The sequence below is a fragment of the Pseudomonadota bacterium genome, from assembly GCA_008501635.1.
In the GTDB taxonomy this organism is placed as follows: domain Bacteria; phylum Pseudomonadota; class Gammaproteobacteria; order QQUJ01; family QQUJ01; genus QQUJ01.
Genome location: QQUJ01000017.1, coordinates 1 through 227,543 on the forward strand (window position 1 = coordinate 1; position 227,543 = coordinate 227,543).

General features: G+C 59.8%; 225 protein-coding genes and 4 pseudogenes (1 of these 229 running past the window's edge). 147 read left to right on the plus strand and 82 right to left on the minus strand.

Translation table 11 applies throughout. From position 1 onward, the window contains the following. Positions 1-308: 308 nt before the first annotated feature. The 9 genes from DWQ09_08175 to DWQ09_08215 all read right to left on the minus strand — a co-directional run bounded on the left by DWQ09_08175 (position 309) and on the right by DWQ09_08215 (position 8,328). Positions 309-1,652 carry a two-component sensor histidine kinase gene (locus DWQ09_08175; protein ID KAA3628108.1) on the minus strand — a complete coding sequence of 448 codons (1,344 nt, stop codon included), beginning with the start codon at positions 1,650-1,652 and terminating at the stop codon, positions 309-311. Beyond that, positions 1,649-2,311 carry a response regulator gene (locus tag DWQ09_08180; GenBank protein KAA3628109.1) on the minus strand — a complete coding sequence of 221 codons (663 nt, stop codon included), beginning with the start codon at positions 2,309-2,311 and terminating at the stop codon, positions 1,649-1,651. Before DWQ09_08180 ends, DWQ09_08175 begins: the two co-directional genes overlap by 4 nt. An 85-nt stretch (positions 2,312-2,396) precedes the next feature. Next, complete coding sequence (locus DWQ09_08185; GenBank protein KAA3628110.1) at positions 2,397-3,071, minus strand: hypothetical protein; 675 nt, start codon at positions 3,069-3,071, stop codon at positions 2,397-2,399. Positions 3,072-3,086: 15 nt separating this feature from the next. Continuing rightward, positions 3,087-3,896 carry a short chain dehydrogenase gene (locus DWQ09_08190; GenBank protein ID KAA3628111.1) on the minus strand — a complete coding sequence of 270 codons (810 nt, stop codon included), beginning with the start codon at positions 3,894-3,896 and terminating at the stop codon, positions 3,087-3,089. Between the two features lie 10 nt (positions 3,897-3,906). Next, the gene (locus tag DWQ09_08195) at positions 3,907-4,605 is read right to left on the minus strand and encodes an iron-containing redox enzyme family protein (protein ID KAA3628112.1); all 699 of its coding nucleotides are present in this window, start codon (positions 4,603-4,605) and stop codon (positions 3,907-3,909) included. An 18-nt stretch (positions 4,606-4,623) separates the two neighbouring features. After that, a complete protein-coding gene (locus DWQ09_08200) occupies positions 4,624-5,562 on the minus strand; it encodes a radical SAM protein (GenBank protein ID KAA3628113.1) in 939 nt (312 codons plus the stop codon). Then, complete coding sequence (locus tag DWQ09_08205; GenBank protein ID KAA3628114.1) at positions 5,559-6,074, minus strand: pyridoxamine 5'-phosphate oxidase; 516 nt, start codon at positions 6,072-6,074, stop codon at positions 5,559-5,561. The genes DWQ09_08200 and DWQ09_08205 overlap by 4 nt, the downstream gene beginning before the upstream one ends. After that, complete coding sequence (locus tag DWQ09_08210; GenBank protein KAA3628115.1) at positions 6,071-7,573, minus strand: long-chain acyl-CoA synthetase; 1,503 nt, start codon at positions 7,571-7,573, stop codon at positions 6,071-6,073. The genes DWQ09_08205 and DWQ09_08210 overlap by 4 nt, the downstream gene beginning before the upstream one ends. Continuing rightward, positions 7,570-8,328 carry a thermostable hemolysin gene (locus DWQ09_08215; GenBank protein ID KAA3628116.1) on the minus strand — a complete coding sequence of 253 codons (759 nt, stop codon included), beginning with the start codon at positions 8,326-8,328 and terminating at the stop codon, positions 7,570-7,572. Before DWQ09_08215 ends, DWQ09_08210 begins: the two co-directional genes overlap by 4 nt. Positions 8,329-8,688: 360 nt before the next feature. Between DWQ09_08215 and phaC the strand changes: the two genes are divergently transcribed. Both phaC and DWQ09_08225 read left to right on the plus strand, forming a co-directional pair. Beyond that, positions 8,689-10,488, plus strand: a complete 1,800-nt coding sequence (gene phaC, locus DWQ09_08220) for a class I poly(R)-hydroxyalkanoic acid synthase (GenBank protein ID KAA3628117.1) — start codon at positions 8,689-8,691, stop codon at positions 10,486-10,488. A 3-nt stretch (positions 10,489-10,491) separates the two neighbouring features. Further along, entirely contained in the window at positions 10,492-10,977 is a 486-nt protein-coding gene (locus DWQ09_08225) for a DUF1499 domain-containing protein (GenBank protein KAA3628118.1), read from the plus strand. 15 nt (positions 10,978-10,992) lie between these two features. Here DWQ09_08225 and DWQ09_08230 read toward each other — a convergent pair whose 3' ends face one another. The 7 genes from DWQ09_08230 to DWQ09_08260 form a co-directional block, all read right to left on the minus strand. After that, the gene (locus DWQ09_08230; protein ID KAA3628119.1) at positions 10,993-11,868 is read right to left on the minus strand and encodes an HDOD domain-containing protein; all 876 of its coding nucleotides are present in this window, start codon (positions 11,866-11,868) and stop codon (positions 10,993-10,995) included. A 107-nt stretch (positions 11,869-11,975) separates the two neighbouring features. Then, positions 11,976-12,674: a hypothetical protein gene (locus tag DWQ09_08235; GenBank protein KAA3628120.1), complete on the minus strand. Its 699-nt coding sequence runs from the start codon at positions 12,672-12,674 to the stop codon at positions 11,976-11,978. 62 nt (positions 12,675-12,736) lie between these two features. Beyond that, on the minus strand, positions 12,737-13,039 hold the full coding sequence (locus DWQ09_08240; protein KAA3628121.1) for a thiamine-binding protein: 303 nt from the start codon (positions 13,037-13,039) through the stop codon (positions 12,737-12,739). Positions 13,040-13,109: 70 nt separating this feature from the next. Then, positions 13,110-13,877, minus strand: a complete 768-nt coding sequence (gene xth, locus DWQ09_08245) for an exodeoxyribonuclease III (protein KAA3628122.1) — start codon at positions 13,875-13,877, stop codon at positions 13,110-13,112. 160 nt (positions 13,878-14,037) lie between these two features. Next, positions 14,038-16,077: an oligopeptidase A gene (locus DWQ09_08250; GenBank protein ID KAA3628123.1), complete on the minus strand. Its 2,040-nt coding sequence runs from the start codon at positions 16,075-16,077 to the stop codon at positions 14,038-14,040. Positions 16,078-16,096: 19 nt separating this feature from the next. Further along, positions 16,097-17,038, minus strand: coding sequence for a hypothetical protein (locus DWQ09_08255; protein KAA3628124.1), 942 nt, complete (start codon positions 17,036-17,038; stop codon positions 16,097-16,099). Between the two features lie 3 nt (positions 17,039-17,041). Beyond that, on the minus strand, positions 17,042-17,617 hold the full coding sequence (locus DWQ09_08260) for a LemA family protein (protein ID KAA3628125.1): 576 nt from the start codon (positions 17,615-17,617) through the stop codon (positions 17,042-17,044). Between the two features lie 95 nt (positions 17,618-17,712). On the opposite strand from DWQ09_08260, the gene DWQ09_08265 reads away from it, so the two are divergent. After that, complete coding sequence (locus DWQ09_08265; GenBank protein KAA3628126.1) at positions 17,713-19,062, plus strand: glutathione-disulfide reductase; 1,350 nt, start codon at positions 17,713-17,715, stop codon at positions 19,060-19,062. A gap of 126 nt (positions 19,063-19,188) precedes the next feature. Beyond that, the gene (locus tag DWQ09_08270) at positions 19,189-19,737 is read left to right on the plus strand and encodes a gamma carbonic anhydrase family protein (GenBank protein KAA3628127.1); all 549 of its coding nucleotides are present in this window, start codon (positions 19,189-19,191) and stop codon (positions 19,735-19,737) included. Here the strand turns inward: DWQ09_08270 and DWQ09_08275 are convergent. After that, on the minus strand, positions 19,731-20,558 hold the full coding sequence (locus tag DWQ09_08275; protein KAA3628128.1) for a shikimate dehydrogenase: 828 nt from the start codon (positions 20,556-20,558) through the stop codon (positions 19,731-19,733). The two genes, DWQ09_08270 and DWQ09_08275, sit on opposite strands and share 7 nt — an antisense overlap. A gap of 108 nt (positions 20,559-20,666) precedes the next feature. Here DWQ09_08275 and ppx point away from each other — a divergent pair, with 108 nt between their 5' ends. The 5 genes from ppx (at position 20,667) to DWQ09_08300 (ending at position 26,582) form a co-directional block, all read left to right on the plus strand. Continuing rightward, entirely contained in the window at positions 20,667-22,166 is a 1,500-nt protein-coding gene (ppx, locus tag DWQ09_08280; protein KAA3628129.1) for an exopolyphosphatase, read from the plus strand. A gap of 107 nt (positions 22,167-22,273) precedes the next feature. Continuing rightward, positions 22,274-23,224, plus strand: coding sequence for a glycine--tRNA ligase subunit alpha (gene glyQ / locus DWQ09_08285; protein ID KAA3628130.1), 951 nt, complete (start codon positions 22,274-22,276; stop codon positions 23,222-23,224). Next, positions 23,217-25,292, plus strand: coding sequence for a glycine--tRNA ligase subunit beta (locus DWQ09_08290; protein ID KAA3628131.1), 2,076 nt, complete (start codon positions 23,217-23,219; stop codon positions 25,290-25,292). Before glyQ ends, DWQ09_08290 begins: the two co-directional genes overlap by 8 nt. A gap of 16 nt (positions 25,293-25,308) precedes the next feature. Beyond that, positions 25,309-25,863: a D-glycero-beta-D-manno-heptose 1,7-bisphosphate 7-phosphatase gene (locus DWQ09_08295; protein KAA3628132.1), complete on the plus strand. Its 555-nt coding sequence runs from the start codon at positions 25,309-25,311 to the stop codon at positions 25,861-25,863. A gap of 2 nt (positions 25,864-25,865) precedes the next feature. Then, entirely contained in the window at positions 25,866-26,582 is a 717-nt protein-coding gene (locus DWQ09_08300; GenBank protein ID KAA3628133.1) for a 1-acyl-sn-glycerol-3-phosphate acyltransferase, read from the plus strand. 20 nt (positions 26,583-26,602) lie between these two features. On the opposite strand, the gene gyrB is transcribed toward DWQ09_08300, so the two are convergent. From gyrB to DWQ09_08320, 4 genes are all read right to left on the minus strand, one after another. Continuing rightward, the gene (gyrB, locus tag DWQ09_08305; GenBank protein KAA3628134.1) at positions 26,603-29,017 is read right to left on the minus strand and encodes a DNA topoisomerase (ATP-hydrolyzing) subunit B; all 2,415 of its coding nucleotides are present in this window, start codon (positions 29,015-29,017) and stop codon (positions 26,603-26,605) included. 31 nt (positions 29,018-29,048) lie between these two features. Then, positions 29,049-30,158, minus strand: a complete 1,110-nt coding sequence (locus DWQ09_08310; protein ID KAA3628135.1) for a DNA replication/repair protein RecF — start codon at positions 30,156-30,158, stop codon at positions 29,049-29,051. A 31-nt stretch (positions 30,159-30,189) separates the two neighbouring features. After that, positions 30,190-31,293 (minus strand): DNA polymerase III subunit beta, encoded by a 1,104-nt coding sequence (locus tag DWQ09_08315; GenBank protein ID KAA3628136.1) that lies wholly within the window; start codon positions 31,291-31,293, stop codon positions 30,190-30,192. Between the two features lie 231 nt (positions 31,294-31,524). Further along, positions 31,525-32,862 carry a chromosomal replication initiator protein DnaA gene (locus tag DWQ09_08320; GenBank protein ID KAA3628137.1) on the minus strand — a complete coding sequence of 446 codons (1,338 nt, stop codon included), beginning with the start codon at positions 32,860-32,862 and terminating at the stop codon, positions 31,525-31,527. Between the two features lie 280 nt (positions 32,863-33,142). Between DWQ09_08320 and DWQ09_08325 the strand changes: the two genes are divergently transcribed. From DWQ09_08325 to DWQ09_08345, 5 genes are read left to right on the plus strand one after another with little or no spacing between them, the layout of a single operon-like run. After that, positions 33,143-33,277 carry a 50S ribosomal protein L34 gene (locus DWQ09_08325; protein KAA3628138.1) on the plus strand — a complete coding sequence of 45 codons (135 nt, stop codon included), beginning with the start codon at positions 33,143-33,145 and terminating at the stop codon, positions 33,275-33,277. Next, entirely contained in the window at positions 33,189-33,656 is a 468-nt protein-coding gene (gene rnpA, locus DWQ09_08330; GenBank protein ID KAA3628139.1) for a ribonuclease P protein component, read from the plus strand. Before DWQ09_08325 ends, rnpA begins: the two co-directional genes overlap by 89 nt. Beyond that, positions 33,641-33,868, plus strand: a complete 228-nt coding sequence (locus DWQ09_08335; protein ID KAA3628140.1) for a membrane protein insertion efficiency factor YidD — start codon at positions 33,641-33,643, stop codon at positions 33,866-33,868. Before rnpA ends, DWQ09_08335 begins: the two co-directional genes overlap by 16 nt. A 6-nt stretch (positions 33,869-33,874) precedes the next feature. Then, positions 33,875-35,527, plus strand: coding sequence for a membrane protein insertase YidC (locus tag DWQ09_08340; GenBank protein KAA3628141.1), 1,653 nt, complete (start codon positions 33,875-33,877; stop codon positions 35,525-35,527). Positions 35,528-35,547: 20 nt separating this feature from the next. Continuing rightward, a complete protein-coding gene (locus tag DWQ09_08345; GenBank protein KAA3628142.1) occupies positions 35,548-36,897 on the plus strand; it encodes a tRNA uridine-5-carboxymethylaminomethyl(34) synthesis GTPase MnmE in 1,350 nt (449 codons plus the stop codon). A gap of 4 nt (positions 36,898-36,901) precedes the next feature. Here DWQ09_08345 and DWQ09_08350 read toward each other — a convergent pair whose 3' ends face one another. From DWQ09_08350 to DWQ09_08360, 3 genes are all read right to left on the minus strand, one after another. Further along, positions 36,902-38,884: a DUF3488 domain-containing protein gene (locus tag DWQ09_08350; GenBank protein KAA3628143.1), complete on the minus strand. Its 1,983-nt coding sequence runs from the start codon at positions 38,882-38,884 to the stop codon at positions 36,902-36,904. Then, a complete protein-coding gene (locus DWQ09_08355; protein ID KAA3628144.1) occupies positions 38,881-39,762 on the minus strand; it encodes a DUF58 domain-containing protein in 882 nt (293 codons plus the stop codon). Before DWQ09_08355 ends, DWQ09_08350 begins: the two co-directional genes overlap by 4 nt. Before the next feature lie 104 nt (positions 39,763-39,866). Beyond that, positions 39,867-40,781: an AAA family ATPase gene (locus tag DWQ09_08360; GenBank protein ID KAA3628145.1), complete on the minus strand. Its 915-nt coding sequence runs from the start codon at positions 40,779-40,781 to the stop codon at positions 39,867-39,869. 72 nt (positions 40,782-40,853) lie between these two features. Between DWQ09_08360 and DWQ09_08365 the strand changes: the two genes are divergently transcribed. Beyond that, on the plus strand, positions 40,854-42,086 hold the full coding sequence (locus DWQ09_08365) for a cation:proton antiporter (protein KAA3628146.1): 1,233 nt from the start codon (positions 40,854-40,856) through the stop codon (positions 42,084-42,086). Positions 42,087-42,276: 190 nt separating this feature from the next. After that, entirely contained in the window at positions 42,277-43,170 is an 894-nt protein-coding gene (locus DWQ09_08370; GenBank protein KAA3628147.1) for a DMT family transporter, read from the plus strand. A 58-nt stretch (positions 43,171-43,228) separates the two neighbouring features. Here DWQ09_08370 and DWQ09_08375 read toward each other — a convergent pair whose 3' ends face one another. The 4 genes from DWQ09_08375 to DWQ09_08390 are packed head-to-tail and all read right to left on the minus strand — an operon-like array spanning position 43,229 to position 48,239. Next, on the minus strand, positions 43,229-44,425 hold the full coding sequence (locus DWQ09_08375) for a hypothetical protein (protein ID KAA3628148.1): 1,197 nt from the start codon (positions 44,423-44,425) through the stop codon (positions 43,229-43,231). After that, positions 44,422-45,201 carry an outer membrane lipoprotein-sorting protein gene (locus DWQ09_08380; protein ID KAA3628149.1) on the minus strand — a complete coding sequence of 260 codons (780 nt, stop codon included), beginning with the start codon at positions 45,199-45,201 and terminating at the stop codon, positions 44,422-44,424. The genes DWQ09_08375 and DWQ09_08380 overlap by 4 nt, the downstream gene beginning before the upstream one ends. Beyond that, positions 45,155-47,491 carry a hypothetical protein gene (locus DWQ09_08385; protein ID KAA3628150.1) on the minus strand — a complete coding sequence of 779 codons (2,337 nt, stop codon included), beginning with the start codon at positions 47,489-47,491 and terminating at the stop codon, positions 45,155-45,157. The genes DWQ09_08380 and DWQ09_08385 overlap by 47 nt, the downstream gene beginning before the upstream one ends. Then, complete coding sequence (locus DWQ09_08390) at positions 47,484-48,239, minus strand: TetR/AcrR family transcriptional regulator (GenBank protein KAA3628151.1); 756 nt, start codon at positions 48,237-48,239, stop codon at positions 47,484-47,486. The genes DWQ09_08385 and DWQ09_08390 overlap by 8 nt, the downstream gene beginning before the upstream one ends. A gap of 193 nt (positions 48,240-48,432) precedes the next feature. Between DWQ09_08390 and DWQ09_08395 the strand changes: the two genes are divergently transcribed. The 25 genes from DWQ09_08395 to DWQ09_08515 all read left to right on the plus strand — a co-directional run bounded on the left by DWQ09_08395 (position 48,433) and on the right by DWQ09_08515 (position 76,338). After that, positions 48,433-50,328 carry a tRNA uridine-5-carboxymethylaminomethyl(34) synthesis enzyme MnmG gene (locus tag DWQ09_08395; protein ID KAA3628426.1) on the plus strand — a complete coding sequence of 632 codons (1,896 nt, stop codon included), beginning with the start codon at positions 48,433-48,435 and terminating at the stop codon, positions 50,326-50,328. A gap of 551 nt (positions 50,329-50,879) precedes the next feature. After that, positions 50,880-53,582, plus strand: a complete 2,703-nt coding sequence (locus DWQ09_08400) for a GNAT family N-acetyltransferase (GenBank protein ID KAA3628152.1) — start codon at positions 50,880-50,882, stop codon at positions 53,580-53,582. A gap of 246 nt (positions 53,583-53,828) precedes the next feature. Then, a complete protein-coding gene (locus DWQ09_08405) occupies positions 53,829-54,335 on the plus strand; it encodes a LemA family protein (protein ID KAA3628427.1) in 507 nt (168 codons plus the stop codon). 1 nt (position 54,336) lies between these two features. Beyond that, the gene (locus DWQ09_08410) at positions 54,337-56,415 is read left to right on the plus strand and encodes a DUF2207 domain-containing protein (GenBank protein KAA3628153.1); all 2,079 of its coding nucleotides are present in this window, start codon (positions 54,337-54,339) and stop codon (positions 56,413-56,415) included. Positions 56,416-56,531: 116 nt separating this feature from the next. Beyond that, on the plus strand, positions 56,532-56,999 hold the full coding sequence (gene paaD, locus DWQ09_08415) for a hydroxyphenylacetyl-CoA thioesterase PaaI (GenBank protein ID KAA3628154.1): 468 nt from the start codon (positions 56,532-56,534) through the stop codon (positions 56,997-56,999). Between the two features lie 19 nt (positions 57,000-57,018). Further along, the gene (locus DWQ09_08420; GenBank protein ID KAA3628155.1) at positions 57,019-58,866 is read left to right on the plus strand and encodes an indolepyruvate ferredoxin oxidoreductase; all 1,848 of its coding nucleotides are present in this window, start codon (positions 57,019-57,021) and stop codon (positions 58,864-58,866) included. 21 nt (positions 58,867-58,887) lie between these two features. Beyond that, positions 58,888-59,514: an indolepyruvate oxidoreductase subunit beta gene (locus DWQ09_08425; GenBank protein ID KAA3628156.1), complete on the plus strand. Its 627-nt coding sequence runs from the start codon at positions 58,888-58,890 to the stop codon at positions 59,512-59,514. Continuing rightward, the gene (locus DWQ09_08430; protein KAA3628428.1) at positions 59,507-60,175 is read left to right on the plus strand and encodes a 16S rRNA (guanine(527)-N(7))-methyltransferase RsmG; all 669 of its coding nucleotides are present in this window, start codon (positions 59,507-59,509) and stop codon (positions 60,173-60,175) included. Before DWQ09_08425 ends, DWQ09_08430 begins: the two co-directional genes overlap by 8 nt. Positions 60,176-60,214: 39 nt before the next feature. Then, the gene (locus tag DWQ09_08435; GenBank protein KAA3628157.1) at positions 60,215-61,150 is read left to right on the plus strand and encodes a hypothetical protein; all 936 of its coding nucleotides are present in this window, start codon (positions 60,215-60,217) and stop codon (positions 61,148-61,150) included. 503 nt (positions 61,151-61,653) lie between these two features. After that, positions 61,654-62,448 carry a ParA family protein gene (locus DWQ09_08440; GenBank protein ID KAA3628158.1) on the plus strand — a complete coding sequence of 265 codons (795 nt, stop codon included), beginning with the start codon at positions 61,654-61,656 and terminating at the stop codon, positions 62,446-62,448. Between the two features lie 46 nt (positions 62,449-62,494). Further along, on the plus strand, positions 62,495-63,373 hold the full coding sequence (locus tag DWQ09_08445; GenBank protein ID KAA3628159.1) for a ParB/RepB/Spo0J family partition protein: 879 nt from the start codon (positions 62,495-62,497) through the stop codon (positions 63,371-63,373). A 238-nt stretch (positions 63,374-63,611) separates the two neighbouring features. Beyond that, positions 63,612-63,995, plus strand: a complete 384-nt coding sequence (locus DWQ09_08450; protein KAA3628160.1) for an ATP synthase subunit I — start codon at positions 63,612-63,614, stop codon at positions 63,993-63,995. Between the two features lie 8 nt (positions 63,996-64,003). After that, entirely contained in the window at positions 64,004-64,876 is an 873-nt protein-coding gene (locus DWQ09_08455; GenBank protein ID KAA3628161.1) for a F0F1 ATP synthase subunit A, read from the plus strand. Between the two features lie 49 nt (positions 64,877-64,925). Next, a complete protein-coding gene (locus tag DWQ09_08460) occupies positions 64,926-65,159 on the plus strand; it encodes a F0F1 ATP synthase subunit C (GenBank protein ID KAA3628162.1) in 234 nt (77 codons plus the stop codon). Between the two features lie 45 nt (positions 65,160-65,204). After that, positions 65,205-65,675: a F0F1 ATP synthase subunit B gene (locus DWQ09_08465; GenBank protein ID KAA3628163.1), complete on the plus strand. Its 471-nt coding sequence runs from the start codon at positions 65,205-65,207 to the stop codon at positions 65,673-65,675. A gap of 22 nt (positions 65,676-65,697) precedes the next feature. After that, positions 65,698-66,234, plus strand: coding sequence for a F0F1 ATP synthase subunit delta (locus DWQ09_08470; GenBank protein ID KAA3628164.1), 537 nt, complete (start codon positions 65,698-65,700; stop codon positions 66,232-66,234). 14 nt (positions 66,235-66,248) lie between these two features. Then, positions 66,249-67,796, plus strand: coding sequence for a F0F1 ATP synthase subunit alpha (locus tag DWQ09_08475; GenBank protein KAA3628165.1), 1,548 nt, complete (start codon positions 66,249-66,251; stop codon positions 67,794-67,796). A gap of 12 nt (positions 67,797-67,808) precedes the next feature. Then, the gene (locus tag DWQ09_08480) at positions 67,809-68,669 is read left to right on the plus strand and encodes a F0F1 ATP synthase subunit gamma (GenBank protein ID KAA3628166.1); all 861 of its coding nucleotides are present in this window, start codon (positions 67,809-67,811) and stop codon (positions 68,667-68,669) included. 56 nt (positions 68,670-68,725) lie between these two features. Further along, entirely contained in the window at positions 68,726-70,105 is a 1,380-nt protein-coding gene (gene atpD / locus DWQ09_08485; protein KAA3628167.1) for a F0F1 ATP synthase subunit beta, read from the plus strand. 36 nt (positions 70,106-70,141) lie between these two features. After that, entirely contained in the window at positions 70,142-70,564 is a 423-nt protein-coding gene (locus tag DWQ09_08490; GenBank protein ID KAA3628168.1) for a F0F1 ATP synthase subunit epsilon, read from the plus strand. A gap of 96 nt (positions 70,565-70,660) precedes the next feature. Further along, complete coding sequence (locus DWQ09_08495) at positions 70,661-71,140, plus strand: peptidylprolyl isomerase (protein KAA3628169.1); 480 nt, start codon at positions 70,661-70,663, stop codon at positions 71,138-71,140. A 59-nt stretch (positions 71,141-71,199) separates the two neighbouring features. Next, positions 71,200-72,588 (plus strand): UDP-N-acetylglucosamine diphosphorylase/glucosamine-1-phosphate N-acetyltransferase, encoded by a 1,389-nt coding sequence (gene glmU / locus DWQ09_08500; GenBank protein KAA3628170.1) that lies wholly within the window; start codon positions 71,200-71,202, stop codon positions 72,586-72,588. A gap of 47 nt (positions 72,589-72,635) precedes the next feature. Further along, on the plus strand, positions 72,636-74,462 hold the full coding sequence (gene glmS, locus DWQ09_08505; GenBank protein KAA3628171.1) for a glutamine--fructose-6-phosphate transaminase (isomerizing): 1,827 nt from the start codon (positions 72,636-72,638) through the stop codon (positions 74,460-74,462). A 249-nt stretch (positions 74,463-74,711) separates the two neighbouring features. Beyond that, the gene (locus DWQ09_08510) at positions 74,712-75,044 is read left to right on the plus strand and encodes an XRE family transcriptional regulator (protein ID KAA3628172.1); all 333 of its coding nucleotides are present in this window, start codon (positions 74,712-74,714) and stop codon (positions 75,042-75,044) included. Then, positions 75,034-76,338, plus strand: coding sequence for a type II toxin-antitoxin system HipA family toxin (locus DWQ09_08515; GenBank protein ID KAA3628429.1), 1,305 nt, complete (start codon positions 75,034-75,036; stop codon positions 76,336-76,338). Before DWQ09_08510 ends, DWQ09_08515 begins: the two co-directional genes overlap by 11 nt. A 480-nt stretch (positions 76,339-76,818) precedes the next feature. On the opposite strand, the gene DWQ09_08520 is transcribed toward DWQ09_08515, so the two are convergent. Next, on the minus strand, positions 76,819-77,739 hold the full coding sequence (locus tag DWQ09_08520) for an HNH endonuclease (protein ID KAA3628173.1): 921 nt from the start codon (positions 77,737-77,739) through the stop codon (positions 76,819-76,821). A gap of 478 nt (positions 77,740-78,217) precedes the next feature. Here DWQ09_08520 and DWQ09_08525 point away from each other — a divergent pair, with 478 nt between their 5' ends. From DWQ09_08525 to DWQ09_08580, 12 genes are all read left to right on the plus strand, one after another. Further along, the gene (locus DWQ09_08525; GenBank protein ID KAA3628174.1) at positions 78,218-78,739 is read left to right on the plus strand and encodes a hypothetical protein; all 522 of its coding nucleotides are present in this window, start codon (positions 78,218-78,220) and stop codon (positions 78,737-78,739) included. Next, positions 78,739-80,892 carry a PAS domain S-box protein gene (locus tag DWQ09_08530; protein ID KAA3628175.1) on the plus strand — a complete coding sequence of 718 codons (2,154 nt, stop codon included), beginning with the start codon at positions 78,739-78,741 and terminating at the stop codon, positions 80,890-80,892. The genes DWQ09_08525 and DWQ09_08530 overlap by 1 nt, the downstream gene beginning before the upstream one ends. Next, on the plus strand, positions 80,889-81,530 hold the full coding sequence (locus tag DWQ09_08535; protein ID KAA3628176.1) for a DNA-binding response regulator: 642 nt from the start codon (positions 80,889-80,891) through the stop codon (positions 81,528-81,530). The genes DWQ09_08530 and DWQ09_08535 overlap by 4 nt, the downstream gene beginning before the upstream one ends. 464 nt (positions 81,531-81,994) lie before the next feature. Beyond that, positions 81,995-82,465, plus strand: a complete 471-nt coding sequence (soxY, locus tag DWQ09_08540) for a thiosulfate oxidation carrier protein SoxY (GenBank protein ID KAA3628430.1) — start codon at positions 81,995-81,997, stop codon at positions 82,463-82,465. 52 nt (positions 82,466-82,517) lie between these two features. Then, a complete protein-coding gene (soxZ, locus tag DWQ09_08545; protein ID KAA3628177.1) occupies positions 82,518-82,829 on the plus strand; it encodes a thiosulfate oxidation carrier complex protein SoxZ in 312 nt (103 codons plus the stop codon). A gap of 51 nt (positions 82,830-82,880) precedes the next feature. Continuing rightward, positions 82,881-83,684 carry a sulfur oxidation c-type cytochrome SoxA gene (gene soxA, locus DWQ09_08550; protein ID KAA3628178.1) on the plus strand — a complete coding sequence of 268 codons (804 nt, stop codon included), beginning with the start codon at positions 82,881-82,883 and terminating at the stop codon, positions 83,682-83,684. An 11-nt stretch (positions 83,685-83,695) separates the two neighbouring features. Then, the gene (gene soxX / locus DWQ09_08555) at positions 83,696-84,328 is read left to right on the plus strand and encodes a sulfur oxidation c-type cytochrome SoxX (protein KAA3628179.1); all 633 of its coding nucleotides are present in this window, start codon (positions 83,696-83,698) and stop codon (positions 84,326-84,328) included. A gap of 172 nt (positions 84,329-84,500) precedes the next feature. Next, positions 84,501-86,183, plus strand: coding sequence for a thiosulfohydrolase SoxB (soxB, locus tag DWQ09_08560; protein ID KAA3628180.1), 1,683 nt, complete (start codon positions 84,501-84,503; stop codon positions 86,181-86,183). A gap of 26 nt (positions 86,184-86,209) precedes the next feature. Then, positions 86,210-86,953, plus strand: coding sequence for a cytochrome c biogenesis protein CcdA (locus tag DWQ09_08565; protein ID KAA3628181.1), 744 nt, complete (start codon positions 86,210-86,212; stop codon positions 86,951-86,953). Between the two features lie 184 nt (positions 86,954-87,137). Beyond that, a complete protein-coding gene (locus tag DWQ09_08570) occupies positions 87,138-87,593 on the plus strand; it encodes a thioredoxin (GenBank protein KAA3628431.1) in 456 nt (151 codons plus the stop codon). A 64-nt stretch (positions 87,594-87,657) separates the two neighbouring features. Then, positions 87,658-87,951 carry a TusE/DsrC/DsvC family sulfur relay protein gene (tusE, locus tag DWQ09_08575; GenBank protein ID KAA3628182.1) on the plus strand — a complete coding sequence of 98 codons (294 nt, stop codon included), beginning with the start codon at positions 87,658-87,660 and terminating at the stop codon, positions 87,949-87,951. A gap of 218 nt (positions 87,952-88,169) precedes the next feature. Continuing rightward, positions 88,170-88,994, plus strand: a complete 825-nt coding sequence (locus tag DWQ09_08580) for a hypothetical protein (protein KAA3628183.1) — start codon at positions 88,170-88,172, stop codon at positions 88,992-88,994. Between the two features lie 79 nt (positions 88,995-89,073). Here DWQ09_08580 and DWQ09_08585 read toward each other — a convergent pair whose 3' ends face one another. Continuing rightward, a complete protein-coding gene (locus DWQ09_08585) occupies positions 89,074-90,009 on the minus strand; it encodes a DMT family transporter (protein KAA3628184.1) in 936 nt (311 codons plus the stop codon). Positions 90,010-90,126: 117 nt separating this feature from the next. Between DWQ09_08585 and DWQ09_08590 the strand changes: the two genes are divergently transcribed. Next, on the plus strand, positions 90,127-90,813 hold the full coding sequence (locus DWQ09_08590; GenBank protein ID KAA3628185.1) for a hypothetical protein: 687 nt from the start codon (positions 90,127-90,129) through the stop codon (positions 90,811-90,813). 389 nt (positions 90,814-91,202) lie between these two features. Here DWQ09_08590 and DWQ09_08595 read toward each other — a convergent pair. The 3 genes and pseudogenes from DWQ09_08595 to DWQ09_08605 form a co-directional block, all read right to left on the minus strand. Next, a pseudogene (locus DWQ09_08595) lies at positions 91,203-91,895 on the minus strand (class III cytochrome C family protein). Beyond that, on the minus strand, positions 91,892-92,467 hold the full coding sequence (locus DWQ09_08600; protein KAA3628186.1) for a hypothetical protein: 576 nt from the start codon (positions 92,465-92,467) through the stop codon (positions 91,892-91,894). Before DWQ09_08600 ends, DWQ09_08595 begins: the two are co-directional and overlap by 4 nt. Before the next feature lie 2 nt (positions 92,468-92,469). Further along, on the minus strand, positions 92,470-93,738 hold the full coding sequence (locus tag DWQ09_08605) for an FAD/NAD(P)-binding oxidoreductase (protein KAA3628187.1): 1,269 nt from the start codon (positions 93,736-93,738) through the stop codon (positions 92,470-92,472). A 271-nt stretch (positions 93,739-94,009) separates the two neighbouring features. Here DWQ09_08605 and DWQ09_08610 point away from each other — a divergent pair, with 271 nt between their 5' ends. From DWQ09_08610 to DWQ09_08625, 4 genes are all read left to right on the plus strand, one after another. Next, on the plus strand, positions 94,010-94,393 hold the full coding sequence (locus DWQ09_08610) for an HNH nuclease family protein (GenBank protein KAA3628188.1): 384 nt from the start codon (positions 94,010-94,012) through the stop codon (positions 94,391-94,393). After that, positions 94,390-94,728, plus strand: coding sequence for a GIY-YIG nuclease family protein (locus tag DWQ09_08615; protein ID KAA3628189.1), 339 nt, complete (start codon positions 94,390-94,392; stop codon positions 94,726-94,728). Before DWQ09_08610 ends, DWQ09_08615 begins: the two co-directional genes overlap by 4 nt. Continuing rightward, positions 94,725-95,099: a cupin domain-containing protein gene (locus DWQ09_08620; protein KAA3628190.1), complete on the plus strand. Its 375-nt coding sequence runs from the start codon at positions 94,725-94,727 to the stop codon at positions 95,097-95,099. The genes DWQ09_08615 and DWQ09_08620 overlap by 4 nt, the downstream gene beginning before the upstream one ends. Positions 95,100-95,180: 81 nt before the next feature. After that, positions 95,181-95,426 (plus strand): DUF2789 domain-containing protein, encoded by a 246-nt coding sequence (locus tag DWQ09_08625; protein ID KAA3628191.1) that lies wholly within the window; start codon positions 95,181-95,183, stop codon positions 95,424-95,426. Between the two features lie 102 nt (positions 95,427-95,528). Here the strand turns inward: DWQ09_08625 and pspF are convergent, their stop codons facing one another. Then, the gene (gene pspF, locus DWQ09_08630; protein ID KAA3628192.1) at positions 95,529-96,524 is read right to left on the minus strand and encodes a phage shock protein operon transcriptional activator; all 996 of its coding nucleotides are present in this window, start codon (positions 96,522-96,524) and stop codon (positions 95,529-95,531) included. A 169-nt stretch (positions 96,525-96,693) separates the two neighbouring features. Between pspF and pspA the strand changes: the two genes are divergently transcribed. The 5 genes from pspA (at position 96,694) to DWQ09_08655 (ending at position 99,533) form a co-directional block, all read left to right on the plus strand. Continuing rightward, positions 96,694-97,365, plus strand: coding sequence for a phage shock protein PspA (gene pspA, locus DWQ09_08635; protein ID KAA3628193.1), 672 nt, complete (start codon positions 96,694-96,696; stop codon positions 97,363-97,365). A gap of 73 nt (positions 97,366-97,438) precedes the next feature. Next, positions 97,439-97,678, plus strand: coding sequence for an envelope stress response membrane protein PspB (pspB, locus tag DWQ09_08640; GenBank protein ID KAA3628432.1), 240 nt, complete (start codon positions 97,439-97,441; stop codon positions 97,676-97,678). Between the two features lie 59 nt (positions 97,679-97,737). Continuing rightward, complete coding sequence (locus DWQ09_08645; protein ID KAA3628194.1) at positions 97,738-98,154, plus strand: hypothetical protein; 417 nt, start codon at positions 97,738-97,740, stop codon at positions 98,152-98,154. A gap of 177 nt (positions 98,155-98,331) precedes the next feature. After that, a complete protein-coding gene (locus tag DWQ09_08650) occupies positions 98,332-98,994 on the plus strand; it encodes a DUF480 domain-containing protein (GenBank protein KAA3628195.1) in 663 nt (220 codons plus the stop codon). Positions 98,995-99,047: 53 nt separating this feature from the next. Beyond that, positions 99,048-99,533, plus strand: coding sequence for a putative 4-hydroxy-4-methyl-2-oxoglutarate aldolase (locus DWQ09_08655; GenBank protein ID KAA3628196.1), 486 nt, complete (start codon positions 99,048-99,050; stop codon positions 99,531-99,533). Positions 99,534-99,629: 96 nt separating this feature from the next. Here the strand turns inward: DWQ09_08655 and DWQ09_08660 are convergent, their stop codons facing one another. After that, the gene (locus tag DWQ09_08660) at positions 99,630-100,316 is read right to left on the minus strand and encodes a pilus assembly protein (GenBank protein KAA3628197.1); all 687 of its coding nucleotides are present in this window, start codon (positions 100,314-100,316) and stop codon (positions 99,630-99,632) included. 73 nt (positions 100,317-100,389) lie between these two features. Beyond that, positions 100,390-101,814 carry a glycerol-3-phosphate acyltransferase gene (locus DWQ09_08665; protein KAA3628198.1) on the minus strand — a complete coding sequence of 475 codons (1,425 nt, stop codon included), beginning with the start codon at positions 101,812-101,814 and terminating at the stop codon, positions 100,390-100,392. Between the two features lie 227 nt (positions 101,815-102,041). Between DWQ09_08665 and DWQ09_08670 the strand changes: the two genes are divergently transcribed. Further along, positions 102,042-102,656 (plus strand): shikimate kinase, encoded by a 615-nt coding sequence (locus DWQ09_08670; GenBank protein ID KAA3628199.1) that lies wholly within the window; start codon positions 102,042-102,044, stop codon positions 102,654-102,656. A gap of 98 nt (positions 102,657-102,754) precedes the next feature. On the opposite strand, the gene DWQ09_08675 is transcribed toward DWQ09_08670, so the two are convergent. After that, positions 102,755-103,558 carry a hypothetical protein gene (locus tag DWQ09_08675; protein ID KAA3628200.1) on the minus strand — a complete coding sequence of 268 codons (804 nt, stop codon included), beginning with the start codon at positions 103,556-103,558 and terminating at the stop codon, positions 102,755-102,757. A gap of 130 nt (positions 103,559-103,688) precedes the next feature. Continuing rightward, a pseudogene (locus DWQ09_08680) lies at positions 103,689-103,957 on the minus strand (hypothetical protein). A 227-nt stretch (positions 103,958-104,184) separates the two neighbouring features. On the opposite strand from DWQ09_08680, the gene DWQ09_08685 reads away from it, so the two are divergent. Both DWQ09_08685 and DWQ09_08690 read left to right on the plus strand, forming a co-directional pair. Continuing rightward, complete coding sequence (locus DWQ09_08685) at positions 104,185-105,147, plus strand: nitrilase (GenBank protein ID KAA3628201.1); 963 nt, start codon at positions 104,185-104,187, stop codon at positions 105,145-105,147. A 123-nt stretch (positions 105,148-105,270) separates the two neighbouring features. Next, on the plus strand, positions 105,271-106,158 hold the full coding sequence (locus DWQ09_08690; protein KAA3628202.1) for an alpha/beta hydrolase: 888 nt from the start codon (positions 105,271-105,273) through the stop codon (positions 106,156-106,158). A gap of 64 nt (positions 106,159-106,222) precedes the next feature. Here DWQ09_08690 and DWQ09_08695 read toward each other — a convergent pair whose 3' ends face one another. Together DWQ09_08695 and DWQ09_08700 are read right to left on the minus strand one after the other, a co-directional pair. Continuing rightward, on the minus strand, positions 106,223-106,717 hold the full coding sequence (locus DWQ09_08695) for a hypothetical protein (GenBank protein ID KAA3628203.1): 495 nt from the start codon (positions 106,715-106,717) through the stop codon (positions 106,223-106,225). Between the two features lie 77 nt (positions 106,718-106,794). Beyond that, positions 106,795-107,460 carry a hypothetical protein gene (locus tag DWQ09_08700; protein KAA3628204.1) on the minus strand — a complete coding sequence of 222 codons (666 nt, stop codon included), beginning with the start codon at positions 107,458-107,460 and terminating at the stop codon, positions 106,795-106,797. Positions 107,461-107,868: 408 nt separating this feature from the next. Here DWQ09_08700 and DWQ09_08705 point away from each other — a divergent pair, with 408 nt between their 5' ends. Further along, complete coding sequence (locus DWQ09_08705) at positions 107,869-108,276, plus strand: hypothetical protein (protein KAA3628205.1); 408 nt, start codon at positions 107,869-107,871, stop codon at positions 108,274-108,276. A gap of 580 nt (positions 108,277-108,856) precedes the next feature. Here DWQ09_08705 and DWQ09_08710 read toward each other — a convergent pair. The 4 genes from DWQ09_08710 to DWQ09_08725 all read right to left on the minus strand — a co-directional run bounded on the left by DWQ09_08710 (position 108,857) and on the right by DWQ09_08725 (position 113,835). After that, positions 108,857-109,978 carry a hypothetical protein gene (locus DWQ09_08710; protein KAA3628206.1) on the minus strand — a complete coding sequence of 374 codons (1,122 nt, stop codon included), beginning with the start codon at positions 109,976-109,978 and terminating at the stop codon, positions 108,857-108,859. A 225-nt stretch (positions 109,979-110,203) separates the two neighbouring features. Then, complete coding sequence (locus DWQ09_08715) at positions 110,204-110,764, minus strand: hypothetical protein (GenBank protein ID KAA3628207.1); 561 nt, start codon at positions 110,762-110,764, stop codon at positions 110,204-110,206. A 271-nt stretch (positions 110,765-111,035) separates the two neighbouring features. Further along, complete coding sequence (locus tag DWQ09_08720; protein ID KAA3628208.1) at positions 111,036-113,129, minus strand: GHKL domain-containing protein; 2,094 nt, start codon at positions 113,127-113,129, stop codon at positions 111,036-111,038. Positions 113,130-113,133: 4 nt separating this feature from the next. Next, positions 113,134-113,835, minus strand: coding sequence for a DNA-binding response regulator (locus tag DWQ09_08725; protein ID KAA3628209.1), 702 nt, complete (start codon positions 113,833-113,835; stop codon positions 113,134-113,136). 306 nt (positions 113,836-114,141) lie between these two features. Between DWQ09_08725 and DWQ09_08730 the strand changes: the two genes are divergently transcribed. The 3 genes from DWQ09_08730 to DWQ09_08740 are packed head-to-tail and all read left to right on the plus strand — an operon-like array spanning position 114,142 to position 116,492. Continuing rightward, a complete protein-coding gene (locus DWQ09_08730) occupies positions 114,142-114,690 on the plus strand; it encodes a hypothetical protein (GenBank protein KAA3628210.1) in 549 nt (182 codons plus the stop codon). Beyond that, a complete protein-coding gene (locus DWQ09_08735; protein ID KAA3628211.1) occupies positions 114,687-115,256 on the plus strand; it encodes a hypothetical protein in 570 nt (189 codons plus the stop codon). Before DWQ09_08730 ends, DWQ09_08735 begins: the two co-directional genes overlap by 4 nt. 18 nt (positions 115,257-115,274) lie before the next feature. Next, on the plus strand, positions 115,275-116,492 hold the full coding sequence (locus DWQ09_08740; GenBank protein KAA3628212.1) for a VWA domain-containing protein: 1,218 nt from the start codon (positions 115,275-115,277) through the stop codon (positions 116,490-116,492). 63 nt (positions 116,493-116,555) lie between these two features. On the opposite strand, the gene DWQ09_08745 is transcribed toward DWQ09_08740, so the two are convergent. Further along, on the minus strand, positions 116,556-117,107 hold the full coding sequence (locus tag DWQ09_08745) for a carboxypeptidase regulatory-like domain-containing protein (GenBank protein ID KAA3628213.1): 552 nt from the start codon (positions 117,105-117,107) through the stop codon (positions 116,556-116,558). A gap of 94 nt (positions 117,108-117,201) precedes the next feature. Further along, positions 117,202-117,558 (minus strand): hypothetical protein, encoded by a 357-nt coding sequence (locus DWQ09_08750; GenBank protein KAA3628214.1) that lies wholly within the window; start codon positions 117,556-117,558, stop codon positions 117,202-117,204. A 485-nt stretch (positions 117,559-118,043) separates the two neighbouring features. Here DWQ09_08750 and DWQ09_08755 point away from each other — a divergent pair, with 485 nt between their 5' ends. The 3 genes from DWQ09_08755 (at position 118,044) to DWQ09_08765 (ending at position 121,238) form a co-directional block, all read left to right on the plus strand. Beyond that, complete coding sequence (locus DWQ09_08755) at positions 118,044-118,919, plus strand: ABC transporter ATP-binding protein (protein ID KAA3628433.1); 876 nt, start codon at positions 118,044-118,046, stop codon at positions 118,917-118,919. Beyond that, complete coding sequence (locus DWQ09_08760) at positions 118,916-119,932, plus strand: ABC transporter permease (protein ID KAA3628215.1); 1,017 nt, start codon at positions 118,916-118,918, stop codon at positions 119,930-119,932. The genes DWQ09_08755 and DWQ09_08760 overlap by 4 nt, the downstream gene beginning before the upstream one ends. Before the next feature lie 268 nt (positions 119,933-120,200). Next, positions 120,201-121,238 (plus strand): YIP1 family protein, encoded by a 1,038-nt coding sequence (locus tag DWQ09_08765; protein ID KAA3628216.1) that lies wholly within the window; start codon positions 120,201-120,203, stop codon positions 121,236-121,238. Positions 121,239-121,271: 33 nt separating this feature from the next. Here DWQ09_08765 and DWQ09_08770 read toward each other — a convergent pair whose 3' ends face one another. Beyond that, the gene (locus DWQ09_08770; GenBank protein KAA3628217.1) at positions 121,272-121,619 is read right to left on the minus strand and encodes a transcriptional regulator; all 348 of its coding nucleotides are present in this window, start codon (positions 121,617-121,619) and stop codon (positions 121,272-121,274) included. Positions 121,620-121,729: 110 nt separating this feature from the next. Here DWQ09_08770 and DWQ09_08775 point away from each other — a divergent pair, with 110 nt between their 5' ends. Then, positions 121,730-122,212 (plus strand): cytochrome C, encoded by a 483-nt coding sequence (locus DWQ09_08775; GenBank protein KAA3628218.1) that lies wholly within the window; start codon positions 121,730-121,732, stop codon positions 122,210-122,212. Positions 122,213-122,275: 63 nt separating this feature from the next. Here the strand turns inward: DWQ09_08775 and DWQ09_08780 are convergent, their stop codons facing one another. From DWQ09_08780 to DWQ09_08790, 3 genes are all read right to left on the minus strand, one after another. After that, a complete protein-coding gene (locus DWQ09_08780) occupies positions 122,276-124,357 on the minus strand; it encodes a HAMP domain-containing protein (GenBank protein ID KAA3628219.1) in 2,082 nt (693 codons plus the stop codon). Positions 124,358-124,359: 2 nt separating this feature from the next. Next, a complete protein-coding gene (gene pdsR / locus DWQ09_08785) occupies positions 124,360-125,058 on the minus strand; it encodes a proteobacterial dedicated sortase system response regulator (GenBank protein ID KAA3628220.1) in 699 nt (232 codons plus the stop codon). Positions 125,059-125,329: 271 nt separating this feature from the next. After that, the gene (locus DWQ09_08790; GenBank protein KAA3628221.1) at positions 125,330-125,725 is read right to left on the minus strand and encodes a GxxExxY protein; all 396 of its coding nucleotides are present in this window, start codon (positions 125,723-125,725) and stop codon (positions 125,330-125,332) included. Between the two features lie 1,000 nt (positions 125,726-126,725). Here DWQ09_08790 and DWQ09_08795 point away from each other — a divergent pair. The 6 genes from DWQ09_08795 to DWQ09_08820 all read left to right on the plus strand — a co-directional run bounded on the left by DWQ09_08795 (position 126,726) and on the right by DWQ09_08820 (position 133,102). Beyond that, positions 126,726-128,966: a marine proteobacterial sortase target protein gene (locus tag DWQ09_08795; protein KAA3628222.1), complete on the plus strand. Its 2,241-nt coding sequence runs from the start codon at positions 126,726-126,728 to the stop codon at positions 128,964-128,966. Between the two features lie 5 nt (positions 128,967-128,971). Beyond that, on the plus strand, positions 128,972-129,559 hold the full coding sequence (locus tag DWQ09_08800; protein KAA3628223.1) for a class GN sortase: 588 nt from the start codon (positions 128,972-128,974) through the stop codon (positions 129,557-129,559). Positions 129,560-130,279: 720 nt separating this feature from the next. Further along, a complete protein-coding gene (locus DWQ09_08805) occupies positions 130,280-131,008 on the plus strand; it encodes a hypothetical protein (GenBank protein KAA3628224.1) in 729 nt (242 codons plus the stop codon). A gap of 198 nt (positions 131,009-131,206) precedes the next feature. After that, positions 131,207-131,833: an SCO family protein gene (locus tag DWQ09_08810; protein KAA3628225.1), complete on the plus strand. Its 627-nt coding sequence runs from the start codon at positions 131,207-131,209 to the stop codon at positions 131,831-131,833. A gap of 78 nt (positions 131,834-131,911) precedes the next feature. Then, positions 131,912-132,340 (plus strand): hypothetical protein, encoded by a 429-nt coding sequence (locus DWQ09_08815; GenBank protein ID KAA3628226.1) that lies wholly within the window; start codon positions 131,912-131,914, stop codon positions 132,338-132,340. Positions 132,341-132,412: 72 nt separating this feature from the next. Continuing rightward, positions 132,413-133,102, plus strand: a complete 690-nt coding sequence (locus DWQ09_08820; protein ID KAA3628227.1) for a class I SAM-dependent methyltransferase — start codon at positions 132,413-132,415, stop codon at positions 133,100-133,102. Between the two features lie 54 nt (positions 133,103-133,156). Here DWQ09_08820 and DWQ09_08825 read toward each other — a convergent pair whose 3' ends face one another. Continuing rightward, positions 133,157-133,525: a histidine triad nucleotide-binding protein gene (locus DWQ09_08825; protein KAA3628228.1), complete on the minus strand. Its 369-nt coding sequence runs from the start codon at positions 133,523-133,525 to the stop codon at positions 133,157-133,159. A 153-nt stretch (positions 133,526-133,678) separates the two neighbouring features. On the opposite strand from DWQ09_08825, the gene DWQ09_08830 reads away from it, so the two are divergent. The 6 genes and pseudogenes from DWQ09_08830 to DWQ09_08855 all read left to right on the plus strand — a co-directional run bounded on the left by DWQ09_08830 (position 133,679) and on the right by DWQ09_08855 (position 139,712). Next, positions 133,679-134,314 carry an intradiol ring-cleavage dioxygenase gene (locus tag DWQ09_08830; GenBank protein KAA3628229.1) on the plus strand — a complete coding sequence of 212 codons (636 nt, stop codon included), beginning with the start codon at positions 133,679-133,681 and terminating at the stop codon, positions 134,312-134,314. After that, positions 134,307-134,948: a hypothetical protein gene (locus DWQ09_08835; GenBank protein KAA3628230.1), complete on the plus strand. Its 642-nt coding sequence runs from the start codon at positions 134,307-134,309 to the stop codon at positions 134,946-134,948. Before DWQ09_08830 ends, DWQ09_08835 begins: the two co-directional genes overlap by 8 nt. Positions 134,949-135,046: 98 nt before the next feature. Further along, the gene (locus DWQ09_08840) at positions 135,047-135,394 is read left to right on the plus strand and encodes a DUF1428 domain-containing protein (protein ID KAA3628231.1); all 348 of its coding nucleotides are present in this window, start codon (positions 135,047-135,049) and stop codon (positions 135,392-135,394) included. Positions 135,395-135,833: 439 nt separating this feature from the next. Beyond that, positions 135,834-136,268, plus strand: a pseudogene (locus tag DWQ09_08845) (hypothetical protein). A gap of 664 nt (positions 136,269-136,932) precedes the next feature. Then, positions 136,933-137,886 (plus strand): hypothetical protein, encoded by a 954-nt coding sequence (locus DWQ09_08850; GenBank protein KAA3628232.1) that lies wholly within the window; start codon positions 136,933-136,935, stop codon positions 137,884-137,886. A 1,010-nt stretch (positions 137,887-138,896) separates the two neighbouring features. After that, a complete protein-coding gene (locus tag DWQ09_08855) occupies positions 138,897-139,712 on the plus strand; it encodes an NYN domain-containing protein (protein KAA3628233.1) in 816 nt (271 codons plus the stop codon). Between the two features lie 657 nt (positions 139,713-140,369). Here DWQ09_08855 and DWQ09_08860 read toward each other — a convergent pair. After that, complete coding sequence (locus tag DWQ09_08860; GenBank protein ID KAA3628234.1) at positions 140,370-141,524, minus strand: hypothetical protein; 1,155 nt, start codon at positions 141,522-141,524, stop codon at positions 140,370-140,372. 532 nt (positions 141,525-142,056) lie between these two features. Between DWQ09_08860 and DWQ09_08865 the strand changes: the two genes are divergently transcribed. Together DWQ09_08865 and DWQ09_08870 are read left to right on the plus strand one after the other, a co-directional pair. Then, positions 142,057-142,695 carry an HAD family hydrolase gene (locus DWQ09_08865; GenBank protein KAA3628235.1) on the plus strand — a complete coding sequence of 213 codons (639 nt, stop codon included), beginning with the start codon at positions 142,057-142,059 and terminating at the stop codon, positions 142,693-142,695. Positions 142,696-142,966: 271 nt separating this feature from the next. Continuing rightward, the gene (locus DWQ09_08870; GenBank protein ID KAA3628236.1) at positions 142,967-143,575 is read left to right on the plus strand and encodes a DNA-3-methyladenine glycosylase I; all 609 of its coding nucleotides are present in this window, start codon (positions 142,967-142,969) and stop codon (positions 143,573-143,575) included. Positions 143,576-143,846: 271 nt separating this feature from the next. Here DWQ09_08870 and DWQ09_08875 read toward each other — a convergent pair whose 3' ends face one another. Together DWQ09_08875 and msrB are read right to left on the minus strand one after the other, a co-directional pair. Further along, on the minus strand, positions 143,847-144,611 hold the full coding sequence (locus tag DWQ09_08875) for a DUF1223 domain-containing protein (protein KAA3628237.1): 765 nt from the start codon (positions 144,609-144,611) through the stop codon (positions 143,847-143,849). An 8-nt stretch (positions 144,612-144,619) separates the two neighbouring features. Beyond that, a complete protein-coding gene (msrB, locus tag DWQ09_08880) occupies positions 144,620-145,750 on the minus strand; it encodes a peptide-methionine (R)-S-oxide reductase (protein ID KAA3628238.1) in 1,131 nt (376 codons plus the stop codon). A 128-nt stretch (positions 145,751-145,878) separates the two neighbouring features. Here msrB and DWQ09_08885 point away from each other — a divergent pair, with 128 nt between their 5' ends. Beyond that, positions 145,879-146,811, plus strand: a complete 933-nt coding sequence (locus DWQ09_08885; protein KAA3628239.1) for an aldo/keto reductase — start codon at positions 145,879-145,881, stop codon at positions 146,809-146,811. Between the two features lie 32 nt (positions 146,812-146,843). Here DWQ09_08885 and DWQ09_08890 read toward each other — a convergent pair whose 3' ends face one another. The 3 genes from DWQ09_08890 to DWQ09_08900 all read right to left on the minus strand — a co-directional run bounded on the left by DWQ09_08890 (position 146,844) and on the right by DWQ09_08900 (position 148,103). Continuing rightward, positions 146,844-147,125, minus strand: coding sequence for an RNA-binding protein (locus tag DWQ09_08890; GenBank protein KAA3628240.1), 282 nt, complete (start codon positions 147,123-147,125; stop codon positions 146,844-146,846). Between the two features lie 120 nt (positions 147,126-147,245). After that, entirely contained in the window at positions 147,246-147,449 is a 204-nt protein-coding gene (locus tag DWQ09_08895; protein ID KAA3628241.1) for a cold-shock protein, read from the minus strand. A gap of 237 nt (positions 147,450-147,686) precedes the next feature. Then, positions 147,687-148,103, minus strand: coding sequence for an aminoacyl-tRNA hydrolase (locus DWQ09_08900; protein ID KAA3628242.1), 417 nt, complete (start codon positions 148,101-148,103; stop codon positions 147,687-147,689). A 216-nt stretch (positions 148,104-148,319) separates the two neighbouring features. On the opposite strand from DWQ09_08900, the gene DWQ09_08905 reads away from it, so the two are divergent. From DWQ09_08905 to DWQ09_08925, 5 genes are all read left to right on the plus strand, one after another. Then, complete coding sequence (locus DWQ09_08905; GenBank protein KAA3628243.1) at positions 148,320-149,063, plus strand: glutathione peroxidase; 744 nt, start codon at positions 148,320-148,322, stop codon at positions 149,061-149,063. 91 nt (positions 149,064-149,154) lie between these two features. Next, on the plus strand, positions 149,155-150,549 hold the full coding sequence (locus DWQ09_08910; GenBank protein KAA3628244.1) for a glutathione-disulfide reductase: 1,395 nt from the start codon (positions 149,155-149,157) through the stop codon (positions 150,547-150,549). A gap of 482 nt (positions 150,550-151,031) precedes the next feature. Further along, a complete protein-coding gene (locus DWQ09_08915) occupies positions 151,032-152,498 on the plus strand; it encodes an RNA helicase (GenBank protein ID KAA3628245.1) in 1,467 nt (488 codons plus the stop codon). 283 nt (positions 152,499-152,781) lie between these two features. Then, complete coding sequence (locus DWQ09_08920) at positions 152,782-153,153, plus strand: cytochrome c (GenBank protein KAA3628246.1); 372 nt, start codon at positions 152,782-152,784, stop codon at positions 153,151-153,153. 336 nt (positions 153,154-153,489) lie between these two features. Beyond that, a complete protein-coding gene (locus tag DWQ09_08925) occupies positions 153,490-154,116 on the plus strand; it encodes a LysE family translocator (GenBank protein ID KAA3628247.1) in 627 nt (208 codons plus the stop codon). Between the two features lie 24 nt (positions 154,117-154,140). On the opposite strand, the gene DWQ09_08930 is transcribed toward DWQ09_08925, so the two are convergent. The 3 genes from DWQ09_08930 to DWQ09_08940 all read right to left on the minus strand — a co-directional run bounded on the left by DWQ09_08930 (position 154,141) and on the right by DWQ09_08940 (position 156,911). Next, the gene (locus DWQ09_08930; protein KAA3628248.1) at positions 154,141-154,881 is read right to left on the minus strand and encodes a hypothetical protein; all 741 of its coding nucleotides are present in this window, start codon (positions 154,879-154,881) and stop codon (positions 154,141-154,143) included. A gap of 76 nt (positions 154,882-154,957) precedes the next feature. Beyond that, entirely contained in the window at positions 154,958-155,863 is a 906-nt protein-coding gene (locus DWQ09_08935; GenBank protein ID KAA3628249.1) for a patatin-like phospholipase family protein, read from the minus strand. Between the two features lie 220 nt (positions 155,864-156,083). Beyond that, positions 156,084-156,911, minus strand: a complete 828-nt coding sequence (locus tag DWQ09_08940; GenBank protein KAA3628250.1) for an alpha/beta hydrolase — start codon at positions 156,909-156,911, stop codon at positions 156,084-156,086. A 149-nt stretch (positions 156,912-157,060) separates the two neighbouring features. Here DWQ09_08940 and DWQ09_08945 point away from each other — a divergent pair, with 149 nt between their 5' ends. The 10 genes and pseudogenes from DWQ09_08945 to DWQ09_08990 all read left to right on the plus strand — a co-directional run bounded on the left by DWQ09_08945 (position 157,061) and on the right by DWQ09_08990 (position 165,731). Continuing rightward, entirely contained in the window at positions 157,061-157,681 is a 621-nt protein-coding gene (locus tag DWQ09_08945; GenBank protein KAA3628251.1) for a TetR/AcrR family transcriptional regulator, read from the plus strand. Between the two features lie 16 nt (positions 157,682-157,697). Further along, a complete protein-coding gene (locus tag DWQ09_08950; protein ID KAA3628434.1) occupies positions 157,698-158,456 on the plus strand; it encodes an enoyl-CoA hydratase/isomerase family protein in 759 nt (252 codons plus the stop codon). Positions 158,457-158,485: 29 nt separating this feature from the next. Beyond that, positions 158,486-160,024, plus strand: a complete 1,539-nt coding sequence (locus tag DWQ09_08955) for an acid--CoA ligase (GenBank protein KAA3628252.1) — start codon at positions 158,486-158,488, stop codon at positions 160,022-160,024. Further along, positions 160,021-160,434 (plus strand): hydratase, encoded by a 414-nt coding sequence (locus DWQ09_08960; protein ID KAA3628253.1) that lies wholly within the window; start codon positions 160,021-160,023, stop codon positions 160,432-160,434. Before DWQ09_08955 ends, DWQ09_08960 begins: the two co-directional genes overlap by 4 nt. Then, a pseudogene (locus DWQ09_08965) lies at positions 160,431-160,784 on the plus strand (hypothetical protein). The gene DWQ09_08960 and the pseudogene DWQ09_08965 overlap by 4 nt, the downstream one beginning before the upstream one ends. Positions 160,785-160,897: 113 nt before the next feature. Next, positions 160,898-162,079 carry an ABC transporter permease gene (locus DWQ09_08970; protein ID KAA3628435.1) on the plus strand — a complete coding sequence of 394 codons (1,182 nt, stop codon included), beginning with the start codon at positions 160,898-160,900 and terminating at the stop codon, positions 162,077-162,079. 61 nt (positions 162,080-162,140) lie between these two features. Continuing rightward, on the plus strand, positions 162,141-162,914 hold the full coding sequence (locus DWQ09_08975) for an ABC transporter ATP-binding protein (GenBank protein KAA3628254.1): 774 nt from the start codon (positions 162,141-162,143) through the stop codon (positions 162,912-162,914). Beyond that, positions 162,907-163,632, plus strand: a complete 726-nt coding sequence (locus tag DWQ09_08980) for an ABC transporter ATP-binding protein (GenBank protein KAA3628255.1) — start codon at positions 162,907-162,909, stop codon at positions 163,630-163,632. Before DWQ09_08975 ends, DWQ09_08980 begins: the two co-directional genes overlap by 8 nt. Continuing rightward, on the plus strand, positions 163,629-164,648 hold the full coding sequence (locus tag DWQ09_08985; GenBank protein KAA3628256.1) for a branched-chain amino acid ABC transporter permease: 1,020 nt from the start codon (positions 163,629-163,631) through the stop codon (positions 164,646-164,648). The genes DWQ09_08980 and DWQ09_08985 overlap by 4 nt, the downstream gene beginning before the upstream one ends. Before the next feature lie 12 nt (positions 164,649-164,660). Next, a complete protein-coding gene (locus DWQ09_08990; protein ID KAA3628436.1) occupies positions 164,661-165,731 on the plus strand; it encodes a branched-chain amino acid ABC transporter permease in 1,071 nt (356 codons plus the stop codon). 96 nt (positions 165,732-165,827) lie between these two features. Here DWQ09_08990 and DWQ09_08995 read toward each other — a convergent pair whose 3' ends face one another. From DWQ09_08995 to DWQ09_09010, 4 genes are all read right to left on the minus strand, one after another. Then, positions 165,828-166,391, minus strand: coding sequence for an elongation factor P-like protein YeiP (locus tag DWQ09_08995; protein KAA3628257.1), 564 nt, complete (start codon positions 166,389-166,391; stop codon positions 165,828-165,830). Positions 166,392-166,503: 112 nt separating this feature from the next. Continuing rightward, positions 166,504-166,887 (minus strand): DUF2237 domain-containing protein, encoded by a 384-nt coding sequence (locus tag DWQ09_09000; protein KAA3628258.1) that lies wholly within the window; start codon positions 166,885-166,887, stop codon positions 166,504-166,506. A gap of 141 nt (positions 166,888-167,028) precedes the next feature. Further along, positions 167,029-167,430 (minus strand): hypothetical protein, encoded by a 402-nt coding sequence (locus DWQ09_09005; protein KAA3628259.1) that lies wholly within the window; start codon positions 167,428-167,430, stop codon positions 167,029-167,031. 74 nt (positions 167,431-167,504) lie between these two features. Continuing rightward, positions 167,505-168,311 carry a hypothetical protein gene (locus tag DWQ09_09010; GenBank protein KAA3628260.1) on the minus strand — a complete coding sequence of 269 codons (807 nt, stop codon included), beginning with the start codon at positions 168,309-168,311 and terminating at the stop codon, positions 167,505-167,507. Between the two features lie 199 nt (positions 168,312-168,510). Between DWQ09_09010 and DWQ09_09015 the strand changes: the two genes are divergently transcribed. From DWQ09_09015 to DWQ09_09030, 4 genes are all read left to right on the plus strand, one after another. Beyond that, a complete protein-coding gene (locus tag DWQ09_09015) occupies positions 168,511-170,709 on the plus strand; it encodes a pyridine nucleotide-disulfide oxidoreductase (GenBank protein ID KAA3628261.1) in 2,199 nt (732 codons plus the stop codon). Between the two features lie 49 nt (positions 170,710-170,758). Continuing rightward, positions 170,759-172,546, plus strand: coding sequence for a diguanylate cyclase (locus tag DWQ09_09020; protein KAA3628262.1), 1,788 nt, complete (start codon positions 170,759-170,761; stop codon positions 172,544-172,546). A gap of 33 nt (positions 172,547-172,579) precedes the next feature. Next, complete coding sequence (locus DWQ09_09025; GenBank protein KAA3628263.1) at positions 172,580-173,293, plus strand: DUF2799 domain-containing protein; 714 nt, start codon at positions 172,580-172,582, stop codon at positions 173,291-173,293. Positions 173,294-173,429: 136 nt separating this feature from the next. After that, positions 173,430-175,127, plus strand: coding sequence for a SulP family inorganic anion transporter (locus DWQ09_09030; GenBank protein KAA3628264.1), 1,698 nt, complete (start codon positions 173,430-173,432; stop codon positions 175,125-175,127). A 21-nt stretch (positions 175,128-175,148) separates the two neighbouring features. On the opposite strand, the gene DWQ09_09035 is transcribed toward DWQ09_09030, so the two are convergent. From DWQ09_09035 to DWQ09_09050, 4 genes are all read right to left on the minus strand, one after another. After that, on the minus strand, positions 175,149-175,691 hold the full coding sequence (locus tag DWQ09_09035; protein KAA3628265.1) for a Crp/Fnr family transcriptional regulator: 543 nt from the start codon (positions 175,689-175,691) through the stop codon (positions 175,149-175,151). Positions 175,692-175,758: 67 nt separating this feature from the next. Continuing rightward, on the minus strand, positions 175,759-176,124 hold the full coding sequence (locus tag DWQ09_09040) for a cytochrome c (GenBank protein KAA3628266.1): 366 nt from the start codon (positions 176,122-176,124) through the stop codon (positions 175,759-175,761). A 9-nt stretch (positions 176,125-176,133) separates the two neighbouring features. Beyond that, a complete protein-coding gene (locus DWQ09_09045) occupies positions 176,134-176,526 on the minus strand; it encodes a hypothetical protein (protein ID KAA3628267.1) in 393 nt (130 codons plus the stop codon). Continuing rightward, positions 176,501-176,965 (minus strand): cytochrome c, encoded by a 465-nt coding sequence (locus tag DWQ09_09050; GenBank protein ID KAA3628268.1) that lies wholly within the window; start codon positions 176,963-176,965, stop codon positions 176,501-176,503. Before DWQ09_09050 ends, DWQ09_09045 begins: the two co-directional genes overlap by 26 nt. 589 nt (positions 176,966-177,554) lie before the next feature. Here DWQ09_09050 and DWQ09_09055 point away from each other — a divergent pair. The 25 genes from DWQ09_09055 to DWQ09_09175 all read left to right on the plus strand — a co-directional run bounded on the left by DWQ09_09055 (position 177,555) and on the right by DWQ09_09175 (position 198,168). Further along, on the plus strand, positions 177,555-177,758 hold the full coding sequence (locus tag DWQ09_09055) for a heavy-metal-associated domain-containing protein (GenBank protein ID KAA3628269.1): 204 nt from the start codon (positions 177,555-177,557) through the stop codon (positions 177,756-177,758). Between the two features lie 23 nt (positions 177,759-177,781). After that, entirely contained in the window at positions 177,782-178,051 is a 270-nt protein-coding gene (locus DWQ09_09060; protein KAA3628437.1) for a hypothetical protein, read from the plus strand. Between the two features lie 178 nt (positions 178,052-178,229). Next, on the plus strand, positions 178,230-180,686 hold the full coding sequence (locus tag DWQ09_09065; protein KAA3628270.1) for a Cu(2+)-exporting ATPase: 2,457 nt from the start codon (positions 178,230-178,232) through the stop codon (positions 180,684-180,686). A 565-nt stretch (positions 180,687-181,251) separates the two neighbouring features. Then, on the plus strand, positions 181,252-181,920 hold the full coding sequence (locus tag DWQ09_09070; GenBank protein ID KAA3628271.1) for a hypothetical protein: 669 nt from the start codon (positions 181,252-181,254) through the stop codon (positions 181,918-181,920). A 689-nt stretch (positions 181,921-182,609) separates the two neighbouring features. Next, positions 182,610-183,692 carry a YncE family protein gene (locus DWQ09_09075; protein ID KAA3628272.1) on the plus strand — a complete coding sequence of 361 codons (1,083 nt, stop codon included), beginning with the start codon at positions 182,610-182,612 and terminating at the stop codon, positions 183,690-183,692. Positions 183,693-183,778: 86 nt separating this feature from the next. Further along, positions 183,779-184,345, plus strand: coding sequence for a hypothetical protein (locus DWQ09_09080; protein ID KAA3628273.1), 567 nt, complete (start codon positions 183,779-183,781; stop codon positions 184,343-184,345). A 160-nt stretch (positions 184,346-184,505) separates the two neighbouring features. After that, positions 184,506-186,944, plus strand: a complete 2,439-nt coding sequence (locus DWQ09_09085; protein KAA3628438.1) for a heavy metal translocating P-type ATPase — start codon at positions 184,506-184,508, stop codon at positions 186,942-186,944. Further along, positions 186,941-187,318, plus strand: coding sequence for a cupredoxin domain-containing protein (locus DWQ09_09090; GenBank protein KAA3628274.1), 378 nt, complete (start codon positions 186,941-186,943; stop codon positions 187,316-187,318). Before DWQ09_09085 ends, DWQ09_09090 begins: the two co-directional genes overlap by 4 nt. Positions 187,319-187,335: 17 nt before the next feature. Further along, complete coding sequence (locus tag DWQ09_09095; protein KAA3628275.1) at positions 187,336-187,572, plus strand: SHOCT domain-containing protein; 237 nt, start codon at positions 187,336-187,338, stop codon at positions 187,570-187,572. A gap of 19 nt (positions 187,573-187,591) precedes the next feature. After that, positions 187,592-187,888: a hypothetical protein gene (locus tag DWQ09_09100; protein KAA3628276.1), complete on the plus strand. Its 297-nt coding sequence runs from the start codon at positions 187,592-187,594 to the stop codon at positions 187,886-187,888. Between the two features lie 73 nt (positions 187,889-187,961). Beyond that, positions 187,962-188,624, plus strand: a complete 663-nt coding sequence (locus DWQ09_09105) for an isoprenylcysteine carboxylmethyltransferase family protein (protein ID KAA3628277.1) — start codon at positions 187,962-187,964, stop codon at positions 188,622-188,624. Positions 188,625-188,641: 17 nt separating this feature from the next. Beyond that, a complete protein-coding gene (locus tag DWQ09_09110) occupies positions 188,642-188,923 on the plus strand; it encodes a YHS domain-containing protein (GenBank protein ID KAA3628278.1) in 282 nt (93 codons plus the stop codon). Positions 188,924-188,982: 59 nt separating this feature from the next. Next, complete coding sequence (locus DWQ09_09115) at positions 188,983-189,258, plus strand: hypothetical protein (GenBank protein ID KAA3628279.1); 276 nt, start codon at positions 188,983-188,985, stop codon at positions 189,256-189,258. A gap of 23 nt (positions 189,259-189,281) precedes the next feature. Further along, entirely contained in the window at positions 189,282-190,001 is a 720-nt protein-coding gene (locus DWQ09_09120) for a YHS domain-containing protein (protein ID KAA3628439.1), read from the plus strand. 131 nt (positions 190,002-190,132) lie between these two features. After that, complete coding sequence (locus DWQ09_09125) at positions 190,133-190,873, plus strand: disulfide bond formation protein DsbA (protein ID KAA3628440.1); 741 nt, start codon at positions 190,133-190,135, stop codon at positions 190,871-190,873. An 18-nt stretch (positions 190,874-190,891) separates the two neighbouring features. Next, positions 190,892-191,239: a hypothetical protein gene (locus tag DWQ09_09130; GenBank protein KAA3628280.1), complete on the plus strand. Its 348-nt coding sequence runs from the start codon at positions 190,892-190,894 to the stop codon at positions 191,237-191,239. Between the two features lie 15 nt (positions 191,240-191,254). Continuing rightward, positions 191,255-192,421: a cation:proton antiporter gene (locus tag DWQ09_09135; protein ID KAA3628281.1), complete on the plus strand. Its 1,167-nt coding sequence runs from the start codon at positions 191,255-191,257 to the stop codon at positions 192,419-192,421. A gap of 17 nt (positions 192,422-192,438) precedes the next feature. Further along, complete coding sequence (locus DWQ09_09140) at positions 192,439-193,056, plus strand: hypothetical protein (GenBank protein KAA3628282.1); 618 nt, start codon at positions 192,439-192,441, stop codon at positions 193,054-193,056. After that, complete coding sequence (locus tag DWQ09_09145; protein KAA3628283.1) at positions 193,034-194,203, plus strand: hypothetical protein; 1,170 nt, start codon at positions 193,034-193,036, stop codon at positions 194,201-194,203. Before DWQ09_09140 ends, DWQ09_09145 begins: the two co-directional genes overlap by 23 nt. A 38-nt stretch (positions 194,204-194,241) precedes the next feature. Next, positions 194,242-194,847: a ubiquinol-cytochrome c reductase iron-sulfur subunit gene (petA, locus tag DWQ09_09150; protein KAA3628284.1), complete on the plus strand. Its 606-nt coding sequence runs from the start codon at positions 194,242-194,244 to the stop codon at positions 194,845-194,847. 171 nt (positions 194,848-195,018) lie between these two features. Continuing rightward, positions 195,019-195,588, plus strand: coding sequence for a carboxymuconolactone decarboxylase family protein (locus tag DWQ09_09155; GenBank protein ID KAA3628441.1), 570 nt, complete (start codon positions 195,019-195,021; stop codon positions 195,586-195,588). Beyond that, positions 195,588-196,064: a two pore domain potassium channel family protein gene (locus DWQ09_09160; protein ID KAA3628285.1), complete on the plus strand. Its 477-nt coding sequence runs from the start codon at positions 195,588-195,590 to the stop codon at positions 196,062-196,064. Before DWQ09_09155 ends, DWQ09_09160 begins: the two co-directional genes overlap by 1 nt. A 3-nt stretch (positions 196,065-196,067) precedes the next feature. Beyond that, positions 196,068-196,799 (plus strand): cytochrome c biogenesis protein CcdA, encoded by a 732-nt coding sequence (locus tag DWQ09_09165; protein KAA3628286.1) that lies wholly within the window; start codon positions 196,068-196,070, stop codon positions 196,797-196,799. A 22-nt stretch (positions 196,800-196,821) separates the two neighbouring features. After that, positions 196,822-197,628, plus strand: a complete 807-nt coding sequence (locus DWQ09_09170) for a prolipoprotein diacylglyceryl transferase (protein KAA3628287.1) — start codon at positions 196,822-196,824, stop codon at positions 197,626-197,628. A gap of 198 nt (positions 197,629-197,826) precedes the next feature. Further along, on the plus strand, positions 197,827-198,168 hold the full coding sequence (locus DWQ09_09175) for an SHOCT domain-containing protein (protein KAA3628288.1): 342 nt from the start codon (positions 197,827-197,829) through the stop codon (positions 198,166-198,168). A 45-nt stretch (positions 198,169-198,213) separates the two neighbouring features. Here the strand turns inward: DWQ09_09175 and DWQ09_09180 are convergent, their stop codons facing one another. From DWQ09_09180 to DWQ09_09190, 3 genes are all read right to left on the minus strand, one after another. Next, positions 198,214-199,167 carry a cation transporter gene (locus tag DWQ09_09180; protein KAA3628289.1) on the minus strand — a complete coding sequence of 318 codons (954 nt, stop codon included), beginning with the start codon at positions 199,165-199,167 and terminating at the stop codon, positions 198,214-198,216. Positions 199,168-199,333: 166 nt separating this feature from the next. Next, a complete protein-coding gene (locus tag DWQ09_09185) occupies positions 199,334-199,765 on the minus strand; it encodes a cytochrome c (protein KAA3628290.1) in 432 nt (143 codons plus the stop codon). Next, on the minus strand, positions 199,762-200,313 hold the full coding sequence (locus tag DWQ09_09190; protein ID KAA3628291.1) for a DsbE family thiol:disulfide interchange protein: 552 nt from the start codon (positions 200,311-200,313) through the stop codon (positions 199,762-199,764). The genes DWQ09_09185 and DWQ09_09190 overlap by 4 nt, the downstream gene beginning before the upstream one ends. 516 nt (positions 200,314-200,829) lie before the next feature. On the opposite strand from DWQ09_09190, the gene DWQ09_09195 reads away from it, so the two are divergent. Then, positions 200,830-202,014 carry a hypothetical protein gene (locus DWQ09_09195; protein KAA3628292.1) on the plus strand — a complete coding sequence of 395 codons (1,185 nt, stop codon included), beginning with the start codon at positions 200,830-200,832 and terminating at the stop codon, positions 202,012-202,014. 25 nt (positions 202,015-202,039) lie between these two features. Here DWQ09_09195 and DWQ09_09200 read toward each other — a convergent pair whose 3' ends face one another. The 4 genes from DWQ09_09200 to DWQ09_09215 form a co-directional block, all read right to left on the minus strand. Beyond that, the gene (locus DWQ09_09200) at positions 202,040-202,906 is read right to left on the minus strand and encodes an ATP-binding cassette domain-containing protein (GenBank protein ID KAA3628293.1); all 867 of its coding nucleotides are present in this window, start codon (positions 202,904-202,906) and stop codon (positions 202,040-202,042) included. 12 nt (positions 202,907-202,918) lie between these two features. After that, the gene (locus tag DWQ09_09205; protein KAA3628294.1) at positions 202,919-204,028 is read right to left on the minus strand and encodes an ABC transporter permease; all 1,110 of its coding nucleotides are present in this window, start codon (positions 204,026-204,028) and stop codon (positions 202,919-202,921) included. Beyond that, on the minus strand, positions 204,029-205,201 hold the full coding sequence (locus DWQ09_09210; GenBank protein ID KAA3628295.1) for a hypothetical protein: 1,173 nt from the start codon (positions 205,199-205,201) through the stop codon (positions 204,029-204,031). 369 nt (positions 205,202-205,570) lie between these two features. Beyond that, on the minus strand, positions 205,571-206,257 hold the full coding sequence (locus DWQ09_09215; protein KAA3628296.1) for a hypothetical protein: 687 nt from the start codon (positions 206,255-206,257) through the stop codon (positions 205,571-205,573). Between the two features lie 668 nt (positions 206,258-206,925). On the opposite strand from DWQ09_09215, the gene DWQ09_09220 reads away from it, so the two are divergent. From DWQ09_09220 to DWQ09_09255, 8 genes are all read left to right on the plus strand, one after another. Next, complete coding sequence (locus tag DWQ09_09220) at positions 206,926-207,441, plus strand: hypothetical protein (GenBank protein KAA3628297.1); 516 nt, start codon at positions 206,926-206,928, stop codon at positions 207,439-207,441. A 217-nt stretch (positions 207,442-207,658) separates the two neighbouring features. Continuing rightward, the gene (locus tag DWQ09_09225; GenBank protein KAA3628298.1) at positions 207,659-208,774 is read left to right on the plus strand and encodes a hypothetical protein; all 1,116 of its coding nucleotides are present in this window, start codon (positions 207,659-207,661) and stop codon (positions 208,772-208,774) included. Between the two features lie 188 nt (positions 208,775-208,962). After that, positions 208,963-209,799 (plus strand): disulfide bond formation protein DsbA, encoded by an 837-nt coding sequence (locus DWQ09_09230; protein ID KAA3628299.1) that lies wholly within the window; start codon positions 208,963-208,965, stop codon positions 209,797-209,799. Between the two features lie 20 nt (positions 209,800-209,819). Next, positions 209,820-210,554 (plus strand): cytochrome c biogenesis protein CcdA, encoded by a 735-nt coding sequence (locus DWQ09_09235; protein KAA3628300.1) that lies wholly within the window; start codon positions 209,820-209,822, stop codon positions 210,552-210,554. Positions 210,555-210,586: 32 nt separating this feature from the next. Then, positions 210,587-211,441: a hypothetical protein gene (locus DWQ09_09240; GenBank protein ID KAA3628301.1), complete on the plus strand. Its 855-nt coding sequence runs from the start codon at positions 210,587-210,589 to the stop codon at positions 211,439-211,441. A gap of 181 nt (positions 211,442-211,622) precedes the next feature. Beyond that, positions 211,623-212,597 carry a carbohydrate kinase gene (locus tag DWQ09_09245; GenBank protein ID KAA3628302.1) on the plus strand — a complete coding sequence of 325 codons (975 nt, stop codon included), beginning with the start codon at positions 211,623-211,625 and terminating at the stop codon, positions 212,595-212,597. After that, entirely contained in the window at positions 212,585-214,753 is a 2,169-nt protein-coding gene (locus tag DWQ09_09250) for an HAD-IIB family hydrolase (protein ID KAA3628303.1), read from the plus strand. Before DWQ09_09245 ends, DWQ09_09250 begins: the two co-directional genes overlap by 13 nt. Beyond that, a complete protein-coding gene (locus tag DWQ09_09255; GenBank protein ID KAA3628442.1) occupies positions 214,753-217,140 on the plus strand; it encodes a sucrose synthase in 2,388 nt (795 codons plus the stop codon). The genes DWQ09_09250 and DWQ09_09255 overlap by 1 nt, the downstream gene beginning before the upstream one ends. A gap of 118 nt (positions 217,141-217,258) precedes the next feature. Here DWQ09_09255 and DWQ09_09260 read toward each other — a convergent pair whose 3' ends face one another. The 5 genes from DWQ09_09260 to DWQ09_09280 form a co-directional block, all read right to left on the minus strand. Then, on the minus strand, positions 217,259-217,714 hold the full coding sequence (locus tag DWQ09_09260; GenBank protein KAA3628304.1) for a DUF3106 domain-containing protein: 456 nt from the start codon (positions 217,712-217,714) through the stop codon (positions 217,259-217,261). Then, positions 217,711-217,926, minus strand: a complete 216-nt coding sequence (locus tag DWQ09_09265) for a hypothetical protein (protein KAA3628305.1) — start codon at positions 217,924-217,926, stop codon at positions 217,711-217,713. Before DWQ09_09265 ends, DWQ09_09260 begins: the two co-directional genes overlap by 4 nt. Beyond that, a complete protein-coding gene (locus DWQ09_09270; GenBank protein KAA3628306.1) occupies positions 217,916-218,260 on the minus strand; it encodes a DUF3619 family protein in 345 nt (114 codons plus the stop codon). Before DWQ09_09270 ends, DWQ09_09265 begins: the two co-directional genes overlap by 11 nt. After that, positions 218,257-218,787 carry an RNA polymerase sigma factor gene (locus DWQ09_09275; protein ID KAA3628443.1) on the minus strand — a complete coding sequence of 177 codons (531 nt, stop codon included), beginning with the start codon at positions 218,785-218,787 and terminating at the stop codon, positions 218,257-218,259. The genes DWQ09_09270 and DWQ09_09275 overlap by 4 nt, the downstream gene beginning before the upstream one ends. Before the next feature lie 170 nt (positions 218,788-218,957). Beyond that, positions 218,958-219,494: a hypothetical protein gene (locus DWQ09_09280; protein KAA3628307.1), complete on the minus strand. Its 537-nt coding sequence runs from the start codon at positions 219,492-219,494 to the stop codon at positions 218,958-218,960. Between the two features lie 406 nt (positions 219,495-219,900). Here DWQ09_09280 and DWQ09_09285 point away from each other — a divergent pair, with 406 nt between their 5' ends. The 3 genes from DWQ09_09285 to DWQ09_09295 all read left to right on the plus strand — a co-directional run bounded on the left by DWQ09_09285 (position 219,901) and on the right by DWQ09_09295 (position 224,639). Then, the gene (locus tag DWQ09_09285) at positions 219,901-222,153 is read left to right on the plus strand and encodes a primosomal protein N' (protein ID KAA3628308.1); all 2,253 of its coding nucleotides are present in this window, start codon (positions 219,901-219,903) and stop codon (positions 222,151-222,153) included. A 132-nt stretch (positions 222,154-222,285) separates the two neighbouring features. Beyond that, entirely contained in the window at positions 222,286-224,043 is a 1,758-nt protein-coding gene (locus DWQ09_09290) for an arginine--tRNA ligase (GenBank protein KAA3628309.1), read from the plus strand. Further along, positions 224,043-224,639, plus strand: a complete 597-nt coding sequence (locus DWQ09_09295; GenBank protein KAA3628310.1) for an SPOR domain-containing protein — start codon at positions 224,043-224,045, stop codon at positions 224,637-224,639. The genes DWQ09_09290 and DWQ09_09295 overlap by 1 nt, the downstream gene beginning before the upstream one ends. A gap of 196 nt (positions 224,640-224,835) precedes the next feature. Here DWQ09_09295 and DWQ09_09300 read toward each other — a convergent pair whose 3' ends face one another. Both DWQ09_09300 and DWQ09_09305 read right to left on the minus strand, forming a co-directional pair. Further along, positions 224,836-225,039, minus strand: a complete 204-nt coding sequence (locus DWQ09_09300; protein ID KAA3628311.1) for a DUF2892 domain-containing protein — start codon at positions 225,037-225,039, stop codon at positions 224,836-224,838. 33 nt (positions 225,040-225,072) lie between these two features. Next, positions 225,073-225,570, minus strand: coding sequence for a hypothetical protein (locus DWQ09_09305; GenBank protein KAA3628444.1), 498 nt, complete (start codon positions 225,568-225,570; stop codon positions 225,073-225,075). 287 nt (positions 225,571-225,857) lie between these two features. Between DWQ09_09305 and DWQ09_09310 the strand changes: the two genes are divergently transcribed. Continuing rightward, positions 225,858-226,559, plus strand: a complete 702-nt coding sequence (locus tag DWQ09_09310; GenBank protein ID KAA3628312.1) for a response regulator — start codon at positions 225,858-225,860, stop codon at positions 226,557-226,559. A gap of 244 nt (positions 226,560-226,803) precedes the next feature. Next, positions 226,804-227,543: the 5' portion of a HAMP domain-containing protein gene (locus DWQ09_09315; protein KAA3628445.1), read on the plus strand. 346 nt of this gene lie beyond the right edge of the window; only the first 740 of its 1,086 coding nucleotides appear in the window; it begins with the start codon at positions 226,804-226,806; the stop codon falls past the right edge of the window.

Here is a 227,543-nt window from a genome sequence, read left to right on the forward strand (position 1 = left end):
ATGCCTTGTTTGTACTGAGTGCATTGACCAATCTGTACCTGGCGCGGCGACGATTGCGATGCCCGACATAGGATTGGTGCGCCTGATAAACCGCAACGGCGCACAAAACGGCTAGAAAACGGCCCATGTTGAGCCGAATACTGCCTGCAAACGCTCCTTATGATGAAAAACACAAACATATTGAATCGGCCGTGCTGGTTTGCATAACTTATTCAGACGTTCCTTAAGAGACTTTCCTGTCGTGCAGGCAACCATCCCATTAGACCGCTGAAGCTACCCACGCAAGGCAAACAGCACCGACGTCTGTTCTACGGCTCCTGGCTTTGAAACCGCACCACGACCTTCAACCCTGGACCATATTCCGCATCGAAAGCGACCTGCGCCTGGTGCAACTCGGCGATGCGCTGCACGATGGAGAGCCCCAGGCCGCTGCCTTCCTCTTCGTTGCCCACCACCCGATAGAAGCGATTGAAGACACGCTCGCGCAGCTCGGGATCAATGCCCGGACCGCTGTCGGCGACACTGACGATGACACCCTGGTGTGACTCGCTGACGCCGACATCGACGCGCCCGCCCGCGGGCGTGTATTTGACGGCATTGTCCACCAGGTTACGCAGCATGACGCGCACGGCTTCGGGCAATCCGCGAATCTGCCCGCGGCTGCCTTCCTCCAGCCCCAGATCGACTCCTTTGCGGATCGCATCCGGCGCGTACTCACCCACCACCTGCGCGGCCAGCGCGGCGAGATCGACGGCTTCGGTCTCTTTCTGGGTAACTTCGGGATCCAGTCGCGCCAGTGTGAGCAACTGCTCGACCAGACGGGTGCCGCGATCGACGTTGGTTACGATGTTGTCGATGGCGGTCATGCGCTCTTCGCGCTGCACGGCACCCTGCGCGACTTGCGCCTGCATCTTCAGCGCGGCGAGCGGCGTGCGCAATTCGTGCGCGGCATCGGCGGTGAAGCGGCGCTCGCTCTCCAAGGCGCGGCGCAACTGCGCAAGCAGGCCATTGATGGCCGCCACCAGCGGTGCGAGCTCTTTCGGCGCCGCGTTGTCGGGCAGCGGTTGCAGCTCGTGCGGCGAACGTGCGCCGACCTCCCTGGTCAACGCACGCAGCGGGCGCAGACCACCGCCCACCGCGAACCACAACACGATGGCCAACAGCGGCAGGGCGATGATCAGAGGGTAAAGCACCTGGAGACTGATTTTATTTACCAGCTCCTCGCGCACATCGTAGCGCTCGGCCACCTGAATGGCCGCAGCTTCCTTCGCGCCCGGCAGCGCGAACACCCGCCATGTCGCGCCATCGATATCACGGTCGGTGAAGCCGAACAGATCGCTCATCGGACGATCGGGCGCCGTTCCCGAGTGCAGCACCAGCGTCGGCCCGTTCCAGACCTGGAACATCACCTTCTTTTCGTAGGTATGGCCGAGGAAACTGTTATCGAGCTGGATTTGCTCGTGCTCGTCTTCTTCGAGTTCGTGCTGGGTGAGGGCCTGCAGCGTTCGCGCATACTGCGCGAGCTGTGCATCGAACAGTTCCTCTATTTCGTGCTGCGCGGCATAGTAGCTGGCGGTGGTGACCAGCACCCACACCAGCGAAAAGAGTGCGACGAGAATCAGCAGCAGGCGCAAGCGCAGCGAGCGCTTCACGCCCCTTTCTCCACCATGTAGCCCACACCGCGGATGGTGCGTATCAGGTTCGCACCGAACTTCTTGCGCAGATGGTGGATGTAGACCTCGACCGTGTTGCTGTCGACATCGGTGTTCCAACCGTAGAGTGCCTCTTCGAGACGCTCCCGCGACAACACGCGACCAGCGCTTTCGAGCAGCAGGCGCAGCAGCGTGAACTCCCGGGGTGAAAGATCGACCATTGTGCCATTCAACTCGACGGCGTGAGCCGCGGGGTCGAGGCGTATCGCCCCGTGCGCCAGGACGGGTGATCCGCGCCCGCCCTGGCGGCGCAGCAAGGCGCGGATTCGGGCGTTGAGTTCGGCGAGATCAAAGGGCTTGATCAGATAATCGTCAGCACCGGAATCGAGTCCCTGCACGCGATCCTCGACGGTGTCGCGCGCGGTAAGTATCAATACCGGCACGGTGTTGCCCCGGTCGCGGAGTTTACGCAGCAGTTCGAGTCCGCTGCAGCGCGGCAGGCCGAGGTCGAGCGCCACCAGATCGAACTGCTCAGCGATGAGCGCATGATCGGCAGTCATGCCGTCGCGCGCCCAGTCCACCGTAAAACCGTTCTGGTGCAGACCCGCCACCACGGCTTCGCCCAGCAGGCGATCATCCTCCACCAGCAGTAATCTCATGATGTTTCCCGCTTCAACAAAATCCGGGACGGCGCTGTGGCCATCCCGGATCGATTGTTCTGCAATTGCGCCGTGCTGACAACTCTTAAAGAACACGTTTCTTCACGTTAACGATCAGCTCGTCGATCTCTTTGTGACGGCCGCGGTCCGCAAGCTCGCGTGCGGGTCTGGGTGGTGCCTGCTGTGCCTTTTGCAGCGCCTTCAGGGCATCGTCGTACATGCCCTGCTCGTAGCGCAGTTCACCGAAGAAGAAGTTGGGATCGATGCCATCCGGATTGAGGGCCAGCGCTTTTTGCAGATACTCCTCCGCCTTTTTGTTGCTGCCAAATCCAAACGGCCACCCCGGCACTTTGTAGTACAGGGTACCGAGACTGGTATAGATCGAACCATTGAGCGCACTGGGATCGATCCTCTCGGCGGCGAGCAGCAGGTCGCGTGCCTTCTTCACCTCGTCGAGTGCACCCATCTTGGCCAATCCGCTGAGTGAACCGGCGTGGGAACTGAGCACGATCGACTCCCATACCAACGGTTCTGCGCGATTCGGGTAGCGCTCGCTCAGCGCGTGCGCCTGTTGGGCGAGCTGTTCGTAGGCGTCGGTCTGGCTCTGATCGCCGGTCTGATACTTGATCACCGCCCAGCGCTGTTGGATCTGCTCAACCTCGACCATCATGGGATCGGCAGCCATGGAGTTCCCGGCGCTGGTGAGCAGCATGCCAAGGAACAACCAGTTGACAAACGGAACGAAATTCAAACGTGACATAGCTACAACCCTCCTTTAGTGCGGGGTACTTGCCGGCCGCACGAACTGTGCGGCCTGCTGGTTCTTTTTACGCACGCCGCTGTCCACCAGGCGTGGCCACAGGGCATTGACGCGAACGAACAACTTCTCCGGCCAGCCGATGTAGGCCTCATCGCGCTCGGCGCGGATCGCCGCGACGATGGCGCGCGCCACGGTTTCGGGTTCGTCGAGACTCATCTTCACCACCTGCGCCATGCGATAGACGGCATCGGTGTTGAAACCGGTTTTTACTGCACGCGGCGCGATGTAGGTCACGCCAACACCGCAGCCCGCCAGTTCACGGCGCAGCGCTTCGGAAAATCCCCGCAGCGCGAACTTGGTGGCGGAGTAGGTAGCGAAGTAGGCGAATCCGATGGAGCCAAAGATCGAGCCGATATTGACGATGCGCCCGCGCTGCTGGGCCAGCATGCCGGGCAGCACGGCGCGCGCCAGTTGCATGGGCACCAGGGTGTTGAGCCGCAGCAGGCGCTCGGTCACCTGGGGATCCTCGGCGGCGAAGGACTCGAAGCTCATCGCTCCAGCCAGGTTGACGAGCAGATCGACACCGCCCAGCGCCTGGCGGGCGGCCTGCGCAACCTCGCTGGCAGCACCTTCGGAGAGCAGGTCGATGAACAGGTACCGGGCGTCGGCGCCCTGCTGGCGCAGCTCTTCTGCCAATCCGGCTCCGGCTTCGTCACGACCCACCATAAACAGACGGGCGCCAGCCGCGGCCAGTTGTCGAGCGACCGGGGTTCCGATACCACCGCCCGCGCCGGTCAAGAGAATGCGTACATTGTTGAGATCCATCGGTGTCTCCTTAATGGCTTTCCGCCTGCGCCAGACCGCGAAAGATATCGCCGTAGAGGCGGTACATGCGGCGCGCGCAGTGGATGATGGCCTGTTGGTCCTCGGCGTCGGTGATGCGATCCATCAGTGTGCGAAAGTGCTCCATGTGGCTGATATCCAGCGAGCCGTGCGAGGTAAGGTAGGTAAAGCATCGGGCGGGCAGGCCCAAACTCTTCTGCAGGGCGGCGGCAGCCTGGGTGGCCATGGCCACGCTGGTCCCCTCCAGCACCAGCACCATGCCAAAGAAACCGACCGGATTGGCGCGCAGCACCGTGTACCAGGCGTAGGCGACCATCTGCTCGGTGGCGAAGGCAGGTGCGCTGTTACGTACCGCGTCGGCGTCACCGCCGCTTGCGCGGATGTCCTCCAGGATCCATTCGTCGTGACCGATCTCCTCGCTGATGTACCCGGCGACAGCTTTGCGCAGCCAGTCGAGCCGGCGCGGCAGCCGTTCGCCACACGCCATCAGCAGCGGTGCGGTCTGGCCGACGTGGTGATAGGCCTCAGCGAGAAACGCTAGGTAGGTCGAATGATCGATGGTCCCTGCCACTCCGGCCTTCAGGATGGGGGTGGCGAGAAACGCGTTGCGTTCAGTTTCGGTGGCGGCCAGCAAGCGCTGGTAAAAACCCTCGGTCGCGGCGGGCTGATGCAAGACGGCGGTGGAACTCATACCTTCAGGACTCCAGTTTCACGAAAGACGCAGCCGCGCGTAACCCGCGGCGGCCTGCAAAAACTCCCAGGGGCGGTAGCGCGAGCGCGTCGTACACGCATCGCACAGCTCGGGATCGGAGGGGGTGGGTTCGCGCAGCACCAGGGCGTCACGAATTCCCAGGTTCGCCACGGTGCCCAGCGGGCGGCGGCGACGCACGTCGTTGAAGCAGTACTGATAACTGCCGTCGGCGGCGATGGCGAGATCGCTGTTGCGCGGCAGACAGCGGAAGCGGTTGGCACGCCACTGGCCGAGTACATCGCCCACCGAGGGGACGAAATCGTACTCCTGGCTATGCAGACCGTAGCGGCGGATCACCGGGCGCAGGTTGCGTGCTTCGCTTTCCTGACCCGACGCGGTACCGGCACGGTCGTAAAGCGTGGGCGACATGGTGAGCCGGTCGATGCCGTGCCCGCGCAGCCAGGCTATGGTCTCGGGCAGGGTGGCGATGCACTCGGCGAGCGGCGTGAGGCTCACGGCCAGCGATGTTCTTTGCAGTGTGCGCTGCGCCAGCACCAGATTCGCCATCACCCGCTGCTGATCGAGACCGGCATGGACACGGCCATAGATTCCGGGATCGGCACTGGAGAAGGAGACCACCAGCGTCCCGATAACCCCGTCCAGGGCGCGCAGGCGCTCGGCATCCAGCCACTCGCCGTTGCTGACCATATCCACCGGCACCTTTGCCTCCCGGGTCAGGGCGACAAAACGCTCGAACTGCGGATGCACGGTGGGTTCGCCGTAACCGGCAATCACGGCACGGAACACATCGCGGGGCGCGAGGCGGGCGAGCACCTGACGATAGGTCGCCTCGTCCATATGGCGCGGCCGGGTGATCGCATCGCGCGGACACATGACGCAGCGGGCGTTGCAGGCGCCGGTCCACTCGATATTCACGGCGATGCGGTAAGCGCTCACAGCCCCACCTCCGCCGGTACCAGCTTGGGGATGTGGGCAGCGCAGTTGGGCACCACCTGCTCGATGACGATCTCGATGACACGCGGGGCGCGGTCGAACCACAGCAGTGGCTCACCACGATCGTGGATCATCGCCCGGCCGTTGACGCGCAACCGCGCACCGTCGCTGAAATCGATGAACAGCAGGCCGACCTGCGGGTTGTCGAGGATGTTGCCCAGGCTCATGAAGGCCTGATTGCCTGCGAAGTCGGGGAAGGCGAGCCGCCGCGCATCGAGCACCCGCACCAGACCCGGACCACCGCCCTTGAAGGAGCAGTCGCAGTGGCCGCTGCGGTCGGCGGTAGCGAGAAAGAAGAAGGGGGCGGCCTCGATGCGGGCGTGATACTCGGCCGGGATGTGGTCCCACAACAGGCGCTCGCGGCGTGCGGCATCCCACACCTCGGGCCGGCCCCAGCGCTGCTGGGCCTGACGTTCCGCCGCGCTGAAGGCGTGTTGATAACTCCTGTCGCTCACAGGGCCACCCGTGCGCTGTCGTAGAGGGCGGCGACACGCTCACCGTAGACCTGAGCGATACCATCGCGACGCAATCGGCCGTTGGCGGTCGCCAGCTCGTTGGCCGTTGTGAAAGGCGCATCGGCAACCACCAGTTCGCGGATCTGCGCGTAGTCGGGCAAGCGGCGGTTGACTGCGGCCACGGCCGCCGCCAGGGTTTCGCTGACACCGGCTCGCGGCACCACCACCGCCACGTTGAACGGTCGCGCCTCGCCAAAGACCGCCGCCTGGGCGATGGCGGGTTGCGCGGTAAGCTCCGCCTCCACCCATTCCGGCGCCACGTTACGCCCGAAGGCGGTGATGAAGAGATGCTTTTTGCGCCCGGTGAGGTGCAGATAACCCTCCTCATCCAGAAAGCCCAGGTCGCCTGTCGGCCAGCAGTCGCCCGGGGCCTGCGGATCGTGCAGGTAGCCGTCGAACAGCGCCCCGCCCACCAGGATCTCGCCATCGTTCGCGATACGCACCCGCGCGTGGGGCAAAGGTTGTCCGACACTGCCGGGGCGTTGTGCGTCGGCACGGTTTAGCGCGACGACCGAGCCGCACTCGGACAGTCCGTAGCCCTCGTAGACCGGCAGGCCACAGTTGCGGGCGGATTTCAGCAGACGCAGTGAAACCGGGGCACCGCCCACGGCCAGATAGCACAGCCTCTCGGGGGTAGGTCCTGCGGCGGCGCGGGCGGCCACCAACGCCTGCAGCAATTGGGGGAGCGTGATGGCGGTGGTGGCAGCTGACGCCTGCAAACAGGTAAGGATGCGCTGCGGATCTACCCCGCTTGCCCCCTGCACACCGACGTGAGCCTGGCTGTAGAGCACCGCGCATCCGCCCGCCAGCAGTGGTGCATAGAGGCCGCCGATGTTCTCCAGCAACGTCGCCAGTGGCAACAGCGCGAGGTGACGATCTTCGGGACCGGCCTGGGTGGCGACCACCAGCGAGGCGGCGACCTGCTCCATGGTCTGCGCTTTGAGAAGAACGCCCTTGGGCGCTCCGGTCGTACCGGAGGTGTAGGTCACCTTGGCGATGTCCGACGGTAGCGTCACCTGCCGCTGCGTGAGCAAACCTGCAAGCGTGAACCTCCGCTTCGCCACCACCATTTCCCTCGACCCACTCGTTGGGTGGCCCGCACCAGGCAAGTGCCGGGTACGCTGCGGATCGTCGCTGATCAGCAGTTCGATACCGGCATCGGCCAGCACATGACGGATCTGGCGGTCGGAAAAAAAACCGGGCAGGGGGACAAGCGTGACGCCGGCCTGCAACGCGGCCAGATCCCACAGCGCCCAGGCAACGGAGTTGTCGGCCAACAGCGCAACCCTTTCGACACCTTGCGCCAACAGCCAGCGACCCAGTTCCGCGCTGCGCGCCGCGGCCGCGGCGTAGTCGAGTGAAATCTGCTCATCGATCAGCGCCAACGCAGCGGGTCGCTGCACGGCGCCGTCCTGCAGGGCTGCGATCACCCGGCTCATGCGCTGATGCTGCCGTTCATCGGCGCTGCGGGAAACGTGCCGTGGACCGCCGGTTGAGCCGTGCCGTGGCGCATCCCCAGTTCACGGGCGCTGCGCCACAGATCGCCAACCGGGTGCTCACGATGGGAGGCGCGCGCCTCGAGCAGCGCCGCCGCCTCGCCGAGATGACCGGCAATGACCTGGGGTCGCTCCTCGTAGTAGCGGCCCCAATCCGCCGCCGCAGCGCCCAGGCGGGCAGGATCGGCGGCACCCAGGAGTATCGGGGTCAGGCCCATCCGGGCCAAGGTGTTGCGCAGACTGCTGATGGCCGTACACACGACCCACTGATAACCGGCACTGTGCAGGTAAGTCGCCAGCGCGATCATCATATAGCGCACCTGACCGGGAGTTGGCGCGGCAAGACTGCCGATCTCGACCAGGGTGCCGCGTCCGACTCCGCCCGGCGGTCCCAGATAACTCTCCACGGGACCATCGAGATACTGTTCCAGAAACAGGGGAGCCTCGGCAGCACAGCGCAGGCCGGCAACCGCCGTCAGTTCCCCCGAAGCGCGGCGCAACGCCATCAGGCACTCCGGCAGTTCGTGAATCTGCGCCCGATAACGGTGCGCGAAGGCGCCGCGCACGTAGGACTCCGCCTCCCGGCGCTGCGGGCTGGCCCGATCCAGGCGGGTCAGGCTTACCGGAGGCGGCAGATCAGCGATGCGCGGTCTGTAAGCAGTGTTGGCGGCTGGCGGTCTGATCGTCGGGTGATCCATGGTTGCTGTCCGGGTGGAGGCCTCTCCCTCTCTGGAACCACAAATTACCGGGTGAAACTTAAGAAGCCCTTAAAACCACGATGGGAAAAAGGTGTCTCAGGTCACACTTTCTCATCGTGGACCGGGGGCCAGCGCCGCCTGAATCCGGCCGCACAAATACTCACACTGGGTTACTCTTACAGGTAAGCGGCACAATCCTCAGGGAGAAGACCTGAAGAGGTCTGTTGCGTGGTACCGGCGGCAACCGGGATTCGACGGGCTGATGAGATCAACGGCTGGATTTCGGATCACCGCAGCGCCACCCCCATGGCAACGGATCGGTTCAGCTATCCGTAAGCAATCCATCAAGCGAGAAAACCGATGACCGACACCGCACACGAAACCCCCGGAACGATGGATCCCAGCAAGCTGATGGAGAATTACTCCAAGATCGTCATGCAGTCGCAGCGCCTGATGAGCGAGTACCTCAAGCATCAGGTCAACGACGACCATTTCCAGATCCCCGATCCCGGCGTAATCTCCAAGGCGTTCATGGACATGGCCGCCCACCTGATGAACGATCCCGGCAAGTTGATGCAGGTGCAGATGGACTACTGGCACCAGTACATGAACCTCTGGCACTCCACCGCACGGCGCATCGCCGGCGAGGAGGTTGCACCGGTAGTACAGCCGCGCCCCGACGACAAGCGTTTCAAGGACGACGAATGGGCGGAAAACGTCGTCTTCGATTTCATAAAGCAGAGCTACCTGCTGACCGCGCACAGCATCCAGAATCTCTCGCACGATGTGAAAGGTCTGGAGCCCGCGACGGCCAAGAAGGTCGAGTTCTACACCCAGCAGTTCATCGATGCGTTGGCGCCGACCAACTTCGTGCACACCAATCCCAAGGTGTTGAAGGCGACCTTGGAATCGGGCGGCGAGAATCTGGTCAACGGGCTGGAAAACCTGCTCGAAGATCTGGAGCGCGGTAAAGGCAATCTGCGGGTCAAGATGACCGATCTCGAAGCGTTCGAACCCGGCGTCAACGTGGCGGTCACTCCCGGCAAGGTGATCTATCAGAACGACCTCATGCAGCTGCTGCAGTACACCCCCACCACCGAAACGGTGTTTCAAAGACCGTTGCTGATCGTCCCGCCCTGGATCAACAAGTTCTACATCCTCGATCTGCGCGACAAGAATTCGTTCATCAAATGGGCGGTGGACCAGGGGTTTACGGTCTTCGTCATCTCCTGGGTGAATCCCGACGAGTCGCTGGCCGAGAAACGCTTCGAAGACTATCTGCTGGAAGGCACGGTCGCGGCGCTCGATGCCATCGAACAGGCTACCGGGGAGAAAGAGGTCAACGCCGTCGGCTACTGCCTGGGTGGCACGCTGCTCGCCACCACCCTGGCTTATCTGGCCGCCAAGGGCGATAAGCGCCTCAAGAGCGGTACCTTTTTCACCACCATGCTCGATTTCACCGACGTGGGCGAACTGTCGGTGTTCGTCGATGAGGAGCAACTGCAGCTCATCGAGGACTACATGGACAAAAAGGGTTATCTGGAAGGCAGCCAGATGGCGACGGTGTTCAACCTGCTGCGCGCCAACGATCTGATCTGGTCTTTTGTCATCAACAACTATCTCATGGGCAAAGACCCGTTCCCCTTCGATCTGCTGTTCTGGAACTCGGACTCGACGCGCATGCCGCGCGCCATGCACAGTTTTTACCTGCGCAACATGTATCAGCACAACCGGCTCAAAGAGCCCGGGGGTATTGAACTCGACGGCGTACCCATCGATCTCGGCAAGATCAATGTTCCCACCTATTTCCTCTCCACGCGCGAAGACCACATCGCCCCCTGGAAATCGACCTATATGGGCGCCAGGCATCTCGGCGGCAAGGTCAGCTTCGTGCTCGGCGGGTCGGGGCATATCGCCGGCGTAATCAATCCGGCCACCTCGAAAAAGTATGGGCACTGTACGAGCGACTCGCTGCCGGCAACCGCCGACGAGTGGCTGGAGGGTGCGACCGAACAGGAGGGATCGTGGTGGACCCATTGGTTCGCGTGGGTCAAGCGCAAAGCAGGCAAACAGGTCGCGGCGCGCCAACCCGGCGATGGCAAACTCAAACCCATCGAGGATGCGCCTGGCAGTTACGTGAAGATTCGTATCGATAAATAGACGATGGCGCTCACCGGGAAACTGCTGCTGGCGCTGCTGCTCACCCTGATACTGGCGGCAGCGGCACTGGTAGCAGGTGGCCTTATCGCCAATCGCCTGCCTTGGAACGACGCCCCCGGAACCTGGCGGCGTCTCGTGACCTACCTGAGCAGCAATGTGGCGGAAACTTCCGAGGCCCCTGTTTTTGCGGAGCTGCGTTCCCGCGCGTACCGGAATAAACCTGCGATACTTTTCCAGGCAGTGGGATCGGCGGCGCAATCCCTGGGTTGGGAAATTGCCTCACGCAATCTGGAAGACGGCGAAATCGAATTGGTGATCACCAGCAAAGTGTGGCGCTTCAAGGATGATGTGCGGGTGCGCATAGTACAGCGCGACACCGAGAGTGTGGTGCACATCCGCTCGAGCTCGCGCATCGGTCGTGGCGATCTGGGCGCCAACACCCGGCACGTCCTGGATCTCTACGGGCAGCTGGAAACTGAATTGCGGTAGCCGGTTCCGCACGCCTCAACCCAGTAACAGCGCACGAATCTCATCGACGGCTTCTTCTGCAGCATCGACGATGGGCAGGAGCTGATCAGGTTCCAAACCCGTTCGGTCCCAGCAGATGCGATCGATGCGCTCGACGGTGCGCTCCGGTGTGAGCTCGGTACCTTGAACGTTGGTAACGCAGTTGGCCATATGCACCAAGGCCGCCTCCACCGGGTGGTTGAGCGCAAGCGCCGGCGCATGATGAAACTCAACGCACTCGCGCAAACGTTCCGGCAGCAGCCACACTTCCATCAGTCTGCCGGCCAACATGGCATGGTCGAAACCGAAAATCTTGCGCTCTGCCTCGAAGAGCTCCACCGGCTGCTCACGATCCATCACCAGTTCCAGCGCCACGCGCGATTGACCGGGGAAACGATTGAACAACACCAACTGACCGACATCGTGGAGCAACCCGGCGACGAAGGCGAAGTCGACATCGACATGTCGGCAGAGTCGTGTCAGCTCCCGCGTAACGATGCCGCACAAGATACTGTGGCTCCAGAAGTCATCCATGTCGTAGACGTCGTTTGGAATACCGGCGATTACTTTGCTCACAGTGGTCGCCAGCACGACTTCGACAATCTGACTTTTACCCAGCACCATCACCGCGCGTTCCACGGTTTCCACCTGCCGGCTCAACCCGTACATCGGGCTGTTGGCGATCTTCAGTACCCGCAGGGCGAGACCGGGGTCCTGGCCAAGCAGCTTGCCGATCTCCTGGCCGGTGGCGTTGGGATCCTCCAGCAGTTCACTGACACGCAGATAGAATTCGGGAAAGGAGACCAGTTCGTCGACCTCCCGCACCAGCTCTTCGATCCGGATGACGGTACCGTGATCTTTATCGGTGGTCACCTGGAGCCTCGCATAAACCCGTTACCCCTGTTCGGTGGTAGAAAACGTCCTCCGCCGTATTCCAAGTGGACTCTGGCGGAAAATCGCCGCGCCTGCTTTTCAAGCATTCATTCGGTCAGGTAGGCGCTGAACAGATAGCGAACCTCTTCGAGTGAATCTTCGATGGAGTAGGGCATAGCCTTGGCAAAAAGATCGAGCAGCACCAAGGCGTTGGCCGCCGCATCCTTCTGGCTGGCGCTGCGAATACGCTGCATCATCGACTGGTTAACCGCCTGCAGGTTACGGTAGAACTCGGCCAATCCATCGAGGTCAAGATCCGCGTTACCGCCGTGCAAGCGACGGAAATACTGGGCCAGCAGATACATCGATGCGGCACGATAGAGGGTCTCTTCCTCGGTGGCAAAGGGCAGGTGGTAACGGGCCATCGGTTTGAGAAACCGGGTATGGGGACAGCCTGACGTGGCACTGATCAATCCCATCACCGCGCTGATGCCGCGCTGTGCGGTGGTACGGTTGCGGATCGCGCGTTCGGCAGTGATGACCGTCACCTCCACCTCATCGTGAGAAAGCACTTCACGGCTGATATCTATCACACCCACCAGGCTTGCGGCGAACGGGCAGTGCGGCACCTTGTCAACCGTGAGTGGACAGTGAGTGCACTGCTCAAAATCGAGCCGCGTCCAGTCGGGAAGTTGGTCCGGCAAATGTCCCGTAAGCTGAATATGTTCGGGTTCAAGATGGAGAGCGATCTCGCGCATACTGTGGTCGGGCAACCGAAAGCAATAGCGAATCTCTATGGTTTGCATTGCCGAGACCTCGACCCTTGATACGCCTATGGAAACACAACCCGCAAGGGGAGAAAACCGGGCTATTCCGCCAACTTCCGTTCGACACTGTACACCTTGTCCTCCATGGTCTGGTCGCGATCGACGCGGGTACCGAGCTTGATCGTTGTGGTGATGCGCGGCGCACCCATCTCATGGATCACCTCATGGCAACGCTTCACCGCCGCCATCACCGCATCCCACTCGCCCTCGATGTTGGTGCCGTAGGCGTGGAGCTGCGACTTCAACCCAGCCTCCTTGATCACGCGCTCGCAGGCGGCCACATAGGATGAGACCGAAACACCAACCCCCAGGGGAACTACGCAGAGATCGATCATTACTTTCATGGCAAGGGATTCCTTTGAAGTTCTGTACTGTCATAGAGAGACTACGGGTGTACTGGCCATGTCAGCTGTATCAAGAAACAAACTCCGCCAGCACGGGAGCATGGTCGGAGGGACGCTCCAGCGCACGCGGTCCCTTGTCGATGCGGCAAGCCGTCAGATCACGCTCCATCGCGGCGCTGGCAAGGATGTGATCGATACGCAGGCCGAGGTTGCGACGAAACCCGTTCATCCGATAATCCCACCAACTGAACTCGCCGGTTGCCGAAGAAAAACGGCGGAAGCTGTCGCAAAAACCCAAATCGATCAACCGCGCAAACGCCGCCCGTTCGGCATCACTGCACAATACCTTACCGCGCCAGGCTTCGGGATCGTGGACATCGCGATCCTCGGGGGCAATGTTGAAATCCCCCAACACCACCAGGCGCTCATGTCGCCTGAGTTCGTCTGCGAGCAAATCGGTGAGACGCTCCAGCCACTCCAATTTGTACGCGTATTTCTCCGAACCGACCTCGGAGCCGTTGGGAACGTAGACGTTCACCACCCGGATACCGTTGCAGGTGACCGCCAACAGGCGGCGCTGCGGATCATCGAAAGCGGGCAGGTCGGTTACCGCATCATGAAGCGCATGACGCGCCAGCACCGCCACCCCATTGTAGGTTTTTTGCCCGGAGAAAATGCATTGGTAGCCGACCGACTCAATGTCATTGGCAGGAAACTGCTCATCGGTAAGTTTGGTCTCCTGCAATGCCATCACATCGGGCTGTTCGGCGGCCAGCCAATCGAGTACATGCGACAGTCGTACGCGCAGCGAGTTGACGTTCCAGGTGGCAATTTTCATCTCAAAAACCTGTGGGAGCTGCGGTAACCGCGAATGGATTGAGTGCGGTCTCGCCCCAAAACGCAATAATGCCAGGGAAGAGGAGGAAGCCTCCGGCGCAAACAATACATTCTCGGTGAACTCCGTAGCTATGCGTCACGATTCGCGGCTTGCGCCGCCCCTACAGAATACCGGAATGGCGTAACAACGCATCGATCTGCGGCTCGCGGCCGCGAAACTCAACAAACAATTCCAGAGGATCGCGCGACCCGCCCTGCTCCAATACCGTGGCAAGAAACCGCCGACCGGTGGCGGCATCGAAAACCCCACGCTCCTCAAAGGCGGAGAACACGTCGCTGGAGAGCACCTCGGCCCATTTGTAACTGTAGTAACCCGCCGCATAGCCCCCCGCGAAGATGTGCGCAAAACTGTGCGGGAAGCGGTTGTAGGCGGGGGGCTGGATAACGGCAACCTGCCGGCGCACCGCATCGAGAAGCTCGTAGACCCGGCCGCCTTTTGCCGGATCGTATTCATAATGAAGTCGGAAATCGAAAATGGCGAACTCCAGCTGCCGCACCATCTGCATCCCCGACTGGAAGTTGCGCGCCGCTTTCATGCGCTTCAACAGATCGGGTGGCAACGGTTGCTCGGTCTGGTAGTGGCCCGAGATCATCGCCAGCGCATCCTCCTCCCAGCACCAGTTCTCCATCAATTGACTCGGCAGTTCCACCGCATCCCACGGCACACCGTTGATACCCCCGACCGGCGGGAAATCAATCTGCGTCAACAGGTGATGGAGCGCGTGACCGAACTCATGAAACAGCGTCAGCACCTCTTCGTGGGAGAACAGCGCAGGATGGTCTCCGCCTGGCTGGGAGAAGTTGCAGGTAACGTAGGCGACCGGGAGCTGATCACCGTCGGCATGGCGGAAACGACGCACGCACTCATCCATCCACGCCCCTCCGCGTTTTTTCGGCCGAGCATAGAGGTCGACGTAGACGCCGCCGCAGGGCCGGTCCTCGATATCGCGCACCTCGAAGTAACGCACGCTGTCGTGCCAGACATCGACGTCCTCGATGGCGACCAACCGAATCCCGTAGAGGCGCTCGATGACGGCAAACAGCCCCTGCACGACGCGCGGCTCCGGGAAATAGGGCTTGAGCTCTTCCTGGGAGATATCGAACTTGTGCTTGCGCAGCTTTTCCGCGTAGTAGGCGATGTCCCAGGCCGCCAGATCGGTCACCCTGTGTGTATCGCGCGCATAACGCACGATCTCGTCGAAATCGCGATGCGCCACGGGTAGCGAGCGCTCGGCGAGGTCGGTGAGAAACTCCAGTACCTGCTCGGGCGATGCGGCCATCTTGGTGGCCAGCGAGCGCTCGGCGTAGCTGCTGAAACCCAGCAGTTGAGCCAATTCGTGACGCAGCTGCAACAGTCGTTCCATCACCGGACCGTTGTCCCACCTGCCCGCATGCGGACCCTGATCGGAGGCGCGGGTGACATAGGCCTCGTACGTCGCCTCGCGCAACGGCCGGTGATCGGCGTGTGTTATCACTGCTATGTAGGAGGGGAACTCCAGAGTGAAGAGCCACCCCGGCTCGCCCGCGTGCTCGGCCCGCTCACGCGCCTGGGCAACGGCCGTGGCGGGGAGCCCGGCCAGCTCGGCCTCATTGGTGACCAGCCGACGCCAGGCGTTGGTGGCATCCAGCAGGTTTTCCTCGAAACGGGCCGCGCTGGCGGTCAGCTCCTGCATGATATTGCGGTAACGGGTACGGGGCTTCTCGGCCAATTCGATGCCGGACAGACGAAAATCGCGCAGTGCATTGTCGATCAGTTTGCGCTGGGCGGGATTGAGCGTCGCATACTCAGCCCCCTCGGCGAGGGCCCGATAGGCGTTATAAAGCCCCTCGTGCTGGCCCAGCTCCGAAGCGTAAAGGCTCAATTTGGGCAGGCAGTTGTTGTAGGCGGCGCGCCAGGCTTCGCTGTTGGCAACGCTGTTGAGGTGACTGACCGGCGACCAGACGCGCTCCAGGCGATCCTCCCAACGCAGCAGCGGCTCGATGAAATTGGTCCAGGTCGGACCCCGCAGCCCCTTCACCAGGGATGCGATGCGTTGACGATTTTCCTTCAGCAACAGGTCAATGGCAGGTTCGATGTGCTCGGGCTTGATCCGGGAGAAAGGGGGTAATCCCTCGAATTCGAGCAGCGGATTTTCCGGCATAACTGAGCTCTACGCAGGGTTATAGGGTCCCCAATCGTACCGCAACTGCCCACACCACGGCGCCTCCCCCACCGATAAATGTGACCAGGGCAGCAGCGGAAAGCCAGCGGAATCGCCGGGTCAGTCGCGCCTGCGAACGGGCCGAAAGCAGGAAGTGCTGGCCGCCCTTGGGTTTGGAGAGGGTATGAATCCCCGGTTGGACGGCGCGCTTGTGCTGGCGCATGCGCACCTCGTGGGTGGCGACGCGGCGCGCCTCTGTCCACTCCGCCATATCGATCTCACCGTCGCCGTTGCGATCGAAGGCCTTCATGGTTGCGGCATCGCGCTTCCATGAGGCCAGCAGCTCGCGCACCTCGGTGCTGGTATCGAAGGCCTCGCTCGCGCCGCCGACGGTGTTGAACCAGCCGAGCGCATAGAGAGGGTCACCGGGCAGCATGCGCTCCTCGGTATAGCGATAGTCCCCGTTCGCCAGCAACCAGGACCAGCGCCCGGTGTGCAGCGGTGTCCGGGTTGGTGAAGCGGTAGTGCCATACCAGACCAGCTTTTCGCCCGGAATCACGTCGGCACCCTCGGGATCAACGACGCAGATCCCGGTGGCATCGCGCAGCAGAAACAGTTCGTCGCTGAGGTACTTGTTCACCATCCGCCAGCGCTGCCGGCGGCCCGTGTGGACACGCTCTTCGACCCTGCAGCGATACCAGGTACAAGGCGTTCCCGTGAGCGGTGCCAGTATCGGCTCGCCCTTCATCAGCTCGCCAACCCCCTCCAGCTCGACGTAGCCCTGGGCGGCCGAGCGGATACGCGAGGTGGGGAGATCCTCGATCAATCGCGCCCGCGCCAGCCCGCGAAACGTGAAGACGAATGCCACCGCGGAGAGAGCCGCACCGGCGCCCGCCCACATCCAGAACTCGGCCGCCGAGGCGCTGACCAGCGTCTGCGCCCACTCGTCGGTCAAAGACATTGATCAAGAGTTGAACAACGTTCGAACGTCGACGTCCTGCTTCTCTTCGTCGCTGAACTCCAGCAGCGTTGCGGCCACGAACCTGAACCAGCGAGCGATAATCACATCCGGGAACTGCTCGATGCGCACGTTGTTGAGATTGACGCTCTCGTTGTAGAACTCGCGCCGGTCAGCGATGGCATTTTCCAGACCGGTGATGCGCGCCTGCAGATGCTGAAAACTCTCATTGGCCTTGAGATCGGGGTAGGCCTCGGCGACAGCAAAGAGATTACCCAGGCCCAACCGCAGCTGCGTCTCCGCCGGACCCAGCGCGGCGATGTCGCCCTGCTCGCGGGCAGCGGCTACGGCGCTGCGCGCCTTCATCACCTGCTCCAGGGTCTCCTGCTCGTAGCCCATGTACTGCTTGCAGGTCTCCACCAGCTTGGGCAGCTCGTCATGGCGCTGCTTGAGCAGCACGTCGATATTCGACCAGGCCTTGGATATGGCGTGTTTCAGGCGCACCAGGTTGTTGTAGATGACGATACCGTAGAGGACGACAGCGGCAACGATGCCGAGCAAGACAATGGTGCTGACTTCCATGAATTCCCCCCTTTATTTTCATTGATGGCTGCAACGCCGATGGGCGCGAACGGGTTCAGTATACTATCGCCACATTTCGTTGACGGAACTGCATCATGACCCAGCACTACGATCTGATTGCCATTGGCGCCGGTAGCGGCGGACTCTCCGCCGCCGAGCGCGCCGCCCAGTACGGCGCGCGCTGCGCGGTCATCGAAGCAGGTAAACTGGGCGGAACCTGCGTCAACGTGGGTTGTGTGCCCAAGAAGGTAATGTGGAATGCCGCCTCCCTGGCCGCGGCGCTGGAGGATGCGGCGGGCTACGGGTTTGACGTGGCGGTCAACGGTTTCGATTGGCGAAAGCTGGTTGCGGCCCGCGAACGTTACATCACCGGCATCAACACCTGGTGCAGCTCCTATCTGGCCGATTCCAACATCGAGCACATCCAGGGACTGGCGCGCTTCCTCGATGCCCGTACCCTGGAGGTCGGGGGCCAACGCTACAGCGCGGAGCATATCGTCATCGCGCCCGGGGGACGACCGCTTGTGCCGCAGATTGCGGGCGCGGAACTGGGCATCACCTCCGACGGCTTTTTCCAACTCACCGAACAGCCGCGACGCGTGGCCATGGTGGGCGCCGGGTATATCGCCGTGGAACTGGCCGGTTTGCTCAAGGCACTGGGCAGCGAGGTCAGCCTGCTGCTGCGCGGCGAACATCTGCTGAAGAGCTTCGACCCGATGCTGCGCGAGATGCTGATGGAGGAGATGCTCAACCACGGCGTGAACATCCTCCCGGGCATGAGCATCGAGCGGGTGGAGCGTACCGCCGATGGCAATCTGACCATCTTCTATCCCAACGGACAACAGCTGACCGGATTCGACACGCTGATCTGGGCTACCGGCCGCGAACCGCGCAGTGCAGAGCTCAACCTCGCCGCAGCCGGGGTCGAAACCGATTCCCAGGGATACATTCCCACCGACACATTTCAGAACACCAACATTTCCGGCATCTATGCCGTGGGCGATGTCACCGGCCGCGCGCAGCTCACTCCGGTGGCCATCGCGGCGGCGCGCCGGCTGGGCGACCGCCTGTTTGGCGGCAAATCCGACAGCAGACTCGATTACGACCAGATCTCCACCGTGGTCTTCAGCCATCCGCCCATCGGTACGGTAGGCCTGACCGAAGACGAGGCGCGCGACCAGCATGGCGGCGCGGTCAAATGCTACACCTCGCGCTTCACGCCCATGTACTACGCCATCGCCGGGCGCGAGACCCGCACCGCGATGAAACTGGTCTGTGTCGGCGCACAGGAGAAGGTGGTCGGTATCCATCTCATCGGTCAGGCAGCCGACGAAATGCTCCAGGGCTTTGCGGTGGCACTGCGCATGGGGGCCACCAAGGCGGATTTCGATCGCACCGTTGCCATTCATCCCACCAGCGCCGAGGAACTGGTAACGATGCGCTAAGGATTTTTCTCCCGCAAAGACGCAAAGTTCGCCAGGAGGTCTACAATCCTTTTCCATGTGTTCTTGGCGGCCCGGCGAGGATCTCCCATTTCAATAGTCACCACAGACTCGTAGGTATCGAAAACCATGTCGGTTCGTAATTTCAAAGACAAACAACCTCGACTCGCCCACGGCGTCTTCGTTCATGACCTGGCGCTAGTGGTGGGTGACGTCACCATCGGCGCCGACTCATCGCTGTGGCCAGGCGTCGTCGCTCGCGGCGATGTTCACCATATCCGCATCGGCGCACGTACCAATATCCAGGACGGCACCGTGCTCCACGTCACGCATGCCGAGGAAGAGGGCGAGGCGGGCTTTCCCCTGACCATCGGTGATGAGGTGACCGTGGGCCACCGCGCGGTGGTTCATGGCTGCACGGTGGGAAATCGGGTGCTGATCGGTATCGGGGCCATCATCCTCGACGGCGCGATCATCGAGGATGAAGTCGTTGTGGGGGCCGGCAGTGTCGTGGCGCCTGGGAAACGCCTCGAAAGCGGTTACCTCTATTTGGGGGCACCTGCGCGCCGGGCGCGGCCGTTATCGGAATCCGACCAGGCGGGTCTGCTGATGTCGGCGCAGCATTACGTCGATCTCAAAGAGCGTTATCGGGCCGAGGAGGGTGGTAACAGCTACTGAGACAGCAAGGCACGCAGCTTCCGGATCACCGGCGCGGTATCGGGGCGCACCCGGCGCCACAGGAAAAACGACTCCGCTGCCTGTTCAACCAGCATCCCCAATCCGTCCAGCGTCCGGCCGGCGCCCTGTGCCGACGCCCAGCGCAGAAACGGTGTGGGTTCGGCGCCGTACATCATGTCGTAGCACCAGGCACCGCGAGCCAGCACGCCTTCCGGCAGTGCGGGCATTTCGCCCTGCAGACTGGCCGCCGTCCCGTTGATGAGCAGGTCGTAGGTCTGGCCGCCAAGCGCTTCGAACGTGGAAGCCGCCAGGGGGACGGGACCGGCGAAGGTGTTCACCAGGGCCACTGCCTTGCTCACGGTGCGGTTGGCGATCGTCAGAGACGCAGGGTTCTGATCGAGCAGCGGCCCCAGCACTCCACGGACGGCCCCGCCGGCGCCCAGTATCAGGATCCGGTGTCCGGCCAAAGGACAGCCAGGATCGCGCAGCAGATCACGAATCAATCCGATTCCATCGGTATTGTCGCCGAAAAAGCGGCCATCTTCCTCGATAATGACGGTATTGACGGCTTCTGCACGTTGTGCCCGCTCACTGTGAGCCGTCGTGACCCGGTAGGCCTCCTCTTTGAACGGGACGGTGATGTTGAGTCCCCTGCCGCCGCTGGCCACAAATTCCCGGAGCGCAGCGTCGAATCCATCCCGCGGCACCAGCAGCTTGTCGTAACTCAGATCCTGCCCGGTCTGGGCGGCAAAAGCGGCGTGGATGACGGGTGATTTGGAGTGCTCGATGGGATTGCCCATCACCGCGTAACGGTCGGTCATTGGCCATGCTCTGAGGCAATTGTACGAACGTGGACGATCGGCATACGTGCCGATACCATGGGCGCCGCAGTATAGCACCGCCGTCGCCGCCCCTGATCAGGAACGTCAATGCCCTATTCGCGTGCACCCGAGATGGTCGCTGCCGTCGATCTCGGCTCCAACAGCTTCCACCTGGTGGTGGCTCGAGTCGCCGACGGGCGCGTGCAGATGATGGACCGGATTAGGGAGATGGTACGCCTCGGCGCGGGCCTGGATGCCTCGAAGCGCCTCACCGCAGAAGCCCAAAGCGCCGCCCTCGCCTGTCTGGAACGCTTTGGACAACGATTGCGCGACATGCCACAGGGTTCCGTGCGCGTGGTTGGCACCAACACGCTGCGCAGCGCGCGCAACGCGGAAGAGTTTCTGGCGCGTGCCGAACCTGTGCTGGGCCATCCCATCGATATCATCTCCGGGGTGGAGGAGGCGCGACTGATCTACCAGGGCGTGGCGCACACATCGGCCGACGACGGCCAGCGTCGACTGGTGGTGGACATCGGCGGCGGAAGCACCGAGTTCGCCATCGGACAGGGATATGAGGTCTTCGATACCGAGAGCCTGTATCTCGGTTGCGTGAGCATGAGTCAACGCTTCTTCTCCGACGGATCCATTTCATCAAGGGGACTACGCAACGCCGTCATTGCCGCACAGCTGGAAATAAGGCCCACGGTTCAGCGGTTGAGCCGGCAGGGCTGGAGCAAAATCATCGGCACTTCCGGTACCATCCTGGCGGTGGCCGAGGTACTGCGCGAGAAAGCCTGGTGCGAACAGGGCATTGAGCGCAACGGCTTGATGCTGCTGCGTGAACACCTGTTAAAAGCAGGCCATGTGGAGCGAATGGAGTTCGGGGCGCTGCCAGAAAAGCGCCGACCGGTCTTCCCCGGAGGCTTTGCCATCCTTCTCGCCGCCTTCGAGTGTCTGGGTATCGAATCGATGACCCACTCCGAGGGCGCGCTTCGCGAGGGGCTTATCTACGATCTGCTCGGCCGCATCGAGCACGAAGATATCCGTCAATACACCGTCGCGGCCATGGCCCGACGCTGTCACGTCGATGAAGCGCAGGCCGCTCGCGTCAAGCAGACCGCCCTGGCGCTGCTCAGCGAACTCGCCACTGGCTGGTCGCTGCACAACGAGGAGTTGAGCAATGCTCTGGGATGGGCGGCTCAGCTGCACGAGGTCGGCCTCAGCGTCGCGCACAGCCAATACCACAAGCACGGCGCCTATCTGCTTGAGCACTCCGATCTGCCCGGCTTTACCCGGCAGGAGCAACGTCTTATCGCCACTCTGGTCCGTGGGCATCGCAGGAAGTTTCCGACCGCCGCGTTCGCGGCACTGCCAGCCAGCGAGCGTTTGCCCGCGCAACAACTCTGCCTGATCCTGCGACTTGCGGTGCGCCTGCATCGTGCGCGGAGTGAGCGACCACTTCCAGAAATTCACGTCAGCGCCAAACGCAAAGTTATCGCGCTCACGTTTCCCAGCGGCTGGCTCGATGAGAATCCACTCACCCGGGAAGAACTCAAGGAGGAGGCCGCTTTTCTGAGAAACTCCGCCTGGCGATTGAAGATCGGTTGAAGCGTTGATACCGATAACGTACGCGGCCACTACCGCCATACACAACCCTGCGGCGGGTCGGTATACTAGCCGGCCCTGTAATCAGGCCATTTACCAGAGGTTTTCACTTGCCCACCCGCAAGACACCCGCCGACACCGGCACTCACTACGACCTGCAGACCTTTCAGGGGCTGATTCAAGCGCTTAACGCCTATTGGGCCCAACAGGGGTGCGTGCTGGTGCAACCCTTCGACATGGAGGTGGGCGCGGGTACCTTTCATCCGGCAACCTTTCTCCGTGCCATCGGGCCGGAACCCTGGAGTGCCGCCTATGTGCAACCCTCCCGACGCCCCACCGACGGGCGCTACGGTGAGAACCCCAATCGCCTGCAGCACTACTATCAGTATCAGGTGGTCATCAAGCCCTCACCTCTCGACATCCAGGATCTTTATCTCGATTCGCTGCGCATGCTCGGTATCGATCCTCTGATCCACGATATCCGCTTTGTCGAGGACAACTGGGAGTCGCCGACCCTGGGTGCCTGGGGTCTGGGCTGGGAGATCTGGCTCAACGGGATGGAGGTCACCCAGTTCACCTACTTCCAGCAGGTAGGGGGACTCGATTGCCGCCCGGTCACCGGCGAGATCACCTACGGGCTCGAGCGCATCGCCATGTACCTGCAGGGTGTGGAAAGCGTCTTCGATCTCATCTGGTCGGATGGCCCGCTGGGGCGGGTTACCTATCGCGACGTCTATCATCAGAACGAGGTCGAGATGTCGGCGTACAACTTCGAGCATGCCGATGTGCCCAGCCTGTTCGGCTGGTTCGACCGCTGCGAAACCGAGAGCAGGCGCCTGATCGACCTGGGTCTGCCTCTACCTGCCTATGAGATGGTGCTGAAGGCCTCTCACACCTTCAATATGCTCGATGCGCGGCGCGCGATCTCGGTCACCGAACGCCAACGCTTCATCTTGCGGGTGCGGACCATGGCCCGCGCCGTGGCCCAGGTCTATTACGAGGCGCGAGAGAAACTGGGCTTCCCCATGATCGCTACCGTCAAGGAGCGGGCCCATGGTTGATTGCGCGGATCTGCTGATCGAGATCGGCACCGAAGAGTTACCGCCCAAGGCGCTGCGACGCCTCAGCACCGCATTCACCCAGTCCGTGGTTGAAGGGCTGGCCAAAGCCGGGCTGTCTCACGGCACAGTGCAACCGTACGCCACCCCGCGGCGGCTGGCGATGGTTGTCAAAACGTTGCAAACCACCCAGGCAGACCGCCGGATCGAGCGTCGCGGACCAGCCCTGGCGGCCGCCTTCGATGAGGAGGGCAATCCTACCAGGGCGGCCCTTGGGTTTGCCGGCTCCTGTGGCGTAGCCGTCGAGGCGCTGGAAACGCTGGAAGGCGACACCGGTGCGTGGCTGGTCTTTCGCTCCCACGAGCCCGGTCGACCGGCGGCCGACCTGCTGCCCGCCATCGTCGAACAAGCCCTCGCCGCGCTCCCCATCCCCAAGCGCATGCGCTGGGGCAGCAATGAGGACGAGTTCGTACGCCCTGTTCACTGGGTGGTATTGCTCCTGGGCGAGACGGTGATTGATGCCAGGATACTGGGCCTCGCCACCGATCGCACCACGCGGGGTCATCGTTTTCATCATCCGCAGCCGCTCGTTGTGCACAATGCCGACGGCTATGCGGCTCTGCTGGAAAGTGAGGGCGGAGTGATGCCCGATTTCGCCGCCCGGCGCGCCGCCATCGAGGCTCAGGTTCGCGAGGCAGCCACGGCGCTGGGTGGACAAGCCCTGATGGACGATGATCTTCTCGATGAGGTGACGGCGCTGGTTGAATGGCCTACCGCGCTCGCCGGTCGTTTCGACCAGCGTTTTCTCGACCTGCCGGCTGAAGTGCTGGTCTGCACCATGAAGGGCAATCAGAAGTACTTTCCGGTGACTGCACCCGACGGCGCACTCAAGCCCCACTTCATAACCGTGAGCAACATTCGCAGTACGGCGCCAGCCCAGGTGATTGCGGGCAACGAACGGGTAATACGCCCACGCCTCGCGGATGCCGCCTTTTTTTGGGAACAGGATCGCAAGCGCACCCTGGAGGCGCGCGTCGATACATTGAAGACGGTCGTGTTTCAGGAGCGCCTCGGAACTCTGCACGACAAAGCGCTGCGGGTGGCTGAGCTTGCTGCACAAATCGCGCAGGTGTGCGATGGCGACCCCGCCCTGGCTCGACGCGCAGCATTGCTCGCCAAATGCGACCTGTTGACCGAGATGGTAGGCGAGTTCCCTGAACTCCAGGGAATCATGGGCCGCTACTACGCGCACGCCGATGGCGAACCCGCAGAACTGTGCGACGCCCTCGATGAACAGTACCTGCCTCGCTTCGCCGGTGACGTCCTGCCGTCGACCCCGACCGGACGGGCGCTCGCCATCGCCGATCGTATCGACACCCTGGTGGGGATATTCGGCATCGGACAGCTGCCTACCGGCGATAAGGATCCCTATGCGCTGCGCCGTGCCGCGTTAGGCGTACTGCGCATCATCATTGAAAACCAGATGGCACTGGATGTGCTGGATCTGGTGACCACGGCTACGCGACCTTTCGCCAAACTGTTCGACAGCGACCCGGTTGTAGAGAAGGTCTATGATTTCATGATGGAACGGCTGCGCGCCTATTACACCGAGTCGGCAATAGCGCCGGACGTCTTCGAATCAGTCCTGGCACGGCGACCGGAACAGCCCCACGATTTCGACTGTCGCCTGCGCGCGGTAGCTGCCTTTCGCCAGCTTCCCGAAGCCGCGAGTCTTGCGGCCGCCAACAAACGCATCCGCAACATCCTGCGCAAGACCGAGGAGCCGATACCCGAAAAGGTCGACGCAAACAAACTGCGCGTCCCCGAGGAACTCGCTCTATCCACGGCCTTGTCCAACATCCACAAAGAGGTTACTCCGTTGCTGGAACGCGGTGCCTACAGCGAAGCACTGACACGTATGGCCAGCCTCCGCGAACCCGTCGACCGTTTTTTCGATGAAGTCATGGTGATGGACGAAGACCAGGAGCTGCGCCGCAACCGGCTGGCCCTGTTGGCGACGCTGAGTGGGCTCTTTATGCGCATCGCAGATCTTTCACAACTGCAAGGGTAGACCGGACAAACTTTTTATGTCGCTTATCATTCTGGACCGCGACGGGGTCATCAACCGGGATTCCGACGAGTACATCAAATCGCCTGAGGAGTGGATACCCATCGATGGCAGTCTGGAAGCCATCGCACAGCTGAACCGCAATGGTTATCGCGTAGTAGTGGCAACCAATCAATCGGGTATCGACCGCGGGCTGTTCAGCATCGACACGTTGTTTGAGATACATAAAAAGATGTACCGGCTTCTGGCTGAAGTGGGGGGCACCCTGGATGGTGTCTTTTTCTGCCCCCATATGCCGAAGAAGGGGTGTGAGTGTCGCAAACCGAAACCTGGACTGTTGCACCAGATTGAAAAACGCCTGGGTGTCTCTCTGCTGGGGGTTCCAATGGTGGGCGACTCACTGCGGGATCTGGAAGCGGCGCGCGCCGTCGGTGCCAATCCTGTTCTGGTGCGTACCGGTAAGGGAGAACGGACCTTGGCGCAACACCGCGGCAGTCTGCAGCGGGTTCCCGTCGACGACTGCCTCTATACCTTTGTTGAACGGCTGGTCAGCAACCCCACTCCCAGCGTTTGACAATGCTCTACCTGCGTTCACTGCTCTTCTTCGTCGGCTCGACCCTGTCGATGATTCTTATTGCAACCAGCGGTCTCCTGACAGCGTTTGCGCCCTTCAGGATTCGCTACTACTACATGACCCGCTGGGGGGTGTTTGCGCTGTGGTGGCTGAGGGTGACCTGCGGTTTGAGTTACGTGGTGGAGGGTAAAGAGAATCTGCCCAAGGGGTCGGCCCTGATCTTTTGCAAGCACTCGAGCACTTGGGAAACCCTGGCGCTGCAACAGATTTTTCCCCCTCAGGTCTGGGTGCTCAAACGCGAACTCAAGTGGTTGCCGATCTTTGGTTGGGCACTTGCGCTGCTGCAACCCATTGCTATCAATCGCAAGGCCGGGCGACGCGCCATCGATCAGATCGTCGAACAGGGCGTCAAGCGGCTGAAGGCCGGGTTGTGGGTAGCGGTCTTTCCGGAAGGTACTCGCGTCGCACCTGGTAAGCACAAGAAGTGGGGAATCGGTGGTGCTGTGTTAGCGGCGGAATCAGGCCATCCGGTAGTACCAGTGGCCCATAACGCGGGTTACTACTGGGCCCGCCGCCAGTTTATCAAGCGGCCGGGGACGATTCGGATGGTGATCGGGCCAGCCATCACGACGCAAGGTTTAAGCGCGGCGGAAATCAACCATGCGGCAGAACAATGGGTCAACGCTCGCATGGCCGAATTCGACGCACAGCAAAAATAAACATTATTTAATACAATGAGTTAGACATCCAGGTTGGACGCCAGCAATGCATTGGACTCGATGAAGTGCCGGCGTGGCTCGACCTGATCTCCCATCAAGGTGGTAAATATCTCGTCGGTTGCAATCACATCCTCGATCTGCACCTTGAGCAGGCGCCTCGTTTCGATGCTCATGGTGGTCTCTGCAAGCTGATCGGGATTCATTTCACCCAGGCCTTTGTAGCGCTGAATATGCTGTCCGCGTTTGGCTTCCGCCAGCAACCATTCCAGGGCTTCGCGGAAAGTCGCTACCGGTGCCTTGCGCTCGCCACGCTGGACATAGGCGTCATCGCCCAGCAACCCTTCAAGCTTCTCCCCCAGATCCCGAAACCGTGTGTATTCCACGGAATGGAAAAAATCACCGGGAATGACTTGTTCCTGAAGAGCACCGTGCAGGCGCTGCAACACCAGTAGCCGATGGTTTTCACTATCCACTTCCTGTTCAAGACGAACGGTATAGCGCGTTCCGGCTGGCGCTGAGGCGTTAAGCAGGGTCTCCAATTCGCCTCCCCAAACCCCAAAACGACGGGCATCACGCAACATCGCCTCGTCCACGGTCGGCATCACGACCAATTTCTCCAATACCGTCGGGTCATAGCGCCGCGAGAGCCGCTCGATCAACCGGGTGACCGTACGCTGTGACCGGGAGATGTCTTCAAGGGCCGAGCCCTGGATGGGAGGCGCCTCCGCATTGACAAATAACTGAGCATTATCAATAGCTTGCGCTAAAAGGTACTCATCCAGTTCCCCATCGTCCTTGACGTATTGTTCCTGCTTGCCGCGCTTGACCTTATAGAGCGGCGGCTGTGCGATAAAGATGTGGCCGCGCTCGATCAGCTCTGGCATCTGACGGTAGAAGAAGGTAAGCAGCAAAGTTCTTATATGTGAACCGTCGACGTCCGCATCGGTCATGATGATGATGCGGTGGTAGCGCAGCTTGTCCGGATTGAACTCCTCACGACCGATACCGCAGCCCAGGGCCGTAATCAGGGTACCGACCTCGGCCGAGGAGAGCATCTTGTCAAACCGTGCCTTCTCGACATTGAGAATCTTGCCTTTCAGCGGGAGCACCGCCTGAAACTTCCGGTCCCGCGCCTGCTTGGCCGATCCACCAGCAGAGTCGCCCTCGACGAGAAAAAGCTCACAGAGAGAGGGATCCTTTTCCTGGCAATCCGCCAGTTTCCCCGGTAATCCGGCAATATCAAGCGCCCCTTTGCGGCGAGTCATCTCGCGGGCCTTGCGGGCCGCTTCGCGGGCGCGGGCGGCTTCGATCATCTTGCCGCAGATCTGCTTGGCGTCCGCGGGGCGCTCCAGCAGAAATTCGTTGAAGCGCTCGCTCATCACCGACTCCACCGCGGCCTTGACCTCCGAAGACACCAGCTTGTCCTTGGTCTGCGAGGAGAACTTGGGGTCGGGCACCTTGACAGAAAGAATCGCCGTCAAACCTTCGCGTGCGTCATCTCCCGTGGTTGCCACCTTCAGGTTCTTGGTGAGTCCGGTACTCTCGATGTACTGGTTGAGCGTGCGGGTCAGCGCCGAACGAAAGCCCGCCAGGTGTGTACCGCCGTCGCGCTGGGGGATATTGTTGGTGTAGCAGAAGATGGACTCCTGGTACGAGTCATTCCACTGCATGGCCACCTCGATAACGATGTGGTCACGCTCTGCCTGGAAATAGAACACATTGGGATGCAGCGGGGTCTTCTTGCGACTCAAGTGTTCGACAAAGGCCCGAATACCGCCCTGATACTCGAAAACATCCTCGCGATCGGAGCGTTCATCAACCAAGCGGATGCGCACCCCGGAGTTCAGAAATGACAGCTCTCGGAGCCGCTTAGCCAGGATGTCATAGTGGAATTCGATGTTGGTGAACACGGTAGAGGAAGGTTTGAATCGCACCTCGGTTCCCGTGTGTTCGGTATCACCAACCACCTTGAGCGGATATTCGGGGACCCCCATTCGGTAATCCTGTTGGTGAATATGTCCGTTGCGCCGAATCGTCAGGCGCAGTGTCTCGGAAAGGGCATTGACCACGGAAACCCCGACACCATGCAAACCGCCTGATACCTTATAGGCATTCTCATCAAATTTACCCCCGGCGTGCAGTACGGTCATGATGACCTCCGCCGCCGATCTGCCTTCTTCGGGATGGATATCCACCGGCACACCGCGCCCATTGTCGGTAACGGTGACCGACTCATCACTGTGGATGATGACATTGATTTCTGAGCAATGACCCGCCAGAGCCTCGTCTATCGCATTATCGACCACCTCGAACACCATATGGTGTAAACCGGTCCCGTCGTCGGTGTCTCCGATGTACATACCAGGGCGTTTACGCACAGCATCCAAGCCTTTGAGGACCTTGATATTGGATGAGTCATAGGTGTTCTGAGTCATAGTGATACCGGGGGTGGAAAAGAAGCGGGCATTATAGCACCCGCGTCACCTCACCGCGTTCCACGTGAAACAATGCGTCTTTGGGTGTTTGTGTGGATAGGCGTTCTTTCAAATCGGTGCCCGTCAGTAGTACCTGGGACTTGCTCTCCTGCAGAACACTCCAAATGCGTTTCAGGTGGTGGTCGTCGAGCTCTGCGCCAAAATCGTCGACCAGAAGTATGGGTTTACGATCGACGCGCTCGTTCAACAGACGTGCTTGAGCCAGGGTCAGGGCAAAAACGAGGGCCTTCTGCTGTCCACGCGAGATGCGTTGGACCGCTTTGTGATTTCCGATACTGAGCTCGAGATCGGCGCGGTGAGGACCCGCTCTGGTGTATCCCTGTTGGGCGTCACTGGTTCTTGACGTTACCAGCTGCATTGCCAGCTCGCCTTCCCGCCACCCCTTTAAGTAGCGGACACCGAGCTCTTCGAGGTTTAGCAACTCCCTCCCGAGGTCGTCGAGATGAGGGCTCAATGTTTCAACGTAGTGAGCACGGTAGCGGTCTATCTCCTCGGCGGCGGAGGACATCTCAAGTTCCCAGGGTTCCAAAACGGCGTCTTTGGCAGGTGCCTTCAAGGCGGCGTTGCGTTGTTTGAGTGCTCGCCGATACCGTTGCCAGGCTCCGAGGAAGCGTTGTTCCACGTGAAACACCCCCCAATCCAGGTATTGTCGTCGATACTGGGGACCTTGTTCTATAAGTCGATGGCTGTCAGGCGCTATCAATTGGACCGGAAGCTGTTCCAGCAATGTCCTGGTATTTCTCTGTGTTTCTCCCTTTATTCGTATAACGGCCTGGTGTCGATCGTGTTCAATGCCGACGGGTACGGTCTTACCTTGATCGAATACGCGGGCAAATACCCGTAGCGACTCTTCTCGCTCCGCAATGATCGCCGTCCATTGTGTTTCCCGAAAACTGCGGCCACGCGCCAGCACGTACAGTGCTTCGAGTACCGTGGTTTTGCCGCTCGCATTGGGTCCCGTGAAAAGGTTGGCTTGCGGAGCCAGGTCTACGGCGACGTTGTTAAGTATGCGCAGGTTTTGTATCGCAAGGTGGGTAACGATGGGCACGGTAACTGGTGGTGAGTAGCGCGCCGGCTTTATTCATCCAGCGCTCCCTGTGGGACTTAATGATCTACAATCGCATCGGCATGACAACGTATTTGCTGATCATGGCCTCTTCATGGGGCAGGATCAGACAGCTGCTATTGGGGTCTGAAAGCTCCATCTTTATCTTTTCGGTCACCACGGCATTCAGCGCGTCGAGTACATATCCCGCGTTGAAGCCGATCTCGATCGCCGCGCCCTCGTACTCCACTTCAATCTCCTCCTCCGCTTCTTCCTGCTCTGGATTGTGCGCTTGTGCCCGCAGGATTCCATCATCGATATTGAACCGTACTCCCCGGTACTTTTCGTTGGACAGTATCGATGTTCGCGTCAATGCATCGCGTAACAGGTCTCTATCGACAATGAGATGTTTGTTGCACTGTGCAGGTAATACCCTTTCATATTCCGGAAACCGTCCATCTATCAACTTCGAGGTCATGCTCACATCTCGTACTTTGACCCGCAAATGATTGGTACCGACTTCCAGCTTCACGACCCCGTCACTGTCCTCCAACAGACGCTGTAGTTCGACAACACCTTTGCGCGGTACAATGATCTGCTGCATCTCGCCGCCGCTCACCCTGGCCTCGCACTCATTGAGTGCCAGTCGATGGCCGTCCGTGGCAACCGCCCGGATTCTTCCATCGGCAAATTCCATCATCAATCCGTTGAGGTAATAGCGAACATCCTGCTGGGCCATGGCGAAGTGGGTACGCTCGATCAGCCTTTTCAGATTTCCCTCTGTGACTTCCACTGATTTCTGCACAGCCATATCTTCAAGCGACGGGTAATCGCTGACAGGTAACGTGGAAAGACGGAAGCGGCTGCGACCTGAATTCAACTTCACTTGATCCCCCTCGGTCTCCAGCGTGATCTCCGCGTTCTCCGGGAGCGTGCGGCAGATATCAAGCAATTTTCTTGCGGGCAGAGTCGCTTCCCCGTCTCCGCCATTTGCAAGTGCTGCACTGACTACCATCTCCACCTCCAGATCAGTGCCAACCAGGGTGATACTCCCGTTTCCAATCCTGAGCAATGCATTTGCAAGAATGGGCAAGGTCTGACGACGTTCGATAACGCTGTTGACGATCTGCAGGGGCCGGAGCAGCTCTTCTCGCTTGACCTTCAGTTTCATGAGTTCACTCTCTATCTTCTATTAACAGTATTTCTTTTTATGTAAAGTTCAGTGATAACAATAAGGGGCGTTCATATCTGTTGGTAAGCCGTTTTTTTACTTTATTTTCAATTAGTTATGTATAGAACAAATCATGTATTAAAGCTGTGTAGGTTGTTAAGTCGCTGTTGATATCTTGTGGATAAAAGGTCTTTCTGTTTTGCCTTCAGCTTTGTCCCCAGCTTATCCACATCAACCGCTCAGGGTTCTCAACAGGTTTGTATAGTCCTCGCTGATTCGCGCATCCGATTCGTTCAAGGCTTTTACTTTACGACATGCGTGTATCACCGTTGTATGATCGCGCCCCCCGAAGGCATCACCGATCTCGGGCAGACTGTGGCTCGTCAACTCTTTGGCAAGAGCCATGGCTACCTGGCGCGGTCGCGCAATGGAGCGGCTACGTTTCGCCGAAAGCAGGTCGCCCACACGTATTTTGTAATACTCAGCGACTGTCTTTTGTATGTTTTCGATGGTGATCAGTTTTTCTTGCAGTGCGAGCAGATCCCGAAGTGCCTCTTTTGCAAACTCGGGGGTGATGGGACGGCCCGTGAAGTGAGCATTGGCGCTGACACGGCGCAGCGCCCCTTCCAGTTCCCGTACATTTGAGCGAATCCGTTTGGCGATGAAAAACGCCACCTCATCCGGCAGCTCGATGCCCATCTGCTGCGCTTTGCTCATCAGTATTGCGACCCGGGTCTCCAGTTCCGGAGGTTCGATGGCAACGGTCAGCCCCCAACCAAAGCGGGATTTCAGCCGTTCCTCTAAACCGTTTACCTCTTTTGGATACCTGTCGCAGGTTAGGATAATCTGCTGCTGATTCTCGAGAAGGGTGTTGAAGGTATGAAAGAACTCCTCCTGAGAGCGCTCCTTTCCAGCGAAAAACTGAATATCGTCAATCATCAACGCATTGACCGACCTGTAGAACCGTTTGAATTCATCGATGGCGTTGTGCTGCAGAGCCTTGATCATGTCCGCGACAAAGCGCTCTGAATGGAGATAGACCACACGGGCCTCGGCATTCTGTTTGCGGATGACATTTCCGACCGCGTGCATCAGGTGGGTTTTGCCGAGCCCGGTGCCGCCGTAAATGAACAGCGGGTTGTAGGCACCACCGACATTGCCTGCTACCTGAAGACTGGCGGCATGCGCGATCTGGTTGGACTTGCCCTGAACAAAATTCTCGAAGGTGAAGCCTGCATTAAGATTGTTCTGGCGCAAAATGGGCGTGCGCGTACGCTTATTGCCGCCCTGTGATTCTTCGGTGTCGGTGCCCTCTTTCTGTGTTCGTCGGGTTCCAATTTCGAGGACCAGAGCCGGCGAGAGCTGCCCTGAAGTGCGTACTACCGCACTATGGATCATCTCCAGAAACTGACTTTGCACCTGATCCAGTACGAATTGATTGGGCGCCAGCAGTCGCAGGGTCTCAGCTTCCTCGACAGCTTGAAGGGGTCTGATCCAGGTGTTGAACTGCTGGGCACTCAACTGGTGCTCCAGGTGTTCCGTGCACCGTTTCCAGAGGGTTAGATCCACCCAAGCCGTCTCCCAAGTAAGCCGTCAAAACCCGCTAAAGGTACAACCCCTTTATTCTTGCGAATAACACGCTGCCTGGGGTTGAAAACTAGAAGGGGCAACCGCCGAGTCGATCCCCAACGACGGTTTCCTGCAAGCCATGAAATATACCCCGGGGCCTAGTTATCCACAACCCTCGTCGCCACCGTTTTCGGTTGACGTACTTCCTACCCCGAAGTACTATTTGGCCCCTTTTAGAAACCGGTTTTTTTAGCGGTTTCATTGATTTGGCGAAAGTGACATGAAGAGAACGTTTCAACCCAGCAATTTAAAGCGCAAGCGCGATCATGGGTTCCGCGCCCGCATGGCCACTAAGGGTGGACGACGCATCCTCAAGGCCCGCCGGGCCAAGGGTCGTGTCCGACTCAGCGCCTGAGGAAAATACTGATACTTTCTGCCGGCGGTTGGGTTTCCCACGCCGGATTAGGCTGCTCTCGGCACACGACTACCAACGGGTTTTTGCCCAGCCAGAGCGTTCCAGTGATACGGTGCTGAGCGTGTTGGCGCGGACCAACACTCTTGGATATGCGCGCTTGGGAATGGCAATTTCGCGCAAAGTGGCTCCCAAGGCCCACCAGCGGAATCGTATCAAGCGTGTGATCCGCGAGAGTTTCCGCCATCTGTCTTTGGAACTGACCGGTATCGATTTCGTGGTCATGGCCCGAACAGGCGTGATACACCGTACTAATAACGAGATTCGGGCATCTATCGAGCATCACTTGCAGCGACTGGTTCGGCTATGCGCCAACTCCTGATCTACCTCGTCAAGGCCTATCGCTATCTCCTGAGCCCGCTGCTGGGGAGTCATTGCCGCTTCTACCCCAGTTGTTCCAGCTATGCCCTTACCGCCCTGCAGGAACATGGTGCGGCACGCGGGTCCTGGTTGACGGTGCGCCGTATTTCGCGCTGCCATCCGTTTCATCCCGGGGGCATAGACCCAGTGCCGGAGAAGAAAGAGAAAGGTTAATAGATAGTGGACAACCAACGCATGCTGCTGTTTATCGCCTTGTCGGTGATTGTGCTGCTGATGTGGCAAACCTGGCAGCAGGACTATGGTCCGCAACCTGTTCCCGTCCAGCAGGCGCAGCCGCAAGGCGCCCCTGTCTCCGGCACCGCAAACACCGATGTGCCGCAAACAGCCAGCGTCCCTGCCAGCAGTGGACCACCGGTTGCGGGTTTGCCGGCACCAAGCAGTATGTTGGGTACCGGTGGACGGGTGAGGGTGGTCACCGATGTCCTCGATGTGCAGATCGATCTCAAAGGCGGGGATCTGCGTCAGGCGGAATTGTTGGGCTACCCGGTGAGTCCCGATAAACGCGATACGCCCTTCCGTCTAATGTCCGATGAAGGGGAGATCTTTGTCGCGCAGAGCGGCCTTCTGGCTACCGGCAATGAGGCCCCTGATCACCATGCGATGTTCACCACCACCCAGGCCGAGTACCGTCTGCCCGCCGGGCAGAACGAACTGCACGTTCCGCTGGTCTGGCGAGGATCCAGCGGCGTCGTTGTGGAGAAGATCTATACATTTCGCCGCAAGCAATTTGTTATCGGCTTCCAGCAACGGGTTCGCAACGGCTCCGACAGCGACTGGGTGGGCAGTCAGTACCGACAGCTGCAGCGCTCCCGGGCTTCACAGGGATCGTATTTGACGGGTTACACCTACACCGGATCGGTCTACTACAGTCCCGAGACCAAATACGAAAAAGTATCTTTCGACGAGATCGCCGAAAAGCCCTTGAGCGCCAGCTACGCGGGTGGCTGGGTCGCCATGATTCAGCACTACTTCCTGGGTGCCTGGATTCCCGAATCCGACAAACTCAACCAGTTCTACACCAAGGCGCTGCCGGGTGACCGCTATCTCATCGGTGTGGTTTCACCGAACATCTCCATACCCGCGGGGGGCGAGGGGTCGCTCAGCTCGCAGCTCTATGTGGGACCCAAGGATCAGAACGTGCTGCCCGACGTCGCACCGGGTCTGGAATTGAGCGTCGATTACGGGGTGCTCACCGTGATTGCACAACCGCTCTTCTGGCTGCTCAATTGGATCCACAAATTGGTTGGCAACTGGGGCTGGTCGATCATTCTGCTTACGCTGCTGATCAAGCTCGCCTTTTATAAGCTCTCCGAGACGAGTTATCGATCCATGGCCAATATGCGCAAGATGCAGCCGCGTATCCAGGCGCTGCGCGATCGCTACGGCGACGATAAACAACGCCTCAATCAGGCGATGATGGAGATCTATAAGAAGGAGAAGATCAATCCGCTGGGCGGTTGTTTGCCGATCCTGGTGCAGATCCCGGTCTTTATCTCGCTCTACTGGGTGCTTCTGGAAAGTGTCGAGTTGCGCCAGGCACCGTTCATGTTGTGGCTCAACGATCTTTCGGCCAAGGATCCCTATTACGTGCTGCCGGTCCTGATGGGCGCCAGCATGTTCATCCAGCAGAAACTCAATCCGACACCGCCCGATCCCATTCAGGCGAAGATCATGATGTCGCTGCCACTGGTCTTCACCGTCATGTTCCTCTGGTTCCCGCAGGGGCTGGTGCTCTACTGGCTGGTCAACAACATCCTCTCCATTTCCCAGCAGTGGTACATCACACGGCGCATCGAGAAGGCCGCGCACTGACCGGCACAGCCCGGCCCTCCATGACCTCGTCAACCGATACCATCGCCGCCGTGGCCACGCCGCCCGGCCGCGGTGGGGTCGGCATTGTTCGCGTCTCCGGACCAAAGGCCGACAAAATTGCCGAGGCACTGCTCGGAGCCTGTCCGCATCCGCGTCACGCGCATCTGGCAAGTTTTCGCGATGAGGAGGGCGCGCCGATCGATACCGGGATCGCGCTCTATTTCCCCGCTCCGCACTCCTTCACCGGTGAATCGGTGCTGGAACTCCACGGGCATGGCGGCCCCGTGGTCATGGATCGCCTGCTGCAGCGATCCCTATCGCTGGGCGCGCGCCTGGCGCGACCCGGCGAGTTCTCCGAGCGCGCCTTTCTCAACGGCAAACTCGATCTCGTTCAAGCCGAGGCGGTGGCCGATCTCATCGAGACCAACAGCGTCCAGGGCGCGCGCAGCGCCATGCGGTCGTTGCAAGGCGAATTCTCAACCTGTATCCGTGAGCTGGTGGATCGGCTGATCGAGCTGCGCATGTATGTTGAATCGGCCATCGATTTTCCCGAAGAGGAGATCGATTTCCTGGCCGATGCCTCCCTTGGGCTGCGAGTCCATGCCCTGGTGGGTGATCTGGCTGAACTTCAAACGCAGGCGCAGCAAGGCGCCTTGCTGCGCGACGGAATCACGGTAGTCATTGCCGGGCAGCCCAACGTCGGTAAGTCGCGCCTGCTCAACGCGCTGGCCGGACGCGAAACGGCGATAGTCACGGAACTGCCCGGCACGACGCGCGATGTATTGCGTGAACAGATTCTGATCGATGGCATGCCGGTGCACGTCATCGATACCGCGGGATTGCGCGAGGGCGAGGATGTCGTTGAGCGCGAGGGTGTGCGGCGTGCCTGGTTGGAGATCGAGCGTGCCGACCGGGTCCTGTTGGTGGTGGATGATCGTGCAGGTTACACGAGTGTCGAAGAACGGATTCTCGAGCGCCTTCCCGCCGGTCTCGCCTGCAGCGTCATTCGCAACAAGATCGATCTTTCCGGTGCATCACCCGGGGTTGACACGGGACCGCATGGCCCCGAGATCCGTCTCTCCGCCCTCACCGGCTGCGGCATCGACGAACTGCGCGGGCATTTGCGGCAGTTGGTGGGCTACACCGGCGGTGAAGGTACGTTCATGGCGCGTCGCCGCCATCTCGATGCCCTGCAGCGTGCAGAGTCAGCGGTAGCGGAAGGTGCGCGGTGTCTGGAGCAGCAGGCGGCGGGCGAACTGCTCGCCGAAGAGCTGCGCATTGCCCAGCAGACCCTCGGCGAGATTACGGGTGAGTTTACCAGTGACGATCTGCTCGGCAGGATCTTTTCCAGTTTCTGCATTGGCAAATAGACCCTCAGGGACGGAATGTGCGTACCTGCCGTTCCAGTTGCTGACGCCAGGCCTCCGGTGGCTGTGCACCGTAGCGCAGCGCCACGTAGAGGCGGGTGATAAGGAGGACCCTGGTGCGCCACTCAGGGCGTGCAGCCGCGACGCGCCGGGCGTAATCGAACGCCCCTTCGTGGGGCAGGCGCGGCAGCCCATGGCGCGCCAGGCGTCGGCAGTAGTGCTGGTAAGCGTTCACTACGGGATCGAGCTTGGGCTGCTGACGGCGAAGTAACGTGTATGTCACCGCCGCCAGTAAAAGCCCTACCACCAATACCATCACCATGGCTACGCCACGCCAGCTTATAGAACCGAGACCGATCGATTCCAGCAGCTGTCGCTGTAGCGCTGGACCATAACTGAGCACCCATTGGTTCCAGCCGTTCTGCACACCGTCCCACAGGTAGCCGGCCTGGCGTGCCCAACGGGTCAGCGCATCGGAGGCGGAAATCAGAAAACGCACCGGCTCCCCGACGTCATCGAGAACCGGTTGTATGCCCCGCTCGATACGATCCGGGGCAACCGCTGCCGTGGGATCGACCCGTACCCAGCCGCGATCCGGCAGCAGGACCTCCGCCCAGGCATGGGCATCGGATTGGCGCACGATCAAATAGTCGCCGAGCGGATTGAGTTCTCCGCCCTGGTAGCCGGTGACCACCCGGGTGGGGATCCCTGCCAGTCGCATCAGCACCGCAAATGAGGCCGCGTAGTGCTCGCAAAAACCGCGGCGTGTTTCAAACAGAAAGGCATCGACCGGATCGTTACCCAGCAAGGGCGGGTTGAGCGTGTAGACGAAGGGCTGTTCGCGGAAATGCCGCAGGGCTTGTTCGACGATCTCCTCAGGGCGGGACGCCGAGCTTCGCCACAGTGTTGCCAGCTCCCGGACGCGGGGCGAGACGGAGACCGGTAACTGCAACGTGCGGCGCCGCTCCTGCACGGTGGCGATCCGGGTTTGGTAAGCGGTAAACGAAGTCGCCCTGTAACGGCGCACCTCAAGGATGGGTCGCGCGGACAACACCTGGAAATCATGGGTGATCTCGGTGGCGTTCTCGACCCGTGCCGGGAGATCGAGGGCGAACAACCAGTGCCGTTGGTGGGGCTCCAGGGTCACCGTATAGTCAATCGCACCTCCGAGCGGGGTGAATGCGGGGGGCTCGGCACCGGTCGGGCGTTCGCCCGGCAGGCGGGCCCGCCACTCCCTGCCATCGGTGTACCAGAGGACCGGTCCCCGCCAATAGCGCTGTGCCGGCGGTGGCGGTGGCCCGTTGAACTGTACGCGAAAGGCCACCGCCGGCGATTGACTGAGCTGGCTGATGGTGCCGGGCCGCATCCGGTCGCTCAGCCCGGTGCTGGCGGCTGTGGCATCCTTGGGCAGGCCCCACAGCGGCCCGGCGATGCGGGGAAAGAGCAGGAACAGGACCAGCATGATGGGGACCGATTGCAGCAGCAACCGTCCCGCAAGCTGCAGCGTAGCGCGCAGCCCGCCGCCGGGGCGAGTGAGTTCCAGCAAGGTGCCGGTCAGGATCCAGACCGCCACCAACAGATAGAGCGCTATCAATATATCCTGCGAATAGAGGAGGTTGGTGATCACCAGAAAGTAGCCGAGAAAGACTACCAGCATGGTGTCGCGCAGGCGCACCATCTCCAGCAGCTTGCAACCGAGCATCAGGCTCAGCAGAGCGACCCCGGCGTTCTTTCCCAGCAGAGTGCCATAGTAGGCAAAGATGCCGGCGGCGCCCAGGAGCGCAACGATCAGCACCAGCCATCGCGGCGGCAGGGCGGCACCCCGTTGGTGGAGCAGCCAGCGCAGTACGCCCAACCCGATGGTCATCGCGGTGACCCAGATCGGCAGTCGTCCAAGGTGCGGGACCAGCGCCAGGACCAGCGCGCTGAGCAACCAGTTCAATGTGGCCCCCGGCAGCGGCCGTTCGGAGGGAATGGTGGGGGTGCTCATGGCGGGGTAAACAAGGCGAGGCGGGAAAGTGCGCGCTGTACATGCCCCTCGTCCAGCGCGGGGGGCAGCTCCCCGTCGGGAAGTCGCAGACCGAAAGGGAAACCCAGACGCTGCGCGTCCACGACCCATCGGCATAACTGGCTGAGACGTTGTTCGATGTCAGCACCGTGCGCCTGATTCCAATCCAGCCACAAGGTTTCACTCTGGGTGGTGGCGAACTGCTTGACACGCAGGCCCTGGCCGCGGGCGAGTGCTTTCCAATGGATGTGGCGCAGATTGTCGCCGGGATGGTAGTCGCGAAAACCGCGAAAGTCGTCGGCACCCGCATCAGGTGCGTCGCGCCATTGCCCGCCCTGACCACCCCCGTCCGGCAGGGGTTGCGGCGGAGCTGGCCGCGGGTAAACGATGGCGCCGCTCACGGGCCGCCAATAAGCCCAGGCGCGAAACAGCCCCAACGGATACCGCGAATCGAGGGTAACCCGCCCCAACGGCAATCGCCCGCGTCGCGCGGCGAGCAGACGCAACTCAACCACCGTGCGCGCGGTGGCCGGCAGGTCCACTGTGACCGGAGACGCCCCCTCGATCTTCAGGTTGATCGCACTGCGAACAGCCGGCGAAGGATTGTGGAGGGTGATTCGAAACAGCGCTTCGTGTCCGGCAAAGACCGGTTCCGCGCGTACACCTTCGATGCGCAGCCCGGCGAGATTGCGGTAGGCGTGGAGGATCGAAACGATGGCGAGACTGCCCAGCAGAAACGTCAGAAGAAAGCCCAGGCTGTTGTTGTAGTTCATCGCCCCGAGCAGCATGGCCAGCAGGATCAGCGCGAAAAGCAGACCGTGGCGGGTCGGCAGTATGTAGATATCGCGTTGCGTGAGCACCGTGACTGCCCCCGGCGTCGCGGGGGTCGCCGGGCGTAACAATCGCTCCAGCCGAGTCTGGATGAACGCGGGTCGGTGCAGTGAGAACGCCACCCCGGAGTACCTTAGGGAATGGCCACTGCCTGTAGCAGCTCGGTGGCCACTCGGGCGTTGCTGTGGTCACCGTCGTCCTGGCGCCGCAAACGGTGGCCCACCACTGCCGGAAGTATCGCCTGCAGATCCTCGGGCACCACTTCGCGGCGGCCGGCCATCAGTGCCCAGGCACGGGCGCCGCGCAGCAGGGCAAGCCCCGCGCGCGGCGACAATCCTCCCTGAAAATGATCGCTGTTGCGGGTGTGCGCCAGCAACGCCTGAAGGTAATCGACCAGCGGATCGGCGACATGAATGAGGCTGGCGGCGCGTTGCAGCTCCAACAGTTGCTGGGGCGATGCGCAGGGCGGCAGCTCTTCAAGCAGTTCACGGCGATCGCGGCCCTTGAGCAGCGCGCGCTCGGCCGCCGGATCGGGATAGCCCATCTCGATGCGCATCAGAAATCGATCGAGCTGCGATTCGGGCAGCGGAAAGGTCCCGATCAGATGCGCCGGGTTCTGCGTGGCGATAACGAAAAAGGGGTCGGGTAAGCGCCGGGTTTCCCCCTCGATGGTCACCTGGTGCTCTTCCATCGCTTCGAGCAGCGCGCTCTGCGCCTTGGGCGTTGCGCGATTGACCTCATCGGCGAGGATAACCTGCGCGAAGATGGGTCCGGGATGAAAGGTGAAGACTCCGCTTTGACGTTCGTAGATCGAGACACCCAGGATATCCGCTGGCAACAGATCGCTGGTGAACTGTATGCGTTGAAACTGCAAACCCAGTGTTCGTGCCAACACATGGGCGAGCGTTGTCTTGCCGACACCCGGGAGATCCTCGATCAGGAGATGGCCACGGGCAATCAGACAGGCGAGGGCGAGGCGGATGGTCGGTTCCTTGCCGACGATGATCTGGCCAGCAGTGGACACCAGCCGATCGATGAGATCCTTCATGCAGTCTCCTTAATTAAAGATGGTCTCTTCAGTATAGGTTCCGATGCGTAGATTCCGGATCGTATATGATGAATGGCAACCGGACGCGTGTTTAGCACCGGCTTCACAAACAGGCCCATTTCCGGAGTTTCCCGTGTGACCAGTGATCCGGTCTTCTATTCGATCTTCCTCATCTTTACCGGTGCCGCGGTTCTCGCCACGGTGGCGCTGTTCGCCCGGCAAGCGCTGCTGGTGGCCTACATCGCCTTGGGTATCGCGCTGGGGCCATACGCGTTTGGCCTGATCAGTGATCCGAGCCTGATCACCCAGATCTCCGATATCGGGATTATCTTCCTGCTCTATCTGCTCGGGCTCGATCTGCAGCCGCAGGAACTGTGGAACATGATGCGCAAGGCGACCATGGTGACGCTGCTCAGCTCACTGGTCTTTGGCGCGGTGGGTGTGGCGGTGGCGAATGTGTTTGGTTTTACGCTGGCTGAGTCGATGGTGATTGGAGCGGCGATGATGTTCTCCAGCACCATCATCGGGCTCAAGTTGCTGCCTACCACCGTGCTGCATCACCAGCATACCGGTGAGATCATCATCAGTATCCTGCTCTTGCAGGATTTGATCGCCATCCTGGTACTGCTCGGCGTGCAGAGCATGGGTAAAGGCGGGGTTGCGTGGGGAGAGCTGGGTCAGGTGGCGCTTGCGTTGCCAGCATTGGTCATCTTCGCCGCCCTGGTGGAGCGTTACGTACTCGTACCGCTGATTGCCCGCTTTGACACCATTCAGGAGTACATCTTTTTGATCGCCATCGGCTGGTGCCTGGGCATGGCGGAGCTGGCTGGCGTGATGGGGTTGTCCCACGAGATCGGTGCGTTCATCGGTGGGGTTGCCCTGGCTTCGAGCCCCATAGCGTTGTTCATCGCCGAAAGCCTGCGCCCGCTGCGGGACTTTTTCCTGGTGATGTTTTTCTTCTCGTTGGGAGCGAGTTTCAATCTGGGCGTCATCGGTGAGGTGTTGTTACCGGCGTTGGTGTTGGCCGCCGCAGCGCTGCTCCTCAAGCCGCTGGTATTTCGCGTGTTGCTCAAACGGGTCGGCGAGGCAAGCGGCCGATCGCTGGAGGTTGGGGTGCGTCTGGGTCAGATCAGCGAATTCTCGCTCCTGATCGCGATCACTGCACTGGGTTCCGGGGTCATAGGTGCCAAGGCTTCATATCTCATCCAACTGGCCACGCTGATCACATTCGTCGTCTCCTCTTATTTTGTGGTGCTTCGCTACCCTACACCGATCGCCGTATCGGATCGTCTACGCCGCAACTGAGGCGTCCGCCCGGGAGGTTATGAAGCCGCCGAGTGCGGGTCGGCCGATGACGACTCGATGCCAACTGATCCGCAGCGGCATATCCGGCCACGACTGTTAGGCTGGTAATGCGCGCCAACTGTCACTGTTCAGCGGTTGAGTCGCTAACTTAAGCTGCCCGCTTATCCTTTAACCCACGTATGGACGACGTGTGATTTCAGCCCCTCCCGCACCAGGACGCTTTGCGCTGATCGCTCTCTTTAGCGGTGCGCTGGCCATTGCCTTTGCGCCGATCTTTGTGCGTCTCAGCGAGCTCGGTACAGTCACCACGGCCTTCTACCGGATTTCACTCGCGCTGCCGGTGCTGATGCTGTGGCTGAGTTGGGACCAGCGCGGAGTGGCGCAGAAACACCGCCGCCCGAGGTCGGTGCGTGACTTTTGGCGCTTGTCGATTGCCGGGCTGTTCTTTGCCTGCGATCTGGCGGTCTGGCACTGGTCGATCGCGCTGACCTCGGTGGCCAACGCCACGTTGCTGGCCAATGCGGCACCGGTGTTCGTGACCATCGGTGGGTGGCTGCTGTTTGGTGTTCGCGCATCGCGCCTGTTTCTTATCGGCATGGTCATGGCGCTGGCCGGAATGGGCGTGTTGATGAGCGCGAGCCTCAACATCGGCCTCGAACACCTGTGGGGCGACGGCCTGGGATTGCTGACCGCGGTTTTCTACGCCGGCTATATCCTTTCGGTAGGACGGCTGCGCACCGAGTTCTCCACACCCACCATCATGACCTGGAGCGGGGTGGTGACGGCAGTGGTACTGCTGCCGGTGGCCTGGCTGTCGGGCGAAAGCCTGTGGACCAGTTCGCTCTATGGCTGGGGAATCCTGGCCGGTTTGGCCATCGTTTCCCATGCCGGCGGGCAGAGCCTTATCGCCTATGCCCTGGCCCATCTGCCCGCCTCGTTCTCATCGGTGGGTCTGCTGCTGCAGCCCGCCACCGCAGCGGTACTGGCATGGGTGCTGCTGGGTGAAGCACTCGGCGTTCTGCAGGGTGCGGGGGGCGTGGTGATTCTGTGCGGCATCTACCTGGCGCGACGCGGGAGCCGGTGAGCGTCAGGGAGGTTCGATTCGAATCAGGGCCGAGCCCTGGCGCGAGTTATGAAGCCGCTCAGAAATATCTCGACAGTTCGACCTGCACGAAATCGTCGTCACGATTGGGATAGAGCGGATCGCCGGTCGGCTGATCGGTAAACCAGCGCGCCTCCAGCGCCACCTTCCAATCCTGTCCCAACCTCCGGCTGGCCTCCAGGGAGAGCATTCTGGCGTCGCTGCCGCGATCGAGTATCACACCGACCAGCGCTTCGGTCGATTGCGTGTCGTTGAGCGTCCAGCGCAACCCGATCAGAATGTCATCCTGAGTCGGCGTGGGTGCGCTCACCCCGCGTTCGTCGTAAAGATACTCGGCGATGACGCCCAGATCCGCCTGGGTGTCGAAGAGGCCGATGAAGGTGTACTCGAAACCTCCGGCCGCCGCGGTGTAGTGAGTGCTGCGAGTATCGCGGTCGATGACCTCGAGCTTCCATAACCAATCACCCTTGGTGGCCTGCAGATCGACGCCGAACTGCTCCATCTGCTTGTAGAGCGGAACGAGCACGGGTTGGCCTGCACCATTCAACCCCGGCTGCAGCAGCGGATCGCGGTTGGTGCCCTTGAACCACGAGAGTCCCACATCCCAGTCACCGATGCTGTGGACCCAGCGGATGGCGTAGTCGACGTGATTCTCCTGGTCGGAAGACTCGTACTGTGCCAACTCAGTGGCTACGGGGAGTACCGTGCGTGGTCGGCCATCGCTGGCGGGAAAGGTGCGTTCGCGAAAATAGGGCAGGATGAACAGATCGACAATACCCCATTCGCGCACCAGCGAGAGATTGATCATCGGTTGGCCCAGCTTGTCTTCGCCGTCGACGTTCTCCACCAGATCGGTCTGGTTGATGACGTCGACGAGATGCACCCCCTCGGTCATCCCCCAGAATACCTTGCGCAGACCAAGCCGCCACTCCGAGTCGTCGTTGACCCGCACCCAGGTCAGTTCGCGAAGATCGGCATGGGTGCGCTCGGCGTCGTGTTCGTCCACGCGCACAAATGGCGTGACGGCGAAGAGGTCCCGGCCGCTGTTCGATTGATGATAAAAGGTGGATTCAAAGCTCAGCGAGGTATAGCTGCGTTTCTGGTCCGCGCTGCTCGATGTCTTGTCGAACAGGCGTGATTGCGCCGTCACGTTGCCGTACCACTCCGCGCCGTGTGCGGGGAGCGCAGCGACGGCGAGCGTCATGCCGCCGAACAGAAAAAGCCGTGCCCTGTTCATCGGGCACGCTTCAGCGCATTCTGGTTGAAATCGCCCGCGTCGACCCCGGTGCGGAAGCGGTAGTTCTTCCACTCGAGCAGGGTGCTTTTACCGGTCTGGTGGTTTTCCATGTGCATCTTGCCCGCACGCCAGTGCTTGCCGAGATACTGTTGATAGTCACTGAAGACGAGGGTTTTCAGGAGCTCGTTCTTGCGGTCGTAGTATACGATCTTCAGCGGGATGTACTCGGCCTGATCCATCCACACCTCCTGGCGGGTGTATCCCGAGTTCTCATCCACCGGATAGCGTTCAATGAGAAAGGCCTGCTTGCCGTCAACGGCTTCGTCACGAACATACTTGTAGGTGTATTTCTCGACCTCCTGCGAGCCGATATCCTCGAAGGCGAACTCGCTGCCCATGAAGGGCCCCGATTTGTTCTTCGAGGCGATGCGTTTGACGCGCTTCAGTGCCGGAAGATAGAGCCACTGATCATCGGGATCGGCCCCGTGGGCGAACGTCAGCAACGCGGTGCCCTTCACATCGCGCGGCTCGTCAAAGATGGTGAGGCTCTTGTCGCCGTCGCCCTGTACCTCGAGCACCTTGACGCGCAGATCACGCACGCTCTCTTCTCCCTGGCGGTTCTTCAGCGTCATCACCATGTCGGCTTGCGAGTCGGTAAAACCGATGTCGCGCCGATCGGATTCCTGGGCGATGGCAAGCCCCCGCTCCGCGGGGGTCTGGGCCGCGATGCTAAGGGGTAACAGCGTCAGCAGCACCAGCAGTGATCGCAGTTTCATTGCGTTTTTCCTCCAGCTTCATGAGTAGCGGCGGCAGGAACAGGAAGTCGGCCGCCAGGGCGAGAGCGATGGTGATCGCGGTGAGCAGTCCCATGCCCGCATTGAGTTCGAATGCGGAAAGCGACAGGATGCCAAAGCCGGCGATCAGCACCAGCGAGGTAATCCACAACGCCATGCCGACGGTGGCGAAGGCGTAGCGCACGGCGTCGGGCGCAGCGAAGTTTTTCTCACGCCGTGCACGCAGATATTTGCTCAGGAAATGCACGGTATCGTCGACGACGATGCCCAGGGTCATACTGGCGACCACCGAAAGCGACAGGCCGATCTGGCCCACCAGCAGTCCCCACAGACCGAACGCCATCCCCGCGGGCACCAGGTTGGGGATCATGCTCACCAGGCCGATCTTGAGCGAACGCAGCGCCACGATCAAAATCATCGAAATCAGGACCAGCGCCACGGCCGTGCCGAACAGCATGCTGCGGATATTGCGCGCTCCGATATGCGAGAACATGATGGCCGGACCGCTGCCCTTGGCATCAGTGAACTCGGGTGCATTCTCGGCCAGCCAGCGCTGGGCACGCTGCTCGAGCTCCAGGGTTTGGTTGGTGGAGAGACTGGGCAGTGTAACGGTGACGCGGGTGGCGGATTTGTCGACATTGATGCGATCGTTCAGATCCAATCCGTAGGGCAGCGACATCTCGTAGAGCAGCAGATACTGCGCCGCCAGGTCGCGCTCGCGGGGTACGCGGTACCAGGCGGGATCGTCGCTGTGCAGGTTCTTGTTGAGACGCTTGAGTATGTCGGTCAGCGTGGCGACATGCGTGGTCTCCGGTTGGGCGCGCCACCACTCCACGAACTGCTCCGTCTTGGCGAGAAAGGCGGGATCACTGATACCGCCGGGCTCCTGCGCCTTGAGCGAGTAATCGATGAAGTAGGTACCGGTGAGATTTTCGGTGGCATAGTCGGTGGCACGGCGAAACTCGATGCTTTCGTCAAAATATTTCACGAACTCGTCGTTCAGTTCGTTCTGCGGTATGAAGGCCACCAATCCGACTATCATCGCACCCATGCCCCACAGCAACGCACGGCGGCGACGCACCACGAACTCGGCAAACCGATCCATCGAATGCGGTGCCGCGCTCGCAGCGCGGGGCTTGACCCTGATCGGCAGCACCACCAACAGCGCGGGCAGCAGTGTCACAGAGAAAATGAACGCCGCGATCACACCCATGGCGACGATGTTGCCCAGGTCGTGGAAGGGCGGCGCGTCGCTGAAGTTCATGCTCAGAAAGCCGATCGCGGTGGTGATGCTGGTGAGGAAGATCGGCTGAAAGTTGATGCGCAGGCTCTCGATGATGGCAGTGGCCTTGTCGCGGCTGTGATAACGCATCTCGTAGAGAAAGCTGGCCAGCAGGTGTACGCAGTTGGCGACCGCCAGTGTCAGGATGATGGTGGGCGCGGTGCTCGAGGGCGGCGTGAGCCGGATCCCCAGCCAGCCGGCGAGTCCCATGGCGGTGGTGATGGAGACCAGGATCACCAGCACCGTGAGCGCGGTACCGGTAACGAAGCGCAGCATCAGCGCCAGGGTGATGATCACCACGGCGAACATGGCCGGAACCAGGGTGCGCATGTCGGCGAACGACGCCTCGGGGAAGGCGTTGTTCATCATCACCACGCCCACCAGCCGAACATCGAGATTGGGATCACGGACGCGCAGCTGATCGGCGAGATCGCGCACGAAATTCACGACGATGGGATTCTCGACACCGGTATCGACGCCCGGCAGCTGAACGGTGATGTTGACGCCGGTTACGCGGCCGTTGGGCGCGATCAGCTTGTTGGCCAGCAGCGGTTCGGCCAGGGCGATACGGCGTATCTCATCCAGCTCCGCATCGCTCAACTGCCCGGCATTGCTGACCAGATCGGCGACCACCAGATCGTCGCCGGCGGCGCGCGTATGCTGAAAGTTGGTGATCGAGTCGACACGGATCGAATAGGGCGTCTGCCAACCCTGCTGGGTCAGCCACTCGATGCTCGCCAGCGTATCGCGGGTGAAGACGTTGCCGTCTTTGGGGGTCAGTACGAAGAGCGCGTTGTCGTTCTTGGTGTAGGTATTCTGCAGCGTCTCGAAGGCGAGCAGTTCGGGATTCTCTGCGCCGAAAAAGACGCGGTAGTCGGCGGTGAAACTCAGCAGTCGAGCGCCGCTCGCGGTCAGGGCGATCAATGCCAGACTCAACGCCATCACCAGCCAGCGCTGGCGCACAATCCATTCCGCATAGCGTTTAGCCATGGCTTGCTCCTTCTGATACTGCTGTGTTCAGCGACGCCAGTTCGCTGGCAAAAACCTCGCGGTGGATCCGCGCTACCAACTGTTGGCCGTCGAACTGGTGTGAGTAGGGCTGCCAACCGACACCGTCCAGCAGTGCCTGGAGGTTGCGGCTCAGCGCCGTATAGGCATCGGCGATGCCGATCTCCTGGAAAGGGATGGCGGTCTGCATCAGCGTGAGTGCGCCGTACATGGTCGACCAGAGTCCGAACACCAGTTCGACGGGCGAGAGGTCACGAGGCAGGGTCAGCTCGCCCTTTGCGGTGGCTTCAACGACCACGGCGGTGACCACATCCATGCACTCCTGATCCTGCCCCGACAGCTCGGCGCAGCGATTCGGGGATGCTTTGTCGCAGATCGAGGGGGAGAGCAGCGTCGGCAGGTGCTGGAACTCGACCGGGTAGAGCTGGGTGAAGAGCATGTAGGCTTCGCCGACTGCGGTGATGCGCTCGCGGGTGCTGCCGTCGAAGGCCGCGGCGAGCCGGAACAGGCGCACCATCTCGTGCTTGCGGCGCATCATCAGCGCGATCAGCAGCTCCTCCTTGTTGCCGAAATGCTGATAGACCGTCCCCTTGGAGTACTCGATCGCCGCGGCGATGCGGTCCATGGTGATGCCGAGGTAACCCACCTCCCCCAGCATGCGGCTGGCGACCTCGAGGATTTGCTCCTCGCGCTGCCGGATCTCACGCTGCTTGCGGCTGATAATATTCATTATTTAACGAAAGGTCATTTATTGACGAATAGTCAAATTCAAGTTAACTCTGCCAGATCCGTCAATAAATTTTTTGTGCGGGATCGGAATTGGAAGTAAAGCGGCTGGGACTCGCTACCGTGTGTCGTCGAGGTAGATTTTTGTAAACCGCTGGTTCCGCTATACTTTGCGCCCCGATTGGGTGATGAAAACGATGAACGCCAGCAACACCTTCGATGTGATCGTGGTCGGCGGCGGCCACGCCGGCACCGAGGCCGCCCTCGCCGCGGCGCGCCGTGGTGCGCGCACCCTGCTGCTGACCCACAACATCGAGACCCTGGGGCAGATGAGTTGCAATCCGGCCATCGGCGGCATCGGCAAGGGGCATCTGGTCAAGGAGATCGACGCCCTCGGCGGTTTGATGGCACACGCCGCGGATCGCGCCGGCATCCAGTTCCGCATCCTCAACGCACGCAAAGGACCGGCGGTGCGCGCCACCCGCGCCCAGGCCGACCGCGCCCTGTATAAGCAGGCGGTACGCCACGCCCTGGAGCAGCAGCCGAATCTGGTGCTGTTTCAGCAGGCCGTGGATGACCTGACCGTTGAGGGGGGGCGTGTCACCGGGGTGGTCACACAGATGGGATTGCACTTCGCCGCCCCTGCGGTCGTCCTGACCACCGGCACCTTTCTCGGCGGGCGCATCCACATCGGCCTGTCGAATTACGAAGGGGGGCGCGCCGGCGATCCACCCGCCAACGCACTGGCCCGCCGTCTGCGCGAGCTGCCGTTCCGCGTGGAGCGTCTGAAAACCGGGACGCCGCCACGCATCGCCGGTCGCAGCATCGATTTCTCCGTAATGGCGGAACAACCGGGCGACGACCCGGTGCCGGTCTTCTCCTTTCTCGGCACGGCCGATGAGCACCCGCGCCAGGTCTGTTGCCACATCACCTATACCAACGCCCGGACTCACGACATCATTCGCAACGGCCTGGACCGCTCACCGATGTATACCGGCGTGATCGAAGGGATCGGCCCGCGCTACTGCCCCTCGGTCGAGGACAAGGTGGTGCGCTTCGCCGACCGGGACCGGCACCAGCTCTTCATCGAGCCCGAGGGACTGAGCAGCGACGAGTACTACCCCAACGGCATCTCCACCAGCCTGCCCTTCGATGTGCAGGTCGAACTGGTGCGCTCGATCCGGGGTTTCGAGCAGGCGCACATCACCCGCCCGGGATACGCCATCGAGTACGATTTCTTCGATCCGCGCGATCTCAAACCCACGCTGGAAACCAAGGCAGTGGCGGGGCTCTTCTTCGCCGGCCAGATCAACGGCACCACCGGCTATGAGGAGGCCGCAGCCCAGGGGCTGCTGGCAGGACTCAACGCGGCGCTGCAGGTGGCGGGGTGCGAGGGCTGGTTTCCGCGTCGCGACCAGGGCTATCTCGGGGTGCTGGTGGACGATCTCATCACCCGCGGCACCAGTGAACCGTATCGCATGTTCACCAGCCGCGCCGAATATCGTCTCCTGCTGCGCGAGGACAACGCCGATCTGCGCCTGACACCCATCGGTCGCGAGCTGGGTATCGTCGACGAGACCCGCTGGTCGCGCTTTACGGCCAAGCGCGAAGCGATCGAACGCGAGCAGCAGCGGCTGCGCGAGACCTGGGTACGGCCGCAGAGCGCGGCCGCCAACGACCTGCAGTCGCGGATGGGCGAGCGCCTCAATCGCGAGCAGACGCTGATGGAGCTGCTGCGCCGCCCCGAAGTGAGTTACCGCTCACTGATGGCGTTGCCTGAAGCCGGTCCGGGAATTGTCGATCCCCAAGCCGCGGAACAGGTGGAGATCCAGGCGAAGTACGCGGGATACATCGACCGTCAACAGATCGAGATAGAACGCTCCCGGCGCCATGAGGAGACCGGTATTCCCGCCACGCTGGATTACCTGCAGGTACGTGGTCTTTCCAACGAGATGCGCCACAAGCTCGCGCAGCATCGTCCGGCTACCCTGGGTCAGGCGGGACGCATCCCGGGGGTCACCCCGGCCGCGATCTCGCTGCTGCTGGTACATCTCAAGAAAACCGCTCGTATCGAATCCAGTTTCGCCGAGTAGGCGCACCGGATAACCTCTATCTGGCGCGGCTCCTCTACCCTGCTAAACTCCGGTTATTACCTATCCGCCTCTGTGGAGGCGCCGTAGGGAGGGACGGCCCATGATAGGTTTCTCCCAGGCTGATTCGCTGCCGACCGTCGCAGTCACACCCCATCTCCCCGGACCGATGCCTTTTGCGTAACAATCCACGCCTCGCCTGCAGGGGGTCCATTCCAGCCTGGCACCGACAAGGCATTCTGGAATCGGCTTATCTGTGATGTGCGGGTGGTCAGCGAAAACGAGCTGATAGCGAAGCCGGGTCGCTGTTTCGTCATCCAGCGCGGCCCGCGTATCCGCGTTATCCGGCCGAATGGCTTCCGGTCGAGCTGACAGGCGGTGCGCCGAGGGCGCAGAATTGCTCGGTACGCCCTCTCGATTCTTGACCCTGATCATATTGCATTGCAACAGTGATCGGCTAAGCTCGCTAGGCGGGGCTCGGTGCTGGTCCGGATTTCAGGGCGAACGGTGTGCCGGCCCGCCTCTGCCCTTCCCTGACCCTGAGTGATTTTATAATGAGTGTCCGCAACCTCGAGTATTTACTAAGACCGCGTTCGGTTGCCGTCATCGGCGCTTCGACCCGATCACGCAGCATCGGCAACCTGGTGATGCGCAATCTGCTGGAGGGTGGATTCACGGGCCCGGTGATGCCGGTCAATCCCAAGTACGGCGCGGTGGCGGGTGTGCTGGCCTATCCTGAGATTCGACGCCTGCCCGAGGCGCCCGATCTGGCGGTGATCTGCACACCGCCCGCCACGGTCCCGGGGCTCATCGCGCAGCTCGGTGATCTCGGAACCCGTGCCGCGGTCGTGATGACGGCGGGGTTGCGCGATTCCCCCGACGGGGATCTGGTTCAGCCCATGCTGGACGCGGCGCGTCCGCACCTGATGCGCATCCTCGGGCCGAACTGCCTGGGCCTGCTGGTGCCGGGCCTGCACCTCAACGCGAGCTTCGCCCACCAGCCGGCCACGGCGGGCAAGATCGCCTTCGTCTCGCAATCGGGCGCGCTCTGCACGGCGGTCCTGGATTGGGCTGCGCCGCGAGGCATTGGCTTCTCGCACTTCATCTCGGTGGGTGATTCCGCCGATGTGGACGTGGGTGACCTGCTCGACTATCTGGGCAGTGATCCTGCGACCAGTGCGATCCTGCTCTATCTGGAATCGATCCGCGAGCGCCGCAAGTTCATGTCGGCGGGGCGCGCGGCGGCGCGCGTCAAACCCGTGATCGTGATCAAGTCGGGGCGTAGCGAACAGGGGGCGAAGGCGGCGCTGTCGCACACCGGTGCGATGGCCGGGTCGGACACCGTCTTCGACGCCGCCATACGTCGCGCCGGCATGCTGCGGGTCTACGATTTCAACGAGTTGTTCGGCGCTGTGGAGACCCTGGCGCGAGGTGTGCCCCTGAAGGGCGAGCGCCTGGCGGTGGTGACCAACGGCGGTGGCCCGGGGGTGATGGCGGTGGACGAACTGACCCGGCTTGATGGTCAGCTGGCGGAACTCTCCGAATCAACCATCGCCCGGCTTGATGCCGTGCTGCCGCGCACCTGGTCGCGCGCCAATCCTGTCGACCTGATCGGCGATGCGCCGGGGCAGCGCTATCGCGACGCGCTCGACATCATCCTGGAAGACGCCGGGGTGGACGCGGTACTGGTGATGCATGCGCCCACTGCGGTTTTGTCAGCCGATGAGGTGGCCAAGGAGGTGATTCGTGCCGTGAAGGATAACGCCAGGACAGGTCAGAAACCGATACTGACCACCTGGCTGGGTGACTCTGCGGTGCGCGGTGCGCGCCGACTGCTGTCGGAAGCCGGTCTACGCAGTTACCGCACGCCTGAATCCGCGGTGCGTGGTTATCTCCAGATCCTTGAGTACCGGCGCAATCAGGAGATGCTGATGGAGACGCCGCCATCGGTTCCAGAGGTGTTCACTCCGGACACCGGTTCCGCACAACGCATCATCGACGGGGTACTGGCCCGCGGCGACAAGCTGCTGACCGAACCCGAAGCCAAAGAGATGTTGCGCGCCTACGGCGTACCGGTGGTAGAGACGAGGATTGCCCGCGATCCCAGGGAGGCCGGGCAATTGGCGGCCGAGTTCGGAAAACCGGTGGCACTAAAGATTCTCTCCCAAGACATCTCCCACAAATCCGATGTCGGGGGCGTAGTACTTGATCTGGAGGGCGAAACAGCCACCACGGCGGCGGCCGAAGCGATGCTGCAAAGGGTGGAGCAGCGTTTGCCCGATGCGCGTATCGAAGGTTTTACCGTGCAGGAGATGGTGCGTCGCGCCGGTGCCTGGGAGTTGGTGGTCGGCGCCACGACCGACCCCCTTTTCGGTCCGGTGCTGTTGTTCGGCCAGGGTGGAACCGCGGTCGAGCTGATCCGCGATCGCGCTCTTGCGCTGCCGCCGCTCAACCTCAATCTGGCGCGGGAACTGATGTCGCGCACACGTATCTACCGCCTGCTGCAAGGGTATCGGGATACGCCGCCCGCTGACCTGAAAGGCATCGAACTCACGCTGTTGAGCGTCTCGCAGCTGCTGGTGGATCTCCCGGAGATCAGCGAGCTGGACATCAATCCTCTATTCGCCGATGAGCACGGAGTGGTGGCACTGGATGCCCGCGTGGTCGTCGCCCCCGCCGCGCATCCGGGAGCTTCCCGATTGGCGATTCGCCCCTACCCTCAGGATCTGGAAGAGCCCTTTACGATGCGCAACAGCCGAGAGGTATTGCTGCGCCCGATCCGCCCGGAGGACGAACCTGAACATCACGTCTTCATCTCGCGACTCACACCGCAGGATATCCGCTTCCGTTTCTTCGGTCAGGTGCGCGAACTGCCCCACTCGCAGATGGCGCGACTCACCCAAATCGATTACAACCGCGAGATGGCGTTCATCGCCGCCGGAACCGATGACCAGGGGCAGCGAGAAACCCTGGGCGTGGTGCGTACGGTCACCGATCCCGACAATCTGCGCGCGGAATTTGCCATCGTGGTGCGTTCCGATCTCAAGGGGCAGGGACTGGGCAAGCGCCTGCTGGTGAAGATGATCGACTACTGTCGGGCGCGCGGCACGAGCGAGATGATCGGCCAGGTGCTCGACGATAATCACGGGATGCTGGGGCTTGCCAAGTCAACGGGTTTCGAGGTCCACGCCCTGGAGAGCGACGATGCGGTGGAGGTGCGCCTTGTGCTCAACCAACCCAGCGCGGCACCTGCTTAGATCTCAACGGCTGGAGTAGTTGGGCAGCACAGATAACGCCCGGTGCGGTGGGCGGGAAACGGTATCAATCAGAGAGTCACTTCCGTTCAAAGCGAATAGGCGCGCGTGCCAGACAGAAAGATGTGGAAGGGAGGTGTGTCAGCCGCGGGCAAAGCCGACCGAAAGGGAAGAAGGTTGGTGAAAAGTGTGTTGGCTGGCATGATCATCACCACTGAATAACGAAAAACAGGGGGAGCCATGGAGTGGTTGTTAGGGCTCATCGGCATCGGTCTGCTGGTATGGGCGATCGCAATCTACAATTTATTGGTTCGGGATCGCGCACGCGTGCTCGCCGCTTGGAGCGATATCGACGTACAGTTGAAACGCCGCCACGATCTCATCCCCAAGCTGATCGATGCCGTCAGGCAGTACGCGGCTTACGAGCAGGCGACGCTGACCACCGTGACGGAACTGCGGGTTGAGGCCGAGCGCACGCAGGATGTTTCCCGCCTCGCCGCCACCGAGGGCCAGATCGGTTCCGGGCTGCGCAAGTTGATCGCCCTGGCCGAGCAGTATCCCGATCTCAAGGCCAATCGTAGCTTTCTCGACCTGCAGCAGCAGCTCTCCGCGGTGGAGGATCATATTCAGTACGCACGGCGTTATTACAATGGCGCCGTGCGCAACCTCAACACCCGTATTGACTCTTTCCCCGATACCTTGATCGCCGGTTCGTTCCGCTTTCGACCGGCAGCCTATTTCGAAATGGAGGTCTGATGTGAAACGCTGCCTGGGGATGCTGGTGCTCGTACTGGGATTTGTCCACGCGGCATCGGCGCGCGAACAGATCCTCTCCTTTCACAGCGACATCCAGGTGTTTCCCGACGCCTCCATGGTGGTAACCGAAACCATCCGTGTGAAGGCCGAAGGCCAGGAGATCAAACGCGGCATCTACCGCGATTTTCCCACCGACTACAAGGACCGCTTCGGCAACCGCTATCGGGTCGATTTCAGTGTTGCCGAGGTGTTGCGTGACGGTAACCCCGAGGATTATCACACCCAGCGGCAGGGTAACGGGGTGCGCGTTTACATCGGGCACAAGGATCGCTATCTGCGCGCGGGTGTCTACACCTACACCCTGCGCTATCGTACCGATCGTCAGCTGGGTTTTTTCCAGGATCACGATGAAATCTATTGGAACGTGACCGGCAACGACTGGGTGTTTCCGATCCTCGCCGCGAGCGCGGCGGTTCGTCTCCCCACCACGATTCCCGCCGATGCGCTCAAGCCTGAGGGTTATACAGGTTTTCGCGGTGATCAGAGGCAGGATTACGAGGCGGTCGTGGACTACGACGGGACAGTGCGCTTTTCCTCGACGCGCTCCTTTGCCCCGCGCGAGGGACTGACCATCGTGGTCGCCTGGCCCAAGGGTTACATCGCCGAGCCCAGCACCGAGGAAAAGCTGTGGTATCTGCTTAGAGACAATGTGCCGTACCTGATCGGTGCGGTGGGTCTCACACTGCTGCTGATCTTTTACCTCTCCATCTGGCATCGCTACGGGCGCGACCCCGAAAGCGGAGTGATCATCCCGCGCTACGAACCACCGGAAGGCTACTCGCCGGCCTCGACGCGTTTTGTGCAACGCATGGGCTACGACCACAAGACCTTCGCGGCGGCGCTGGTCAATCTGGCCGTCAAGGGGCTGGTGGAGATCCACGAAAAGGGCAAGGATTTCGTCCTGCTCCGCACCAGCAAGGAGGCCGACGATCTGGCGCCCGGCGAGAAAGCGCTGATTCGTGCCCTGTTCGTTTCGACCAAGCCCAGTGCCAGCAAGTCGCGCGAGTTGGAAAAGCTGCTGGAGGAGTTGCGCGACAAGGGCAATAAGCTGAGCCTGATTCCGCGGTTGTTCGTGCACATCCTGCAACAGCGTGTCGACACTTTTGGCAGTGACGAGCCTGCTCCGGTTGACGAGGGGACGAGTAACTATATAGACAGCGTGGTGCTGGAGCGCAAGAACCACTCGCGCATCCGCTCGGCACTCAGCGCGCACGAAGCGGTACTCAAGCGTGATCACGACAAGATCTACTTCCGCACCAACACCGGCTGGATGGTTCCGGGGGTCATCATTACGCTCCTCACCCTGGCGGGTACCGCGCTGACCCTCGAGGGTGAAGAGATGATGGTGGGGCTGTTCATGTCGGTGTGGCTCTCGTTCTGGAGCATCGGTGTGATCGTGCTGCTGCGCCAGGCGTGGGGTGCGTGGCGTGGGGCGCGTTCGGTGCTCGAGTGGATCAGTGCCCTGTTTGCATCGGCCTTTGCTCTGCCCTTCCTGGCGGGGGAAGTGGCGGGCTTCTATTTGCTGTTTACCCAGGGCTCTCCCGCGATTCTGGTGATACTGGTGCTCGGCATTGTCATCAATGTGCTGTTCTTCCAACTCCTCAAAGCCCCTACCCGCGCCGGCCGCAAGCTGCTGGACAAGGCCGAAGGCCTGAAACTCTATCTGGAGGTGGCGGAGAAGGATGAGATGAATTTCCGTAATCCGCCGGAGAAGACACCCGAGTTGTTCGAGCGCTTTCTTCCCTATGCACTGGCCCTGGGTGTGGAAAACCAGTGGGCCGAGCGTTTCTCGGGCTTGTTCCAGAAGCTGGGCCGTGAGGGTCACGAGTATCAACCGGGCTGGTATCACGGCAGGCACTGGAACCCCTCCAACATGGGCACTTTCTCAACCGCCATCGGAGGTTCACTGGGCTCTGCACTGTCCAGCTCATCCACCGCGCCCGGTTCTTCTTCCTCGGGGTCGGGCGGCGGGGGCTCGTCGGGTGGCGGTGGCGGTGGTGGTGGCGGTGGTGGCTGGTAGAACCGCATTGCGCCCACCTAAAGATGGGGTTCCACATTTGTTGCGAAATGCCTCCCGAGCAAGGACAATGGACGGCCTGTTCGGCATCGGTGGATGCCAAATCCAGCGGTTGACCCATGCCTACAGATCAGCAAATTGACTACCAGCAGCTCGGTGACTGGATGGCCGAGCACGACCGCGCCGCCCAGGCGCTGGGCATCCGCCTCGAAGCAGTAGGGGCAGGCAGTTGCAGGGCCACACTGACCGTCGGTGAGGAGATGCTCAACGCCGTGGGCCTGACGCACGGTGGGGTCACCTTCACATTGGCTGATTTCGCTTTTGCAGTGGCCAGCAACTCCCACGGACGGACTGCGGTGGCGCTCAATGCCGCTATCACTTTTACTGCCGCAAGCAGGGTGGGTGATGTGCTGACGGCCACCGCCAGCGAGGAGAACTGCGGCGGCCGGACCGCCACTTACCGGGTGGACGTGCGCAATCAGAACGGCGAACTGGTGGGGTTGTTCACCGGAACCGTCTATCGGCGTAACGAATCCATCACCGAGCATATGCCAGACGCCATGGAGCGGCGCTCCGGCAACGACTGATGACCAAGAGGTTGTAGAGATGAATGCGGTAATTCAGGCACCGGCGCAAAGTCGCCATCTGTTGTCCGGTAACGAGGCGGTCGCCCGCGCGGTGTGGGAGTGCGGCGTGCGCGTCGCTGCCGCCTATCCCGGCACGCCCTCCACCGAGATTCTCGAGTACATCGCCCGCTACCCCGATATGTATGCCGAATGGTCGGTCAACGAGAAGGTGGCGTTGGAGGTGGCGATCGGTGCCTCCATGGCCGGGTCACGCGCCTTTTGCGCCATGAAGCATGTGGGCATGAACGTGGCTTCCGACGCCTTGATGACCTTCACCGTGACCGGCGCCGGCGCCGGCCTGGTGATTGCGGTGGCTGACGACGTGGGCATGTCTTCCTCGCAGAACGAGCAGGATTCGCGTTTCTGGGGTCGTTTCGCCCATATTCCGGTGCTGGAACCCGCCGATTCCCAGGAGGCGCACTCGATGATGCGCCAGGCTTTTGAGCTGTCCGAGCAGTTTCAGACACCCGTCATTTTGCGTATGACCACGCGCATCTGCCACGTCAAGGGCATGGTGACGGTGGGCGAGCGCGTCGCACCCAAACAGGAGACGGGATTCGTCAAGGATGCGGCGCACTGGGTGATGGTGCCCGGCAACGCCAAGCGCCGCCTGCCGCTGATGTACGAGCGCGAGGCGAAGCTGGCCGAGCATGCGGAAACCACCGAACTCAACCGGCTGGAAGAGGGCAGCGACAAGCGGGTCGGTTTTCTCACCTCGGGTCCGGCCTACATGCACATCAAAGAGGCGTGGCCTGATGCGCCGGTGCTGAAACTGGGGATCGGCTATCCGCTGCCGTTGCGCAAGGTGCGTACCCTGGCTGATCAGGTTGAGCATCTGGTAGTGGTCGAGGAGACCGAACCGCTGATGGAGCTCGAACTCAAGGCGGCCGGCATCGAGGTTCATGGCAAGGACATCCTGCCGCGCACCGGTGAGCTGACGCCCGATATCCTCCGCCCGGCCGTCAAGGGACTGCTGGGCGAGGCGGTATCCGAAGCGGAGCTGAAGCAGATGGCGGTCTTTCCGCGCCCGCCCACCATGTGCCCGGCCTGCCCGCACATGGGTGTTTTCTTTACGCTCTCGCGGATTCGCAATGTCACCATCTCGGGTGACATCGGCTGTTACACCCTGGGCGCCGGACAGCCCTGGAACGCGCTGGATACCACCATCGCCATGGGCGCCTCCATGGGTGTGGCGCTGGGTCTCGACAAGGGGCGTACCCCGCACGACGCCAACAAGCACATGGTTGCGGTGATCGGTGATTCGACCTTCCTGCACATGGGCATGCAGGGGCTGCTCGATATCGTCTACAACCGGGGCGATGTGACGGTGCTGCTGCTCGACAATCGCACCACCGGCATGACCGGTGGCCAGGATCATCCCGGCACGGGTCGCGATATCCGGGGCAACGAGGCGCCGCGCGTTGACTTCGCCCGGCTGGTGGAGGCGCTGGGTGTGAAGAAGGAGCGCATCCGGGTTGTCGATCCCTACGAGCTGCCGACGCTGTTCAAGGCGCTGCGCGAGGAGACCAGGATTCCCGAACCCTCGGTGATCATCACCGACCGGCCCTGTGTGCTCGTCGATTTCTACCAGCCGGTGCCGCCGCTGCGTGTCGCCGAAGAGAAGTGTACCGGCTGCGGCAACTGCCTCGATGTCGGCTGTCCGGCGATCACGGTGACGCGACGCGAAAAGGAGACCAAGCCGAGCGGCAAGGTGGTCGACCTCTCCTTCGTGCGCATCGAAACTGCCGCCTGTACCGGCTGCGACATGTGCGTCAAGACCTGCGCGCCCGAGGCCATAGTACCGACTATTTCCATTCAGTCCGCCTGAGAGCAAGAGAAACGAAATAGCGTGAGCGAGAGCAACGAGATTACCAATATCATGGTCGTCGGCACCGGCGGCCAGGGCGTCATGACCGCCGCGGAGATCCTCGCCGAAGCGGCCATCGACATGGGCTACGATGTCAAAAAGACCGAGGTCGCCGGCATGGCCCAACGCGGTGGCGTGGTCACTTCGCATGTGCGGTTTGGCCCGCGGGTGATTTCGCCGGTCATTACCGCGGGTTCCGCCGATATCGTGCTGGCCTTCGAAGCGGCAGAGGGCCTGCGCTGGAGCGGTCATCTGCGAGCGGGTGGCGTAGTGATGGTCAATACCCTGGAGCTGGTGCCGCCGGTCGTATCCAGCGGCGTTTTCGATTATCCCGTGGATGCGATCGACGAGATCCGCAACGCGGGGGTCAAGGTCTACGATTTTGACGCCGGGTCGATTGCGAAAGAGCTGGGCAATCTGCGGCTCGTCAATACCATCATGCTGGGGGCGATCGCCGACTACCTGCCCTTCGATGCCGAAGTACTGAAAAAGCGCATCGTCGAGCGCTTCCGGGCCAGAAAGCCTGAGCTGGCCGAGCTCAACGAGCGCGCCTTCGAAGCGGGTCGTGCCGCGGCGCGGGCCGCCGCCGGGATCGAAGCCTCTGCCTGAACCGGTGAGCGACGATCGCCAACGGCTCACGCAAGGCCTCGATGCCCTGGATCTTGCGCTCCCCGAGGCGGTGCAGACGCAACTGCTCGCTTTCCGTGATCTGCTCGCCCGGTGGAACCGAACCTATAACCTGACCGCTGTCCGTGATCCCGCGCAGATGGTCGTGCGCCATCTGTTCGACAGCCTGGCGGTAGCCCCTTATCTACAAGGCGAACGCATCCTCGATGTGGGCACCGGTGCGGGGCTGCCGGGCGTTCCCCTGGCGCTGGCGCAGCCGCAGCGGCACTTTGTGCTGCTCGACAGCCAGGCCAAGCGTGCACGCTTTCTGCACCAGGTGGTCATCGCGCTCGGCATCGCCAACATCGAGGTGGTGCAGGCGCGCGTCGAGGACTACCAACCCGACAGGCCGTTCGACACCATTGTTTCGCGTGCCTTTTCCCGCATCGCGGATTTTGTTCAACTGGCCGGGCGGCATTGCGCGGATTTCGGTGTGCTGCTCGCCATGAAAGGCGTGCAGAACGAGGTTGAGCTGTCCTGTGTTTCCGAACCGTGGCGCGTCGCTGAGATTATTCGCCTTGAGGTGCCGGGTCTCGCGGGCGAGCGCCATTTGATTCGAATCAATCGGCCGGTGCGCGGTCAAGCCAGTGACGAGCGTCGCTGACTCGTTCGGTAGCCAAAACAAAAAAGACTGAGGCGATCGATGCATTCTGCCATCAAAACCCTTTTGCACGGCATGGCGTTCGCGGTAATCGCGGGCTGCACCTCCAGCGTCGTGTACCAAGGTGAATCCGGTGTCGAAAGGCTCGAATATCACGCAACGTCACTCAACACTCACTGCCGCGATCCGCAGCTGGCCAAGCGGCTGCGCGCCATGGGCCCGCTCTACGCGATCGGCGCCTCCGTCTCGCACGGGCTCTTCTCCACCTCCTTCCCCTCGCTGATCCGGGATCAGATGTGTCTGGCGGACGCGCAGTACGACTCCGATTTCTATTTTCTCTTTGTCATCAAGCTCAACAGCAGCATTCTTGATTCGCTGCAAGAGCTGCGGCCGAATCTCATCGTCGCCATGGATTTCCCCTACCACTACGTCAAGATGCAGTACGCGGAGAAGGCCAAACCCGACCTGAAGAAATACATCCTCATGCTGCTGATGGATTGCGCGAGTGAATTGATCGACTGCAGCGAGGGGGGCGAATTCGAATTTCAGCGCACCGCCCGGCACCGCCCCACCGTGCTGACGGGCAGCATCTATTTCGACTGCCGGTCCGATGACTGGGCGGAGGATTGGGAGAAGGCGTTTCCCGACTACGAGGTGTGCCGTGAAGAGAACCGCAAGCTCAACGTCTATTTGCGTGAACTGGAGCGGGAGTATCCCAAGCTGCACGTACTGCCCGCCTACGAGATGTTCTCTGCACTGCACGATACCCCGGAGGGCGTGTTTCACTATGACGTCAATGGGGTGAAGGTCGATTTCAGAAAATCAGACCTCTTCTTCGACGGTTTCCACGCCTGGACCAACCCGGGCGCCTACGTGCTGGCCAACCTGGTGATCGATCATTTCAACCGCATCGGTCGCGAGGTATCGGGTGATCAGTTTACGGCAGTCCCCTATATCCCGTTGGAGTTGGACCGCTGACGTGAAAAACAGCGGGCGCGCACCCCGCCGATCTCTGTGGGCAGCGCTACATGCCCAGCTCTGCCTTTTCACGCGTCACGGCGTTGTCTTTTACTGACGGAATGATCGAGGGGATGGGTTTGAAGTGCTGGCGCGCCATTGCCAAAAGGTCGTCTGCCGCCCAGGCCGACGAGGCGCTCATGAGCAGCACCGCTGCGCTGGTCAATAAGGTCTTTCTCATTGGATCTTCTCCACTGGCCTTAAGTAAAAACAAATTCATCTGGGTACGCTTTGCGCGCCCGCGAACGTTCGCCTGCGGGCGCCACACTCTTGCCCTGTGCGGAGCGGGAACCCGGTTGTTGGCCGGGGCGAGGCAGGGCCGGATAGCCGATGACCGTCGGATCTTGATTTCAATGCAATGTGGTCGGCTATTGACGCGCCGTGCGCGTGGCTCGCTGTAATCCGGGGCGCGTGGTAAGGTATCCGGTCCCAAAATCGTCCGACGATGGGAGCAAGGGAGAGTCATGGGCAGAATCATCGCCGTCACCAATCAAAAGGGCGGTGTCGGCAAGACCACCACCAGTATCAATCTGGCGGCCTCGTTGGCGGCCGTGAAGCGCCGCGTGCTGCTGGTCGACATGGATCCGCAGGGTAATGCCACCATGGGGTGCGGGGTGGAAAAGAACGCGATCGAGCTGTCGACACTCGATGTGCTGGTGGGTGACGCAACGGTTTCTCAGGGCCTGGTTCAGGCGGGACGTTGCCGCTTCAAGTTGCTGCCCGCCAACGGCGATCTGACGGCGGCGGAGGTGGAGCTGCTGGAGATGCCGGAGCGCGAGAGCCGCCTGCGCATCGCCCTGGCATCGGTGGTCGATGACTTCGATTACATCATCATCGACTGCCCGCCGTCGCTCAATATGCTCACCGTCAACGCGCTGGTCGCGGCGCAGGGGGTGCTGATCCCCATGCAGTGCGAATACTACGCGCTCGAGGGTCTGACCGCGTTGCTGCAGACTGTCGAAAAGATCCGCGCCGCAGCCAATCCCGGGCTGAAGATAGAGGGACTGCTGCGCACCATGTACGATCCGCGCAACAACCTTTCCACTGACGTCGCCGCGCAGCTCGAAGAGCACTTCGGCGACAAGGTTTACCGCACCATCGTGCCGCGCAATGTGCGCCTGGCCGAGGCACCGAGTCACGGTGTTCCCGTGCTTCTCTATGACAAAACCTCACGCGGGGCCCTGGCCTATCTTTCCCTGGCCCGGGAGCTGCTGCAACGCAATGGTGAGTTGCCACCCGTCGCCGAAGCCAGCGCGTGACACACTCCGGTTCCTCCACCCAACGAGCTTTGATGCAGGGTTCAACATGACAACGAAGAAACGTCGCCTGGGGCGCGGACTCGATGCCTTACTGGCCGGTGTCAGCCCGCCAGCCCAAGGATCGGGCAGTGAGGGTGCGTCTGTCGATGGCGAGCTGCGCAACCTGTCGGTGGACCTCCTGCAGCGCGGCAAATACCAGCCGCGCCATAACATGCACAAAGAGAGCCTTGAGGACCTGGCCAGCTCGATAAAGGCCCAGGGCGTGGTGCAGCCGATCGTGGTACGGCCCATCGAGGGGAGTCGCTTCGAGATCATCGCGGGTGAGCGTCGCTGGCGGGCGGCCCAACTGGCGGGGTTGCAGGAAGTGCCGGTCGTGGTGCGTCACGTGCCCGATCAGGCAGCGATCGCCATGTCGCTGATCGAGAACATCCAGCGTGAGAATCTCAACCCACTGGAGGAGGCTCAGGCACTGGATCGTCTCATCGATGAGTTCGGCCTGACCCACCAGGAGGCGGCCGATGCGGTGGGCCGTTCCCGCGCCGCGGTCTCCAATCTACTGCGCTTGCTGGATCTCAATGAAGACGTGAAGCGCTTGGTCGAGGCCGGAGAGCTGGAAATGGGCCATGCCCGGGCGCTGTTGGGTCTGAACGGGCGCCAGCAGAGCGAAGTCGCGCGCAAGGTGGCAGCACGCGGCTCGTCGGTGCGTGAAACCGAACAGCTGGTGCGCAAGCTGCAGAGAGAGGCCGAACAACCGGCCAGGCAGCCGGCGCGGGTCGATCCCGACATCCTGCGGCTGCAGGATGATCTGGCCGAACGGCTGGGTGCCAAGGTCAATATCCAGCATGCGGCCAGCGGCCGGGGGAAGCTGGTGATCCAGTACAACAGCGTGGATGAACTGGACGGGATTCTGAATCATCTCAAGTAGAACTGCTGCACCTCACCATCGTACCGCCGAGCGGCGTAGTGTTCGAAAAACGGTCATTTTGTGCCCCGTTTGCCCCACGATGAGCGCCATCTGGGGCAATTATGAAGGGTTTTTATACCCTCATTATTGACCTCATGTTGCAGTGCACTTATACTTCGCGCGCCGGAAACGTGGTCCATTTCGACCTCGCTTTTCAAATGAAATCTTGTCGTTGCCCCGCGCTCCAGGACTTGCGCAGATGACTATCGAGGCGCACGCCCTGCAAAGCCGTTTGCGCCGCCTGTTGTTGACTCAGTTGGTCCTGCTGGGTGTGGTGGCAACGATCTATTTTGCCCTGAAAGGGGTGGCGGAAGCGGCTGCTGCGGCCTATGGCGGCGGTATCGCATGCGCCAACTCCGGTCTGCTGGCGTGGCGCGCGACGCAGACCGCGAAGGGCAAGGTACTGAACGCGCATCAAAGTATGCGGGTTCTGATCCGTACGGTTATCGAGCGCTACCTGCTGGTCGGGATGCTGTTTGCGCTGGGTATGGGGGTGCTGAAGTTGATGCCTCTGCCGCTGATGGTTGGTTTCGCGGTAGGGCTGATGGCACTGTTTGGGCTAGGCAAATCGACGCACGGTTGAACTGAGCTATGGCTGCTGAAGGCGAAACTCTCACCGCTTCCGGTTACATCAAGCACCATCTGCAGAATCTCACCTTTGGCCAGCATGCCGACGGCACCTGGGGCATTGCCCACGGCGCGGAGGACCTCAAGGCGATGGGCTTCTGGTCCATCAATCTCGACACCATGTTCGTCTCTATCCTTCTGGGCGTGCTGTTCCTGTTCCTGTTCCACAAAGCCGCCAAGCGCGCCACCTCGGGGGTGCCCTCGGGCCTTCTGAACTTCGTCGAGTGGATCATCGAGTTCATCGATGACAGCGTACGTGGCTCCTTCAGCGGCAAGAACAACATGGTCGCGCCACTGGCGCTGACGCTCTTCATCTGGATATTTCTGCAGAACCTGATGGACCTGATTCCCGTCGATTGGCTGCCTTGGGTGGCGGGCCTGATGGGCGTTCCCTATCTCAAGATCGTACCCACCACCGATCCCAACGCCACCTTTGGTATGGCGCTGTCGGTCTTCTTCCTGGTGCTCTATTACAGCCTGAAGGTGAAGGGTCCCGGCGGGTTTGCCGCCGAGCTGACTCTGCACCCGTTCGAGAGCAAGAATCCGGTGGTGAAGCTGCTCTTCATCCCGGTCAACCTGCTGCTCGAAGGCGTCAACCTCCTCGCCAAGCCGATTTCGCACTCGCTGCGTCTGTTCGGCAACATGTACGCGGGCGAGATGATCTTCATCCTCATTGCATTGATGTACAACGGCGGCATTGCCCTGGGTCTGTTCGGCGGTGTGCTGCAGTGGGGCTGGGCGGTGTTCCATATCCTGATCATTACGTTGCAGGCGTTCATCTTCATGACGCTGACCATCGTCTATCTGGATATGGCGCACCATGTGGATGAGCACTGATTACTGACAACCGGTTTATTTATTCGGTCTTTCTTGTAAGGAGAAAAAAATGGAGCAAGCGTTACTGTTTATCGCAGGTGCGTTGATGATGGGCCTGGGTGCTTTGGGCGCCGCCGTCGGCATCGGTATCCTGGGTGGTCGTTTCCTGGAAGGTGCTGCGCGTCAGCCCGAACTGATTCCCATGCTGCGTATCCAGTTCTTCATCGTCATGGGTCTGGTCGACGCCGTGCCGATGATCGCGGTCGGTATTGCGTTCTACGTCCTGTTTGCGGTAGCGGGCTAACGAATCGCTCCGATATCCCTCGGGCAATGATTACGAGGTTAGCGCATGAATATTAATCTGACGCTTTTTGGCCAGACGATCGCGTTCATCGTCTTCGTCTGGTTCTGTATGAAGTTTGTCTGGCCGCCGGTCGTCAATGCGCTCGAGGAGCGCAAGAAGCGCATCGCCGATGGCCTGGCTGCCGCCGAGCGCGGACAGCACGAGCAGAAGCTGGCCGAGCAACGCGTGGCAGAAAAGTTGCGCGAGGCCAAAGAGAAGGCGCAGGAGATCATTGCGCAGGCTGAACGCCGTGCGTCTGAAGTCGTGGAAGAGTCAAAGGGTCAGGCGCGTGCCGAAGGCGCGCGGCTGCTGGAGGCCGCCAAAGCCGAGATCGAGCAGGAGTACAACCGGGCCCGCGAAACGCTGCGCGCTCAGGTGGTGACCCTGGCGGTGGCCGGCGCCGGCAAGGTCCTGGCACGGGAGATCGATCCCAAGGCGCACGACGATCTGCTCAATGAACTCGCCGGGAATCTCTAGTCAACCCAAGGGCTGAACGCAAATGGCAGAACAAGTTACCGTAGCCCGTCCTTACGCCCAGGCCGTTTTCGAGATGGCCGGGGCCGGCAAGGATCTGCAGGGTTGGTCCGGGATGCTCGGCCTGCTGGTCGAAATCGTCTCGGTCAACGAGGTCTGGGAGGTCATCAACAGTCCGCGTCTGACTCGCGCCGCCATTGCTGATCTGTTGAACGAGATCGGCGGTAAGCGGTTCAACAAGGAGTTCAGGAACTTCGTACGGGTTTTGGCCGAGAACCGCCGTCTGGTGGTGGTCCCTGAGATCGCTGCGCTCTACGAGCAGCTGCGTGCCGATGCCGAAAGCCGGATTTCGGCCGAGGTGATTTCGGCACAGACACTTAGTGATGAGCAGAAGGTGAAGATTGCCGATTCACTGCGTAAGCGATTGGGTCGGGAAGTGGAATTATCCTGTTCGGTTGACGCATCCCTGCTGGGGGGTGCGGTCATACGGGCCGGTGACTTGGTCATCGATGGTTCGGCGCGCGGCAAGCTCGAGAAGCTGGCCGCACAGCTGGGCGGCTAATAAAGAGAGAAATCATGGCGACGCAACTCAATCCCTCCGAGATCAGCGATCTCATCAAAGAGCGTATCAAGAACTTCGAGGCCGTCACCGAGGCGCGCAGCGAAGGTACCGTGGTGAGTCTCACCGACGGTATCGTGCGTGTTCACGGTCTGGCTGATGCCATGTCCTACGAGATGCTGGAGTTCCCCGGCAATACGTATGGGCTGGCGTTGAACCTGGAGCGTGATTCGGTCGGTGCGGTGGTACTCGGCGAGTACAAGCATCTTTCCGAAGGCGACAGCGTCAAATGCACCGGCCGCGTGCTTGAGGTGCCGGTAGGCCCCGAACTGCTCGGGCGCGTGGTGAATTCGCTGGGCGAGCCGATCGACGGCAAAGGTCCGATCAATGCCAAGTTGAGCGACCCCATCGAGAAGGTGGCCCCGGGCGTTATCTCGCGTAAATCGGTCGATCAGCCGATGCAGACCGGCTACAAGGCGCTCGACGCCATGGTGCCCGTCGGCCGCGGTCAGCGCGAGCTGATCATCGGTGACCGCCAGACCGGTAAGTCGGCGATCGCCATCGACACCATCATCAACCAGAAGGGCACCGGCGTTAAGTGTATCTACGTCGCCGTCGGCCAGAAGAACTCCTCCATCGCGCAGGTGGTGCGCAAGCTCGAAGAGCATGGCGCCATGGAGCACACCATCGTGGTGGCCGCCGCCGCCGCCGAATCGGCCGCGCTGCAGTTCATCGCGCCCTATGCCGGTGCGACCATGGGCGAGTACTTCCGCGATCGTGGCGAAGACGCGCTGATCATCTACGACGATCTGACCAAGCAGGCGTGGGCCTACCGTCAGGTGTCGTTGCTGCTGCGCCGTCCGCCGGGCCGCGAAGCATACCCCGGTGACGTCTTCTATCTGCACTCGCGTCTGCTCGAGCGCGCCGCGCGCGTCAACGCCGACTACGTGGAGAAATTCACCAACGGCGAAGTGAAGGGCAAGACCGGTTCGCTCACCGCGCTGCCGATCATCGAGACCCAGGCGGGTGACGTGTCGGCCTTTGTGCCCACCAATGTCATCTCGATCACCGACGGTCAGATCTTCCTCGAGTCCGACCTCTTCAACTCCGGTATCCGCCCGGCCATCAACGCCGGTCTGTCGGTCTCCCGTGTCGGTGGTGCCGCACAGACCCCGATCATCAAGAAACTCGGTGGCGGTGTGCGTCTGGCGCTGGCCCAGTACCGCGAGCTGGCGGCCTTCGCGCAGTTCGCCTCCGATCTCGACGAGACCACCCGCAAGCAGCTCGAACGCGGTCAGCGCGTCACCGAGATGATGAAGCAAGCGCAGTACGCGCCCATGTCGGTGGCCGAGCAGGCGGTGGTGCTGTATGCCGCGAGCCAGGGCTACGTCGACGATGTGCCGCTGAAGAAGGTGGTGGATTTCGAGCGCGCCCTGATCAGTTACGCCCGTTCGGAAAAGAGCGAGCTGCTGGCCAAGATCAACGCCGATCCGGCTTACAATGACGACGTGCAGGCTACGCTGAAGGATCTGCTCGAGTCCTTCAAGTCCAACCACGCCTACTAAGCGGGGACGGTCATGGCAGTCGGAAAAGAGATTCGCACCAAGATCAAGAGTATCCAGAGTACTCAGAAGATCACCCGTGCGATGGAGATGGTCGCGGCCTCGAAGATGCGCAAGGCCCAGGAGCGCATGCTGGCCTCGCGACCGTATGCCGAGAAGATGGCCGCGGTAATCGGCCATCTCGCCCACGCCCATCCCGAGTACCGCCATCCTTATCTGGTGGAGCGTGAAACCAAACGCATCGGCATCATCATCGTCAGCACCGATCGCGGTCTCTGCGGTGGTCTCAATGCCAACCTGTTCCGCTCGTCGTTGCGCGAGTTGAAGGAGTGGCAGAACAAAGGGGTCGAAGTGGATTTCTGCGTCTTTGGACGCAAGGGCGCCGGTTTCTATAAACGGATCGGCGGCCACATCGTGGCGCAGACCGAGCACTTGGGCGATGCCCCGTCGATTCAGGATTTGATCGGTTCCATCCGTGTGATGCTCGATGCCTACGATGAGGGGCGCATCGACCGGCTCTACCTGTACAACAACCGCTTCGTCAGCACCATGACACAGGAGCCGGAGTTCAATCAGCTGCTTCCCATCACCGGTGCGGAGGAAGAGAACCTCACGCATCACTGGGATTACATTTACGAGCCCGATGCCAAACAGGTGCTCGATGAACTGCTGATGCGTTTTATCGAGTCCCTGGTTTATCAAGGGGTGGTCGAGAACAATGCCTGTGAACAGGCGGCGCGCATGGTGGCGATGAAGGCGGCCTCCGATAACGCGGGCGAGCTGATCGACGAGCTGCAACTGGTCTATAACAAGGCGCGCCAGGCGGCAATCACGCAGGAAATTTCCGAGATCGTAAGCGGTGCTGCGGCTGTTTGATGGCGCAGGGCTGCAAAGAGCGAATTCATAGAGTTTTCAGTTAGAGGATCAAAGCGATGAGCACTGGAACAATCTCGCAGATCATCGGCGCGGTGGTGGACGTTGAATTTCCCCGCGAGCAGATGCCCAAGGTTTACGACGCCCTGTTCGTGGATGAGAACGGTCTCACCCTCGAAGTGCAGCAGCAGTTGGGTGACGGAGTGGTCCGCACCATTGCCATGGGCTCCACCGATGGCGTGCGTCGCGGCGTCGAGGTGACCAACACCGGCGCACCGATCCAGGTACCGGTGGGCACCGCAACTCTCGGGCGCATCATGGACGTGCTCGGCAATCCGGTCGATGATGCTGGTCCCGTCGAAGCCGACAAGAAGATGTCGATCCATCGCGAGGCGCCCGCCTTCGCCGATCAGTCTTCGGCCATCGAGATCCTCGAAACCGGCATCAAGGTTATCGATCTGATCATGCCCATCGCCAAGGGCGGCAAGATCGGTCTGTTCGGGGGCGCCGGCGTCGGCAAGACCGTGACGCTGATGGAACTGATCCGCAACATCGCCGTCGCGCACAGCGGCTATTCGGTGTTCGCCGGGGTCGGTGAGCGTACCCGTGAGGGCAACGACTTCTACCACGAGATGAGCGAAGGCGGCGTGCTCGACAAGGTCGCACTGGTCTACGGTCAGATGAACGAGCCGCCGGGCAACCGCCTGCGTGTGGCGCTGACCGGTCTCACCATCGCCGAGAATTTCCGCGACGAGGGTCGCGACGTGCTGCTGTTCGTCGACAACATCTACCGCTACACCCTGGCCGGCACCGAGTGTTCGGCGCTGCTGGGTCGCATGCCCTCCGCGGTGGGTTATCAACCGACTCTCGCCGAGGAGATGGGTGTGCTGCAGGAGCGCATCACCTCCACCAAGACCGGCTCCATCACTTCGTTCCAGGCGGTGTACGTGCCGGCGGACGACTTGACCGACCCCTCGCCTGCCACCACCTTCTCGCACCTGGATGCCACGCTGGTGCTGTCGCGCCAGATCGCCGAGCTGGGTATCTACCCGGCGGTCGATCCGCTCGACTCCACCTCGCGCCAGCTCGATCCGCTGGTGGTGGGCCAGGAGCACTATGACGTCGCCCGTAACGTACAGGGCACGCTGCAGCGCTACAAAGAGCTGAAAGACATCATCGCGATCCTGGGTATGGACGAACTCTCCGAAGAGGACAAACTGATCGTGACCCGCGCACGCAAGATCCAGCGCTTCCTGTCGCAGCCCTTCTTCGTCGCCGAGGTGTTCACCGGATCACCGGGCAAGTACGTCACCCTCAAGGAGACCATTCGCGGGTTCAAGGGTATCGTTGATGGCGAGTATGACAATCTGCCCGAGCAGGCCTTCTACATGGTCGGCGGTATCGAGGAAGCGGTCGAGAAGGCCAAATCCGTCCAGTAACACTGCAACTGCCACCATCACGGGGGTAGGCTAGAGATGGCTATGACAATACATGTGGATATCGTCAGCGCTGAGACCTCGATCTATTCGGGGCCGGCCGAAATGGTGTTCGCGCCGGCCGTCATGGGCGAATTGGGCATCGCTCCGCGACATGCGCCGTTGATGACCCGCCTCAAGCCGGGCGCCGTACGCATTCAGGTACCGGGCGGCGAAGAGGAGAGCGTGTTTATCTCCGGTGGGATGTTGGAGATCCAGCCCCATGTTGTTACGGTGTTGGCTGATACGGCGATTCGCGCCCACGATCTGGATGAGGCCGCAGCGCTGGAGGCCAAGCAGCTGGCGGAGAAGAACCTGTCCGATCGCAAGTCCAACATCGATTACGCCAAGGCTCAGGCCGAGCTGGCCGAAGCGGTCGCTCAGCTGCAAGCCATAGCGGCACTGCGCAAGAAGCGGCGCTAGTCGTCAATGTAATCGGGGAGGCGGGTCTCGCGACCCGCCTTTTTTTTGCCAATGGGGTGGTCAGGCTGGGCACCCTGGCGTACCGGGATAGGAACCATGACCGATCAGAGTGCCGTCGTCGCCACCGGAAAAGCGGTGAGCTTGACGTACACGATACACGAGGTGGGCGGGGGTTTGCTGGAGCAGGTGGATACGCCGGTCACCTATCTGCACGGCTCCGGGCGGCTGCTACCCAAAGTGGAAGCGGCGCTGAACGGTAAATTGGCGGGAGACAGCCTATCCGTGGAGGTCAGCAGTAGTGAGGCTTTCGGTCCCCACGACAGGGAACTCACCTTCGTCGACGATCTTGACAACGTCCCCGACCAGTTTCGCCATCTCGGAGCCGAGGTCGAGATGACCAACGACAGGGGCCAGAAGCGTACCTTTGTCGTCACGGTGATTGAAGATGGCAAGCTGACGCTCGATGGCAACCATCCCTACGCCGGTAAAACCCTGCAGTTCCATGTCACCATCCTGGAAGTGCGTGATCCCACGTCACAGGAACTCGAATCCCTGGGCGGTGTTACCCGCCACTGAGTGACCCGCTTTCAGGAACCGCCCTTTCGCCGCTCAGGCTGCCCCCTTACAATGCGGCCATGACCGAAGCACAGCGCTCTCCCCTCAGTGTCGTGATCCTGGCCGCCGGCCAGGGAACCCGCATGCGCTCCCATCTGCCCAAAGTGCTTCACGGCCTGGCCGGGCGTCCGCTGCTGGGGCATGTCATCGGTACTGCCCAGGCGCTTGATGCTGCCGCGATTCACGTTGTTTATGGTCACGGTGGGGAACAGGTGCGTGAGGTGTTGGGATTGCCCGCCGTGAATTGGATCGAGCAGACTGAGCAACTCGGAACCGGTCATGCGGTGGCCCAGGCCACGCCCGCAGTGCCGGCCGATCACCGGGTACTCGTGCTCTACGGCGATGTACCGCTGATCACGGCAGAGACCTTGCGGCATCTGGTGGCGGCCGGCGGGTCGGGAGCGGTCAGCCTGCTTACCGCCGAGTTGGCGGATCCCCAAGGGTACGGACGAATAGTGCGCGGTGTGGACGGCAATGTGCTGGGTATCGTCGAGCAGAAGGAGGCAACACCACAGCAGTTGGCGATCCACGAGATCAATACGGGAATGATGAGTGTACCGGCGAAAAGTCTTCAGCAGTGGCTTGCGCGCTTGGGCAATGACAATGCCCAGGGCGAATACTATCTCACCGACATCATCGCCATGGCGGTCGCCGATGGGGTGGCGGTGCATACGGTGCGCGCACCATCGGAAGATGAAATACTCGGCGTCAACGACCGGGTACAGCTCGCTTACCTGGAGCGTCGTTATCAACTCCGCCAGGCGGAAAAACTGATGCGCGCCGGGGTAACGCTGAGCGATCCGGCGCGCATCGATATTCGCGGCACGGTGGAGGCTGGTCTTGATGTCGTGGTCGATATCGATGTGATCCTCGAGGGACGCGTGGTGCTTGGCGACAACGTTCGGGTGGGCGCGCACTGCCTGCTGAAAGAGACCGAGGTCGGTGCCGGCGCCGTGATTCATCCGCACAGCGTCGTCGAGCAGGCGGTCATCGGACCCGGCTGTCAGGTTGGTCCGTTTGCCCGGATTCGTCCCGACACGGTGCTCGAGGCGGGCGCGCGTGTTGGTAATTTTGTCGAAATCAAAAAAAGCACCGTCGGCGAAGGCAGCAAGATCAATCATCTTTCCTACGTCGGTGATGCGATCATCGGCCGCGAGGCCAACATCGGCGCAGGATGTATTACCTGCAACTATGACGGCGCCAACAAGCATCAAACGGTTGTCGGCGATCGCGCCTTTATCGGTTCCGATACCCAATTGGTAGCGCCGGTCGAGGTGGGTGCGGATGCGGTAATTGGTGCCGGCTCGACCATCACGCGCGCCGCGCCGCCGGGTGAGTTGACCGTCAGCCGGGCCCGGCAAACCACGATCCGCGGTTGGAAGCGGCCGCAGAAAAAGCCTTCCCGGTAAAACTTTCAGGTCGACTACCCGCCGGCAATCGGTAAAAGGGATCTTGTATGTGTGGAATCGTCGGCGCGATCGCGCAGCGTAACATTACCCCGATACTGGTGGAGGGGCTGAGGCGCCTGGAGTATCGCGGCTATGATTCCGCGGGTATCGCAGTGCGTGATGACTCTGCGCGCCTGCAGCGCATTCGTTCCGTCGGCAAGGTCGCCGCACTGGAAGAGATGCTCGAGAAGACCCCGGTGGTGGGATCACTGGGTATCGCGCATACGCGCTGGGCAACCCATGGCATGCCGGCAGAGCGCAATGCCCACCCGCACATGAGTGGTGAGCAGGTGGCAATCGTTCACAACGGCATCATTGAAAACCACGCCGAGCTGCGCGCCGAACTTGCTGCAAAAGGCTACGTGTTTTCCTCGGAAACGGATACCGAGGTAATTGCCCATCTGCTCGCCGAGTTGCTCACACATGCGCCGACTCTGCTGGAAGCGGTGCGCGCCGCGATCGCAAAGCTGGTGGGGGCTTATGCGCTGGCCGTGATTTGTCCCAATGATCCCGATCATCTGGTGGTGGCGCGTGCCGGCAGTCCGTTGGTCATCGGTTTGGGCGATGGCGAGCATTTCGCCGCCTCCGATGTCTTCGCGCTGCTGCCACATACTCAGCGCTTTATGTTTCTCGAAGAGGGTGATGTTGCCGAGATTCGCCGCGATGGCGTTACGATCATCGATGCCGAGGGCCTACCGGTCGAACGTGCCGTCAAGGTGTCACAGGTCTCGGGTGCCGCGGCGGAAAAAGGTCCCTATCGCCACTACATGCTCAAGGAGATCTTTGAGCAACCGGCGGTCATCGCGGAAACTCTGGAAGGCCGTATCTTCAAAGGACGTCTGCTCGAAGAGAGTTTCGGTCACGATGCAAAACTCTTGCTCGACCAGACCCGGCACGTGCAGATTGTCGCCTGCGGGACCAGCTATCACGCCGGACTGGTGGCGCGTTACTGGCTGGAGGAAATCGGCATATCCTGCAGCGTCGAGGTGGCGAGCGAGTTTCGCTATCGCTCCGCACATGTACCGCAAGGTTCGCTGTTCGTCACCATCTCGCAATCGGGTGAGACCGCCGATACGCTCGCCGCCCTGCGCGGATCCAGGCAGATGGGCTATCTCGGCAGCCTCAGCATCTGCAACGTGGCGGAGAGCTCTCTCGATCGTGAATCCGACGTCACGCTCATGACCCGCGCCGGTCCGGAAATCGGGGTCGCTTCCACCAAGGCCTTTACCACCCAGCTGGCTGCACTACGCTTGCTCACCATCGCGCTGGCGCGTCGTTGCGGGATGAGCGGCGCAAGAGAGCGCGAACTGGTCGAGGAGTTACACGCGCTGCCGCGTCAGATCGAAGTGGTACTCAGCCTCAATGATGCGATTGCGGAGATGGCCAATGCCTTTGCCGACAAGCAGCATGCGCTGTTTCTTGGGCGTGGCTGTTTCTATCCCATCGCGATGGAGGGCGCGCTGAAGCTGAAGGAGATCTCCTACATCCATGCCGAAGCCTATCCCGCAGGCGAGCTCAAGCATGGTCCGTTGGCGTTGGTGGATGCGGAGATGCCGGTGGTCTGCGCCCTGCCCTTCGATCCGCTGCTGGAGAAGGTGCTCTCCAATCTTCAGGAAGTCAGGGCTCGCGGTGGTGAGCTGTTCCTGTTCAGCGACCAGCGCATCACGATCAATCTCGACAAGTATCAGAAGCTCACTCTGGCGGACATCCATCCCAGTACCGCCCCGATCGTCTACACGGTTCCGCTGCAGTTGCTCTCATATCACGTGGCAATACTTAAAGGCACCGATGTCGACCAGCCGCGCAACCTTGCGAAGTCGGTTACCGTTGAGTAGCTGAACCTGCGTATCAAGCCCAGGAAGCGTCTCGTGCGGGAGGAACCCGCTTTTTCCATGATTAATGGCGTCCGGGCGAGGGGAAGCCTTAGCGAAAAGGCCAGAATGACCAGTATTCTGGTCATGAGAGCTCTTCATGGCTATTATCGCAGTCATTTTCTGTTGACTTTTCTTTAGAAAATGGCTACTAAAACAGTCACGAAACTATTTTGTGACTATTTCAGCGGTCATTATTGATTGAGTTAGCAAATGGCAAAGGAAAGGACATATTCGCGATACACGCGTGAGGCGGCCGTCTTGCTGGGCAAGCAGGTCCGGCTAGGGCGCAAGCAGCGTAAATGGACCGAGCTGGAACTCGCCGACCGCGCCGGTATTTCGCGGGCGACGTTACAGAAGATTGAAAAGGGCGATCTTAATGTTGCCATCGGGCTCGCGTTCGAAGTTGCTGCACTCGTCGGGGTCAGACTATTCGATGAGGAGCGTACGTCGCTGCCGGCCCATCTTGCCCGAACCGAGGATAAACTGGCGCTGCTGCCTGCCGCTGTCCGCAGGCATAGAAAGACGGTAGATGATGACTTCTAACGGAGCTTACCGAGAAGCCTATGTCTGGATATGGCTGCCTGGCGAAACTACGCCGGTCGTGGCAGGCAAGCTTAGCGCCGACGGCGATAACCTTATATTCAATTACGGCAAGAGTTATCTGGCGCGGTCTGACGCCGTCGCCATCTACGAACCCGAACTTCCTTTGCAGACAGGGGCCATCCCTTTGCAGGCGGGATTGGACATGCCTGCCTGTATTCGGGATGCCTCACCCGACGGCTGGGGGCGGCGTGTCATTGTCAACAGAAAGCTTGGCCACAAGGGTGCGCAGGCCGACACACAGAACTTCGATGAGTTGACCTATCTTCTGGAGTCCGGCTCAGATCGTATGGGGGCGCTGGATTTTCAGCGTTCCGCCACCACATACGAACCGCGTGAAATGGGCAAGGCTACACTGGAAGAACTCGTGCAGGCCGCCGACCTTGTTGAGAAGGGCTTGCCGCTGAGCCCGGAGCTCGACCAGGCTTTGCGGCATGGGACGTCCCTGGGCGGAGCGCGGCCAAAGGCGCAGATCAACGATGGTGATAAGAAATACATCGCAAAATTCTCGTCAACGACCGATCTGTATAGCCTTGTAAAGGCAGAGTTCATTGCTATGCGACTGGCATCGCGTGCAGGACTCAATGTTGCATCCGTATCGCTGACCAGCTCTTTGAACAAAGACGTACTGCTGATCGAGCGTTTTGATCGCATACATGCGGCGGCAGGGTGGCGGCGTAAAATGATGGTCTCTGCCCTCACCATGCTCGCCCTCGATGAAATGATGGCGCGCTATGCCAGCTACGAAGACCTCGCGGAAATCATTCGTCACCGCTTTGCCGATGCGCGCACCACGTTGCGGGAGCTTTACTCACGGCTTGTCTTCAACATCCTGTGCGGCAATACAGACGATCACGCGCGTAATCACGCCGCCTTTTGGGACGGCAGAGAGCTTACCTTGACCCCGGCCTACGATATCTGTCCGCAAGGCCGGACCGGTAATGAAGCTTCGCAGGCCATGCTGATAGCCGGTGAGAACCGTATGAGTCGGATCTCTTCCTGCCTGAGTGCCATGAGACATTTTATGCTGTCCCGCGAGGAGGCCGTTGCCATCGTTGAAAATCAACTCTCTCTTATCATCAATCATTGGCATGTCGTTTGTGACGAGGCTGTTCTCAGCGTTACCGATCGTGCGTTCCTATGGGGCCGCCAGTTCCTTAATCCTTTTGCCTTTGAGGACCTCGATGGCGACGTCGCCCACCTGAAAGCCATAGCCGACAAGGCACGCGCTCAGTAGTTTCTCCACTCACCGGATTTTCGCGTAGCCGCCTGCAACCCCCTTTACGGGCATACAACTTCTTCCGGGAGGGATGCGGTGTTTCATCAAGGCATTCATACGAGATCTCCGCCAGTGATCGTTACGCCATACAAAGACAGTTCGCCTTTATGTGCCATGAATGCCAACACTTTCGAGACAAAGCGAGGTTGATAAGAAACCCAAATTTCATTGAAGCAGGCGTACCAATCGATGAGTTTGCGCAACGCATGCTCCTCTGAAACACGGATGTAGTGTACCTGCTGTCCGCCCCTAAGGCGCGGCGCATTTTTGGCACTGTAAAAACCGGGACACCCATTAGCCGGCTCCAGGCGGGCGGCCAAGCTGTGTGTGGTTGAGCGGTATACTCGACAATTCACGAGTCTGATCAAGGAAGTAAATGTCATCAGGGCACCGTAGAGTTCAAGTTCTGTTCTGTGAATGGTGGCTTTGCCTTTGACACTACGTCGTAAGAAACCGCTCATACCGTTGCGCGAGCAAGGCGGCATCAGGTTGTAGGTCCTTGGAACGCGGAACCCATAGCTTCTGCTCGTGCATCCCCTTGAGACCGTGCAACAGCATAGGACCATCGCTTTCCTCAAGAATGCTCTTTCTGACCTCAATGACGTAATCCGGCCGGATGCCGATGAACTGCCGATCAAAGGCGGCGTGGTGAAGCTTGCAGAGGGCGAGGCCGTTGCGTACCAACGGTTCGCCGCCCGGGGCGGAATCGGGAATGATGTGGGCGGCATCCAGGAGCTCTTCGTGGCGCAGCCGGCACATGGCGCATTGCTCTTGGTAGGCACGCAATACTCGCTCCCGGAATGAACGCTGGTGCAGGCGCTGCCGAACCGAAGCCGTGATGTAGGAGCGCCGTGCTGCCGTCGCGTCATCCTCGATACGGTATTCAGCCACCTGTTGGCCGAAGCCGGGGCTCATATACTGTGCGTCATCCACCTCGACCATGAAGGTCAGTGTCTCTGGATTGTCGCCGACGATAAACACAGGCCACACTGCCAAATATTTCGCTTTGACGATGCGGAAGAAATACACCAGCGGGATGCGATGCAGCATCGCGTGACGGAGTCCGCGGTTGTCTACATGCTCGGGATTGGTACCGCGATAGCGATAGCGCAGCAGTCCGTCGGTAGAGAACCCGTCTTCATAGGGACCGGAGGGAATGGTGGTGATGGAGAGCGGAACGCCCATGATCCGTGGTTTGAATATCCCCTGTGGTCCCAACAACGGTACGCGCTCGCCGCGAAAATCGAAGCCCTGCGCCAGCACATTTCTCGGCAGGACGTCTCCGTGGAGCGCGAGCTGCTGGCTCAGCCAGTCGAAGGCTGCGCGGCGGATGTAGGAGTCTGTCATCCGGTCAGGCATTCGGAGCTCCAATCATTTCAGTCCTGCGAAAATTCGTATTCCAGAACTTTGGGATCGCACCTCGCGATAGTACCGCGAAGGCGACTAGAGTGCCGAGATTGGCGGAGATCGAGATCGAAACCGCGCAACCTCTCGGTGTGGCGAAACAACCTGTTTTTCGATATTGGGTAGATAGTCGCTCGCAAGCACCTTTTCCACCGCATTAAGCGCACTCAAAGATCGGAGGCGGCATGGCGTACGCAATGCCGCAGAGCCAGCAGACCTTTGCGTTGATGGGTGCGGCGGTACACATGCCATCCCGTTATAGCGCCTAGCGTTGGCCGGCACGATGATCGGGGGTGGCCATCGCCCTGTTCGCCTAACGAGCGCGTATCCCGACTGACACACTTTCCCGACCGGGGTATTCAAACGTCTATCTCCAACGTGATATTTTGCAAGAAGATGCGCCCCGCTTGGGGCACCGAGCGTGGGATGATCCATGTCCATGACCATTCGCCATTCCCGTATTGCAGGGTTCCTCGTGGGTCTGTCGCTGTTCGTCGCGGCGAATGCGCAGGCCGCGGTCGAGGGGGTTCCGGAGGCGCGCGACCTGAGCGTGTTTTCCAGTCCCACAGCGCGCTCCGGGCTGCCGCTGCTGCTGGTCTTTACGGCAGACGGCTGCGGCTATTGCATACGGCTGGCGGACGAGGTATTGGTCCCGATGATCCGCAGCGGCGAGTACGACGAGCGGGCGACGATCCGTGCGGTCAATCTGAGCCGCGCATTGCTGGTCGATTTTACCGGGGCCAGTGTCGCTCCGTGGGAGTTCGCGCGCCGATATGACGTCAAGGTCACTCCCACCCTGATCGTGGTCGATCGTGAGGGAACACCGCTCGCCAAGCCGCTGGTGGGGTTGGGGACCAGTGAGTACTTCGAGCTGAGCATCGCCGAGGTGCTCGATGAGGCGGCTGGAGTTCTCGCGCGACGCGGAGCCTTACCGGCAGTGCGCGGATCGCCATAATGATCGGTCTGCGCGCCTGGATCGCGGTGTTCGTGCTGCTGGGCGGCACCGCGGTGTCGGCCGCCGAGCAACTGGTCTCGATCGGGATACTGACTCACCGCGGCAAGGAGCCGACGCTGGCCGCCTGGGCGCCGACGGCCCAGTATCTCAGCGAACAGGTGCCTGGACATCGTTTCGTGGTCACCCCGCTCGGTTTCGATGACGTCGATCCCGCGGTGGCGGCACTGGCAGTCGATTTCATCCTGGCCAACTCCGGTATGTATGTCGATCTGGAGGTGCGCCACGGCGTATCGCGCATTGCCACACTCTACAATCGGCGCAGCGACAATCAGCGTTACAACGTGTTTGGCGGGGTGGTTTTCACCCGCGCCGATCGCAGCGATCTCGAGGGGCTGAAGGAGTTGCGCGGTAGTCGATTCGCCGCGGTACACCCCATTTCACTGGGCGGTTACCAGATGTCTTTGCGTGAACTGCACGCATTGGGAATCGATCCGCAGGAGGACTTTCAGGTCCTGGATTTTCTTGATGTACACGATCGCGTGGTTCGGGGTGTGCTCGATGGCACGTACGATGCCGGTACGGTACGTACCGATATCCTTGAGCGCATGGTGCTGGACGGCAAGATCGAGGAGAAACAGTACCGCGTCATCAACCCGCAACCGTATTCGGAGGACTTCCCCTTCGTCCGCAGCACGCGCCTCTATCCCGAGTGGCCTTTTGCCAAGGCGCGCCACACCAGCAACGAACTGGCCCAGAAAGTGGCGGTCGCGCTGCTCAGCATGCCGCGCGACCATCCGGCGGCGCTGGCCGGGCGCTACGCGGGTTGGACAGTTCCGCTGGATTATCAGCCGGTGCACGAACTTTTCAAGGAGCTCAATCTGGGCCCCTACGCTACCCTGGAGAGGGTGACCCCTGAGGCCGTGTGGCGTAAATACTGGTACTGGATAGTCGCCGCCATGCTGCTGCTGTTGGCAGCGGTCAGCATCGCGACGTGGATCATGCGCCTGAACCGCGAGTTGGAACGCGCCAAGGCGGGTCTTGAGCGCCGCCATGAGTCGATATTGAGTTCGGTTGGCGAAGGCGTTTATGGAGTTGACCTGGAGGGCCGCTCAACCTTTGTCAACCCGGCCATGGAGCGCCTGACCGGGTGGAGCGCCGAGGAGCTGATCGGGCAGAAGCAGCACGACCTGTTGCATCACACCAAGGCAGATGGCAGCGCGCACCCACGCGAAGAGTGCCCGGTCTATCTCACCATGCGCGACGGCCGGCAGCGCCAGGTGGAGGATATCTTCTGGCGTAAGGAAGGCACCAGTTTTCCGGTGGAGTTCACCAGCGCACCGGTCAAAGACCTAAAAGGTAAGATCGTCGGTTCCGTGGTCGTGTTTCGCGACATTACCGAACGCCGCGAGGCGGAGGCGGCCGAACGCAACCGCCAGACCGAAATCGCCCATGCCGCGCGCCTCAGCACCATGGGCGAGATGGCCACCGGAATTGCCCATGAGGTCAACCAGCCGCTTTCGGCCATCGCCAATTACACGGCCGCGTGCATCCGCATGCTCAACTCGGAAGAGTACTCGCGCGAATCGTTGTTACAGGCCATGCAGCTGACCGCGCGTCAGGCACGGCGGGCGGGTGAGATCATCCGCCGCATCCGTGCCTATATCCGCAAAGCGGGGCCGGCGCCCAAACCGGTGGACATCAACGCGCTGGTTCGAGAAGTGGTGGGGCTGCTGACGCCCGACAGCCAAAGACAGGGTATCGTGATCGACCTGATGCTGGATCCCGGTCTGCCGCGTGTGCCGGCCCACGCGATCGAGATTGAGCAAGTCACGCTCAATCTGGCGCGCAACGCCATCGATGCCATGGCCGGCGCCGAACAGGATCCAATGATCCTGACGATCTCTACCCTGATGGGCGGTGACCGGGAGGTGGAGGTCAGGGTCAGCGATTGTGGCGTAGGATTTCACGGTTCGGACAGCGAGGCGGTCTTCACTCCCTTTTTCACCACCAAATCCTCCGGAATGGGGCTTGGACTTTCCATCAGCCGGCGCATAGTGGAATCTCATGGTGGTCGATTGTGGGCTACCGCCAATGAGGATCGCGGTGCCACCTTTCACTTTTCCCTCCCCCTTAGAGAACAGGTCGCGGCATGAGCGAAAAACCGATCGTGTTTGTGGTCGATGACGATGAAGCGGCCCGGGATTCCCTGGGTTGGCTGGTACGCTCGGTAGGGCTCGAGGTGGTGACATCGGCATCCGCGGCGGAGTTTCTGAAACGTTTCGATCCGGGTCAGCCGGGGTGCCTGATCCTCGATATCCGCATGCCGGGCATGAGTGGGCTGGAGCTGCTGAACAGGCTGCAGGAGCTGCATGCCGTATTACCGGTGATCATAATCACCGGCCATGGCGACGTGCCGATGGCGGTGCGCGCCCTCAAGGCGGGTGCCATGGAGTTCATTGAGAAACCGTTCAACGATCAGGAACTGCTTGACTGCGTTCACAGGGGAATTCAGAAAGATGTCGAACGTCGCATCACGATCCAGCAGCGGCAACGGGTCATCGAGCGCTACGAACAGCTCACTCCGCGCGAGCGCGAGGTGATGTCCGGCGTGGTTGAAGGGCTGCCCAACAAAGTGATCGGTCGCAAGCTCGATATCAGCGTCAAGACGGTGGAGGCTCACCGCGCCCGCATCATGGAGAAGATGCAGGCCAGTTCGCTTTCTCAGCTGGTGCGCATGGCCTTGACACTGGAATCTCACGCCAGCGAGAGCAGCCACGCGACGCACGCCTGAGGGGCGGGCAGTGTGGCCCGGCGCGTCTGTCCCGTTGGACGGGCACTGCGCTCGCCATACCATCTCGATGTTGGCCACTCGGCCAGTGCCACCTCCGGTTCTTACCCGACAGCCGCACCATAAGGGTTTTCCCTGATATCAGTACTGGAAAGCGCGCTAACGGTGTCGCGTTCCACCGGTTCAAACAAGTATTCACACCCCTGTATTCCCCGTCAAAGTTGGTCTTAACTACTAAGGAACCCCTGATTAAGTCTGGTTAGGCGAGAGTGTTGTTCAGAAGGCTCGAGTTCAAGGCGGAAGGCGCAGGTAATAGCGGGCTATTGCCAAGTTGTCCAACACCGAAATCGCACCTTCCGGGCAACAGAATCACTGAGCAGGACTTGATCAGGGGTTCCCCAAATACAGTCAGTAATCGATTGGCGGGAATACCGTTAATTTTCATGTCGCAGATCCGGGAGGAGAGTATGGACAAGTCACGCAGAGACGCACTAAAGGCCGGCGGCAGCATCGGCCTGCTTTCGGTGCTGGTAGGTTTAGGGTTGGTGAATCCGGGCGTTGCCCTGGGATCAGAGTGGCGCAAGGGTGTCTTCGGTACCAAGAACATCGCCGATGCGCTCAAGGAGCTGGGTGTGGCGCAGCCGGAGATGAGTGACGCGATCGTGATCACCGCGCCCGATATCGCCGAGAACGGTGCCATGGTGCCGATCGAGGCGGTCTCCAACATACCCAATACGCAGACCATCGCTTATCTCGTCGAGAACAATCCCACGACGGTCGCGGCGGTGTTCGACATTCTCCCCGGCACCATGCCGGAGGTGCGTACACGCGTCAAAATGGCCAAGACCTCGAACGTCATGATTCTGGTCAAGGCGGATGGCAAGGTCTACGCCAACCAGAAGGAAGTCAAGGTGACGCGTGGCGGTTGCGGTGGTTGACACACGCAATTGATTGCAACTTGAACTCAAGACATCGCGAGAAGAGGCAGCTATGGCAAATCCAATGAAAATCCGTGCAGCAGTGCAAGGCGACGTGACCGACGTCCGCGTGCTGATGGCACACGATATGGAAACAGGTCTTCGTAAGGACTCCTCCGGTAGCCCCATCCCGGCTCACTTCATCCAGCTGGTCACTGTCAAGCACAACGGGAAAGATGTTTTCTCTGCCCAATGGGGTACGGCAATTGCCAAGAATCCCTTTGTCGCTTTCAAATTCAAGGGTGGCAAGGCGGGCGACAAGATTCAGGTGAACTGGGTGGACAATACGGGCGATACGCGCACCGATGAAACGACCATCCGCTAACCGTTATCGCTGGGGTGTATTTCTACGTCTAAACAGATCTGGAGAGGCAGCATGAAAACACTAAAAGCTTTAGTCGCCATGTGCGGCTTGCTGATAGCCGCCAATGCCAGCGCGCAGAGCGCGGTATCAGAGGAGTTTCAGAAGTTTCGCAGCATAATGGAAGAGGACAACCCGGCCGAGTTGTTTGAAGCCATCGGCGAGGAGTACTGGTATACCAAGGCTGGACCCAGGAACGCATCGCTGGAGGCCTGCGATCTCGGTCTCGGCCCTGGCGTTATCAAAGGCGCCTACGCGCAAATGCCGCGCTATTTTGCCGATGTCGATCAGATCATGGATGCCGAGACCCGCATCGTTCACTGCATGGAGACCCTGCAGGGCTTCAGCCATGAAGAGGTCACCAAGCAGCCGTTCAGCAACGACAAAGGCACGCCCAACCATGTCTCGGTGCTCACCTATGTCGCCTCGCAGTCGAAAGGGATGCCGATCGCCCTTCCACAATCGCATCCCAAAGAGCGCGAGGCCTACGCGGTGGGCAAGGAGATGTTCAACTATCGTGCCGGCCCCTACGATTTCTCCTGCGCCACGTGCCACGGTACCGAAGGCAAGCGCATCCGTATGCAGGACCTGCCCAATCTCACCACCAGGGATGGCGCAGCCAAATCGGTCCTCGGCTGGCCGGGTTACCGCATCACCGGTGGGCGCATGCTGACTCTGCAGTGGCGCATGAATGACTGCTTCCGTCAGCAGCGTTTCCCGCAGCCGAAGTACGTTTCCGAAGCGGTTTCCGTCCTGTTGACCTACATGGGTGTAACCGCTAACGGCACGATGTATACCGGTCCCGGTATCAAGCGTTGAGGGTGGAGATCATGAAAACATATAAGACACTGACCACAATTGCCTTAGCCGGTATCGTCGTTGTACTCGGTGCCTGCGCCAGCAATGGCGGGCAGAGCGACAAAGTAAGCCGCGACAAGGCGATTGCTCTGATGAAGCGTGATTTCAAAGCCACGGGTATCGCTGGTCTGGAACGGCTCGACGAAGACCAGGTGCAGGCGACCTGTAATCACTCGGGAAACAATCCGCCCAGCGATGAACTGATACGGTTGCAGCAGGAGCAGCTGGCGACCATCAAACTCCCCGCTGACGGAAATCTGATGGGCGACTGGAAGAACGGGGAAAAGATCGCTCAGAATGGCCGCGGGTTTACCTGGCGCGACAAGCCGGGCAACGCCCCGGGTGGCGGCTGCTATAACTGCCATCAGATCGGTCCGAATGAGGCATCGTTCGGCTCCATCGGCACGAGTCTCTACCAGTTTGGCAAGATCCGTGGTTACACGGCGGAGATGCAGAAATACGTCTACAGCAAGATCTACAATGCCAAGGCGTTCAACCTCTGTTCCGAGATGCCGCGTTTCGGCTATGTCGGTGCATTGAGCGAAGCGCAGATCAAGGATCTTGTCGCGTTGCTGATGGACCCCGAATCCGAGGTCAACAAATAGCTCCGGGGAAAGCGTCCGGGCAGGGTTGCGCCTGTCCGGACGTTTCTCTTCCCAGGCAGCGTAGGCGTACCCAATCGGGTTGGCGTTACGGGTTGCTGCACCACGCGCTGAGCGCCGATACCGGTATGTTGACCACGCGGCGATTGTCCGATCTGTAGAGGAGTTCTCGTAAATGTTGACCCGTCGCGATTTTCTTCAGGTTGCCGCAGCAACTGCAGGCATGGGTTTGCTTAAAGGTGCCTGGGCGAGCACGAGCAACCGCCTGCGCTTTGAAGACCTCACCGCATTCGAACCGGTGGGTCAGGTCACGCTCCTCAATTTTACCGATATCCACGCGCAGTTGATGCCGCTCTATTATCGAGAGCCATCCAGCAACCTCGGTGTGGGCCACCTGCACGGTCTGCCGCCGCATATCACCGGCAAGGAATTGCTGCGGTACTTTGGTTTGAAGTCCGGAACCGCGGAGGCGTATGCATTTACGCATGACGATTTCGAGCGCCTGGCGCGTGCTTACGGCCGCGTCGGAGGTGTTGCCCATCTGGCAACGCTGATCAAGGCGATACGGGCTGAACGCACCGGCCGGACTCTGTTGGTTGATTGTGGAGACACGTGGCAGGGATCCTACACCGCGTTGAAGACCAGCGGGATGGACATGGTCGAAGTCATGAATGCCATGGGCGTCGAGCTGATGACGGCACACTGGGAATTCACTTATGGCGAAGCGCGGGTCAAAGAGCTTATCGCGGCGCTCAAGTTTCCTTTTCTCGCCGGCAACGTCGTCGATGTCGACTGGGAGGAGGACGTCTTCGCGCACACCGCGTTTTTCGAACGTGGGGGCGTCAAGATCGCCGTGATCGGCCAGGCGTTCCCTTACACTCCGGTGGCCAATCCGCGCTACATGATGCCCAAATGGTCGTTCGGTATCCGCGAGGAAAAGGTGCAGCAGCGCGTTGACCAGGCCCGCGAAGCGGGCGCCGAGCTGGTGGTCCTTGCCAGTCACAACGGTTTCGAGGTCGATCGCAAACTGGCCGCCCGGGTCAACGGCATAGACGTCATTCTTACGGGTCACACGCACGATGCGATACCGGCGCTGATACCGGTAGGTGACACATTGCTGGTGGCGGCCGGGTCGCATGGGAAATTCCTCGCACGCCTCGATCTCGAGGTGAAGCACAAACGCATCGTGCGTTACGGTTTTCGTCTGATTCCCGTTTTCTCCGATGCGATACCGGCGGATCAGGAGATCGCTGCGCTGGTCAACAAGATTAGAGAACCCTACGCCAAAGCTCTCAACGAAGAGCTGGCAACCACCGATTCCCTGCTCTACCGTCGGGGTCATTTCAACGGCACGTTCGACGACCTGATCTGTAACGCGATTTTGCAGGAACGTGATTGCGAAATCGCACTTTCGCCGGGATTCCGTTGGGGTTCGGCGCTGCTGTCCGGTGATTCCGTACGACTCGAAGATGTCTACAGCCATACCGCGATCACTTATCCCAACTGCTATCGGCAGGCGATGAGCGGCGGGCGCATCAAAGAGATTCTTGAGGATGTGGCAGACAATCTGTTTAATCCCGATCCCTATTATCAGCAGGGTGGTGATATGGTGCGTGTCGGCGGACTTGGTTACACTATCGACATCCGCAAGCCAATGGGCGATCGCATCAGCAATATGATTCATCTGACATCAGGTACAGCCATCGATCCACAACGCGACTATATGGTCGGGGGTTGGGCGTCGGTAAATCCCGATACCGCGGGTCCCCCCATCTACGACCTGGTGGCAGACTATCTGCGTCGCGAAAAGCGCGTCAATCTGCAGGGGTACGAACACGTCAAGGTGCTCGGTGCGTAGTCTGTTTCCACTCGGGAAGATTTAATGTGGAGAATTTCGATGTCACCTACCCCGGCGCCCTGCTGGGCGGATTGCTGAGTTTCTTCTCGCCCTGTGTCTTGCCGCTGATCCCTGCCTATCTCTGCTTTCTCGGCGGCACTTCGCTGGAACGCCTGACAGCGGAGGAGGGTGTTAGCGCAGCACTGTCGCGACAGGTAATGCTCGCCTCAACATTCTTTGTGCTGGGATTCAGCACCGTCTTTATCGCTATGGGTGCTACCGCTACCACGTTGAGCCAGGCAATCGCTCAGAACTTCGGGGTGTTGAGCAAGATCGCCGGCGTGATCATCGTGTTGTTCGGATTTCATTACGCCGGCCTGTTGCGCATCGGCTTTCTAAACTTCGAAAAGCGTGTCCATCTGCAAAACCGTCCGGCGGGTCTCGCGGGGAGCTACGTACTGGGGCTTGCCTTCGCTTTTGGGTGGACACCTTGTGTCGGACCGATACTGGCGACCGTCCTGATGGTGGCGGCCACAGGCGAGAGCATCTGGAAGGGTGTATCTTTGCTAAGCTTCTATGCAGCTGGAATCGGCCTGCCGTTTCTGATCGCAGCATTTGCCGTGCGTCCATTCATGGCATTCATGCGCCGCTTTCGCCGGCATATGCGCGCGGTCGAGCTGACGATCGGTTTTCTGTTGATCGGTACCGGTGTTCTCATCTTTACCGGGGGATTGGCCGATATCGGGCAGTGGATGCTGGAGCACATTCCGGTGTTCAGTACAGTGGGATAGTGATTGCTTTCACGCCAGATGAGGAGTGTGTGTCGTGCGCAAAAACAGAGCGGGTACTAAAACATTGCTGGTGTGGGGATGGTTGCTCGCAGCGGGTACGCTTATCGCCGAAGAGCGGATCGAACCGATACTGGGTGATGACGGGCTTTACCACCAAAGTTGGTTTGCTCAGAGTTTCCTTGATATGCGCGAGGATCTGGCGGAGGCGCAGGCCGCCGGCAAGCGTTTCGCCGTAGTTTGGGAGCAGAAAGGTTGCCCCTACTGCCGTGATCTGCACACCATCAATTTTGCCGATCCGAAGATCAACAAATATGTACGCGAAAACTTCGTCATCCTGCAACTCAATCTGTGGGGGGATCGCGAAGTGACCGATTTCGACGGCAAGGCCCTACCCGAAAAGGAGATTGCGCGTAAGTGGGGCGTCCTGTTTACTCCTACTGTGCATTTCTTCGTGGAGAACAGCGAAGTTAAAGCCGGCAAAGGCGGGCGTGAGCAAATGGCCTGGATAATGCCGGGATATTTTCGCAAGACCCACTTCCTGGGCAGTTTCGAATACGTAAAAAATCGTATCTACGAGAAGCAGGACTTTCAGAAGTTTATCGCTGAAAAGCTGGCAACCGAGTCAAGCACGACACAGTAGAGTCACTGAATACGAGCTTTTTCCGGGGGAAAGGGGATCACACAACTGAGCAGAGGTGAGATCTATGGCACTACCAGAGAGAGACGGTGACGGTTACCTGCAAGACCGCGACGAATGGACCCCCGAGATTGCGCGCGCTATGGCTGAGGTCGACGAAGTTGAGCTCGACGAGGAAAAATGGAGCCATATCGTCGGCGCTCGCAAATACTACGAAGAGCATGCCGTTGTTCCGCCGATACGCAAATTTGCCAAATACCTCGGTGTGGACCAGAAGGGCATGTTCAATAAATGGATGTGTGGACCCATGAAGCCCATAACCAAATATGGCGGACTGCCAAAGCCGACAGGGTGCGTTTAGCGTTTGTTGTGAACCAGCTCATATTCTGAACCGAATGCATGGGTACCCTATCAGCAATCGTTGATTGCTCGTAACCCAGGGCAGGGAAAGAATGACGGGAACCGGCCTCAAAGGAGAGACTGCGCGCGAGCGCGTCTCTCTTTTTTTTGCATGCAATGAACCGTGTTGGGGGGGCGGTCACCGGCGTTGTTGGGTTTGGAACCGGCAAAGGGGAAAACATGAAGAGCGTTTTGCGCGCAGTTTGCTGCGCATTGGGTCTGCTGAATGCTGGCCTGATTCAAGCCGATGAAGCGTCCAGAATCTATTTGGAGTTGTTGCACAACTCGGGAATGGAGGCACAGTATGAGCAAGCATCGGCGCTGATCGTTCACAACTTCAGGAAAGAGATCAACGCGCGTGGTCAGCGCAGTTTTACCCCGCAGGCAGTGAATGAGATTGGCCGTGAGATTCACAAGGCGTTTTCGCCGGGTGTGATGAAGGCGGTAACCGTTGCCTACCTCCGTGGTCATCTGTCCGAGCAGGACGCGCGACGTGCTCGGGATTGGACGAACGCCCCGCTGGGGAGCAAGATCGCGCACCTGGATAAGCACGCCGGTACTGTCGAGGGTCAGGCCGCGATCGAAAAATTTGCCGCCTCACCCGATAAGAACCCGATGTCAAAACAGCAGATTCAGCTCATCAAGGGCATTGCTGATGACACCCATGCGGTGGATAGGGTGCTCGACATTTCCCTCGCTATTCAAAAGGCGGTTGCGGCGGCCGCTCTGGCCGCCTCATCGCGGGATAATCTCGCCTCGCTGCCTGCGGTTTTTGCAAAAATCGATGAACGACGCGACGAGCTGAAAGGGTACTTCGCAAAAACGGTGCTCATCTCGTTTCTGTACACCTATCAATCACTCACTATCGACGAGTTGCAACGTTATTCGCAATTCGTCAATTCCCCGTCGGGCAGCAATTTCCACAAGACGATGTTCGAAGCGATGCGCCAGGCGACCACCGAGGCAGCATTGCGCCTGGGGTTGGCATTGGGGAAGCATCGTTGATGCCGAGGGATCACGCAAAGCGCTCTAGTGCTCGACGTCGGGCTGTTGGCAAATCACGAACCGTCGCCGGCGGATCGGGTCATGCTCCCTTGCCAGGCGTCCGCGGTACCTCTTCAAGCGGCACCGCTTCCGCCCGGTTCACCAAATAGATGCCTAAAGCAACCAGCGTCAGGGCGATCAGCAGGGCGCGGGTTATGGGTTCATCGAGCAGCCATCCCCCCGCCGCGACACCGAACAGAGGCGTAAGAAAGGTAAATGACGCCAGCCTGGCCGCGGGGTAGTGGCGGATCAGCCAGAACCACAGCAGGTAGGTAATAAAGGCCACCCACACTGCCTGATAGACAAGGCTGCCAATGATCAGGGGCGTCAGTTGGATCACACCGGCCTCCCCCATGGCCAGCGATGCCAGGGGCAGGTACAGGGCCGAGACCCCCAGTTGGTAGAACAGGACTTTACTGGGTGGGCTGTGGATCAGTGGGCTGGCTTTGATGAGTACGGTGGTCGCACCCCAGAGGACTGCTGCAGCGACCAGCATCGCATCGCCAATCAGCATTCGGGAATCGGGGAAACTCATCGATTCTCCAAAAGCCACAACGATACCGGCGAACGCACAGGCCATGCCCAGGATCTGTTTGAAACGCAATCGTTCGCTGGGGAGAAAGAGCTGTGCCCCCAAGGCGACGATAAAGGGCGTCAGGTAGAGAAAGATAACCGCACGCGATGCATTGGTGAACTCAAGCCCCCAATAGATCAGTTGAAACTCCAACGCAAAAAGCAAACCCGCGCCGATACCCCACCACAAGGTCCCGTCGCGTTCCAGAACAGGAATCCTGCGCACCAGCATCCAGCCCCAGATCAACAGCGCTGCCCCCACGGAACGCAGACCGGCCTGCAGGATCGGGGTAACACCCGGTATCGCAATTTTGATCGCGACTTGCTGTAGCCCCCAACTGGCGCAGAGCACGATCAAAATGATCATCGCGGTGGGTGTCAGGTGTGAGTGCTTGATAGGCATGGGCTAAGTAGGTGGATAGATTCGGGTGAGCGCCAAAGAGTTTACGTGAGAATGTGCCGGATCCGCAAAGTCGGCTTATAGTGAGATGAGGCAGGGGCTTTCGACGAGGGCTGCTTTATGGGGCGTGGAAGAGCCACGGGTCTGGTGGGTTTGCTTTGCCTGCTCATCGCGGCGCAAGCGCACGCCGGATCCTTCCGATGTGATGCGCTCCCGGTCGAGGTGGAAGCGCCCGACGAGAGCCTTGTCGGGGAAATCTGCACGGCGTCGGTGCGGACGCTGAATTTTCTCGAACGCTACGCATTGTACCCTGTACGGACGATACGCATCGGGGTGGTCGAGTATCCCCTGGAGTCCACGGGCCACCCGATCTATGGGCGATACGACAGCCGCTTCGATCGAATTCAGGTCATGTCTTTGGACGCGATTCTACAAAGCGTGACGGCGCCCACCCTTTACGAGGAGGCGCTTGATCTCGAACTCTACCGCAGCGTGATCGCTCACGAGGTGACGCACGCTGTGGTGCAACACAACAGCCACAGCGCTCAGATCACCACGACAGCGCAGGAGTATCTTGCCCACGCCACACAACTTGCGGTGCTCCCGGAAGCACGCCGCTCACGCATCATTTCTGCGGCCAATGTGGGGCCGTGGGAGTCGGGCGATGTCATCAGCGATGTCTATATGGCAATGGCGCTGACGCGATTTGCCGTGAAATGCTACTTGCACCTGACGGCGCATCAGGAGCCAATCGCCTTCGTGCAGATGCTTTTAGCGACCAAGTGGCGTTATGTGGGTGTGAACTGACGGCTTACTGAATTCCTTGTTCTAGAACCTATCTCAAAATCCCGCGCGTGCTGTGTTGAGCCCCAGAGGTGCGCTGGGTAGGCCCGAAGGCGCAGCCAATAGCAGCGCTATTGGCAAGTCGAGAACACCGCCAGCGCACCTCTGGGGCCAACCCGAAGGGCCGGCCGCTCGCGGCTCCAGCGCGGTGTTGCGGCTCACTCATTGGGAGTGACCCAACCACCATCGCCGCGCCTTGCGCTGAAACCACGAGCGACCGGCACAGCTCGCGGGGGATTTTGAGATAGGTTCTAGTCATCGTCGCGCTCTCGATGTTTGTCTTTCTCTGACCCACGTCGGAAATCACGCAGCTTAAAGTCACCCGATTTAGACTGCTTTGATCGCCACAGATGCTTGGCTTCATCCTCGTCACCGCTGCGGTGACACTCCACGCAGTTCTCGTAGTTGAAGATACCCTCTTCGACATGCTCTTCGCGAATCTTGGAGCGGGAGTGCTCATGGCAGCCGTAACAGGTGTAGCTGCTGTAGTCATCGTTCACATGACAGGTGGCACACTCGGTGGTGTGATCCCGATCGAAGCGGAAGTACTGCTCGTGATCGAATGTCGCCGGTGTCCAGGCCTCCTGGGAATGGCACTCTCCGCAGTTGCCCTTGATCTTCTGGTGCAGGGCATCGCCGGGATTGCCATGGCAACTGTCGCACTGTTTCTGGAGCTGCGCCTCAAGCAGCAGGTGCGAGAACATATTGATGGGACGAAAGGCCTTCACTCCGCGGTGGTCGCTGTGACAGGAGACGCAGTCGTCCTCGATCAGCTGTTGGTGGAAGGCGACGTTTTTCGTCTCCTCGGCGATGGAACGCCCCTGAGTGGTCTTCAGTCCGATCTCCTCGACCTTGTGGCATGCAATGCAATTGTCGGGCGTGCTGCCGATGAACGGAGTGTGACAGGCGAAACAGTCGTTGTTTAAATCCGCGTGGGCGTCGATGAGTTTGCCGGGCATGATCATCGGTTGCGGCATAAAGATCACCAGCAAAACCAGTACGGCCAGATTGGCCGCGACGACGAGCATGACGGTACGGTTCTTCATTGCCACTGCCAGAACAGGAAGATGCTGAAGATATGGGTGAGCGCGAGCACGCCGAAAGCCAGTGTGATGGGAAAGTGCACGGCACGCCACTTCTTCATCGCGTCCACCGTGACCGAATCCCAGAACAGTTCCCGCTCCAGCGCTTCCCCGGAAAGCGCTTGTTCATACATCGTTTTCTTTTCGGCGAGGTGGCGCCGTGAACGATCCAGAAGGTACTTGCCGGTCATGCCGCTCCCCACGTTGACCAGCATGGCCAGCAGCGCCAGCCAGGGCAGGATGGCGTAGACATGGATCCCGGCGTGAACCATGACCATCAGCGCTCCCAACCAGGTCAGCGCCTCGTGCAGCGTCAGCAGGGTCTTGGGTCGACCGAACCTGATCAGCTTGCGTTTGCGCATGGAGTAAAAGAATGACAGCAGGATCAGGATCGTGCCGGGGATGCCCAGATAGCGGCCGATCCAGACCAGGTCGAAGAGGTGCAGCAGCGCATCGGCAATGATGGTGGCGGCGATCAGGCTGCCGAACATCACCAGGAAGGGCAGGACCTCTTTGCGTAGGATGGATCGGTGCATGTCTATGCCGCCAGGGTGATGTCGCCGTCGGGTTTGGAAATACACAGCAGGCAATGGCCAGCCGCGATGTCCGCGTCGGGCTGCTGATTGTATATCACATCACCGGTTTCCAGTTCGGTCTGACAGCAGCCGCAGCTGCCGGCGCGGCAACCGGATTCCACCGCGATGCCGTTGCTCTCGGCAAACTCCAAGAGAGAGTCGGCATGCGCGTCCCAGTTCAAGGTCTTTCCGGTCCTGCGAAAAGTCACGGCGACGGCACGGCCAGCCTGTACTTGCGCCGTTAAATCCGGTTTTGCAGGTCTGACAAGCGTCGCGGGGCCGAAGGATTCGTAGTGGATGTCCCCGGTATCCACGCCCCACTCCTCGAGGGCCGGTACCAGGCTCTCCATCATCGGCTTGGGTCCGCAGACGTAGAATTGGTAGCGCGCCAGTTTGAGCGTCGCACGCAGTAACGCCACGTTGATGAATCCGGCGTGCTGATAGTCCATACCCGCCTCTTCCTCCCCTTGTGGGTTGCTGTAACAGAGGTGGAGGTGAAAATTCGGGTGCGCCGCAGCCAGTGCCCGAAGATGATCTGTCATCACCGGTTCGGTGCCGTCGCGTACGCCGTAGAAGAGCCATACCTCACGCGGGTCGCGTTGCTCAAACAGTGTGTTGACGATGCTCAGCATCGGAGTGATGCCAATCCCCCCGCCGATCAGGACGATGGGTAAAGGCGAATCCGTGAGATAGAAATGACCGGCAGGCGCTCTGATCTGCAGACGGCTGCCCTCCCGTACGTGGTCGTGAAAGTAGTTGGAGGATAGACCGGGAGGGGCGGTGGGTTGATCGGCCGGCGCCGGAATCCGTTTGATGGAGACTCGGTAATAGTCTGGACGCGGGCGATCCGACAGCGAGTAACAGCGCACCACGGTTTTGATTTCACCGGACTCCGGATCGGGAACAGGTAGTTTGAATGTCAGGTATTGGCCGGGTCGATAGGCCGGGAGCGGTTGTGAATCACTGGGTACCAAATAGAACGAACAGATCGATTGGGCGCCATCCTCGATGACCCGGCGCTGAACCACGAATTCCCGGTACCCCTCCCAACCAAGACCCTTGGGCGCGGGTGTCGTATCAACCTCCGCGCCGCCCGCCCTCGAATCAGCCCGGGGTGGCTGGAGTGGTGCGACGGCATCACGCCGAGCCCGATAGAGTATCCGCACGACCACCACAGCAACTTGTGCCAGGATGGCCGCCAAGATGATGAGTGCAAGGGTGGTGGTGGACATGGATGGTTGATGCTCCGCGATGAATTTGTGCCCGGGCGATTGTATCCTCTCGTGATGAAAAGAGTATTCCATTGTGCTGAAATGAAACTGAAACACACGCGTGCGGGATGGCGTGCTGCGGGGACCTCCCCGGATCGCTGGATTGGAATGGTTTCCCGCGTCCCGCTCGCCGCTGACAATGGGGTTGCGTGATCAACGCTGGACACGTTCGTTATATTATTGAGGCTCCTTCCGCCGTCTCCCATCGGCAGTGCAACTACAGGCAATAGACATGACACGCAGGAAATCAGCGCCGAACCCGGCAAACTCCGACCGCATCATCGCCGAAGCGCAACGCAATCGCTTGTCGCGCGAGAGCGGTTATCGCGAACAGGCGCTCAAGCTCTACCCGTGGATCTGTGGACGTTGTGCACGTGAATTCACGCGCGAGAACGTACAGCAGCTGACCGTTCACCATCGGGATCACAATCACGACAACAATCCGCCCGACGGCAGTAACTGGGAGCTGCTGTGCGTCTACTGCCACGACAACGAGCATGCCCGGTACCTGGAGCAGGCCGAGGCCACGACTGGGAAGGCGGGTGGTAAATCCGCCGTGGGTGCCACGCAGCAACCGTTCGCCGGACTGAAGGACCTGCTCAAGGGAGATTCATGAACGCGGCGAACCCCGCGGATCTGGGCGGTTGGCTGGTCTATATGCTGCGCTGCTCGGACGGTTCTCTCTACACCGGCATCACAACCGACATTGACCGCCGCATCGCCGAGCACGGTGACTCGAGGGGCGCAAAATATTGTCGTGGCCGGGAGCCGCTGGAGCTCGCCTATCTGGAGAGCGGCCATGATCGCAGCAGTGCCAGTCGCCGCGAGGCAGCCATCAAGGCACTGCCCAGAGTGGCCAAGGAGAGGCTGATCGCCGAGGATCGCGACCCGCTCGGCCGCGATTATCAGACCGGGTCGTCCCCGGCGGGAAGCACAGAGGAGAGCCCATGAGCGTATCCATCGGTCAATGGCGCGAGGAGGACGAGTACTTCATCGAAGAGGGCTGCTTTATTCTGGAACTCGCCAACAGCGCGGAGGATCCCCAGCTTTCCATTGCGCGCGCACGGGTGATCCCGGGTGTCGCCACACGATGGCATCGCTTGCGTGACACCGCCGAACGCTACCTGATACTCGAAGGTACCGGCAGTGTGGAGGTGGGCGAGGACAGCCCGCGGAATGTGAGCCCGGGTGACGTGGTGCTGATCCCGCCCATGATGCGCCAGCGCATCACCAACACCGGGGACATCGATCTGGTGTTCCTGGCGCTATGCACGCCGCGGTTCCTGCCCGAGAACTACGAGTCGGTGACCGCTGCCTGGTAGTGGAATGCCGGGCGTGGCGCCCTCTCCTCACGGTCTATACTTTTCGATACCGTGGGGGAGATCGTACGGAGGAACCGGACCATGGATACCTCGCCGCACAACCTTGCCACGCTGTTCGCCCAGCTTGGACTGCCCAGCAGTGAGGCCGAGATCGAAAGCTTCATTCGCCATCATCAGCAGACTCTGACACCGCAGTTGCGCATCGAACAGGCCGGATTCTGGACCAGCGCTCAGGCCGAGTTCCTGCACGAGGCGGTCGCAGAGGACTCCGATTGGTGCGAAGTGGTGGACGGACTCGACGTACTGCTGCGAACGTTGCCGCACTAATGCTGGATCAGAATCAGGGCCGCTTTGTGCTTTCGCGAAAGTCTGCGATTCTCACCACCTGTCAGCCTCTGGCGATCTGCGCTAACAAAACGGGCGCCAGAGTCACGCCGGTGCCCGCACCTCGATCGCGTGCTTTTTGATCAGACGCCGGAGTTGGTGATAGCTGAGTCCCAATGCCTCGGCGGCCAACGTCTGGTTGTAACGGGACCTGTGCAGGGCGCTCTCCACCAAACCCTGCTCGTAGTGCGCGACAGCAGCCGCGAAATCCTGGTTTTCGGCAGGGGTTGTGGATTGCACCGGTGCGGCCGCGCTCGCACCGGGACGCCAGGGGCTGGCGAAGGGATCGAAAACGATTTCGCTGATGAGTTCGCTATCGTTGCGATGCAGACAGACCGCCCGTTCGATGACGTTGCGCAGTTCGCGGACGTTTCCAGGCCATGAGTAGCCGCACAGGGCGTGCAGTGCGGCAGGCTCGAATCCCGGAAAGAGTTCGCGATCCAGGGTGCGGGTGATCTCCAGTGCGAAATGATTGGCCAACGGCAGGATATCGGCGGGGCGGGCGCGCAGTGGCGGGAGCGTAATCACATCGAAGGCGAGACGATCCAGCAGGTCGGCGCGGAAACCGCCCTCCGCGGCCATGCGTGGCAGATCGACGTTGGCCGCGCCGATGACCCGCACATCCACCCGCAATGTCTCGCCGCCGCCCACCCGTTCCAGCTCACCGTACTCGATAACCCGCAGCACCTTCTCCTGAACCGCCAGCGAGGCGTTGGCGATTTCATCCAGCACGAGGGTGCCGCCATGGGCACGCTCGAATCGCCCGATATGGCGCCGCTGTGCTCCGGTGAAGGCGCCCGCCTCGTGACCGAAGAGCTCCGATTCCAGCAGCGATTCGGTCAGGGTGGCACAGTTGATCTTGAGCAGCGGCCCGTCCCAGCGGCGCGACAGGTAGTGCAGGCGGCTGGTGATCAGCTCTTTGCCGGTGCCGCGCTCCCCCACCACCAGGCACGACTTGTCGATGGGGGCGAGCTGCGATACGCGCTCGACCACGTCGAGAAAGGCCGGGTCTTCGCCGATGAGATTAGGGAGGGATTCCACGCCGTTATGATAGCGTATTTCGCTAGCGCATAACGCCATTTCATGGTTATTTACGCCATTGACAAAGCACTGCTATCTTCCAAGTCATTGATTTTTGGTGGCTAAGTAGTTGGCACGCTACCTGCTCTACCCTGGGTAGACAATCAGTTCTGACCATGGAGATTACGCAATGGGTATCTTTTCCCGCTTATCGGACATCATGAACTCCAACATCAACGCTTTGCTCGACCGTGCCGAAGATCCGCAGAAGATGGTGCGTCTGATGATCCAGGAGATGGAGGACACTCTGGTGGAGGTGCGCTCGGCGGCCGTCAAGGCGATCGCCGACAAGAAAGAGCTGTCGCGCAAGCTCGAGAAACTGGAAGCCGGCCAACAGGAGTGGGAGGAGAAAGCGGAGTTCGCGCTCTCCAAGAATCGCGAAGATCTCGCCAAGGGCGCGCTGGGTGCCAAGGCGAAACTGGGCGAGCAGGTCGCTGCACTTCGTGAGGAACTCGTGCTGATCGAAGAGAGCCTGACCCGTTACAACGAAGATCTTTCCAGTCTGCAGACCAAGCTCAACGAAGCCAAAGCGAAGAAGAAGTCGTTCGAGATCCGCATGAACAGCGCCGAGAAGCGCGTTAAGATGCGTCGAACCCTCAACGATGGTCGAGTGGACGATGCTTTGGCGCGTTACGATGTGCTGGAACGGCGTATCCATGAATTGGAGGCGGATGCCGAGTCCTATGATCTGGGTAAGACGAAATCACTGGAAGACGAGTTCGCCGAACTCAAGGTCGAGGCCGGCGTCGAACGCGAGCTTGAGCGGATGAAGGCACGCCTCAATCGTAGCCGCAGCGAATAGTCGCCCGGTCGCGCACTGTGAGAAAACGGCCGTTCACTCAGGATGAAGAGGACTCATGATCGACACGCACTTTATGTGGTACCTCTCCGTACCCGCCATCATCTTTCTCGCCCTCGTGCTGCCGCTGTGGATCTCCTTTCACTACCTCACCAAGTGGAAGCAGATGAAGCAGGGTGATCTGAGCGACGGGCGTATCGCCATCGACAGGAAAGAGTTGGTGCGGATGCGTGATACAGCCGAGAAACTGGGACAACGCATCGCTTCGCTGGAGAAGATCCTTGATGAAGAATCGCCCGGATGGAGAAACCGATGAGCCACAGTTGTAGAAATTCAAAAAGAGACCACTCCCGCGACCGACACGAACATCCGGGTGTGGTGCGCCGTGTTACCCGGGGGTTGGCGGCAAAGTTCGGGGTACCGCGCAAGCTTGTGCTGGCCGGATTCATCGTCGGTCTCATCATCAACGTGCCGCTGACCATCGTCATCTTTCTGATCGCGTTGTACTGGGTCGATCACCCGGGCAAGCTGGAAAGCAAGATGGAGCGATTGGCGGAGAAGTCGCGGCGCGTCTGGTCCCGGTTTGGCGATAAACCCTCGACCCGACACGCTTATGCGGGTGGTGCTCAGCCCGAGGACGACGGGGAGGATTTCAGTTTCACCGATCTTCGTCGTCAGTTCGATGATCTGGAGCGACGCGCCGGCGATATGGAGGCCCATGTCTCCTCCGGGGAGTTCCACCTCCACAAGGAGTTCGACCGGATGAGCAAGAGGGACAAAGATCGGCGGTAGCGCGGCTTCCTCCGATGGGATACAACGCGACACGCGGGGGATTGCGAGTCGGGTTCTTGTCTGGCCGACAGGATGTCGACTGCGGTAATTCGCCACGGAACAGCGTCGGCGGATTGATGATGCCGCATTCCCCGGTAAACTGTAGAAGACCCCGTAGCGGATAGGAAAGCGACCCTTGTGGCCCTCGAACTCAATACCCTCGAACTGCGTATCATCGGCTGCCTGATCGAGAAAGAGATCACCACCCCCGATCAGTACCCGTTGTCCCTCAATGCTTTGGTCAATGCCTGCAATCAGAAGAGCAACCGCGATCCGGTTTTGAGCCTGGACGAAGCCACGGTTCAAGAGGTGCTGGACGGGTTGCGCAAAAAACACCTGGTCCTGGAGAAATCCGGATTTGGCAGCCGGGTGTCGAAATACCAGCACCGCTTCTGCAACACCGAGTTCAGTGACCTTAAGTTCACCAGGCACGAGATCGCCATTCTCTGCGAACTGTTCCTGCGCGGCCCTCAGACGCCGGGAGAACTGCGGGCACGTGCCGGGCGCATGAGCGCCTTCAAAGATGTGCACGAGGTTGAGCAGGCCCTGGAAGCGTTGCGCACGCGCGAGGGCGGTCCGCTGGTGATCAAGCTGCAGCGCGAACCCGGCAAACGTGAATCGCGCTACGCACATCTCTTTGGGGGTGAGGTAGACGACGCCGTATTGCCGTCATTGGCATCAGTGCCGGGGGAACCGAATCCCGGAGAGAGTGAGCGGATCGCAACCCTGGAAGCGGAGGTCGCCGCGCTGCATGCCGCATTGGAAACGCTGCAGCAAAGGTTCGATGCCCTGGATCGTTGATCCCGCCCGCCGGCGCCCCCTACCGTGTTGACCCGACAGCCAAGAGGAACACCATGACCGTATCAACCCCCGATCTTTGTGATGCCTACCCCGATCAGGTCAGAGTGCTGGAGCCGTTGTTTCGCATCTACGGCGGCAAACACCAGTTTGCCGGGCAGATCGCAACCGTAAAATGCTTCGACGACAACTCCCTGGTCAGGGAGTTTGCCGCGCAGGATGGCACGGGTAAGGTGTTGGTGGTCGACGGCGGCGGGTCGTTGCGTCGCGCTTTGCTTGGCGACATGATCGCCGCTGAACTGGTGAAGAACGGTTGGGAAGGCATAGTAATCAATGGCTGCGTGCGCGATGTCGAGGCGTTGAATACACTGGACCTCGGAATTCGTGCCCTCAACAGCATCCCGGTCAAGACGGAGAAGCGCGGTCTGGGCGATGCCAACGCATTGGTGCGTTTTGCGAGTGTGGAGTTCAAACCCGGGCAATGGCTCTACGCCGATGAGTCCGGCATGGTGGTCAGTGACGAGCCTCTGAAAGCGGGTTGACGCGTAATCACGCTGTGAACCGCCCAGCGGCGGGATCTCTTGCTGCTGAAACGGGTACTTTCGTGCTCTTTGCGTCCTCGCGCGAGACCCGTGTTTTTATCGTGCATTGTCGGACAAATGCACCAGCACGATCGCGCTGGGTTCATCCGCCTCGAAATGCAGACCGTCACTCCGCATCAGGTTGCCTTCGATCACCTCGCGTCCGTTGGCACTGCCGCTACCGCTCGCCAGGTACGCGAGCGTCGGGCCGCGGCTCGTAGCAGTTTGCTCGGAATCCAGCCATCCCACATCGATCAGGGTACCGGCCGGCAATGTTTCCACCTGATCCGCTTTGCCGCCGTAGACGCGCACCATTTTGCCCTGCGGTACGGGGTAGTGGCGATAACCGGCTGGTTCGCCGCGCAGTTCGGGCAGTACCCATAACTGGAGCATACGGTTCTCGGTGTCATCGGGATTGATCTCATTGTGCTCGAAGCCTTCTCCGCCGGCGCGTTGCACCTGCACGTCGCCGACGCCCAGCTCCTGCCCATGCTCCAGCGAGCCCTGGTGCGCGATACGACCCGAGAGAATCACCGAAATCACGTCCACCTCACGGTGACTGTGCATTCTGGTCTCACCCCGGGGAACGAAGCGCGCGTCGGCAAGATAGACGAATCGGCCCAATCCGTTCCAGGCGCCAGGCGCGCCATGTTCGCCAAACAGCCGCGACTCTGTGACCAGGCGGTACTCGCGCACGCCCGCGAAACCTCCGAGTGGCAGATCGTCTCGATGCAGAATTTCCACGGCCCGTACCTCCGATGGTAACTCCCGGTTAGGTTGAGAGTAGACCATCGGTGTCAAGCAAGGGGATAAGGTATCAGGGCGATGCCGTCTTGCGATGTGCGAGGGTATTGGCGTAGTAGTGCAGAATGAGCAGCGACTCCTTCGGGACGGTATAGGTGTCATCCTCCTGCTCGATGATATGACGCAATGCCAGCATATCGAGCGCCGTTTTGAGATTGTGGGCCCGGGTCAGGCGCGGCAGTGTGACCAGAACGCCCTGCTGCTCCAGTGCGGCAATGTTCTCCATTGCCTGATGCACAATCCCGGTACCCGGCATGGGTGTATCGGAGTGCTGAATGAGAACCTGCGCAATCACCGCGGTGGGCAGTACGGGAATCACCTCGGCAATGGCACTCATCAGATTTTCCGCCAGCCGCTGTACGTAAGTGAAGCGCTCATCGGTGCTCAGATGCCGGAAGTTGATGGCGTTCTCTGCGCAGAACGCGCGCGCCGATACCGGATAGCCAAAATTGACCTGAGCGAAACCAAGACGGTTCCAGCGGCTGCGCAGCATGAGGCTGAGATTGTGGCCGATAAAACGCAGTGTGGTTTTAACAACGAAAATTTTGCTGCGTCTCTCGGCATTCTCCTCCATTGCGCGCAGCAAGGTCCGGTCTTCGAACGTTCGGTCGTAGTTGAGTCCGACGGGCACAAAAACGATCTCCCGGTCATGCTCCGGATCATAGTTGCGCATCATATAGTCGAGGATGCCCAGACGGGGTTCGCGCAGTGCGCCGTCACGGCTCAGACCGCCCTCCGGAAAAACCGCCTGACAAACGCCCTCCTGGGTAGCCATGGCGATGTAGCGTTCCAGAACACGGCGATAGAGCGCACTGCCTGAGTTGCGGCGGACGAAGAACGCGCCCATCGATCGCACCAGCGATTGCAGCAACCAGACGCGTGCCCATTCGCCCACCGCGTAGGAGAGCGCAGTCCGTTCTGCCACCAGAAACGACACCAGTACATAGTCCATGTTGCTGCGATGGTTCATCACGAACACGACCGTTGCCTCGGGGTCGATGGCCTTCAGACAATCGTCCTCGATAAAGCCGACGCGAACCCGGTAGAGCAGGCGGGCAAACCCCTTGGCCGCCCAATAGCCGACGCGAAAATAGATATAGGCATTGAAAGCAGGCACGATCTCGCGGGCGTACTCCAGTACCTTGGCCTGTACCACGTCGCGCGGCATGTTGTGCTCGGCGGCGTGTTGGTTGACTGCCTCGATGACCTTGGTGTCGTAGACCAGCCGGTCGATCAGCACCTGGCGCTTGGTGAGCTGAAAGGGGCGGATGCCGATGTCCAGAACCTTGCTGATTTCGTCCAGGACGCGATTGACGCGCCGGCGCAGAAACCAGCGTACGCTGGGTATCAGCAGGCGCGTCAGCAGCGCCCATAGCGTTGCCGCCACCATGAGCAACAGCAGCCAGAGGGGAATGGGGTAAGCCTGAGTGAGGTCCATATTGTTGTTATGCCGCCTCTGCTCCCGGGCGTGGCCTGCCGCGCCTTTTGGGACAAGATTAGCTGGTTTTCTAGGTGTTTACAGCCTCCTGCCTACGGCCTCCACGGTTGCCTGTACGAGATGGGTGTTCCCCTGTCACAGGTCCCGCCTTCTCCGCCGAGGTGTGAGTTGTTGTCAGTGCAGGCCGGGACTCTGGCTTGTGATGATGCGCGCCGCACTGTTTTAAGATAGGTTTCACCACTGGGGTATTGTTTGCGAAAGAGAGACCGGCTGTGCGGTTGGAACCTGAAAAGAATCTTGTGCTCATCGGCGGACGCGGCTGCGGCAAGAGCTCCATTGCGCGGCGTATCCGCAACCACAATAAAAACTTCACCCTCCTGGAACTGGATGCACTGATCCGTTACGAGTCCGGCGGACTGACCATTCCCGAACTGGTCGACCTGCATGGATGGAAACATTTCCGCGACCTTGAGTATGAGGTGGTGCGCAAGGTGGGGGCCTTTCGGCGAGGTGTGCTTGTCGATTGCGGCGGTGGCGTGGTGGTCGACCTCGACCAAGAGGGCAACGAGGTGTTCAGCAAGCGCAAGGTGCGGGCGCTTAAAGCCCATGGCCTGGTGGTCTATCTGCAGCGCGATATTCACTATCTGCTGAAGAAGATCAAGGGTGACAGCAACCGGCCCGCCTTGTCGGAAACCGCCTCGTTCAAAGAGATCATGGAACGCAGAGACCCCTGGTATCGTGAAGCCGCGGATGTGGTCATCGCCTGCGAGCGACTGACCAAACGCGAGCTGGCGGAAAAGGTGATGAACTGGTTCCAGACGAACTCAACTGTCGGAAGCTGAATCTACCGCCAGGTCTGAAGAATAGATAGTGTGTTCAAGAATCACTGGGCATGACTTGACCAGGGGTTCCCTAAGCCGATCGCCCCGGACATCAACCTTCAAGTGCGACCGCGCGCTGCGTCCCGCCGCGTCACATAGAATCCATAGATCACCAGATAGCCGGCCGCCACCGACAGGGCGATCACCGTGCCCCACCCGACCCCGAAACGCGGATAGCAGAACCATACTGTCGGTATGTAACAGATGATCGCTCCCAATCCCTGGGAAAAGTTTTTCAGGATCGTGTGTGCGTGTTTCCGTTCGTAGGTGTAGTGGACGATCGCCAGCAAGGGCAGCAATGTGAAGGGGAAAGCCGCGAACAGCCCGGCCCACAAAGTTCCTAACCACTCCGCGGCACCGGTCACCACCACGATGACCGCGGCGGCCACCAGCGCACGGGCCAGCAGCACCTGGTGACTCAGCTGCACCCGCGCTTTGATCTCGTGGTTATCGATGTGATTGAACAGGTAGATGAAAAACGCCATCGAGACCAGCGCGATCAGCAATCCTCCGAGCAATCCCACGCTGATGAAGTGCAGCAGCCAGGAGACGAGAAAAAACCCGGCCAATCCGCCTGCAGCGGAGAGCGGAACCGCGAACCGGCGGACTTTGGAAGAGGTGAGGTAGTAAAAAAGATTGAAACCCTGAATCGCAACCAGACCCACCAGCGTGTAGACCGCACTGTCGGCGGCGAACTCGGGCGAGATCTCGTAACCGTAAAAAAACAGGGAGATACCCACCCCCAACGGGAAGCCCGACAGTACGCCCGCCACGCGCGGTTTGAGGTGTTCGGCCACCAACGACAACCCCACTACGATGAAAACCGTCGCAGCGACCTTGATCAGAACGAGTGTATCGAGCATTGGAGATTGAACAGACCGCAGAGAAAGACCAGACGATTGTAGTCAATGTTGGCTGCGCATGATTCAAGCTCTGCAAAACCTCCTCTCTCCGCGTCTTAGCGAGAGACAGATGAATTTTGAAATTCTCATGTCAGCGAATCCGCGGCCTGGTATCGGTGAGGATCAGCGCCGGATCAGAAAAAGGCGCCAGCCGTTCCACAAAGTCCATCATCTCCAGCACCGGTGAGCCAGATAGAAGCGCGTCGTCGGGCGATCCATCCATAGTCGATCAGAGTAGATCTGTACCGCATAGGGCGTGTCGCCGTAACCATCACCGTCCGCACCAAACCCTTCGTACCGGTCCCAGTAGTTGCCGCGCCACTCGTTGGCCAAAGCGCTGGACGAGGCGCTCACAAGCATTGATTCTTCCAGGGTATGGGAATAAGGTTTTACCGGAAACAAGGTGAGGCTGCAGGGAGCTAGGTTCTACAAAAGCAACAAGCGCATTCCCATTGTCGGCGAAGACGGGACAAAGAAACCGGGAGCTTGCAGATGGATCTGTTTCGTTTTTGCGGTAATCAACGACGCAACGTTGAGTCTGCCGTCCACGCCATCGGCGGGCCACAATACCGACAGGAGAAAAGAGCATGGAAAAAACCGTTCGTGCCGCTGTCGTGCAGGCCAGCTCGGTGGTTTTCGATCCCGACAAAAGCATCGACAAGCTGCGGGAGCTTACCCGGGAGGCCGCCGCGAAAGGTGCGCAACTGGTGGTCTTTCCCGAAGCGTTCATCTCAGCCTACCCCAAGGGGCTGGATTTCGGCGCGCGAGTCGGCAGTCGTCAGCCGGAAGGTCGTCTCGATTTTCGTCGATACTTCGAAAGTGCCATCGACGTGCCTGGGCCCCATGTGGAGCGCATCGGTGCCACGGCGAAAGAGGCCGGCGTCCACCTGGTGGCCGGGGTGATCGAACGTGATATCGGCACGCTCTACTGCACCATCCTGTTCTTCGCCCCCGATGGCCGCTATCTCGGCAAACACCGCAAGCTGATGCCCACGGCGATGGAGCGTCTCATCTGGGGTTTCGGCGACGGCTCCACACTGCCGGTGTTCGATACCGAACTGGGCAAGCTCGGCGCCGTTATCTGCTGGGAGAACTTCATGCCGCTGCTGCGCACCGCCATGTACAGCAAGGGCATCCAGCTCTACTGCGCACCCACGGCGGACAGTCGCGATACATGGCTACCCGCCATGCAGATGGTGGCCATGGAAGGGCGCTGTTTTGTGCTCTCCGCCTGTCAGTACCTGCAGCGCAAGGACTGCCCGGACGATTACGCCACCACCCAGGGTGACGCCCCGGACACCGTCATTATGCGCGGCGGCAGCGCCATTATCTCTCCTATGGGACAAGTGCTGGCGGGGCCGAACTTCGAGGGCGAGGGCATCCTGGTCGCAGATCTGGAGATGGGTGAGATCGCCGGGGGAAAATATGATTTTGATGTGGTGGGCCACTATGCCCGGCCCGATGTGTTTCAGTTGTACGTGAATGAGCGCCCGCAGCACAGTGTGGTGATGTCAAGTACGCCAACAGATGATCCCTATGCAGAAAAATAGGAACAGCACCCCTCCGCGCAATAGCTTGTAGTAGGCGCAGGTGGTGTGAAACTGATCGGGTAAGGGTTTCTGTTACGAGCCGTCCAGGAACGGGTTGTTAAAATCGATTCTGCTGAGTTTTCCATGTGGCAATGCAAGCCCCACCCCTTTTTTGCATTACACAAAAAGCGTTGGATTCCATACGCTACGGATACCCGTAATGCCAAAAAACCAACAGGAATGAACAAGCTCCTTCTGCTCCCGCTCGTTCTTTCTATGGGCTGCGCAAGCCTGCCCGGTGAAAAGATCAGCAAGATACAGAACAGGGAGATCGCCTACGTTATCAAGGGGGAAGGGAACCCCACCGTGGTTCTGGAGACGGGCCTCGGTCCAACCATGTCCACATGGGATGCGGTGTACGAAGATGTGGCTCGCGTTACGCGTGTGTTTGCCTATAACCGTCCGGGTTATGGTCGCAGTAGCGTCGGGAAAACTCCAGAATCGTTGCGCGACCTGGCGGATCAACTTCGTCAGAATCTTTTGAGTACCGGTCTCAAGCCGCCCTATGTTCTGGTCGGGCATTCAGCGGGTGGTTTATACGTCAACTATTACGCGCGGGTATATCCGCAAGAGGTGGCGGGTGCGGTCCTGATCGACTCCTCTCACCCAGCACAGTTCGAGTATTTCAAGAGTGAAAAACCGTTGATACACGCGCTGTTTGTAGTATCTACCTCGACCGGACGGACCAGTTACGAATCGCGAATTCTAAAAAATATGCACAACGAATTCAAAGAGGTGGGTCTTTTTCCGGATGTCCCTTTAGTAGTGCTTACAGCCGGTAAATCGTCCTTTGTCGAAACGCAGGAAATGCGTGAAAAATGGCTCACTTTCCAGCGCGATTTGGCTGCAATGTCTTCGCGCGCAACTCATACAATCGTGAAAGGCAGCGGTCATTTTATACAGAAGGACAAGCCGGATACGGTCATTGAGGCGATCAGGCACGTAGTCGAACAGGTCCGAAACAGGATGTAGCCGAGACAGCGAAACGGAACTCGCTGCCTGTTGATCAGGCTGGGCGCCGACTCGACTGAGCAGGTCACTGCAGCGGAGAATCAGACAATTCCTGGACCAGTCGCAACAGATTCTTTTGCGTTGCGCCTTCGACGGCCATGATGATGCGCGTGGCACCGGCAAAAGCCTCGTTCCACTCGACGTGATGGCGGGTGTTGATGCCTTTGCGCCATACCTCTTGGCCCGTGGCGGGGTCCACCAGCCAGTATTGAACAACAATGGCATATGTGGGGCTGATACCGCCTTCGGTCGTGACAGTGATGATTTCGCTGTGCAGATTCAGATCCGCGTCCGACGCCACAATACCGGCAAACACCTGTGCATCGGCCAGCGTTTTGCTCAGCGCTTCGAAGTACTGCTCGTTGGTAATATAGGCTTCGCGACCGAACGATGAGGCGCGTCCGCCTTCGACGGGCATGACTTTGACGAATTTGCTGATCTGTCGTGTAGCCCTAATCGGCTGATCCGGAATCAATCCCGCAGTCTTGATACTGCATCCAATCAACAGCAGCGTAAGCATAAGGATCGTCAGGGTTGTTCTGCCACGTAGCTGTTCTCTATCCATAACTGCTCCCTGGTCGATACGTCGTACAATCATCAGTAAGCTCTTTCTGGGAGGTCTTCAAACAGCGTGCTGAAGGCATTCTCGATGGCCACATGTTTGTCAGGCGTCAGCAGCATGCCGATGGGGCTGAAAATTTGCAGGATGTGCTCAGAAAACTCTTCCTCGACACGTCTACGCCACGCTACCGTACCGGTTTCTCGGTCGATTATCATTGCCGAAACTGCAGCGTTCGCGGATGTCTGAACCACATTGTTTGTCGAATCGATGCTCTCGATGAACAAGAAGGCGACATGTTCAGCCCGCGCAGGTGCGAGTGCCGCCAATTGATCGGGTGTCATGTCCTTGAGCGTCTCGACATTCCATCCGGGCGGTACGGACCAACTTCGGGGCCGGTCGAGGACGTATCCCTTGAGCGCCAGCTTCCGAAGTAAAGCCTTGTAGATGTATTCGTCGAGCTTTCCGTAGAGGTTATCGAAGCGTTCTTCCCGGTCCTCATCGGTCTGCCCTTCAGGATAAACTACGGGCAGTATCATGATGCTTTCGACCTGCTGGAGCGCAGCTGTTCCCGCGTCGTCCGCTGCCAGGGCAGCACCCGTATCAGTCATGACCAAGCCCAGCAGCAGCGCAACCATAAGCGCCTTGTCGCGAGTGAGACTGATGAATCCTTGCTGTCTAGATTTGTCCGGTCCGTGAGCCATATTCTCCTAACCTTGTAACGAATCCCGTAGCGCCTCTTCCCAGTATAGTAACAATCGGGAAAAGACTCAGTTTCCTGTATTGCGGGGTTGAAGGGGCCTGATCCCTCCACCTGAGATAGAAGTACAGCGAGGTCCTGGGCACGACTTCGGGACGGTCCCTGGGCTTTTCGTTCGTTCCAAAGGAGGGGAAGGCGCTACCCCGTCGATCTAATGGACAACCACCATTGGCCAGGCGTAGATTTCTACCTGATCGAAAGTGGCGGCACCCAGCAGCCAGTAGGTGTGTACGGGCTGGGTGGGCGGAGTTGAGGGAAGCGGGAAACTGATTGGAGCGAGCGTTTCGTCCTCGCTCGCTTGCACCCCGCTATGGAGTCCAGGCTTAGGACTTAACAGTACGGAGCTATAACGATGAACAAGACCGTGACACTACTGGTGCTGGCTTTGCTATCGTGCGGCGTTGCGCTGGAAGCGCAAGGGGAGCAAAAGAGAGACTCATCGGACAACGCGCGTCAGCGGACCCGCGATACGTTGGATCGAAGCACTGCGTATCGACAGATGCCGAAGGAGGATTCGCTGCGAAGCGACTGCACTTCGCGGAGCCTTGATTGCCCCGACTCGACGCCCTCGGAGCAGGGCGGGTCCCAAAGCAATGGTTCACAGACAACGGGCGGCGGGAACGGAGCGCCCCGGCCCGTATTGCCGGCCGCACGACAGCGCGTGCTGGACTCCTGTGTTCGTCAGCAGATGCGCCGAGCGGGCGTGACAGATACCGACGCGTACGCGTACTGCAAGGAGAAGTACTCGGAGCTTCAGTAGTTGCAGATTGAGAACAATGGCAGTCGCTTTGTTCCCGGTTTTAAGTACTGCGGAAAAATAGAAACATCTACTTGCACGCGACAAGTGTTTCGTTCAGATGCGGGATAGCCTGATCACGTACTTTCTTGTTATTTGAAAAACGAGACACCAGTCGATAAGTGGGGTTACCGAATCGCCATTTGATCTCGAAATGGTCAGCAACTCTGAATCTGCCAACGTTGTATTCCAATGTGGCGCTTTTGAATCTGCCCAGAGAACTGTTTTCCATGGAATACCGGGTACTGGCAACGCTGCCTTTTCCATTTTTGTCAGTGCGACTCGTCCATGTGACGGTATCCGCTGTTACCAGCAAACGTAGTGCATCTGGGCTGCATCCACCCGAAGCCGACCAACCCCATTCGCCTGTGAGATCCGCTTGGTATGTGCACCCGGATAGATGAGTAAAGATAATGATGAGTAGAAGATATCGAGACACAATTCAGTATTCAGCAAAGAGAAAAAAGCCGTGTTATTGAAGAGGAAAATGAAGGGTCAAAACCCTTCTCCTATCTCGGTTCGCGAGTTCTTACGCTATCGCCCCTTATCGACCACGATAACCAGGCGGCTTGAGCGCCTGGCACTGCCGTTGATAGTCGGCCTCGATCTGTCGATAGGTTCCGGACCAGGTTCCGTCGGTCGGGCGTTGGCCTGAACGCACCGCGCCGGAGTAGTAGGATGACGCGCGCTCCGAGGCTTCAAAAAAACAACTCTGATAGCGCTGAACCTGGAGTTGTCTCTGACAGAGATCGCCGTAGAAGTCGCAGAGCACGTTTGTCTCGCTCTGGGACAGAACCCGATCTTTCTTCGCTTGCTCGGCGAGTTGCGCCGCGTACTTGCGGCGCTGTTCCTCCTGCTTGGCCTGGCGGGCCCGTTTCTCGCTGTCCTCGGCCGCCTGGCGTGCCCTCCGCTCTTTGTCCGCGGCTTCCTGGCGCGCCCGTTCTTTGCGAGCCGCCTCCTTCCTGAGCTGGGCTGCCTTGCCGTCCATGAGCGCTGCGCGCCAGAGCGGAGGCGTGTCGTTACCCGTATAGTTCGTCTCCTTCTTCTCGAAGGCGATTGCCCACGAAGCCTCCTCGCCGACGGACTCCCCACTTCTGGACTTAGCCAATAGGTTGCAGTAGCGGGTCGTGGCCTCCTCCTGGGCGTCAGCCTTGGTGAGAGTGAATCCGCCGATACGCCGCGCCCACTGCGCGGCCTGCTCCGGCGGGGCAGCGGGCAGGTGAGCCGGTACCGCAGGCGGTGTTAGTTTGGGGCCTGTTTTGTTGTTTCTGTTTTGGTAGCGTTTCAGGACGAAATCAGCGATCTGCCTGGCGTGATCGGTCAGCTGCTTGCCCAGTACCACGTTCTTCTCCAGCCCCTTGGGACCGGTACGCAAGCCCATACCGGCGAATGCGGAGATCTCCATATGGTCGCGCAGGCCCTCCTTACCGAGTAGCCGCCAGGCTTCGATACCCTGCGCATACAGCAGCGTTTTCTGGTCTTCATCGAGTGATTTGAACTGCCTTGTCGCCTTGGACATCGCCGCAATCAGCGTCCCAGCCCGTTTCTTGTCCTCCGCCGAGGCTTGGGTCTGCCGATTGCATTCGATGGGGCCGGCGGCCGCCGTGCTGGAAATGGCGGTCAGTGCAAGGAGCGAGCACGCGGCCAGGAACGGGTATCGCATCATTCCTCTTCTCTTTCTTGTTTGAGGTCGCCGAGGGAGAGGGGGTGCTGCCCCTGACCTCCCGAGTCGTTGGCGTTACAGGTAGTTTTCGAACAAGGGTCGCAGCGGGCAATCCGTCTTACTTTACGGAAAGGTGCGGCGTCGACCCCGCATCAATGCTGCGCCTTCGGGCCTACCCAGTGCGTCTCTGGGGTACAACACAGCATCCGGGGGATTCTGAGATAGGTTCTAGCCGCCTTCGCTGGTGAGTCTCTTCAGCGCAAGCTTCGCCAATTCGCGCGCCTGCTCTGGTGTATCGGCGCGCGCATCAAGCACGAAGTTACCTTTGACCAGAACCATGACGGTCTTGAAGCTGCCCGAGCCCTCCTTCTCCAGATAGGCAGCGTCGCCCAGGCCCCCGATCTTCTCAATCTTGCCGGCCGCCGAGGGATCCCACATCTCCGGTGCGTATAGCCAGACCATCGCGTAATCCTTCGCACCCTCGTCACGCCGGATGGTGTACGTGCAATCGCTCGCGTAGGCCGTCATGGTCGCCTCCCCGGTAATCCGCTCCGGGGTTGAGGCCAGGATTCCTGCGACGGCGGCCGCCGGTACGCGTGCGCACACATCGAAACTTTTCAGATCACGTTTGACGGTGGGCGGGGCGGTCTGCGCGGACGTGGTTTTGCCCTGTTTGCTCGCTGGCGCCGTGCTGCTCGATTCCTGACTGCAGCCGCCCAGCCCCGCCGCAACTATTAGCGCAGCAAGAACAAAGACGATACGGCTGGGTGCTTGGGGAGGGTGATCCATAGTGCGTTGCCTCGTGAGGTTTACCTGCCATGGTGTTGGTGCTGACTATACAGCCCATCTTTACTCAAAATCACCTGCGCTGAAAGGGTGGGGAAGAAAAACGGAGAAAAACAATTGATCTCTCGCAGAGACGCAAGGATCGCAAAGTTTTGAACTCAAAAACAGTTTACCGAGTCTCTTTTTGGAGCCTTCCATTGGATCTGAAGGTCTTCCTGGCGCTCTCTGCGCCTTCGCGAGAGTTTTCGGTTTTGAACTACCGCATTGTCCGGATTTATCGCTGAACACTCTGCGCCGGAAATCCTACCCGAAACTCCGCGCCAGGCCCCACGTTAACCACATCCACCTTCCCCTTCATCGCCGCCGCCAACTGATTCACCAGCGCCAGGCCGATACCCGTTCCCACGGTCTCGCGTGTCAGTTCGTTCTCGGACCGGTAGAAAAGTCGAAAGATCTTTTTCATCTGATCTTTTGAAATTCCCGGTCCGTAGTCGCGCACCGTGAAGACGACGGTGTTGTCCTGTTGCTTGCGACAGGCGATGTCGATGGCGCGCCGCTCCCCTTTGGCGGAGAACTTGATGGCGTTGTCCACGAGGTTGATGAGGATCTGGGTGAAGTAGTCCTGATCGACCTCCAGCACCGCTGCTTCGCTATCGGCGGGGCAATCGAGTTTGAGCGCAAATCCCGCCCGCTCGATCTGCGAGGCGATCTTGGAGCGCACGATGTCCATCAGCTCGCCCACAGTGATCGGTTTGAGATTGACCTGCAGGTCGTTGCGCGTCATGCGCGCCAGTTGCAGCACGTTGTTGATCAGACGCGACAGGCGCTCGCTTTCGTCGTGGATAAAGCCGTAGTACTCACCCTTCTTCTCCTCCGGCGCCCAACCCTCGCGCAGCATCTCGCCGTACATGCGGATCGAAGTGAGCGGCGTCTTCAGTTCGTGACTGACGGCGGAGACGAAATCCTGCTGCTGGCGGGCGAGGGCGATCTGTCCGAGGCCCAGGCGGTACATCAGCAGAAAACCGCCGCAGAGCACCAGGGCGAGCACCACCGCCACCCAGGTGATGATGGTTCCGCCGGGGCCGGCGGGGAGGCGGTTGATGCTGAAGATGAGCTCCAGCGCGCCCAGCGGCGCATTGAGCCGGGTCTGATAGAGCAGTGCGCCGCGCAGCTCGCTGGTGCTGGCGAGGTAGTCGCGGGAGGCCGGGCCGCTGATGGCGGTGATTACCTCCCCCTGGTAGGCGACGATCAGGTCACTCATTTGTGAAAGCGCCGTCGTGCGGAAGGCGTCCTGCACCAGGCCCCTGAGAAACGCCTGCTGTTCGATGAGCAGGCCTTGAATGTAACGCTGCTCATCGCGCCATACTTTGCGAAACAGCACGAAGTGTCCGCTCTCGAGGCGACTGAATTCGAAGGGGTCGATTTCACTTTCGAAGGTACGGATGCGCAGGTCGGCCAGCGCCGCCGGTGCCGTGATCGCGCTTTCCAGGGGCGCGGTAGCCTGCGGTTCCGCGACGGCGCTGATTTCCTTGCGCGCGCGACGTTCCGGCACCGTATCGGGTTTCTGCAACGCCAGTTGGCGCGATTGTTCCTCGAGGCGTTCAGCGGAGTAGCGCTGCTCCAGTTTGAGATCCTCGACCCGGCCGAGTTTGCCGGTGGTTGCCTGCCTCTTCGCTTCGCCGCTGAGCACGGGTGCCCGATTGAGCCGGTCGAAGGCCGCTTGTCCCGCCGCCGGCTCTTCGGCTTCGCGCAAGGCCGGGGATGCAGCGGCCGGGGAGCGGGAGCTGAATAAGGCGACATCTTCATCCAGCCGCGAGGGGTGTGCCGGCGCGTCGGCAATCGCGGCCGACCTTCCGCCCCCCGGCCCGCCCTCGCTGGCGTGGACCAGGCGGTTGCGATTAAGGATCGACTGGATGCGTTGCGCCAGCTCCTGGCGGCGCTCCAGTTCCTTGCCGCTGACGCCGAAGGCCGTTGCATCGGTTCCGGTAGCGGGCAACAGTGGTGTGCTGAAGGCCCCTGCGGTATCGACCTGGAAGTAACCGACGACGCCGGGCAGTTCGCTGGCGGTGGGGTATCTGGAGAGCGGCGAGCGTTGCACGTAGTTGGTGGCGGGATCGCCGGTAACCACCAAAAAGGCGTAGTCGGCGAAACCGCGCAGCTCCTCGCTGGTCATGTGCTCGGCGATTTGCGCCTGGATGCGATTCGACAACTCCTCGGCCATCACGCGATGCTGGTGGAAGGCCTCCCACTTGAGCTGACTGTAGGCCTGATAGATGAGGACGCCGGTGGGCAGCGCGAGGGCGAGAAAAAAGATCACCAGCCACGCGCGCAGCCTTTTGGCACTCAGCCCTGCGAGGGAGTGTCGCACGCGCTCAGCTGCTCATCAGCCGGTAGCCAGCGCCGCGTACTGTGACCAGGTAACGTGGTTCGGCTGAATCCGGTTCGATCTTACGTCGCAGTTTTGCGATGTGGATATCGACGGTGCGGGTTTCCAGATCGAGATTCCTGGCGTAGCCCCACACCTTGTTGAGCAGCTCTTCGCGGGCGACTGGGCGTTCGTTGTTGGCATGCAGGTACCGCAGTATCTCCATCTCGCGGCGCGTGAAGGGGCAGGTCATGTCGCCGCGTCGCGCCTCCAGGTTGCGGGTATCGATGGTGATGTCGTCACCCAGTTGAATGGTGTGGCGCTCCTCTGTGTTACCGAGCGCGCGGCGCAACACCGCCTGCACCCGCAATACCAGCTGCGCGACCGAGAAGGGTTTGGCCACGTAGTCATCGGCGCCGAGTGACAGCCCATGGACGATGTCATCATCGCTGGTTTTGGCGGTGAGCATGATGATGGGCTGGTCGCGATCCTGGGCGCGAATGCGATTGCAGATCTCAAAGCCGTCCATGCCCGGCAGCATCACGTCCAGCAGCACCATGTCGAAGGTGCCGGTAAGGGCCTTCTTCAGGCCGTCGGGACCTTCGGCGGCGCTGTCGACCTCGTAGCCGTGATAGACGAAGACATCGATCAGGCCGGAGCGGATGGCGGCTTCGTCTTCGACGATGAGGATGCGTGGTTTTTGGGTCATCGTGCCTCGTTGTCAATGCGCGGGAGAGGGAATTCTATTCGCCCTTTCCAAACTCATCCCGTATGTCGTCATTCCCGCGCATGCGGGAAACTACGCCTTGGATACTGCTGGATTTCTGTCTGCGCGGGAAAGACGCAAGTTCAGAAGATCCACGCTTGGAACCTAGGGTAACAATTCTCCCTTCGCGGGAAATGTAAATCTTTTGTAAACAAACCCCGCAACGTTTTACCAAAGGCTGTCTACTTTTACAGCGCCTCGGTTCCTAAAGTGAGACCACGCAACCAGGACTCACTCAAGGAGCGCACCATGGCACTGATTACACGCGTATCACGACTGTTCCGGGCCGACGTCAATGCGGTGCTGGATTGTATGGAAGAACCGGAAATCCTGCTCAAGCAGGCGGTTCGCGAGATGGAGGAGGCACTGGCCGGCGACGAGCAGCGCGCCAAACTGATCGGTCTGGAGTTGAAGCAGATCGCTACACGCCATGCCGATCTCGGCAGTCGATTGCAGGAGATCGTTGAAGAGCTGGATCTCTGTTTCGACACCGGCAACGAGGATCTCGCCCGCGTTCTGCTAAAACGCAAACTGGAAGCAGAGCGCTTCGTGAAGTTTCTGATCCGCAAGCGCGAAGAGTTGCAGAGCGCAGCGGAGGAGTTGGCAACGCGGATCGAAGAGAACCGCTCGCGGCTGGAGAGCATGCGCCAGAAGGCCGAACTGCTCGCCGGGCAGGATAGCCGTGATGAGTCTGCGTTGGCGTGGACCGAAACGGACTTTGCGCGTCAGTTCGCGGTCAGCGACGACGACATCGAACTTGCCTTCCTGCGCGAGCGGCAGAAGCGGGTGGCGCCATGAAGCGGCCGAGCTTTTTCGAAGGCGTGGGCGTGGCACTGGCCGCCAGTGCGGTGGGTAGCGTGCTCTTCACCGTGCTTGCAACACTGTTCGCCGGTGGCTTCGTGCTGCGGGTGCTGATTGCGGGCATGGGACTGCTCTACGTGCTCTACCTGCTGAGGCGCAGCCACGAGCGCGTGGGGCGCATCACCACGATCGCGCTGTGGCTGGTGGCAGCGGGGTCCATCTGGTTGCTGGATCTCGGTCTGCCGCTCTATCTGGCGGCGCACCTGGGGATCGTCTGGCTGGTGCGCTCGCTCTACTTCTATTCCAGTCTGTTGGCCGCCGCGGCTGATCTGGGCTTGATAGCTCTCGGAATTGCCGCCGCCTTCTGGGCGGTGCTGGCCACCGGTAACTGGTTTCTCGGTTTCTGGTGCTTCTTTCTGGTGCAGGCGCTGTTTGTCGTCATTCCCACCCGTTTCAGACGTCCCGGCAACCGTGGCGTTGTGAATCCCGTTGTCGAGGATCGCTTTCAGTACGCCCATCGCGTGGCCGAAGCGGCCCTGACCAAACTGTCCGCTGTTCGTTAATCGCAAAGGAGAAGGATCATGAAATCGAAAATCATTGCCGCTGCACTGTTTACCTTTACCGCCGGGGGTATCGCGTTCTACCCCGCCATCAAGAATGTCGGTGCCGTCGCCACGCCACCGCCGGATCCCATCGTGCACGTGCCCGTGGTCGACCCCGTGACCCAGAAGCGCCCCACGATCGAGGTGGTGTTCGCGCTGGACACCACCGGCAGCATGGGCGGCCTGATCCAGGCCGCCAAGGAGAAGATCTGGTCCATCGCCACCACCATGTCCCAGGCGCAACCGGCGCCGGAGATCCGCATGGGTCTGGTGGCCTACCGGGATCGCGGGGACGTGTACGTCACCCAGGTCGTGGATCTCTCTGACGATCTCGACTCCATGTACGCGACGCTGATGGATTTTCGCGCCGGTGGCGGCGGTGATGGGCCGGAGAGCGTCAATCAGGCGTTGTACGACGCGGTGCACCGGATCTCGTGGAGCCAGGACAAGGATGCCTACCGGGTGGTGTTTCTGGTGGGCGATGCGCCGCCGCACATGGATTACCAGGACGATGTGAAGTATCCGCAGACCCTGGCGGTGGCCAAGTCCCGGGACATCGTGGTCAATACCATTCAGGCGGGCGACAGCAGAGCCACGCGTAATGTGTGGATGAAGATCGCCCAGGCGGGCTACGGACTCTACGCGCAGGTCGAGCAGACCGGCAATGCGGTGGCTATCGCGACGCCGTATGACAAGCGGCTCGCCGAGCTGTCGGCGAAAATGGACGAGACCCGCCTCTACTACGGCAGTGCCGCGGAGAAGGCCAAACGTCAGCTGAAACAGGATGCGGCCAGGAAACTGCATGAGTCCGCTTCGGTGGAATCCCGCGCCCGGCGGGCCACTTTCAATGCCACCAAAAGCGGCGAGAACAATTTTCTCGGCGAAGGCGAGCTGATCGAGGATGTGAGCAGCGGTCGCGTCGATCTCGACAGCCTGAAACCGGAATCGTTGCCGGCCCCCTTGCAGGCGATGGCGCCCGCCGAGCAGAAAGCGGCCATCGAGGAGGCTGCCGAGCGCCGCGCCGAGCTGAAGAGCGAGATCCAGGAGCTGGCCGCACAGCGTGCCGACTTCCTCAAGGAGAAGGTGAATGCGGTGGGCGGCGCCAGCGCCTCGCTGGATCACAAGCTCTACGGCGCGATCCGTGATCAGGCCGGCAAGAAAGGGATGCATTACGAGGCGGATACCCCGGCATACTAGCAGGCCATAATGAAACGGCCCGGTGATTCTGCCGGGCCGTTTCATGATTTTGGTAAATGGAGTTCAGCGGCGCTTTCTGCGCCGCTTTTTGCTGCCGGCGTGGCTCTCCTCGTGGCGCGCCCTCTGCGCCTTGCGCTTCGACACACGGGCAGCGAACGAAAGCAGTACCACGATGGCGATCACCGCGCCGACATAATAGAACGCCGGCGGTATGACATAGCCGCTGCCGGCCTGACGTACGTCGCGCACCGCATCGGCGCCGAAATCCACCCGGTGGCTGCGGAAGGTCGTCTTGTCGCCGCGGGTAAAGCTCACCACGATCTCGGCGCGCCGGTCGCCGGAGCTGACCGTGAGCCGCCGACCCAGGTCCTCATCGTGAAAATGCAGTTGCATCCGGTAACGGCCGTCGCTACCGGTGGTCGCGGACTGCAGGAGGGTGCCGCCGTCATGTACCTGAACCAGCCTGTTGGCCACGGGGCGTTGGTCGGCATCGAGCACGGTGCCGAAGACGACGTAGCGATGGTCGGCCTCGTGCTCGGCGTGGGCCGCCGGGGTAAGGACCGTGCATAGCATGACCAGTACCAGCAGTCTGTACGGGGTGACGGGTGGCTTCATGGCGTCTCGCTTTCAGTCAGGCGGGTGGAGTGGCGGCGAAACTCCTGATGAAGATCAGGGTTGCTCCATCGCTAAGCGTAGCACCCGCGTTGCGCTATCGGCGCCGATAACGACCCAGATGGGCGCCGGATTCCGTCAACGTGCCGGTTGCTTCATCCTCCAACCCGAGGCGGTAGTTCAGGCGCCGTTCGGAAGGGTCGTTACGGATGCAGTCCATGTCGATGGTGGTGCGATTGAAGCTCGACCAGAAGCAGCGCACCTGGTGGTCCTCGCGCTCCGGGACGAAGAGGTAGGCTTTGCCGTCGAATTCGATCTGGATCCGGGCGTAGGCCGCTGGTGTGTCGGTAGTTGCCACCCATTCGCCCGCCGTGGGATGGGGGCCGCAGCCTGTCAGTAGCGAGGTGATCGCCAGTATAAGCAGTGTGGGCATGGCGAAGAACCTAAACATCATGGAGTTTCCCGGTTGTTGACTGGAGCGATGTGGGACGAAGTAAGGACAGGCAGATCTTACCCGGTCTGCCTTTGACAGTTGTAGGTCGGGTTAGCGAAGCGTAACCCGACACACCCTGCATTCTTCGGGTTACGCTTCGCTAACCCGACCTACATTACTTCGTTCTACCTCCTCCATCCAGGGTGTCATCCCGGGGAGGGAGATCTTCGATACATTGGTTTCGGTTGAATTTCATGCCCCGCCCGCCACCAGAGTTCGGTTTGCCCGGAAGTGACAACGTGCTGGCATGCGGTTACGAAATTGTCCTGGCGCATGATTTGCCGCAAGGGGGTCGCCAAAGTGCTTTCGACTTCCTGACGTTATCTGGAGGGGAGGAGAGACTGACACGTATCCAGAATTCGAATAGAAACCGACTGTCACCGATCATCCGTGTGAGCTACCCTTCTACTTTCGTTTCATTTGGCAATCCTATGACCCCATCCCCCATCATCGAAGTGCGCAACCTGCGCAAGCAGTACCCCGGCGTGATCGCCGTCGACGGCGTCAGTTTCGCCATCCCGGAGGGGATCTGCTTCGGCATTCTGGGGCCCAATGGCGCGGGGAAAACCACCACCGTCGAGATCATGGAGGGTATCGTCACGCCCAGTTCGGGTGAGGTGCTCTATCGCGGTGTACCGCGCGGCCGACACTTCCAGGAGGAGGTGGGCATCCAGTTCCAGTCCACCGCGCTGCAGGATTTCCTCACGGTGCGCGAGACGCTGCGCCTGTTCCACAATCTCTACGAAAAAGCGGCGAATCTCGACGAGGTGATTCAGATCTGCGCGTTGGAAGAGTTGCTCGATCGCGACAATCGCAAACTCTCCGGCGGGCAGCGCCAGCGTCTGCTGCTGGCCATCGCGCTGCTCAACGATCCGCAGATTCTGTTTCTCGACGAGCCCACCACCGGGCTCGATCCGCAATCGCGGCAAAGTTTTTGGCACCTTGTTGAACAGATCAAGGAGGCCAAAAAAACCATCGTCCTCACCACCCACTACATGGAAGAGGCGTACCGGCTTTGTGACGAGATCATCATCATGGACCATGGGCGTATCATCGCCCAGGGTTCGCCCGAGGATCTGCTGGCCGAGCACTTCGGCGATACCATCCTGCAGTTGCCGGCGGAGGATTTCACGGTCGACCATGAACAGTTGGGTTTTACGATTCTGCGCGGCGAGAATTACATCGAAATCTCTACCAAGAACGTGGACGGGGCGTTGAAACAGCTGTTGGCGAACAATGTTTCCCTGGCGCGTCTGCGAGTGCGTGCACGCACGCTCGACGACCTGTTCCTCGAGCTCACCGGCAAGGAGCTGCGCGCATGATCCGGCGATTTCTTGCGGTACTGCATGCCCGGAATCTGGAGTTCGTGCGCGACCGTTCGTCGCTGGCATGGAACCTCGCCATGCCGATCATGCTGGTTGCCGGCATGGCGTGGATCTTTGCCGACGGCGGGCGACCGCTGTTCCAGGTCGGCATATTATCCGAAGCGGAACAGGTAGAGGTCGCCGCGCACCGCTTCCTTGAAACAGAGCACATACACTTCTTCACTGTTGCCGACGAACGCGACGCAGTGCGCAAGGTGGAAAGGCATCAGATCGATATGTTGCTGCGCCTGGAGCACGATCCTACCTACTGGGTCAACACCGACTCACCTAAAGGCTACATTCTGGAAAAGATGCTGCTCGGCAGCACCGGACCGCCCCTCGCGCGCGCCACGGTCAGCGGCGAAGCGGTGCGTTACATCGACTGGCTGCTGCCGGGCGTACTGGGTATGAACATCATGTTCAGCAGTCTGTTTGGCGTCGGCTACGTGGTGGTGCGTTATCGTAAAAACGGGTTTCTCAAGCGCCTCAACGCCACACCGCTGCGCCCGGTCGAGTTTTTGCTGGCACAGATTCTCTCGCGCCTGATAATCAACCTGATTACCGCGACGATTCTCTATATCGGGGTGAGCCTGGCACTGGACATCCGCATGGAGGGGAGCTATCTGCAGCTCTATGTGATCGCGATACTGGGCACCTTTTCCATGATCGCCCTGGGTTTGGTGATCGCTTCGCGCACCACCAGCGAAGAGCTGGCCGGTGGCCTGCTCAATGTACTGACCTGGCCGATGATGGTGCTTTCCGGCGTCTGGTTTTCGCTGGAGGGGAGCGGCGAGCTGCTCCAAGCGGTAGCGCGACTCCTGCCGTTGACCCATATGCTGGAAGCCGCACGCGCGACCATGCTGGACGGCGCCGGGTGGTCGGAAGTGAGTGGAAATCTGCTGGTGCTGGCGGTCATGAGCGTGGCATTTATGGCGGTGGGTGCGTACACCTTCCGCTGGAAAGGTGACTGAGTTGAGCGCTTTCCCTGGTCCCACCAGTAGGAGTAGAGTGGGCTCGACTCCAACCACAATCTGATATTACGTTGCCGAAGAATAACTAAGGAGCCTTTGATTAAGTCTGTTTAGATGAGAGTGTTGTTCAGAAGCGTCGAGTTCAAGGCGGAAAGTGCAGGTGATAGCCCGCTATTGCCAAGCTTTCCAACACCGAAATCGTCATTTCTGGGCAACAGAATCACTGAACACGATTTAATCAGAGGTTCCCTGACGAAGGGAGGCAATCATGTTCGATCCAAATAAGACGCTTGCGTTGATCCAGGGCGGTTTGCTGGAGCCGCAGAAAACCTGGGCGAGTTACCATGAAGAGAATCGGGAGTGGAAAGATACCGCCGCTCTGTTGACCGGGCCATTGATCCTCGCCTCTCTGGTGCTGGCCAGTCTGCTGGGGTGGGTGTTCAGCAGCCACTACATGATGATGCGTGGTTCCGGCGGATTGCTCGGGTTGATTCTGGGTTTGTTGTTTGCGGCCGTGGGCATCGCCATGGCGAGCTTTATCTTCAGTTACTTTGCCGGGATGTTCAAAGGCGAGGCAAATTTCAACAGGAGCTTCGCCGCGCTATCGCTGGCAGCGATTCCTGCCTACCTCGGCAACGTTCTCGGTACCCTGCCCTGGATCGGGTGGTTGTTGTCACTGGGGCTGGGTATCGTTTCGCTGGTGTTTCTCTACCAGATCATTCCGCTCTATCTGAAGGTGCCCGACGAGAAGCGCGTTCAGCACTATGCGGCATCGCTGGTGTGCACTCTGATCGCTTCATTGATCCTGGGAGCGTTGCTGGGCTTCGGCGCGATGGGCTCCTATCAGGCGGGGATGATGGGTGAACGTTCGGGCGGGTCATCGAATGTGATGTTTGGTGACCTTGGTCGTCAGGCCAGAGTGATGGAAGAGGCGGAACGGGATACCTTCGATCCGCCCCGCAACGGCAAAATCAACGAGACGCAGATGGAGCGCTATCTCGATGTCATCCAAAAAACTGCCGAACTGCGCCGCGAGCAGGGCGAAGCCTTTAAGCAGCTCGAGAAGAAGAGTGATAAAGACAGCGTCAGTCTCGGTGATTTGGGCAAGTTGACCGGTACGCTGATGGGGGCTGCGACCGCCGAGATGGACGTCGTCAAAACCGGCGGCGGCAACTGGGCCGAGCACATGTGGGTCAAAGAGCAACTGCACGTCGCCCGGATTCAGAAAGACATCAGTGATGCCGTGAAGCACAATTATGCGCTCTACAAGCAGTACGAGGAGCGGTTGTCGCAGGTCGACCAATAGGAGAGCGACACGGAAGATCTGGAGAGTCTCGGTCTAGTCTGAGATTCGCGAGTCGTCTTTGGTTTGTTGTTCCTGAAGCGTGTTGATCTGATCGAGTATTTTACTGAATTGTTCGCCGAAACTCGTAAGGTGATATTCGACATGCGGCGGGATTTCCGGAAAGATCTCTTTTGAAAGTATGCCGTAGCGGACCATTTTCGTCAGGCGTTCATTGAGCACTTTAGTGGAAATGCCGTCCAGCTCACGCTGCATGGCTCCGGGTCGGGTAACGTTTGCACGCACCACCTGGATGACCCCGAGCGACCACTTGCAGCCCACGATATCCTCCACCATGCGCGAAACCGAAGGTTTGCGTGATTTTTTTTCTGTCGTGTTTTCCATAATTTAAACCGCTTGGTGAGTACCCTACCAAAAAGTACCCGCTTGTTTGGAGCAGTTCGCACGCCTACTTTGATGGTACGCAATGTGCGAAATCTGCAAAAGGAAACAAGATGCTAAATCGTAGATCACTTTTGGGTGCTTTGTTGCTCGTGCTCGCAGGACCCGCAAACGCGGATGGTCATGTGGTTGAGTACCCGCAAGGGTACCGCAACTGGGTGCATGTCAAAAGCATGATTATCGAGCCTGGTCATGGCCTTTATGAAACCTTTGGAGGAATTCACCACCTCTACGCCAATTCTCAGGCGATGACCGGATATCGGACAGGAACGTTTCCGGACGACGCGGTGATTGTTTTCGATCTGCTTGAAGCAAACAAGGTGGATGGTGCGGTTGTGGAAGGCGCCCGTAAGGTGGTCGGTGTGATGCAAAAAGATCGACGCCGGTTTGCAGCAACGGGTGGTTGGGGATTTGAAGGATTCGGACAGGGAGATCCCGACCAACGCGTTGTGGGCGACAAAGCCGACACGGCCTGTTTTCAGTGCCACACGGCGCAACGGGACCAGGGGTATGTTTTCAGCGGTTACCGCGACTAGCCCATTTCCGGCTGGCGCAAATCACGGTGATGAGGTCTTCGCTGTTTGCGGACTGTGGCGTCATCACTTTGAGATTGGAAACGAAACGAGAAACTCGACCCCTGGAGCCTGAGGCAGGTTCTTCGCCGTCACGGTCGCGTGATGACGTTCGGCGATGAGCCTTACGATGTACAGTCCCAAGCCCAGATGGGGCGCATCGTAGCGTTTTTCGCGGACGGTCACCATGGGGTCGAAGAGGCGGTTGCGCAGGGACGCAGGAAGTAAAGGGCCGTAGTTGATTATGCTTAACAACACGCGATCCGATTCTTGATTGAGTCTGATCTGAATAGGCTGATCAGCGGGCGAAAAGCTCACCGCATTGTCGATGAGTTTGTCCAGCAACTGCGCGAGTAGATCGGGTTGTCCATTGATACGCAAATCCGTATCGATGCCGTTCAGTAGCAATTCGAATCGGCTTTCAGGGTAAGCGGTGCGATAACCGGCTACGCAACTCGCGAGCAATGCGCCGAGATCGACCGGCTCATCTTCTTCGTTATGTACTGCCTGCTCGACATTACCGGCTTCGCTCATAGCGGAAAGCAGACGACCGAGGCGTTCGGTTCCGTCGCGTGCGCGTTCGAGATAGGCGCCGGCCGTTTCGCCTTCGCGCAGTTGCTGGAGGTTTTCCAAAGAAGATTTGACCACGGCGAGCGGCGTGCGCAGTTCGTGGGAAAGAATCGAAGCGAGACGTCGCAGATAACCGGTGTAGTCACGCAATTCATCCAATAGATCGGCATAGCTGCGCGACAGGTCGCCCAACTCGTCGCGGCTGCGAGACCGCGGAAAATCATCGCGTATGGTGCCGTCTGCAGCCACAGCGTTTTCCGCGGCATCGCGCAAGCGTCGCACCCGCCACGACAGCACCGAGGCGAAACCGAGCAGACCGACCACTACGATAAAGAGCACCAGCAGTGTGAGATAGAAAAGCCGGGTGAAGGCGAGCTCGGTGAGCGCCGCGACGAGATCGCTGGCCTGTTCGACAACGACCGTTCCGGCGATGCGGGTGCCGAGTTGAATGGGCGCTACAGCGACAATGACAGGCGTGTCGGTCCGGCGCTGACGAAACCAATCGCTTTCGCTGTTGCCGCCGAGCGCGGTATTCAACAGGCCGCCGCTCAACTGCCCGCTGCGATCGCGCAGAGGTGACGGCCGTGCCTCCTGTCCCAGACTCCAGCGCACCAACTGAATCAGTGCCGCATCCCACAGACCGCGCTGTTGGCTCTGTTCGCTCGCCGTGGCTTCACCGCGCCGATCCTGTTCGGCCAGCAGCCATCCCTGATTGTCGGTAACGCGTAATCGCAGCCCGCTCGGGGTGAAGGGTTTGAGCGCTTCGCCCAGTTCGCGCGAGGGATGTATGAGCGGAGTGGGTTTGGTCGAGGTACGCCAGTCCGCGGTACCCTGCCAACGGAATGTATCGCGGCTATGGCTGTCGACATCGATGAAAAAGAAATCCAGGCCCCGTTCTGCGATGTCGAGTGGTAGCGCGATCTCCATGCGGTATCCCTCGCTGCGCTCCAGCCAATACCCTTGTATGCGGTAGTTGGGTTCGCCTATCTGATCCAGGCGGCGCCCGCCAAGACGTTGTGCGTTGAAATTTCCCGTGGCACTGCTGGCGATCAGGTAGTAGTCAAATGCGCTATCCGGCGCAAGCAACCGCAACACGACGCGATCCCCATTGGCTTGGGATTCCACGGGCCGGTAGTAGACTTTATCGCTGTCTTCGATCTCCAGAAGCAGGTACAGCCGCTCCTGGCGAATACCGATGCGGTAACTCAGTGTGGTGCTGCCGTCGACACCGCTGCCGAATTCGACGCTTTGGTAATCATGGGCATAGTTGGCCCAGTCGTCGGCGTAACCGTCGAGATTGATCGGATGCGGCAGCAACCCCGCGTAGAGCGGTGAGACCACCTCTGTGGTTGGTTCTGTTTGCGTGTCGAAGGCAGCTTGACCGGCAAGCGCCTGGGCGACGGCCCTGCCGGTGGCGAGCAGCGCCTGTTGTTGCCCCTGGCGCAGCGCACCCTCCATCTCCTGCACATAGCGGTGGGCTGCCCACGGCAGCACCAGCACGAGCAGACTCACCAGCAGAAGTTGCAGCCGCAGCGGCACCGTTACGCCTTCTGGGCGTTCCAGCGATAACCCGCGCCGTAAGCGGTCTGGATGGCGTCAAATTCGGGATCGATGCCCTGGAACTTCTTGCGAATGCGTTTGATGTGCGAAGTGATGGTGTGGTCGTCGAAGACGACGTTGGCGGCATCCATCAACTGCTGGCGGGTCTTGACGTGACCGGGATGGCGCGCCAGGGCGTGAATCATCCAGAACTCGGTAACGGTAAGCTCGACCGGGTGGCCGTCCCACTGTACGGTCATACGGTCAGGGTTCAGCGTCAGGCTGCCGCGCTGCAGAGAACTCTCCGATGATTCTTGCGTGGAAAAGGCATCGATACGGCGAAACAGCGCGATGACCCGCGCGGCCAGGTGGTCGAGGCTGATCTCTTTGGTGAGGTAGTCGTCGGCGCCCAGCCTCAATCCCGAGACGATATCGATCTCGCTGTCGCGCGCCGTGAGAAAAATGATCGGCAGGCGCGGTGCCTGGGCGCGCAGCTCGCGGCACAGATCGAATCCACCCTCGGGTTCATCCTGCAGGCCGATATCGATGATGACCAGCTCGGGCAAGCGTTGGCTGAACGCGTCCAGCGCTTCGCGCCGATTGGCGTAGAGATCCACGGCGTAACCGTAGCGTTGAAGTGCCGCGCGAAAGTTCTCGCGCAGTGCGGCCTCATCTTCAACGATAGCGATACGGCGTTTCATCGGGTTCCTCGGACAGTCAACTGTAGAGATCGTTTCACCACAAAGTACACGAAGTACACGAAGTACACGAAGTTTCTACAACAAACAAGAACGGTCAATAAACTAGCCGCTTTATGCCGCCCTTCATACTGACGACGTTGAAGTTCAGCAGGAAGCCGAGTCGTAGATTGGTAAGCTTCGTGTCATCGGGTCCCTCGGATAGTCAACTGCAGAGATCGTTTCACCACAAAGTACACGAAGTACACGAAGTTTCTACAACAAACAAGAACGTTCAATAAACTAACCGCTTTATACCGTCCTTCATACTGACGACGTTGAAGTTCAGCAGCAGGCTGAGTCGTAGATTGGCAAGCTTCAAATAGGATATGAGCTGTGCCTGGTGAATTGGTACGAGGGCATTTGCCGCCTTCGTTTCTACTATAACTTGTCCGCTCACCACCATATCCAGCCGTAAGCCCGGCGTCAGTTCTCGCCCGCGATACCGAATCAGTATTGCGACTTGCCGCAAGACTTCGATGCCCTGGGATTCCAATTCCCAGGTGAGACATGTCTCATAGACCGATTCCAACAGTCCTGGACCAAGCTCTGAATGAACGCGAAACGCGGCATCCAGAACGTGCTTTGCAACTGCCTCTGTTTCAGGATCGACTCCCCTAATCGCTTCCATGCTTTTTGCTCCTTGCCACTAGAAACACTTTTACCACGAAGTACACAAAGTACACTAAGTAAGCAATTCATTAATAAAAGAAACAGGGAAATTACGTTGAGCGATTCGAACACACTGGTCCGGTCATTCTTTCAGATTGTTTAACTTTGTGAACTTCGTGTACTTTGTGGTTAAAAAAAGCTTTTCCCGATTTCGCATCAGTTATCAATTCCCAGCGTCGTATTCGCTTGATAGCTTTTAAAGGCGATTTACCACGAAGTACACGAAGTAAGCAATTCGTTATTTAAAAAAGCAGGAAGGTCATGTTGAGCTATTCGAATGTACAGGTCCAGTCATCCTTTTGGATTGTTTAACTTTGTGTACTTTGTGGTGAAAAAGAGCTTTTCCTGATTTTGCGTTGGTCATCAATTCTCGACGTCTCATTCTCTTGATAGCTTCTAAAGGCGATTTACCACGAAGTACACTAAGTACACGAAGTTGGCAATTCATTGTTCAAAAGCAGGAAAGTCATGTTGGCCTATTCGAATACACTGGACTGGTCAGCCTTTCTGATTGTTTAACTTTGTGAACTTCGTGTACTTTGTGGTGAAAAATGCTTTTCCCGATTTCGCATCAGTTATCAATTCCCGGCGTCGTATTCGCTTGATTACTTTTAAAGGCGATTTACCACGAAGTACACAAAGTACACGAAGTAAGCAATTTATTATTCAAAGAAGCAGGAAGGTCATGTTGAGCTATCCGAATACACTGGTCCGGTCATCCTTTCAGATTGTTTAACTTTGTGAACTTCGTGTACTTTGTGGTCAATAAGAATTTGACTTAGGACCAAATCGGATATCGTTCCCTCGGCCCTATCTTAATTACCACAAAACCATCCTCCCCAGCCTTCGCGTCACAAACTATCACTTTCCATCCTTGATTTGCCATTTTTCGTACACCGCTCCGCCCTTTGAGTCGCTTGGAATAGCTATCAACAAACACCGACACGGGGAGCAGGGCAATGTGGGAGAAATACCGCGGTTCACAGCGATCGCCGCAGATGCGCCGGCGTCGGCGCATTACTGCCGATCTGGAGCGTGAATTGCTGCGCGACTACCCGGAGCTGGTGGCGCGCATGCGCCGCAGACGGCGATTGCGTCGTAGCGATCGGAATGGCCGCTGGTTGCAGCTGTGGTATCTGCTGCTGTCGTTGACGGCCTTTGTCGCTGTAGGTCTCTATATACCCGATGCCTACGCAGCAGGAGATGGGCAGGAGCGCTACAGCGAACTGCATCAGGCACGGACCGGCACCCTGCTGTTTGTCACCGACGAGCAGAATTATCGCGCGGCGTTGCGCCTCGATACCGATGTCGCAATGAGCATCAGCGGGCTGGTGGTGCGCGCGCAGGTGCGCCAGACCTTCCGCAACGACAGCGCAGAATGGGCCGAGGGCGTCTACGTCTTTCCCCTGCCGGAGAACGCTGCGGTCAATGCCCTGAAAATGCACATCGGTGAGCGGGTGATCGTAGGCGAGATCAAGCCGCGTGAAGTCGCCAGACAGGTCTACCAGCAAGCCAGGGACGCCGGCCAACGCGCGAGCCTCGTCGAGCAGGAGCGTCCCAACATGTTTACGACCTCGGTGGCGAACATCCCGCCGGGTGAGTCGATCAGCGTGGAGATCGCCTATCTGCAGACCCTGCGTTATGACCAGGGCGAGTTCAGCCTGCGCTTCCCCCTCACCATCACGCCGCGTTTCATTCCCGGCGCGCCCATCCAGGTGGATGCCGTGCCGCTGCGGGTAGACGGCACTTCGGGCTGGGCATCCCCGACCGCTGAGGTTCCTGATGCCCCGCGGGTTACGCCACCGATCCTGATTCCCAGGGCCGATGAGTCGCGCGATCACTTCCCGGTGGCGGGTATCGCGATCCGCATGAATCCCGGATTTCCGTTGGCGGATCTGCGCAGCGATTCGCATCCCGTTGCGGTGCAGGAAGCCGAGGGCATCCATCGCATCACCCTTAAGGATGGACCGGTACGCATGGAGCGTGATTTTGTACTGCGTTGGCGTCCCGAGCTGGGGCACCATCCCCAGGCCGCGCTTTTTACCGAACGGTTTGCGGATCAGGACTACGCGCTGGTGATGATGATGCCGCCGGCCGTTGCGGCAGACGAGGTGCGTATTCCGCGTGAGGTGATCTTCATTCTCGACACCTCGGGCTCCATGGGTGGACCGTCGATCGAGCAGGCCAAGGCGGCGCTCAGCGATGCGCTGCAGCGCCTGCAACCGGGGGATCGCTTCAACGTTATCGAGTTCAACAACACCACGCGCAAGCTCTACACCTCACCCCAGCCTGTTACCTCGCAACGGATCGCTCAGGCATTGCGCGTCGTGTCGGGATTGAGGGCCGACGGCGGCACGATGATGGTGCCGGCCATCGAGATGGCACTGCGCGGGCAAGCGCCCCGTGGCCATTTGCGGCAGGTGCTCTTCATCACCGACGGTGCCGTCGGCAACGAACCGGCGCTGTTTCAACTGGTGAGAGAGCGGCTGGGCGAATCACGGCTTTTTACCATTGGCATAGGGCCCGCACCCAACAGTTATTTCATGCGCGAGGCGGCGCGCATGGGGCGTGGTTCCTTCACGCACATCGGCTCAAGTGCGGAGGTGGGCGAGAAGATCGGACGGCTCTTCACGAAACTGGAGAACCCGCTCCTGGCGCAAATACGCCTGCGTTGGCCGGAGGGGGTCGATGCGGAGACCTGGCCGGATATCCATCCCGATCTCTACCACGGCGAGCCGGTGCTGGTGGCCGCCCTGGTCGACCGCCTGGCGGGTGAGTTGCACATCGAAGGCATCACCGGTCAGGCGCCGTGGCGGCGCACGCTCGCGCTGGCCCTGCCGCAACAGAGTCCCGGCATCGCGGCATTGTGGGCGCAGGAGAAGATTCGCTACCTCACGCACAGAGCCACACGCGATGGGAGTGAGGAAAAGATGCGGGAAGCCGTGACGGCCATCGCGCTGAAACACCATCTCGTCAGCCGTTACACCAGCCTCGTCGCGGTGGATAAGGTGCCGGCGCGACCCGCGGCGACGCCGCTTGCCGCCAAACCCATACCCAGTCCATTGCCCCAGGGTTCCACGCTGCACAAGGTCTCCATGCCGCGCACCGCGACACCTGCTTCTCTGCATCTGCTCCTGGGTGCCGCTTTGGCTATCGGTGCGTGGCTCCTGGTGGCGCTGCGCAGGGAGGAGCCGTCGTGAAGTCTATGCGGCACAAAATGATACCGGCGCTTGTTGTGGTGCTGCTGGCAGGCTCCGCCTGGCACCTGGGCAGCGCGGGTTATCTGCATACCAAGGCATGGGTGGCGCAGCAGCTGATCGCTCGCGCATGGGCACGACCCGACGGGCCGGCGCGTCCCTGGTCATGGGCGGATATGCATCCGGTTGCACGTCTTGCCGTTCCCCGACTGCAAAGCACGCTCTACGTACTCTCCGATGCAACGGATCGTTCGTTGGCCTTCGGTCCTGGGGTGTGGCAGGGCAGTATCGGAACGATGCACGAGTCACTGGTGATAGCCGGTCATCGCGATACGCATTTCGCCATCCTGCGCAATCTCATCGCGGGAGACGAAATCGGGCTGGATCTGCACGGCGGCGCGATTCGCCGCTATCGCGTCAAGGAGAGCCGGCTGGTGGATACACGCGATCAGGCTCTGCGCATCGATCCGCACGGCGGCGAATTGATTCTGGTGACCTGCTTTCCGTTCGACGCCATCAATCCGGGTGGCCCGCTGCGCTTTGTGGTACTTGCCGAGCCGGTGCGTTCGACCATGCTCGAAAAGGTCGTGTTGTAATCGAAGTACGGCAAAAAATAATTAACCACAAAGTACTCGAAGTACACAAAGTTGGAACAATGGCAAAACAGCGGAGACCCGGAACCCAGTACCTTCAAGTTTGCGTGGTGCTGGATTCCCGGAGGCAACAAAAAAGTGTTTTGTCTCACTTCAAGTACTTTGTGTACTTAGTGGTAAACAACTCTTCTCTTTCAATTGGAGCTCACTAAACCCCTCGCCATCGTTTCAACTCGTCATTCCGGGCGGAGCATAGCGGAGACCCGAAACCCGGTACTTTCGAGTTAGCGTGGTGCTGGATTCCCGGAGCCAACAAACAAGAAGTGTTTTTGTCTCACTTCGCGTACTTTGTGTACTTCGTGGTAAATAATTCCTTTCTTTCAATTGGAGCTCACTAAACCCCTCGCCATCGTTTCAACTCGTCAATCCGGGCGGAGCACAGCGGAGACCCGCAACCCGGTACCTTCAAGTTTGCGTGGTGCTGGATTATCGGAGCCAACAAACAAGAAGTGTTTTTGTCGTACTTTGCGTACTTCGTGGTAAAAAATTCTTTCCTTGAATTCGGGTTCGCCAAATCCTTCGCCATCGCCTCGCCCGCCACATTTCGTCACAAAGCATCACCGACCATCCGCAAAGCCGTCAGGGCTTCGCCCGATCTCCTTTGTTTAATGGACTCATCGGATTGATATCCGGGAACCACTAACCTCAACAGGAGATCGCACCATGAAGACCAGCACTATCAAGAACGCTGTCCTTGCCACGGCCATCGCCGCAGCTTTGGCGGCCAATGGGGCCGCTTTTGCCAGCGAGGTCGATGAGGATATGCGCACCGGGGGTGGATTCGGCGTCGGAGCCTTGATCGGCGCGCTTGCCGGTCCGGTGGGCATGGTCCTGGGCGCGACAACTGGCACCCTGATCATGCGCAGCAGCGTCAGCGAAGAGAAACTGACGCTCGCCGCCGCGGAGCGTCTTGCGGCCGAAGCCGAGCTGGTCGAGTCGCAGAGTGCTGTGGCGAAACTCAAAGAGACCCTGGTCGCCACCAATGATGCCAGCAAGCTGTTCAAGGGCGGGCTAGAGCCGCATCACTACTCCCTGGAAGTACTGTTCCGCACCGCCTCTCATGGTGTGGAGCCGCAGTACGAAGAGAAGCTGGACCGGTTGGCCACGCTGTTGGGCGAACATCCTGCGCTGACAATCAAACTCGAAGGCTATGCCGATCATCGCGGCGATGCGGCCTACAACAAGGGCCTCTCCGAACAGCGCATCGGGTCGGTGAAGCAGGCGTTGATCGACAACGGTGTCGATGCCGCGCGCATTCAGGCCACCGCCTACGGCGAAGCCCACTCGGCGGGCGCCGAAAACGATGTGGATGGCTGGGCCCTGGAACGACGGGTGAGCGTCTCCATTGATAACCCGAAGGCTTCGCAGGGTGTCGCCGAACTGAAACTCTGAACCCACTGTTTTGCCTCCTCCCTGGCCTTCCGGCGGTGCGCGATAGCCACCGCCGGTTTTTTTCTTGAAATCAGCGGCACGCAACCGTATCAGCTCGTGCGGGATTTTGAGACAGGTTCTAACATTCACGTTCTCCGATATTGGCCAGGTACACTGGGCGATAGAGATACTGTGAGGCAGTGGAACTTGAAGAGAGTAATGTTTGGGCTGGCGCTCGTTAGCGCTTTCGGATTGGGGTTCGTGGGGTACCGTGTATTTGCACCTTCCCCTGATCTCGCCACCATCGAAGGGTTTCTGTGGCCTGCACCGCGGCAGCTTTCCTCTTTTGAATTGACCGATCATCGTGGCGAACGATTTGACCTGTCACGTGTGCGGGGACACTGGACACTGTGGTACTTTGGTTACACGCACTGCCCCGATGTCTGCCCCCAGGCACTCAGCGTGTTGCAGGCGCTCGAACCGACGCTGGCGAACGATGAGCCAGCCGCGGCTATGCAGTACCTCTTTGTTTCCGTCGATCCCGCCCGCGATACCCCCGAGCGCCTTGCCCAGTGGGTCGGCTACTTCAGCGACAGGCTCATCGGGGCCGGCAATGCCGATCTGCAGCAGCTGTCCGCGCTCACCGCGCAGCTCGGCGTCTTCTACCTGCACAACAAACCGGATGAGAACGGCGATTACGCCGTGGACCACACCTCGTCGATACTCCTGACCGATCCTGCGGGTCGCCTGGTCGGTATGTTTCCTCATCCCCATCAGGCCGGAGAGCTTGCGCAGAGAGTCGTGGCGATCCGTGAGTTTTTGGCAAATGAGCCGCACAAGAAATAGACTACGAGTCCTGAACGATGGTTACCGCATGAATCACTCTGTCCATCCCTGAGCCAACCTTTTCGATACGCTGAACCCGTGTACCCAAAAGATTCCAGTGTCGAGTTACATCCACGAATCAAGCGCTCCTGGGCGGCCTATTCCGTTTCCATCGCATTGGCGTTTTTGCTGGGCGTTGCCAGTGCCAGCTACCCGACGTGGCAGGGGTCGGTTCAGCAGTTGCTGCTGAAGATCGGCAGCGCGCACCTCGCCAATCTGGAAGCGGTCAAACAGACTCAGTATCGCGCTTCCGAATATCTGGTAGTTCTGAACAACGATCAGGACAGGGGAGTGGCGGAGCGGTTTTTCGCGTCGCACCCCGGCATCGACTATTTGGGCGCGAGTGTGTTCCCGCATACACTGCGCATCGCCCTGCAGGTACCGGTCACCAACGCCAGGCAGGATCTCGAAGCCCAGGCATTCACACGGCTGGTGCTGCCCAATCATCTGCTTCTGTTCTGCCAGTAAGAGTGCCTTACGCTGTGGCGAGCGAGAACGCAATGAGAGCCCTGCACCGCGTCACTCCGAGCGCGAGGGCCTATGCGCCCCACTGATTCCAGTCAGCTGTTTGATTCCTGGCCGGACAAGTACCGCCAGTGGTTCGAGACGCCCATCGGAAGCCTGGTCAAGGCGTGTGAGCAAAGCCTGATCCTGGAACTGCTGCAGCCACAGGTGGGCGAAGCGATTCTCGACGCCGGTTGTGGTTCGGGGATCTTCACGCAACCGGTGATCGACGCGGGCGCGCACGTCGTGGGTATGGACCTCTCCCTGCCGATGCTCTGTTCTGCGCGACACGCGCTGCCCTCCGAGGCTTTCGCGCCTCTCGTTGCCGATATGCGGGTGCTGCCGTTTGCAGGCGGGTGCTTCGACAAGTGTGTGTCGATCACGGCGCTGGAATTCATCGACGATGCACGCACGGCCATGGACGAGCTGTTTCGCGTAACGCGGCCTGGCGGAACGATCGTCGTCGCCACGCTGAACAGCCTCAGTCCGTGGGCGGAACGTCGCAAGGAAGACGCGGCGGCGCAGGCGCAATCGGTTTTTCGCCACGCCCGCTTTCGCTCACCGGATGAGATGGCGGCGCTGGCGCCCGTCGGCGGTGTCCTGCGAACGGCAGTCCATTTCGATAAAACCGACCAACCGGAACGGGCGCGCCTAAAAGAACAGCGTGGTGCTCAGGCGGGCAGCATGCGGGGGGCTTTTCTCATCGGTCGTTGGATCAAGCCGTAACGGGCATCGTGTCGGTGCAGTGCAAATCCGCATCCGCCGCGATGCAGCCCGCGGTCACGCCAAACGCGGCTTGATCATCCTCCCCAGATCACACCCGGCAAAGATGTGCAGGTGGAAATGCATCACCTCCTGGTGGGCATCGGGCCCGGTGTTGGCCAGCACGCGGTAACCGCCCGGCAGCAACCCCAGCATCCCGGTGACCTTCTGCGCGGCGCGATAGAAACCGGTAATTGCTTCTGGCGGGGCCTGCGCCGAGAAATCGTCGAACGAAACATACTCGCCCTTGGGGATCACCAGGACATGCACGGGCGCCTGGGGGCCAATGTCGTGAAAGGCCAGGGCGTAGTCGTCTTCGTAGACCTTGTTGCAGGGGATCTCGCCGCGCAGAATTTTAGCGAAGACGTTGTTGGAATCGTAAGCCATGCGTAACTCCATACTGATTGCGTGTGAATAGTGCGGTGCAGCCGCCTGCCGAAGTTTAACGCCGTTGCGCCGGTACGTCCCGGACCTGTCGCCGGTGAACCCCGAATGGCGCCAGTGGGTCTACACTGTATCCATCGCAGCAGGAGTGGCGATATGGCGATTTCGCGACGGTACTGGTTGGCGGGCATGGCGGGTGGGTTGGCCAGCATCCTCCCGGCCGCGGGCCTGGCGCGCCTGCTGGCAACCCCGCCGGGGCCGGCCGGTCCCTTCTACCCCACCGAACTGCCGCTCGACGATGACAACGATCTGACTCACGTGGCGGGGCGCGAAGGCGTGGCCAAAGGCGAGATCACCGACCTCACCGGGCGCCTGCTGGACACCAACGGTGACACCATTCCCGGCGCGCGCATCGAGATCTGGCAGTGCGACGCCAATGGCCGCTACCATCACCCGCGCGACAGTGGGCGCTCACTCGACCCCAACTTCCAGGGCTTCGGACACGCGCTGACCGACGCGCAAGGGCGCTATCGCTTCCGCACCATCAGGCCCGTGCCCTACCCGGGGCGCACGCCCCATATCCACATGGCGGTCTTCACACCGGGCGACCGGCCATTCGTTACCCAACTCTATATCCAGGGTGAACCGCGCAACCGTGGCGATTTCCTGTTTCAGCGCATTCCGGTCGAGGCGCGCGAACGGGCCATGGCCGCCTTTGTCGCCGAGGCGCAGGGTGAAGCCGCGTTCAGCGCGATGTTCGATCTGGTATTGGGAGTAACCCCAAATGCATGAACGATATCTACAGCGTTTTCTGGTTGCGTGTCTGAGCGTTGCGGCGAGCCTCGGCCCGTCGCTATCGACTGCGGACGAGGCCGCGTTGGCGGAGCAGCTGCGCGGGGGTGGTTATCACCTGTTTCTCCCGCACGCCGCCGCCGAACAGACGTACCCCACTGATTATCGCGATCCTCCCGAGTGCGCACCGCGGACCTGGCTGACGCCCACGGGTTGGGGAACCGCGAAAGCGGTAGGGGTGGGTTTGCTCAAGCGCGGCGTACTGGTGGAAGTCGTCCACGCCAGTCCGGTGTGCGCGGCGCGCCATACCGCGTATCTGGTGATCGGCGCCGACCGGGTGCGGATCGATCCGCAGCTGGCCATCGACTGCGGCAATCGCGATGCGGCGACAAAGTCCGCGGCCGAACTGCGTGCGTTGTTGCGGGCACCGCTCCCCTACTCCGATGTCAACGTCGCCGTGGTGGCTCACCCGTGCAGTCTCGCCGCCATCGCCGATCCGCAGTGGCCTGCGTGCGCGCGGCAGCCAGAACCGGGAAGCGTGGTGGTATTGAGCACGGCGGGTGCCGCTATCCGCTGGGTGGGTTGCCTCTCTGCGACCACTTTAACGGCGTGGAGCCGTGAGCGGGAGTTTTAGCAGGGTGTTGCAGAACGAAGTGTGGAACTCGGGTCGGGAGGGCAAGGCAGTGAAACCGTGGTCTGGCCCCGGTTTCCAACAAAGATCAGGAGATCGTCATGGAATACATTGAAGGTTACGTCGCCGCCGTTCCCAACGCGAACCGGGAGAAATACATCCAGCACGCCAAAGAGGCTGCTGTCGTGTTCAAGGAGCACGGCGCTCTGCGGTTGGTGGAATGTTGGGGTGAAGATGTTCCCGACGGGGAAATCACATCGTTTCCCCTGGCGGTCAAACGTCAGGAGGGAGAGACGGTGATTTTCTCGTGGATCGCATGGCCCTCGAAGGCGAGTCGTGACGCCGGTATGGAAAAGGTCATGAATGACTCGAGAATGAGAATGGAAGACATGCCTTTCGACGGCACGCGATTGATCTACGGGGGGTTCCAGATGGTGGTGGATGAGTGACGCAACAACGCCCTGCTTCCCCAGCTGCCCGCCACGCGATTCAGGTACGCGATTCCAACCAGTGAATCCCCAACCCAAGCGCACGCCCTGAATCAGCAGCAAAACTCCCTCTCCCTCAGGAAGGGGGCAGGGGTGAGGGTGGCGTTCCACGAAATCCGCACCAGCGAGCAACGCGCACGAACACAGGAACCATTTCCCTCTGATCCCATTGATTGAGAACTAACCTCGCCAGTGGTCGTCTAATCACGGTTAACACCAGCAAATAATCGATTAATCAATCAGTTACAACGTATTCGAGAGCGTCAATCCGCGATCTCGATCACAATCGACGACGGCTCACCCCACCATACTCGCGGCCCCTGCTACACCAACCACCCCAACAGGAGCCACCATGGAAGCGACCCTGCCCTTTGCCTCGAACTCCCGTAGCCACCTAAGTATGTACCCATTTCTGGCACGTCTGCCGACCGTGATGGCGGTGCTGTTTTCAGGAATCTTCGTGATCTTCGCCATGTACCTGTGCGGTATCTCGGTCTACAAGCTCGTGGCGGGAATCGGATCGCAGAACGACCTGGTGGAGACCCTCATCAAGTCCATCAACTTCGCCATCGTCGGGCTGGCGGTGTTCGAGCTTGCGGTGAGCATTCAGCAGGAGTACGTGGGGCGCGAACGCGACGGAAACGTGATATTCGATCTGCGGCGCAGCATCGCGCGTTTCATCAGCGTGGTCTGTACCGCGCTCGCCCTGGAGGGATTGATGATGTCCATCAAGTACAGCCAACTCGATCTGGCCGGTAACCTCTATTACTCGGTAGCCATCATCGTGAGCGCCGCAGTGCTGCTGCTGGCGTTGGGGGTGTTTCTGCACCTCACGCGCGGCGAGACGCCTGATGAAACAAAAGAGCCGAATAGCTCGTCAGTTGCGCGTTCCAATCACGTCATCCCGGCGGGAGATTCCACTCAGTAAATGCCCCGCTCTCGAGCACGCTCTAAGCTCGACTTAAACCCCCTCCCCATCAGACGTAGGTCGGGTTAGCGCAGCGTAACCCGACAATGGAAGGCGACAAGAAGTCGGGTTACGCTGCGCTAACCCGACCTACCGGTGCTTTTTCCCATCCCCGAGTACCGGTCCAATCCGGGTCTTGATCTCATCCGCAAATTGGGCCTTAATGGATCCATAACGCGCTACATGGAGTGGCGTCGCCGCCTGTCGAATGATCCGGGTGAGCGACAAGAATCAGACACTTAGCTGACGGAGACGCAGTGGCGTCCAACCAGAAACAGGGAGGTGAAGTCGTGAATCAGCCTTTTCCCTTCGAAGTGCCCCGCTCGATTTTTAAGGACTCGATCATGTTTGATCGAGGGACTGTCATTTGGAATAGGTCGCTTACGCACTATTACCAATACTGCTTAATCCGTCTATGACACTGTTATAAGAGACAGCTTTCGAGCTTTCGCGTTGGGTATATGCCACCCCCCCCAACGCCTATGAATCAACGAGTACTGAAATGAGTAAAGCTGCCTGAAAGGGTTCTCGCATGATGTTTGAACGCTCCATAATTAAGAAGGACAAGGGTGGTGCACCGCGTCTATCTTCTCGCGGTATAGATTTCAGCAAACCGCGCCTGATGGAAGCAAGCGCGTTCAATCAGTCTGGTTGCTGGTTCTGCGGGGCGCACGATGCAAAAAGCTTCACCGACGAATACGGTTGGTATGAAGAGATGACTTGCGAGAGCGGCGGTGCGAACATTACCTTTACAAACACGACCAACACCTACATTCCGATCGGTGAGTGCACCGTGAGAATTTGTGACTATTGCATCGCTGGGCATCACGCCGTCAAGAACAAGCAGACGAGCAGGGTCACGCTGCTGTTAACGGTAATTGGACTGATAGGCGCGCTATTAAGCGGCTTTTACTACGGATTTCTTGACTGGCTGGGCGACATATGGGGTTTCGACGCGCTGTACTTCACGCTCGCCGATGTTTGGCACCATGAGAACAACAACCACATCCTGACTCAGGTATTCGCCGTCGCGCTTTCGGGTATCTCATGGCTCCTGCTCATCCCCGCAATTATCATGATATTGGCGGCCTTTATCGGGCTTGTTACGTGGCCTTTTCGCGGCAAAGCCGTGCAGAAAAGACGTGACGTAACAACGGTTGACGGCCTGACCACAGATGACCGACGAGCTCTACGCGATTGGGCGCGGGATTTGGGGGCGGCGCAACTGATGCGCGAAAACGCGAAGGTCGATCCGTTCTTTTTCTTCCACCCGGATGCCGATGATGATGGCCAACGCCACATAGCTTTTGAGGGTCGCAGTGAATGGATCCGTGAATACGGGGGCATGACCTTCAGGCACTGGATCGAACACCGCACGTCGAATGTGGATAAGTGGGAGACCAAGCCTATGCCCTCGCGGAAAGGCGAGGAAGAACGCGCCGACCTCACCCGGAGGGGATTAAAGCCACCAGGTGGCTGGCTTTAGCTGGTCGGATTACCTGCGCCATTCGGTTATGTACCGACCCGTAATGCAGATGGAGTACTCAATCACTTATAACAAGGTGCTGTTGTCGGACAAATTTTTCGCTACGCTCCAAATTTTCCGCAAAGCACTGTCGTTAGCCTGATTTTTACAGATACCTCAATGAGTCATTCAATAAAAAGGCGCGTTCGACTTTACTATTTAATGACTCTATTTTTAACCCAAATGGCTGTTGGTTGCTCTGTCGCTTCTAAGTATGATCTTCCGCGGGGATACAGCATCGGGGTTGATTCCGATCTTGGGCTTGTCATCGGCTCTGTCGGATCTAAACCCGCCGCTGATAATCCTCCGTGGTACGAGTGGAGTCGATACGATTTTCGCTCATTAACTGACCAGGATATAGAAGGTCACATTACCTCGGCTTTCAAGTGGAATCCATTCTACATGTGGGGTTCAATGCCCCTCTGCCAGGATGATGGGCTCGAATTCGAATGTGGATATCTTTTCGCCATACTTCTTCCCCCGGGTGACTACGAATTCCAGCAAGTTACACCTGCAATGATGAGCAGGTCGACGGATGGTAGCTTCACCCAAAGTGGATGGACTTTTCCTCTGACCGATTATCGCTTTACCGTCTCATCAGGGCAGGCTGTTTATATCGGGAACCTCTTGAGCCGAGTTTGTATCGGCGGGCTAAAGTCGGGTAATCAAGTACTGTCTGCAGTAGGAATTGTGAATGACATGTCATCACGCGATATACCTTTATTGGTCGCTAAATATTCGCAGCTTGAATTCGTAAAAATTAGGCGTCAGCCTATTGCAGGAAAACCATGGCTCTGGCGTTATAAGGAAGATGAAGGGTTAGTGCCGCCCTATGGTTGGCCGCAAGATTGCGCCCTTGAACCGGGGCAAGTTGAGAGCTATTTGAACGCCAACGGGAAGTAACTTTTTGTGTAATAAGGGGTCTGACCCCTTTACTGTTCTTTACTTGTTAGAAACCGAGAATAAGAATTATGGTGAATCCAAGACTTGTTGCGAAAACAGAAGCAGAAGAACCAACTCTCAGATTGGCTGTCCTGATCGACGCCGACAATGCACAGGCAACGGTTATTGAAGGTTTATTGGCGGAGATTGCTAGATTCGGCGAAGCTACCGTCAAGAGAATTTATGGTGACTTTACATCACCAAATAGTTCGCAATGGAAAAAAGTATTAAACAAATACGCGATAAAGCCCGTACAACAATTCGCTTATACGACTGGAAAGAATGCGACAGATAGTACGCTTATTATTGATGCAATGGATCTCCTCTACACAAGAAGGTTTGATGGATTCTGTCTCATATCTAGCGATAGTGACTTCACTGGCCTCGCCTTACGAATACGTGAAGAAGGGTTAACAGTACTTGGATTTGGTGAGAAAAATACTCCGGAGGCCTTTCGTAACGCATGTCACAAATTTCTCTTCACAGAGGTATTGCGGCCTGCTGCACAGAATAATATGGAAACGCAGGAAGTAAGTACCGGTAGCATCCAGAAAAAACCAGTAGGAACTCAAAGCCAAGCAACGAAAACGGAGAGCACTCAACAGCAAAGATTTCCGAGAGCCTTCGTTCTGGAAGCACTAGAAAAAGCAAGCGATGATACAGGCTGGGCCAATCTTGGAACGTTCGGGAGTTATCTGACGAAGTTACAGCCAGATTTCGATTCAAGACTTTATGGATTCAAGAAGCTTAGTGACCTAGTTAGGACAAGAACAGATATCTTTTTATTTGAGGAAAGGGCAATTGCCGGTTCAGATACAAAGGCAGTATATGTTCGTGCCAAGTAGGCTAGTTCAGGGCGCTCCAGCAGACTGTTAAAAGCGGCGGCTGAGCGCAGCGTTGGACATCATGAAACACAATAAGCCACTCTATCCGAAAGTCATGAACAGCCGAACGTTGTTTAGCTCACCGATCCGAAGTTGCGTATGGTGCGCGCTGTGGCTTGTTCTCTTCGGCTGCACGGTGCAACCTGAAACGCCACCGACAGTAGAGCGAGAGGTTGGTTCAAACAGTCCCGTTTCATGCGATGACGCACTGGTGTACGAAACGGCGGATGCTCATCCGGCTATCAGGTGGATCAACGCCCGCAAAGGCGTTTCCGCCAATGCAGCACTGTCATGCATACTGCGCTCAGACGGGGACGACGGTACGCTCGAACTTAAAGCATACCTGTCTAGCGGGCTCTACAGATTCGTTCGTGAATGTGGATCTGGGGGGAAGACCGTCTATCGCGTGTTTGAGTACAAGAATAGTGCTCGACCCTACCTCTTTCGCCTGCACAGGAATGAGTTTGTCGACCCAAAGACCCATATTGTCGTCGGTTCACATCGCAAGCCGGCCGGTAATTATCAGCATGGGATCGCTGAAGCAAGCAACGATGCTTCGAAAATCAGTCTTTGTCTCCCAGGTGCTCAATAAGAGGCTGCAGCGTGGTCAGGGATGCCTCATTTAGACCCCTTTACTGATTTATCTTTCCTTTTAATATCCAGATCCGCGAGCGCCTCTCTGTACCCCGCGAGGGCTGTAAGAGTGCCTCTGACTTCTGCGCCCCATAGGCGCTCATCTGGTTTGGGCATTGACTTCCACGACATGCAGGCCGGCCGCAAATCCGCATAGGCCATCAGCTCTAGTCCAGCTGGGCTGCGCCCTGTTAGGTCATGAAGATGTCGGTCTGGGGGATAACTGCTATCTCCTGGAACTTGCTTGATAACTGCGTCGTGGGAGCCATCGGACGATGAAGGCGGCCACTTGTAGACATGCAACCAGTAATGGTAGCTGCCGGGCGAACGCTCGTTATCGCGAACTGTCGATGCAAAAGCGAAGCCCGAAGCAGCAGGCAATCCCGTTAGTGGGGTTCCGAGAGTGGTAAATGGAACCACATTCGAGGTGGGGTTCAATTCATTGTCGCTCGCCGATCTCTGAGTTTGTACAAGTTTCGCTTCCAATCCGTCCGGCCGTTTGAAAAGAATCCATGGATGAGGCGAATCGACGGCACCAATACCAACCGCAACAGGATCCCACCCGTTGATCTCGAGCTGGCCGTCCGCGAATTGTTCGAACTCTTGTCGGTCAAACGTCCTACGTACTTTTATTCGACCATCTTCTCCAACGGTCCACACCTCATCCAGCAAGCTGCTGCCTTGCGGACGCTCCATGAAAATCAGATATTCGGATTCGCCTTCCAGGCAAAACTTTGGATTGGGCAAGTAAAGAGAGAAGCTGCGCGCTTTCCATCCCCCCTGTTTCTGCCGGGTGGATAGGTCTTTCTGGGTGCCAACCATAGTCGGCGTGGGATGTACCGTGCCGGAAACAAGTCGATGCAGGCTAAGCTCACCATTGTCCCTTTGCGACAAAATGGCTGTGTAGCGCCGCCCATTGGCGAGGCCTACAAGACTGAGGTCAGAGCCAAGATCACCCGACGCACTCGGTTGAGGAAACAGGAAGTTAAAATCGCGGTCGATTCGCCAAATCTCGAACTGTCCGTTGTCTGCAAAAAGTATCAATCCGCCAACACTGGGTGAACTGAAAGTGGTATCTATAGGCATATCGACCTCCAGTAAGTCGTTCCATGTGAAGTACAGGATGTGCTGAACGCCCAACAGCTGATTAGACGGAATCCGTCAAATTGGTAGTTGAACGGACGCGACCTATCGCATGACGGAAGGACTCCGTCGATTGCAAAAGAACTATGTTCGAAACCGAGCGTTATGACCGGACGGTCAAAAAGGAAGCTAGAGGTAACAGAGTCTGCCGAAATCATCCCTAACCCCACTCCATGCTTATTGGGGAACTACAGGAGCTGTCCTTCTCGGTGATGTGTTTATTTAGGACCAGAAAACCCTTAAACGCAAGATGCCAACTGCTAAATAAACAAAACGGGTACAGTCCCTGATGTTTCCCCACCAATAAGCACGTGTTATCAGTGAGATACGAACTATTTTTACGAGAAAAACAGAGCTCGCATGGCACGGTTTGCCGCGCTTTTTGTTGTCGAAGCGAAAACGCAGAGGTGCACCATGAAAACCCGGGTCAGAGAGCAATAAAGTCCATCAATAGAATCAATTACGCTCTGGCGCGGATTTTTCAATTACGATGGATCGATGTGACAGCAATAGGTAGTTACTGAATCCGATGAGTAGCGAAAAAAAACACACTCTCGACGCCGTCATCTGGGATATGGGCGGCATCATGTACCGTTTCTTCACAGAGCTGATGGTGGATGTCGGAAAAGAGCGGGGCTGGCCATTGGATCGCCTCCCCTTGGGGCCAACAGGGCCCGGGCCCGATCCCTACTACGCGGCAATGGACCGTGGTGAGATTAGCGAGCCCGACTATGTGGTACATATCGTCGAAGCGTTGGCCGCGGAGAGTATCGCCTTCTCGCCATACACCGACCTCGACTTTTCACGCGGAGAGCGCCCCGCCACTTGGCGGGCTATCGAACACCTGCAACAAGCTGGCTGGAAACAGGCATTGCTTACCAACGACGCCACCGCGTGGCTCGGGGAGCGCTGGTGGGAATCCTGGGAACACGCGCACTTGTTCGATGCGGTTGTGGATGTGAAAAGTGTCGGCGTGCGCAAGCCGGCTCCGGAACCCTATCTGGCGTGCGCGGAGGCGCTAAACCGTTCACCGCAGTCCTGTTTATTTGTGGATGACATGCGCGCCAATTGTGCAGGGGCGGAAGCGGTGGGCATGCAAAGCTTCTGGTTCGATATCACCGATCCACAGACTGCCCTGGCTGCATTGCTTCGTCGCCTGACGACCTGACATTAATGGGCCACGGTTGCTACGTACTCCCCTGATCAATCAAACAAAAGACTCAGGGACGGACCAAGGTTTCGAATAAATATCGACTCCCCAGAGAGAAACAAGCAAGACGCTGGGTTACGCTGCACCAACCTAACCCGCATGCTGAGCGGTGCTGTGGATTTATCCGATACCCGGCAGTCAGAAATCCCGCGTTGGAGAATATTATTCGCTAATATTCAAAACATTGATTCTCTCAGACACTCCTGATTTATCGATAGGAGGACAATACATGGGTTCGACGCTGGTGGGTCCTGACGGCAAAGCACGTTGCCAGTGGTGCGGTACCGCGCCGGAGTTTCTCGACTATCACGATACCGAATGGGGCTATCCGGTCAGCGATGATCAGCGCTTGTTCGAGAAACTGAGCCTGGAGGGTTTTCAGTCGGGACTGAGCTGGCGCACCATCCTCGCCAAGCGCGAGAACTTCCGCGCCGCCTTTCATGGTTTCGACTTCGATAGAATTGCGCGCTTTACTCAGCGCGACGTGGATCTCCTGCTCAAGGACGCGGGGATCGTCCGCCATCGCGGCAAGATCGAGGCGGTCATCAACAATGCGCAACGTGCCCGGGAACTCGTCAAAGGGGAAGGCTCGCTGGCCGCCTTCGTCTGGCGTTACGAGCCCGACGGGAAGGCGCTGGCCGATCCGCAGACCGCATCGACTTCCGCGGAATCGATTGCCTTGTCGAAGGATCTGAAAAAGCTGGGCTGGAAGTTCGTCGGACCGACGACCGTGTATGCCTTCATGCAGGCCATAGGGCTGATCAACGATCATGTCGAGGGATGCGTGATCAGGGCCAGGGTCGAGCGTGCGCGCAAGGGTTTCAGGCGGCCGGGGTGATAGTGGGAAACCGGGTTCGGGAGCGATAACGCTGTGTCGGGTTACGCTGCGCTAACCCGACCTACATTGAACGTTCCGTGTAGGGCGCAATAACCCAAGGGCATTGCGCCGTAGGTATCGTTTGGCGATAGGGGCTGCAACAATCAGAACCACCCGGTTCAGACGGTCAATCAGGAACCGACCATGGGTTTCAGGCCGATCCTGGCTGCCTTGGAAGGCATTTGGCTCGCGTCGGGTTACGCTGCGCTAACCCAACCTACAATGAACAGTGCTACGGGGTAAGCCAACCACCGGCGGCTTGCAGGGGTCGCAGTTCCCCCTTGCGCGTGACCCACAACGCCACGCCCTGGCGCGGTGCGGATTCGCGTGCCGGCGGTAGTTTGACGAGCGCGGTGTGGGTGGCGCCTTCACGCTTGAGCGCGTGCTCGACGTGACCCAGCACCACGAAGTCGTGGCTGAGTTTGCGGCCGCTGTTCTCGCCGGCGCCGACGTCGGTGTGCAGATCGAAGCCCAGGCGTGCCACGTGGAGCTGCAACGGTACGCTGTTGCCGTTGGCGGGTTCGAATCGCACCTGCAGCGCATCAGCGCTTCCGGTCGCGGATAATTTACCCGCCGATACCTCGGCATTGTTCGTGAGCATCCGCCCGCGGAACCAGCCGCGCCACTCTTCGCCGTTGACCACGAATCCGGGGGTGTAGACGGTGCTCACTCCGCCGCTGGCCGCGTAACGGCGCTGACGGTCGCTGTAGGCGCTGGAGGAGAAGCGGTCAGGCCAGCCGATATAGTTCCAGTAGTCGACATGGAAGGCGACCGGCACGATCTGCTGCCAGAGCCGCGGCTCGTCCTTGAGCCCGCTCAGCCAGCGGTCCGCGGGCGGGCAGCTGCTGCAGCCTTCGGAGGTGTAGAGCTCGATGAGCTGCGCCTGCCGGGTGGGGCTTTCGATGCGCAGTTCGGTTTCAGCGAGCGCACTGCCCAGGGTCATACTGAGTGCGAGCGCGACCGCACCGTGGCGGAAGCGCTGCGTATTCGTCCGCATGGCCCGGCTCACTTGGTGCTGGCTTGCTGCCCAGCCGCAGCGCTGAAGAGCGCGGCGTACTGACCGTAACCCTCTTTCTCCAGATCCGCCTTGGGTATGAAGCGCAGCGCCGCCGAGTTCAGGCAATAGCGCAGTCCGGTGGGCTGCGGCCCGTCCTTGAAGACATGACCCAGGTGCGAGTCGCCGAAGCGGCTGCGTACTTCGGTGCGCGGGTAGATCAGCTTGAAGTCGGTCTTGCGCACCACCAACTCCTCTTCCAGCGGGCGGGTGAAGCTCGGCCAGCCGGTACCGGAGTCGAACTTGTCGGTGGACGAAAAGAGCGGTTCACCGGTGACGACATCGACGTAGATGCCTTCCTGCTTGTTGTCCCAGTAGGCGTTCTGGAACGGCGGCTCGGTGCCATCGTCCTGAGTGACCTTGTACTGCAGCGGCGACAGGCGCTGCTTCAGCTCGGCATCGTCGGGCTTGGTGTAGCGGGTGGCATTGGAAAATTTTGCGTAGTCCACGTGCAGCTCCTCTCCCCAGGTCTTTTCCAGGTATTGGTCGCGACCCGAGTTGTAGCGGTAGTACTTGTAGCGCAACGGATTGCGCCGGTAGTAGTCCTGATGATAGTCCTCAGCCACGTAGAAGCGACTCGCCGGCAGGATCGGTGTGATCACCGCGTCGTCGTAGCGACCGCTGGCGGCCAGTTGCGCCTTCGACTGCTCGGCGGCCAGACGTTGCGCTTCGTTGTGATAGTAGATTGCGGTGGCGTACTGCTCGCCGCGATCGACGAACTGCCCGCCGGCATCGGTGGGGTTCACCGTGCGCCAGAAGGCCTCGAGCAGACCCTCATAGCTGATGATGTTGGGGTCGTAGTGCACCTCCACCGCTTCGAGATGACCGGTCGTGCCCGCGGAAACCTGCTTATAGGTGGGGTTATCCACGCGCCCGCCGGTGTAGCCGGAAATCGCTTTGACCACACCCGGCACCTTCTCGAGATCGGACTCCACGCACCAGAAGCAACCGCCGGCGAAAGTGGCGACGGCGAGCTCGCGCTTGCTGTCGGTCGTAGCGCCAAGGGAGCCGCTGCCTGCCCATACGGCGAGGGCGGTGATGGCGGAGATGGCAATCGCGAGGGAGAGAACTAGCCTTTTCATGATCTGTTCCGTTTGTCGGGTGGATTCGGTGAATAAGACCCGCCGGGGGCCCCGATCATTCCCGCTGTTAGAAAAATGTGAATTCTTGGCGCGAAAGGGAGTCATCAGAGAGTAGCTGGAGTTTCAAGATGACCGACGAAAGATCCGGATTTAGCCGCCGGCGTTTCCTGCGCACCCTGGGACTTGCGCCGTTCGTGTGGGGTTACGCCAACCGGCTGGACGCGGCGGCGCAGAGCCCGATCACCCGCCCGATTCCCGCCAGTGGCGAGCGCCTGCCCGTGATCGGCATGGGCTCCTGGATCACGTTCAACGTGGGCGACGATGTGACGGCCCGCGAGCAGCGGGTGCGGGTTCTGCAGCATTTCTTCGCTCGCGGCGGTGCGGTTATCGATTCCTCGCCGATGTACGGTTCGTCCGAGGAGGTCATCGGCCACTGTCTGCGGCGGATCGGAGGCGAAACGCCGCGCTTCAGCGCGACCAAGGTCTGGACCTGGGGCCGCGCTTTCGGCCAGCAGCAGATGGCGCGTTCGGAGCAGTTGTGGGCCACGAAGGGCTTCGATCTGATGCAGATCCACAATCTGCTGGACTGGGAGACGCATTTACCGACGCTGCGAGAAAGGAAGGCGCAGGGCCGGATTCGCTACATCGGCCTCACCACCTCGCACGGAAGCCGTCACACTGATCTGGAGCGCATCATGCGCACCGAGCCCATCGATTTCGTGCAGTTCACCTACAACGTGGTGGATCGTGAAGCCGAGCGGCGTCTATTGCCTCTGGCGGCGGAGCGCGGTATCGCGGTGATCGTCAACCGGCCCTTTCAGGGTGGTGCGCTGTTCGATAGGGTGGCGGGTCAGGCGCTGCCGGAGTGGGCAGGCGAGATCGGTTGCGCCAACTGGGCGCAGTTCCTGCTCAAGTTTATCGTGTCACATCCCGCCGTGACCTGCGCCATTCCGGCGACGTCACGGGTCGATCACATGCAGGAGAACATGGGCGCGCTCTACGGACGACTGCCCGATACGGCACTGCGACAGCGTATGGTCAGGTGGGTAGAGGCCCTATGAAGGGGTGTTGCTGCGGCTAGCGAGCGCGCAACCTAGCGACGGCCGCGTCCGCGCCCTTTCCCTTTACCACCGGGCATGGGTTTTTCGTAACGCACGCGCAGCGATTTGCCGTCCACGGTTTTGCCGTCGAGCGCAGCCATTGCGGCACGCGCCTCATGGCCTTCCATTTCGATAAAGCCGAAGCCCCGGCATTTTCCCGAAAAGACATCCGAAGCCAGGTGTAGGGAGCGCACGGTGCCGTATTCGGCAAACAAGGCCGTAACGGACTCTTCGGTGGCGTCCTGCGGCAAGTTGCCGATGAACAGTTTTAGCATGCCGGTGTCCTCATGAAAGCCCGGGCGAAAGAGCTTCTACCGCGAGCCTGAAGCGACGATATCAGAAAAAGAACCCCGCAGGACGCGGGGCTCTCTCAGTTAAGCCTGAGACTGCTGCTCTCAGCTGGGGGTGACGTTCGTCGCCTGCAAACCCTTGGGGCCGCGTTCCACTTCGAAGGTGACCTGCTGACCTTCGGCCAGCGTTTTGAAGCCATTACCTTGAATAGCGGAAAAGTGCACGAACACGTCGTCGCTGCCATCGGCGGGGGAGATGAAACCGAATCCTTTGGATTCGTTGAACCACTTAACGGTACCTGTTGCCATGTTGATTAACTCCAATCAAGAACTATGAACACAAGCGCAGTCAATTGCAGGTCTTGAGAGGTAATCGGCAGAGATGACCGTGTAGGTGCTGCTCAAGAAGCCCAGCTGTTTGCCAGGACTCCGGTAACCTGAAGAACGTGCAACCAATTGCGTAGTTGTCTATTCGAGGCCTCGGTCGTGGCCGGGTTCCACCGAAAGACCCTTGCAGGATACACGTTATTAATCCTGCCTCCTAATTTAGTTTTCTTCGGTCACCTTGCCGCGCAGCTGTTTCTGGCGGCCGTGCCGGGTCTTGCTTGCCAGCCGGTTCTGCTGGGAGCTGCGGGTTGGTCGGGTCGCCACACGCTTCTTTTGCACTACGGCCGCGCTGCGAATCAGCTCGCGCAGGCGCAACAGGGCATCCTCCCGGTTCTTCTCCTGAGTGCGGTAGCGCTGAGCTTTGATGACCACAACCCCTTCGCGGGTAATGCGCCGATCCCTCAGCTCCAGGAGCCGCGATTTGTAGAACTCGGGCAATGATGAGCCCTGGCTGTCGAAGCGCAGATGGATGGCGCTGGCGACCTTGTTGACGTTCTGGCCGCCCGCGCCCTGGGCGCGAACCGCCGTTATCTCGATCTCGTCGTCGGGGATTTCTACCTGGCTGGAGATGCGCATTGGGAGAATCACTCGGTATATCGCCTGACCGACATTCTAACAGCGCGGCGGCAGAGGGTTGTGCGACGGCTCGAACGATCATAGTCAATGACTATGATATAGTTAGTATTATTCAATTTTACTAATTGTATTCTGGCCTCTATTCTGGGCCTGTAGACGGGAGATGCGCTCCCGGTCGAAAAACTTGAAACCCGACAATCTAAAGGAGATTGCATCATGTTCAAGAGCCAAGAAGGACGACGTGTCCCCCAGGTGACCTTTCGCACCCGTCGTGACCACGAGTGGGTCGATGTGACCAGCGACGATATCTTCGCGGGTAAAACGGTGGTGGTGTTCTCGCTGCCGGGCGCTTTTACCCCGACCTGTTCCAGCTCGCACGTGCCGCGCTACAACCAGCTGGCCGATACCTTCAAGGCCAACGGTGTCGACGAGATTGTCTGCATGTCGGTCAACGACTCCTTCGTGATGAATCAGTGGCAGGAGGAGCAGAAGGCTTTCAATCTGCGCTTCATACCGGACGGCAACGGCGAGTTCACCGACGGCATGGGCCTGCTGGTGGACAAGGACGACCTCGGCTTCGGCAAGCGCTCCTGGCGCTACTCGATGCTGGTGCGCGACGGTGTCATCGAAAAGCAGTTCATCGAGCCCGAAGTGCCTGGCGATCCCTACGGCGTATCCGATGCCGACACCATGCTCGAGTACCTGGCGCCGAAGGCCGAGAAGCCGCTCGATGTCACTGTCTTCTCGCGCAAGGGCTGCCCTTTCTGCGCCAAGGCCAAGGGCATGCTGAACGATGCGGGCATCCGCTATGAAGAGCTGGTGCTCAATCGCGATTACACCGATGCCACGCTGCGCGCGGTGACCGATGCCACCACGGTGCCGCAGATCTTCATCAACGGCCAGTTGATCGGCGGTTCCGAGGATCTCGAGAACTGGCTGGGCAAGCGCAAGGCCGCGTAAGGATAAGGGTGAGGGGATTGCTCGATGGATATCCCCTCACCCTGACCCTCTCCGGCGGGGAGAGGGAAACGAATGCAAAGGGGTACGGGTAATGAGCACTCATTTCGATCTCATCGCTATCGGTGGCGGCAGTGGCGGGCTGGCAGTCGCCGAACGTGCTGCCCAGCTGGGTAAGCGCGTGGCGCTGGTTTCCGCCGAAGCACTGGGCGGGACCTGCGTCAACAATGGCTGCGTTCCCAAAAAGCTCATGTGGTACGCCGCGCATCTGGCTTCTGCGGTTGGTGATGCACCCGGATTCGGGGTGAAGGCGCTGGCGCAGGGTGTGGACTGGGCGGCGCTGGTGCGGGGGCGTGATGGCTACACCGCCAATATCAATGATTACTGGGACGGTTATGCGGAGTCGCAGGGCATTACCGTGATCCGGGGTGTTGCGCAATTCGCCGGGCCCGGGACGGTGGTTGTGGAGGGTGTCGAATACCAGGGTGAGCACATTGTCGTTGCCACCGGAAGTCACCCCATCGTGCCCCGCGTACCCGGAGCGGAGCTGGGCATAACGTCAGACGGTTTCTTCGCCTTGCGGGAGCAGCCGCGGCGGGTGGCGGTGATCGGCGGTGGCTACATCGGGGTCGAACTGGCCGGTGTGCTACGGGCGCTGGGTTCCGATGTCACATTGGTGGCCTTGGAGAAGCGTGTTCTGGAGGTGTTCGATCCCATGGTGGGTCGAGTGCTCGGTGGCGAAATGGAAAAGCAAGGGATTACGTTGTGCCTGGGCGCTCAGGTTTCCGGACTGGCGCGCGCGGAAGACGACACCTTGGCGATCGACACGGTAGGTGGCAGCACGCTACCAGGCTTCGACACGGTAATCTGGGCGGTGGGCCGCCGCCCCAATACGACCGAACTGAATATGCAGGCCGCCGGAGTCGAGATGAAGCCCAACGGCATCATCCCGGTTGACGACTATCAGAACACCAACGTGTCCGGTATCTACGCCGTGGGTGATGTGACCGGCCGCGTACCGCTGACGCCGGTTGCCATCGGGGCGGGGCGGCGTCTGGCCGAACGGCTGTTCGACAACCAGCCTGACCGCAGACTGGACTACGACCTCATTCCCAGCGTGGTGTTCGCACATCCGCCGGTGGGTACGGTGGGGCTCACCGAACCGCAGGCGCGCGAGCGCTATGGCGAAACGGTGACGGTGTACCAGACCGAATTCACGCCGATGCGGTTTGCGCTGGCGGCGCAGCCGCAGACCACGGCCATGAAGATGGTGTGCGCCGGTGCTGACGAGCGCGTCGTGGGCATCCATCTGATCGGCGAAGGCGTGGATGAGATGCTGCAGGGTTTTGCGGTGGCGGTGAAGATGGGCGCCACCAAGGCGCAGTTCGATGAGACCGTCGCGATTCATCCGACCAGTGCCGAAGAGTTGGTGACATTGAAGGTGCCGGTACAGAAGCAGGAATCCGAATCGGTCGGTGTCGCGGCCTAGTGGCTGGTGAGGCCGCACCTTAACCACGAAGCACACAAAGTCCACGAAGTTTGACAGACAGGGGTCGGCGCACCGGGTTTGCTCGTGGGCGCTGATCCGGCAGGCGCTCAATGCCCTTCACTCGTCCCCACTTTGTGTACTTAGTGTACTTTGTGGTCAAGAGCCTTTACGACCCCCCGTTTGCCGGCGCAACGGCAGGTCGGGTTAGCGCAGCGTAACCCGACATTCCCCGAGTCAGGGCGCCAGGCGTTGGGTTACGCTGCGCTAACCCAACCTAAGTATTTGCCAGCGCAGCGAAATCGCTGTCCCTGCCCGCCCACGATCTGTTAGACTCGCGCCCTTCTTGATGCCTTTCGGTCGGCGTCTGATCCATTCGCGGTAACACCCCTCAGCGGTTTTCCCTCGAACACTACAAAATAGTTTCCCGCCTTTGACCGTCCCGAAGCGCTGCTTTGGCGAGGCCGGTTCTGGAGTTTTATTGCATGTCATTCGATACCCTCGGCCTGTCGGCCGAATTGTTGCGCGCGGTCGCCGAAGAAGGCTACAGCGAGCCCACCCCCGTACAACGTCACGCCATTCCCGTCATACTCGAAGGGCGCGACATACTTGCCGGTGCACAGACCGGTACCGGCAAGACCGCCGGATTCACGCTGCCCATGCTGCAGCTTCTGAATGCCAGGTCGGCAGCAGGCAACCGCCGGCCGGTCAGGGCGTTGATCCTGACACCCACCCGCGAGCTGGCCGCCCAGGTCGAAGAGGCCGTGGTCACCTACGGCAAGCATCTGCCGCTGCGCTCGGCCGTCGTCTACGGCGGGGTCAGCATCAACCCGCAAATCGCGGCGTTGCGTCGCGGCGTAGATATCCTCGTCGCCACGCCCGGCCGCCTGCTCGATCACGCCGGGCAGCGCACCGTCGATCTATCCCAGGTGGAAATCCTGGTGCTCGACGAAGCCGATCGCATGCTCGACATGGGGTTCATCCGCGACATCCGCCGCATACTCGCGCTGCTGCCCAAACAGCGTCAGAACCTGCTCTTTTCGGCCACCTCTTCCGACGAGATCAAACGCCTTTCGGACGATCTGTTGAACAAGCCGGCTTTTATTGAAGTGGCGCCGCGTAACGCGACGGCGGATCGCATCGCGCAGGTGGTGCATCCGGTGGATCGTGAGCGCAAGCGCGAGCTGCTCTCCTACCTGATCAGCTCGCAGAACTGGCGTCAGGTGCTGGTGTTCACACGCACCAAACACGGGGCGAATCGCCTGGCTCAGCAACTGGAGAAAGATGGAATCAGCACCGCGGCGATTCACGGCAACAAAAGCCAGGGCGCACGCACCAAGGCGCTGGCGGATTTCAAGACCAACAAGATCCGGGTGCTCGTCGCCACCGATATCGCCGCGCGCGGTCTCGACATCGACCAGCTACCGCACGTCGTCAATTTTGAGATGCCGAATGTGCCCGAAGACTACGTGCACCGCATCGGGCGCACCGGACGTGCGGGCGCCGAAGGCGAGGCCGTATCGCTGGTCTGCGTCGACGAACAGAAACTGCTGCGCGATATCGAGCGGCTGTTGAAACGGGAGCTGCCCAAGTCGGTGATCGACGGGTTCGCGCCCGATCCCGCGATCAAGGCCGAGCCGATCCCCAATGGGCGCAATCAGCGCGGCGGCGGGCGCCAGGAGGCGGGTCGCCCGGGTAATCGCCAACCGCGACGCCAGAATACGGGATCGGCACGCAACTCGAGGCAAGCACAGCCGGGGCAGCGGAGCGCGAGTTCCACACGCGGCGAGGAGCGACCGCAGCCCACCGGCGGCAAGCAGAAAGCGACGCAGAACCGCAACAGCCCGCGGCCCCATCGTCAATCGGCTGCGCCGGGGAAAGGGCAACGTCGTCATACGGCGCGCCACGGTAACGAGGCACCGGCCCTGTTGGGTGGCGGTAAAAACCGCTAGAACCTATCTCAGAATCCCGCGCGTGCTGTGTTGAGCTCCAGAGGCGCGCTGGGTAGGCCCGAAGGCGCAGCCAATAGCAACGCTATTGGCAAGTCGAGAACACCGCCAGCGCGCCTCTGGGGCCAACCCGCAGGGCCGGGCGCTCGTGGTTCCAGCGCGGTGTTGCGGCTCGCTCATTGGGAATGACCCAACCACGCTCGCCGCGCCTGGCGCTCGAACCACGAGCGACCGGCACAGCTCGCGCGGGATTTTGAGACGGGTTCTCGTTGAAATTCGTGGCCGAATGCACGACGGTGAGGGCATGCGGGCCTTCACCGTTATGCTGCTCCTGTCACTAGCGGCGCCTTCCTTGAGCGTCGCAGAGACGCTCAGCGGTGCCCGGCTCTTCGCGGCCAAAGGTTGTCACATCTGCCATGGTCTGGAGGGACGTACCCCGCTCTCTGAAAACTATCCCGTGCTCGCGGGGCAAAATGTCCCGTACCTGATCCAGCAGCTCGCCGATATCAAACGCGGAAGCCGCAGCAACGGGTTGTCTCCCACCATGCGCACCATTATGGAGTTTGTGAGCGACCAGGAGATCGAGCGTATCGCCCGCTATCTGGGCGGGCTGCCCTGGGGCGATCATCCTTTGTCGCATCGCCGATTGGAGCAGTAACGCAGCAGCCGGCACCTGCAGTCCAAAGCGAATAACGTGCGTCAGCGTTCAAGCGAACAGGCAGGGAGCAGTGGATTGATGATCCGTGCATTGCGGCCATCGTCAGCAGCAATCATAGGGCCGGTGCCAGCGGTCAGGCCGTGCACACGGTGCTTGATGGCTGGGCTTTTCACGCGCTCCAGTTGAACGGCGTGCGTACAATGGGAATAGTGCGGACGGGTACCGGGTGATTGACACCGGTCCGGTATCGGTTTCAATTGAGGGACCTCTGAACACGACTTGGCCAGAGGTTCCTTAAGCCTTTACCGCATTGAATAGAGATTCAGACGATCGACCATGCCCAGCATCGAGTTACTTCTGCTCTTCTTTACAACTTCCATCCTGCTTGGTTTGGCGCCCGGACCGGACAATCTTTTTGTCATGGCGCAATCCGCCCAGCACGGGCGAAAAGCGGGTCTGCTGGTGACCATCGGGTTGTGCACAGGATTGCTGGTGCACACGTCCGCGGTGGCGTTTGGGCTGGCGGCGATCTTTCAGGCCTCCGCTGTGGCGTTCACGGTCCTGAAGTTCGTCGGCGCAGCGTATCTGCTCTATCTGGCGTGGCAGGCGTTCCGCTCGTCGGCCTCCGATGAAGGTGCGGCACTGGTGGGTGGCGTCAACGTGCGCAGACTCTATGTTCGCGGGATCATCATGAATGTCACCAACCCCAAGGTGTCGATCTTTTTCCTCGCGTTTCTTCCGCAATTTACCGACCCGGCGCAAGGTCCTATCGCGCCGCAGGTATTGCTGCTCGGGGGGCTCTTCATCGTCGCCACCATACTGGTGTTCGGGTCGATCAGCGTGCTGGCGGGAACCATGGGTTCGCGGTTCCGGCGCTCGGCGCTGGCGCAGAAGGCGTTGAACTGGATTGCCGGTTCCATCTTTGCGGGATTGGCGGTAAAGCTGGCGATATCTGAACGTTGATGGCCGATCGCGCGGCCTGGTGGGTTATACGGGCATGGCTGTGGTCAGCTTTTTGAAATCCATGCTGACCCGACCCTTGGCACCGAGCCGCAGCAGCGCGAAGTGGCCGTGGTTCAGTGCGCCGGGCGCGATAATGTAGCGGGCCTGAGGATCGAACGTCAGGCTGGACAGATCTTTACCGGTCAGTTTGTTGATGGTCCCGTTCGGTGTTCGCACGTACGCCACGGGAACCTCAAGGTGCCCACAGACCACCCGACGTTTATTTCTGACCTCGAGCCTTTTAAAAGCCTTTTCGATGGTGTCGTCGCCAACCCGATTCAGCAGATAGTGATCGGAATCGTCCTTGGACGAGCCGTAGAAACCATGCATGAAGGTGATGTCGAGCTGACGGACATGGATGCGGGTGCCGGTCCCCGTCTCGCCGGTCGGGTAGAGTCGGTGCTTGAACATCATGTCGAGGATCTCGCGATAGCGTTCGTCGGCAACACGATCGATATTCTGGTAGGTCTGGTACTCCCTGGCGCCGGCGATCAGCAGGAACTTGCGATAGAACTTCAGCGAGTCGGGATCGCTGCGGTGCGCGAGACGCGAGTAGGTATTCTTGTAGACGCGCAAACTGAGCGATTGCTCCAGCGAGAGGTTGCCCAGAAAAATGAACTTGCAGGCGTAATAGGAGCGAATGAGGCGCCCGAACTCATCGATTGAGAGGCGGTCTGAGTTTCCGGCAACCAGGGTTTGGGCAATCTGATAGGTCTGCAACGGCATAAAATCCTTTTCGTCTCGACCGATACAATACTGGAATCCGTCGCCGGGGCAAAACCCGGTACGGACATGGGTGCGATCAGCCGAGGAGTTTCTCCAGCTGTCGCTTCAATCGATCCTTCTGCGGTTGGGCTTGCTGGAAGATGGCCTCAAATTTGTAGAACTCCAGGACACGCACATCGCGAATCTCCGGCCGGATGTAGATGTCGGGCGGCCGATGGCGCATCTTCTCTTTCAGGACGGTGCTTTGCAGGATCTGAAAGGCTTCGAAGGTCGCCTCCAGATAGGAGGGGATCGGGTCTTCACCGGGTGTACGCAGACCGATGACATCGACGGCGATGGTGAGGTCACAATCCTGTTGTATCAGGTCATAGGGTACGGGATTCACCAATCCGCCATCGACCAGCAGCCGATCGCCGATGGTGACCGGGGCGAACACGCCGGGCAGTGCCATGCTGGCCTGTACGGCAGGCATCAACAGGCCCGAGTCGAATACGGCGGCCTCGCGGCTCCAGAAATCGGTGGCGACCACCTGTAGCGGGATCTTGAGCTGGTCGAAGCGCTCGACACCCAGCGTCTCGTCCAAGAAGGCGATGAATCCGTCGGGATTGAGCAGGCCACCACGGCGCAGCTCGGGCAACAGAAAATCGAGCCAGCGCAGGCCGCTCTCGCCGGAAAGCGCGTCGATCCACGATTCGTTCTCCGACACCGTGAGCTGATCGATCAGTGCGCGGATTTCACGCCCGCTTTTCCCGGCGGCATAGAGCACGCCGATGATCGCGCCGATGCTGGTGCCGGCAATGCGATAGGGCTTGATCCCCAATTCATCCAGCACCTCCAGCATCAATACGTGCGCCAGGCCGCGCGCCCCACCCCCACCCAACGCGATGCCCACCCGGTCGCGGCGCGGTCCACGACTGCAGGCGGTCGGGAACAGCGCAGCGCAGCCAAGGGCGGTTACGAACTGGCGGCGGGTGAGATTCATGAAGTTTCGACTCGTCAGTATTGGGTCAGATCGGCGCCTGATCCGTCACCGTTCGTTTGCACCATCGTTTTACGGTGTGATCAGTACTTCGACGCCGCCAATGGTACCCGTCAATGATGAGTGATTACTGTACCCAGGTTGGGTTAAACGACAAGCGGCGCTCGGTTCGAGGTGCGCGCTGCAACGGGATCGCCTCGCGCCTGAGGTGTCGGGGCGAATCTCACCATGTCAGCGTGAACAGGAACTCGCGAAGGAGGCTGCTGAAATGCTCCGGTTGCTCGAGATGCGGGGCGTGCCCTGATTCATCGCAGCCTCCGTCGCGCCCCTGGGGCAGCTGCTGCAACCAGAATTCCGCCACGGCGGGTGAGTAGAGGCGGCTACGTTTTCCCCAAACGATCAACGTTGGCAGATGCAGCGTGGCGAGCATCCGCTCGTAGTGGTGTTCGCTCAGGGAGCGCCAAAGATGCACCAGCGTGTCGGCGTCGTTGGTCTGCAATTGCTGCAACGCCCATCTGCGCAGCGTCGGGGAGGTGGTCTCCCATCTGGCGAACAGGTTTTCGGCAGCGGCGTGGGAAAAGCGGCGCCAGTCGCGACGCATCAGCGCCATGGAGCGCTCGCTCATGGCGGCATCGAACCCCCCTTTTAGTCCGAAGTGCCAGGTGTCGTCGTTGAGAATGCGGGGCGACATGTCTTCCACGATCAATCCACTGGTTCGTTGTTGGCCCTCTTGGCGCAGAGACTCCAGGCACACCAAGGCACCCATGGACCAACCAGCGAGGCAGCTCTTTTCGTCGGGCAACAGGTGGTCGAGAAGCTCGTTCAGATCCCGGGCGAGTTGTGGAAGCGTGGGTCGGTCCCCCTCCTGGCGGGAGAACCGGTGGCCGCGCAGGTCCGGAACGATCACGCGGAAATCGGAGGCAAGCTGCAGTGCCGCGGCCTCGAAGAACCCCCCGTGCGCGGCAAATCCGTGGACGAAAACCAGGGCCGAGCCCGATCCGTACTCCTGGAAGTAGAGCGGGTGCCCGTCGCTGGTATGCAGGATCGTCATGACTGTGAGCGGTCTCCAAATCGGGGTGTCAGGGTCGGAACAGGCGGCAAGCCGGCAAATCGGAAATATTGGGGCCTGGGGCTTGACGTTGACCGTAAATCAGCCTAAATATGACACATGAGTCATGTTTCAGTTAATTGTTAGGCGCTATGACCGCTCCCGTCAAGAAACCAAAGACCGCCCGTGGGCAACGCACCTTGCGTAATCTGCTCGATGCCGCCGCCCTGGAGTTTGGCAGTAAGGGTTATCACGATGCTTCGGTGGCTGGTATCACCAGCAAAGCGGGTATCGCGCAGGGTACTTTCTATATCTACTTCAGCAGCAAGGAGGAGATCTTTCGTGAACTGGTACTCGATCTCGGACGCACGCTGCGTGAGGAACTGAGCGCCAACGTCGCCGGAGCTCCAGATCGATTGACCGCCGAGCGCCAGGGTTTGGGCTATTTCATCCAGTTTGTGCGCGATCACCCACACCTCTACCGGATTGTCATGGAAGCGCAGTATGTGGACGAATCAGCCTTCCGCAAGTACTTCACAGATTTCGCCAGCGCCTACAGCGTCAAACTCCAAAGAGCGTTGGTACAGGGCGAGATCCGATCCGGCCCCACCGATGAGCGTGCCTGGGCGTTGCTGGGTATTTCGCTTTTTCTCGGGCTGCGTTATGGACTCTGGGGACACGAACGCCCGGTCGACGAAGTGGTCGATGCCGTGATGGATCTGGTGGAGCATGGTCTGCGCCAACCTCCCGAGCAGGGGGTGGCGCGTGACTGAGGAGCCGCTGGTGGCCATGCGCGTCGCGGGTGGAGTGGCGTACCTGACACTCAATCGCGCCGGGCGTCACAACAGCCTGGTGCCTGCTTTCCTTGAGGAACTGCTGGATTGCCTCGGTGCGATACGCTCGAACACCCGGATCAACGCTGTCGTGTTGGCGGCGGCAGGATCGAGTTTTTCGACGGGCGGCGATGTGCGGGAAATCCAGCGGCAGGGATCAACGATCGCCAGCTACGCCGAACGTTTGGTCGGGTTGCTCAATGAAGCTGTGCTCGACCTGTTTGATTTGAGGGTGCCTCTGATCGGGCGTGTGCAGGGGCCGGTAACCGGCGGCGCGCTCGGTCTGGTGCTGGCCTGCGATCTGGTGGCAGTGACACCGCGGGTGTTTTTTGCCCCCTACTACGTGGAGGTCGGCTTCAGTCCCGACGGCGGTTGGACCGCCTTGCTGCCCGAGCGTATCGGCAGCCACCGAGCGGGAGAGATTCAGCTCCTCAATCGTCATGTCGGCGCCGTCGAGGCGGTGGCATTGGGGATCGCTGATTGCGTGGTCGAGGATGGTGCACTGGATGCGCAAATCGATCTGTGGTTATCCAGCCTGCAGAAGAAAAGCGGTGCCGGCTTGCAGGCGACCAAGCGACTCTTGCTCACGCCGCAAAGGCGCGCGCGCTATGCCGCAGCCCTGGAGGAGGAGCGCAAAAGTTTCGTAACACAGGTGGGCAGTGAAGAGGCCCGTCGCGGCATGGCCAGATTTCTCGACCGACGCCTGGCCTGTTAAGCAGCGAAAAGGGGAGCGGTTCAAGCGCCATGTTTTCATTGTTCGATATTGCCGCCAAACGGGCCGAGCTGATGCCCGACAAAGTGGCACTGGAAGAATTGGACAGCGGTCAGCGCATTACCTATGCCATGCTGAACGAGCGCGCCAATCGTTTCGCCGAAGCGCTGCAGCGATTAGGTATCGAACCGGGGGAACGCATCGCGATACTGTGTCACAACATCGCCGCCTTCTTCGAGATTCTGTTCGGCTGCGCCAAGGCGGGTGTTGTGCTGGTGCCTTTGAACTGGCGCCTGACACCCGCGGAACTGCGCCCCCTGCTCGACGATTGTGGCGCGCGACTGCTGTTCCACGATGATGCGACCGCGTCGCTGGCCGCCGCGCTGCTGCAAACGCATCCCCTGCCCCAGTATCGCGTTCTGCCACACGGGGCGGCGGTAAGCGAGGGGAGCTATCAGGCGCTGCTGGCCGCGGGTGTGGGCCGCACCGAATGGCGCGATCCCTGGCCGGTGGAGGGGCTTTGGTACATGCTCTACACCTCGGGCACCACGGGCGTTCCCAAGGCCGTGCTGCAGACCTTCGGCATGGCGCTGGCTAACGCGATCAACATCGGCCAGGCCATCGATCTTACGGGTCGGGATGTGACGCCGAACTATCTGCCGCTGTTTCATACCGCCGGCATCAATCTCCACACGCTGCCAACCTTGATTGTCGGCGGTAGCGTAAAGGTAATGCTGAAATTCGACCCTTCCGCCCTGCTGAGGCTGATCGGCGCAGGCGAACTGACCGCGCTTTTGGCGGTGCCCGCCGTCTACCAGGCGATGAGCCTGCATCCCGACTTCGAGCGTACCGATCTGCATCGTGTTCGCGCCTGGTCTGCGGGAGGCGCGGCGCTATCCGAGGGCCTGCTGCAGCTCTACGCCCGGCGGGGTGCGCGAATCTGTCAGGGTTATGGCATGACCGAAACCGGGCCGACGGTGTTCCTCATGGATGAGGCGAGCGTCGAACGCAAACCCGGCTCTATCGGCAAGCCGCAGCTGCTCACGCGCGTGCGCATCGTCGATGACGAAGGGCGTGATGTCGCGACGGGCGAAGCGGGCGAGTATCTGATCAAAGGCCCGAACGTAACCCCGGGTTATTGGAACCGGCCGGAGGCAACGCGCGAGGCGTTGGACGCCGATGGCTGGCTGCACACCGGGGATGTGGGGCGCTGCGATGAGGAGGGCTACTACTATATTGTCGATCGCATCAAGGACATGTACATCTCGGGCGGGGAGAATGTCTATCCCGCCGAAGTGGAGCGCGTGCTGCTCACCCATCCCGCTGTCCTCGAAGCGGCAGTGGTTGGAGTTCCCGACGAACGTTGGGGAGAGGCTGGCTGCGCCTACCTGATACCGAAGCCCGGCCGGCAAATTGATACGGCGCAGGTTATCGCTTTTGCCCGGCAATCACTGGCTGCCTATAAAGTGCCCAAGTCGATACGCGTGGTAGAGGATTTCCCGCGCACCCCGGCCGGCAAGGTGCAAAAACACCACTTGCGTGTGCAGAACCAAACGGTAGAAGACGCATGAACAGCGCAAGACTACCGGCCGCGGGCACCCGCATCCAGCTCGAACGGGTATTTACCCAGGCCGACTTCGATCTTTTTGCACGCCTGAGCGGTGACAACAATCCGATCCATGTCGATCCTCACTTTTCGGCTACGACCCGTTTTGGGCGCACCGTTGCCCACGGCATGTTGCTCTACAGTGCGCTGTGGAGTGCGATCGGGACGCGTTTCCCCATGGTGCGGCAGATCGAACAGCAGTTGATGTTTCCAGCGCCCACCTACGCTGAGGATCCGATGCTGCTGGAGATCGAGGTGAGCGGCTACCCGACGGCTGACCGATGCGCCCTGTCGATGCGTGTGCGCCGCGCGATGGACGATGTAGTCACCCTTGAAGGCACGACGGTGATCGAACTGGATGAGGCGGGCCGATGAACATTGGTGACCGCGCCCAGGTGCAACGTGTTTTCGATCGTCAGGTGCTCGCCGAGTTTGCTGCTTTGACGGGCTCGAAGGCGTCACCACCTGATCACGTCCCCGAGCCGCTGATCGCGGGATTGTTCTCTTACCTGCTGGGCGCCGAGCTTCCCGGTTTCGGCACCAACTACATGAAACAAGCGTTGCATTTTCACGCTACCGCCGAGGTCGGCGAATCATTGACCGCGTCGGTGACGATCACACGCCTTCGCCCCGACAAGGCTTTGGTCGATCTGTCCACGCGTTGCTCGGGCACGGGCGATCGCTTGATCTGCGAAGGCCGGGCGCTGGTGCTGGTCAAGGATGTGGGGCGGGCAAATCCCATCAACCCCGGGAACAACGGGGACCAACAATGTAGGACTACCGAGGCAAGAGGAGGTTGAGCATCATGAAGAGCAAGGTACAACTTTTGAAGACGATCATGACTGTCGGCAGCGCGGCCGTGTTGGCGCTGGGAATAAGCGGCGCGGCGCAAGCCGCAGGGGATCCTTACAAGATCGCCCACATCTATGGTAAGACCGGACCGTTCGAGGCCTACGCTGCGCAATCGCACCGCGGTTTGATGTTGGGTCTGGAATTCGCCACCGGCGGGACCATGATGGTCAACGGACGTAAGATCGAGGTGATCGAGAAAGATACCCAGCTCAAACCGGATCTGGGTAAAACGCTGCTGGCGGAAGCCTACGGGGATGACGGCGTGACGCTGGCGGTGGGTCCGGTCTCCTCGGGTGTTGCCTTGGCGATGCTGCCGGTGGCCAAGGAGTACGAGAAGGTGCTGATCGTTGAGCCCGCGGTGGCGGACTCCATTACCGGTTCGGACTGGAATCGTTACGTCTTTCGCACCGGACGCAACTCCTCGCAGGACGCTATCTCCAATGCGGTTGCCCTGGGCAAACCAGGAACCGTGATTGCTACCCTGGCCCAGGACTACGCCTTTGGTCGCGATGGTGTTGCCGCCTTCAAAGAGGCGTTGGCGGGAACCGGTGCCAAGTTGGCGTTTGAAGAGTACGCTCCGCGCGATACCACTGATTTCACCGCCTCGGCCCAACGGATCTTCGATGCGCTGAAGAACGAACAGGGGCGCAAGATTATCTGGGTAATCTGGGCGGGTAAGGGCAATCCTTTGGGTAAGCTGAAAGCGCTGAATCCCGAGCGCCTGGGCGTCGAACTGGCTTCCGGCGGGAACATCCTGGCGGCGATGGCGGCTTACAAGGAGATACCCGGTATGGAGGGGGCAACCTATTACTATCACGAAATCCCCAAGAATCCCGTCAATGACTGGTTGGTGAAGACTCATTATGAGCGTTTCAAAGAGCCACCGGATTTCTTCACCGCCGGTGGTATGTCGGCAGGTATCGCCGTAGTCGAAGCGCTGAAGAACGCACCCTCCGGCGAGAGCGAAGCGTTGATCAAGGCCATGGAAGGGATGGTTTTCGAAACGCCCAAGGGCAAGATGATGTTCCGTAAGGAGGATCACCAGGCGCTGCAGTCCATGTATCACTTCAAGATCCGCGTCGATCCTGATGTCGCTTGGGGCATACCCGAGTTGGTGCGTGAGTTGAGCATGGAAGAGATGAAAATCCCGGTGCGCAACACGCGCTAAGCGGCGACGCCCGGCCCTTGCGGGCCGGGCTTGTCCTCACGAATTGATACGGACGAACTCAGTGGCCGATCATGAACAGCCGACGTTGCAGACCGAGGAGCTGACCATACGCTTCGGCGGTCATGTGGCTGTCGAACGCGTCAGTTGCGATTTTCATCGGGGTTCACTGACCGCCATTGTTGGTCCCAACGGCGCGGGCAAAACCACCTACTTCAATCTGATATCGGGTCAACTGTCCGCCACGCTGGGGCGGGTCCGCCTGTTCGGTGAGGATATTACCGGGCTGGGTCCCGCTGCCCGCACCCAGCGCGGCATTGGTCGCGCATTCCAGCTCACCAATCTCTTTCCGCAGTTGACGGTGCTCGAGAATGTGCGCCTCGCGGTGCAGGCGCGCAAGGGCGCGGGAAAGCGGCTCTTTTCCCTGGCCGTCAATCAGCGGGAATTGGTCGAGCAGGCGGAACACTGTCTGGCGCGCACGGGGCTGTTGGATAGAGCGGGTGATCAGGCTGCAGCGTTGCCACATGGCGATCAACGCAAGCTCGAAGTCGCTGTTCTATTGGCCCTGGAGAGCGAGGTGCTGATGTTCGACGAACCCACCGCCGGAATGAGTGTCGACGAGGTGCCGGTGGTGCTGGAACTTCTGCAGCAGATCAAACAGGACGCAGGCAAAACCATACTGCTGGTCGAGCACAAAATGGACGTGGTGCGATCGTTGGCCGACCGTATCCTGGTGCTGCACAACGGGCGGCTGGTAGCCGACGGCGATCCGGAGACGGTAATCGCTTCGCCCATCGTCCAGGAGGCCTATCTGGGCAAGGCGATGGCGAATGGATAATGCGATGCTGACGCTTTCCGATGTGCATACGCATATCGCCCAGTACCACATCCTGCAGGGCGTGAACCTGACGGTGCCGCGCAATGGCACCACGATGCTGTTGGGCCGCAACGGTGCGGGAAAGACCACCACCATGCGTACCATCATCGGTCTGTGGAGGGCCTCGCAGGGTGCAATAAACTTCGATGGGGAGGAGATCACCAGCACCGCCACGCCCGATATCGCACAACGGGGTATCGCGTACGTACCCGAAAACATGGGGATCTTCTCGGACCTCAGTGTGCGCGAGAACCTGCTGCTCGCTGCTACCAGTGGCGCTATCGACGAGCAGCGGTTGCAGTGGCTGGTGGGCATCTTTCCAGCGCTAGGGACTTTTTGGAACAGCCGGGCGGGAAACCTGTCGGGTGGACAAAAACAGATGCTCGCTATCGGCCGTGCCGTGATCGAACCACGACGGCTGATACTGATCGATGAACCCAGCAAAGGGCTCGCTCCCGCCATTGTCAATGCCTTGATCGAGGCTGTGCTGGAACTCAAGGCGATGCAAACCACCATCCTGATGGTGGAACAGAATTTTCACATGGCCAGTGCGGTCGGCGATACCGTGGCGGTGATGGATGATGGTCGCATCATCCACTCCGGCACCATGGCGGAGCTGGTCGATGACACCGCGCTCCAGGCGCGCCTGCTTGGCCTTAGCATGGATTCGCACCAATGAACGAGACGACGTTACCGCCGGAGGCGGTTTCCTGGCGCGAGCGCCTGGGGCCGTATCTTCCCCACCTGATCGTACCGATCGTGGCGTTGCTGGGTTTGATGCTGATGGGTAATTTCCCAGCCTGGGCAACGCTCACCATAGCCGGCATTGCCATGGGCATGATGATCTTCGTCATGGCCTCGGGGCTGACGCTGGTCTTTGGCTTGATGGATATTTTGAACTTCGGCCATGGTGCTTTTATTTCTCTGGGCGCTTTTGTCGGCGCTAGTGTGCTGCTTGCCCTGACGGGACTGACCGGCAGCACTTCACTGCTGGCCAATCTATTGGCGATCGGCGCGGCCTTGCTCGCGGCAGTGGCGGTCAGCGGCGCACTGGGTTTTCTCTTCGAGCGGGTCATCGTGCGGCCGGTCTACGGAGCGCATCTGAAACAGATTTTGGTCACGATGGGTGGACTGATCATCGCCGAGCAGTTGATCCATTTGATCTGGGGTCCGAATGCAATACCCCTGCCGCGCCCAACCGCACTGCGCGGTTCGTGGAGCTTCGGTGAGGTGGTGGTGGAAAAGTACCGCATGGCCGCGGTGATGCTCGGCCTGGTGATCTTCGCGGCGCTGCATTGGGCGCTGGTCAAAACGCGCCTGGGGTTGTTGATTCGCGCCGGGGTGGAAAATCGCGAAATGGTAGAAGCCATGGGCTATCGCGTGCAGCGCCTTTTCGTGCTGGTGTTTGTCGCCGGCTCGGCACTGGCTGGATTGGGTGGAGTGATGTGGGGACTCTATGACGAACTGATTACCGCACATATGGGCCTGGATATTCTGATCCTGATCTTCATTGTCGTGATCATCGGTGGGCTGGGATCGGTGCAGGGTTGCTTTGTCGGGGCGTTGCTGGTGGGTTTGATGGCCAACTACACCGGTTATCTAGCACCGAAAATCGCTCTCGGTTCTAACATCCTGCTGATGGTGGTGATCTTGATGTGGCGGCCGCAGGGCTTGCTTCCCGCGGCGAAGAGTTGAAGGGCACCGATGATGCTGAAGCTTCTGCTTTCACACGATCTTCCCCGCAGCCGAACTTTGTCGCTGCTGTTGATTACTGTGCTGATTGGATTGGCGCTGGCGCCTTTCCTTTTCCCCGGTACGCGCGCGCTCAATACTGCCGCTACGATATGCATCTTTATCGTGTTGGTGGCGAGTTACGATCTGCTGCTCGGTTACACCGGCATCGTTTCGTTTGCGCACACGATGTTCTTCGGCATCGGCGCCTATGGCGTGGCATTGACGTTGGATGCGTGGGGTGCGACGTGGGGCGTGGTGCTGGTCGGTACACTGATTGGGCTGGTGATCGCGGTGGCGCTGGCGCTGGTGATCGGTCTGCTGTCACTGCGCGTGCAGGCGATCTTCTTTGCCATGGTAACGCTGGCATTTGCCAGCGCCTTCCTGATTCTCGCCTCACAGCTTTCCGGATTGACCGGCGGCGAGGATGGCTTGAGCTTTCAGATACCGCGAGTGCTGACGCCAGCGTTCAAGTTGCTGGACGACCCGCTCTTTGGGGTACGGATCACCGGCAAGATCCTCGATTACTACCTGATTTTCTTCTGTTCGGCGGTGCTGTTTGTGCTGATGCTGCGCATGGTCAACTCGCCCTTCGGCAGGGTGCTGCAGGCGATTCGAGAGAATGAGTTTCGTGCCGAGGCACTGGGGTATCGCACGGTCTACTATCGCACGATGGCCAACTGCCTCTCAGCCGGTGTCGCAGCGTTGGCGGGTGTGTTGATGGCGTTGTGGCTCAAATACACCGGACCGGATACCACGCTGTCGCTCAGTATCATGATCGACATCCTGTTAATGCTGGTGATCGGCGGAATGGGTACGATGTACGGTGCCGTGCTGGGCGTGACGCTTTTCGTGCTCGCCAAGAACTATCTGCAGAATCTGATGGGTGTTGCGGCCGAGGCGCTGGCCGCTGTGCCACTGCTGCCGCTGATCGTTCACCCGGATCGTTGGTTGTTGTGGCTGGGTGTGCTATTCATTCTCAGCGTCTACTTTTTTCCTACCGGCATTGTGGGCAAGCTGCGCAAAGCGTCCGGCAGTGGTCATTGAGCCGATGCCGGTTGGGCGGATGCAGGAGGCGCAACGGGCAGAGGGTCGGATCTTGTCGGATTTCATTCCTCAGCCCGACCTGAGTGGGTACAACCCTCAAGCCCGCGACATAAACACCCCGGTAGTGGTGTTGATCTTGATGCGTTCGCCGGTGGCCAGGTATTCGGGCACCTGCACCACCAGCCCGGTCGGCAGGGTGGCCGGTTTGTTGCGCGCCGCGGCGGTAGCGCCTTTGATGGCGGGGGAGGTGTCGATCACCTCCATCACCACGGTGGGGGGAAGCTGGATGCCGAGGAGTCTGCCGTCAACGATCAGGGCGTGGAGCCCCTCCAGTCCGTCGCTGAGGTAAGGCAACTCGTCGCTCAGGGCCTCATCGCTCAGGGTGTGCTGCTCGTAGGTTTCGCTGTCCATGAAGGTACAGCCGTCGGCGTCGCGGTAGAGCAATTGCACCGGGCGGCGCTCGAAGGCGACCTCGCTCAATACCTCATCGCCCTTGAAACTGGCGGCGAACTTCTGACCGGTGGCGACCGCCCGTCCACGCACCTTGTAGAGGGTATTGCCGCTGCGCGAGGAGGCGGTCTGGACCTGCACGCCGTTGATATAGACGGTGCGGTTGTCCACCTGTATCACCATGCCGCTCTTGAGTTCGCTGGCCTTCATGCTGTGGATTTCGCTGACGAGAACGCGGCGAATGATAACCCATCTCGCGGCTTGCGCCGCTCCTGGCAATAAAGCCGGCGCCTATAGCAGCGGGGTGCGCCGCGAAAACCTCTCAGGAGAGGTCTAGCGCGTGGCTTTTCAGATCAACGAGATCCACTACCTCGAGGGCCTGCCGGTGGGTGGCGCGCAGAACGACCTTGGGTGCCCGCCCGTACTCCAGCGCTTCCTTCCAGCGCGCCGCGCACAGGCACCAGCGATCGCCGGGCTTGAGTCCGGGGAATGCGAACTCAGGGATTGGCGTGCTGAGGTCGTTGCCGCGGAAGCGGCTGAACTCCAGGAATTCGGCGGTCACCTGGACGCAGATCGTGTGCTGACCGGCATCGACCGGGAGGTAATCGCAGCAACCCGAGCGGGTGAAGCCGGTCATTGGGCGCGTGGAGCAGGTCTGCAAAGGCTCGCCCAGGACGCTGATCTGTTCTTGCTCTTCCTCATCCATTGATGGTCACCTATTTGTTCGACTCGTGGGCAAAACGCTAGTCGAGACTGGCGCATACTGCAATGGCGCCAGCGGGAGGGGGCGTAGGGAGCGAGGTGATCGGGGTGCGATCTCTTCGTGTTGGCGATGAACGCTCACGCCTCAGGGTATCTGAAAACGACCGCCTCCGGGCATGCCGCCGGGTCCACCGATACCACCCTGGCCGCCCTTGGGAACGACGATCTGGGAAGCCGCCTCGCGGCGCAGCTCCTCCAGCTCGCGGGCGGTGCGCTCCACGGCGACGTTGGCGGCGGCGCTGAACTTTTCCGCCGCCTCCCCCAGAGATCCTGCCTCGATCTCGAAGGCGATGGGCATCGCCCCCATGGGGGTGAGGATCTGCGCCTGGCCGATGTAGAGCACGGGGCGCGCCGGGTCGTCAGAGCCATCGATCTGCACCGGGGTGAGCCTGCGCAGGGTGCCGGCGCTACGGTCGGTGAAAGTCTCCTCGCGATAGAGCTCGGCCGGGTTCATCTTGAGTTCAGTGGTGGTGTTATCGGGGTTCATACCAGTATCCATTGTGCAGTGTGATTTGAGCTGCAACAGGGTAGCAGATGACGCCGTACCTTTCCCGCACGGTCCTAGCCGCGATACCAGCAGCTCGGCCTGAGCGCGGCGCGCTGTCGGGCGGCATCGGTGCAGAGCCAACGCAGGTGGGGAGCAAGCTGGTGATTGGCGCGGTGGTTGCAGAGCGCGGCGGCGCGATAGGTGTCAAGCCGGCACTGAGGGTCTGCCGACAGAAAGCGGGTTGTCGCTACCGTGTGCGGACTCCTAGAACCTATCTCGGGCGGGTGGCTCCCTATGCGCGTCGCAAAGTAGTTGCTCAACGCTTCGCCGGCCATGATGATCCGCAGACACAGATAGGCTTCGTCATTTGTGTCAAAGGCGGAATCGCACTCAATCTCCAGGCGGCGGGGTATCGGTTGCATGGCTGTGGCGGCATGGTCCGGCAACAGTGGCAGCAGTCTGCGCAGACACTCCGAGGCCGCGAAATAGTCGGCTTGCCCTTCGGCGGAGAAGCCCCATCGTTGCGGTGGTCCGGCCAGATGATGGCCGATTTCGTGACACGTGATCAGCGCGAAGGCGTCGCGGGTTATGGCCGGATCGCGTGCTATCCCGCCGGTGATGCTGATCACCGCAATCCTGCCGATCGGATCTTCCTGCTGCGAGGCGGAGGCGTGGCGTTCATCGCGATGCCAGTAGCCCTGAAGTTGCAGACGCAGGTTGCGCGCCAGGAATTCTCCCCGGTAAACCCGTTGCGCGAGGTCCAGCGTCTGATGGAAGGCGCTTTCGCTGATGGCGCCAGCGACAAGGGTCGGCGCGAGGCCGGCTGCCAGCACTCCCAGAAGTGCCAAAACGTGACAGATCGAAGCCTTCGCGGATCGCATATGGGCCTCCTGCGCGATCCTCCCCACCCCTGAACTATAGTAGGAAATGAGCCAGAGGCGGGTAGCGCGGCAACGGAAGCGATGAAGCGGTGATGAAAGATGCTGCGGGATCGGCCGGTCTACTGATCCCAAATGCGCCAGAAAAACCATAGTGGCAGGAGGTTGCATACTGCTGCGTGAAACGAGCCGGAGATTCACCGTGAACATAAAGAAGATTGGGGTTGCCCTCGTAATCGTGGCCTTGGTGGTCGCGTTTTTCGTTTTCGACCTGGGGCAGTTCTTCACGCTCGATTTCTTTAAATCGCAGCGCGAGGCGATCCTGTCTTACTTCGAATCCAACCCCTGGCAGACCGTCGGCATTTACTTTCTGCTCTATGTGGCGGTAACGGGCCTGTCGCTACCGGGCGCTGCGATCATGACGCTTGCCGGTGGCGCGATATTCGGTCTGTTGTGGGGGACGGTGATCGTCTCCTTTGCCTCGACCATCGGCGCGACCCTGGCCTTTCTGGTTTCGCGTCTCCTGCTGCGCGACTGGGTGCAGGGGCGCTTCGGCGATTCGCTGCGCACCATCAACCGCGAGGTGGAGAAGGATGGCGCTTTTTATCTCTTCACGCTGCGCCTGGTGCCGGCTTTCCCCTTTTTCGTGATCAACCTGGTGATGGGGCTGACACCCATCAAGACCTTCACCTTCTACTGGGTGAGTCAGGTGGGCATGCTGGTGGGCACACTGGTCTACATCAACGCCGGTACGCAGATCGCACAGATCGAATCGGCGGCGGGTCTGCTGTCTCCCGGCCTGTTGGGCTCGTTCGTGTTGCTCGGCCTGTTCCCGCTCATTGCGCGCAAGGTGATCGAAAAACTCCAGGCCCGCAAAGCCTTGAAGGGCTACACCAGACCGGCGCACTTCGATCGCAACATCGTCGTGATAGGCGCGGGTTCCGGTGGTCTGGTGGCGGCCTATATCGCTGCGGCGGTCAAGGCAAAGGTGACGCTCATCGAGAAACACAGGATGGGCGGCGACTGCCTGAACACCGGCTGCGTACCTTCCAAGGCGCTGATCCGCTCCGCCAAGTTTGCCGCGCAGCTGAAGCGCGGTGAGGAGTTCGGTTTTGCTCAGGTGCAGGGCAAGGTCGACTTCGCCAGGGTGATGGAGCGTGTTCAGAATGTCGTCACCGATATCGAACCCCATGATTCGATAGAGCGCTATACCAGGCTGGGCGTCGAGGTGATTCAGGGCGAGGCGAGAGTCGTCGATCCCTACACCGTCGAGGTCAACGGTCAGCGCTACACCACGCGCAACATCATCGTTGCGGCGGGGGCGCGGCCGTTCGTGCCGCCGATTCCTGGTTTACAGGAGGCGGGGTATCTTACTTCCGACAACGTGTGGGATCTGCGCGAGCAGCCGCAGCGCCTGGTGGTGTTGGGCGGTGGCCCGATCGGCAGCGAGCTGGCCCAGGCGTTTGCCCGGCTCGGCTCCCAGGTGACGCAGGTGGAGATGGCGCCGCGCATCATGGGTCGCGAGGATCCGGAGATCGCCGCTGCGGTGCAGGCGAAGTTTATTGCCGAAGGCATCGATGTGCGCGTCAATACCAAGGCCAAAGAGGTGCGCGTTGAAAACGGCGAGAAACTGTTGATCGCTGAACACGAGGGTCAGGAGGTGCGTGTCCCCTTCGATCAGATCCTGGTGGCGGTGGGGCGTGCGGCAAACGTCACCGGCTACGGGCTGGAGGAATTGGGTGTCAGGCTCACCGGGCGCAAAACCATCGAGGTGAACGCGTTTCTGCAGACCAATTTTCCCAATATCTACGCCGTGGGTGATGTGGCGGGACCGTATCAGTTTACGCACACCGCCGCGCATATGGCGTGGTACGCGTCGGTCAATTCGCTGTTCGGCCGTTTCAAAAAGTTCCGCGTCGATTATTCGGTGATTCCCTGGGCCACCTTCACTGATCCCGAAGTGGCACGCGTTGGGCTCAACGAGACCGATGCCAAAGCGAAGGGCGTCGAGTACGAGGTCACCACCTATAGTATCGATGATCTGGATCGCGCCATCACCGACGGCGAAGCACACGGGCTGATCAAGGTGCTCACGGTACCGGGCAAGGACAGGATCCTCGGCGTCACCATCATGGGCGACCATGCCGGCGATCTGATAACAGAGTATGTGGCGGCGATGAAACACAAGATCGGACTCAACAAGATCCTCGCTACCATCCACATCTACCCAACCCTGGCGGAAGCGAATAAGTATGTTGCCGGCGAATGGAAGCGCGCCCATGCGCCGCAGCGCCTGTTGCAATGGGTGGAACGCCTGCACGCCTGGGAACGGGGCGGCGTTGGCAAAAGGGAGTCCGAAACCGGTCATTCATCGCCCCCTGGTTTGGAGGCCAAACGGTAGCGCTCTGGTTTTAGGCTTGCGCTGCGCGGGAGCGCGGTGAGTATACTGTGTGCACCATCGCCCCGCCGCTGGGCAGGGCGCCTTCCCACTGCATTCGGACCCGCGCATGGCTGAAATTACCGCCGACCCCTCCCTGGAGAATCTCCGCGATGTACTGGAGTACATCGATCAAGGCATCACGATGTTCGATGCCGATTTGCGCCTGGTCGTCTGCAACCGACGCTTTCTCGACATGATGGATTACCCTGCCGAGATGGGCAAAGTCGGAACGCCTTTCGAAAGGTTTATGAGAATTAATGCCGCTCGTGGTGAATATGGCGAAGGTGATGCCGAAACCCAGGTGCGCGAGCGACTCGAGTTGGCGCGTCAATTTCAACCCCATCGTTTCGAACGTCAACGACCGGACGGCACCATGCTGGAGGTTATCGGACGCCCGCTGCCGCGCGGCGGATTCGTCACCACCTACACCGATGTCACCGAGCAGCGGGCCGCAGCGGATGCAATTCGCAAAGCCCGCGACGAACTGGATCTGCGCGTCGAGCAGCGCACTGCCGAGCTGCGCCAGCGTGAAAAGGATCTCGCCGAACAGACCGAGGCCCTCAGTATCACCCTGGAACACATGACCCAGGGAATCACGCTGGCTGATTCCCAACTGAAGCTGAGGGTATGCAACCGGCGTTTTCTGGAACTGATGGATTTCCCCGAGTGGATGGGCGAGACCGGAACGCCTTTCGAGGCGTTCATGCGCCACAATGCCGAACGCGGGGAGTATGGTGCAGGCGACGTCGAGGCCCAGGTGGCCGAACGCGTGGCAATGGCGCAGCAGATGCGTGCGCATCGTTTCGAACGGGTGCGCCCCGATGGCACGGTGCTTGAAATCACGGGTCAGCCGTTGGCGGGGGGTGGTTTTGTCACCACTTATACGGATGTTACGGAAAACCACCGCAGCCATGAACGGCTGCATGCCATCCTGGATACCAGCCCCTTTGGCTCGGTGATCTGGCGCCTCTCCGATCAGCGCATCATCTACAGTAATCAACGCTTTGCCGCCATGTGCGGACGCACAGTGGATGACTTGCTGGACACGCGCATCGTCAACCGGCACCGCGCGCCGTCCGATGCGGAACAGTTGATCGAACGCTTTCGCGCCGGCGAACCGATACGCGATGTGGAGATCCAGTTCCGCGGCCCGTTCGGCGATGCCTTTTGGGGCCTTACCACCTTCGAGCACTTCGACTATCAGAACCAGGGCTGCGTCCTCGAGTGGGTCTACGATTTTACGGAATTGCATCAGGTACGCACGACGCTCGAGCATCTCGCCCAGCACGATCCATTGACAGGACTCGCCAATCGGCGTTTGTTGCAGGAGCATCTCGATCGCACATTGGCCGGAGCTGCCCGACGCAACGGCATCGTGGCCGTACTGTTCATCGATCTGGACGGGTTTAAAGCGCTGAATGACAAGCATGGGCACGATTTCGGAGATTGGGTGCTTAGCGAAATGGCTGCGCGCCTGGAGAGTGCATTGCGTCGCAGCGATCTCGCCGCACGCATCGGTGGCGATGAGTTCGCGGTGATACTCGATGATCTGAAGGGAGTCGGGGATGCTCAGGCGATGGCGATTCGTCTCCTGGAGACACTCTCCATGCCCTGCATTCGCAATGAATTGACCACGCAGCTCGGGGCAAGCATCGGTATCGCTCTCAACGATTCCGCGGAAGCGGATGCGGAGACCTTGCTGCGCTTCGCCGATCGGGCAATGTATCGGGCCAAACGGGAGGGCAAGGGGCGCTGCCTGTTCTTCGACGCGGAGTTCGATGGCGACATGCAACCATGACCACCTTGAGCCGCGCGGATCGTGCTTGTGCTTATGCAGCGAAGGGCGCACTGCGACAACATCCAGTGCTGCGGCGATGCCTATCGGCATGGGGTGACACGGGCTAAGGGGAAGGGTGGTCGAATGGCGATGGCATGGAGCAGCCGCACAGTGGCGGCATTGTGTTTCAGCTTTCTGCTTGTTGGCTGTACAACGCTCAACAAGTCGGAGTGTCTGCAGGCCGATTGGCGCACCATTGGACTGGAGGATGGTGCGCAAGGTCACCCGCTCACCCGTATTGGCGAACATCGCAAAGCGTGCGCGCAATACGGTGTACGCACCGATCTGCCGAGCTATGAGGCCGGTCATCGTGAGGGCGCGCGGTTGTTCTGCATTCCCCGCACCGCCTATCAGCTGGGTCTGCGCGGCGGCACCTATCATGGTATCTGCCCCGCGGAGCACGAGCGCGATTTCGTCGCCTACTACCAATCCGGCCAGGAGGTGCGTCGCTTGCGCCTGGAGCTGAATCAGGAGCGCAGCGTGCTGGGTGAGATCCAGGCGGGACACGCGGCAAACGAAAGCGTTATAGCCACCAGGGAGTCGCTGCTGGTCGGTGAGGGATTGACCCGGCGTCAGCGTCTAGTACTGCTCAATGAGATCAAGGTGTTGACTGAAACACGTGTGGCGCTGGAGGCGGCGATCAGCGGACAAGAGGCCGTTATCGAGCAGCTGGCGGAGACCATCGCTCGCCGCGAACTCACGTTCTAGCGTCCAACCGGCCCTGACACTCCCGATGCGCCCGGGCGAATGGACGGGCGCTGTTGGCGAGGCGTATAGTTCACGACGCTTTTTGCGTTCTATGACGCATGCATTTGTCTTATCGACTTCTTAGCGGGGTGAACCCTTGAACGTGGTTCACGGGCTTCATTTTGACAATCTGCGCGGCGATCTCTTCGGCGGTATCACTGCTGCGGTGGTCGCATTGCCGTTGGCGCTGGCCTTCGGCGTGGCCTCCGGTGCCGGCCCGGTGGCCGGGCTCTATGGTGCAATTTTCGTCGGTCTTTTCGCAGCGCTGTTTGGTGGCACACCGTCGCAGGTCTCGGGGCCTACGGGTCCGATGACGGTGGTGATGGCCGGTGTCATTACGCAGTATGCCCATAATCCATCACTGGCCTTTACCGTGGTGATGATGGGCGGCTTGCTGCAGATCCTCATCGGCTATCTGCGCCTGGGGCGTTACGTGTCGCTGGTGCCGCTGCCGGTAGTCTCGGGCTTCATGACCGGCATCGGGGTGATCATCATCATCCTGCAACTGCCTGTTCTGCTGGGGCATAGCCCTCCGGGCGGCGGGACCTTGGGCACCTTGGCAGCGCTACCGGAGCTGCTCACTCACCCTCAGTGGCAGGCGGTTCTTTTGGCGCTGGGCGCGCTGGGGATTGTCTATTTCATGCCGGCGCGCCTTAACCGCCTGCTGCCTTCACCACTGGTTGCGCTGTTTGTGGGCACGCTGGCAGCGTTCTTCGTACTGACCGAGGTTCCGGTACTGGGTGAGATACCCAGTGGGTTTCCCCAGCCGAAACTGCCCTCCTTCGAACTTACGCAACTGCCCGGCATGGTCTCCTCTGCGCTGGTGCTGGCTCTCCTGGGCTCCATTGACAGCCTGCTGACCTCTCTGGTGGCGGACAGCATGACCCGTACCCAGCACGATTCCGATCGCGAACTGATCGGGCAGGGTATCGGCAACACGATCGCGGGAATGATGGGTGCCATTCCCGGCGCCGGCGCCACCATGCGTACGGTGATCAACATCCGCTCGGGCGGGCAGACGCCGCTCTCCGGTACGGTGCATGCACTGGCGTTGCTCGCGGTCGTGTCGGGCCTGGGTTCGCTCGCTTCGCATATTCCTCATGCGGTGCTGGCAGGCATCCTGATCAAGGTCGGTATCGATATTCTCGATCGCGACTATATGAAACGGGTTCGCCATGCGCCGCGTTCCGGCGTGGTAGTGATGATGACGGTGCTGCTGCTGACGGTGTTTGTCGATCTAATCACTGCTGTTGCGGTAGGCGTCGTCATGAAGAGCGTTATGTTCGTGCAGCGTATGTCGGAGCTGCAGGCGGAGAATATGCGGGCCGTGATGGGCTCCATGCGCGAGGCGCCGCTCACCGCAGCTGAGACCGAGATCTTCGACCGTGCGCAGGGTCTCATCGCCCTGTTTCACATCAGTGGTCCGCTCAGTTTTGGCGCCGTCAAGGAGATGGCGAGCCGCCTGGCCAGGACCGATCAGTTCGAAGTGCTGCTGATCGATCTCAATGCAGTGCCGCTGATCGACAGCACCGCCGCGCTGGGTATCGAGGACGTCCTGAAGCGTGCCCGGTTGAGCGGCAAGCACGTCCTGCTGGTCGGGCTGCAGGCCAGGGCGGCGCGGGTCATGAATCGTCTCGGGGTGTTCGAACATCTGCCCAAGGGCTACCGTTTTCAAAGGCGCCTGAACGCGTTGCGCAAGGCCGAACAGTTGCTGGGTATCGCTCCACAGCAAGCGGATTCTCCCCTCACCCCGGATAACGCGAAGGCATCCACGGAATCCGACCCGCCGGTCTGAGCGTGGAGAGCTTGCCCTTGGCTACTGACGGTGCCTACCGATTTGAATTACCCGGGATTCGCGCCGAATCTCTCCCGCCTGCTCCATGCGCGCCAGGGTGCGATAGAGCGCTTCATGACTGAGGCCCAGTTCCTGGGCCAGGCTTTTGTAGCTGACTGGTACGATGTATCGACCCTCGGCGTCGGCCTGGAGAGCGAGGTGCAGCGTGATGCGCTCGCGGGCCGACTTCACGTTTCGCAGTTCGAGCCGGGTGCGCAGGTCCATCACCTGGTGCGCGAGCGCGCTGAGCCAGTCCTGAGCCAATGTGGGTCGTTGAATCATCAGATCCAACACGGCTTGCCGCGGGAAACTTCTCACTCGCGCACAGTCAACCACCCGACAGTCGCAGCCGTAACGCTCATTGAAGAGCGATCCTTCCGCTACCACTTGTCCGGGACCCAGAAGCGCCAAGGGCAGCGCGCGACCGTCCATGGTGGTTCGCTCCAGCTGGCATGTTCCCTGGGCAATGACGTGCAGTTGCCGCACGGGATCGTTGCGGCGGAACAGGTACCCGCCTTGCGACATTTCGCTGTGAGTGACCGTTGCCCGGAGCTCTTCCAGCTAATCTCCCGGTTCCGCGGACGGCATGGTGTCAGTGTATCCCCGCCTTGCGCTGTTCCTGGCGCACCCAGGCGATGATATCGCGCATCTGATCTTGGGTGATGTCGGGTTGTGCCGGCATGTCGCCAAATGGCCAGTGATGTTGGCGTACACCCTGTTTGGCAGCCAGCACAAAGGCGATGTCGGCGTGGTGGCTGGGTTCGTAGATCTTGTGAATCAGCGGTGGGCCCTTGTCGGTGCCACGGGCGCTGGTGCCGTGGCATTCGGCGCAGGTCTTGAGGAACGCTTGCTGGCCTGCCGCCGGCTCACCGGTTGAGGGTGATCCGGCAGCAGGCAGCTCTGATTCGCAGGCGGTCAGGACCAGAGGCGCCAGAAGAAATATCCAAGCGTGTTTCATTTGCTGCTCCTAGCGTTTCTTCCGTGAAGCATAGACCGAGGTGGGATTGCTGCAGCAGGGGCTGCCCGGGTGCGCCAGATTGGCGCGCGCGTTGCGATCGAGATAGCTCTGCAGGGCGATGACAATTCGTGCCCGTCGATCCATGGCAATGCCCATGCCCTGTTCGCGCAGCCTGGCGACCAGGCTGTCGAGCGCTGTGATACGCACATCGTAGGTGACCCCGACGGTCCTGCGGTCAGCGGCGATCTGCACCGCGATCAGGCCTTCGATCGCCGCTTCGCTGTCGAATTTCCGCTGATTCTGATTCTCGATTCGCAGCCGCTTGTCGCGGCGTGCCTCGCGGGGCAGGTCGGGTAGTTGAGTCATGGTGTTGACCTCAGCGTCGCGTTTGCGCGCGGTCATCCATCTGCCGCCAGCGCTGATAGATCTCCTTTGGCCACTTGGTTTGCAGCCAGGCGATAAGGTCGATCATGTCGCGCTCCGAGAGCTTCTCTCTCCACGGTGGCATGCTGCCACCCTGGGCAATACTGCCGTCACGTATCGTCGCCAGCAGCACCGGCAGGGGGTGGTGCCACATATGGCCGGTGCCGTCGAGCGGGGGCGGGCGAAACTTGCCGTCAGCGCCCGGCGTGCGCCAATTGGCGTCTCCTTCGGCCTGTTTGCCGTGACACTCGGCGCAGTTCGCCTGAAACAGCTTCGCTCCCTGCATGACCGAGGCGAAGTTGCGCGGATTGGGTCGGTAGGTGCCTGGCTCGGATGCCGGCCAGGCGGTCGGAGCCAGGGAGAGCAGGCCCCAGATGGCCAGCGTCATACCACGTTTCGTGAATGGTTTGATCTTCATAGTGCGTACCCGTCAATGCTTGGCAATCGACCTCGCACCGGCATAGCGGTTGTGACCGATGCCGGAGACGAGGGTTCCTGAGGCCTATGGGGCCCGGTTCAAACGCGGTGGGTACGCGGTGGTCTCAACGGTGGAGCGGCGCGGTACTGGGGCCAGTCCGGAGCAGGGGCGACTGGCGGAGGTTCGTCAGCTGCAAAGGTTCTCGATTGTGTCGTCACCATGACCGCTACGCAGGCGCTGCAAACCCTGCACTGAACCTGGCAGGTATCGGTCATGGCCGATTGGCAGGCGCTGGTGTCATTGTTTCCCTGCATTTGCACGCAGTGATTCCCGGCGGCTGGTGCGTGGTCGAACGCCGTGACGGTGTTCAGCGGGAGCCCGGGCAAGGTGATCAGCAGGCAGACGGCCAGAAATCTTGCCAATCGGGGATAGGGGCGCATGGGGCTAGCTTTTCACAGCCGGGAAAGAGGTGTCAAACCAGGGTGCTCGATGATGCGCGGTTTGACAAACAGCGAAACGTCGCCAATACTCTGTCGATACCCCTCCCCCCCTGGGGTGGGAAATACTCCACACTCAATCGAGGCGCAACATGATCGAACTGAAGGTAACCGGCATGACCTGTGGCCATTGCGAAAGCGCGGTCAACAAGGCTTTGGCAGCGGTGGCGGGCGTGACCCGTGTGGTTGAGGTGAACCGGGAGAAGAATCGCGTCGTGGTCGAGGGCAGCGCGGATGCGCAGGCGCTCATCGCGGTGATCAAAGAGGAAGGCTACACGGCAGAGCTCGCCTCGTGAGTGAGGCGTGCTGTGGGCCCGGCCTGCGACTCGACCCCAGCGCGCGCGAAGAGGCGCGGCGCCGATTGCTCTCCATTCGCGGCCACGCGGAAGGCATCCTGCGCATGCTGGAGGACGAATCCATCTACTGTGTCGATGTGCTGAAGCAGATCAAAGCCGTGCAGGGCGCCCTCGACAAGGTCGGTGTGCTGGTGCTCAAGAGTCACCTCAAGGATCACGTGGTCACCGCCGCCCAGCGCGGCGATACCGATGAGATCGTGGCCGAGTTGATGGAAGTGTTGAAGTATCGATGACTGCATTGAGCTTTTCAACGCAGAGCCGCCAAGGGGTCAAAGGTGCGCTTGGTACGCCATATGTCGTCCTGCCGGCGCTGGCCGGCATCCCGGTCGTTGGTACCCCTGATTCGAGGATCGACATCAAAAACTTTACGTCCTATGCATCTCTGCGTGTCTGCATTAAAAGGCCTCTATTATGACCACTGAAATCCGTTTCGGCGTACAGGGCATGACCTGCGCATCCTGCGTCGGGCGCGTTGAACGCACGCTGAAAAAGCAGCCGGGTGTGGAAGTGGCGACGGTCAACCTGGCTACCGAACAGGCTACCATCGCCTACGATCCCGCCAGCACCGATATTCCCGGTCTGCTCGAAGCGGTCAATGATGCCGGCTACGCCCCGGTGCGCGCCCATCTTGAGCTGGGCGTGCAGGGGATGACCTGTGCCTCGTGTGTCGGGCGCGTGGAGCGGGCAGTGAAGAAGCTGCCCGGTGTGCTCTCGGCCAGCGTCAACCTGGCCACCGAGAAAGCCGCCATCGACTATCTGCCGGGTGCCGTTACCGCGACCCGGATCAAGGCGGCGATCGCCGATGCCGGTTACCAGCCCCTCGATGTCGAAGGCGCGGCGACGGAGCTCGGCGATGCGCGCGATCGCGAACAGGCCGAGCTCAAACGGCTGCTGTGGATCAGCGGCCTGTGCACCCTGCCGGTGGTGATCATCGCCATGGCGCCGATGATGGTGCCGGGTCTGGCGGTGGCCATGGCCAAGTTGCTGCCGGAACCGGTCTGGGACTGGCTGGAGTTTCTGTTCGCCACACCGGTGCAGTTCTACGCCGGCCGGCGCTTCTACAGGCAAGGCTGGGCGGAACTCAAACATCTCAATCCGGGGATGAACACCCTGGTGATGATGGGCAGCTCGGCGGCCTATTTCTACTCGGTGGTGGCGGTGATCGCACCCGGCCTCTTCCCGCCCGGGACGGCCAATCTCTACTTCGAGGCGGCGGCGGTCATCATCACCCTGATCCTGATGGGCAAGTACCTGGAGGCCAAGGCCAAGGGGCGCACCTCGGCGGCGATCGAGAAACTGATGCAGCTCCAGGCCAAGACCGCGCGGGTGGTGCGCGATGGCCGGGCTATGGAGATCCCCATCGAAGAGGTTTTACCCGGTGACCTGGTGCAGGTGCGCCCTGGCGAGCGGGTGCCGGTCGACGGTGTTGTGACCGAGGGCTCGAGCTACGTCGACGAGTCCATGATAACCGGCGAGCCGATCCCGGTGGAGAAAGGCATCGATGCCCCGGTAGTGGGCAGCACCGTCAACAAGACCGGCGCCTTCACCTTCCGCGCGACCAAGGTCGGCGCTGATACCGTGCTGGCGCAGATCATCAAGATGGTCGAGGAGGCCCAGTCGGCCAAGCCGCCCATTCAGCAACTCGCCGATCAGATCGCGGGGATCTTTGTCCCCATCGTCATCGTCGCTGCCGCCATCACCTTCGGCATCTGGCTGTGGATCGGGCCGGAGCCCACGCTCAACTACGCCTTTGTCGCGGCGGTGAGCGTGCTGGTGATCGCCTGCCCCTGCGCCATGGGGCTCGCCACGCCGACCGCCATCATGGTCGGGACCGGCAAGGGGGCGGAGATGGGCACGCTGTTCCGGCAGGGGACGGCGCTGGAGCTGATGGCGCGGGTCGATACCGTGGTGCTGGACAAGACCGGTACGCTCACCAAGGGGCGACCCGAGTTGACCGACCTGCAGGTGCTCGAAGGCGAAGAGAACAGTGTGCTGGCGCTGATCGCTGCCGCCGAGGATCAGAGCGAGCACCCCATCGCCCAGGCCATCGTCGCTGCGGCACGCGGTCGCGGGCTGGACCTGCCTAAGGTGGATGCTTTTAATGCTATCCCCGGTTTCGGCCTCGAGGCTGAAGTGGCGGGTCGGCGGGTCGAGGTTGGCGCCGATCGATACATGCGCAGGCTCGGTATCGAGTTGGACGTTGTCAGCGAGACCGCGGATGCCCTGGCCGATCAAGGCAAGTCACCTCTCTATGCCGCCATCGATGGTCGATTGGCTGCAGTGTTGGCGGTGGCCGATCCTCTGAAAGAAGGAAGTAAAGTGGCCATCGCCGCACTCCATGAACAGGGGATGCTGGTGGCGATGCTCACCGGTGATCACCGCCGCACCGCTCAAGCTATTGCCCGCCAGGTGGGTATCGATCGCGTGTTGGCGGAGGTGCTGCCTGACGAGAAGGCGGCCGAGGTCAAGCGACTGCAGGCCGAGGGCCGACGCGTCGCCTTTGTCGGCGATGGTATCAACGATGCCCCGGCGCTGGCGCAGGCCGATGTGGGTGTGGCCATCGGCACCGGCACCGATATCGCCATCGAGGCGGGTGACGTGATCCTGATGTCGGGCGATCTGCGTGGCATCGCCAATGCGGTGGCCCTGTCGCGAAGCACCCTGCGCACCATCCGTCTCAATTTCTTCTGGGCTTACGCCTACAACGTGGCGTTGATCCCCGTCGCCGCAGGGGTGTTGTTCCCGCTGATCAAACTGCTGTTGAATCCTATGCTGGCGGCAGCGGCAATGAGCGTTTCCAGTATTTTTGTGGTCAGCAATAGTCTGCGGCTGCGGAACTTTCGCCCCTTCCTGACGGAGCCAACTTGAGATGCGACGATATTTGCATGCCGTGAATAAATGGATTGAACCGAATGGGGCTCTGGTGGTCAATCTGCATGTATTCACGCTAAAGAAATTCGTTAACCGGTAGCTGCTATGGGTACAGTTTCCACATCACCGTTGTACGGTAGCAACTCAAGCGTGCGCAAGGCGTTTGCGGCTGCTTTGACGCTGTTGATGTTGTGGTCAACGGGCGTGCTGGCCGCGTGGTGTGGTGATCCTGATACTCACTGGACACACCCCGGCGCGGATCAGGTATGGATCAAGTCCTCTATAGCCGAAATCCATAAACATCGTGAATACTGCTCAAGCGCGCCGGTGTTATCCCTTTCCGCCCTGCCGACTGCCAACAATGGTGGCAGAGACGGTTGGACGTCTGATTCATCACATCCTTCTGCCCAGGGCGCTGCAGCGGAATTTTTTACGAGAGATCATGTTGTTGATGCAGTAAAGCTGGCCCGGGGTGAAACGGGATCGCCGCCGATATATCTGATTTATCAGAAACTTCTCATCCCCTTCCCCTCCTGAAATCACTGTTTCGAACCGCTGGTGGATGGCTCACAGGGCTGCCACCCAATCGTCGATACTCGCTATTCAGGAAATGATTATGTTTATCCACGTCCTCGCTTCTAAAACGCTGCCGCTAGGCCGCATGCATTTACTCGGTGTCTTGGTGTTGAGCTCTGCCATTGGCGCTACCGCCTACGCGGCTGGTCGCGGCGAGCATGGCCACGCGGACGCTGTGCCAGAACACAACGCCATGATGAACAAGGGGCACATGGAGGCTGAGGGCGCTCATGCTCATGAGCAGTGGGTGGCGCCGCCGGCAGATTATGCCGCGTACCGCAACCAGAACTGGGATGACCAAGCGGCTATACAGCGCGGCCACAAGACTTTTGATGCCCAATGTGCCGCCTGCCACGGTGTCGATGGACGCGGCATTGGCCCAGCGGCCGCGGCTTTGGATCACAAGCCCGCCGATCTGACGCAACATTTTCATCGTGGTCCGGGAATGGGCGATGCTTATCTATTTTGGCGGGTCAGCGAGGGTGGTACCGCCGAACCGTTCCGGTCGCAGGGGTCTGCAATGCCTCCCTACAAAGCGATGTTGGACGAGCAGGATCGCTGGGATGTTCTAACATATGTTCATAACCTGTTTCACCAGTCATTCGAGGGACAGCATGACGAGGATAACGGCAAGGTTTCAAGTGATCGGCATTGAAGACAAGAAGGTGCTTTATAGGACCCCGTCGTCATCATTCTGATCGCGGATCAGCTTACGACAAGAGCTTGTGGAATGACACCTGACAGCACCAACGTAAGTGGCTACCCGTCGCGGCGCAGGCGCGCCGGGCTTGCCGTTGTGCTGTCCGTATTGCTGTTTTGGTCGAATGCAGTTCTGGCTGCGTGGTGCTCTGACCCTACGGTCCATTGGCTTCATCCCGGTCAGGATCAGATCGGCCTCCAATCGAAAGGCGCTCCGGGTCATCGTGAAACGGTTTGCAAGTTAATACCTGCGAATCGTATGCAGACATTTCCCACTAAAACGATTGCCGATGGAAACGACTCGAGTTCGTCGGACGCATGCGTCGATTCTTTCGTCGGTTGCGGCTTGAAGGCTTGGCAAACAAGTGATTTGAGGACCGCCTCAAAACTGTTCATCGATATCGCAGCTCCCCCTCTCTATCTCGTCTATCACAGACTGTTGCTTCCCTTCGCCACCTAACTCCGACGCCCGGTCGATAGGGCGGTAATGCCTATTCCAGTCGACGGCCCTTCACGGCTGATGCGCTGAAATGGGAAAACCCGTTCCCCTCCTGGTCAGGCACTCAAGGTATGGCGGAGCCCTTTCTGGCCCGTCGAACCCGTTAGTCGGGGCCTATCGCCCCCTCTCTAGCAAGGGAAGCAAAAATGATTCATTGCACACTGCGTCGTCGCTGCGTTACCGGCGTGGCCACGCTGACTTTAGCGCTGGCTCCCCTGGGGCTTCTTGCGGCTCCCATCGTTTATGTGCCTGCAGGCGAAGCCAATCGCGTACTCGTTATCGACAGCGCGATCGATCAGGTGGTGGGTAATATCGATGGGGTATTAAACACCCATGGACTGGCAAGCGATCCGGCCGGAAAACGCCTCCTGGCAGGCAGTCTTAAAGTGCGCGATGTCAGCGATGCGCCTGCCAAGCCAGCTGGTGTAACGGAGGATGAGCATCAAGCCCACCATGCCGCGAGCGCGAACCCTGTAGTACCCAGTGTTACAAGCTCTGATCTGGTCGGCACTGTTTATCTGATCGATGTCTCGGGAAAACGTATCGTGCGCCAGATCGATGTGCCGGGCTCGGTGCATCACAACCTGATTACCGTTGATGGCCGTTACGGTATTTCCACACATCCCACCGCAGGCGTTATCAGCGTTATCGATCTCAACACCGGTGAGTTGGCCACGCAAGTTGCTACCGGAGTGGTACCCAACTATGTCGTCTCAAATCGCGAAGGCAGCCGGCTGTGGGTCAGCAATACCGGTAACAACACGGTGAGTGAAATCGACACGCGACGCTGGATAGTGCGGCGCAATCTGATTGTCGATCAGTCGCCCGAGCACATGGTGCTGTCACCCGATGAGTCGAGCCTCTATGTCATTGCTAATGGCGCAGGGCAAGTGGTGGAGCTGGATCTGGTAAGTGGAGAGATCGTGCGCCGCCACCCGGTAGGCAGCGACCCGCACGGCATCGATATCTCCGATGACGGTACCCAACTCTATGTAGCCATAAAAGGTGACAACAAACTGGCGGCGATTCAACTGAACACCGGCGTGGTTCGCGCTCTGCCGCTGGGCCCTGATCCTTATCACTTGGCGACAATCAAGGACACAGGAAAGGTGTATGTCTCAAGCCGCAAGGATTCCAAGTTATGGGTGGTCAGTCAGCGCGATCTGAAGTTGGTAGGTGAAATTCCCATTTCCGGCATCGGGCATCAAATGGTGGTGATGAAGAAATGAGCACCAACATTCAAGAGCGAAGGTTCAAGTCATGAAGCCTTGGTTTTGTGGCTTGGTGTAACGAAATTAACTGGAAGGAGCGAACGATGAAAAAGCAGGCACTGATAGTGGCATTGAGTATGGCATTGAGCACGCCGTTGGCATTGGCCGATGAGAAAGGTGCAGAGGGATCAGCGTCAGGCATGAACCCGCAAATGACGCAACAGGGTGGTATGGGAATGATGCCGATGATGCGTCAGATGCAGGAGATGCAGGAGCACATGAATGCGATTCAGGGGACCGACGATCCCGAGGAGCGGCAGAAGCTCATGAATGAACACATGGGCAACATGCAGAACATGATGAAGATGATGCAGGGCATGTCCGGAATGATGGGCATGATGGGCGGTCGCGTTGGGATGATGGGTCCCGGCATGATGGGAGGAGGACCGGGAATGATGGGCGGTGGACCTGGAACGATGATGGGTCCGGGGATGATGGGTGGCGCGCAGAACGCGATGCCTTGTCCTGGCGTTCAGGGCGGTGACATGAACCGTACGCAAATGATGGAGCAACGGCTCGATGCCATGCAGCAGCTCATGGATCAGATGCTGCAGAGTCAGCAGGAGTTGATGAAAGGCATGCCGGGCATGGGCGGTGGTATGCGGAGATAACCAGCCGTCACAAGGGCGCGAAGAGGCGGTATGGCCTCTTCGCGCGCAGGATTATCCGGGAGTACATGCAATGGAACAGACCGCGACCGAACACCATTCACACACAACCCTTTCACGCCGAATGGAAGGATTGGAACACGTCGCCCTGCCGATCGCGGGCATGACTTGCGCCAAGTGTTCCGCGCGGGTGGAGGACGCGCTGAACGCGGTAACTGGGGTGCGCCATGCCACAGTCAACCGCGCTGAAGGTGTTGCGCATATCGGCTTTGATGGGGATGTAACCTCCGTCGCGGCACTGGTTGCCGCGGTGAAAAAGAGCGGGTTTACGCCCGGTGTGAGCCGCTTGAGCGTGGTTGTTGAAGGGATGCACTGTGCATCGTGCGTTACTCAGTTGGAGGCCGCGCTCAAGGCGGTGCCCGGTGTCGTGGGCGCCAACGTGAATACCGTTTCGAATCAGGCTGAAATCTCCTATCTACCGGATCATGTCGAAATGGATGCTGTGCGGCGCGCCATCGAATCCGCCGGTTACAAAATGGCGCAGGTGGCGAAAGGCGCAGAAGAAGGCACTGAACAGACTGCACCGAGTGAGGACAACGAGTACCGTGGCTTGATGCGCAAATGGTGGTTTGCCGCAGTGATTTCGGTGCCAGTGATGTTTTTCAGTTATCCGGATCTGATTCCGGGGCTGCGCGACTGGATGCCCATGGGGAGTCCCGAACGGCGAGTGGTGTGGGGCGTGCTCGGGTTGCTGACATTACCGGTTATGCTCTGGTCCGGATCCCAGTTCTACAGCGGCATGTGGGCGGGTCTCAAGCATCGTTCAGCCAATATGCATACGCTGATCGCTCTTGGTATCAGCGCCGCCTTTCTCTATTCCGTGGTGGCGGTGCTCTTTCCTGCGTTGTTCCCGGAGCAGGCGCTCGCCGAAGTGTTTTGGGACGTCTCCGCCGTAGTGGTCGCGCTGGTGGTACTGGGTATGGCGTTGGAGGTAAAGGCCAAAGGCCGCACATCCGAGGCCATCAAGAAATTGGTTGGTCTGCAGGCCAAGACGGCGCGCGTGGTGCGTAACGGCGAGGAGCTCGATCTGCCGGTGGAAGAGGTGATGGTGGGTGACCTGGTGGTGGTGCGTCCGGGTGAAAAGGTGCCGGTGGACGGGCTCATCGAAGGTGGCTCCAGCAGCATCGACGAGTCGATGATTACTGGCGAATCGTTACCGGTAGAAAAACGCGCCGGTGACGAGGTGATCGGCGCCACACTCAACAAGACCGGCAGCTTCCGCTTCCGTGCCACCAAGGTGGGCAAGGATACGGCACTGTCCAACATCATCCGCATGGTACAGGATGCCCAAGGCTCCAAGGCGCCGATCCAGCGGGTCGTGGACCAGGTCTCGGGCTATTTCGTGCCCACTGTGATGATTCTCGCGATCCTCGCCTTCATCGCCTGGTACAACTTTGGTCCCGAGCCACGCGCGGTCTACGCCACCATCGTTCTGGTCACCACGCTGATCATTGCCTGTCCTTGTGCACTGGGATTGGCGACGCCAACCTCGCTCACCGTCGGCATCGGCAAGGGCGCCGAGCAGGGCATTCTGATTCGCTCGGGAGACGCCTTGCAGACCGCTAAAGCACTCAACGCCATCGTGCTCGACAAGACGGGTACCATCACCCGTGGCGAACCGGCGCTGACCGATGTCGTTGTTGCCAGCGGCTTTGAGGAGGACGAAGTAATGCGCTTCGCTGCCGCTCTAGAGCGTGGTTCCGAGCATCCCCTGGGCGAAGCCATTGTCCGCGGTGCCGATGAGCGCAGTATCGCACGAGCTGATGCGAAGGACTTTGCCGCGGTTCCCGGCCACGGGGTAAGCGGTGTCGTGAATGGTCAGACGTTGCTGCTGGGCAATCGCAAGCTGATGACCGATCGCGGCGTGGACCCGGCGGCTCTGGACGATGACTGGGAACGACTCGCCCGTGAGGGCAAGACGCCCATGTTCCTGGCAGTGGATGGCAAGGCTGCCGGTCTGGTGGCAGTGGCGGATACGGTCAAGCCCGATTCGAAGATGGCCATTGCTCGGCTCAAACGCATGGGGCTGGAGGTGATCATGCTCACCGGGGATAACCAGTGCACGGCCGACGCCATCGCGCTTCAGGTGGGTGTGGACCGGGTGTTGGCGGAGGTGCTGCCCGAGCAGAAATCCCACGAGGTTCAGAAGCTCCAGCTCGAAGGCAAGACCGTAGCGATGGTGGGGGACGGGATCAACGACGCCCCAGCTTTGGCTCAAGCGGATGTGGGGTTGGCCATTGGCACTGGGACCGATGTAGCCATTGAGGCGAGCGATATCACTCTCATCAAGGGCAGCCTTATTGGCGTGGTCACAGCGATCGATATCAGTCGCGCCACGATGCGCAACGTTTACCAGAATCTGTTCGGGGCGTTTATCTACAACGGCCTGGGAATTCCGATTGCCATGGGGGTTCTCTATCCCTTCTTCGGGCTGTTGCTCTCGCCGCTGATCGCCGCGGCTGCCATGGCTTTCAGCTCGGTCACGGTGGTGACCAATGCCAACCGCCTGCGCCTGTTTCAACCCCAAGGAGAAAGATCATGACCCCGGATCGCTGGCTGGTGACGCTTCTCGGCCTTGCACTAATTGCACTGATCGTCTGGTTCTTTTGGTTGAAGCGTTCGCAAGGTATCCGAGCGGACTTTACATCTTCGGGTTTTCAAGTGGCCATGATCCTGGTCAAGGGTGGTTACACGCCCGATGTGATCGTAGTGCAGGCGGGTAAGCCCGTGCGGCTCAATTTCCGGCGTGAAGAGACAGCTTCGTGTTCGGAGAAGGTTGTGTTTGCGGATTTTAACAAGAGCGCCGATTTACCGACCGGCGAAACCGTGTCGGTGGAATTTATCCCCAAGGAGCCTGGGGAGTTCGAATTCGCATGTCAGATGGGCATGTTTCGAGGGCGGTTAATAGTCGAGTGATGAACGGAGGAACGCACATGATGGGTGGTGAATGGGGAAGCGGGTGGATGGGATTCGGCGGCATCTGGATGGTGCTGCTATGGGTGCTGGTGATACTCGGGATCATTGTTTTGATCCGTCGGATATGGGTTCGACCCGGGGAGTCGGGCGCCGATTTCCAACCAACGGCATTGGAAATTCTCAAGGGGCGCTATGCGCGGGGCGAGATCGATCGCGAAGAGTATGAACAGATGCGTCGTGATTTAAGCAATTAAGCTTCCGGAGGAGCGTATCGTGATTTCATTGGTGCTCTTTATTCCCATGCTGGCGTTGCCTGCGTTTTGGCTCGCCCCAGCTCCGATCGCTTTGTCGTTTTATGCCTTGGTGTTGCTCGGTTGTCTGGCGACCTATTTCTATCTTTCGCGCTTGCGCCGCCGGTACGCCAGCACGCTGCGACAACTGCTGTACGGGAGGAGCGGCGCTGTGATTCAGATTGCTCCCTACCTTCGCGTGCACATCGAGGGCGAGCCGTGGAGTGCGCAGTCGGGCGAGGCGTTGCGGTCGGTGACCGGGTGTTCGTGCATGAGGTGAGTGGTGTGCGAATTCAGGTCGGCAAAAAGACGTTGCCGGCAAGCCGATCACTTCCTTCGGTCGAGGCTGATCCATGAACACGTTCGAAGCATATGGGCAGTGGTCTATGGTGGCGCTCAATGTCGCCTTCTTTCTCTTTTTCCTAACGAGCTTTCTCGCGCCGCGGGGATGGGCGGAGTGGCGCAACTTGGGTGCCGTGGGCGCTTTCCTTGTTGCGCTCTTTACTGAGATGTACGGGTTCCCGCTGACCATCTACCTGTTGTCTGGATGGCTGGGTGAGAGCTATCCGGTACTCAATCCCCTGACGCATCAAAACGGACATCTGTGGGTGGCATTGTCGGGTGGGTCGCTCGCGGTCTGGGGCTTGGTGATGGTTGTCAGTTCACTGTTGCTGATAGCGGGTTACATCCTGCTCGCCCGTGGTTGGCGGCGTGTGCATTGGGCCGGCGGGGATCTGGTGACCGACGGTGTATACGCCTCCGTACGCCACCCGCAGTACACCGGCTTTTTTCTAGTCATTGCCGGGTTCTTCATCCAATGGCCAACAATTCTGACGGTGCTCATGGCGCCTGTGCTGATCGTGGCCTACCGCCGTTTGGCCTTACGCGAGGAGCGGTTATTGCTGGAACGATTCGGCGACGCTTATGAGCGCTACCAGCGCGCGACGCCGCGCTTTTTCCCCCCTCCCGGGCATTGGCGGACGCTGTTCGATGCAAGGCCGCCGGTTGCCAAATGACTTGTAGGAGATAGGTGATGGAAGGGTTGCTTTCGCTGTTGCTCTTTGCCGGGTTGTTCTACCTGATGATGCGTTTCGGCTGCGGTGCGCATTTGATTCACGGTCATGGGGCGGGCAGTAATCCATCTGGTAAACACAAGGACCCGGTTTGCGGTATGGAGGTCGATCCCAACGCTGGGTACGGTAAAGCGCATGAAGGCACGCTGTATCGATTCTGTTCACGATCCTGCTTGGACAAATTCGAGAATGATCCTGATCAATACTTGAAAAATGATTCGCTCGACAAATCGATGACATAGACGGCAAAGGGCTTGGGCGGTTTGATGCGAGCTCGGTAATCACTCGAGGAGTACTAGCGATGAAAGTTGGAATATCACTATCTGCGGTGGGTCAAGCGAGCAGTATTTTTTTGCTGTTCACCTTTCTGCTCTGTGTAGGCTTCGATTTGCTTTTCCCACAGTGGGCCATGTTCGAGTCCTGGCGCAAACTGCTGCCCGGGTTTGAGTGGATCAGCTGGCGCAGCGTGTTAGTGGGAGCGGTTGAGGCCTACGGCTACGGTTGGTTCTTTGCGCTGATTTGGGTTCCGCTTTACAACTTCTTCGCGAACCGCGCGGCGCACGGAGCGGGGGCTTGATGACGATGCACGACCCGGTCTGCATGATGGAAGTAGACCCGCGCAGCGCCGCGGCGATGGTCGTTCATAGAGGCCACGGTTACTACTTCTGCTCAGAAATCTGTCGCAACAAATTTAACGCTGATCCGAACATCTTCATCGGTAAGCATCTTGCGCCTGCTCTTTGTGTGGGCGTTATGGGGTCGGCCGGTTCGGACGATGCCGAGTGGCTGCGACAGCACGCTTTTCGCCTGGGCAAGGAGATCGCCCATCAGGGGCTGACGTTGATTACGGGCGCATGCCCTGGCTTGCCCTACGAGTGCGCGCGGGGGGCGTGGCAATTGGGTGGTATGTCGATTGGTATCTCCCCTGCGTTGAGCCTCGACGAACACGTCCACAAATACCTATCGCCGGTCGATGCGTTCGATGTGCTGGTTTACACGGGCAGTGGGCTCATGGGTCGCGAGGTCACCAATATCCGTTCCAGCGACATGGTGGTGGTGCTGGGTGGCCGCTCCGGCACGCTGGGCGAGTTTGCCATCGCCTACGACGAAGGGAAGCTCATCGGCGTGCTGAAAGGGAGTGGCGGTATCGCCGATCAGTTACCGGCGCTGGTTGAATCGATCGGCAAAGAGACCGGTGCGCTCATGGTTTATGAATCTGAACCGGAACGACTGCTGCAGCGGATGCTCGACGCGTACCGGGGCGGACACTTCCGCAAACCGAACTGTTTCTGCAACGAACAAATCGCTGCCGCGGGCTGAGCGGTGCTCGGATTTCAAAGACGCAACTACAAGATTCAGGAGAGCTGATGAACAGGATAATGACGATCGATATGAAAGCTGCCGCTGCGCTACCAACCCTGCTGATCTCCCTGCTATGGATGGCGCCGTCGATGGCGGCCGAACACGCTGTAGATCGTGACCTGGTCCAACGCATCCGTGACGAGGTTATAAAAGAGTTACGCGAAAGTGGCGCTCTTGCCCGGGAGGTAGATGCAGGTATCGGTCGGGCGATCGCGCGTCAGCGTGCCGAAGCGCAACGCCGTCCACAGCAGGAGGAGCAGGCAGAGGCAAAGAATGTCCGTCCGGTCGATCCTGCGCGGGATCATATCTACGGCAATCCGACCGCAAAGGTTTCGCTGATCGAGTACTCCGATTTTGAATGCCCCTTCTGCAAGCGCTTTCACCAGACCGCGAAGCAATTGGTGGACGAATCGGGCGGTCAGGTTAACTGGGTCTATCGCCACTTTCCGCTCGGCTTTCACAACCCTGCCGCTCAGCGTGAAGCCGAGGCAACGGAGTGCGCTGCCGAACTGGGCGGTAATGACGCCTTTTGGAAGTACTCGGATCTCGTGTTTGAGGCAACGCCGTCCAATGGAAAAGGCGTGCCTCCTGAACAACTGACACCACTCGCCACCAAGATCGGCCTCAACAGCAAGCAATTCAAGAGCTGCCTTGACAGCGGTCGCCACAGTGCACGGGTCCAGGAAGATTTTGTAGAAGGCACGGATATAGGCATTACAGGAACACCTGGCAACATCTTGCGCAACAACGAAACAGGCAAAGTTCTAAGCCGGGCGGGGGCTCGCCCGATTGAACATTTGAAGGCGGCGGTTGCGGAGTTGCTTCGGTAATTCACTCCCGGCAGAGACATGGGCAAACAGTCGGAGAACAGGCGTATGAATGATCCTATTGTGAAACAAAATGAAACGCGTCCCATCGGTCGCGATCTTTACTTGCTGGCTCGCTATTGGCTGACACAACGCCGCGTACAGATACTGCTTGCTGCCGCACTATTCGGCGTGGGCGCCTGGTTCAATTGGAGCTGGCTTGTGGCGGTCGGTATGGCGCCATTGGTCCTTGCTTTGGCCCCTTGCGCGGTGATGTGTCTACTGGCTATGTGCATGCACAAAGGGCACGGCAAAGACTCTTGTCATGGTTCGGAGAGTGGCTCGGGGGGCGACACAAAACCCACGCAAATATCAAAGTCAGACAGTTAACAGTCTTTGCAAAGAATGACCATGTCGTTGGATGTATTGCTGATACTGGTGCTCAGTGTCGCATTCGGTTGGCTGGCCCGCCGGTTTCGCTTCCCAGTCGCCGTGGCGCAGGTGCTGCTGGGCATGTTGATTGGACCGCCCGTGCTGGGTTGGATCGAAGTCGGTGAGGCGATTCGGTTATTCGGGGAGCTGGGGGTCGTCCTGCTTCTGGGCTTCGCCGGAATGGAATTGGGTGTGCAGCGTTTAGCGGACGCCGGGCGTTCGGGCGTGCTGGTTGCAATCCTTGGCATTGGCCTTTCTTGGGTAGCGGGATACGGGGTGGCGATCGGGTGGGGTTCGCAAGCGCCCGAGGCGGTTTATGTGGGTATCGTTCTGGCCGCTACCAGTGTCGGGATCAGCGTCCAGGTGCTGCGACAGTACGGACTGATCGAGCGGCGCGTCGGGGAAATCGTGCTGGCGGCCGCTGTCATCGATGATGTGATCGCGTTGTACCTTCTGGCTGTCGCGCACGGCACATTTTCCAAGGTCTTCAGTGCTGAAATGCTGGGCATATCGCTGGTGGCGGGCATTGTGTTGCTGCCAGCGATTTTCTGGAGCGGCCGCTCGCTTTTTCAATCCACCGGCGGGTTTCTGCTGGAGCGGGGTTCGTACGTGACGGTAACGGCAGTCGCTGTTTTTCTGGTCATTGCCGGCTGGGCGACAGATCTCGCGGGGTTTTCTCCCGTCGTCGGTGCGTTTTTTGCCGGTTTGGGTGTCAGGGCCGGTTTCGACCGTCAGGCCAAGCTGGTGCCCGCGTCATCGTTCGAACCGCTGGTTGCCCTTATTACACCATTTTTCTTTATCGCTATCGGCAGTCGCGCGGATTGGAGCGTGATCGCAGATGCCGGAATGCCGTTGCTGTTGATTGGTTTGGTGATTGCCGCTTTTGCGGGAAAAGTATTGGGCGCTATGGCGGGCGCCCTGAGTGTGAAGGGTTGGGAGGCGCGCGCTGGTGGGATTTGGCATGTCGCCCCGAGGCGAAGTGGCGTTGGTGATTGCGGCTCTGGGATTTTCCCAGGGGCACCTATCGCATCACATGTTGGTTGCGCTGGTGCTGATGACGGTCCTCTGCGCACTGCTGGCACCGGTGGGCATGGCCTACTTTGCGCGCAGGTGCCGAACATCGGCGAGCGCGAAGACTGAGGCGCGAGGGTCAAACCATGGATAACGCGGTGGCGTTAGTGCAGGCGTATCTCAATCTGAACGGTTACTTCACCGTGACTGAATATCCGGTCCTGGAAATGCAACGCGGACGCCGCTTTCGTGTAGTCACGGATCTCGACATCCTGGCTTTCCGTTTTCCCCATGCGGGTCGCCGGGTTATCGGCGATGCTGCACGCGCAACCCGTTTTGAGACCGATCCCGAGTTAGGGTGCCCGGTTGGGCAGTCGGACATGATTATTGGTGAGGTCAAAGAAGGACGAGCAGAACTGAATCGCGGCGCACGAAATCCCAAGGTCATTGCTGCAGTGCTTGCCCGCTTTGGCTGTTGTTCGGCGGATACCGTAGCGGGGGTGGTAGAGACGTTGTTACGGGATGGGCGGGCGGTTACAGAAACGGGTCACTGTGTGCGTCTCCTCGCTTTCGGCAGCGTCAACCCGAATGGTGTTAGCGAGTCATTTGAGTCGCTAGCACTACGGCATGTTGTCGAGTATCTGCAAAGCTATTTACGCCAACACTGGGAAGTGCTGCGTCACGCGCAGTTCAAGCACCCGGCTTTTAGTTTTCTCATGACGCTGGAGAAGGCGCTACGCCATGGCAGTGCCGCCGGTGCCTAACGTCTCTCGTCCGCTGGGAAGAAGCTCGGTTATTGAGATTTCGGGTGCTGGCCCGGCTGGTCTCGCTGCGGCGCTTGCGGTAACCGCAAACGGGGGCCAGGCCCGCGTTTATGAAAAACGCTCGGAGGTTGGGGCGCGTTTCCACGACGATTTTCAGGGCCTGGAGAACTGGACCAGAGATGAAGATGTGCTGGATGAGCTGGCGGCACATGGTATCGCGCTGGATTTTGAGCACATCCCTTTTTATGAGCTTACTTGCTTCGATCCGCAAGGGCGCAGCAAGACATTTCGCGCGCCGCGTCCGCTGTTCTATCTGGTGCGGCGCGGTACCAGGGCTGGATCGCTTGATCATGCGTTAATGCATCAGGTTGCAGCGGCCGGCGTTGATCTACGTCTCAACGAACCACGGCATCAGCTGCCGGACGGTGGCATTGTCACCGAGGGGCCGCGTCGCGCCGATGACATCGCCTCCGGGTTGGTGTTTACCACCGACATGGCCGATGGCGCCTACGCCGCAGCTTCCGACGATCTCGCTCCAAAGGGTTACGCTTATTTACTGATTTGCGGAGGGCGAGGAACGCTCGCAACCTGTCTGTTCACCGATTTCCATCGAGAGCGTGTTTATCGCGAGCGCAGCGTCGCGTTTTTCACCACGCATGTGGGATTACGCATGCACGACATCCGACACTTCGGCGGTATTGGCAACTTCTTCCTACCGCCTGTTGCTCGCAAAGGCGCAATGCTCTACGCCGGTGAGGCGGCGGGGCTACAGGATCCGCTGTTCGGTTTCGGGATGCGCTGGGCGATCGGCTCTGGAACTCACGCAGGACGCGCTCTGATCAGCGGTGACCTGGATGGCTACGAACGGTTCTGGAATGAGCAATGCGTGGCATTTCATGAAACCGCAGTCACCAATCGCTGGTTCTTCGAACGCCTTGGAAACCGAGGCTATCGCTCCTTGTTGGGCCACCTAGACACCACAGTAGATCCGCGTGCCTGGTTGCAACGGTGCTACCGGCCACAGAACTGGAAGCGGCTGTGGTATCGGTGGGTGGGACATCGCCGCTTTCCTGCGCTGACCTTACCGAGATCGAATTGTGATTGCACCTGGTGCCGGTGTAACGGGCAGCTGGGTATTGCGGTGTGACCGAGCTTCAGCGGGTCGAATCGTAACGGAGGTGTGTGATGGATACTTTGATCTTGGATGGACGCAGAAGATTCCTGGTTGCAAGCACCACGCTGGTAGGCGCCGCAGGGTTAACCATGAGTGCGATTCCCTTTCTGGCTTCTTTGAAGCCGAGCGCGTTGGCCAAGGCGCAAGGCGCACTGGTGGAGGTTGATATCAGTAAGATCGAACCGGGGCAGCAGATCACGGTCACGTGGCGCAAGACGCCGGTGTGGGTCCTGCGTAGGACGCCGGAGATTCTCGAGCGCATCGATCGGCCAGAACACCTCGAACAACTTCTCGATCCGAACTCGGAGGTAACGACCCAGCAGCCCGATTACGCGCTCAATTCGCATCGTTCGATACGTGATGAGTACTTCATCGTCGTCAGCATCTGCACGCACCTGGGGTGTGTACCGACCTTCCGTCCGGAGGTGGCACCCGCCGATCTGGGTCCTGATTGGCCGGGCGGCTATTTCTGCCCTTGTCACGGCTCGCGCTTCGATTTTGCGGGGCGGGTCTTCAAGGGCGTACCGGCACCGAAGAATCTGTTGATACCCCCTTACCGCTTTCTGAGCGACACGCACATCGAGATCGGTGTCGATCACGGTACAGCGCAATCTTGAATCAGCGAAAAAATCTCACTTGAGAGTGAAATACCGACTAAACCCAACTCTTATGCCAAGCAGCGCGTTACATGCGCGCGTCGTATTCACAGATATTGGCTCAGCCAAGTGCTTGCGTGATCGTGATCCGGTACGCCTGGCTTATGTAGTGAAGGAGTGTTCGCTGTGGCAGTGATTCAAACGCTGAGCAACCATCGGTTTCCTTGGTACGTGCGCCTTTTTTTCTGGAATCAGCGGCGCCGCTACGGGAGCGTGCTCGAGCCGGCCCGGTTATGGGGGCGCTCTCCCAAAGTTTTCGCCGCTTTGGCCTTGTTGTACGGTGCCTTCGATCGCCGTGCCTCACCCCTTGATCCTGTATTAAGAACGCTGGTGACGGTTCGTGTCTCCCAGATCAATTGGTGTGCCTTTTGTGTCGATATCAACTCGTCGTTGGCTTTGAAACGCGGTCTGTCTGAGGAGAAGCTGCTGGCGCTGGGTGATTATGCGCAAAGCCCGTTATTTGATGATCGGGAGGTAGCGGTATTGCGCTACGTCGAAGCGGTTACTTTCAGTGATCGGCAGCCGGCCAAACGGCATTTCGAGGCGCTACGGAACTATTTTGATGACGATGCGATCATCGAGCTGACCGGCCTCATCGGCTTTCAGAATATGTCCAGCAAGTTCAACGCCGCGCTGGGTGTGGAGCCGCAGGGATTTTGCCGGATACCCGTTTCGGAGACTGAAGTAAAGGAGTTGGAGTGATGTGGTTGGCGGTAACCCTAGCGGTGGTGTTGGTCGTTGCGACTTTTCTCACCCACTTTTCGATGCTGCGCTGGTTGTCGGGCGGGATGGGCCGCATACCCATGCGAAAACCGACGAGAATGATCGCTATTGTACTGGCCACCCTGGCAGCGCACCTGGTGGAGATCGGTCTCTATGCCGGGGTGATTTTCGTTGCGGCGGAGTTCAGCCAGATGGGAGGATTGGGCGGCGTCCCTGTCGCGGCGCCGCTCGATTACCTCTATTACTCCGCAGTTACCTTTACTTCGCTCGGATTGGGGGATGTATTCCCAGTGGGTCATCTCCGTTTTCTCACAGGTGTCGAGGCATTGAACGGTCTGCTGTTAATCGCCTGGTCAGGTTCATTCATCTACATCGCTATGGGGCGCCTGTGGCAGTGGCAGCCGTGTGCGGAGCCGCGGTGCTCGAAGTCTGGCGATAGAACGAAGGTGGTGTAGCGCATGGATATTTCCGGCATCGGTGTCATTTCTGCTTTCGTTGCGGGCCTGATCTCCTTCTTATCCCCCCGCGTACCGCCCTTGGTGCCCGGGTATCTGTCATTCATCTCCGACCAGTCGCTGGATGGCGTCGAGCGCCATGTGTTTTCCCGCGAGCGCCTGGCAATCATGGGTCTGGGCTTGTGTTTCGTGCTGGGTTTCTCCGTCGTGTTTATCGCCTTTGGTGCGGGCGCAACGACCTTGGGAAGTCTCCTGGGCCACTATCGTTATGACGCCAACATCGTCGGTGCTGTCATCGTCATCATCTTCGGTCTGTTCATGACTGGATTGATCCGGTGGAACTGGTTGCAGCGCGAACTGCGTTTTCATGGTGAGATGAAGGGAGGGCGAGCAGCCTCGGCGGGTGTATTGGGGATCGCTTTCGGTTTCGGCTGGACACCCTGCATTGGACCTATCCTGGGGGCGATACTAGCGGTAGCCGCAACATCATCCTCTCAAGGCGCGTCGCTACTTGCCATATACTCTCTAGGTTTCGGTGTACCCTTTCTGCTTGCGGCGCTCTTCACCGATTGGTTTCTACATCACATGCACAAGGCGCGACGCTTCGGTCCATGGTTGCATCGGATCGCCGGCATGCGGCTCATTGTCATGGGCACAGCGATGATCACCGGCTATCTCGGGACTTTCTCGTTTTGGTTGCTGGATACTTTTCCGATTCTCGGCTCAATCGCCTAATCAACTCTATGGACTCTAAACGATGCTGACTTTTCCCCAGATAGATCCCGTTGCCTTCTCCATCGGCCCGCTGCGCGTGCATTGGTACGGTTTGATGTATCTCGTTGCCTTCGGACTTGCCTGGTGGCTGGGACGATGGCGAGCAAAACAGGCGGGCAGCGGCTGGAACAACGATCAGGTCAGCGATCTGGTGTTCTACGGCGCCCTCGGCGCAGTATTGGGCGGGCGCATCGGTTATACGCTGTTTTACGGTTGGAAGTGGCTGGCGGACGATCCGCTCTACCTGTTCCGCGTCTGGGAGGGGGGGATGTCGTTCCACGGCGGCTTCCTAGGTGTCGTGCTGGCCATGTGGATCTATGCGCGACGTACCCAGCGAACCTTCTGGTTTGTCACTGACTTTATCGCGCCGTTGGTGCCCCTGGGTTTGGGTGCCGGGCGTATCGGTAACTTTATCAATGGCGAGCTCCGGGGGCGGGTGACCGATGCCCCCTGGGCGATAGTGTTTCCCGGCGGTGGCGATTATGCACGCCACCCCTCCCAACTGTATCAGGCCACATTGGAAGGATTGCTGCTATTTCTGGTGCTTTGGTGGTACAGCCGGCGCCCGAGGCCTGCTGGCGCAGTATCCGCGCTGTTTTTAGTGGGATACGGTGCCTTCCGGTTCGTCGTGGAGTTCGCCCGTGAACCCGACGCGCACCTTGGGTTTATTGTCCTGGATTGGCTGACTATGGGGCAGGTGTTGTCGCTGCCAATGCTTGTGTTCGGCGTGGGCCTGTTCGCATTCGCCTACCGAAAGCAGCGAACGGTGGCCGCAGTGGCGGAGCGGTGAGATCCGCGAGCGATCCGATGACTCCATGGCTGGTCCGCACTCGCTCCCAGGCGATGCGGGATTTTATGCCGCTGCGACCCGAAGTACACAATACGCGCCAAAGGGAATGTGGGGGCATTTGGCCAGGACGGCACGAAGGGCACAGTAACCACAATGACGAGTACCTGCACGTTGTCCGATGTTATCGAGGAGACGCACATGCGAAGACAATGGATAAATGCCGTGGTGGTGTTGACCGCCCCAGTTGCTGCACTTGAGGTGCAAGCGCAGATCTCCGGTGATCAGCCTGGCTTCTGGCGCTACGGTTGGGATTGGGGCTGGGGCCATATGCTTTTCGGTTCCCTGATGATGCTTCTGTTCTGGGGCGTGATCATCGTATTGATTGTTGCGGTGGTCCGCTGGCTGGGCGGCGGGTCGGCGCAGGGAGGTGAATCTGCCCCTGCGCGGAATCGCGCCCTCGAGGTTTTACAGGAACGCTATGCTCGAGGTGAAATCGACCGTGAGGAGTATGAGCAAAAACGACGCGACCTGACGGGATGAAAGCCCAGTGCGAGAGGTAGCGACGCACGATGCGTCACCACCTTTTCACCCTGCCGGCTTTGCCGCTATCGGTCCGGTGCGTGTCACGTCGATTGCCTCGGTGCCGGATTCGTCCTGACAGGTGTTCTCTACCTGCAGTGTGATGAAAAAGAAGCCGAAGTTCTCCCGCAGCAGGCGATGCGCCGTCTCAAGAACGGTTTGGGGGTCGGTATCGTCGTCGGTCCGCAGGTGACCGGAGAAGACGTAACGCCCGCTGGTCAGTGCCCAGGCGTGGACGTGGTGGACATCCGCGACGCCCTCCAGTTCTCCCAGCTTCTCGATCACCGCACCGAGGCTCACTTCCCTGGGAGTGCCTTCCATCAAGAGGTGGGCGGCGTCGCGCAGAATACCCCAACTGGCCCAAATGAGGACGAACCCGAATCCCATTCCCAGCAGTGGATCGATCAACAGGAAGCCGGTGAAGTGGATCACCAGTGCGGTGACGATAATGAGCAGGCTGCCGACGAAGGTCTGGATGATGTGCCACAGCGCGCCCTTCACGTTCAGATCGCTATGGCTCTGTTTCCAGATCAGACCGAGCGAGATGAATTCGGTGACCAGCCCTCCCGCCGCAGCCAGGAGCATTGGCGTGGTGGGGAGGTCGATTGGATTGCTCATCCGCATAGCGCCCATTGCAATTACGATCAGCGCCATGCCGAGCAAGAAGCCGCCATTGACCAGCGCTCCGATGATCTCGGCGCGATACCATCCGAAACTGCGATCCTCGTCAGCCGGGCGACGGGCGAGTTTGGCGGCGACGATCGCCACCAGTACTCCGCCGACAGCCGAGAAGGTGTGGAAGGCGTCCGAGATCACCGCGATGGAGCCGGTCCATACGCCGATGCCCATCTCGATCACGAAATAGGTACCGGTCAGCCAGGCGGAGATCACCATTCCCCTTCCGCTGGTGGGCATGTGTCCGGCATGACCGTGGCCACCCTCGGGTGTGTGATTCGACATGGTTACACTCCTCCTGCAACGACAGATAGACCAAAGAGGAACCTACTTTTCTTTGAGGATAGCGCGCGTTGCCAAAGCTGTACGATTGCGAGGCCCAGGCATACCAATCTCGAAGGTGATCACCGAATTCTCGTTCGTCGTCCTTGCGGTACGCTTGTGGTCGGCCTCACATGCTGTGTGGTTGGTAAAAAATGCCGCTGGCTTCCTGTAATTCTCGGACGTAACTCACGATCTTCGGAATCTCCCCGTCAGAGACTTCAGGTCGTGCGGGCATATCACCAAAGCGCCAGTGGTGTTGTTTGACGCCGTTGCGCACGGCGCGGGTGAACGCTTCGTCGGCATGATGTCCGGGGTTGTAGGTTTTGTGCACCAGGGGTGGTCCCTGTTTGGTGCCTTCAGCCGCTCCTCCGTGACAGGAGGCACAGAAGTTATCGAATGCTGGCCTACCGGCCAGCGCCTGACGGGAGAGTTTTCTGAGAACCTCCTCAGAGGGTCCTTGGGTGATTGGCGCGCTGGTGTCTGTTTTGATACCCGTAGTGGCCACACCGTAGCCGATCAGGGCAATGCCGATGGTGACGATTAAGAGTAGATATTTCATGTGTGAATCTCCTGATAGGGTTCTTGCTGCAGCTGGTCGAGTAACGGACGAATTTTCGTATCGAGAATTTCGCGATTGATGGGGCCGATCTGTTTGTAGCGGATGGTCCCCTGTTTATCGAGAATGAAGGTCTCGGGTACCCCGTACACGCCCCAGTCGATGCCGCTGCGACCGGGAAAATCGTAGGCGATCTCCGCGTAAGGGTCACCCAGTTCGGCCAACCATTGCAGGGCGTCCTCACGTTTGTCTTTGTAGTTGAATCCGTAGAGCGGGTACTTCCCTTCGCGGGCGAATTCCATCCACAGCGGATGCTCTTGACGGCAGGCGGTGCACCAACTGGCGAAGACGTTGTAGAGGGAGACCTTACCGATGAAGATCTGTTTGGTAAAACGCTGGTCAGGGTCACGCAGCGTTGGCAGATCGAACTCAGGAGCGGGTTTGTTGATCAGCGCAGAGGGTATTTCGCGCGGGTTGAGGTAGAGGCCGCGTCCGAACAGGACAACCAGCAGGATAAATATCCCAATCGGAATCAGGTAGCGATAGTTCACGGTACATCTCCATTTAACGAATGGTTGGCGACACGGGGGCCGTCGCGCAGGTTGCCCGCGGCAGAGGGCGGGGGTTTGGAGATTATCCGGCTATGGGAGGGCGGTGCGGAGGCGTATAGAACTGTTGCAGCGGTCGATGGTCAATTCTATTGATTTGGGGTGTGCCTGGTGCTGCGAAAGCGGTTCCTCCCTCCCGCAGGGCAGCATAGAGGGTGCACACCGAGCAATTGGTCGGGGAAGCTGCGCTATCCTGACAGCAGCTGGCGGTCCGATCGGGGGTGCTCACTGAATGCGTTGGGTCATTTACTGGATGCTGGAAGCTCCCCATGGCCAAGGGGAGGTGCAGGCCCACCATAGCAACCAAGAGAAGCAGGATCACCCCCTTGCGATGTCCGTTGCAGGGTGGGTGGCCAGAACGTTTCATGCAATGCATTTTGCCAGAGTACTGCGAGGGGTTACAGTCGAAATCTCGGCTCGCCATTGATCTTCACTCACTAGGACCAAAAGGGGTATTAGATGGTTCAGCATTTCGACCACATAAAGCACGTTTTCTCTATGGTGGTTTTTCTCGGTGCACTGACGGTGACATCGGCTTGGGGTGGGCTGTTCGACAAAGTCGGCCACGTTCACGCCATTGAAACAGGCCGTTCTCCAGATGAACTCCTGGTCGGGGCGCACGACGGCCTGTATCGACTGAACGCGGCTGGTGCGCTGGAAAGACTTTCCGAATCCAAGCACGACTTTATGGGGCTCGCCCGCGGATCTCGTGGCGAACTCTATGCCAGTGGGCATCCCGAGGAGGGTGGCAATCTTGGGCTGCTGCGCTCCGAAGATAACGGCCGCACTTGGCGCAAGCTTTCCGATGGATATGAAGGGCCGGCTGATTTTCACCAGCTGACAGTAAGCCCGTCGAGCTCGCAAGTGCTGTACGGTGTCCACCATGGGCTGCAGCGCAGTGCCGATGGCGGAATAAACTGGCAACGCATTGGTGATGCCCCCGACAAGCTCTTCCACCTGGCAGTTTCCAGCGTAAATCCGGATCGGCTCTACGCGGCAACCCGGCAAGGGTTGTTGCGCAGCGATGATCAGGGCAAAAACTGGCTGCCCGCGCATAGTGCGAAAGCACCTGCCACCTATGTGGGATCAAAGGGCGGCCGCGTGACTACGTTCATCGTCGGCCAGGGGCTGCTGGCGGCTGACGAATCGGGTTCCGACTGGCAAGTGCTCGCCAATCCGTTTGGCAGTCAAGTGCCGGTGGATATGGTAGCAGTGGGTGACAAGCTGGCGGTACTCACCAATGCACTAAAGCTGCTTGAAAGTGGCGATGGTGGGCGAAGCTGGCAAGCTTGGGCAGGCAGCAGCACAAACACGAGTGATGCCACAAAGAGCGGCAAAGAACTCTTCGAGACCAATTGCCAGGTATGCCACGGCTATCTCGGCATGGGCGAGACCCTGGTGTGGGATGAGCGCGCCAACTCCCTTGCACCGGCATTGGACGACAGTGCCCACGCCTGGCATCACACAGACGAACAGTTGGTGAGCACCATACTCAACGGATTGCCGCAGGGCAGCGGGCGCATGGTGGCATGGAAAGAAAAACTGAATCCAGAGCAGGTGCAGGATATCGTCGCATTCCTGAAAACCCTTTGGGGACCGCGCGCCCTGGAGTGCCAAGGACCCAAGCACATGTCGTGCATGTAATTTCGCTCGTATTGCGGCGTTGGCGTCAGGAGGGCCGCGCCGCTGAGTCCTGCGCGGTGATATAGCGCAAGGGTTCTTCTATGAAGCGCTCCCGGCAGCGCTCGGAACAGAAGTGATAACTTTTTCCCTGATGCTCAACTTGTAGGATTGAAGTCCACTCATCCACACGCATACCACAGACGGGATCGCGCACCCAGGCATGTGGCTCCGCTTTCCGATCACGCAACGCCCCGTCCTCCAACCACAGAATGCGATCGGCTACTTCCTCGACGCGTGGGTCATGAGTCACCAGCACGATCGTGCGCCCTTCGTCACGGGCGATATCGTGCAGAATCATCATTACCTCCTGGCCGCTATGGGAGTCGAGGTTGCCGGTGGGTTCGTCGGCAAGAATCAACGCGGGCCGATTGATCAGTGCCCGGGCAATCGCTACCCGTTGTTTCTCACCCCCAGACAGCGTTTTTGGTAATGCATGGCGACGTCTGCTCAGGCCGAGGCGTTCGATCAGCTGCTTCGCATGGGAGCGTGCAGCACGTATACCGCCCTCCGCCAATCGTGCGGGAAAGAGGATGTTCTCCTCAACACTCAGCGCCTCCAGCAGATTGAAGGCCTGGAAGATGAAGCCTATACGGTTGGCCCGTACCTCCGGTAATTTTGATTCCGACATCCCGCTGATCTCGATACCGTCGATCACGATGCGACCGGAGGTGGGGCGCAGCAATCCCCCGATCATGGAAAGCAGGGTGGTTTTGCCCGAGCCGGAAGGGCCCATGATGAGTACCAACTCACCGGCCGCCGCTTTCAAGGAAATGCCGTTCACCGCGCGAACTTGGGTGTGCCCGCTGCCGAAAAGCTTGACTAACTGCTCGGTAACCACCATGGGGCGAGTCATGAGTGCATTTCCTCAAGCGGTGAAAGCCGACAGAGGGTCTACGCGGGCGACGGCGTAGGCTGGCGGCAAAGCGGCCATGATGGCGATGGCGGCGGCAGCCAGGCCGGTGTTTAGCACATCACTGCCAGCGACTGACAGCGTGACTAGCGGCAGCACGCTCGGTAATAGCCAAGCCAGTAACTCGATCATCACGACGCCGACGATGAACCCCGCGAGGGTGATGCTGACGGCTTGCGACAGCACGCTCAGATATACGGCGCGATTGCGTGTGCCGATGGCCTTGATGATGGCCAGTTCGCGGCGTAAGCGAGCGGTGTGGGAGTAGGCTGTAAAGGCGACGATGATGGCGGCCAGCGCTCCCCCGATGAGGGTCATTAAGGCAATAACCTCCACTCCCATCTGCATCGCCAGCTCGTAATCACTGCGCATAAATGCGGTCCGTGGCAACGCAGTCACTTTTTCAACGGACTGTTCAATGCGCGTAACCAGCGCTGCAGGATCGATTCCTGGTGTCGCCTTGACGAGAATGTAACTTACGACTCCGATGGTGGATAGAATCTCCTCCAGGTCGGCAGCGTGAACGAAGGTGATCGAAGCAGCCATGGAGAAGGTTTCGCGCGACAATCCGACCACCCGCAAGTTTTGTTCTGCGATGGTGACGAGATCGCCTAGTTGAAGGCCAGTCATCCGGGCGAGCACCTCGGGGATGACGGCTTCGCCTTGGTCGGGTGCGGCGCGTCCAGCCGCCATTGCCCAAGGTCCGCCTGCACTGGCCTCGGGTCGTCGTCCGATAACATAGGAAAACCAGCGGCGGCCACCTGCCTGCAGCACGGTATTGAGAAAAAGAACGGGGGAAACCGATTCGACGCCTTCGATGCCGGCCACCTTGTCTGCCTTCCAGTCCCAAATCAACGAGGTAGCCATATGCATGTTGGTGACACCTTTCTGCATCACCCAGACATCGGCATCACTGTGCTCAATGTAGGAGACGATATTGTTTGACTCGCCACGAAATACTGCCTGGAAGAAGAGTACGAGTACGAAGGCGCCTGCTACGGCCAGGATGCTCCCCAGTAAGGATAGGGGTTCTCTCAATAGGCTCTTAAGCGTCCAGTGCAACATTTAACCGTTTCGAAATACGAGGGTTGGGTCGAGTTTTGTGATGAGGTGCAATGGGAGCACAGAGCCAATCACTGCAAACACGAAACCGGCAATGCCGATCCGCAGAAGTGCTAATAACTCGGAGGTATCGACGCGATAGATGGGCGCAAATTGCTCGATCAGCTGACCGGTGCCCTCTGCCCACAACCAGCCAACCGGCAGTGCAAAAAGCAGGAGCAAGGTGCTCTGCGCCCACACCAGGCGCACCAATGCCCCATTGCCAAAACCGAGTGCTTTAAGTACTCCGTATTGATTCAGTCTACCGTTAACATCGGCGTAGAGAATGAGCCCGACTACGAGAAGGCCGATCAAGTAGGCGACGCCGGTGAGTAATCCAAGGATCGGCCCAAACAGGTCGCGTCCGAGCTGGACATCGTTGCGCATCATCTGTTCCGTTGTATAGACATCCACGTGCTTCACCGCCTCTTCAATACGCAGAGCCACCTCCCGTGGGTTCGCATTGTCCACCACTTCGACCAGGAGATAGCTCAGCAGCGGGAACGTGCTCAGATCCGCCGCTATATCAGAGTCGAGATAGAAATCAATGAGGCCGTCGTAGGTGATGAAACCGAAGGACGTGAACAGCGCTCTCTCCTCCTCAGCAATTCCCACTAAGGAAAACTCATAATCGGCAATCTCCACGGTGTCGCCGAGTTGGAGTGAATATGCTGACGCCATCGATCGATCGATAACGATCTCGCTCCCAGAGGATGCTGGGCGTCCTTCCTGTAGGCGTACCGGACCGCCAAGAGTGTCGTAAACAAAGAGAAACACTGGGCTTTTACGTTTTCCCTGATCGTAAATCACCGCGACAGCAGTTAGTGGATGCGCTGCTTTTACGCCGGAGATGGCTTCTATGTCCTGGCGTGTGAGCTGCGGCAAGTTAGAGCGGGTAGCTATAAGATTGGCCACACCGGCTTGCATCACATAAAGATCTGTCTGGCGAGCAGCGACGACGTGACGCAGCTGTGCGTAGAGACCCGATTCGAACCCTTCCAGCACGATGATCACCGACAATGCCGCACTCAACGCCAGTGCCGTCAGCGAGCTGCGCATTGGGTCGAGTTGAAGTTGGCGTAGGGCGAGAAGCAGCATCGGTCGAGTGTGTATCGAGTTGCTGTTGCGATCAAGCATGGGTCGATACTGCGGTTTTAAATTCGTGCGGTTCGTCCACTGCGGAGGTATTGAGCACGTCTGCTCAGGAGAGGAAGCGTCCGCAACGAATTCGATACCGCCACCAGGCACAATAAATGCCACGACGGTGGTGATCGGTTGCTGGGTTGTAACCTCCCGTGCCGATCCGATTGCCTGGGTTGATACCCAGACACCAATCCATAGCGATGCTGGTGAGTCTACAAATCAGTAAACGTTGTACGGGAACTCCGGTAGCAAATGCTGGATTAATGCAGTCCAGGAAAGGTGAAGATGGTGAATCCGGATATGCCAATGGCCGATGGGGGTAACCCCCATCGGCCGGTCCGATAACGTATTACGAGATTGGTCTTACTGCGCGGGGCGTTCCTCGAGTCCCATCACCATCACCTCGACGCGGCGGTTGGGCTGCAGGCATTGAACAAGAGCTGCACCGCGGACACCTTCGCAGGTACGCACCGGTTTGCGTGAGCCCTGTGCCATGATCCCGATCGCCTCGCTTGGCAGAGTGCCGTTGGCCGAGAGATAAGCGCCGACGGCTTCCGCACGTTTGCGCGACAGGGTTTCATTGTAGTCCTCCGGGCCGATGCGATCGGTATGTCCTTCGACAACGATTTTTGAGACGTTACGGAAGGCGCTCACCTGCTCGATCAATTCGTTGAGCTGGGCCACGCCGTCGGGGCGCAGCGTCGCAGCGTCAAAGTCGAACAGCGCTGACGCGTCAAGGCGAATCTCCTTGAGCATCATCGCGGGCGTGGGTGTGCTGGGTTTTGCTTCCTCGAGGGCTGCGATTTCAACAGGTTTCGATTCCTGCTCGCGCTGAGCCACCAAGTTGGGGTGGCATTCACGCACGGCCAGCTCCGGGGTCCATCGATTGGTCAGCAGACAGCCGCCAGAACCGGTGCTTATGTATTTTCCCTCGTCGGAGAGGACGTAAGCGGGTTGAGCCGCCAACGCCCCAACAACGGGTACGCCAATCAAGAGGGCCAGGCCGGTAATAGCAATCAGGGGTCTGGTGCGGTGCTTTCTGTTCATCATTATTTACTCCGTAGGGGGTGCGACTCTTTCCAGGGGGTCAGTTATGAGCCTTGGCTGAATGCGCTCAGTATTGGGGGCTTCCAAACGGATGTTCCCAATGCCCTCCGTACCGAACGCAACATGTAAACGGTAGCAGGGAGTTCGCGGGATTCAACCATGCTCTTCATTTTGCCCGACACGGGTGTTGAACAAGTTCGTGTCGAGTAGGCGTTAGATAAACGATGTGCCTGCGGAGTTCCTTCTATTCTCGAAAATAGACCGCCCTCCCCTCCGCATCCGCAGATCGCAGCGTGTCGCGACTCTCATCGTGTTTGCGCTACGGGGTGCGGCAGGAGCCTGTTGATCGGCGGTGGAGCCGCCAATTGCGCTTTGCCCGGGGTCCAATCCTTCCGCCCTCTTCGCCGGCACCTGGCCCGTAAAATGCAAGATAGTCACAGGTGTCAATAAACTTACGCGAAGAAGGGTGGCGAAACGATGGCACATTTACCGCCAGACAACACCCCGGAGAGCTTTCAGGGCGGCCGAGGGAGCTGGAGCCAGGTGACTCGCTGCGTCACTTTCGGTCTCGCCACGCCAATCCGCGTTGCCGCTTTGACGGGGTCTATAGGGGCCTGGGCCGGGATTCGCAGGTACCCGCTGCGGCATCGTTGCCAGGAACCTTGGTCAGGATGAGAGCATTTGTGCGACTAGCCGTGTATCTCTTGTCAGCGTTCAGCGGGGCACTGCTCTCGGCATGGCCGGCCGTTGAGGCGGCCGAATTCGATACCTTGGTGCCGATGCGTAGTGTCGGTACGGCCACCTATTACGTTGGCGGCTATATGGAGGGTGTCGGGGATGTGGACTTCATGGTCGACACCGGCTCGGGCTATGTGACGATCAACGAAGAGACCTTGGCGGCGCTGAAAAAGGAAAATCGTGCGCGCTACGTGCGCAAACTCCGCGGCGTGATGGCGGACGGCAGTGAGCTGACGGTACCCGTCTACCGGATCGAGACGTTGTCGATAGGTGGCCTTTGTCACCTGAATGACGTTGAAGCGGCGGTATTTCCGGGCAAAACCCGGCAGATCCTCGGCCTGAGCGCACTGAAGAAAGCCGCGCCGTTCATTTTCTCCTTCGACCCCCCCAACCTTGTTCTGAGCAACTGCCCCGCGCCAACCAGTGTGGCCGCAACCAAAGACAGCTGATTGCACCGCGCTGCCCCTTCGGTGCGGGGTGTGCCCAAACCCGCACTCCGTAACCACACTACGAACCGCCGATCGTCTGGCGGACAGTCCGTCAGCGCTGCCGGCCATGGGGTTCGTCCCTCCGTTGATAGACAGCATCATCTGATTTACGACGTCAATTGATTAACGCAGTCGATTTCGAAGAAGGTGAGCAGCAGTTGCCGACCTGCCTATACTGTTGACGAGCCATTACCCGATCGTCATAAAGTTGCACAATCTGGTTCGTTCATTGCTGATACCGGTGCTGGTGATTCTTTGCGCACCGCGAACACAGGCCGAGGAGCTGTCGGCCGCGTGGTTGCAGGTCGTTCGCGATACGCCCTACGTGTTCAGCGCCGGGCTGTACAAAAATCTGTCGGCGATTCGCCGCTGGGTACTGCTGGGTGAGGGCTACTGCACTCAACCCGGCCGTCATGTTCTTTTCGATCAGCGCGGGAGGTTTCTGACCTGGTTGGAGAATGCCGGGGATCTCGCCGAAACACAGCACCGACTGAACGCGGTGCGCGAAACCTTGTATCGCGAAAATCGTGTCCATCGCTGGGTCAGCGGCAACGACGAGGCGACGGGTTATCCTTTTGCCCTGAGTTGTGACCAGCCCCATGTCGATATGGCCGGAGCACTGGGCCGTCTGTTGGGAACGGATCCGGCCGACCGCGTCTGGGGGACCTGGGATGGAATGGTCGCAGGTAGCATCGATGCGCCAATACCGCTGATCGAGCTGGTGCTGCAGGTGTTCAGGAAAAAAGCCGAGCGGCAAGGCTATCGAACGCCGGAGCGGGTGGTGCGCGCCTTTCTCGGACAGATCATCATAGAGAGCGGTGTACGCAAGCACAGTTTTTCATCCGCCCAGGCGGTCGGTCTACTGCAACTCCGCCCCGAAGTGCTGAAGGACTGCGAGCTTGCCGAGCGCTTCCGTCTGCATCGCATGGCACAGGTCGATTGCGCAGTCAGGTTGTACCAGCAAATCGACCGCAATCTGAGGCCGCTTTTTGAAGTGCGCTTTGGGCATCTGCCCGAAGATAAGCGTGAAGCTTTGTACTCGTTGCTGTTGGTGCAGGCCTACCACAGCGGCATAGGCCGCATGGCGCAGCTGTTGGGCGAGGGCGATCCCGGTGCTGCGGCCCGCACGTTGGCCGCCGATCACGCGCGCTTCAGTGCTGAAGACCTGGCTCTGGGCATCATTTTCCACAATATGGGACGCATTGGCCTGGGTCTCTCGTCGCTCTATTACCTGGTCGATGTCGCCATTGCGGGGGAGGCACTGTGCGCGACCGCCCCGCCTGCATGTCGTTGAGCGTGTACTCCAAACGTGACGAGTTGGGCAGGAAACGCATCGATTGGTCCCCGCCTGCAATATTGCACCGTGATCTCGGGTCTTGATCCCCATATCACCCCGATGGGTCAGTGTGAAACGTTGGAAAATTCGGGTAGGCTTGCTGTCCGATAACGTCGCTGTGACCGCGCAATAGATAGGGGATTGGGATGATAGCCAAACAGATCCTGGTGAAATGGCGCCTTGCCGTGGGCCTGGTCTTGCTCGGCGCCGGCGTCTTTTCAGCAATGGCGGCCGACAGCGGACCAAGCGGCACCGACGAGCAGCTCGTTCAGCGCATCAAAGAGGCGGTCATCCAGGAGCTGCGCAGCAGCGGGGCGCTTGACCAGGAGATCGACGAGGGTATACGCCGCTTTGTGATGCGTCAGCAGGCGGCGCGTCAGGCCGAGGAACAGCGCCAGGAACAACAGGCAGGGCAGCTGGCAAAGAATGTTCGGCCGGTTTCCAAAGAACGTGACCATATCCTCGGCAATCCCGATGCGGAGGTCTCTATCATCGAGTACTCCGATTTCGAATGCCCGTTCTGCAAGCGCTTCCATCTGACGGCGCATGAATTGGTGCAGGCGTTCAATGGACGAGTGAACTGGGTTTATCGCCATTTTCCGTTGGGCTTTCACAATCCGGCCGCGCAGCGCGAAGGCGAAGCGAGCGAGTGTGCGGCAGAATTGGGAGGCAACGAGGCATTCTGGAAGTACACCGATCAGATCTATGTCCGGACCCCCTCCAACGGCAAGGGGTTGAGTACCGAGCAGCTGTTGTCACTGGCCAACGAGATTGGATTGGAGCCGAAGAAGTTTGGCGAGTGTCTGGAGAGCGGCAGGCACGCAGCTCGTGTGCAGGAAGATTTCCAGGAGGGTAGTTCCATAGGGATCACCGGAACGCCGGGGAATATTCTGCGCAACAACAAAACCGGTGCAGTCCTGTCCCGAGCGGGGGCGCGGCCATTTGAGGCTCTGAAAGCGGATCTCGAGTCACTGTTGAACTAGGAACCAAAGATAAAGAGACCATGGAAATATCAGGCGTCGGCGTCCTGACCGCTTTCGCGGCTGGAATCATATCGTTTCTCTCGCCCTGCGTGTTGCCCCTGGTTCCGGGGTATCTCTCGTTCATGGCGGATCAATCCCTGGACGATGTGGAGCGCAAGATTTTTTCGCGAGAAAGACTGGCGATACTGGGTATCGCCTGTTGTTTCGTGCTCGGTTTTTCCCTGGTCTTCGTTCTGCTCGGCGCGGGCGCGACCGCGGTCGGTGGTTTGCTTGCGAAATACCGTTACGAGGCCAACATTGTCGGCGGCGTCATCATTATCGTCTTCGGTATTTTCATGACCGGATTGATCAAACTGAACTGGATGGAGCGCGAGTTTCGTTATCACGGCGGTATCGCCAAGGGCAGCCGAGCGGTTTCGGCATTTTTACTGGGTCTGGCTTTTGCCTTTGGCTGGACGCCGTGCATTGGTCCCATACTCGGAGCCATACTCACCGTGAGCGCGACAGCGGAGGGCGCCGGAGTTGTTCTGCTCGCCATCTACTCTTTGGGATTGGGTGTGCCCTTTATTGTCGCGGCGCTGTTCACTGACTGGTCGCTGCACCATCTGCGCAAAGCGCGTCGGGTGGGACCGTGGTTGCACCGCGGTGCCGGCGTGCTGCTCATCATCATGGGCATCGCGATGATCACGGGCTATCTCAGCACCTTTGCCTTCTGGCTGCTGGAGGCATTTCCCTGGCTCGGGAGGGTGGGTTGAGGGGATGTCTGCTGGTAGTGGCTGCGCTACTCATGGGTCTGAGCGCGGCAAATGCGAACGAGGCGCCGCGTGTTGTCGTCAGCATCAAACCTCTGCATGCCCTGGTTGCGGGTCTGATGCAGGGCGCAGGCGAACCCAAGTTGCTTGTCAAAGAGGGTAATACTCCGTTTGACTACCAACTCGATGCGCGTGATCGGGCTGCACTCGATGCAGCCGACCTTATCGTGTGGGTGGGTAAGGAACTCGAAGGTTTTCTGGCCGTACCGTTGGCCGGTGTGCACAAGGCCGACGTACTGGAGTTGCTCGGCATCGAGCAATTGAAGATTCTCCCGCAGCGCCGGAATGCCGATGCACGCGATCCCTATTTTTGGCTCGACAGCCGTAATGGTCTGATGACGTTGGATCTGCTGGCACGCGTATTGAGCGAACTGGATCCCGCGCGCAGCCACATCTACTTCAACAATCGCAAGCGAATGTTCAGTGAATTGGCGGAGATCGATCGTCAGTTCGAGTATGGTTACCGTGGCGTTTCCGGTTACCCGGTGCTGCTCTATCACGACACACAGCAGTACTTCGAGCAAGCCTATGCGATGCGCGTTATCGGGCATCTTGCGCTTGCGGTGGGGGAATCTGCGGATGCTGCGAGGCTGCTGCAGGCGCAAACCGATCTTCAAAGCTCCACCGAACCGGTTTGTCTGTTTACCGAACGTGGACTACCGGATGACAACCTGGAACTGTTGAGTCTGAAAACGCACGTTAGAACGGGCCAGCTCGATTCTATGGGCTCTGGTATACCGCCGGGCCCTGATCATTACACAACTCTCCTGCGGCGCCATTTCAACACCATTAAAGCCTGTATCGATCCACGCACCGCAAGCAAGCCCTGATCGCCTGGTCCCCCGCGGTACAGATTGTCTCCCGCAAAAGGGGGGTGTTATGGTGACCGTCGGTTGCGTTATCTTCGCGTAACTGAAGTTTGGGAACATCATCAACCGCCGCGGCGGTTGCCATCGTCTCTTCGTTGCGACCACTTGCTCAGCGATCAACGCCGTGCCTGCGGGCGATGGGATGTCCCGATACGCCTTCAAGGAGAGCTGTTTGTCTGCAAGTCGACAGAGCGGAGTGATTCTGCAACCGGGTGGTCTGGTCGGGCGGCCGCTGCTGTTCGGGGAGGTACTGTTCGACGAGTTCATGGATGGCAGTGTGGTACTCGGTGGCGCGCCATTCAACGTGGCGTGGCATTTGCGGGGTTTTGGGCTGGATCCTCTGCTGATCAGTCGTGTGGGTGGCGATGTGCTGGGTGATCGGCTTCTCGAGCGCTTGCGGGCACAGCAATTGGACACCGAGGGTATTCAACGAGATGATGCGCATCCCACGGGACGCGTGCGCGTGACGCTCGTCGACGATCAGCCGCTTTTCTCCATCCTTCCTCAACAAGCCTACGATTTCATTGACGCCGCGCATCTGCCGCCACTGGATTCTGCGCACTCCCGCTTTTCCCTGCTTTATCACGGGTCGCTGGCGGTCCGAAACACCGTGAGTGCTCAGGCGCTGGCTGCGCTGCGCGATTCCGGGTTGCCGATTTTTATCGATATCAATTTGCGCCCTCCGTGGTGGAGTCTCGGTGACATAGAAGCACTTTTAGCGGGTGGCCGTTGGCTCAAGCTGAATCACGATGAGTTGGCGGAGCTATCGGAACTGGCGGGCCAGACTGTCAACGATTTGCTGCATGGCGCGCGTTCGCTGTGCAACCGTTTTGGGCTGCAGACGGTTATCGTCACCCGCGGTTCGCAAGGTGCGGTAGCGGTGACCGCGGATGGTATGGCGATAATTGACCCGGTCCCGGTCGATGGGTTTACGGATTCGGTGGGTGCGGGAGATGCCTTCAGTGCGGTGGTGCTCGTGGGTATTCAGCGCGGTTGGGCACTGGCAACCGCACTGCGACGCGCAGCTTCCTTCGCCGCGGCGGTTTGTGCGACGCGCGGTGCGATCCCGGATCAGGCCGATTTCTACCAACCCTTTGTGGACTCATGGAAGCGATAGAAGACAAGCTGCCAGGTAAGTACTTTTTACTGATCAGCGTTCACGGCCTGCTTCGTGGTGAAGATATGGAGCTGGGCCGCGATGCCGATACCGGGGGACAGATCAAATACGTTGTTGAGCTGGCACGGGCCCTGGGTGCGGACCCACGTATTGATCGAGTCGATCTCATCACGCGCAAAATAGAAGATCAGCGTGTCGCACCGGGTTACGCTGCACGGGAGGAGGTGCTTGCCCCCGGTGTGCGTATCGTCCGTCTACCTTGCGGACCGCGACGCTACCTGCGCAAGGAGATGCTTTGGCCGCATCTCGACAGCCTTGTCGATCAGATCACGCAGTACATCTCAACCCTCGGCCGCATTCCCGACTTCATCCACAGCCACTATGCCGATGCGGGCTACGTGGGCACTCGGCTTGCCTCGCTGCTGGGCGTGCCACTGCTGCATACCGGGCATTCGCTGGGGCGGGTCAAGCGCCAGCGCCTGCAGGAGAAGGGTGATAATGCAGCGGCGCTGGAGAGTGAGTACAACCTGGTGCAGCGGATCGAGGCCGAGGAGCAGACCCTGGATGCCGCTGATCTTGTCGTTGCCAGTACCGCCCAGGAGGTCGACGAGCAATACGCCCTTTACGACAAGTACAATCCACGACGCATGGCGGTGATTCCACCGGGCATCGAGTTGAGCCGTTTTCATCCGCCGCGTCGTGTCTTTGGTCGGCCGGCGATCCTGCACGAGCTGGAGCGTTTTCTAAGAGAACCACGCAAACCCATGATTCTCGCGCTATCCCGCCCCGATGAACGCAAGAATATCACGGCGCTGGTACGGGCCTACGCGCAACACCCCACGTTGCGCGACATCGCCAATCTCGTCGTGATCGCCGGGAATCGCGATGACCTGGCCAGCATGGAACGTGGTCCACGCCAGGTGCTGAGCGATCTGCTGATCGACATCGATCGTTACGACCTCTACGGCAAGGTGGCCTATCCCAAGCACCATCAGGCTGACGATGTACCGGAACTCTATCGTCTTGCGGCCCGCACGCGCGGGATCTTCATCAATCCTGCGTTGACCGAGCCGTTTGGATTGACACTGATCGAAGCCGCGGCGAGCGGTCTTCCCATATTGGCCACGGAAGATGGGGGGCCGCGAGATATCATCGGCCATTGCCACAACGGCGCGTTGATCGATCCCTTGGATATTCCCGCCATGGGTCAGGCATTGCATAACGCACTCACCGATCGCAAACAGTGGCGTCGCTGGGCACGTAACGGGCTGCGCGGTGTACATCGGCACTACTCGTGGCAGGGGCACGTTGACCGCTATCTGAAAGTGATCGATCGCGTGATCGAAAAACCGGCGCGCAGACGCAATCTGGTAACGACACGCAGCCGGCTGCCGGAGATCGATCGATTGCTGGTGTGTGATATCGACAACACTCTGATCGGCGACGGCGCCGGACTGCGCGCCCTGATGAAGCGTTTGCACGATACCGACTGTCGCATCGGATTTGCCATTGCCACCGGCCGGCGTATCGACAGTGCCCGCAAGATACTCAAGGAGTGGAAAGTGCCGACGCCGGATGTTCTGGTCACGGCCGTTGGCAGTGAGATCTACTACGGTCACTGGATGGTCGAGGATGAGAGCTGGCAGACACTCATCGATTATCGCTGGGATCGCGATGGCCTGCTGGAGGCCATGGGCGATCTTGCCGGGTTGAAGCTGCAGATCAAAAGCGAACAGCGTCGTCACAAGATCTCCTACAACGTCGATCCCAAGGTGATGCCTTCGGTGCGCGATATACAACGCCACCTGCGCCAGCGTGATCTGCACGCCAACGTCATCTTCTCCCACCAGGCCTATCTTGATCTGTTACCGTTGCGCGCATCGAAGGGGCTCGCTTTGCGCTATCTTTCTATGAAGTGGAATCTGCCGCCGGAGCGTATTCTGGTCGCAGGCGATTCCGGTAACGATGAAGAGATGCTGCGCGGGGATATGTTGGGTGTAGTGGTTGGCAACTACAGCAAGGAGCTGGAGAAGCTGCGTGGTCAACCGCGTTTGTTGTTTGCCAGGCGGGACTATGCCTGGGGCGTGGTGGAGGCGCTGGACTACTTCGATTTTCTCGATCGGGTGGTCACGCACGATGAGGAGACGGGCGAGTGATCGAATCTTTGGACGACTTCCTGGCCGAGCATCGCGATCAGCTGTATCTTGCGCTGCGCCACTACCTGGGCCTGCAGAAACCCTTGTTGCTGCATTCCGAGTTGTGGGATGAGTTCGAACGTTTCTGTCGCGAGAGCGGTCACGAAACACTGCTGCAATCCCCGCTGGGCAAGGCGATTCATGCCACTCAGGAGGCGGTGCTCGATGCACCCTGGATCTATATCGCAGTGCGCCCGTCCGTCGCGCGCTGGCGCTATCTGCGGTTTCATGTTGAAGCAGGGCACCATGAAAGCATTCCCGTAAACGAGTTTCTGCGCTTCAAGGAACGCGTGGTCAACGGTCGCGACCACGAGCACGACTGGGTGCTGGAGGTGGATCTCGGTCCTTTCAATCGCGAGTTTCCCAAGCTGAAAGAGTCGCGCTCCATCGGCCGCGGCGTGGAGTTTCTCAATCGGCGCCTCTCCAGCCAGTTGTTCCAGGAACTCGGTAAAGGCGATCGCAAACTGCTGGAGTTTCTGCGCGTCCATCAGCACCAAGGCCGCAAGTTGATGCTCAACGATCGCATCGCCGAGGTGGATGATCTGCGCCGTGCCTTGCGCCGTGCCGAAGAGTATCTTGGTGGTCAGGCTGACGCCAACACCTGGGAGCAGGTCGGCCATACGCTGCAGTACCTGGGCTTCGAACCCGGCTGGGGGCGCGATGTGACGCGCATGCGCGATACGCTGGGGCAATTGAGCGACATCCTCGAAGCGCCCGAGCCGACGACCCTGGATCAGTTCCTGAGTCGTATCCCCATGATCTTCTCCATCGCCATCCTTTCACCCCATGGTTACTTCGGTCAGGCCAATGTGCTCGGACTTCCCGATACCGGTGGACAGGTGGTCTACATACTCGATCAGGTGCGGGCGCTGGAGAAGGAGATGCGCCGGCGCCTCTGGGAGCAGGGTCTGGAGATAGAGCCACGCATCCTGGTTATCACCCGGCTGATCCCCGAAGCGGGCAATACCACCTGCGATCAACGTCTGGAACCGATCGTGGGCACCGAGAACGCGCAGATTCTGCGGGTTCCGTTTCACAATCGGCAGGGCGAGATGATTCCGCAGTGGATCTCTCGCTTTCAGATCTGGCCGTATCTTGAGCGATTCACCGCCGATGTCGAACGCGAACTGCTGGCTGAATTGGGAGGGCGGCCCGATCTGATTATCGGTAACTACTCCGACGGCAACCTGGTGGCGACGCTGCTTTCGCAACGCCTCAAGGTCACCCAGTGCAACATCGCCCATGCTCTGGAGAAGACCAAGTACCTCTACTCCGATCTCTATTGGCGCGACAACGAGGAGCACTATCATTTCGCGTGCCAGTTCACCGCCGATCTCATCGCCATGAACGCCGCCGATTTTATTATCACCAGTACTTATCAAGAGATCGCCGGGCGCCAGGACAGCGTGGGGCAGTACGAAAGCTACGCCGCTTTTACCATGCCGGGGCTCTACCGGGTGGTCAACGGTATCGATCTGTTTGACCCCAAGTTCAATATCGTCTCGCCGGGTGCCGATGATGAGATCTACTTCCCCTATGGTGAATCGGGCCGGCGCCTGAGCGGTGTGCATGGCGAGATCGGCCGGCTGCTCTATGCCGCCGATCAGCCGGGCGCGCGCGGCGAGTTCATCGAACCCGAGAAACCGTTGCTGTTTACGATGGCCCGCCTCGACAAGATCAAAAACATCACCGGATTGGTGGAGTGGTATGCGCAAAACGATAAGCTGCGCGCGCTGACCAATCTGCTGGTCATAGCGGGACATGTCGATGTGAAACACTCTTCGGATGATGAGGAGCGCGCGCAGATTCAGCACATGCATCAGTTGATGGACGAGTACGGGCTCGACGGACAGGTGCGCTGGCTCGGAGTGCACCTGGAGAAGAAGCTCGCCGGCGAACTCTACCGCTACATTGCCGATCGCCGCGGCGCGTTTGTCCAACCGGCGCTGTTCGAGGCCTTCGGTCTCACCGTGATCGAAGCGATGGTTTCGGGGCTGCCTACCTTCGCCACCTGTTACGGCGGACCGTTGGAGATCATCGAAGATGGGATCTCAGGTTTTCATATCAACCCCAACCACGGCAGCGAGGCTGCCGACAAGCTGGTTCGATTCTTCGAGCGTTGTCAAAGCGAATCGGGCTATTGGGGACGCATCAGTCACGGTTCGGTGGAACGGGTGCGCGCCCGCTACACCTGGCAGCTCTACGCCGAGCGGCTGATGACGCTGTCGCGCATCTACGGTTTCTGGAAGTATGTCACCAACCTCGAACGCGACGAGACGCTGCGTTATCTGGAGATGTTCTACGGCCTGCAGTATCGACCGTTAGCGGAATTCGGCAGTGAGCAATAGTGGTCAAAACCCCTCTGCCTCTCGCCGGGGCACCAAGCACGGCAAACAGCTCTTCTGTGCTGTTTTGCGGTGTGGTTGGCACCTCAAGGCGTTTGCCCTTAGCGCCTGAATCCGCCGCTTAATGACGATTACGAATGGCCTGTCGACGTTGAAGGAAGTCGCGTTTCTGGGCGGGTGTGGCGTTCTGCCAGCGCTGTTTGAGCTGCGTGCGCCGCTCCGCAGGCAGGCTGCGATACCACTGATATTTCTTGCGTACCGCGGCGCGTTCGTCGGGTGACAGCGCGAGGTATTGCTGAAAGCGTTTGCGCAGCAGCTCGCGGCGCTCGGGGGTCAGGCTCTTCCAGCGCTCGAAGCGCTGGCGCATCAGCCTGCGTTCGCCCGGTGTGAGTTTGGCCCACCGCTGGGCGCCCTGGCGCAAACGCGCCTGACGTTCAGCGGGCAGCTGCTCCCAGCGCTCGGAAAGCGGAGCGAGAATCGTGCGCTCCTGATCCGAGAGCGCACTCCAGGCGGTTTGCGCAGCGGCGGGGAGGCTCAAGAGAGCCAACAGTGTGGTCACTAGCAGGCGCTTGATCATTGTTGCACCTCGTCGGTCGAGTCTTCCGGGCGAGCGGCGATATCCAGTTCCAGAGGATCGAGCCAGCCGCCATCGTCGGTGGCGAAGCTGGCAATGAATTCCAGCAGTTCGGCGTCGGGCAGGTTGGCGTCCGGCTCCTCCGCCCGTGATACTCCAATGCTTGCCAGCAGGCCGATCAGCAGCGCCGGCAGGAGCAAGCGATCAACCGGCATCGGTTTCTCTGTCCAGCCAGATGAAAAAGTCGAGCTCTTCCACCAGTTCGAGGCTTTCGTCGGCCAGCAGCAGTTCCAGATCCACTGCGACAAGGGTCTCGGGTAGCGCCGGCACCGGGGTATGGAGCCAGATACCCAGTGCAAGCACCCCGGCGGCGATGCCGCCCGCAGGAACCAGCCACGGCGCCGCAGCGCGCCACCTGCCCGGGGCCCGTGCCAAGGCGTTATAGCGGGCCCGGGTCAGCTTCGAGCGTACCTCGGCCGGCAGGTCGGCGACGCTCTGATCCAGCGCTTTGCGGATCCGCTCATCCAGCGGTCGGCGTTGTTCGCTCATATTTGGGTTTCCTCCAGTTGTCGGCGCAGCGCCTGGGTGGCACGCGAGTAGTGCGTCTTCACGCTGCCCTCGGAGCAACCCATGGCAGCGGCGGTCTGGGCCGTATCCAATCCCTCCCAGGCGCGCAGCAGGAAGGCCTGCTGTTGGCGCAGCGGGAGAGTACGCAGTGCACGGTCGATCGACTCCGCCGTCATCTGTCGCTCCAGTATCCTGGCAGGATCGGGACTATTGGGATCGGCCACCTGTGTCAGCGGGTCGGGCCCGTCGTCATCCTCCTCGCCACCGCTTCGATCCAACCAGCCCAGCCAGCGCCCGCGCAGGGTGCGACGGCGGTGCCAGTCGCGAATTCCGTTTTCCAGGATCCGGTAGAAGAGCGGTTTCCACTCCTGGGCCGGGCGGCGGGCGTAACGGCGCACCAGGCCCAGCATCGCCTCCTGCACCAACTCCAATGCATCGTCACGATTGCCCGTGGCAAGCTCGGCAATGCGGTACGCACGCCCCTCGATGCTGGCCAGAAACCGGTCCAGTGACTGGGTATGATCCAGCACCTATCCCCTCTGCTGTCCTGCTTCAATCGGTGGATATCTGGCCCTAAATCGCAGCTGCGCGGGAAACAAGCGGGGCTGCGATCCGGGTCGGGGCCGCTGAACCCGCGGTGCAGTGCACTGACGGCGCGGCCCCGCAGTCGAATCACCGCTCAGCGATGGCGGCGTTGATGGCGATGAGGCGCGCGCTCGCCTCGGTGGTCCATCCGGTTGTCGATGCGGTCACCGCGACGGTCCCAGCGATTCTCGGCGCGATCGCCGCGGTTGTCGAGGCGGTTCTCGATGCGGTCGCCACGACGGTCCCAGCGGTTCTCTGCCAGGTCACCGCGTCTGTCGGTGCGATTTTCGACACGATCACCCTTGTTGTCGAGGCGTTGAGCGAAGCCGTCTTTGCCGGCGGCAGCGGCGCGCTCCGCGGCTTCGTCGAGCCGGGTGTTGGCGCGTTCCCCGCGGCTGTCGAGCCGGTCATTGATAGCCTCTCCCCGGGTATCCATGCGCTCATTGATGCGCTCGCCTCGGTTGTCGAGACGTTCGTTGATAGTCTCGCCGCGACGATCCACGCGTTCATTGATGCGATCACCGGCTTCATCCCAACGGTCGCCGGGTGCTGCTAAGGCGCTGGTGGCAAGGAGGGGGGCCGCCAGCAGCGTTGCCACCAGGGTATATCCCAAAGTGTTTCGTGCGTTCATGATGATCTCCTGAGATGGGTTCGTGTTATGGGTGGATCACCGCAGGCGGTGCCCTCACTCTCCATAACGAACTGCGAAAAGATCGGTTGACAAACTGCGGAAAATTCTTTCCAACCTCCGCGCGTGTCTGAGAGTTATACACATTCTGCGGTGCAGCAATGAGTGGCCGGCCGGAAAAGTGCCATAAATGGCGCGCGGTCTGACAGAATTGCATATCTCATTGATTTTATTTAGATAATATTTTTGGTTACTTTTTTTCCACCGCAGCAACCTTTTTGTCACAATGCCGCTTGGGGGCCAGTCGGTGATATTCATCCACAAAGTTATCCACAGATTTTGTGGATAACCGGAAAATCCCACACACACGAGCCAGTTAGCGTGAAATGATGAGAAGCAACTTCGAAATATGCGCCAACTTGCGGCGGCATCTAGAGGCTCCAGATTCCGTGAACTCGCCATGATTGCACCTTCGGTTGTCAAGGTGGCGGTCCCTTCCCCGCTCCACCAGACCTTCGATTATCTCGCTGCCGACGACGTACTCGTGGCGCCAGGGGTCCGTGTCCGTGTCCCCTTCGGCCGTGGGCGAGTCATCGGGGTCGCGGTGGCGACGGCGGAGGGCAGCGACCTCCCGCTTGGTCGCCTCAAGCGCATCGACACCGTGCTGGATGAGGCACCTCTTTGGTCGCCCGAGGAGTGGCGGCTGCTGCTCTGGGCTGCCCGCTACTACCAGCATCCGCTGGGCGAGGTACTGAGCACAGCGCTGCCTGCGCTGCTGCGCCAGGGGCGTGCGGCGCAGATGGAGGGCGAGCGCCGCTGGCGATTGACCCTGGCCGGGGGGAAACTGAGCCCTGCCGATCTGGCGCGAATGCCCCGTCAGGCGGCGCTGCTGGCCCGTCTTCAGCAGTGCGCCGGCGGATGCGGTAATGACGAGTTGGGCGCAATGGGGGGCGCCTGGCGTCCGGCCTTGGCCGCGATGCGCGACAAGGGATGGATCGAGGAGGTGGTGATGGTCCCGGAGGCGCCTCCGGCCACGCCCGCCATCGCGCACGGACCCCGGCTCAACGCGGCGCAGGCGCGCGCAGTGGATGATGTACAGGCGGCCCTCGGGGCATTTGAGCCGTTTCTGCTGGAGGGGGTGACCGGTAGCGGTAAGACGGAAGTCTATTTGCGTCTCATCGAGGCGGTGCTCGAGCGTGATGCGCAGGCATTGGTGCTGGTCCCCGAGATCGGACTCACACCGCAGTTGGTGGAGCGGTTTCGGCGGCGCCTGACCCGGCCGGTGGTGGTGCTGCATTCGGGATTGAGTGATAGTGACCGGTTGCGGGCCTGGCTGGATGCGCGCGCAGGGCGCGCCGGTGTGGTGATAGGGACGCGTTCGGCGGTGTTCACGCCACTCGAGCGGCTGGGGCTCATAGTGGTGGATGAGGAGCACGACCCATCGTTCAAGCAGCAGGATGGTTTTCGCTACCATGCCCGCGATCTGGCTGTGCTGCGGGCTCGTGGGGCGGATGTGCCGATTGTTCTCGGATCGGCAACACCGGCGCTGGAGAGTCTGCACAATGCCCGGCAGAGCCGGTACCGGCATCTGCGCCTGCCCGAGCGCGCGGGCAGCGCCGCGCATCCGTGTCTCGATGTTCTCGATCTGCGCCGTCAGCCACTCGAGGAGGGGATGGCACGCCCGCTGCTGCAGGCGGTGGAGGCGACGCTGGCTGCCGGGGATCAGGTGCTGCTGTTTCTCAACCGTCGCGGTTACGCGCCAGCACTGCTGTGCCACGACTGCGGCTGGGTGGCAGAGTGTCGGCGTTGCGATGCGCCGCTGACGCTGCACCGGGGTCGCAATCGACTCTGCTGCCACCACTGTGGCGCCGAACAGGCGATCGACACGGTGTGCGGCGACTGTGCGAGCACCGATCTGAGCCCCGCCGGCCGCGGGACCGAACGGATTGAAGAGGTGCTCAAGGCGCGTTTTCCGGCAACGCCGGTGATCCGTATCGACCGCGACACCACCCGTCGCCGTGGCGCACTGGAAAAGCAACTTGCGCGGGTAAAGCGTGGCGAGCCCTGTCTTTTGGTCGGCACCCAGATGCTCGCCAAAGGACACCATTTCCCCAGTGTCACCCTGGTGGGCATGCTCAATGCCGACTACGGGCTCTACAGCAGCGATTTCCGGGCGGCGGAACGCATGGCACAGCTCATCGTTCAGGTGGCGGGCAGGGCCGGGCGCGCCGAGAAGCCGGGGCGTGTGCTGATCCAGACCCATCATCCGGATCATGCGTTGCTGCAGCGGTTGTTGCGGGAGGATTACGCCGCTTTTGCCAGCGCGGCGTTGAGCGAGCGGCAGGCTGCCAACTTTCCCCCTTATGCGGCGCTCGCATTGATCCGTGCCGAGGCGCCGGCGGTGGAGCCCCCGCGGACGTTTCTGGAGAGCGTTGCCAGGCAGGTGCGGCAGCTGGGTGATGAAACATTGCAGGTGTGGGGGCCGGTGCCCGCGCCCATGGAGCGGCGCGCGGGTCGCTATCGGGCGCAGCTGCTGCTTCAGGCGGTGGACCGTACTCCGCTGCAGAAGATCCTGCAGCATGTGGTACCCCAATTGGCTCAGCTGCCCGGCGCGCGCAAGGTACGCTGGTCGGTCGATGTCGATCCGGTCGAGATGATTTGAGCCGCGCCCGATACCCTTGCCGGTTGCAACTGGCGCGAGGGGGCGGATAATACCGGCCTTCGCGGCGCTTGCGCGCACCGTCGTGGTGCTTTTTCTTGTATCTTGTCACTTTTGATTTGCCATTCACCGTTTATGAAACACCATCTCGAAGCACTGATCCGCCAGGCACTGCATACCGTGAAGGCCGCTGGTGGCCTGCCAGCCGATGCCGATGCGAAATTCGTCATCGAGCGCGCCCGCGATAAGGAGCATGGAGATTTCGCCTGCAACGCCGCATTGCTGCTTGCCAGGACAGCGCGGCGCAAACCCCGCGAGATCGCCGAGGCGCTGACGGGCGCGCTGCCCGATTCGGCGCATGTGATCAAAGTGGAAATTGCCGGGCCGGGTTTTATCAATTTCTTTCTCTCGCCGCAGGCCTTTCATGGCGTGGTGGGGACGATACTGGATCAGCAGACGGCATTCGGGCGCAGCACCTTGGGGGCGGGTAAACGCGTACAGGTGGAGTTCGTCTCCGCCAATCCCACCGGCCCACTGCATGTCGGCCACGGGCGCGGCGCCGCCTACGGCGCGGTGGTGGCGAACCTGCTGGAAGCGACCGGGCATGCGGTTCACCGTGAGTACTACGTCAACGATGCCGGGCGGCAGATGGACATCCTCGCCACGTCGTTGTGGTTGCGCTATCTGGAACTATGCGGGGAGACCTTCACCTTTCCCAGCAACGGCTACAAGGGAGATTACGTTTTTGATATCGCGGCAAGCTTGCACCGGGTACGCAGCGCTGGGTTGCGCCATCCTGCGGCCGCGGTTTTTGCGGGAGTGCCTGCCGATGCGCCCGCAGGTGACAAGGAAGAGCATATCGATGCGCTTATCGACAATGCCAAGTCGCTGCTGGGCCCCGAGCGTTACCGCGAGGTTTTCGATCTCGGGCTCGACACGATTCTTGCCGATATTCGCGACGATCTCCAGCAGTTCGGTGTGACCTATGATGAATGGTATTCCGAGCGCAGTCTTACCGAGAACGGCGCTGTCGAGCGGGCCATCGAGCGGCTGCGGGCGAGCGGACATGCCTACGAGCAGGATGGCGCGTTGTGGTTTCGCTCCAGCGCTCTGGGTGATGAGAAGGATCGCGTGCTGGTGCGTGACAATGGACAGAAAACCTATTTCGCCTCTGATATCGCCTACCATGCCGACAAACTTGAACGCGGCTTCGATCGCGTCATCGATGTCTGGGGTGCCGATCACCATGGCTACGTACCACGGGTGAAGGCGGCGCTTGAAGCGTTGGGGGACGATCCCTCCAAACTCGACGTGCTACTGGTACAGTTCGCGGTGCTCTACCGAGGTGGAGAGAAGGTGCAGATGTCCACGCGCTCTGGTGAGTTCGTTACGCTACGCGAGCTGCGCGACGAAGTGGGGCGTGATGCGGCGCGTTTTTTCTACGTGATGCGCAAGTGCGAGCAGCACATGGATTTCGATCTCGATCTTGCCAAATCACAGTCGGCGGAGAATCCGGTCTACTACATTCAGTACGCGCATGCCCGCGTCTGCAGTGTCGAGCGCCAGATGCGCGAACGCGGTTTGAGCTGGAATCGCGATCAGGGATTGACGGGTCTGGCGCAGCTGAAGGAGAGCCATGAGCAGGACCTGCTGGTGGCGTTGACCCGCTACCCGGAGGTCGTGGAAACAGCGGCATTGGTGCACGAACCTCACCAGGTGATCAACTACCTGCGTGAGCTGGCCAACGGCCTGCACACCTACTACAACGCCCATCAGTTCCTCGTCGAGGACAGTGCTCTGCGCGATGCGCGCCTGGCGTTGATTTTTGCGGTGCGCCAGGTCCTCGCCAATGGGCTCGCCCTGTTGGGCGTCAGCGCTCCCGAGGAGATGTAGTGGCACGCGATTACGCAAAACGGGCGACCCGGAAAACAACGCCCTCCGCGCAACGTCGTACCGGAGCCCGTAAACCACGTGGCGGTAACGCCGGTGCGCCGGGATGGGCGTGGGCTTTGGCGGGTCTGGCGCTGGGGCTGTTTGTCGCGTTTCTGGTGTACCTCAATGAAAACCGCCCGGAAAAATCAATTCCAGCAGCGGCCGAGCAGCGCAAGTCGATTCCGAAATCAGCGACCTCCGGGGAGGCGGAGCAGCGGCCACGTTTTGATTTCTACACCATACTCCCGGAACAGGAGGTTGTGGTGCCGGAAAACTCTCAGGAAGACGAACGTGCTGCGGCAAGTGCCGGACGTGAAAAATCTCAATATCTGTTACAGGCCGGATCGTTCCGCACCCTGGAGCAGGCCGATTCGCTGCGTGCGCGGTTGGCACTGCTCGGCGTCGAGGCGAGTATCGAGACCGTGCGCCTCAAAGAGGGAGATACCTGGCATCGGGTCCGCGTCGGGCCGTTCAGCGGTGTACGCGAGATTGCCAAGATCCAGGAGCGCCTGCGGCGCCAGGAGATTTTGACCCTGCGGGTGAAGATCAAAGGCTGAACGTCGGACGCCGTTCACACCAGGTTAACTGAACAATCATCAGGATGGTCGTCCTGGTGCCGGGCAACGCTCTTCGGTCAAACCGACGCCGGGGAGGTGAACGGTGCCCTCCAACAGAAAAGTGGCGGCAATGCCGCCACTTTTTTCCTGCCACTGCTTACAGCTACTACTTACAGCTACTACGGGAAAACCCAGATCAGGTACTGCAGGAGCCCTCGGAGACGCCCGCTTTCCTGAGCATCGAGGCGAGCGGGCAGAAATTGGTGAGTCCGCTCTGAAACAGATTGATGCCGACAAATGCACCCAGTGCTATCCAGTAGGGATGGACATAGTGGGCCAGGGCGATACTGATCAGAACCATGAGTCCTGCAACCAGGTGAACGATACGATCTACGGTCATGGGTGAATCTCCGTCGGTTGGGATCAAATTGCGTTACCGCAACAGGGTAGAAATGCCCGGGACGCCTCGAAATACCTGATGACAGCCGATACACCCGGTGGTTATGTCGGTGAGGTAAGAGGAGGCCTTGGCCATGTCGCCTCCCTCGGCGGCGTCCGCGAGGCGTTTGGCGTTGCCCTCGACGTTGTCGTTAAAACTGGCCAGCAAGCTCAGTTTCTCGTTGGTGACATCCTCTAATTTGAGATAAGGCAACAGGCCGCCACGCGGTATACGATGATCGGCGAGACGTCGTGCGCTGTCGGCCGCCTGCTCGGGATTATCGGTAACGATACCCACGATCATGCTCTGGTAGTCGGCCAGTACCTCATGCATAACGTGGCGCAGCGTGATCTGGCTGCTGTGTCGCGAGTGCTGTGAGTAGATGCGCAACAGCAGCTGTTTGGTCTCCGGGGTGAGATCCTTCACCTTGCGCTGCAGCTCCGGTTTCATCATCTGAATCTGCTGCTGCATCATCTGCTGCATCTTCTGCATATCGGGTGCTGCCAGTGCATTGTTGGTCCCGGATAGGTAAAGCACTGCAATCAGGGTCCCGGAACCTGCTTTTACCACGCGTTTCAGCCAAATACTCATTTCCCCGCCCTCCTCATGAACCATTGGTTATCGATTGTCCTGGTGCGCCAATGGTATCTCTGATTGCATGGGATACCTGTTGTTTGGCAGCATGGGTTATCAAAGAACAAAGCCGTGGGTAGCTGATTGCCGCACGGTAACGGGCTGTAAGAAGTTGTATCAGTTTGTTGCAAACGGAGGGTGTCGTTATGAGTGAGAAGCCGGTCAGGTTGCTGGTCGTCGATGATCAGCCTGAGCTGCGCTCTCTGCTCAAGCGCTACCTCGCGCAAGAGGGTTTCCAGGTCGATGCGGTTGGCGATGGCGCCGCGATGGAGCGTTATCTGCGCGATCATCCCGTCGATCTGGTGATTCTCGATCTGATGCTTCCGGGCGACGATGGCCTGACATTGGCGCGGCGATTGCGCAGTCGCGGTGATCAGCCCATCATCATCATCTCCGCGCGGGGCGAGGAGGTCGATCGTATCGTCGGGCTGGAGGTGGGTGCCGATGATTATCTCGCCAAACCGTTCAATCCCCGCGAACTGCTGGCGCGGATTCGCGCGGTGTTGCGCAGAGCAGGCAGCAAGGAAGAGGCGCCCGGCGCCGCGCAATTTACATTCGGCCCCTACATGCTCGATCCTGCCTCGCACCGGCTGACACGCGACGGGGAAGAGATTACGCTGACCAGCGGGGAGTTCGATCTGCTCTTTACGCTGGTCAAACACCCCAATCGCGTTCTGACACGGGATTTTCTACTCGAATCGACCAAGGGGTACGAGCGCGATCCCTATGATCGAAGTATCGATGTGCGCATCAACCGACTGCGCCGGAAGATCGAAAGCGACCCCGCATCACCGGTCTACCTGCGCACCGTCTGGGGCGCGGGCTATCTCTTCTCCCCCAATCCCTGAGTGATTCACGGTGCGTCTCCGCCGTCCGCGCACGCTTTTTGGTAAAACCCTGGCGACCATCGCGCTGGTCGCCGTCGGATTCCAGCTCTTCACGCTGGGGGTTATCGCTTACCAAATGCTGGTGCCGCTGGGGAAGCGTTCGGCCGACGACCTTGCGACATTGATGATCAATGCCGCGAAGAGCTGGCAATCGGCGTCGAACCTGCAGCGGCCGATGGTCGCCGCGAACACGAAACGCGATGCGATGTTGACGGTGGGGACCGCGGATCAGGCGCTGCCCGCCAGCGATAGCTGGCTCCCTTATCGGTTTTTTGTGGAGTCCGCGCTTGAGCGCCGGCTGGGGGAGCCGGTGCGGTTGCTCGGCAGCGTTGAGCCGGATGGGGCTGCCTGGTACTGGGCGGACATACCGATAGCGGGCGAGGGTGTGCGCATAGGTTTTCCGCGTTCGCGTATCGAGGTCGGACCGCTGATGGCGCTGGTCCTGGTGTTGACCGTGGGGACCTGGGTCACGCTGATCACCGCTATCGCGCTGGCGCGGCGCCTGGCGGCGCCACTGGAGCGATTATCCGGTGCCGCGGCTTCGATTGGCAGTGGTCAGTGGCCCGAGCCGTTGCCGGAAACCGGGCCCCGTGAGCTGGCATCGCTGACTGCCAGCTTCAATCGCATGACCAATCAGGTGCGCGAGCTGATCGCCAATCGGACCGTGCTCCTGGCCGGCATATCACACGATCTGCGCACCCCGATCACGCAGATCATGCTGGCCATCGAGATGCTCTCGGTGCGTGATTCCGATCTCGAGCTGGTCACCGGTATACGTCGCGATCTTGATAACATGAACCGCCTGATCGGACAGTTTTTGGAGATCAGCCGCGAGTTGGAAGCCAGCGACGGTGAGCCGATGATGCTGGAGGCGTTGATGCAGGAACTCTCCCAGGGATTCTCCGAACGTGGCGCCAACATTGCCTGCACGCGCTGTGACAATTG

Excerpts from the sequence above, each read along its gene's own strand:
- DWQ09_09235 (KAA3628300.1), top strand. The coding sequence starts at position 209,820 with ATGGAAATATCAGGCGTCGGCGTCCTGACCGCTTTCGCGGCTGGAATC.
- DWQ09_08585 (KAA3628184.1), bottom strand. The coding sequence starts at position 90,009 with ATGCCTATCAAGCACTCACACCTGACACCCACCGCGATGATCATTTTG.
- DWQ09_08465 (KAA3628163.1), top strand. The coding sequence starts at position 65,205 with ATGAATATTAATCTGACGCTTTTTGGCCAGACGATCGCGTTCATCGTC.
- DWQ09_09285 (KAA3628308.1), top strand. The coding sequence starts at position 219,901 with ATGCGCCAACTTGCGGCGGCATCTAGAGGCTCCAGATTCCGTGAACTC.
- DWQ09_08850 (KAA3628232.1), top strand. The coding sequence starts at position 136,933 with ATGATGTTTGAACGCTCCATAATTAAGAAGGACAAGGGTGGTGCACCG.
- DWQ09_08375 (KAA3628148.1), bottom strand. The coding sequence starts at position 44,425 with ATGAACAGGGCACGGCTTTTTCTGTTCGGCGGCATGACGCTCGCCGTC.
- DWQ09_09160 (KAA3628285.1), top strand. The coding sequence starts at position 195,588 with ATGTGGTTGGCGGTAACCCTAGCGGTGGTGTTGGTCGTTGCGACTTTT.
- DWQ09_09130 (KAA3628280.1), top strand. The coding sequence starts at position 190,892 with ATGGGCAAACAGTCGGAGAACAGGCGTATGAATGATCCTATTGTGAAA.
- DWQ09_09250 (KAA3628303.1), top strand. The coding sequence starts at position 212,585 with ATGGAAGCGATAGAAGACAAGCTGCCAGGTAAGTACTTTTTACTGATC.
- DWQ09_09095 (KAA3628275.1), top strand. The coding sequence starts at position 187,336 with ATGATGGGTGGTGAATGGGGAAGCGGGTGGATGGGATTCGGCGGCATC.
- DWQ09_08910 (KAA3628244.1), top strand. The coding sequence starts at position 149,155 with ATGAGCACTCATTTCGATCTCATCGCTATCGGTGGCGGCAGTGGCGGG.
- DWQ09_08935 (KAA3628249.1), bottom strand. The coding sequence starts at position 155,863 with ATGAATCTCACCCGCCGCCAGTTCGTAACCGCCCTTGGCTGCGCTGCG.
- DWQ09_08490 (KAA3628168.1), top strand. The coding sequence starts at position 70,142 with ATGGCTATGACAATACATGTGGATATCGTCAGCGCTGAGACCTCGATC.
- DWQ09_09305 (KAA3628444.1), bottom strand. The coding sequence starts at position 225,570 with ATGCAGAAGATGCAGCAGATGATGCAGCAGCAGATTCAGATGATGAAA.
- DWQ09_08570 (KAA3628431.1), top strand. The coding sequence starts at position 87,138 with ATGCGCGAGGATCTGGCGGAGGCGCAGGCCGCCGGCAAGCGTTTCGCC.
- pdsR (KAA3628220.1), bottom strand. The coding sequence starts at position 125,058 with ATGAAACGCCGTATCGCTATCGTTGAAGATGAGGCCGCACTGCGCGAG.
- soxA (KAA3628178.1), top strand. The coding sequence starts at position 82,881 with ATGAAAACACTAAAAGCTTTAGTCGCCATGTGCGGCTTGCTGATAGCC.
- DWQ09_08460 (KAA3628162.1), top strand. The coding sequence starts at position 64,926 with ATGGAGCAAGCGTTACTGTTTATCGCAGGTGCGTTGATGATGGGCCTG.
- DWQ09_09120 (KAA3628439.1), top strand. The coding sequence starts at position 189,282 with ATGATGGAAGTAGACCCGCGCAGCGCCGCGGCGATGGTCGTTCATAGA.
- DWQ09_09115 (KAA3628279.1), top strand. The coding sequence starts at position 188,983 with ATGAAAGTTGGAATATCACTATCTGCGGTGGGTCAAGCGAGCAGTATT.
- DWQ09_08250 (KAA3628123.1), bottom strand. The coding sequence starts at position 16,077 with ATGCCGGAAAATCCGCTGCTCGAATTCGAGGGATTACCCCCTTTCTCC.
- DWQ09_09245 (KAA3628302.1), top strand. The coding sequence starts at position 211,623 with ATGTCCCGATACGCCTTCAAGGAGAGCTGTTTGTCTGCAAGTCGACAG.
- DWQ09_08690 (KAA3628202.1), top strand. The coding sequence starts at position 105,271 with ATGTGGCAATGCAAGCCCCACCCCTTTTTTGCATTACACAAAAAGCGT.
- DWQ09_08195 (KAA3628112.1), bottom strand. The coding sequence starts at position 4,605 with ATGAGTTCCACCGCCGTCTTGCATCAGCCCGCCGCGACCGAGGGTTTT.
- DWQ09_08580 (KAA3628183.1), top strand. The coding sequence starts at position 88,170 with ATGAAGAGCGTTTTGCGCGCAGTTTGCTGCGCATTGGGTCTGCTGAAT.
- DWQ09_09075 (KAA3628272.1), top strand. The coding sequence starts at position 182,610 with ATGATTCATTGCACACTGCGTCGTCGCTGCGTTACCGGCGTGGCCACG.
- DWQ09_09310 (KAA3628312.1), top strand. The coding sequence starts at position 225,858 with ATGAGTGAGAAGCCGGTCAGGTTGCTGGTCGTCGATGATCAGCCTGAG.
- DWQ09_08535 (KAA3628176.1), top strand. The coding sequence starts at position 80,889 with ATGAGCGAAAAACCGATCGTGTTTGTGGTCGATGACGATGAAGCGGCC.
- DWQ09_08180 (KAA3628109.1), bottom strand. The coding sequence starts at position 2,311 with ATGAGATTACTGCTGGTGGAGGATGATCGCCTGCTGGGCGAAGCCGTG.
- DWQ09_09230 (KAA3628299.1), top strand. The coding sequence starts at position 208,963 with ATGATAGCCAAACAGATCCTGGTGAAATGGCGCCTTGCCGTGGGCCTG.
- rnpA (KAA3628139.1), top strand. The coding sequence starts at position 33,189 with ATGGGTTCCGCGCCCGCATGGCCACTAAGGGTGGACGACGCATCCTCA.
- DWQ09_08870 (KAA3628236.1), top strand. The coding sequence starts at position 142,967 with ATGGGTTCGACGCTGGTGGGTCCTGACGGCAAAGCACGTTGCCAGTGG.
- atpD (KAA3628167.1), top strand. The coding sequence starts at position 68,726 with ATGAGCACTGGAACAATCTCGCAGATCATCGGCGCGGTGGTGGACGTT.
- DWQ09_08390 (KAA3628151.1), bottom strand. The coding sequence starts at position 48,239 with ATGAATATTATCAGCCGCAAGCAGCGTGAGATCCGGCAGCGCGAGGAG.
- DWQ09_08235 (KAA3628120.1), bottom strand. The coding sequence starts at position 12,674 with ATGCAAACCATAGAGATTCGCTATTGCTTTCGGTTGCCCGACCACAGT.
- DWQ09_08480 (KAA3628166.1), top strand. The coding sequence starts at position 67,809 with ATGGCAGTCGGAAAAGAGATTCGCACCAAGATCAAGAGTATCCAGAGT.
- DWQ09_09035 (KAA3628265.1), bottom strand. The coding sequence starts at position 175,691 with ATGTCGCAAGGCGGGTACCTGTTCCGCCGCAACGATCCCGTGCGGCAA.
- DWQ09_08475 (KAA3628165.1), top strand. The coding sequence starts at position 66,249 with ATGGCGACGCAACTCAATCCCTCCGAGATCAGCGATCTCATCAAAGAG.
- DWQ09_09200 (KAA3628293.1), bottom strand. The coding sequence starts at position 202,906 with ATGACTCGCCCCATGGTGGTTACCGAGCAGTTAGTCAAGCTTTTCGGC.
- DWQ09_08610 (KAA3628188.1), top strand. The coding sequence starts at position 94,010 with ATGACACGCAGGAAATCAGCGCCGAACCCGGCAAACTCCGACCGCATC.
- DWQ09_08520 (KAA3628173.1), bottom strand. The coding sequence starts at position 77,739 with ATGCCTGACCGGATGACAGACTCCTACATCCGCCGCGCAGCCTTCGAC.
- DWQ09_09070 (KAA3628271.1), top strand. The coding sequence starts at position 181,252 with ATGGCTCACAGGGCTGCCACCCAATCGTCGATACTCGCTATTCAGGAA.
- soxY (KAA3628430.1), top strand. The coding sequence starts at position 81,995 with ATGGACAAGTCACGCAGAGACGCACTAAAGGCCGGCGGCAGCATCGGC.
- DWQ09_08990 (KAA3628436.1), top strand. The coding sequence starts at position 164,661 with ATGCTGAAGCTTCTGCTTTCACACGATCTTCCCCGCAGCCGAACTTTG.
- DWQ09_08395 (KAA3628426.1), top strand. The coding sequence starts at position 48,433 with ATGAACGCCAGCAACACCTTCGATGTGATCGTGGTCGGCGGCGGCCAC.
- DWQ09_08895 (KAA3628241.1), bottom strand. The coding sequence starts at position 147,449 with ATGGCAACAGGTACCGTTAAGTGGTTCAACGAATCCAAAGGATTCGGT.
- soxZ (KAA3628177.1), top strand. The coding sequence starts at position 82,518 with ATGGCAAATCCAATGAAAATCCGTGCAGCAGTGCAAGGCGACGTGACC.
- DWQ09_08875 (KAA3628237.1), bottom strand. The coding sequence starts at position 144,611 with ATGCGGACGAATACGCAGCGCTTCCGCCACGGTGCGGTCGCGCTCGCA.
- DWQ09_08750 (KAA3628214.1), bottom strand. The coding sequence starts at position 117,558 with ATGATGTTTAGGTTCTTCGCCATGCCCACACTGCTTATACTGGCGATC.
- DWQ09_09080 (KAA3628273.1), top strand. The coding sequence starts at position 183,779 with ATGAAAAAGCAGGCACTGATAGTGGCATTGAGTATGGCATTGAGCACG.
- DWQ09_08590 (KAA3628185.1), top strand. The coding sequence starts at position 90,127 with ATGGGGCGTGGAAGAGCCACGGGTCTGGTGGGTTTGCTTTGCCTGCTC.
- DWQ09_08775 (KAA3628218.1), top strand. The coding sequence starts at position 121,730 with ATGCTAAATCGTAGATCACTTTTGGGTGCTTTGTTGCTCGTGCTCGCA.
- DWQ09_08940 (KAA3628250.1), bottom strand. The coding sequence starts at position 156,911 with ATGACGATCCTGCATACCAGCGACGGGCACCCGCTCTACTTCCAGGAG.
- DWQ09_08655 (KAA3628196.1), top strand. The coding sequence starts at position 99,048 with ATGACCGTATCAACCCCCGATCTTTGTGATGCCTACCCCGATCAGGTC.
- DWQ09_08745 (KAA3628213.1), bottom strand. The coding sequence starts at position 117,107 with ATGAAGCCACCCGTCACCCCGTACAGACTGCTGGTACTGGTCATGCTA.
- DWQ09_08805 (KAA3628224.1), top strand. The coding sequence starts at position 130,280 with ATGAAGACCAGCACTATCAAGAACGCTGTCCTTGCCACGGCCATCGCC.
- DWQ09_08835 (KAA3628230.1), top strand. The coding sequence starts at position 134,307 with ATGCATGAACGATATCTACAGCGTTTTCTGGTTGCGTGTCTGAGCGTT.
- DWQ09_08345 (KAA3628142.1), top strand. The coding sequence starts at position 35,548 with ATGACCTCGTCAACCGATACCATCGCCGCCGTGGCCACGCCGCCCGGC.
- DWQ09_08435 (KAA3628157.1), top strand. The coding sequence starts at position 60,215 with ATGCATTCTGCCATCAAAACCCTTTTGCACGGCATGGCGTTCGCGGTA.
- DWQ09_09240 (KAA3628301.1), top strand. The coding sequence starts at position 210,587 with ATGGGTCTGAGCGCGGCAAATGCGAACGAGGCGCCGCGTGTTGTCGTC.
- DWQ09_08820 (KAA3628227.1), top strand. The coding sequence starts at position 132,413 with ATGCGCCCCACTGATTCCAGTCAGCTGTTTGATTCCTGGCCGGACAAG.
- phaC (KAA3628117.1), top strand. The coding sequence starts at position 8,689 with ATGACCGACACCGCACACGAAACCCCCGGAACGATGGATCCCAGCAAG.
- DWQ09_09265 (KAA3628305.1), bottom strand. The coding sequence starts at position 217,926 with ATGCCGGTTGATCGCTTGCTCCTGCCGGCGCTGCTGATCGGCCTGCTG.
- DWQ09_08800 (KAA3628223.1), top strand. The coding sequence starts at position 128,972 with ATGCGGCACAAAATGATACCGGCGCTTGTTGTGGTGCTGCTGGCAGGC.
- DWQ09_08400 (KAA3628152.1), top strand. The coding sequence starts at position 50,880 with ATGAGTGTCCGCAACCTCGAGTATTTACTAAGACCGCGTTCGGTTGCC.
- DWQ09_09260 (KAA3628304.1), bottom strand. The coding sequence starts at position 217,714 with ATGATCAAGCGCCTGCTAGTGACCACACTGTTGGCTCTCTTGAGCCTC.
- soxB (KAA3628180.1), top strand. The coding sequence starts at position 84,501 with ATGTTGACCCGTCGCGATTTTCTTCAGGTTGCCGCAGCAACTGCAGGC.
- DWQ09_09290 (KAA3628309.1), top strand. The coding sequence starts at position 222,286 with ATGAAACACCATCTCGAAGCACTGATCCGCCAGGCACTGCATACCGTG.
- DWQ09_09065 (KAA3628270.1), top strand. The coding sequence starts at position 178,230 with ATGACCACTGAAATCCGTTTCGGCGTACAGGGCATGACCTGCGCATCC.
- DWQ09_08365 (KAA3628146.1), top strand. The coding sequence starts at position 40,854 with ATGGCAACCGGACGCGTGTTTAGCACCGGCTTCACAAACAGGCCCATT.
- DWQ09_08930 (KAA3628248.1), bottom strand. The coding sequence starts at position 154,881 with ATGCCGTTGCAGACCTATCAGATTGCCCAAACCCTGGTTGCCGGAAAC.
- DWQ09_08455 (KAA3628161.1), top strand. The coding sequence starts at position 64,004 with ATGGCTGCTGAAGGCGAAACTCTCACCGCTTCCGGTTACATCAAGCAC.
- DWQ09_08445 (KAA3628159.1), top strand. The coding sequence starts at position 62,495 with ATGACAACGAAGAAACGTCGCCTGGGGCGCGGACTCGATGCCTTACTG.
- DWQ09_08715 (KAA3628207.1), bottom strand. The coding sequence starts at position 110,764 with ATGGATCACCCTCCCCAAGCACCCAGCCGTATCGTCTTTGTTCTTGCT.
- DWQ09_08795 (KAA3628222.1), top strand. The coding sequence starts at position 126,726 with ATGTGGGAGAAATACCGCGGTTCACAGCGATCGCCGCAGATGCGCCGG.
- DWQ09_08510 (KAA3628172.1), top strand. The coding sequence starts at position 74,712 with ATGGCAAAGGAAAGGACATATTCGCGATACACGCGTGAGGCGGCCGTC.
- DWQ09_08240 (KAA3628121.1), bottom strand. The coding sequence starts at position 13,039 with ATGAAAGTAATGATCGATCTCTGCGTAGTTCCCCTGGGGGTTGGTGTT.
- DWQ09_09025 (KAA3628263.1), top strand. The coding sequence starts at position 172,580 with ATGCAGCGAAGGGCGCACTGCGACAACATCCAGTGCTGCGGCGATGCC.
- xth (KAA3628122.1), bottom strand. The coding sequence starts at position 13,877 with ATGAAAATTGCCACCTGGAACGTCAACTCGCTGCGCGTACGACTGTCG.
- DWQ09_09180 (KAA3628289.1), bottom strand. The coding sequence starts at position 199,167 with ATGTCGAATCACACACCCGAGGGTGGCCACGGTCATGCCGGACACATG.
- DWQ09_09195 (KAA3628292.1), top strand. The coding sequence starts at position 200,830 with ATGGTTCAGCATTTCGACCACATAAAGCACGTTTTCTCTATGGTGGTT.
- DWQ09_08350 (KAA3628143.1), bottom strand. The coding sequence starts at position 38,884 with ATGAGCACCCCCACCATTCCCTCCGAACGGCCGCTGCCGGGGGCCACA.
- DWQ09_08225 (KAA3628118.1), top strand. The coding sequence starts at position 10,492 with ATGGCGCTCACCGGGAAACTGCTGCTGGCGCTGCTGCTCACCCTGATA.
- DWQ09_08290 (KAA3628131.1), top strand. The coding sequence starts at position 23,217 with ATGGTTGATTGCGCGGATCTGCTGATCGAGATCGGCACCGAAGAGTTA.
- DWQ09_08885 (KAA3628239.1), top strand. The coding sequence starts at position 145,879 with ATGACCGACGAAAGATCCGGATTTAGCCGCCGGCGTTTCCTGCGCACC.
- DWQ09_08770 (KAA3628217.1), bottom strand. The coding sequence starts at position 121,619 with ATGGAAAACACGACAGAAAAAAAATCACGCAAACCTTCGGTTTCGCGC.
- DWQ09_08665 (KAA3628198.1), bottom strand. The coding sequence starts at position 101,814 with ATGGACCTCACTCAGGCTTACCCCATTCCCCTCTGGCTGCTGTTGCTC.
- DWQ09_08620 (KAA3628190.1), top strand. The coding sequence starts at position 94,725 with ATGAGCGTATCCATCGGTCAATGGCGCGAGGAGGACGAGTACTTCATC.
- soxX (KAA3628179.1), top strand. The coding sequence starts at position 83,696 with ATGAAAACATATAAGACACTGACCACAATTGCCTTAGCCGGTATCGTC.
- DWQ09_08730 (KAA3628210.1), top strand. The coding sequence starts at position 114,142 with ATGGCACTGATTACACGCGTATCACGACTGTTCCGGGCCGACGTCAAT.
- DWQ09_09145 (KAA3628283.1), top strand. The coding sequence starts at position 193,034 with ATGGCAGTGCCGCCGGTGCCTAACGTCTCTCGTCCGCTGGGAAGAAGC.
- DWQ09_08605 (KAA3628187.1), bottom strand. The coding sequence starts at position 93,738 with ATGTCCACCACCACCCTTGCACTCATCATCTTGGCGGCCATCCTGGCA.
- DWQ09_08525 (KAA3628174.1), top strand. The coding sequence starts at position 78,218 with ATGTCCATGACCATTCGCCATTCCCGTATTGCAGGGTTCCTCGTGGGT.
- DWQ09_08705 (KAA3628205.1), top strand. The coding sequence starts at position 107,869 with ATGAACAAGACCGTGACACTACTGGTGCTGGCTTTGCTATCGTGCGGC.
- DWQ09_08695 (KAA3628203.1), bottom strand. The coding sequence starts at position 106,717 with ATGCTTACGCTGCTGTTGATTGGATGCAGTATCAAGACTGCGGGATTG.
- glmS (KAA3628171.1), top strand. The coding sequence starts at position 72,636 with ATGTGTGGAATCGTCGGCGCGATCGCGCAGCGTAACATTACCCCGATA.
- DWQ09_08470 (KAA3628164.1), top strand. The coding sequence starts at position 65,698 with ATGGCAGAACAAGTTACCGTAGCCCGTCCTTACGCCCAGGCCGTTTTC.
- DWQ09_08270 (KAA3628127.1), top strand. The coding sequence starts at position 19,189 with ATGTCGGTTCGTAATTTCAAAGACAAACAACCTCGACTCGCCCACGGC.
- DWQ09_08450 (KAA3628160.1), top strand. The coding sequence starts at position 63,612 with ATGACTATCGAGGCGCACGCCCTGCAAAGCCGTTTGCGCCGCCTGTTG.
- DWQ09_09280 (KAA3628307.1), bottom strand. The coding sequence starts at position 219,494 with ATGAACGCACGAAACACTTTGGGATATACCCTGGTGGCAACGCTGCTG.
- DWQ09_08335 (KAA3628140.1), top strand. The coding sequence starts at position 33,641 with ATGCGCCAACTCCTGATCTACCTCGTCAAGGCCTATCGCTATCTCCTG.
- DWQ09_08950 (KAA3628434.1), top strand. The coding sequence starts at position 157,698 with ATGCGCGTCGCGGGTGGAGTGGCGTACCTGACACTCAATCGCGCCGGG.
- DWQ09_08995 (KAA3628257.1), bottom strand. The coding sequence starts at position 166,391 with ATGAAGGCCAGCGAACTCAAGAGCGGCATGGTGATACAGGTGGACAAC.
- DWQ09_09205 (KAA3628294.1), bottom strand. The coding sequence starts at position 204,028 with ATGTTGCACTGGACGCTTAAGAGCCTATTGAGAGAACCCCTATCCTTA.
- DWQ09_08825 (KAA3628228.1), bottom strand. The coding sequence starts at position 133,525 with ATGGCTTACGATTCCAACAACGTCTTCGCTAAAATTCTGCGCGGCGAG.
- DWQ09_09090 (KAA3628274.1), top strand. The coding sequence starts at position 186,941 with ATGACCCCGGATCGCTGGCTGGTGACGCTTCTCGGCCTTGCACTAATT.
- DWQ09_08955 (KAA3628252.1), top strand. The coding sequence starts at position 158,486 with ATGTTTTCATTGTTCGATATTGCCGCCAAACGGGCCGAGCTGATGCCC.
- DWQ09_09135 (KAA3628281.1), top strand. The coding sequence starts at position 191,255 with ATGACCATGTCGTTGGATGTATTGCTGATACTGGTGCTCAGTGTCGCA.
- DWQ09_08790 (KAA3628221.1), bottom strand. The coding sequence starts at position 125,725 with ATGGAAGCGATTAGGGGAGTCGATCCTGAAACAGAGGCAGTTGCAAAG.
- DWQ09_08760 (KAA3628215.1), top strand. The coding sequence starts at position 118,916 with ATGATCCGGCGATTTCTTGCGGTACTGCATGCCCGGAATCTGGAGTTC.
- DWQ09_08980 (KAA3628255.1), top strand. The coding sequence starts at position 162,907 with ATGGATAATGCGATGCTGACGCTTTCCGATGTGCATACGCATATCGCC.
- tusE (KAA3628182.1), top strand. The coding sequence starts at position 87,658 with ATGGCACTACCAGAGAGAGACGGTGACGGTTACCTGCAAGACCGCGAC.
- DWQ09_08190 (KAA3628111.1), bottom strand. The coding sequence starts at position 3,896 with ATGGATCTCAACAATGTACGCATTCTCTTGACCGGCGCGGGCGGTGGT.
- DWQ09_09040 (KAA3628266.1), bottom strand. The coding sequence starts at position 176,124 with ATGAAACACGCTTGGATATTTCTTCTGGCGCCTCTGGTCCTGACCGCC.
- pspB (KAA3628432.1), top strand. The coding sequence starts at position 97,439 with ATGTGGTACCTCTCCGTACCCGCCATCATCTTTCTCGCCCTCGTGCTG.
- DWQ09_08685 (KAA3628201.1), top strand. The coding sequence starts at position 104,185 with ATGGAAAAAACCGTTCGTGCCGCTGTCGTGCAGGCCAGCTCGGTGGTT.
- DWQ09_09085 (KAA3628438.1), top strand. The coding sequence starts at position 184,506 with ATGACTTGCGCCAAGTGTTCCGCGCGGGTGGAGGACGCGCTGAACGCG.
- DWQ09_08615 (KAA3628189.1), top strand. The coding sequence starts at position 94,390 with ATGAACGCGGCGAACCCCGCGGATCTGGGCGGTTGGCTGGTCTATATG.
- DWQ09_08300 (KAA3628133.1), top strand. The coding sequence starts at position 25,866 with ATGCTCTACCTGCGTTCACTGCTCTTCTTCGTCGGCTCGACCCTGTCG.
- DWQ09_08625 (KAA3628191.1), top strand. The coding sequence starts at position 95,181 with ATGGATACCTCGCCGCACAACCTTGCCACGCTGTTCGCCCAGCTTGGA.
- DWQ09_08900 (KAA3628242.1), bottom strand. The coding sequence starts at position 148,103 with ATGCGCATCTCCAGCCAGGTAGAAATCCCCGACGACGAGATCGAGATA.
- msrB (KAA3628238.1), bottom strand. The coding sequence starts at position 145,750 with ATGAAAAGGCTAGTTCTCTCCCTCGCGATTGCCATCTCCGCCATCACC.
- DWQ09_08915 (KAA3628245.1), top strand. The coding sequence starts at position 151,032 with ATGTCATTCGATACCCTCGGCCTGTCGGCCGAATTGTTGCGCGCGGTC.
- DWQ09_09270 (KAA3628306.1), bottom strand. The coding sequence starts at position 218,260 with ATGAGCGAACAACGCCGACCGCTGGATGAGCGGATCCGCAAAGCGCTG.
- DWQ09_08360 (KAA3628145.1), bottom strand. The coding sequence starts at position 40,781 with ATGAAGGATCTCATCGATCGGCTGGTGTCCACTGCTGGCCAGATCATC.
- DWQ09_08420 (KAA3628155.1), top strand. The coding sequence starts at position 57,019 with ATGAATGCGGTAATTCAGGCACCGGCGCAAAGTCGCCATCTGTTGTCC.
- DWQ09_08765 (KAA3628216.1), top strand. The coding sequence starts at position 120,201 with ATGTTCGATCCAAATAAGACGCTTGCGTTGATCCAGGGCGGTTTGCTG.
- DWQ09_09110 (KAA3628278.1), top strand. The coding sequence starts at position 188,642 with ATGGAAGGGTTGCTTTCGCTGTTGCTCTTTGCCGGGTTGTTCTACCTG.
- pspA (KAA3628193.1), top strand. The coding sequence starts at position 96,694 with ATGGGTATCTTTTCCCGCTTATCGGACATCATGAACTCCAACATCAAC.
- DWQ09_08865 (KAA3628235.1), top strand. The coding sequence starts at position 142,057 with ATGAGTAGCGAAAAAAAACACACTCTCGACGCCGTCATCTGGGATATG.
- DWQ09_09105 (KAA3628277.1), top strand. The coding sequence starts at position 187,962 with ATGAACACGTTCGAAGCATATGGGCAGTGGTCTATGGTGGCGCTCAAT.
- DWQ09_08985 (KAA3628256.1), top strand. The coding sequence starts at position 163,629 with ATGAACGAGACGACGTTACCGCCGGAGGCGGTTTCCTGGCGCGAGCGC.
- DWQ09_08260 (KAA3628125.1), bottom strand. The coding sequence starts at position 17,617 with ATGGAAGTCAGCACCATTGTCTTGCTCGGCATCGTTGCCGCTGTCGTC.
- DWQ09_09050 (KAA3628268.1), bottom strand. The coding sequence starts at position 176,965 with ATGAAGATCAAACCATTCACGAAACGTGGTATGACGCTGGCCATCTGG.
- DWQ09_09170 (KAA3628287.1), top strand. The coding sequence starts at position 196,822 with ATGCTGACTTTTCCCCAGATAGATCCCGTTGCCTTCTCCATCGGCCCG.
- DWQ09_08215 (KAA3628116.1), bottom strand. The coding sequence starts at position 8,328 with ATGGATCACCCGACGATCAGACCGCCAGCCGCCAACACTGCTTACAGA.
- DWQ09_08740 (KAA3628212.1), top strand. The coding sequence starts at position 115,275 with ATGAAATCGAAAATCATTGCCGCTGCACTGTTTACCTTTACCGCCGGG.
- DWQ09_09045 (KAA3628267.1), bottom strand. The coding sequence starts at position 176,526 with ATGACCGCGCGCAAACGCGACGCTGAGGTCAACACCATGACTCAACTA.
- DWQ09_08925 (KAA3628247.1), top strand. The coding sequence starts at position 153,490 with ATGCCCAGCATCGAGTTACTTCTGCTCTTCTTTACAACTTCCATCCTG.
- DWQ09_08840 (KAA3628231.1), top strand. The coding sequence starts at position 135,047 with ATGGAATACATTGAAGGTTACGTCGCCGCCGTTCCCAACGCGAACCGG.
- DWQ09_09210 (KAA3628295.1), bottom strand. The coding sequence starts at position 205,201 with ATGCTTGATCGCAACAGCAACTCGATACACACTCGACCGATGCTGCTT.
- DWQ09_08710 (KAA3628206.1), bottom strand. The coding sequence starts at position 109,978 with ATGATGCGATACCCGTTCCTGGCCGCGTGCTCGCTCCTTGCACTGACC.
- DWQ09_08315 (KAA3628136.1), bottom strand. The coding sequence starts at position 31,293 with ATGAAACTGAAGGTCAAGCGAGAAGAGCTGCTCCGGCCCCTGCAGATC.
- DWQ09_08810 (KAA3628225.1), top strand. The coding sequence starts at position 131,207 with ATGTTTGGGCTGGCGCTCGTTAGCGCTTTCGGATTGGGGTTCGTGGGG.
- DWQ09_09005 (KAA3628259.1), bottom strand. The coding sequence starts at position 167,430 with ATGAACCCCGATAACACCACCACTGAACTCAAGATGAACCCGGCCGAG.
- DWQ09_09220 (KAA3628297.1), top strand. The coding sequence starts at position 206,926 with ATGAGAGCATTTGTGCGACTAGCCGTGTATCTCTTGTCAGCGTTCAGC.
- DWQ09_08530 (KAA3628175.1), top strand. The coding sequence starts at position 78,739 with ATGATCGGTCTGCGCGCCTGGATCGCGGTGTTCGTGCTGCTGGGCGGC.
- DWQ09_09185 (KAA3628290.1), bottom strand. The coding sequence starts at position 199,765 with ATGAAATATCTACTCTTAATCGTCACCATCGGCATTGCCCTGATCGGC.
- DWQ09_09175 (KAA3628288.1), top strand. The coding sequence starts at position 197,827 with ATGCGAAGACAATGGATAAATGCCGTGGTGGTGTTGACCGCCCCAGTT.
- DWQ09_09165 (KAA3628286.1), top strand. The coding sequence starts at position 196,068 with ATGGATATTTCCGGCATCGGTGTCATTTCTGCTTTCGTTGCGGGCCTG.
- DWQ09_08325 (KAA3628138.1), top strand. The coding sequence starts at position 33,143 with ATGAAGAGAACGTTTCAACCCAGCAATTTAAAGCGCAAGCGCGATCAT.
- DWQ09_08675 (KAA3628200.1), bottom strand. The coding sequence starts at position 103,558 with ATGCTCGATACACTCGTTCTGATCAAGGTCGCTGCGACGGTTTTCATC.
- petA (KAA3628284.1), top strand. The coding sequence starts at position 194,242 with ATGGATACTTTGATCTTGGATGGACGCAGAAGATTCCTGGTTGCAAGC.
- DWQ09_08725 (KAA3628209.1), bottom strand. The coding sequence starts at position 113,835 with ATGACCCAAAAACCACGCATCCTCATCGTCGAAGACGAAGCCGCCATC.
- DWQ09_08960 (KAA3628253.1), top strand. The coding sequence starts at position 160,021 with ATGAACAGCGCAAGACTACCGGCCGCGGGCACCCGCATCCAGCTCGAA.
- DWQ09_08210 (KAA3628115.1), bottom strand. The coding sequence starts at position 7,573 with ATGAGCCGGGTGATCGCAGCCCTGCAGGACGGCGCCGTGCAGCGACCC.
- DWQ09_08440 (KAA3628158.1), top strand. The coding sequence starts at position 61,654 with ATGGGCAGAATCATCGCCGTCACCAATCAAAAGGGCGGTGTCGGCAAG.
- DWQ09_08735 (KAA3628211.1), top strand. The coding sequence starts at position 114,687 with ATGAAGCGGCCGAGCTTTTTCGAAGGCGTGGGCGTGGCACTGGCCGCC.
- DWQ09_08945 (KAA3628251.1), top strand. The coding sequence starts at position 157,061 with ATGACCGCTCCCGTCAAGAAACCAAAGACCGCCCGTGGGCAACGCACC.
- DWQ09_08255 (KAA3628124.1), bottom strand. The coding sequence starts at position 17,038 with ATGTCTTTGACCGACGAGTGGGCGCAGACGCTGGTCAGCGCCTCGGCG.
- paaD (KAA3628154.1), top strand. The coding sequence starts at position 56,532 with ATGCCTACAGATCAGCAAATTGACTACCAGCAGCTCGGTGACTGGATG.
- DWQ09_08700 (KAA3628204.1), bottom strand. The coding sequence starts at position 107,460 with ATGGCTCACGGACCGGACAAATCTAGACAGCAAGGATTCATCAGTCTC.
- DWQ09_08275 (KAA3628128.1), bottom strand. The coding sequence starts at position 20,558 with ATGACCGACCGTTACGCGGTGATGGGCAATCCCATCGAGCACTCCAAA.
- DWQ09_08185 (KAA3628110.1), bottom strand. The coding sequence starts at position 3,071 with ATGTCACGTTTGAATTTCGTTCCGTTTGTCAACTGGTTGTTCCTTGGC.
- DWQ09_08970 (KAA3628435.1), top strand. The coding sequence starts at position 160,898 with ATGACTGTCGGCAGCGCGGCCGTGTTGGCGCTGGGAATAAGCGGCGCG.
- DWQ09_08920 (KAA3628246.1), top strand. The coding sequence starts at position 152,782 with ATGCACGACGGTGAGGGCATGCGGGCCTTCACCGTTATGCTGCTCCTG.
- DWQ09_09125 (KAA3628440.1), top strand. The coding sequence starts at position 190,133 with ATGGCGGCCGAACACGCTGTAGATCGTGACCTGGTCCAACGCATCCGT.
- DWQ09_08295 (KAA3628132.1), top strand. The coding sequence starts at position 25,309 with ATGTCGCTTATCATTCTGGACCGCGACGGGGTCATCAACCGGGATTCC.
- DWQ09_08385 (KAA3628150.1), bottom strand. The coding sequence starts at position 47,491 with ATGGCTAAACGCTATGCGGAATGGATTGTGCGCCAGCGCTGGCTGGTG.
- DWQ09_08905 (KAA3628243.1), top strand. The coding sequence starts at position 148,320 with ATGTTCAAGAGCCAAGAAGGACGACGTGTCCCCCAGGTGACCTTTCGC.
- DWQ09_09000 (KAA3628258.1), bottom strand. The coding sequence starts at position 166,887 with ATGGATGAGGAAGAGCAAGAACAGATCAGCGTCCTGGGCGAGCCTTTG.
- DWQ09_08600 (KAA3628186.1), bottom strand. The coding sequence starts at position 92,467 with ATGCACCGATCCATCCTACGCAAAGAGGTCCTGCCCTTCCTGGTGATG.
- DWQ09_09215 (KAA3628296.1), bottom strand. The coding sequence starts at position 206,257 with ATGATGAACAGAAAGCACCGCACCAGACCCCTGATTGCTATTACCGGC.
- DWQ09_09055 (KAA3628269.1), top strand. The coding sequence starts at position 177,555 with ATGATCGAACTGAAGGTAACCGGCATGACCTGTGGCCATTGCGAAAGC.
- DWQ09_08830 (KAA3628229.1), top strand. The coding sequence starts at position 133,679 with ATGGCGATTTCGCGACGGTACTGGTTGGCGGGCATGGCGGGTGGGTTG.
- glmU (KAA3628170.1), top strand. The coding sequence starts at position 71,200 with ATGACCGAAGCACAGCGCTCTCCCCTCAGTGTCGTGATCCTGGCCGCC.
- DWQ09_08515 (KAA3628429.1), top strand. The coding sequence starts at position 75,034 with ATGACTTCTAACGGAGCTTACCGAGAAGCCTATGTCTGGATATGGCTG.
- DWQ09_08265 (KAA3628126.1), top strand. The coding sequence starts at position 17,713 with ATGACCCAGCACTACGATCTGATTGCCATTGGCGCCGGTAGCGGCGGA.
- gyrB (KAA3628134.1), bottom strand. The coding sequence starts at position 29,017 with ATGACTCAGAACACCTATGACTCATCCAATATCAAGGTCCTCAAAGGC.
- ppx (KAA3628129.1), top strand. The coding sequence starts at position 20,667 with ATGCCCTATTCGCGTGCACCCGAGATGGTCGCTGCCGTCGATCTCGGC.
- DWQ09_08495 (KAA3628169.1), top strand. The coding sequence starts at position 70,661 with ATGACCGATCAGAGTGCCGTCGTCGCCACCGGAAAAGCGGTGAGCTTG.
- DWQ09_09010 (KAA3628260.1), bottom strand. The coding sequence starts at position 168,311 with ATGCGATCCGCGAAGGCTTCGATCTGTCACGTTTTGGCACTTCTGGGA.
- DWQ09_09300 (KAA3628311.1), bottom strand. The coding sequence starts at position 225,039 with ATGACCGTAGATCGTATCGTTCACCTGGTTGCAGGACTCATGGTTCTG.
- DWQ09_08890 (KAA3628240.1), bottom strand. The coding sequence starts at position 147,125 with ATGCTAAAACTGTTCATCGGCAACTTGCCGCAGGACGCCACCGAAGAG.
- DWQ09_08380 (KAA3628149.1), bottom strand. The coding sequence starts at position 45,201 with ATGAAACTGCGATCACTGCTGGTGCTGCTGACGCTGTTACCCCTTAGC.
- DWQ09_08855 (KAA3628233.1), top strand. The coding sequence starts at position 138,897 with ATGGTGAATCCAAGACTTGTTGCGAAAACAGAAGCAGAAGAACCAACT.
- DWQ09_09140 (KAA3628282.1), top strand. The coding sequence starts at position 192,439 with ATGGATAACGCGGTGGCGTTAGTGCAGGCGTATCTCAATCTGAACGGT.